This window comes from Paraburkholderia sp. BGA-UO-ETr-F21, from assembly GCF_059567925.1.
In genome coordinates, this window is the sequence record NZ_JCAQOY010000035.1 from 1 (window position 1) to 163,638 (window position 163,638).

General features: G+C 62.2%; 145 protein-coding genes and 1 pseudogene. 50 read left to right on the top strand and 96 right to left on the bottom strand.

The genetic code is table 11. The annotated features are described in order from the left end of the window. Positions 1–448: 448 nt before the first annotated feature. The 10 genes from AC57B1_RS20385 to AC57B1_RS20430 form a co-directional block, all read right to left on the bottom strand. Positions 449–1,993: an amidase gene (locus AC57B1_RS20385; RefSeq protein ID WP_496418460.1), complete on the bottom strand. Its 1,545-nt coding sequence runs from the start codon at positions 1,991–1,993 to the stop codon at positions 449–451. 28 nt (positions 1,994–2,021) lie between these two features. Further along, positions 2,022–2,786, bottom strand: a complete 765-nt coding sequence (locus AC57B1_RS20390; protein WP_408345715.1) for an SDR family NAD(P)-dependent oxidoreductase — start codon at positions 2,784–2,786, stop codon at positions 2,022–2,024. A 58-nt stretch (positions 2,787–2,844) separates the two neighbouring features. Continuing rightward, complete coding sequence (locus AC57B1_RS20395) at positions 2,845–3,495, bottom strand: ANTAR domain-containing response regulator (RefSeq protein ID WP_496418461.1); 651 nt, start codon at positions 3,493–3,495, stop codon at positions 2,845–2,847. Between the two features lies 1 nt (position 3,496). Continuing rightward, on the bottom strand, positions 3,497–4,651 hold the full coding sequence (locus tag AC57B1_RS20400) for a transporter substrate-binding domain-containing protein (protein WP_091808686.1): 1,155 nt from the start codon (positions 4,649–4,651) through the stop codon (positions 3,497–3,499). Positions 4,652–4,731: 80 nt separating this feature from the next. Next, positions 4,732–5,718 (bottom strand): acetamidase/formamidase family protein, encoded by a 987-nt coding sequence (locus AC57B1_RS20405; RefSeq protein ID WP_007176236.1) that lies wholly within the window; start codon positions 5,716–5,718, stop codon positions 4,732–4,734. A 13-nt stretch (positions 5,719–5,731) separates the two neighbouring features. Next, positions 5,732–6,439 carry an ABC transporter ATP-binding protein gene (locus tag AC57B1_RS20410; protein WP_091801237.1) on the bottom strand — a complete coding sequence of 236 codons (708 nt, stop codon included), beginning with the start codon at positions 6,437–6,439 and terminating at the stop codon, positions 5,732–5,734. Further along, a complete protein-coding gene (locus AC57B1_RS20415; protein WP_408187736.1) occupies positions 6,436–7,146 on the bottom strand; it encodes an ATP-binding cassette domain-containing protein in 711 nt (236 codons plus the stop codon). The genes AC57B1_RS20410 and AC57B1_RS20415 overlap by 4 nt, the downstream gene beginning before the upstream one ends. Further along, positions 7,143–8,204, bottom strand: coding sequence for an ABC transporter permease subunit (locus AC57B1_RS20420; protein ID WP_408346429.1), 1,062 nt, complete (start codon positions 8,202–8,204; stop codon positions 7,143–7,145). The genes AC57B1_RS20415 and AC57B1_RS20420 overlap by 4 nt, the downstream gene beginning before the upstream one ends. Before the next feature lie 18 nt (positions 8,205–8,222). Beyond that, positions 8,223–9,092, bottom strand: coding sequence for an ABC transporter permease subunit (locus AC57B1_RS20425; RefSeq protein WP_496418462.1), 870 nt, complete (start codon positions 9,090–9,092; stop codon positions 8,223–8,225). 66 nt (positions 9,093–9,158) lie between these two features. Then, entirely contained in the window at positions 9,159–10,394 is a 1,236-nt protein-coding gene (locus AC57B1_RS20430; RefSeq protein WP_091801246.1) for an urea ABC transporter substrate-binding protein, read from the bottom strand. 724 nt (positions 10,395–11,118) lie between these two features. Between AC57B1_RS20430 and AC57B1_RS20435 the strand changes: the two genes are divergently transcribed. From AC57B1_RS20435 to AC57B1_RS20445, 3 genes are all read left to right on the top strand, one after another. Continuing rightward, a complete protein-coding gene (locus tag AC57B1_RS20435) occupies positions 11,119–12,327 on the top strand; it encodes an MFS transporter (protein WP_496418463.1) in 1,209 nt (402 codons plus the stop codon). Positions 12,328–12,535: 208 nt separating this feature from the next. Further along, entirely contained in the window at positions 12,536–13,015 is a 480-nt protein-coding gene (locus tag AC57B1_RS20440) for a CreA family protein (RefSeq protein WP_496418543.1), read from the top strand. A 108-nt stretch (positions 13,016–13,123) separates the two neighbouring features. Next, positions 13,124–13,993 (top strand): ADP-polyphosphate phosphotransferase, encoded by an 870-nt coding sequence (locus AC57B1_RS20445; protein WP_496418464.1) that lies wholly within the window; start codon positions 13,124–13,126, stop codon positions 13,991–13,993. A gap of 56 nt (positions 13,994–14,049) precedes the next feature. Here the strand turns inward: AC57B1_RS20445 and AC57B1_RS20450 are convergent, their stop codons facing one another. From AC57B1_RS20450 to arsD, 3 genes are all read right to left on the bottom strand, one after another. After that, positions 14,050–15,015, bottom strand: coding sequence for a cation diffusion facilitator family transporter (locus AC57B1_RS20450; protein WP_496418544.1), 966 nt, complete (start codon positions 15,013–15,015; stop codon positions 14,050–14,052). Positions 15,016–15,227: 212 nt separating this feature from the next. Further along, on the bottom strand, positions 15,228–17,003 hold the full coding sequence (gene arsA / locus AC57B1_RS20455) for an arsenical pump-driving ATPase (RefSeq protein WP_496418465.1): 1,776 nt from the start codon (positions 17,001–17,003) through the stop codon (positions 15,228–15,230). Between the two features lie 13 nt (positions 17,004–17,016). Then, the gene (arsD, locus tag AC57B1_RS20460; RefSeq protein ID WP_496418466.1) at positions 17,017–17,565 is read right to left on the bottom strand and encodes an arsenite efflux transporter metallochaperone ArsD; all 549 of its coding nucleotides are present in this window, start codon (positions 17,563–17,565) and stop codon (positions 17,017–17,019) included. Positions 17,566–17,652: 87 nt separating this feature from the next. Between arsD and AC57B1_RS20465 the strand changes: the two genes are divergently transcribed. Beyond that, positions 17,653–18,171, top strand: a complete 519-nt coding sequence (locus AC57B1_RS20465; protein ID WP_408345701.1) for a hypothetical protein — start codon at positions 17,653–17,655, stop codon at positions 18,169–18,171. 67 nt (positions 18,172–18,238) lie between these two features. Continuing rightward, on the top strand, positions 18,239–18,586 hold the full coding sequence (locus AC57B1_RS20470) for a carboxymuconolactone decarboxylase family protein (RefSeq protein WP_408345698.1): 348 nt from the start codon (positions 18,239–18,241) through the stop codon (positions 18,584–18,586). 75 nt (positions 18,587–18,661) lie between these two features. On the opposite strand, the gene AC57B1_RS20475 is transcribed toward AC57B1_RS20470, so the two are convergent. From AC57B1_RS20475 to AC57B1_RS20490, 4 genes are all read right to left on the bottom strand, one after another. Then, positions 18,662–19,183, bottom strand: coding sequence for an aspartate carbamoyltransferase (locus AC57B1_RS20475; protein ID WP_496418467.1), 522 nt, complete (start codon positions 19,181–19,183; stop codon positions 18,662–18,664). Between the two features lie 250 nt (positions 19,184–19,433). After that, positions 19,434–19,865, bottom strand: coding sequence for a DUF6691 family protein (locus AC57B1_RS20480; protein ID WP_408345692.1), 432 nt, complete (start codon positions 19,863–19,865; stop codon positions 19,434–19,436). 1 nt (position 19,866) lies between these two features. Further along, a complete protein-coding gene (locus AC57B1_RS20485) occupies positions 19,867–20,301 on the bottom strand; it encodes a YeeE/YedE family protein (protein WP_408345689.1) in 435 nt (144 codons plus the stop codon). Positions 20,302–20,316: 15 nt separating this feature from the next. Next, a complete protein-coding gene (locus AC57B1_RS20490) occupies positions 20,317–20,634 on the bottom strand; it encodes an ArsR/SmtB family transcription factor (RefSeq protein ID WP_091801279.1) in 318 nt (105 codons plus the stop codon). 100 nt (positions 20,635–20,734) lie between these two features. On the opposite strand from AC57B1_RS20490, the pseudogene AC57B1_RS20495 reads away from it, so the two are divergent. Further along, a pseudogene (locus AC57B1_RS20495) lies at positions 20,735–20,893 on the top strand (MBL fold metallo-hydrolase); the annotation flags it as partial. Between the two features lie 564 nt (positions 20,894–21,457). On the opposite strand, the gene AC57B1_RS20500 reads toward AC57B1_RS20495, so the two are convergent. The 4 genes from AC57B1_RS20500 to AC57B1_RS20515 all read right to left on the bottom strand — a co-directional run bounded on the left by AC57B1_RS20500 (position 21,458) and on the right by AC57B1_RS20515 (position 24,374). Next, positions 21,458–21,769 (bottom strand): hypothetical protein, encoded by a 312-nt coding sequence (locus AC57B1_RS20500; protein WP_496418468.1) that lies wholly within the window; start codon positions 21,767–21,769, stop codon positions 21,458–21,460. A 150-nt stretch (positions 21,770–21,919) separates the two neighbouring features. Continuing rightward, positions 21,920–22,615, bottom strand: a complete 696-nt coding sequence (locus AC57B1_RS20505; protein ID WP_496418469.1) for a glycine zipper 2TM domain-containing protein — start codon at positions 22,613–22,615, stop codon at positions 21,920–21,922. Between the two features lie 185 nt (positions 22,616–22,800). Further along, entirely contained in the window at positions 22,801–24,090 is a 1,290-nt protein-coding gene (gene dmeF, locus AC57B1_RS20510; protein WP_496418470.1) for a CDF family Co(II)/Ni(II) efflux transporter DmeF, read from the bottom strand. Between the two features lie 8 nt (positions 24,091–24,098). Beyond that, a complete protein-coding gene (locus AC57B1_RS20515; RefSeq protein ID WP_496418471.1) occupies positions 24,099–24,374 on the bottom strand; it encodes a metal/formaldehyde-sensitive transcriptional repressor in 276 nt (91 codons plus the stop codon). Between the two features lie 224 nt (positions 24,375–24,598). On the opposite strand from AC57B1_RS20515, the gene AC57B1_RS20520 reads away from it, so the two are divergent. Further along, on the top strand, positions 24,599–25,276 hold the full coding sequence (locus tag AC57B1_RS20520) for a type 1 glutamine amidotransferase domain-containing protein (protein ID WP_496418472.1): 678 nt from the start codon (positions 24,599–24,601) through the stop codon (positions 25,274–25,276). A 165-nt stretch (positions 25,277–25,441) separates the two neighbouring features. Here the strand turns inward: AC57B1_RS20520 and AC57B1_RS20525 are convergent, their stop codons facing one another. After that, entirely contained in the window at positions 25,442–26,248 is an 807-nt protein-coding gene (locus tag AC57B1_RS20525) for an alpha/beta hydrolase (RefSeq protein WP_496418473.1), read from the bottom strand. A gap of 216 nt (positions 26,249–26,464) precedes the next feature. Between AC57B1_RS20525 and AC57B1_RS20530 the strand changes: the two genes are divergently transcribed. The 3 genes from AC57B1_RS20530 to AC57B1_RS20540 are packed head-to-tail and all read left to right on the top strand — an operon-like array spanning position 26,465 to position 28,934. After that, entirely contained in the window at positions 26,465–27,262 is a 798-nt protein-coding gene (locus tag AC57B1_RS20530) for a DUF4118 domain-containing protein (protein WP_408345668.1), read from the top strand. Positions 27,263–27,264: 2 nt separating this feature from the next. Continuing rightward, complete coding sequence (locus AC57B1_RS20535; RefSeq protein WP_408345665.1) at positions 27,265–28,146, top strand: alpha/beta hydrolase; 882 nt, start codon at positions 27,265–27,267, stop codon at positions 28,144–28,146. Further along, the gene (locus AC57B1_RS20540; protein ID WP_496418474.1) at positions 28,143–28,934 is read left to right on the top strand and encodes a MipA/OmpV family protein; all 792 of its coding nucleotides are present in this window, start codon (positions 28,143–28,145) and stop codon (positions 28,932–28,934) included. The genes AC57B1_RS20535 and AC57B1_RS20540 overlap by 4 nt, the downstream gene beginning before the upstream one ends. Before the next feature lie 155 nt (positions 28,935–29,089). Here AC57B1_RS20540 and AC57B1_RS20545 read toward each other — a convergent pair whose 3' ends face one another. Next, positions 29,090–29,878: a COG4705 family protein gene (locus tag AC57B1_RS20545; protein ID WP_408346423.1), complete on the bottom strand. Its 789-nt coding sequence runs from the start codon at positions 29,876–29,878 to the stop codon at positions 29,090–29,092. A gap of 297 nt (positions 29,879–30,175) precedes the next feature. Between AC57B1_RS20545 and AC57B1_RS20550 the strand changes: the two genes are divergently transcribed. The 4 genes from AC57B1_RS20550 (at position 30,176) to AC57B1_RS20565 (ending at position 34,733) form a co-directional block, all read left to right on the top strand. Then, positions 30,176–30,484 (top strand): DUF4148 domain-containing protein, encoded by a 309-nt coding sequence (locus tag AC57B1_RS20550; protein WP_496418475.1) that lies wholly within the window; start codon positions 30,176–30,178, stop codon positions 30,482–30,484. A gap of 207 nt (positions 30,485–30,691) precedes the next feature. Next, on the top strand, positions 30,692–31,354 hold the full coding sequence (locus AC57B1_RS20555; RefSeq protein ID WP_496418476.1) for a response regulator: 663 nt from the start codon (positions 30,692–30,694) through the stop codon (positions 31,352–31,354). Further along, complete coding sequence (locus AC57B1_RS20560; protein ID WP_496418477.1) at positions 31,351–32,709, top strand: ATP-binding protein; 1,359 nt, start codon at positions 31,351–31,353, stop codon at positions 32,707–32,709. Before AC57B1_RS20555 ends, AC57B1_RS20560 begins: the two co-directional genes overlap by 4 nt. Positions 32,710–33,059: 350 nt before the next feature. Continuing rightward, positions 33,060–34,733 carry an alkaline phosphatase family protein gene (locus AC57B1_RS20565; RefSeq protein WP_496418478.1) on the top strand — a complete coding sequence of 558 codons (1,674 nt, stop codon included), beginning with the start codon at positions 33,060–33,062 and terminating at the stop codon, positions 34,731–34,733. A gap of 204 nt (positions 34,734–34,937) precedes the next feature. Here AC57B1_RS20565 and ssuD read toward each other — a convergent pair whose 3' ends face one another. The 8 genes from ssuD to AC57B1_RS20605 form a co-directional block, all read right to left on the bottom strand. Continuing rightward, positions 34,938–36,086: an FMNH2-dependent alkanesulfonate monooxygenase gene (gene ssuD / locus AC57B1_RS20570; protein WP_496418479.1), complete on the bottom strand. Its 1,149-nt coding sequence runs from the start codon at positions 36,084–36,086 to the stop codon at positions 34,938–34,940. A 46-nt stretch (positions 36,087–36,132) separates the two neighbouring features. Then, positions 36,133–37,503: an LLM class flavin-dependent oxidoreductase gene (locus tag AC57B1_RS20575; protein ID WP_496418480.1), complete on the bottom strand. Its 1,371-nt coding sequence runs from the start codon at positions 37,501–37,503 to the stop codon at positions 36,133–36,135. Beyond that, the gene (locus tag AC57B1_RS20580) at positions 37,503–38,765 is read right to left on the bottom strand and encodes an SfnB family sulfur acquisition oxidoreductase (RefSeq protein WP_496418481.1); all 1,263 of its coding nucleotides are present in this window, start codon (positions 38,763–38,765) and stop codon (positions 37,503–37,505) included. Before AC57B1_RS20580 ends, AC57B1_RS20575 begins: the two co-directional genes overlap by 1 nt. A gap of 3 nt (positions 38,766–38,768) precedes the next feature. Then, positions 38,769–40,019, bottom strand: a complete 1,251-nt coding sequence (locus AC57B1_RS20585) for an SfnB family sulfur acquisition oxidoreductase (RefSeq protein ID WP_091801327.1) — start codon at positions 40,017–40,019, stop codon at positions 38,769–38,771. 203 nt (positions 40,020–40,222) lie between these two features. Beyond that, on the bottom strand, positions 40,223–40,966 hold the full coding sequence (locus AC57B1_RS20590) for an amino acid ABC transporter permease (protein ID WP_496418482.1): 744 nt from the start codon (positions 40,964–40,966) through the stop codon (positions 40,223–40,225). Beyond that, positions 40,963–41,703: an amino acid ABC transporter permease gene (locus tag AC57B1_RS20595; protein WP_496418483.1), complete on the bottom strand. Its 741-nt coding sequence runs from the start codon at positions 41,701–41,703 to the stop codon at positions 40,963–40,965. The genes AC57B1_RS20590 and AC57B1_RS20595 overlap by 4 nt, the downstream gene beginning before the upstream one ends. 95 nt (positions 41,704–41,798) lie before the next feature. Continuing rightward, positions 41,799–42,617 (bottom strand): ABC transporter substrate-binding protein, encoded by an 819-nt coding sequence (locus AC57B1_RS20600; RefSeq protein WP_496418484.1) that lies wholly within the window; start codon positions 42,615–42,617, stop codon positions 41,799–41,801. Between the two features lie 199 nt (positions 42,618–42,816). Further along, positions 42,817–43,128 carry a hypothetical protein gene (locus AC57B1_RS20605; protein WP_286162071.1) on the bottom strand — a complete coding sequence of 104 codons (312 nt, stop codon included), beginning with the start codon at positions 43,126–43,128 and terminating at the stop codon, positions 42,817–42,819. A gap of 358 nt (positions 43,129–43,486) precedes the next feature. On the opposite strand from AC57B1_RS20605, the gene AC57B1_RS20610 reads away from it, so the two are divergent. Continuing rightward, positions 43,487–44,842: an LLM class flavin-dependent oxidoreductase gene (locus AC57B1_RS20610; RefSeq protein ID WP_496418485.1), complete on the top strand. Its 1,356-nt coding sequence runs from the start codon at positions 43,487–43,489 to the stop codon at positions 44,840–44,842. Positions 44,843–45,000: 158 nt separating this feature from the next. Here the strand turns inward: AC57B1_RS20610 and AC57B1_RS20615 are convergent, their stop codons facing one another. From AC57B1_RS20615 to AC57B1_RS20640, 6 genes are all read right to left on the bottom strand, one after another. Continuing rightward, on the bottom strand, positions 45,001–47,097 hold the full coding sequence (locus AC57B1_RS20615; RefSeq protein WP_496418486.1) for a family 2A encapsulin nanocompartment cargo protein cysteine desulfurase: 2,097 nt from the start codon (positions 47,095–47,097) through the stop codon (positions 45,001–45,003). Continuing rightward, complete coding sequence (locus AC57B1_RS20620) at positions 47,072–48,004, bottom strand: family 2A encapsulin nanocompartment shell protein (RefSeq protein ID WP_091801348.1); 933 nt, start codon at positions 48,002–48,004, stop codon at positions 47,072–47,074. The genes AC57B1_RS20615 and AC57B1_RS20620 overlap by 26 nt, the downstream gene beginning before the upstream one ends. 107 nt (positions 48,005–48,111) lie before the next feature. Beyond that, positions 48,112–48,387 (bottom strand): helix-turn-helix domain-containing protein, encoded by a 276-nt coding sequence (locus AC57B1_RS20625; protein ID WP_091801351.1) that lies wholly within the window; start codon positions 48,385–48,387, stop codon positions 48,112–48,114. After that, entirely contained in the window at positions 48,384–49,361 is a 978-nt protein-coding gene (gene epsC, locus AC57B1_RS20630) for a serine O-acetyltransferase EpsC (protein ID WP_496418487.1), read from the bottom strand. Before epsC ends, AC57B1_RS20625 begins: the two co-directional genes overlap by 4 nt. Before the next feature lie 42 nt (positions 49,362–49,403). Then, a complete protein-coding gene (locus AC57B1_RS20635) occupies positions 49,404–49,871 on the bottom strand; it encodes a rhodanese-like domain-containing protein (RefSeq protein WP_408345614.1) in 468 nt (155 codons plus the stop codon). A gap of 205 nt (positions 49,872–50,076) precedes the next feature. Continuing rightward, positions 50,077–50,325 carry a hypothetical protein gene (locus AC57B1_RS20640; RefSeq protein WP_496418488.1) on the bottom strand — a complete coding sequence of 83 codons (249 nt, stop codon included), beginning with the start codon at positions 50,323–50,325 and terminating at the stop codon, positions 50,077–50,079. A gap of 305 nt (positions 50,326–50,630) precedes the next feature. Here AC57B1_RS20640 and AC57B1_RS20645 point away from each other — a divergent pair, with 305 nt between their 5' ends. Further along, entirely contained in the window at positions 50,631–51,443 is an 813-nt protein-coding gene (locus AC57B1_RS20645) for a VOC family protein (RefSeq protein WP_496418489.1), read from the top strand. Between the two features lie 171 nt (positions 51,444–51,614). Here AC57B1_RS20645 and AC57B1_RS20650 read toward each other — a convergent pair whose 3' ends face one another. Genes AC57B1_RS20650 through AC57B1_RS20665 form a run of 4 tightly spaced genes read right to left on the bottom strand, consistent with a single transcriptional unit; the run spans position 51,615 to position 56,335 of the window. Continuing rightward, on the bottom strand, positions 51,615–52,415 hold the full coding sequence (locus AC57B1_RS20650) for an ABC transporter ATP-binding protein (protein WP_496418490.1): 801 nt from the start codon (positions 52,413–52,415) through the stop codon (positions 51,615–51,617). Further along, positions 52,412–53,281, bottom strand: a complete 870-nt coding sequence (locus AC57B1_RS20655) for an ABC transporter ATP-binding protein (protein WP_496418491.1) — start codon at positions 53,279–53,281, stop codon at positions 52,412–52,414. The genes AC57B1_RS20650 and AC57B1_RS20655 overlap by 4 nt, the downstream gene beginning before the upstream one ends. A gap of 11 nt (positions 53,282–53,292) precedes the next feature. Then, positions 53,293–55,116: an ABC transporter permease gene (locus AC57B1_RS20660; RefSeq protein ID WP_496418492.1), complete on the bottom strand. Its 1,824-nt coding sequence runs from the start codon at positions 55,114–55,116 to the stop codon at positions 53,293–53,295. 40 nt (positions 55,117–55,156) lie between these two features. Then, complete coding sequence (locus AC57B1_RS20665) at positions 55,157–56,335, bottom strand: ABC transporter substrate-binding protein (protein WP_496418493.1); 1,179 nt, start codon at positions 56,333–56,335, stop codon at positions 55,157–55,159. Between the two features lie 338 nt (positions 56,336–56,673). On the opposite strand from AC57B1_RS20665, the gene AC57B1_RS20670 reads away from it, so the two are divergent. From AC57B1_RS20670 to AC57B1_RS20690, 5 genes are all read left to right on the top strand, one after another. After that, positions 56,674–57,696, top strand: a complete 1,023-nt coding sequence (locus AC57B1_RS20670; RefSeq protein WP_496418494.1) for a LysR family transcriptional regulator — start codon at positions 56,674–56,676, stop codon at positions 57,694–57,696. Then, the gene (locus AC57B1_RS20675; RefSeq protein ID WP_496418495.1) at positions 57,693–59,183 is read left to right on the top strand and encodes an NAD(P)-binding domain-containing protein; all 1,491 of its coding nucleotides are present in this window, start codon (positions 57,693–57,695) and stop codon (positions 59,181–59,183) included. Before AC57B1_RS20670 ends, AC57B1_RS20675 begins: the two co-directional genes overlap by 4 nt. Before the next feature lie 26 nt (positions 59,184–59,209). Beyond that, the gene (locus AC57B1_RS20680) at positions 59,210–59,782 is read left to right on the top strand and encodes a CMD domain protein (RefSeq protein WP_496418496.1); all 573 of its coding nucleotides are present in this window, start codon (positions 59,210–59,212) and stop codon (positions 59,780–59,782) included. Continuing rightward, positions 59,779–60,354 (top strand): peroxidase-related enzyme, encoded by a 576-nt coding sequence (locus AC57B1_RS20685; protein ID WP_496418497.1) that lies wholly within the window; start codon positions 59,779–59,781, stop codon positions 60,352–60,354. Before AC57B1_RS20680 ends, AC57B1_RS20685 begins: the two co-directional genes overlap by 4 nt. A 121-nt stretch (positions 60,355–60,475) precedes the next feature. Then, complete coding sequence (locus AC57B1_RS20690; protein ID WP_496418498.1) at positions 60,476–61,657, top strand: ABC transporter substrate-binding protein; 1,182 nt, start codon at positions 60,476–60,478, stop codon at positions 61,655–61,657. Between the two features lie 150 nt (positions 61,658–61,807). Here AC57B1_RS20690 and AC57B1_RS20695 read toward each other — a convergent pair whose 3' ends face one another. Further along, entirely contained in the window at positions 61,808–63,397 is a 1,590-nt protein-coding gene (locus tag AC57B1_RS20695; RefSeq protein WP_496418545.1) for an ABC transporter substrate-binding protein, read from the bottom strand. Positions 63,398–63,865: 468 nt separating this feature from the next. Here AC57B1_RS20695 and AC57B1_RS20700 point away from each other — a divergent pair, with 468 nt between their 5' ends. The 5 genes from AC57B1_RS20700 to AC57B1_RS20720 all read left to right on the top strand — a co-directional run bounded on the left by AC57B1_RS20700 (position 63,866) and on the right by AC57B1_RS20720 (position 70,000). Then, the gene (locus AC57B1_RS20700; RefSeq protein WP_496418499.1) at positions 63,866–65,086 is read left to right on the top strand and encodes an LLM class flavin-dependent oxidoreductase; all 1,221 of its coding nucleotides are present in this window, start codon (positions 63,866–63,868) and stop codon (positions 65,084–65,086) included. 71 nt (positions 65,087–65,157) lie between these two features. Then, a complete protein-coding gene (locus tag AC57B1_RS20705; protein WP_496418500.1) occupies positions 65,158–66,219 on the top strand; it encodes an ABC transporter substrate-binding protein in 1,062 nt (353 codons plus the stop codon). 41 nt (positions 66,220–66,260) lie between these two features. Then, complete coding sequence (locus tag AC57B1_RS20710) at positions 66,261–67,880, top strand: ABC transporter substrate-binding protein (protein WP_496418501.1); 1,620 nt, start codon at positions 66,261–66,263, stop codon at positions 67,878–67,880. 38 nt (positions 67,881–67,918) lie between these two features. Next, complete coding sequence (locus tag AC57B1_RS20715) at positions 67,919–68,974, top strand: aldo/keto reductase (RefSeq protein WP_408345568.1); 1,056 nt, start codon at positions 67,919–67,921, stop codon at positions 68,972–68,974. 153 nt (positions 68,975–69,127) lie between these two features. Next, positions 69,128–70,000 carry a MetQ/NlpA family ABC transporter substrate-binding protein gene (locus AC57B1_RS20720; RefSeq protein WP_496418502.1) on the top strand — a complete coding sequence of 291 codons (873 nt, stop codon included), beginning with the start codon at positions 69,128–69,130 and terminating at the stop codon, positions 69,998–70,000. Positions 70,001–70,056: 56 nt separating this feature from the next. Here AC57B1_RS20720 and AC57B1_RS20725 read toward each other — a convergent pair whose 3' ends face one another. The 4 genes from AC57B1_RS20725 to AC57B1_RS20740 all read right to left on the bottom strand — a co-directional run bounded on the left by AC57B1_RS20725 (position 70,057) and on the right by AC57B1_RS20740 (position 75,458). Further along, positions 70,057–71,772 (bottom strand): ABC transporter ATP-binding protein, encoded by a 1,716-nt coding sequence (locus tag AC57B1_RS20725; RefSeq protein WP_496418503.1) that lies wholly within the window; start codon positions 71,770–71,772, stop codon positions 70,057–70,059. 73 nt (positions 71,773–71,845) lie between these two features. After that, positions 71,846–72,817 carry an ABC transporter permease gene (locus tag AC57B1_RS20730; RefSeq protein ID WP_091801410.1) on the bottom strand — a complete coding sequence of 324 codons (972 nt, stop codon included), beginning with the start codon at positions 72,815–72,817 and terminating at the stop codon, positions 71,846–71,848. A gap of 42 nt (positions 72,818–72,859) precedes the next feature. Then, complete coding sequence (locus AC57B1_RS20735) at positions 72,860–73,840, bottom strand: ABC transporter permease (protein WP_496418504.1); 981 nt, start codon at positions 73,838–73,840, stop codon at positions 72,860–72,862. Positions 73,841–73,853: 13 nt separating this feature from the next. After that, positions 73,854–75,458, bottom strand: coding sequence for an ABC transporter substrate-binding protein (locus tag AC57B1_RS20740; protein ID WP_496418505.1), 1,605 nt, complete (start codon positions 75,456–75,458; stop codon positions 73,854–73,856). 427 nt (positions 75,459–75,885) lie between these two features. Here AC57B1_RS20740 and AC57B1_RS20745 point away from each other — a divergent pair, with 427 nt between their 5' ends. Further along, positions 75,886–77,115, top strand: a complete 1,230-nt coding sequence (locus AC57B1_RS20745; RefSeq protein ID WP_496418506.1) for a porin — start codon at positions 75,886–75,888, stop codon at positions 77,113–77,115. A gap of 106 nt (positions 77,116–77,221) precedes the next feature. Here AC57B1_RS20745 and AC57B1_RS20750 read toward each other — a convergent pair whose 3' ends face one another. Both AC57B1_RS20750 and AC57B1_RS20755 read right to left on the bottom strand, forming a co-directional pair. Further along, entirely contained in the window at positions 77,222–77,566 is a 345-nt protein-coding gene (locus tag AC57B1_RS20750; protein ID WP_091801419.1) for a DUF3088 domain-containing protein, read from the bottom strand. 41 nt (positions 77,567–77,607) lie between these two features. After that, positions 77,608–78,825 carry an acyl-CoA dehydrogenase family protein gene (locus AC57B1_RS20755; protein WP_408184981.1) on the bottom strand — a complete coding sequence of 406 codons (1,218 nt, stop codon included), beginning with the start codon at positions 78,823–78,825 and terminating at the stop codon, positions 77,608–77,610. A 290-nt stretch (positions 78,826–79,115) separates the two neighbouring features. Here AC57B1_RS20755 and AC57B1_RS20760 point away from each other — a divergent pair, with 290 nt between their 5' ends. The 3 genes from AC57B1_RS20760 to AC57B1_RS20770 all read left to right on the top strand — a co-directional run bounded on the left by AC57B1_RS20760 (position 79,116) and on the right by AC57B1_RS20770 (position 81,622). Further along, on the top strand, positions 79,116–79,406 hold the full coding sequence (locus tag AC57B1_RS20760; RefSeq protein WP_007177123.1) for a co-chaperone GroES: 291 nt from the start codon (positions 79,116–79,118) through the stop codon (positions 79,404–79,406). Between the two features lie 18 nt (positions 79,407–79,424). Then, positions 79,425–81,065 (top strand): chaperonin GroEL, encoded by a 1,641-nt coding sequence (groL, locus tag AC57B1_RS20765; RefSeq protein WP_091801425.1) that lies wholly within the window; start codon positions 79,425–79,427, stop codon positions 81,063–81,065. Between the two features lie 329 nt (positions 81,066–81,394). Continuing rightward, positions 81,395–81,622, top strand: a complete 228-nt coding sequence (locus AC57B1_RS20770; protein ID WP_408345546.1) for a hypothetical protein — start codon at positions 81,395–81,397, stop codon at positions 81,620–81,622. Positions 81,623–81,665: 43 nt separating this feature from the next. Here AC57B1_RS20770 and AC57B1_RS20775 read toward each other — a convergent pair whose 3' ends face one another. Together AC57B1_RS20775 and AC57B1_RS20780 are read right to left on the bottom strand one after the other, a co-directional pair. After that, entirely contained in the window at positions 81,666–83,723 is a 2,058-nt protein-coding gene (locus AC57B1_RS20775; protein ID WP_496418546.1) for a pyridoxamine 5'-phosphate oxidase family protein, read from the bottom strand. Between the two features lie 33 nt (positions 83,724–83,756). Then, positions 83,757–84,398, bottom strand: coding sequence for a glutathione S-transferase family protein (locus AC57B1_RS20780; RefSeq protein WP_408345540.1), 642 nt, complete (start codon positions 84,396–84,398; stop codon positions 83,757–83,759). A 110-nt stretch (positions 84,399–84,508) separates the two neighbouring features. Between AC57B1_RS20780 and AC57B1_RS20785 the strand changes: the two genes are divergently transcribed. Further along, positions 84,509–85,435 carry a LysR family transcriptional regulator gene (locus AC57B1_RS20785; RefSeq protein ID WP_408482130.1) on the top strand — a complete coding sequence of 309 codons (927 nt, stop codon included), beginning with the start codon at positions 84,509–84,511 and terminating at the stop codon, positions 85,433–85,435. A gap of 51 nt (positions 85,436–85,486) precedes the next feature. Here AC57B1_RS20785 and AC57B1_RS20790 read toward each other — a convergent pair whose 3' ends face one another. From AC57B1_RS20790 to betC, 3 genes are all read right to left on the bottom strand, one after another. Continuing rightward, positions 85,487–86,635 carry a porin gene (locus tag AC57B1_RS20790; RefSeq protein ID WP_091801437.1) on the bottom strand — a complete coding sequence of 383 codons (1,149 nt, stop codon included), beginning with the start codon at positions 86,633–86,635 and terminating at the stop codon, positions 85,487–85,489. Between the two features lie 267 nt (positions 86,636–86,902). Further along, the gene (locus tag AC57B1_RS20795; protein WP_496418507.1) at positions 86,903–87,853 is read right to left on the bottom strand and encodes a choline ABC transporter substrate-binding protein; all 951 of its coding nucleotides are present in this window, start codon (positions 87,851–87,853) and stop codon (positions 86,903–86,905) included. A 51-nt stretch (positions 87,854–87,904) separates the two neighbouring features. Next, positions 87,905–89,443 carry a choline-sulfatase gene (gene betC, locus AC57B1_RS20800; protein ID WP_496418508.1) on the bottom strand — a complete coding sequence of 513 codons (1,539 nt, stop codon included), beginning with the start codon at positions 89,441–89,443 and terminating at the stop codon, positions 87,905–87,907. Between the two features lie 162 nt (positions 89,444–89,605). Here betC and AC57B1_RS20805 point away from each other — a divergent pair, with 162 nt between their 5' ends. Continuing rightward, positions 89,606–90,520: a choline sulfate utilization transcriptional regulator gene (locus tag AC57B1_RS20805; protein ID WP_496418509.1), complete on the top strand. Its 915-nt coding sequence runs from the start codon at positions 89,606–89,608 to the stop codon at positions 90,518–90,520. 137 nt (positions 90,521–90,657) lie between these two features. After that, positions 90,658–91,533, top strand: coding sequence for a formyltetrahydrofolate deformylase (gene purU, locus AC57B1_RS20810; RefSeq protein WP_091801451.1), 876 nt, complete (start codon positions 90,658–90,660; stop codon positions 91,531–91,533). 83 nt (positions 91,534–91,616) lie between these two features. Here the strand turns inward: purU and AC57B1_RS20815 are convergent, their stop codons facing one another. The 10 genes from AC57B1_RS20815 to AC57B1_RS20860 form a co-directional block, all read right to left on the bottom strand. Continuing rightward, entirely contained in the window at positions 91,617–92,474 is an 858-nt protein-coding gene (locus tag AC57B1_RS20815) for a glycine betaine ABC transporter substrate-binding protein (protein WP_408345525.1), read from the bottom strand. A 135-nt stretch (positions 92,475–92,609) separates the two neighbouring features. Beyond that, a complete protein-coding gene (locus tag AC57B1_RS20820) occupies positions 92,610–93,869 on the bottom strand; it encodes an FAD-binding oxidoreductase (RefSeq protein ID WP_496418510.1) in 1,260 nt (419 codons plus the stop codon). 33 nt (positions 93,870–93,902) lie between these two features. Next, positions 93,903–95,216 (bottom strand): aromatic ring-hydroxylating oxygenase subunit alpha, encoded by a 1,314-nt coding sequence (locus AC57B1_RS20825; RefSeq protein ID WP_496418511.1) that lies wholly within the window; start codon positions 95,214–95,216, stop codon positions 93,903–93,905. 73 nt (positions 95,217–95,289) lie between these two features. Continuing rightward, positions 95,290–96,066: an electron transfer flavoprotein subunit beta/FixA family protein gene (locus tag AC57B1_RS20830; protein WP_496418512.1), complete on the bottom strand. Its 777-nt coding sequence runs from the start codon at positions 96,064–96,066 to the stop codon at positions 95,290–95,292. After that, entirely contained in the window at positions 96,063–97,232 is a 1,170-nt protein-coding gene (locus AC57B1_RS20835; RefSeq protein ID WP_496418513.1) for an electron transfer flavoprotein subunit alpha/FixB family protein, read from the bottom strand. Before AC57B1_RS20835 ends, AC57B1_RS20830 begins: the two co-directional genes overlap by 4 nt. A 4-nt stretch (positions 97,233–97,236) precedes the next feature. Beyond that, positions 97,237–99,150, bottom strand: a complete 1,914-nt coding sequence (locus tag AC57B1_RS20840; protein ID WP_408184970.1) for a (Fe-S)-binding protein — start codon at positions 99,148–99,150, stop codon at positions 97,237–97,239. Positions 99,151–99,152: 2 nt separating this feature from the next. Continuing rightward, the gene (locus tag AC57B1_RS20845; protein ID WP_408345507.1) at positions 99,153–101,216 is read right to left on the bottom strand and encodes an oxidoreductase; all 2,064 of its coding nucleotides are present in this window, start codon (positions 101,214–101,216) and stop codon (positions 99,153–99,155) included. A gap of 85 nt (positions 101,217–101,301) precedes the next feature. Then, entirely contained in the window at positions 101,302–101,838 is a 537-nt protein-coding gene (locus AC57B1_RS20850; RefSeq protein WP_408345504.1) for a DUF5943 domain-containing protein, read from the bottom strand. 49 nt (positions 101,839–101,887) lie between these two features. Next, positions 101,888–102,859 carry a dipeptidase gene (locus AC57B1_RS20855; protein WP_007177107.1) on the bottom strand — a complete coding sequence of 324 codons (972 nt, stop codon included), beginning with the start codon at positions 102,857–102,859 and terminating at the stop codon, positions 101,888–101,890. Between the two features lie 18 nt (positions 102,860–102,877). Next, positions 102,878–104,152: a serine hydroxymethyltransferase gene (locus AC57B1_RS20860; RefSeq protein ID WP_496418514.1), complete on the bottom strand. Its 1,275-nt coding sequence runs from the start codon at positions 104,150–104,152 to the stop codon at positions 102,878–102,880. 442 nt (positions 104,153–104,594) lie between these two features. Between AC57B1_RS20860 and AC57B1_RS20865 the strand changes: the two genes are divergently transcribed. Beyond that, entirely contained in the window at positions 104,595–105,590 is a 996-nt protein-coding gene (locus AC57B1_RS20865; protein WP_091801487.1) for a GlxA family transcriptional regulator, read from the top strand. Between the two features lie 85 nt (positions 105,591–105,675). Here AC57B1_RS20865 and AC57B1_RS20870 read toward each other — a convergent pair whose 3' ends face one another. The 3 genes from AC57B1_RS20870 to fdhA form a co-directional block, all read right to left on the bottom strand. Continuing rightward, on the bottom strand, positions 105,676–107,091 hold the full coding sequence (locus tag AC57B1_RS20870; RefSeq protein WP_496418515.1) for a hypothetical protein: 1,416 nt from the start codon (positions 107,089–107,091) through the stop codon (positions 105,676–105,678). Continuing rightward, positions 107,088–107,969 (bottom strand): DUF5672 family protein, encoded by an 882-nt coding sequence (locus AC57B1_RS20875; protein WP_496418516.1) that lies wholly within the window; start codon positions 107,967–107,969, stop codon positions 107,088–107,090. The genes AC57B1_RS20870 and AC57B1_RS20875 overlap by 4 nt, the downstream gene beginning before the upstream one ends. A gap of 253 nt (positions 107,970–108,222) precedes the next feature. Beyond that, complete coding sequence (gene fdhA, locus AC57B1_RS20880) at positions 108,223–109,422, bottom strand: formaldehyde dehydrogenase, glutathione-independent (RefSeq protein ID WP_095420742.1); 1,200 nt, start codon at positions 109,420–109,422, stop codon at positions 108,223–108,225. A 282-nt stretch (positions 109,423–109,704) separates the two neighbouring features. On the opposite strand from fdhA, the gene betI reads away from it, so the two are divergent. The 4 genes from betI to ampC all read left to right on the top strand — a co-directional run bounded on the left by betI (position 109,705) and on the right by ampC (position 114,794). Further along, positions 109,705–110,292 carry a transcriptional regulator BetI gene (gene betI / locus AC57B1_RS20885; protein ID WP_408298940.1) on the top strand — a complete coding sequence of 196 codons (588 nt, stop codon included), beginning with the start codon at positions 109,705–109,707 and terminating at the stop codon, positions 110,290–110,292. Between the two features lie 42 nt (positions 110,293–110,334). Further along, positions 110,335–111,804, top strand: a complete 1,470-nt coding sequence (gene betB, locus AC57B1_RS20890) for a betaine-aldehyde dehydrogenase (RefSeq protein WP_496418517.1) — start codon at positions 110,335–110,337, stop codon at positions 111,802–111,804. A 12-nt stretch (positions 111,805–111,816) separates the two neighbouring features. Continuing rightward, a complete protein-coding gene (betA, locus tag AC57B1_RS20895; RefSeq protein ID WP_496418518.1) occupies positions 111,817–113,502 on the top strand; it encodes a choline dehydrogenase in 1,686 nt (561 codons plus the stop codon). A 122-nt stretch (positions 113,503–113,624) separates the two neighbouring features. Beyond that, entirely contained in the window at positions 113,625–114,794 is a 1,170-nt protein-coding gene (ampC, locus tag AC57B1_RS20900) for a class C beta-lactamase (RefSeq protein WP_496418519.1), read from the top strand. Between the two features lie 138 nt (positions 114,795–114,932). On the opposite strand, the gene AC57B1_RS20905 is transcribed toward ampC, so the two are convergent. The 7 genes from AC57B1_RS20905 to AC57B1_RS20935 form a co-directional block, all read right to left on the bottom strand. After that, positions 114,933–116,351 (bottom strand): MFS transporter, encoded by a 1,419-nt coding sequence (locus tag AC57B1_RS20905; protein WP_496418520.1) that lies wholly within the window; start codon positions 116,349–116,351, stop codon positions 114,933–114,935. 142 nt (positions 116,352–116,493) lie between these two features. Continuing rightward, on the bottom strand, positions 116,494–116,757 hold the full coding sequence (locus tag AC57B1_RS20910) for a hypothetical protein (RefSeq protein ID WP_496418521.1): 264 nt from the start codon (positions 116,755–116,757) through the stop codon (positions 116,494–116,496). 58 nt (positions 116,758–116,815) lie between these two features. Beyond that, positions 116,816–117,472 carry a sarcosine oxidase subunit gamma gene (locus AC57B1_RS20915; RefSeq protein WP_408345479.1) on the bottom strand — a complete coding sequence of 219 codons (657 nt, stop codon included), beginning with the start codon at positions 117,470–117,472 and terminating at the stop codon, positions 116,816–116,818. Beyond that, entirely contained in the window at positions 117,462–120,464 is a 3,003-nt protein-coding gene (locus tag AC57B1_RS20920; RefSeq protein ID WP_496418522.1) for a sarcosine oxidase subunit alpha family protein, read from the bottom strand. The genes AC57B1_RS20915 and AC57B1_RS20920 overlap by 11 nt, the downstream gene beginning before the upstream one ends. Continuing rightward, the gene (locus AC57B1_RS20925) at positions 120,461–120,799 is read right to left on the bottom strand and encodes a sarcosine oxidase subunit delta (RefSeq protein WP_496418523.1); all 339 of its coding nucleotides are present in this window, start codon (positions 120,797–120,799) and stop codon (positions 120,461–120,463) included. The genes AC57B1_RS20920 and AC57B1_RS20925 overlap by 4 nt, the downstream gene beginning before the upstream one ends. Before the next feature lie 29 nt (positions 120,800–120,828). Continuing rightward, entirely contained in the window at positions 120,829–122,073 is a 1,245-nt protein-coding gene (locus AC57B1_RS20930) for a sarcosine oxidase subunit beta family protein (protein WP_091801526.1), read from the bottom strand. A 44-nt stretch (positions 122,074–122,117) separates the two neighbouring features. After that, on the bottom strand, positions 122,118–123,512 hold the full coding sequence (locus AC57B1_RS20935) for an L-serine ammonia-lyase (protein WP_408345473.1): 1,395 nt from the start codon (positions 123,510–123,512) through the stop codon (positions 122,118–122,120). Between the two features lie 248 nt (positions 123,513–123,760). Here AC57B1_RS20935 and AC57B1_RS20940 point away from each other — a divergent pair, with 248 nt between their 5' ends. Further along, entirely contained in the window at positions 123,761–124,843 is a 1,083-nt protein-coding gene (locus AC57B1_RS20940; RefSeq protein WP_408184958.1) for a GlxA family transcriptional regulator, read from the top strand. 93 nt (positions 124,844–124,936) lie between these two features. Here the strand turns inward: AC57B1_RS20940 and AC57B1_RS20945 are convergent, their stop codons facing one another. The 4 genes from AC57B1_RS20945 to AC57B1_RS20960 form a co-directional block, all read right to left on the bottom strand. Then, positions 124,937–125,872 carry a choline ABC transporter substrate-binding protein gene (locus AC57B1_RS20945; RefSeq protein ID WP_496418524.1) on the bottom strand — a complete coding sequence of 312 codons (936 nt, stop codon included), beginning with the start codon at positions 125,870–125,872 and terminating at the stop codon, positions 124,937–124,939. A gap of 105 nt (positions 125,873–125,977) precedes the next feature. Further along, positions 125,978–126,976 (bottom strand): GlxA family transcriptional regulator, encoded by a 999-nt coding sequence (locus tag AC57B1_RS20950; RefSeq protein WP_496418525.1) that lies wholly within the window; start codon positions 126,974–126,976, stop codon positions 125,978–125,980. Between the two features lie 7 nt (positions 126,977–126,983). Then, positions 126,984–127,886, bottom strand: a complete 903-nt coding sequence (choW, locus tag AC57B1_RS20955) for a choline ABC transporter permease subunit (protein ID WP_408179140.1) — start codon at positions 127,884–127,886, stop codon at positions 126,984–126,986. After that, entirely contained in the window at positions 127,879–129,057 is a 1,179-nt protein-coding gene (locus AC57B1_RS20960; protein WP_091801558.1) for a quaternary amine ABC transporter ATP-binding protein, read from the bottom strand. Before AC57B1_RS20960 ends, choW begins: the two co-directional genes overlap by 8 nt. Before the next feature lie 724 nt (positions 129,058–129,781). Between AC57B1_RS20960 and AC57B1_RS20965 the strand changes: the two genes are divergently transcribed. Beyond that, positions 129,782–130,033 (top strand): hypothetical protein, encoded by a 252-nt coding sequence (locus tag AC57B1_RS20965; protein ID WP_496418526.1) that lies wholly within the window; start codon positions 129,782–129,784, stop codon positions 130,031–130,033. On the opposite strand, the gene AC57B1_RS20970 is transcribed toward AC57B1_RS20965, so the two are convergent. The 6 genes from AC57B1_RS20970 to AC57B1_RS20995 form a co-directional block, all read right to left on the bottom strand. Beyond that, positions 130,030–130,926 (bottom strand): aspartyl/asparaginyl beta-hydroxylase domain-containing protein, encoded by an 897-nt coding sequence (locus tag AC57B1_RS20970; RefSeq protein WP_496418527.1) that lies wholly within the window; start codon positions 130,924–130,926, stop codon positions 130,030–130,032. The two genes, AC57B1_RS20965 and AC57B1_RS20970, sit on opposite strands and share 4 nt — an antisense overlap. Before the next feature lie 137 nt (positions 130,927–131,063). After that, a complete protein-coding gene (locus tag AC57B1_RS20975) occupies positions 131,064–132,278 on the bottom strand; it encodes a benzoate/H(+) symporter BenE family transporter (RefSeq protein WP_496418528.1) in 1,215 nt (404 codons plus the stop codon). Between the two features lie 298 nt (positions 132,279–132,576). Continuing rightward, positions 132,577–133,707, bottom strand: a complete 1,131-nt coding sequence (locus AC57B1_RS20980; RefSeq protein WP_496418529.1) for a VIT1/CCC1 transporter family protein — start codon at positions 133,705–133,707, stop codon at positions 132,577–132,579. 292 nt (positions 133,708–133,999) lie between these two features. Further along, the gene (locus tag AC57B1_RS20985; RefSeq protein ID WP_408187271.1) at positions 134,000–134,314 is read right to left on the bottom strand and encodes a hypothetical protein; all 315 of its coding nucleotides are present in this window, start codon (positions 134,312–134,314) and stop codon (positions 134,000–134,002) included. 176 nt (positions 134,315–134,490) lie between these two features. Then, positions 134,491–136,173 (bottom strand): long-chain fatty acid--CoA ligase, encoded by a 1,683-nt coding sequence (locus AC57B1_RS20990; protein ID WP_496418530.1) that lies wholly within the window; start codon positions 136,171–136,173, stop codon positions 134,491–134,493. 105 nt (positions 136,174–136,278) lie between these two features. Further along, positions 136,279–137,052 (bottom strand): SDR family oxidoreductase, encoded by a 774-nt coding sequence (locus AC57B1_RS20995; protein ID WP_496418531.1) that lies wholly within the window; start codon positions 137,050–137,052, stop codon positions 136,279–136,281. A gap of 268 nt (positions 137,053–137,320) precedes the next feature. Between AC57B1_RS20995 and AC57B1_RS21000 the strand changes: the two genes are divergently transcribed. Both AC57B1_RS21000 and AC57B1_RS21005 read left to right on the top strand, forming a co-directional pair. Continuing rightward, entirely contained in the window at positions 137,321–139,126 is a 1,806-nt protein-coding gene (locus AC57B1_RS21000; RefSeq protein WP_496418532.1) for an acyl-CoA dehydrogenase, read from the top strand. A 286-nt stretch (positions 139,127–139,412) separates the two neighbouring features. Then, the gene (locus AC57B1_RS21005) at positions 139,413–139,772 is read left to right on the top strand and encodes a BON domain-containing protein (protein WP_091801595.1); all 360 of its coding nucleotides are present in this window, start codon (positions 139,413–139,415) and stop codon (positions 139,770–139,772) included. A gap of 187 nt (positions 139,773–139,959) precedes the next feature. On the opposite strand, the gene AC57B1_RS21010 is transcribed toward AC57B1_RS21005, so the two are convergent. The 6 genes from AC57B1_RS21010 to AC57B1_RS21035 form a co-directional block, all read right to left on the bottom strand. Next, complete coding sequence (locus AC57B1_RS21010) at positions 139,960–141,108, bottom strand: DUF1501 domain-containing protein (RefSeq protein ID WP_496418533.1); 1,149 nt, start codon at positions 141,106–141,108, stop codon at positions 139,960–139,962. Between the two features lie 5 nt (positions 141,109–141,113). After that, positions 141,114–142,697 (bottom strand): DUF1800 family protein, encoded by a 1,584-nt coding sequence (locus AC57B1_RS21015; protein WP_496418534.1) that lies wholly within the window; start codon positions 142,695–142,697, stop codon positions 141,114–141,116. Positions 142,698–142,793: 96 nt separating this feature from the next. Continuing rightward, on the bottom strand, positions 142,794–143,312 hold the full coding sequence (locus AC57B1_RS21020; protein WP_496418535.1) for a periplasmic heavy metal sensor: 519 nt from the start codon (positions 143,310–143,312) through the stop codon (positions 142,794–142,796). Next, the gene (locus AC57B1_RS21025; protein WP_496418536.1) at positions 143,309–143,734 is read right to left on the bottom strand and encodes a hypothetical protein; all 426 of its coding nucleotides are present in this window, start codon (positions 143,732–143,734) and stop codon (positions 143,309–143,311) included. Before AC57B1_RS21025 ends, AC57B1_RS21020 begins: the two co-directional genes overlap by 4 nt. Beyond that, positions 143,731–144,291, bottom strand: coding sequence for an RNA polymerase sigma factor (locus AC57B1_RS21030; protein WP_408345423.1), 561 nt, complete (start codon positions 144,289–144,291; stop codon positions 143,731–143,733). Before AC57B1_RS21030 ends, AC57B1_RS21025 begins: the two co-directional genes overlap by 4 nt. Positions 144,292–144,646: 355 nt before the next feature. Then, the gene (locus AC57B1_RS21035; protein WP_408345420.1) at positions 144,647–144,967 is read right to left on the bottom strand and encodes a YXWGXW repeat-containing protein; all 321 of its coding nucleotides are present in this window, start codon (positions 144,965–144,967) and stop codon (positions 144,647–144,649) included. A 397-nt stretch (positions 144,968–145,364) separates the two neighbouring features. Between AC57B1_RS21035 and AC57B1_RS21040 the strand changes: the two genes are divergently transcribed. From AC57B1_RS21040 to AC57B1_RS21050, 3 genes are all read left to right on the top strand, one after another. After that, positions 145,365–147,149 (top strand): phospholipase C, encoded by a 1,785-nt coding sequence (locus AC57B1_RS21040; RefSeq protein WP_496418537.1) that lies wholly within the window; start codon positions 145,365–145,367, stop codon positions 147,147–147,149. A gap of 197 nt (positions 147,150–147,346) precedes the next feature. Beyond that, positions 147,347–148,789, top strand: a complete 1,443-nt coding sequence (locus AC57B1_RS21045) for a cytochrome-c peroxidase (RefSeq protein WP_496418538.1) — start codon at positions 147,347–147,349, stop codon at positions 148,787–148,789. A gap of 107 nt (positions 148,790–148,896) precedes the next feature. Then, positions 148,897–149,589 carry an HAD family hydrolase gene (locus tag AC57B1_RS21050; protein WP_091801612.1) on the top strand — a complete coding sequence of 231 codons (693 nt, stop codon included), beginning with the start codon at positions 148,897–148,899 and terminating at the stop codon, positions 149,587–149,589. 9 nt (positions 149,590–149,598) lie between these two features. On the opposite strand, the gene AC57B1_RS21055 is transcribed toward AC57B1_RS21050, so the two are convergent. Next, on the bottom strand, positions 149,599–149,991 hold the full coding sequence (locus AC57B1_RS21055; protein ID WP_496418539.1) for a carboxymuconolactone decarboxylase family protein: 393 nt from the start codon (positions 149,989–149,991) through the stop codon (positions 149,599–149,601). 308 nt (positions 149,992–150,299) lie between these two features. Between AC57B1_RS21055 and AC57B1_RS21060 the strand changes: the two genes are divergently transcribed. After that, entirely contained in the window at positions 150,300–150,548 is a 249-nt protein-coding gene (locus AC57B1_RS21060) for a hypothetical protein (protein WP_408345405.1), read from the top strand. A gap of 101 nt (positions 150,549–150,649) precedes the next feature. On the opposite strand, the gene cysS is transcribed toward AC57B1_RS21060, so the two are convergent. The 6 genes from cysS to AC57B1_RS21090 all read right to left on the bottom strand — a co-directional run bounded on the left by cysS (position 150,650) and on the right by AC57B1_RS21090 (position 158,128). After that, positions 150,650–152,038, bottom strand: a complete 1,389-nt coding sequence (gene cysS / locus AC57B1_RS21065; protein WP_496418540.1) for a cysteine--tRNA ligase — start codon at positions 152,036–152,038, stop codon at positions 150,650–150,652. 325 nt (positions 152,039–152,363) lie between these two features. Then, on the bottom strand, positions 152,364–152,696 hold the full coding sequence (gene cyoD, locus AC57B1_RS21070; protein WP_408187266.1) for a cytochrome o ubiquinol oxidase subunit IV: 333 nt from the start codon (positions 152,694–152,696) through the stop codon (positions 152,364–152,366). Then, entirely contained in the window at positions 152,697–153,302 is a 606-nt protein-coding gene (gene cyoC / locus AC57B1_RS21075) for a cytochrome o ubiquinol oxidase subunit III (protein WP_091801627.1), read from the bottom strand. Continuing rightward, positions 153,302–155,290, bottom strand: a complete 1,989-nt coding sequence (cyoB, locus tag AC57B1_RS21080) for a cytochrome o ubiquinol oxidase subunit I (protein WP_091801630.1) — start codon at positions 155,288–155,290, stop codon at positions 153,302–153,304. Before cyoB ends, cyoC begins: the two co-directional genes overlap by 1 nt. A gap of 3 nt (positions 155,291–155,293) precedes the next feature. Then, positions 155,294–156,193, bottom strand: a complete 900-nt coding sequence (gene cyoA, locus AC57B1_RS21085) for a ubiquinol oxidase subunit II (protein WP_091808717.1) — start codon at positions 156,191–156,193, stop codon at positions 155,294–155,296. Positions 156,194–156,571: 378 nt separating this feature from the next. Next, a complete protein-coding gene (locus tag AC57B1_RS21090; RefSeq protein WP_408345393.1) occupies positions 156,572–158,128 on the bottom strand; it encodes an NADH-quinone oxidoreductase subunit M in 1,557 nt (518 codons plus the stop codon). Between the two features lie 178 nt (positions 158,129–158,306). On the opposite strand from AC57B1_RS21090, the gene AC57B1_RS21095 reads away from it, so the two are divergent. The 4 genes from AC57B1_RS21095 (at position 158,307) to AC57B1_RS21110 (ending at position 163,439) form a co-directional block, all read left to right on the top strand. Continuing rightward, complete coding sequence (locus AC57B1_RS21095; protein ID WP_496418541.1) at positions 158,307–158,591, top strand: hypothetical protein; 285 nt, start codon at positions 158,307–158,309, stop codon at positions 158,589–158,591. Between the two features lie 222 nt (positions 158,592–158,813). Beyond that, positions 158,814–159,551: an ABC transporter ATP-binding protein gene (locus AC57B1_RS21100; RefSeq protein ID WP_091801637.1), complete on the top strand. Its 738-nt coding sequence runs from the start codon at positions 158,814–158,816 to the stop codon at positions 159,549–159,551. Next, the gene (locus AC57B1_RS21105) at positions 159,541–162,117 is read left to right on the top strand and encodes an FtsX-like permease family protein (protein WP_496418547.1); all 2,577 of its coding nucleotides are present in this window, start codon (positions 159,541–159,543) and stop codon (positions 162,115–162,117) included. The genes AC57B1_RS21100 and AC57B1_RS21105 overlap by 11 nt, the downstream gene beginning before the upstream one ends. A gap of 137 nt (positions 162,118–162,254) precedes the next feature. Continuing rightward, positions 162,255–163,439 (top strand): lipocalin-like domain-containing protein, encoded by a 1,185-nt coding sequence (locus tag AC57B1_RS21110; RefSeq protein WP_496418542.1) that lies wholly within the window; start codon positions 162,255–162,257, stop codon positions 163,437–163,439. Positions 163,440–163,638 lie beyond the last annotated feature (199 nt).

The window sequence follows — 163,638 nt, forward strand, 5'->3', positions numbered from 1 at the left end:
AGCCTCCGGCGCCGGAGGATCGACGCAGGGTAAGCTTATGCCGCCTCGAAGCGGACATTTGAACTTGGCTAAAAGCGGACATTACAACTTAGCCTCTACACAAAAATTGGTGATAATTTATCTTATGTAAAATTACTAATTACCCGTTGACTGTTCACTTCAGCCCGGCATTCGATCGGCCATATGGGTTTCGTCCGGCGAGCCAGTCACCTGCAAGAAAGCTGCGCCGTTCTACCACCACATCAGCGCGATATCCCGTGAAGCCCGTCGTCAGCAAATCGCCCTCGCCGCATCAACGAGGGCTCGTGAAAGTGGACGATTCCATGCGAGCTCGCGACCTGAAGCCGTCGCAGCCGCCGGTTAACCGGGGCCGGTCAGGAGATCGGATCGACCCGCAGATTCGCCGTGGGTGAGATGCGAATGACCCTGGCGCGTGACGTCATCGTGATCAACGCTCGTCGCGTTGCCGATCCGAGCGCGCAGTGAGGGCCATATAAGCATACGCAAACCCTAACAAAGCCCCCTCATCCCATTGCCGCCCCACAAAAATCAACCCAAATGGCGCACCCGACGCATAAAACCCCGCAGGCACCGCAATCCCCGGCAAGCCCGCAATATTGATCTCGCCTACCGTCGTCTCCTGAATGACATCCTGACCGTGAAGCGGAGGCAGTTCACCTCGCATCTGCGGAAACACCAGTGCATCGAGCTGTTGCGCATCCATCACCGCATTGAAAATCCGCAGATAACGGGCCTTCACTTCGACGAACTCAGGCATCTCCGGCGGCACCGATGGATCAGCCAGCGCGGCCGTGAAATCCGCGAGACTATGCAGATACCGCAGTATCCCTTGCGCCCCAAAAGCATCGTCATCTTTCGTCGCCGCAGCGAATTCCGCGAAGGTCTTGAGCGACGCATGCTTGCCGAGCCGCTGAAGATACCTTTCCAGATCGTACGGAATCGACTCCAGACCGCGCGCATCGAAATGCGCCAGCGGCGGAGTCGGCTTCCTCAGTTCAGCGAACCCCGAGCCCGCGAACGGATCGTCGACAAGAATCGCACCCAGACCGACCAGTTCGTCCTTGACCCGCTCATACAGCGCGGCAGCTTCATCGGACAAAGGCTGATTGCGCCAGCCCGCGCCATACAGGCCGATGCGCTTGCCGTCCAGCGCTTTCGGGTCCAGCGCCGCGGTATAACCGCCTTCCGGTTGCCGGCCGACGCTCGCGAGTGTTTTCGGGTCTTCGCTCGAATAGCCCGCGAGCACGTCGAGGCACAGCGCGGCGTCCCGCACGTTTCGTGCAATGGGCCCCACCACATCGCGATTACCCGACAGCGGCACCACGCCTGCATTCGGCACCAGCCCGATAGTCGGTTTGATTCCGACGAGGTTCTGCGCCGACGCGGGGTTCTGAATCGATCCGCCGGTCTCTTCCGCCAGGCCGAGTACGGCCATGCACGACGCCACCGCCGATGCCGTGCCCGCACTGCTGCCGCCCGGCACCCGATCGGGCATCACGACATTGATCGTGGGGCCCGCCCAGCTATCGTTCGCATGCGAGCCGGTGTGGCTCAGGATCGGCACGTTCGTTTTGCCGAGCAGAATCGCACCCGCGCGGCGCATCCGTGCGACGACCGGCGCATCACGCTCGGGCATCAGGTCGACGCCGCCTCTCTTGCTGTACAACTTCGCCCATCCCGCGGTAGTCGGAAAGCCGACCATGTCCATAGGATCCTTGATGACGACCGGCACGCCGGCAAGCGGACCCAGCGGTTCGCCGGCAGCGCGCCGTTCGTCGATCCGGCGCGCGTCGTCGATAGCCGCCGGATTCAGGAAAATCACTGCGTTGTACTTGCCGTTGTCGCGCTCGATTCTGTCGAAACAGGCGCGCGCCAGCTGCTCGGCCGTGAATGTGCCCGCCTTGAAACCCGCCTGCACGGCCTCGACCGTCAGGGCGTCCAGATCGATATCCATCGCACTGCCTCGTTCCATTCCATGCTCCTGTTGATTTGACCGTGTGTCAGAGCTGCACGCCGCGCGTGAGTGCTCCATCGACGACGAAGTTCGTCCCGCTCACAAAGCTCGCCGCCGGACTCGCGATGAACGCCACCGCGTTAGCGATTTCCTGCGGGCGCCCCATGCGCCCAGTCGGATTCAATGCGAGTGCGCGTTCGAATAGCGCCGCGTCGTTATGCTCGATCCAGTCCCACACGCCGCCCTCGAAATACACATTCCCGGGCGAAACCGTGTTCGCGCGAATGCCCTTCGACGCGAGCTGGTTCGCGAGCCCCTGCATGTAATGAACGAGCGCGGCCTTGAACACACCATAAGGACCCGCGGCGAAATCGATCTCGCGTCCCGAGACGCTCGATATCGCGACGATCGACGCGGCCCGGCTCGCTTCGAGATACGGCATCGCCGCATCGACGAGATTGACGGTGCCGAGCAGATCGGTTTCGAATTCCTTGCGCCACGATTCAATGTCGTTGCCGATTGCGAGCGCGCTCACATTCGCCACGACGATGTCGAGGCCGCCCCACTCCGAGCCGATACGCTCGACCCACGCTTTCAGCGCGGCACCATCCGATACATCGACTGCCGCGCCCGATGCGCGCGCGCCGCTCAGTTCGGCGAGCGCGCTAACGGTCGCCTCGACGGCAGCCTGATCGCGTGCGCAAATGGCGACCTCGGCACCTTCTGCTGCGAGCGTGCGTGCAATGGCGAGCCCTATGCCCTTGGTGCCACCGGTCACGATCGCCTTCAAACCCTTCAGTTGCAGATCCATGTTCGAAGCTCCTGTGCAGGTGTTTGCGTGTCCGTTAATCGATCGAGCGACAGCGCGCTCACTCTTTATCGCGCCCCTCGTCTGACGACATGCCGCGAGAAATCTGCAGCACTTCGCCTGCCTGAATGACGGAGTGACAGATGTCGTCGATAGTTATGCGCTTCTCCATCGCCTGCGCGCGCAGCATGTCGTACGCTTCGCGTTCGCTCACGCGATGCATGGTCATCAGAATTTTTTTCGCTTCCTGCAAATGCCGGCTGTCGAGCAGCTTCTGTTCCAACTTGGCGATACGCTGCGCGTGCTGGCGCGAACGCTTTGCGTGATATAGCGCCATCACCACCGTGGACAGCAATCCCGAAGCGCGCACCGGTGTCGTTACGATGCCATCCGCGCCGAGCTTGATCGCCTGATCGATGAAGGTCGGATTCTCGTAGGCCACCACACAGATCACGGGCGGCGCATCCGGCCCCGACCATTCGCCCTTCGGCGCGCGCTCGTCAGGCCGCAATGCACGGAACACGAGGTCGACGCGCTCCGGCAGCGTGTCCACGGGCGGCCAGCATCGCTCGACCTGAAAGCCCATGCGCCGAAGGTGGTTCGTGAGCGTCACCCCGTCGTCGTCGTCGGGATGAAAAACGACCACGCGCGCATTGCGCTCGAGGATCGAACTCGTGAGGCTGCGTTGGCCTCTGTCCGGGCGCGCGCTCACGTCAGTAGTCCCGCGTGCTCAATTTCGTGACCCAGTCCCCGAGCGTCTGACGCGTCATGTAGGGATCCGGGCCGACGGCGAACTTCGATTCGCGCAGGATAGTGAACTGGCCATCGGCATTGACGCGGCCAATGCGCGGATAAAGGGCCATGTGATGATTGACCGGATCGATGCGCACCCGGCCTTGCGGCGCGGTGAACTCCGAGCCGAGCAGATGCGGCATGATGGTGCCGAGCTCATCCGAGCCGGCACGCGCGAACGCTTCCGCGAACATATGCATCTGATAGTAGGCGGCTTCCCAGTTCATGTCGGTCGGCGTGTGCGCGCCGAAGCGCGCCTGATGATGTCGCACGGCGCGATGATTCTCCGGCGTATCGATGCTCTGAAAATAAGGCGCAGCCGTGAAATGCCCTGTCGCGATGCCGCGTTCCATTGCGTGAATCTCGGTCTCGGAGGTGTTGAGGCTGCCGATCGGCATGCTGGCCGGATCGAGGTCCGCGCGCGCATAGGCCTCGTACAGATAAGGCACTGTCTCTCCGATCACCGTGCAGAAGATCCAGTCCGGCGACTTCCGCCCGATATCCGCGACCACCTGGTCGAACTGGTCGCGCGTGGCATCGAGCGACAGATAGCGCTCGCCGAGGATCGCGCCTTCGGGATGCTGCAGCAGCAATTCCTGCATCGTCCGGTTGCATTCGTACGGATAGACATAGCTCGAACCGACAAAGTACACGCGCGCGCCGAACGTCTCCGTCATGAAGTCGGCGAGTTGCACACCGTTCTGGTTCGGCGACGCGCCGCTGTAGATAATGTTGTCCGAATACTCGAAACCTTCGTACATCTGCGCGTAGATCAGCAGCCGGTTGTGCTTCTCGACGACGGGCAGCATCGCCTTGCGGCTGGTCGACGTATAGCCGCCGAAAATGGTATTGACGCCGTCCTTCACGATAAGCCGCTCCGCCAGTTCCCGAAACGCGGCCGGATCGGAGCCGGGATCGTAGTGAAGCGCGACGAGTTCGCGTCCGCCTATGCCGCCGCGCGCGTTGATCTCCTCGACGGCGAGGCACGCGCCGCGCCATTGAGACTGTTCGAGCAACGCGGTCGAGCCGGTCGTCGAGCTAAGCAGGCCCACACGGATGGGATCGGATAATGCCATTTCTTGACGTGCTCTCGGATGCGCGCGGCGCATAGGCTCCGCGCTTTGGTCGTCTTACTTCGATTCTTCCGGTTGATGCGTTACTTCAGGTAGTGCTTGGCGACCATCGCGCCGACCGTATATTTTGGGTCGACAAAATTACCGAGACGTACCTTGCCGACCTGGCTCAGCATCATGTACGCATCCCACTTGTCAAAGCCATACTCCGCCGCCATCCACAGCACGAGTTCACGATAGGCGATGCGCGTCGCGTCCTCCAGCGGCCGCGCGCTGCCGATGCTCATCAGCGCGTCCTCGTTTTCCAGACGCGGCCAGTCGATCTGCCACTTCTTGATGAGATCGACCCGCACGGTAGTTGTGCTCTGATACTCGACGGCCGTGCCGCACACTTCGCCGTCGCCCTGACAGGCGTGCGCGTCGCCGATGAATAGCCGCCCGCCCGGAGAGCGCACCGGCAGATAGGTGATGCTGCCCGGTCCCATGTCAGGCACGTCCATATTGCCACCGTGATTGTCGGGCGTGAGCGAATTGATCGAATCGATTTCGGGAGAAAGACTCAGCGTGCCGATATGCGGTTTGTACGGCAGCGTATTGCGTTTGCTCCAGTACACGTTCTCTTCGTCGATCTTTATCTTGCGTACGATTTCCGGCAACGGCTCGTTGAGCAACGCCGTGTAATCCGTGCCGGTCAGCCCGCCGAAGTTCGGGATCATGCAGCAGAAGCCGTGCGGATCGTCGCCGCGCGGCGCCATCTTCTCGATGTATACCGCGACCACGTCGCCCTTCTCCGCGCCTTCAATCATGATCGGCCCATTCTGCGGATTGAGAAAAGGCACCTGTAGCACCTGCGAGGGCTTGTCGGTCTCTTCCCTGATCTTGCCTTCGAAGGCGTCGCGCGTTTCCACCACCACGCGATCGCCCGGCTTGACGTGCAGAACAGGCTGCGAATAAGGGCCGATCGTGTAGTGATAGGTCTTTTGCATCTCCTCGGTGAGATGATGCTCCACCGGCTCGCGATCGGCGCCGACACCGCGCTTCATCATGATCGATTCTTCAAGCCATTTCATGTTCCGCTCTCCGTCACAGTGCCAGATACTGGCGAATCAATTGTTCGTCGCCGAGTTGTTCGGGGCTCAATGTCTCGACGATACGGCCCTTGTCCATCACACAGCAGCGATTCGCGATACGCTCGACCATGCCCATATCCTGTTCGACCAGCACCACGCCGATACCCGTGTCGTGCGCGATATGCTGCAGCGTGTCGCCGATCAGATCGACGATGGAAGGTTGAATGCCTTCGGACGGCTCGTCGAGCAACAGCACCTTCGGCGCGCTGATCAGGGCGCGGGCAATCGCCAGCTGCTGCTGTTCGCCCCCGCTCATGGTTCCCGCCTTCTGCGTATAGCGTTTCTTCAAAATCGGAAAATAGCCGACGACTTTCTCTTTCATGCCCGCGGCGCGCGCCCGATTCGCCTGCGCGCCGACCTGCAGATTCTCGGCAACGGTCAGCGCGCCGAAGATCTCGCGCCCTTGCGGCACATAGCCCATACCGCTCTGCGCCCGGGCATACGGCTTGTCGTGGCCGATCGCATTGCCTTCGAGTCTGATTTCGCCGGCATCGAGCCTGACAAGACCAATCAGCGCGCGCATCAACGTCGTCTTGCCGACCCCGTTGCGCCCGATGAGGGCCAGCACCTCGCCTCGCCCGACGCCGAACGACACGCCGTTGAGCACACGTCCGCCGCCATATCCCGCTTCAACGTTCGACACCTCCAGCAACGCGCTCATTTCTTCTTCCCCAGATAGACTTCCGCGACGTCGTCGCGCGCGAGGATCTCGTCGAGTGGCCCATCGGCGAGCAGACTGCCGCCGTGCAGCACCGTGACGCGCGAGGCGATCTGCTTGACAAACGTCATGTCGTGCTCGACCACCATCATCGTGAGGCCATCCGCCGACAGCCGCTTGATGAGTTCGCCGGTTGCATGCGTCTCTTCCACCGACATGCCCGCCACCGGTTCATCGAGAAACAGCAGCTTCGGCCGCAACGACACGGCCATCGCGATTTCGAGCCATTGCTTCTTGCCGTGCGACAGGTTGCGCGCGAGCATGTGCTCTTCGTTCTCCAGCATGAAGCGCCGCAGCAGTTCGTCGAGACTCTCGGGCCGGTCGTCCTTCGCGCGATGCAGCGACAGTTGCAAATGCTGACGCACGCTCAGATCGGGAAACACGCCGGGAATCTGGAACTTGATACTCATGCCCATACGGATGCGCTCGTGCGGAAGCACATGGCTCATGTCCTTGCCGAGAAACATCACGCTGCCTTCGGACGGACGATGCTCACCCGTGATGAGCTTGAAGAACGTGCTCTTGCCCGCGCCGTTCGGCCCGATCACGCAGCGAATCTCGTTCGCCTCGATACGGAAGTCGATGCCGTTGATCACATGCGCGCCGCCGAAATGCTTCTTGAGCCCGCGCGTTTCGAGCAGCGTGGTCATGATTTGCCCTCCTCTCGCTTCAGACATGCGCCGGCGTGGCGCGAAGCGCCGCTCGTGCGGCTCGACAGACGCCGCAGATGCCGCGCGACGAACGGCAGCAGACCTTCCGGCGCGGCCAGCACGACGATCAGCAGAATCGCACCGAGCAGGATCAGCGCGTACTGGCTGCCATATACCGCGAGATTCTGCGAGAGCCACACGAGCAAGGCGGTGCCGATGATCGTTCCTCCAATGCTCTTTCTTCCCGACGTTGCGACCCAGATCACCGGCATCGCGGCAGCGGTGAGGCCCATTGTCGACGGCGTGATGTAGGAACCCCAGATCGTGTACAACGCACCCGACAATCCGCCCAGCGCGCAACCGAGCACGAACACCATCAGTTGATGACGGCGGATATCGACGCCGAGCATCTCCGCGCGCTGCGGATTCTCCCGGATAGCGATGAGGGTCAAACCGAAGGTGCCGTCGAGCAGCCTGCGCATGATCGCGTAGACCGCGATCAGCAGAAGCAGCACGAGGTAGTAGAAGCTCACGTTCTCCAGCGTGAGCGGGCCGCCCGGCCACGGAATGGTCAATTGCGGCATGCCGCCCATGCCGTTGTAGCCGTTCAGCCGCGCCTCGCCGATCGCCCATTGCGGCCCTGCTGTCTGCGACATGAAGGTTTCGAGCACGAGCGTCACCGACAACGTGACGATGCCGATGAACACGCCCTTGATGCGCCCATAGAAAATCATGTAGCCGATCAACGCAGCGACGACGATGCTCACCACGATGCCCGCGCCGAGCCCGAGCCACGACTCGAACCACGTGTCGCCATAGTTGAGCGTGAAGATACCGTAGGTGTAGCCCGACAACCCGAAGAACGCGGTCTGCCCGAACGACAGGATGCCGCCGTAGCCCCACATCGCGGCGAGCCCGAGCGCGCTGAACGCCCACAGCAGACAGTAGGCGAGATTGCCGCTGGTGTTCGCATCGACCACGAGCGGCAGACATAGCGCCACGAGCCACGGCACCGTATGCAACGCGCGCGTTGCGGCGCTGGTCGAAGGCCCTTTCATTTGCGTCACGTCTGCCTCCTAGCGCAAGCGGGTGAAGAGATTGCCGAGCCCTTGCGGCATCAGCCGGATCACGACGATAACGGTCACCAGCAGACCGATTTGTCCGAACAGCTGCCCGTAGGACGCCGTCAGCGCGGTCTGGATGATCGCGAGCACGCCGGCCGCCGGTGTCGTGCCCGCGATCACGTTGGCACCACCAACCACTACCGACACGAAGGCCTGCACGATGAAATTGCTGCCCATGGTCGGCACCGCCGTCATGGTCGGCGCGTAGAGCGCGCCGGTGAGGCCCGCGAGGCCCGCGCCCAGCGCGAAGGTCAGCGTATAGAGCCGGTCGGTGCGCAGACCGAGGCATTGCGCGATATTCGCGTTCTGGATCGTGGCGCGCGCGCAGACGCCGTAATTGGTTTTGAAGAACAGCAGGTAGAGGGCGAACAGGATGGCGAGCGCGATACCGGGCAGCACGGCACGATACGTCGAGAACGAATACTCGCCAAGCGAAAACGAGCCGAACGGCGTGCCGATCCCTTCGATCGACGGACCCGCGACGAGCAGCATGGTCTGCTGCACGATCAGGCTGATTGCCCATGTTGCCACGACGGAGTCGAACAGACGGTCATAGAGATGGCGAATCACCAGCCGTTCGATGATGACGCCCGCGAGCGCCGCCGCAAGCGCGCCGGACAGCATCGCGAGCGGCAGCGGCGCACCGTGCTTCGCCGTGATGATGGTCACGTACGCGCCGCACATGATGAACTCGCCATGCGCGAGATTGATGACCCCCATCATGCCGAAAATTACCGCGAGTCCGAGCGCCGCGAGCACCAGATAGGCGAAGTTGTCGCCGAACTGATAGATGAGCGAATAGAGAACCGACAAAGTGGCCATACGTGCTCCACGTTCAGGAGGCCGGTGCGCACGAGCATGCTGCTTTTCCCGCGCGCCGGCTTCGGATCAGGACTTCTTGGGCAGGTTCGACGGCGTGTATTGACGATGGTCCGGCCGGTTCGGCAGGTCGCAGCCGACCTTGCCGAGCCAGTAGGGCTGCACGTCTTCCCAGACCTTCGGAATCTCAACCGAGTGGTCCTCCTTCACGTGCACCAGATAAATCGTGTGACTCGCGTGATGGCTCTTCGGATCGATGCAGACCTTGCCTTGCGCGCCGGTCGTGCAAATGTCGCCGCTTTCGAGCGCTTTGCGTACCGCGTCCTGATTCGTCGACTTCGCCTTTTCGACCGCGGCTTTGTAGAGGTAGAGGGCGTCGTAGGCGTTTGCTGCTTCCTGGTTGATGTACGGCTCATTCGGAAACTTCGCGTGGAAGCGCTTCTTGAAGTCGTTGCTGGCGGGCGAATCGACCTCTTCGACGTAGTTCGCCGTCACGTACATGTCCTTCAGCGCAGGCGGTTTGAAGCGCTTGTGCTCATAGGCCTGACCGACGTTCACCGAACTCGCCATCGGCAGATTCAGATGCGCCGACGCCTGCTGCTCGTAGTACGAAGACTGATTCGCGCCGACCAGCAGTGTGACGACGAAGTCGGGCTTCGCCTTCTGGATGTTCTGAATGGTCTGGCCGAACTGCGATACCGAAAGCGGAATGAACTCCTCGCCGACCATCGTGCCGCCGTTTTCCTTGACGATGTTGCGAACCCACTCCGCCGAAATCTGCCCGAAGTTGTAGTCGGCCGCGATGGTGTATACCTTCTTGCCGTACTTCTGCATCATCCACGGAATGAGCGTCGAAAATTGTTGCTCGGGCACCGCGCCGGTAACGAAGGTGTTCGAATCGCAGACGCCGCCTTCGTACTGATTGTCGTACCAGTAGAGCTGATGCGCGCGGTCCATGATCGGGCGGATCGCCTCGCGCGATGCGCTGGAGAACGCGCCGAAAATTACATCCGGCTTGTCGGTCTGCACGAGCCGCCGGGCCAATTCCTGAAACTTGGTGTTGTCCGACTGTGTGTCGTAAGCGATCAGCTTCACCGGGCGGCCAAGAATGCCGCCCTTCGCGTTGATCTCGTCGACGGCGAGTTCCGTGGCGTGAATCTTGGGAATCGTGGCCAGTGCGAAATTCCCCGAGGCGTCTTCGAGCAAGCCGATCTTCACGGGATCAGCGGCGCTCGAAGCGAGCGAAGTCAGTGCGAGTCCTGCGGTAAGGGCGAGACGCATCCAGCCCGACAGCTTCAGCAACATGCGGGTTCTCCAGAGAGGGGCGCCAGACGTGAGCGCTGGAACAAGGAAAAAAACGGGCACAAAAAAAGCCCCCTGACGAACGGCGCGTTCGTCAGGGGGCTTCTGTGCCGGGTCCTCGGGCGGACATCTTTGTCGGGCCTCGAGGGAGTGACTTGAGTCTAAAACGCCATATTTTTATTTGTCAACAGCGGTCAAAAATTTTGAGGGGCCTTGCGAGAGGGGGGCTGGGAGGGGGCAAGTCGATACCGGGTTCTCCGATTGGTGAAGCGTGGTGGAGTTAGCGGCGTTGTCCGACTGACCGACATTAAATGATGCTGTTACGGATGGCGCTGCCTGCTTTCTTCCTCTTCTATTCGCTGACAGCGGTTGCAAACGTCTGCAGCCGGCGTCGACGAATGGGCACTTTCGACACTGAAGGGACGCCTGGATACGCGGCCGAGTGTCCGTTTGCGAGAGAACCTGGTCAAGACCGGGAATCATGGTTGCGGCTATCATCGCGATATGAACGGCAACCGTATAGCGGATCGCCTGCACGGTATTGGCGTAAATAGGGTCCCAGAGGGTTCGCAGACACGAACGGCGCGAAGTCTTCTGGCAAAAAGTACGTTGCACGCAAGTTCGGCGCCGCACAGCTGTGGACCAATTAATTGTTCCCACAACTTCGTCGATAAGGTGACGTGCAACCGTATCGACGTCGAAACCGGGAATTCCAGAATCGAGAAAAATGCAAAGAGACATCAAGCCTCGCCCCCGCACACTCAGTCAGATTCCCAAAGGTATCTGGTTGCTCGGCTTCGTCAGCATGTTCATGGACGTCTCGTCGGAGATGATCCACAGCCTCCTTCCGATGTTCCTGGTGACGAGTCTAGGGGCAAGCGCCGTGATGGTTGGCCTCATTGAAGGCGTCGCCGAAGCGACCTCGCCCATCGTGAAAATCTTTTCCGGCGCGCTAAGCGACTACCTTGGCAACCGGAAATGGCTCGCTGTCATTGGTTACGGCATGGGCGCGCTGAGTAAGCCACTATTTGCACTAGCACCGACGGCGGGAATTGTCCTGACCGCGCGGGTGGCAGACCGAATCGGCAAAGGCGTGCGAGGCGCGCCGCGCGATGCGCTCGTGGCCGATATCACTCCCCCGCATCTGCGCGGCGCCGCGTATGGCCTTCGCCAGTCGCTGGACACTGTCGGCGCGTTTTTGGGTCCGTTGCTCGCCGCCGGCTTGATGGTGCTTTGGGCAAACGACTTCCGCATGGTGTTCTGGGTGGCGGTCATTCCCGGCATCGTCGCAGTCGGATTGCTTGTGATTGGCGTTAGGGAACCTACGCATCGGTCAAGCGCGACGCGCGCCAATCCGTTGAAACTCGAAAACCTGAAGAAGCTGAGCGGGTCGTACTGGTGGGTGGTATTTGTCGGCGCGGTTTTCGCGATTGCTCGGTTTAGCGAAGCATTTCTCGTCCTGCGCGCGATGCAAGGGGGTATACCCGTGGCGCTAGTACCACTCGTCATGGTAGTTATGAACCTGGTGTATTCAGCGTCAGCTTACCCCTTTGGCAAGCTAGCCGACTCCATGAGCCACACCCGACTACTGGCCATTGGTCTCGTCGTACTGATTCTGTCGGATGTCGTGCTTGCGCACGGAAGTCACTGGCCAGTCGTGCTAACCGGCGTCGCTCTGTGGGGCTTGCATCTGGGCCTCACGCAAGGTTTGCTGGCGACCATGGTTGCGAAAGCTGCGCCGCCCGATCTGAAAGGGACAGCGTTTGGTTTCTTCAATCTCACTGGTGGATTGGCGACTCTTGTGGCAAGCCTCGTGGCCGGTGAGCTCTGGGACAGGTTGGGAGCAAGCGCAACATTTTATGCGGGAGCGGGATTCTGTATCGCGACGCTGATTGCGCTCTTTGCCATGACGCATTCTCCTTGGGATGAAACATGAACTGAGACTGGACAAAAAATGTTCAGTCCGGTGCCGACAAGCGCCCCATCCGTACCAGGTACCCACTTTCAGAATGCCGCCAGGTGAACGCGCAGGCGTTGACCTGCGTCAAGTAGCTGAATTCCCGGTGAAATAGCCTGAATCAGCTATCCATCGCTGCGACGTTGCGCGATCGGCGATCTGACTACCGCATACCCGGAGGTGGATGATGATCAAGCTGGTTTCAGGGCGGGCAAGCATCCTGGGCGCACTACTGATATTTTCGTCTACCACTGCAGTGATAGCCAAAGAGCTGGCGACGATTGAAACACATAGCCAGCGATATGGTTCTCACATCGCCATTTCGGCTTACGACGATCCTCTCGTGAAAGGCGTGACATGCTATGTGTCAGAGTCGCATTCCGATGGTGCGCTGGGAAGTGGACGGATCAGTCATGGGGCTGATCTGACGGCATCCTGCCATCAGACAGGCAACATCCGGGTTGCCGAAGCTGTTCCCAGGCAAGCGCAGGTATTCACGACCGAAACAGACCCAAGTTTCGACTCGCTCCATATCATCCGCGTGCTGGACACCGAGCGGCACTCACTTGTCTACTTCACCTACTCTGAAAGCGAGGTTGCAGGGGATCTGCCGGGCCGCATCTACGTGATCAGGCTGCCGGCAGGCCCCCGGATGCCCACCAGATAGATAAGCTATCGCGCCTTCTATCCCCTGTCTCGCGGCCACGACTGCCGTAATGACGCCAGCGTCCCCTGGCTACAATTTCAATGGAATTGAGCGGTTACGAGGATCAACATGGAGATCAACTCGCGAGAGTTTCGTGTCCCGGAAGGTGGAAGGGTCAAGCTCGAAAAATGGCCGACAAAAGTGGATCCCGTGTACAAGTCACGAGAACACTATCAGCAATTGCTTGGTGATCACGTCGGCCGCCTGAGTGCTTTACAGCAGTTGCTTTATGCGAGCAATCGGTATGCGATTTTGCTGATCTTCCAGGCGATGGACGCGGCCGGTAAGGACGGCGCCATCAAGCATGTCATGTCTGGCGTAAACCCGCAGGGTTGTCAGGTATTCAGCTTCAAACATCCCAGCCCCACTGAATTGCAGCATGACTTTCTGTGGCGCACCACTCGCGATCTGCCGGAGCGCGGTCGAATCGGCATCTTCAACCGGTCGTACTACGAGGAAGTGTTGATCGCACGCGTCCATCCCGAGATTCTCCATAACGAGGGCCTTCCAGATGCACTGCTTGATGAGAAGACCGTGTGGCATGACCGCTATCGTTCAATCCAGGATCTGGAGTTGCACCTCTGCGGAAATGGCACGCGAATCGTCAAGTTTTACCTTCACATCTCCAAGGAAGAGCAGCGCAAACGCTTTCTGCAGCGTATCGACGACCCTGAGAAAAACTGGAAATTCAGTGTTGCGGATGTCGAGGAGCGGAAGTACTGGAAACAGTATATGAAGGCCTATGAGGAATGCTTCAATGCAACGAGCACCCAGCGGGCTCCCTGGTACATCGTGCCAGCTGACGACAAGGAGAACGCGAGGCTGATCGTGTCGAGAGTCGTACTTGAGACGCTTGAGGAACTCGAAATGACCTATCCAAAGGCGAACGCCGAACGTAGAAAGGAATTGCAGTCAATTCGCGCGGAGCTTGAAAAATAAGGAATGGGAAATGAGCGAAGTCGAGACTTGAAATCGACGCTCCACGTCGCTCGCCGCTATATCGCCGTGTCGCCTCGATGCGTCGAAGTCATGGTCACGGGGACGCCCAGGCGCCGCGGATCGACATGGGTCATCACGTTGAGCACGCGGTGGCGCGCCATCACGCAAGCACGCGCCGCGACAGCGATGTCGTGCCCCTGCTCGACCGACAAATCGGCATCGATCTCCAGATGCACATCAACGAGGATCATGTCCCCCATCTTGCGCGTGCGCAGATCATGTACGCCGAGTATGCCCGGCGTCGCGCGCAGCGTTTCGGTTATGGCCTGCACCTCCGCGGCATCGGCCGCCCTGTCCATCAGGTCGTGCAATGCATCCCAGCCGAAGGACCCGCCCATCTTCACCACCATGCCGCCGACGATCAGCGCGGCGACCGGATCCAGCAACGGATAGCCGGCAAGGTTGCCGACAATGCCCAGTGCGACAACGAGAGAAGAAGCCGCGTCCGAGCGCGCATGCCATGCATTGGCGACCAGCATGCTCGATTTCACGCGCGTTGCAGCCGCAAGCATGTAGCGAAACAGGCCTTCCTTCGCGACTAGAGCGGCAAGTGAGACCCAGAGCGCGGCGAGATGCACGGACTGGATCGTCTCGGGATGTTCGAGTTTCAGGACCGCGGACCAGAGCATCCCACCGCCGACCAGCAGCAGAATCAACGCGAGCGCAAGCGATGCGCCAGTCTCGAAACGTTGATGACCGTATGGATGGTTCGCGTCGACTGGCTTCCTGCTGTGGTGACTGGCCAGCAACACGACGAAATCAGCGATCAGATCCGACAGCGAATGAATTCCGTCGGCGATCAATCCCTGCGAGCGGGACAGGATGCCCGTGATCACCTGCCCGATGCTCAGGGCGAGATTCACCGCGACGCTGACCCAGGTGCTGCGAGACGCCGCCGCGGCGCTGGCGGAGGCATCTACGGTCTCGTCTTCCGGAAAAATCGGGGATGTGTCCTGTTTCATTTCGTGCCTGCCGCAGTGGGATGTCGGGTGAGATGAACGCCCACCTTGTTTGACCGCCAGAGTTTTGGCAGTTGTTTTTTTGGAGTTCGACTGCGATGTCCGGCTGGCCGCGTCCACAAAAACCAATCCACGATGAACGGCAATTCGTCCCGCCATAGGTACGAGTGCGGAACGCTACCACGCTCACTTTGCGCACGCACGGCGCGCCCTCGCTAGGCGCTTTTCTGCACTATCGGGCGGCCGCGGACCAACTCTTCCAACCCTCGTAGACCGACGGGTGGACGCGCCTGCCACGGCAACAAGGCGGCCCGCTTCGAATCCTGCTCCATAACGCGCGCGATGAATGGCATTTCGTAGCGCCCTCGCTCGGCGAGGGCCGGATCGTGGGTTCCGCTTGCGAGCAGACTCTGGTCAATGACCCAGGCGTATGGCTCGATCTGTGCCCGACGCAGGTCGGCTTGCAGTCGTTCTGCTTCATGAACTGGCGTCGCTTCGGCGAGCGTCACGATAAGCACGTGCGTGAACTGCGGGTCTCTAAGCCGCGGCAGAAGCTGACGAACCGCTTCGGGCATATCGCCTTGCGTACGCATGACTTCGCGATGATAGGCCTCTGCTGAATCCATGAGCAGAATGGTGTGTCCGGTTGGAGCCGTGTCGAGTATCACGAAAGCGTTCCGGGCCTCATCCACCGTGCGCGCGAATGCGCGAAAAACCGCTATCTCCTCGGTGCACGGCGACCGCAGGTCTTCCTCAAGCATCGCCTTCCCTTGCGCATCGAGTTGAGTCCCGGCCTTGGCGAGAACCTCAGCGCGATAGCGGCTAACCTCCAGTTCCGGGTCGATGCGACTCACACTCAGGCCTGGAAGGGATTCCTGGAGCGTCCATGCTACGTGCGCGGCCGGGTCTGTGGTGGAAAGCAGGACTGCATGGCCGCGCTGCGCCAGTTCAAGCGCTATCGCCGCAGCCACGGTCGTCTTGCCGACTCCGCCCTTGCCCATCGTCATGACAAGGCCATGCCCCGCCTTCTCGAGCTCGTCAATGAGCGGCAGAAGTCCGCCAGGCAATTCCACGCCAGGACGGACATCGACGCTGGGCGTGGCAATCCGCGCCGGGTGCAAATACGCGTCTAACGCGGCCAGTCCAGCCAGTCCCTTGGGAATAAAACCCGTTTCGCTTCGCGGAAGTACGGCGAGACCCGGTGGCATTGCCTTGACGGCTGCAGCCTGCTGTTCTTCCATCGCACAAGCAATGTCATCGTCAGAAGAGACCGCCTTGAAGACACCATTGACCGCGAGCACCAGGTTTCGAACCCCCAGGTCGGCCAGTTCGACACGGGTTCGCTCCGCCTCACGGAATGCGGACGCCTCCGGCCTCGCCACGAGGACCACGGTAGTGCGGTCGTGATCGGTCAATTGGGCAACGGCGGCGGCGTATAGTTGCCTGTTTTGCTCGAGGCCTGCCAACGGGCCCAAGCACGAATTACCGGTTGTGTTAGTCGACAGGAAGTTACTCCAGGCCGACGGCAGCGTCAGCAAACGCAAGGTATGCCCTGTCGGGGCAGTGTCGAAGATGATGTGGTCATACGCCTTCGCGGTGATACCACCGCCCAGCAGTTCGGCAAACGCATCGAATGCCGCTATCTCGACCGTGCAGCCACCAGAAAACTGCTCCTCCATGCTGCGAATTGCCGCGTCGGGCAACACCTCTCGATAGGGAGCAACCATTCGCTCGCGGTAGGCAGCCGCAGCGAGCTCGGGGTCGATATTCAACGCATGGAGGTTGGGGAACCCGTTGACTGGGGTCGGCTGCCCACAGAGTTGAGTCTCGAGCACCTCGTCGAGGTTCGAAGCCGGGTCGGTACTGACAAGCAGCACGGCCTTACCCTTTTCAGCCAATTGCAGCGCCGTTGCGCAGGCGAGCGACGTCTTGCCGACGCCGCCCTTGCCGGTGAAAAAGAGATGGCGAGTTGTAACGGCAGGAAGTGTCATATCGGTGTGCCGGTTAACATTCGCCGGGCTTGCAACCGCAGGCTCCGGCCTTGATGTGCGGCTTTTCGGCGGCGGGAATCTTGAGCCCCAGTTTCTGAATCAGTTGGGCAAGTGACGGATACACCCCGACGGAGATGATCCGGCCATCCACCGTTGCGATGGGCAGACGGTCCATACCCGCATGCAGTTCCCGTATCACCTCAGGATTTGCCGCAAAGGCTGCCGCATCGTGTCCGAGGCCGTGCCGAACGACTTCGACACCATGTTCAGCCAGCCACTGAAGGTCGGCGCTGAACTGAACCAGCGCTGGGTCCACGTCCACGCCGCAGACGCCGGTCGCGCAGCACATAGCCTGCTCGAACACATCAAGTTTGCTCATCATTGCTCCCACGAATTCCGCCTGTCGGCCATGCCGCGGCCGCCTCCACTTCGTCATGCTCGTCCCTCCGAAGCAGGCGTCATTGACCTCGGTCAAGTCACAGACGATGGAGCGGCATTTTTCACACATGGAGAATCCGATCACTTGCGAATCGACTCCAGCTGCTTCATTGACGAGCGTCAAGGGAGGGTCGGCCCTGACATATACCCTTGTAATGCACGATGACAACACATGCCCTGTCGTCACGTGGCACATCTACACGGGGGAGATATGAAGAAGCTCTTTGTTGCGATGGCCGCCGGTATCGCGTTGACATCCCCGGTCCTGCAAGCTGCATCCAAAGACACGGGTGCACCGCACAGCACTTCAAAAACGCAGCCTCCGGGTGCTGTGGAGTTCGATAAGAATCTCGCCCAGCTCCAAGAGCAAATGAAGACAATGCAGGCGCAGATGGACCAGATTCGCAAAACTCAAGACCCTCAGGAACGCCAGAAGCTGCTAGAACAGCACTGGGCCACAATGCAAAGTGCGATGACAATCATGCACGGAATGTGGGGCCCGGGAATGATGGGTCATGGAATGGGCCCGGGAATGATGGGGGGCGCCGGGCCCGGAATGATGGGAGGCTGGGGGCATATGGGCGGCTATTACTCGCGCCTGACACCCGAGCAACTGCGGCAGCGTCAATACATGACTGACCAATACCTGCAGATGCAGCAGGAGATGATGAACAACATGATGTTGCAGCAGCAATACCGCGGCGGGCCACCGCCCGCCAGTACAAAGTAGACATGGCTGAACAATCAATCGCGGTCGACCTCCCAGCCATAAAAGCCCGCCAACCACAGGAGCGGACATGAGCGGTATCTCCAACTTCAAAGATCTGACAGGCGCGGTATCGGTTCAGATGCGAGCGATGCGCGCATCGCAGCCTGACTTGATGACCGCATTCGGCCAACTCGCTGCGGCCGGAACAAAAGACGGGGCACTGAACCGAAAGACGCGGGAGCTGGTCGCGTTAGGGATTGCGATTGCCTGTCGTTGTGACGACTGCATCGGCTTTCACGTCCAGACGCTGGTGAAGCTGGGCACGACAAGGGCCGAGCTGGAAGACGTGCTCGGCACTGCGGTCTATATGGGAGGCGGCCCATCAATGATGTATGCCACCCATGCGTTGAGAGCCTTTGAGGAGCTTTCGCCCTGAATATCAACGTAGCCGGATTTCTGCCGGTTTCTGTTGCGCAATTCAGTTCCCCGACAAAGCGTCGTAACGTGGGACTTACTGCGGCGCCATGTCCGCATGATGATGCATATGCCCATCCATCGCATCAGCACCGTGGTCCGACAGTTGCGCGTCGAACCATGCGTGAAGTGACGACACCAGATTCGGGTCATTGCTGCGATAGGTGAGCTCGCCTCCACCTCTAATGTCCTTATACGTAATCGATATCTGACCAGGCTTTGCCGCCCTGAGTTGCGCCAACCCGGGCATGTCGGCTCCGTGAGTCCGGGCGGGCCCCGAAAAGTCGCCACGCTGAAACTGCGTCTGTATTTCACTCAGATGCTTGCGAATCAGCCGAATTTGGCGGCTATCAGACGGGTTTTTCGCAATTACCTGCTGGCTCCCACCATCGTCCGATTTGGTGAAGATGTGAGTTGTGGCCTTGAGGCTGAACGGCATGACCTCCGCACCTCGCTGCGCGACGTCGGCCTGACGTTCAGCGTCCGCCGCGAACGATTCAACCGCCGCGCCCAGGCCTGCCATCACGATAAGCGTAGTAAATAATGTGCCCGGCTTCATTGAATGAGATTCCTGCGTAGTAGACAGTGATAGCCGATTACACTCAATCCCCTCTCGTGCCGGCCACAATCATGTCAAGAACAAAGAGCAGCATGGGTAATGCCACGATAGCGTCGCCAACATCCGTCAGCGCCAGAATCAGCGCCGACAACAGTTCCCTGTAGCATGCTGACTGCAACCATGCGCTCCATTCCTCCCCGCTAGAAGCGCGGGAATTGCGCGAACGGATCACCAATCCGTGCGCAGCGTGTCAGCCCTGCTGCCGACTCAATTTCGCGCGTTCGAAGCATTCGAACACAGCCATGCCACCGAGCATTGCGGCCACAAAACCCCATGCTTTCGGAAAGCCAGCGCCCAGTGCGACCAGCGCGGGTCCCGGGCAAAATCCCGCGAGCCCCCAGCCGATGCCGAATACCGCACTTCCCAGCACAAGTCTCAACGTCACGTTGGTACTGGCAGGAATCTGCATGGGGAGCCCCAGCAGGGATTTCTTGCGGCCTTTTGCGAACAGGAACGCGATAGAGCCGATGGCTATCGCGCCGGCCATCACGAATGCGAGAGAGGGATCCCATCGTCCCGCGATATCGAGAAATCCCAGCACCTTCGCCGGATTAGCCATGCCCGACACCATCAGGCCGACTCCAAACAGAAGGCCGGAAATTAAAGCAGCGAGCAAACCCATTTCAACCTCCAAGCAGATGCCTTGTCACGAACACGGTCATAAAACCGCTTGCCATGAATGTTGCTGTCGCGACCAGCGAACGGATAGAGCCGCGCGAGACGCCGCAGACACCATGACCGCTCGTGCAACCGCTCGCGTAACGCGTGCCTATGCCGACAAGAAAACCCGCAACGAGTATTTCGGTCCACCCGGCCTGGATATCAGGCGCTACCGGGTTTCCAAGCAGGCTTGCCAGCACCGGCGCTCCAATCAACCCGGCAAGAAAAGCGACACGCCATCCGGCATCTTTGTGTGGCGTGCCAAGCAGCCCACCGAGGATGCCGCTGATGCCAGCTATACGTCCGTTGAATAAAACAAGCACGGCAGCCGCGGCGCCGATCACCAGGCCGCCAGTCAATGACAGGCCCGGCGTAAAACTCGCGATATCAATCGACATGGCCTCTCCTCACCTTCATTGGGCGCAAAACTGGTCGTACAGGACGGTCATGACCGCAATCGCTTCCTTGCTCGCGATGGAATAAAAGATGCTCTTTCCCTCCCGCCGCGTCTCAACGAGCTCGTTATCCCGAAGCACCCCAAGCTGTTGTGAGAGTGTGGGCTGACGTATGCCTAACTGCTCTTCCAGGTCACTCACGCACAACTCGCCTTGGGACAACTGGCACATCAACAGCAACCGGTCGGGATTGGCCAGCACCTTCAGGAGACCACAGGCTTTCTCCGCCGATGCCTGCATTACCGACAGATCGATTGGGGCGGACTTCTTCCTCATCTCACTGTCCTATAATTTGCACATTGATAATATATCAAAGTATATATTATTTGTGAAAAAAATGAACGCCATCTGAGGATTGTCGGAATGCAGCTCATAGTTCGGCCATCTGTTTCGTGAAGATGGAGAGTTTTTCATTGGCGGCCTGACCGCGCCCGCCCATACGCCTGCCGATATGGCCTACGAGATCGGCGATGAGGTTCTCATAGGTGACACGCTTTTCATGCCAGATCTTGGCCCCGCGCGTTGCAATTTCCCCATTCCCCCGGGACGGCGCAAGCTATTGCGTTGGCACCCCGCCCGCGCAGCTGTCGAATGTGCGCTCGCAACCCTCTGCATCGCTTTGGCGGAGAAGTCGTTCGTTCGATTGCCACCACAGTGCGTCGCGGGTCGTTGCGAACCCGCGTGGATATCCGATCGACCTCGGCAACGCCAGGTCATGCAGCGACCTTACCGGGGGAATCCGGCGTTTCGCTCGACCAAGGTGGTGGAATGTTGATTCACCGCAGCCGCGCCAAGTGCGGCTGCGAAGCGTTAGTTACTGGATTGTGCCGGCCGCTTGTGCAGGTCGTTCCCGTCAGGCTGCGGTTTGCCAGGGGCCATGCGCGACCGGCATCGATGAGTGAATGCACACAAGGGCTTTCCTTGCGCCAGCGAGCATGCACAACGCCGCGCTGCCGCCGTAGCTATTCATGCCACACGATCATCTGAGGTCGTTCGAAGGCGGTTGATCTCACGCCCAAAGATTGGCCGTTCAAGGTGACGCGCTTCGAACCACGTTCGCGAGCGTTCAGTCTCGCATCTGCGCGCAGCGACCCGCAAATCAATCGTCATCGTCGCCGCGGTGATGGTGCTCCCATCCGCGGTGGCGGCCGTGGTCATGCCACCTGCGTTCGTCGCCGTAACCCCCTTCATAGCGGTATCCATAGCCATAGACCGGTGCCGGGGCGTACACCACTGGCGGCGGTGCTTCATAGACCACTGGCGGCGGAGCCTCATAGACGACCGGGGGCGGAGCGGCATAGACGGGCCCCGGCACACCGAGAAACACGCCGATATCCGCATGTGCGAGAGCCGCGCTGGATGCGCACGCGGCGCAGATTCCCGCCGCCAGAAAAAGGGTAACGCGTTTCATGGAGATCTCCTGTATCGCCGGCTTCTGGCGAATACCAGGCAATGGCGAACAACGCGGATTTTAGAGAGGCGCACGGACGCAGGTGCGTCCGAAGTGTCAGTTCTGTAACCGGCAGTAACCCACTGCGAAAACTGCCGGTTACAACCATCATTACGACACGCTTAGCGAGTCTCCGGAAACATGGACGCGCTCACCCACCTGGACCGAAGGCTGCGTCGAGTAATTGAAATTCCGGTAGCTGCCGTCCTGCATTCTTACCTGCACCTGGTAGCTCGTCGCCTTGCGCACCGCATGCTCGATGCCGTTGCCTGCCAATCCGCCACCAACCGCTCCTGCAATCGTTGCCAGCACGCGACCGCGCCCTCCTCCAACCTGGTTTCCCAACAGACCGCCGGCGACAGCTCCGCCTACGGCTCCAAGACCCGTCGTTGATTCGGGTTCCTGAACTGTATTAATGGCCACAACTTCGCCGCCATTCGGGTCGACGGCGACCGGCCTCGGTGCGGGCTGTACCGAGTTTTGATAGGCGTCGTTGTTTCCATATCTCGGAGCCTGCTCGGGCGCCGCGCTACGATGATGATGGACGCCTGGTTGCGCTGGCGTCTGCTCATGCGTGACGCGCTGCTCCGCGACCGGTTGCGGCGACGTTGCCGGGGCGCTGGCGATTTGCGCCGCCACAGGTGCGGCCGCCGTCGAAGGCGCGGTCGTTGCCCGTGACGTTGGCAGAATGCCGGTCATCGCAGCGATGCCTGTGGCACTGGCCAGGATGACGGCCACAGCCGCACCGGCAACCAGGGGGTGAATACGACTGCGTTGCGGCGGATTGGAAGTCAGGTTGGTGTTCATAGTGCGCTCCGTTGACGTATGTCAGCAAGAACGCGGAAGCCGGTAAATTGGTGGACGCAACGCCGGCAAGATTTGTAAGCACTTGTAGCATTTCCCGTCGACTGGTCGGCTCGGGGTTTCATCGAGAAACCGACGCTGTAGCGTCCAGCGCCTCAGGCTATGGCACCAAACTTGACTACCTTTGTTCAGGCAACCGCCTGTGCAGGTTGTACTTCAACCGTGACATGCGAGAGGCCCTTGAAACGCTTGAGGACCGCGTGATAGAAGCGCGAATCGCGATGCGATTCACTGGTCGCGACGGACACCACAGCGCTCATATGGCCGGGGCCGAGTCGCCACACGTGCAGGTCGATGACCTTGTCACCCGAGTCTTCAATCACCTGGCGGACGTTGTCCGCCATCCGTCGGTCGGGGTTGATGTCGAGCAGAATCGCGCCTGTGTCACGCATCAGTCCGTAGGACCAGTTCGCAATCACCAGTGCTCCAATGACACCGGCGAGCGGGTCCATCCAAAGCCATCCAAATGCGCGCGCCAGCAGGAGGCCGACAATAGCCAGCACCGAGACCGCTGCATCTGCTATCACGTGGATGTAGGCAGACCGCATGTTGTGGTCCCGAATGGCAGCATGATCCACCTCGTCGTGATGCACATGTTCTTCGAATTCGACCTCGTACTCGCCGCCCGCCATCCGCACCACAGCTTTAAATGCGTGCGGCTCCGGAATGAGGTCTTTCGACTCCAGATACCCGCCCCGCTCTACTAAATCAAACACCTGTCGCGATCCGTCAGCTCGTACGGTTGTAATGGTTCCCCCGGCCGCTTCCAGCTGCGAACCCGCAGTGGCAGGCGCAACCCGAAAGACTGGAGGTACACCGTCTTCGAAGATAGACACGTCAAACACGCCGGACGCGGTGAAGACCTTCTGTGCGTCGTCTTCGTGCGCATGGTCGTCGTGGCCATGCTCATTACCGTGCCCGTGCCCGTGGCTATGAGCATGGCTATGACCGTGATGGTCGCCGCCAAGAAGCCAGACACTCGCGAGGTTCACCAGCAGGCCGACTGCCGCGATAGGAATCGCCTCACCGAAATGGATGGGTACCGGCGAAAGGAAGCGTGACACTGCCTCGTAGCCAATCAGCAAGGCAATCATTGCCAGTACGATGGCACTAGTAAATCCCGCCAGGTCGCCCAACTTGCCCGTACCGAATACGAAGCGGGAATCCGTGGCATGTTTGCGCGCGTACGTGTAAGCCAGTGCGGCAATCAGCATCGCACCCGCGTGCGTCGACATGTGGAGGCCATCGGCGACGAGCGCAAGCGACCCGAACAAACTGCCACCGACGATTTCCGCGACCATCATGGCCGAGCACAGCGCAATCACCGCCCAGGTCCTGCGTTCGTTCTGCTCATGGGCTGAACCCAGAAAGATGTGGTCATGCCCCGCACCGAACGCGGCACCTTTGAAATCACTCATTTTTGACTCTACTTGAAATAGCTGTGAACAACTTCGATGAGCTGTTCGGTCGCGCTGACATCAGGCTCATCCGCGCTTTCCGCATCGACGAGATGATTGCGGATATGGTCCTCCAGTACGACGGCAAGCAGGCCATTCATCGCTCCGCGGCAACTCGTAATTCGCTGCAGAACATCGGAGCAGCCATGCTCTCCCTCGAGTGCCCGCTCAATGGCTTCAACCTGCCCCTTGATACGGCGAACGCGGTTGAGAAGTTTCTGTTTTTCATGGACCGTATGACTCACCGCGCTCCCCAGACACCCCTTCAGGGCGAAAAATAGACTTAAGTTTGACATAGGGGGTGGGGGTATCTGTCGGTTTCGTCAAGCCGACCTTGCGGATTTCGGCTAATACCGCCTTGCTCGTATTCGAAGGCCCATTTGTGTGACCTCGCAACCTTTGCCCACAACCGTGGTCCGAATGAAGCACGTCCCGCTGACAATTCAGCTGCTCAACATTGGAGGTTGTGATGAAAATCCTGATGGTTTTGACGTCCCACGATCAACTTGGTAACACAGGAAAGAGGACCGGATTCTGGCTCGAAGAATTTGCCTCACCCTTTTATGTATTCAAGGACGCGGGAGCAGAGATTACGCTAGCTTCGGTCAAGGGAGGCCAACCGCCGCTTGATCCAAAAAGTGACGAACCAGACGCGCAAACCGAGTCAACGAAACGCTTTCGCGCTGACAAGGAAGCGCAGGCACTGCTCGCTCATACCCATCCGCTGTCGGAGGTTGATGAAGCGGAATACGACGCGGTCTTCTATCCCGGCGGCCACGGCCCGCTGTGGGACCTTGCCGAGGACTCGAAATCCATATCGTTGATTGAAGCATTTCAAACAGCGGGAAAACCGGTTGCGTTTGTCTGCCATGCGCCTGGCGTCCTTCGGCACGTGAAGGGCACCGACGGAAAGCCGCTCGTGAACGGGAAAAAGGTCACCGGCTTTTCCAATTCAGAGGAGGCTGCAGTCGGGCTTGTCGACGTGGTTCCGTTTCTTGTCGAGTCGGAACTGCAAAAGCTTGGCGCGCATTACAGTAAAGGACCGGATTGGGCGAGCCACGTGGTGGTCGACGGACAGTTGGTGACGGGGCAGAACCCTGGCTCATCGGAGGCGAGCGCAAAGGCAGTCATAAAGATGCTGGGCTGAAATGCGGCGCGGTAGTCGACACCCGAGCAGTGCGGTGTCGACTCTGTGGTCTCGCCAGAGGGCGGGTGACCTTCCTCGCGGATTCGGCCAGTTAAACCGCTGCGCGTGTGCGGCACAACAGGCCTCATCAACGCGAAGACACAGCGCTTCCGTTCAAGCCTCGCTTCATGCGGCCTTGAGCCATTGCAGAACCCGTCCCCAGTCTTGCGGCGCCATGGCGCCGAACCAGTCGTCGTGATCGGCGTTGGGCAACAGCATGAGCCGGGCATGATCGTGCTCGCTCGCGAAACGTCGTGCATGCGCGACCGGAATCAACTCGTCTCGCTGCGCCCCGATGATGACCAGCGGCCCCTCATAACGCGATACGGCGGCGATCGAATCAAAGCGGTCGTGCAGTAGCCACCGCACCGGGAAAGCCGGATACTTTTCAGCGGCCACATTCGCAAGCGAGTCCCACGGCGTAATAAGCACGACGCCCGCGATTGCCGACTCGTTGCCCTTGACCACTTGCGATGCCATGCCCGCGCCGAGCGACTCACCCACTAGATAGACTGGACCGCGCCATTGCGAGAGCACGGATGCCAAAGCTTCACGGGAAGCAACCGTCGCCGCTTGCATGGTGCGCTCACCTCCCCGCTTGCCGTGCCCCGGATATTCGACAATGACGACCCGATACCCGGCGCGTACGAATACATTGGCGAGCGGCAGCTTGGTCTCCGCCGACTCCTCGTTGCCGTGATAGACGATGAACGTACCGCGCGGTTCGTGCTCCGTCGGCGTGACGACGTAACCCGCGTACGCGCCTTGCGCTTTCCACGCGTCAATGTGGTTACCCGCGTTCACGACCGTGCGAAGATCCGCCGCGTCCGGCGTGGATGGAAGCAGCATGCGGTCCTGCATCAGATACAGCGTCAGCGCCGCGCCCAGATAGGCGGCGACAGCGAACCATAGGGCATAGGTGAGCACTCGCATGCTTTGTCTCGTGCGAAGCGGCTTTACTAGTTTCGGGGCCGATATAAGGACAAACGCCGGATCGATGCGCTAATTCCCATTGGTCAGTTTGCTGCCATTGCATTCGGGAAAATACGGCCCAGTCCGAACTTTGCCTGATATCGCCGGATATGTCACAAAAGTGTCTGGCACAATAACTATTTCATGGGTCAATGTCACCTCGCCGTATATAACAAAATGAAAGTCAAAAACTCTCGCCGCTGGGCGCCGCGAGGCCGCAGACGGTGGATTATTGCAGCCACGGCACTTTTTACCGCCGGTGCCATCCGATCGGTACTGCACCCGCTGCTTGGTCCGATCATGCCAGGCACCGCCTTTCTCATCGCCGCCGTGCTCGTGGAATACTATTGTGGTCTCGCGCCCGCATTCAGCGTGATGCTAGCGGGACTCTGTCTCGCGGATTACCTTTTCGTCCCGCCGTACGGACACCTGGAAGTCATCGACGCGTCGGATATCCGCCTGTTGGTCTCGTATCCGCTCATCACGATTGTTGTCATCACGCTGGTCGAACGCTTGAGACGCGCGCAGTATCGTGCCGAACTGCTGGCCTCTGTCGCGAATTCGCGCTATGAAATGCTGCTGCGCGGCGATAACGAACGCCTGCTCGCGCGTCGCGCCACGGATGAAATGCATCGCATGCTGCATCACATCGCACAGCACAACCGATCACTCATTCTCATCAAGGCAGTCGATCCGGCAACGAGCGCGCCGCCTAGCAGTTTTGTTGCGGCGGCGGCGACTTCCACGGCCGACGGCGTCATCGACGACGAATCGTTTCGTACGGGCATCGCCTACGGCACCAGGCATTCAGAAGTGCATCAGGATGATCTCGCGCGTGTGAACGACCGCCTGATGCCGGGTCATCACCGCATGCGTTTTCTATCGAGTGGACACGGTTGGCGCGCGGTCGAATGTGTGTGCGAACGCTTCATTACGCCGTCCGGCGAGTTTCTGATCCTTCGGGCGGAAGACTGACCATGAACCCCTCTCCATTTCCCACCGCTCAGGGCAACGATCACGTTGTCCTGCTTTTACACGGCCTGTCGAGTTCTCCCGCGGAATTGCGCTTCCTTGCGCGCGCGCTTGCCGAAGAAGGCTTCGTAACTCACACGCCGGAGCTTCATGGCTACAGCGCCGGCACGGGACATGCGCCAATGGAACAGTGGATCAGCGCAGCCGTCGCCGAATTCGACGCGCTTGCCGCGCGATACCGGCACGTTTCGGTATGCGGACTTTCCATGGGCGCGACGCTGGCCGCCGCCGTCACTCAACAGCGCCCGAGCGCGCGCGCGTTGCTGCTGTTGTCGATCACACTCAGTTACGACGGCTGGGCGATTCCCTGGTATCGATTTCTACTCGACTACGTCTACTACACGCCGTTGCGCTCGCGCTATCGCTATCGCGAGCACGAACCCTACGGTCTGCGCAACGAGGCGTTGCGCTCGAAAATTGCGCGCGTGATGCAAAGAGGTGAAATCAGCGAAGTGGGACCCGCATCCATTGCGATGCCCGCGCTTCACGAAGCGAGCCGGCTTGCGAACTCGGTACGCGAGAAGCTGAAGAGCATCAGCACCGACTGCCTCATCATTCATGCGATCGACGACGAGACGTCCAGTCCACACAATGCGCAGTATGTCGTGGCGAACGTCGGCGCGTCGTTTCTTCGCACCATCTGGCTCGACGACTCGTACCATATGATCACCTCTGACAACGAGCGCGAGGTAGTCGCGCGGGAATGCGCGCTATTCATGCGCGAAAGCGCCGCGACGTCGGCGTCCTGCAACAATCCGACGCCTGTCGTATCAAGGGCGCTCGCTCGACGCCTGAGACAGCTGGCCGCCGTGGCGAGGAAAGCATGAAGCTCCATATCGCATCTTTCGGACGCCGCAGCCTGGCGCTCGCAGCGGTAAGCGCGTGTTGTACGACGGGCATCGCGCACGCCGATGAACCGCAGACGGACAGCGACTGGAAAATCTCGGTCGGGCCGGGCATGTACGTGTTCCCGAAGTTCCCCGGCTCCTCACAGTTGCAAGTGCTTCCCTTCCCCGTTCAGGACATTTCATGGAAGGACCGCTTTTTCTCGCAGGGTCCGGATGTGCTCGGCGTCAACGTGCTGCACGCGGAGAACTATCACCTCGGCATGTCGGTGAGTTTCGACTTCCAGTCGAGATCGTCGTCCGACGATGCGCGGCTCAAAGGCTTGCCCGATGTGCACTATGGACCGAAGCTGCGGCTCTTCGGCGATTACACGTGGTGGGCGTTCACCGGCGCGGTGGCGGCCTATCAGGACATCGCGGGAACGGGGCAAGGTCTGACGGCGATGGCCGATCTGTTCGTATCGGCGCCGATCGGCAACTGGCTCATTTCAATGGGTCCGGGCCTCACGTGGGCCAACGCGACCTATACCCAAACGATGTTTGGCGTCACGCAGCAGGAAAGCGCGGCATCGGGATTACCGCACTACGATACCGGTTCCGGATTGCGCGATGCTCACTTCAACGTGAATGCCACGTACAAGATCAGTCCGCACTGGTCGGCGAACGTTGCGGCCGTTGTGGGACGCCTGGAGCGTTACGCCGCCGGCAGTCCGATCACCGAGCGCCGGCTCGACCTCAACGGGATGGCGTCGGTCCTTTACCGCTTCTAGCAGCGAAACTCATTCGCGCAATCTCACTGGACGGAATGAACAATAGCGTTCAAAGAAGCCGGACGGACCGCCTGTCTGTGCATTCGGACTGAGTTGCCTTCATTACGTCCTGCCTGAACGGCATGGTTTTCCATGCTATCCGATAGCGCGCATGCTCAGGCAGCCGGCTCCCTCCTGGTTGGCCGCTGCGGAATCAGCACGATACACGCCACCATGAAAGTAAGCAGGATACCGGACGCATACAACCGACTCACTTGCAGTCCGCCCTGCGCCACCGGTTTATCGAGGAAGTCCCCCAACGTCGCGCCGAGTGGCCGGGTCAGAATAAACGCTGACCAGAACAGCGCCGTGCGCGATACACGCGTCCAGAAATAGAGTGCGGCTACGACGATCAGGCCCGCTCCAAAGAGCATCGCGCCATATTCGTATCCGATACCGAGTCCGCCGCGGTCTTCACCCGCTACCCAGTCCCCGAGCGCCGTGCCGAGCGTTTGTGAAAACAGGATCGTAATCCAGTAAAACCATTCAGCTCTGGCGGTGACGATGCTCTCGACCGAGACCGTCCCCTCCGACCGATACCATATGGCCAGACTGCCGATCAATAGCGCAACGACTAGCGTAGTGCCGCCGGGATAGCCGATGCCTAGCGATCTATCGGCGAAGTCCGCCATTGTCGTACCCAACGTGGTCGTGGCGACAATCGTCGCCCAGTACAGGAAGCGATGGAAATCTCTTGCCTTGACCTGGGCTGAAACGAGGGCAATGAATAACACGAGGAAGATCGAAGAGCCGACCAGATAACCAAGATTCAGCGACATGGAAACCCAATCTCCGCCAGTTTCCCCCAGCGTCGTCGCGGCCACCTTGATCGCCCAGAATCCGATCGTTACCTCGGGAACCTTGCTGACAGCCTGGCTGGCGAAGCTCGCAGTGCTTCCTTTCATGTTCATTCCTCTTCTTTGCACTTCAATGGATCGTTGCGCCCGCAAGCGCCTGCGCCTCGCGCCAGCGGCGCCGAAGACGTGGCAGACAGATTGCATCAGTCAGGTTAACACCCGCTTAACCAGGCCGTTCGCGCGTATTCAATCCACACGGAAGCCGGATAAGCGTCACCTAAGGTTCAACACGTACTCTGATGATGCACGTCACAAGGGCCCTCGACGTGATGCTCCAGATCGCCGCGCAGCACTCGAAGCGCGAAGGTCAGGAATATTCATTCAGATTCCCAAGGAAAACGCACTATGAAACGCATCCTCTCCATCTGCATCCTTGCTATCACCGCTTCGCTGCCTGTCGCCAGCTTCGCGCAGGCGACCAATGGTCCACTCACGCGCGCCGAGGTGCGAGCGCAAACAGCCGAAGCCGAGCGAGACCACACCCTGCATCAATCCAAAATGGACTATCCGGCTTCTCAGCAATACGCGAGCCCGCGCCAAACAGCCGGTGCGACTGGTTACGGCACGCAAACGGGCGGATCGTCAGAATCTCGGACGCCGCCCGCTCATGTTGCGTCGTCTGGCGCGGATGCCGGGCTTTTCACTCACCACTAGACCGTCCATGCGTCGTCTGTCGACCGGCGCATCGCGCCGTTCCGCGGCGCTTTCGTTTGCCCAAGAATGCGACGGCGTGCATGAGAGCTTCGATCCGCTTGCTCACGAAAGGCAGATAATATTGACCGAACGCTTAACAATTGCTTAAGGAAACGTTAATTCCGGATGCGCGACAATGTCGGATGGTGAATAACGCAAGGAGCGCCGATGCGTCTGCTTCTGGTAGAAGACGATGAAATGATTGCGGAAACCGTGCTCGAATCGATGGGGCGCGAAGGGTATGCAATCGACTGGGCGCAAGACGGCCGGGCGGCCGAGTTGTCGCTCGGCAACGGCGTGTACGACCTTGTCCTGCTGGATCTCGGCCTGCCTAAAAAAGACGGCATCGACCTGCTCAATAGCTACCGCAAACAAGGTGGTCAGGCGCCCGTCATCATCCTGACAGCACGCGACTCCGTGAACGAGCGCATTCGCGGCCTCGACGCCGGTGCCGACGACTACCTGATCAAGCCCTTCGATCTGGATGAGCTGGCAGCAAGAGCGCGGGCGTTGCTGCGACGACGAACCGGCCAGAAACAGCCGATCTATTCCCATGGTGAGCTAACGCTTGACCCCGCCGCTCATGAAGTGAGGAAGAACAGCGCACCGGTAGCGCTCGTGCCGCGGGAGTTCGCGCTTCTGCAGGCGCTGATCGAAGAGCCCGTGCGCGTCTTCACCCGGTCCGAACTCGAAGACAAGCTGTATGGATGGGGCGATGAAGTGGGAAGCAACACAATCGAAGTGCACGTGCACAGCCTGCGGCGCAAGATCGGCGCAGAACAGATCGTGACGGTACGTGGCGTTGGCTATCGATTGAAGAGGCATGAATGACGTCGATTCGCCGCTGGCTATTCGGCTGGCTGATCTGTGGCCTCGCCGCCGCCTCCGGAATTGCTGCATTCGGGATTTTTCATACGGCCCGCGAAGAGGCCAATGAACTGTTCGACTACGAACTGCGTACCGTTGCCCTGTCCTTGCCATCGAATCTCGAAACCGCGGAGACAGTCGAGCAGCAAGGCTCGGAGTTCGAAGGTATTTCGGACGACCGGATTCTGATCGAGATATGGGACAAAGGGGGCTCGCTCGTCTACCACTCCCGCTTGTCGCCGGTTCTGGCGCGACTGCCCGCGGGTATTCGCACGATCGAGCGGGGCGAGGCTCACTGGCGCGTCCTGGGCTTGCAGCAGCCGGAGCGCTTTGTCCAGGTTGCGCAACCGGTCTCCGTACGAGAAGCGCTGGCGCTCCACCTCGCGCTCCATACCTTGTGGCCGCTTGGCCTGCTGATGCCTGTGACCATCGTACTCGTGCTGTTCGTCGTGGCGAGAGGTCTCGCGCCGATTGGCGGATTATCGCGCTCACTCGCAACGCGCTCGCTCGATTCGCTCGAACCATTGCGTCTCGACGGCCAGGTGCCGGTCGAAATCCGGCCGCTCGTCGATGCATTGAACGACCTGCTGCAGCGTCTGAACGCCGCCTCACAGGCGCAGCGCACTTTCATTGCGGACGCCGCGCACGAACTGCGCTCGCCGCTTGCCGCGCTGAAACTGCAGTTGCAGGCAGCGTCGAACAACGGCACCTTGAAAGACGACGGCCAGACGATCGAGCGGATCGACACACGGCTCAATCGCATCATCCGCCTCGTTCAACAGCTTTTGACGCTTGCAAGGGAGGATGCGAATCCGGCAAACGAAGGCGTATCGGTCAGCTTGAGGAAAATCGGCGAGCAGGCAGTCAGCGATTTCTCCCTGCTGGCGGAACAGAAGCAGATTGATCTGGGCCTGGAGTTCCGGCATCCGGTGACGCAAGACAATCCGTGCAATGTGCTGGCTGATCCGCATGGGGTGAGCGTGCTACTGAATAACCTGATCGACAATGCGATCCGCTATACGCCGCAAGGCGGCAGGGTCGACGTCGTCCTCTGCCTCACAGGGGAGCGCCTCGGCTTCGACGTGGTGGACACCGGACCTGGCATCCCAGAGCGAGAGTTGGAGCGTGTGCTCGACCGCTTCTATCGCGGTGAGCATACCAAGGGGACGGGCAGCGGGCTCGGACTCGCCATTGCGGCCCGTATTGCGCAGCGACAGCAGTTGACGCTCCAATTGGCTAACAACGTTGATGCAGCCGGTCTCACGGTGTCAGTCCGAGGATTTATCAGACCTGGCGGGTCCAACGCAGCGGCACTTTAGCCTCACCTTCGACGTACTCGGAAGCCTTTGCCTCCGTTCGGCGCTGCCACGATCACGCAATTGCCGACCACTGTCTGTTCACGACGGGATTCGAGGCGTGCAACACGTTCAAATACTCGCGACAACGTTCCGCTCAACGTCAGCGCTTCAGCTCAACTTTTCAACCCACCACTCAATCCTTAAGGAAACCTTAAGGCAATTGCTGATCGCTATTTTTTTCCAGTCCATACCATTAATCGCTTGCTCGTTATGGAATCGAAAGCGCCCATTCATCCTGACGACTCAATTGCCCTGCACATTCATTCCCGGATTACCAAATGTTTCGTGGCAACCTGAAAAAAGGACGGGAAATGAAGACGATGCGCAGAGGGAAACGCAAGCAAATCGGCCTTGGCGTGGGCGTTGCCCTGCTCGCCGGGCTGTACTCGATGGGCGCGGCGGCGGCCGATCAGCATGAACACGAGCACGAGCACGAGTCGGTAAAGCATGTGTTGCTGATCAGCTTCGACGGTCTGCATGAACAGGACGTCGCACGCTGCATCGGTTCGAATGCATGCCCGAATCTTGCGCTGCTGGCCAAATCTGGTACGACCTACACCAATGCGCACACACCGGGCCTGTCGGATTCGTTCCCGGGTCTCGCGGCGCTCGTCACCGGCGGCTCGCCCAAATCCGCCGGCCTCTTCTACGACGTATCCTACGACCGCACGCTCTTCGCGCCGTCCGATAGCAATTGCACCGGCAAGCAAGGCTGGAATGTCGTATTCGACGAAACGACTGGCATCGACGGCGAGAACGGCGGCGCACTGACGCATCTAGACGGTGGCGGCGCGTTTAATCCGCAGGCTATCCCGCATGCGTTGGTCAATGGCGTCTGCACGCCCGTCTATCCGCATAACTATGTGAAGACCAATACGATCTTCGAAGTAGTCAAACGCAACGTGAAAGGCGCGCGCACCGCCTGGGCAGACAAACATGCATGGGGCTACGACTGGCTGAACGGGCCGTCAGGCACGGGCGTGGACGATCTCTCGCGCACCGAGATCAACTCGATCGATCCGGCCACCAAGACGAACTACACCGACGTCTACACGCACACGGAACAGTTCGACAATTTGCATGTGCAGTCGCTGATCAACGAGATCGACGGTAAAGACTCCACAGGTCAATCCAGCGCCGATGTGCCCACACTGTTTGGCACCAACTTCCAGACTTTGAGCGTCGCACAGAAGGCAACGGTCGCGCATGGCGGCGGCTATCTGGATGCGAGCTTCACGCCGGGGCCGCAGGTCAGCAATGCGATTGCTTATCTTGACACCGCTCTGGGTCGCATCGTGACCGAACTGAAGCAGCGTAATCTCTATACGTCGACGGCGATCATCGTCACGGCCAAGCATGGGCAGTCACCGACCGATCATTCGAAGCTGATCAAGAACGGCGACACGCTGTCGAAACTGCTTGAAACAAGCAACTATCTGGATCCGAACGGCAACTTCGGGCAGAACGCTACGAAGAGCGGCAACCTCAATGACGGAACGGGCTTGGTCGGAACGGGTTTCGTCCAGACCGATGACGTCGGCCTGATCTGGCTGCGCGATCAAAGCCAGCTGTCTGCCGTCGTGAAGACCCTCAAAGGCAACGTCAGTTGCAACGCTCCCGGTATTTGCGCAGACGGTCCGCAGGCATACATTCTCTACGGCCCGCAATTGACCGGCCGATTTGGGGACCCTGCCGGCGGACGCACGCCTGACATCGTCGTCCAGCCGAACCCGGGTGTGATCTATACCTCGAGTACGGCAAAGGACGAAGAGCACGGCGGCAACGCTCCCGACGACAGCCATCTCGGTCTTGTGATCTATGTGCCCCACGCCCAACGCACTGGGCAGATGAACGGCGAACATGTACTGACCACCCAGGTTGCGCCCACGATTCTGCGTTTGCTCGATCTGAAGCCAGAACTGCTGCATTCGGTTGCTGTTGAAGGAACGCGTGCATTGCCGGAATTCGATCGCGAGCACTTCTAGGCGAATGGCTGTGCTCCGTGGCTGAAAGCACGGCACTTCAATAGTGCGATGCTTCAGGATATCCAACGGCGTTCGGTGCTCGCACAGCCGGGAGCGTCATGAGGGGCGTCGCTCCCGGTTAGCCGAGTTGGGCGCTCGACGACATGTTCGCAAACATGTTGTCGAGCGGCGCAGCGATCTATCGCTAGCCAGTGCCTGGCCGCTTTACGCCTGCGCCTTCGTCCGACCGCTGCCCTCACCCGCACGCACATCAAACGCCCCGCCCGTCAGCACCTGATCGCGCAACGTGACCGGCCTCTTGCCGGGCAACAACGGGAACACAAGCTCCGCGAAACGGATCGACTCTTCCAGATGCGGATAGCCGGACAGCACAAAACTATCCGCGCCCGCGTCGACATACTCCTGCAACCGCGCGGCGACCGTCTTTGCATCGCCGACCAGTGCCGTGCCCGCGCCGCCGCGCACCAAACCCACACCGGCCCACAAGTTGGGGCTGATCTCCAGCTTGTCGCGGCGTCCGCCATGCAACTCCGCCATCCGGCGTTGTCCAACCGAATCCATGCGCGCATAGTTCTCCTGCGCGCGGCGGATGTCTTCGTCGTCGAGCTTGCTGATGAGGCGCTCGGCTTCGGCCCATGCCTCTTCGTTGGTCTCGCGCACGATCACATGCAGACGCACCCCGAGACGCAGCTTGCGGCCATGGGCGGCGGCACGCCGCTGCACATCGGCGAATTTTTCGGCGACGGCGGCAGGCGGCTCGCCCCACGTCAGATACGCATCCACATGCTTGGCCGCGAGTTCATGCGCGGCCGGCGACGACCCGCCGAAATACAGCGCCGGCGCCGGCTGCTGCACCGGCGGATGAAAGTTGCGCGCCTGCTCCACGCGAACGTATTTGCCCTTGAAGTCCACCGTCTTGCCGGCGAGCAGATCGCGCCAGACGGTGAGGAATTCGTCGGCGGCCGCATAGCGCTCGTCGTGGGGGAGAAACACGCCGTCGGCGGCGAGTTCGGTGGCGTCGCCGCCCGGCACCACGTTCAGCAGCAGGCGTCCATGCAAGGCCTGGTCGAGCGTCGCGGCCTGGCGCGCGGCGGCAGTCGGCCCGCTGATTGAGGTGCGCAACGCGACCAGAAGCTTGATGCGCTGCGTCACCGGCACGAGACTGGCGGCGGTGACCCACGGATCCTGACAACTGCTGCCGGTCGGAATCAGCAAGCCGTCATAGCCCAGATTCTCGGCCGTGACCGCGATCTGACGCATATATTCGTTGGTCGGCGGCCGGCCAAAATCGGACTTGCCGAGATAGCGTGTATCGCCCGAGGTCGGCAAAAACCAGAAAATATCGAGACTCATGCGTGCTCCTGTGACAAACGTTGGGCGAGGCGGATCGTGTGCGGTTTCATACCGCCTCCGCGGCATGCTGCCGGAAGCTCGCCGCCGCGTGCCGGGCCGGCAACTGGTCGCCCTCCCCGAACAGCTTGTGGCGCAGCGCGCCGTCGGTATATGCGGTCTTGTACAGGCCGCGATTCTGTAATTCCGGCACGACCAGATCGATAAAATCCTCGTAGCTTTCGGGCACCACCGTGCGGCTCAGGTTAAAGCCGTCGACGCCCGTTTCCTCGATCCACGCCTGCAGTTCGTCGGCAACCTGCGCGGCGCTGCCGACAATGGCCGGATAGCGGCCGCCTAGTTCGAACATCTCCAGCAGCTTGCGGCGTGTCCAGCCGTGCTGTTTGGCGGTACGCGTGGCGGATTCGATCGCGTTGCCGGGCGCGTAGTCCACCGGCGCGTCGAGATCGTATTGCGCGTAGTCGATACCCGTACTGGCCGCGAAGTGCGCAAGCCCGGCTTCGCGGCTCGCATATTGCCGATAGTCGGCATATTTCTCGCGGGCCTCCTGCTCGGTTGCGCCCGCAACCACCGCGGCACCGACGAACACCTTCACGTCCTCCGGACGGCGGCCGGCCTGCACCAGTTGCTCGCGCAACGTGCGCACAGTTTCGCGCGCGGCCTGCCGGTTCGGCGGCGAGATGAACACGCATTCGGCGTGACGCGCGGCGAACCGCTGGCCGCGCCCGGAACTGCCGGCCTGGAAGAGCACCGGCGTGCGCTGCGGCGACGGTTCCGCGAGGTGATACCCCTCCACGTTGTAGTACTTGCCCGCATGCCGCACCTGATGAACCTTCGCCGGGTCCGCATACACGCGGCCCGCCTTGTCGCGCAGCACCGCGCCCTGCTCCCAACTGCCTTCCCACAGCTTGTAGAGAATCTCCAGGTATTCGTCCGCCCGGTCGTAGCGCTCGTCGTGCGGCAGTTGCTCGCTGAGTCCCATGGCGCGCGCCGCGCTGTCGAGGTAGCCCGTGACGATATTCCAGCCAACCCGGCCTTGCGTCAGATGATCGAGCGTCGAAAACCGGCGCGCGAGAAGATAGGGCTGCTCGTAGGTGAGATTGACCGTCACGCCGAACCCAAGATGCTCGGTCACGGCGGCCATTGCCGACACCAGCAGCGTGGGATCATTGACGGGCAACTGGATCGATTCGCGCAACGTCACGTCCACGTTGCGTTGATAAACATCGTAGACGCCGACGATGTCGGCGAGAAAGAGCCCGTCGAACAGTCCGCGCTCCAGCGTGCGCGCGAGGTTGGTCCAATACGGCAGCAGACGGTAGTCGCTCGAACGGTCGCGCGGATGCGTCCACAGGCCGTGGTTGATATGACCCACGCAGTTCATGTTGAACGCGTTGAGCAGAATCTGTTTCTTCGCCATCACAAGGCTCCATGCCGCGGCGGCAGCTTGTCGTTGAGGTAGTAGTTGCCCACGGCGTGATACTTCCAGCGCACCGGGTCGTGCAACGTATGAGTGCGCGCGTTGCGCCAGAAACGGTCGAGGCCGAGACCGTCGAGCGTCGCGGCGGTGCCGGCGAGTTCGAACAGGCGCGACCCGGCATCCAGCGACACGGTCGTGGTGAGCGAACGCGCCTCGGCCACAGCGATCGACGCTTGCGCGACCGACTGCTCGGTGGGCTGCGCCTGCGCAGCATCGACGAAACGTCCCGCGCGGCGCAGCAACGCTTCTGCCGCGCGCAAGCGCACTGAGAGGTCGCCGAACTGCGCAATGGTCAGCGGATCGTCGGCGGCCCGTTCGACCTTCGCGTCGATCCACGGTCGCGAGCGCTCCCGCACGAATTCCAACGCGGCTTCGAAGGCGCCGCGCGCCTGACCGAGATCGATTGCCGCGTGAATGATCTGCGCGAGCGGCCCGATCGTCGTGGCGCGCTCGAACGACGCCTGAAACGGCACGACCCATTCGGGCTCGACGTGCACATGATCGAACTGCACCGAACCGCTGCCGGTGACACGCTGGCCGAAGCCATCCCAGTCGTCGGTTACGGTAACACCCGGTGTGCCGCGCGGCACGAACGCCAGATAAGTGACGTCGCGGCCCTGCTCTTCCGCGACGACCAGCGTGGGGATCCAATGTGCGTAGAGCGCGCCCGTGCAATAGAACTTCCGGCCGTCGACATACCAGCCGGCCGCCTCTCGCGTGAGCCGTGTGCGTCGTTTGAAATCCTTGTGGCCGATTTCCGCGAGCGCATTGCCAAAACGCTCGCCCGCGAGCACCCGTCCGTAGAAAAAGCGCTGTTGCTCCAGGCTGCCGCCAACGCGCAGCACCTCGAGCGCATAGAAATGGTTCTGCGGGATCTGGCCGAGCGAGCCGTCGGCTGCGGCGATCGTTGCGGTGACTTCGGCGAGCGTACCGTTGCTCACACCCGCGCCGCCGAATTCGCGCGGCACGGTGATGCCCCACAGGCCGCTCGCCACGAAGGCGTCGAGTTCGGCCCACGGAAGCCGCCGTTCGCGATCGCGCAGTGCGGCTTCGGACGCGAATGCCTCGGCCAGACGGCGCGCGACGAGCCGCGCCTGCGCGTCGTCGCCGATCAGCTCGGGAGTGGGCAGCGAACGCAGTTCGCGAGGCAGCACGGCCGGCGCGGCGCTGTCGCCAACCGCGGAAGAAAGGTCAATGGTCATGTTTCAATTCCACGAATGCCGCGCGGGAAGCACTTGATTCAGGTGATAGTTGCCGAGCAGATGCAGCTTCCAGCGCACCGGGTCATGCAGCGTATGAGTGCGGGCATTGCGCCAATGCCGGTCGAGGTTGTGTAGCGCACGGGTCGACGCGGAGCCGGCCAGTTCGAACAGCTTTTCGCTAGCCTCCAGCGCGATGCGTGTGGTCAACACCTTGGCCTCGGCAACGGCGACGGAGGCGCGCGCGCTGGCTTCGGCATCGATCGGCCGGGTCGCGATCGCGTCGAGCGTGCGGCCGGTTTCCACCAGCACTTCATGCGCCGCATGCAGGTCGATCTCCAGACGGCCGACATCGGCGATGATGTACGGGTCGTCGGTTGCGTGCTCGAGGCCGGAATCGACCCACGGCCGCGCGCGTTCGCGCACGAAGGCAAGCGCGTCGGCAACGGCGGCCTGTGCGATACCCTGGTCGATCGCCGCCTGAATCAGTTGCGACGTCGGGCCGGACAGACCCGGGCGGTCGGCCAGTTGCCAGATCGGCAACACGTCCTGCGGATCGACGGGTACCGCGTCGAAGGTGACGGTGCCACTCGCCGTGGTGCGCTGGCCAATAGCGCTCCAGTCGTCCACTACCGTCAGGCCCGGCGCATCGCGCGGCACCCAGACCTGCACGGCGCGTCCTTCGTCGTCGGTCGCGCGCGTCGGGACGCGGTGCGCGAACAACGCGCCGGTCGAATAGAACCGCTTGCCGTCGAGGCGCAAGCCGTCGGGCGTCGCGCGCAGGCGCGTCGAGCCCTGCAGGACCGTCGCGGCCGCCGCCGAGCGACGTTCCGGGCCGGCATTACCAAGCCGCCGGCCGGCCAGCACTTCGCCGTACAGACGCTCTTTCTGCGCGGGGCTACCGACTTCGCGCAGCACGCCCAGCACGCCGAACTGGTTCTGCGGAATCTGCCCCAGCGCGGGATCGGCCGCGCAGAGGTTCACGAAAACTTCGGCCAGCGTCGCGAACGACACATCCGCACCGCCATATTCGCGCGGCACGGTGATGGCGCCGAGACCGCTTTGCGACCATAGATCCAGTTCGGCCCATGGCAGCACGCGATTGCGGTCACGTTCGGCGGCGCCCGACGCGAAAACGTCGGCGAGGGTGCGGGATGCGGCGAGCGCCTGTGCGTCGTCAGCGATCCGCGTGACGCGCGCCGGATCGGGACGCGCCGGCAGTCGCGACGCGACAGGGCTGGATGTGGGACTGGACATGATGGCTCATACAGACAGTTGAGACCCGTCCGCTTGCGGCGTTTCGGCCTGTTGCCGTGGCAGCAGTACGGGTCCGACTCGCCACGGAAGGGCTAATCGTCTATTGGACCAGTACCTGCGCGTCACGCCTACTATCGAATTGGCAATTGCTTATCACGCGTTCCGATTTGCGGTGACGGCCTGCCCGCCTGCCTCGCGGCTTTTCATTCGCTGAGTCCACCGAGCGGCAATGGTCTAACAGCTTCCTCATTCGATCGCGTAGTGGCGTGAGCGGACAGTGAGCGCAGCAGAATGCGGTGAGCGATCCATTGCAACGCGGAGCACAGCAGCAGATAAACGATGCCGACGAACACGAAAATCTGTGCGGGGTAAATCATCAGGCGGCTGTTGACCTGATTGGCAAGGAACGTGAATTCCGGCACGCCGACGATATACGCAAGCGAGGTATCCTTGACCAGCGACACCCACTGATTGACGAACGACGGCATCATGACGCGCACCGCCTGTGGCAGCACCACGTGACGCAACGCCTGCCAGCGTGAGAGCCCGAGCGACAGCGCCGCCTGTTGCTGACCCGCGCCGACCGACACGATGCCCGCATGCACGGCATGCGACAGATACGCGCCACCGATCAGCGACAGCGCGCACACCACCGCAACCAGCCCCGGCACGTCGATATGCAGCAGGATCGGCATCAGGAAGAAAGTCCAGAAGATCAGCATCAATACCGGAATCGCCCTGAAAAACGCGACGATTGCGACCAGCAGCAGATGCACGCCGCCGCGTGTGAGCGAGAGCGCCACGCCGCCCGCCAGCCCCACCGCCGCGGACAGCAACGCCGACACCACGGATAGCACGACCGTCAGCGCGGCGCCGCCCAGTGGCCCATTGGGGAACGCGCCGAGCAGCAGATACCGCAGCGTCGGCAGCCACTCGAGCGCCGTCATGCCCACCCTCGCTGCAACGCACGTGCGCCAGTGTGTTGCCAGATCACCAAGGCCGTTTCGATCAACGCGATGGTGCCGATATACAGCGCGGTTGCAGTCCCGAAGGCCTGGAAGGTGCGGAAGCTCTCCGTGTCCACCTGACGCGACATATAAGACAGTTCGGCCACGCCGATCGCCATGGTCAGCGACGAGTTCTTCACGATATTCATGTATTGCCCCGCGAGCGGCGGCGTGGCGATACGCACCGCTTGCGGAACAACGACGTGCCGCAAGGTCGCATAACGCGTCATGCCCAATGCGGCGCCCGCCTGGTATTGCGCGATGCCCACGCCGCGGACGCCGGCGCGAAACTCCTCCGCGATAAAGGCTGTGCTGTAGCAGGTCAGGCCCAGCCAGCCGGCGAACAGTTCGAAGCTCGGCCAGTGCACGGCAAAGGGCCCGGCGCTCAAGACATGCGGCGTGTTGAGCCACGTCATCCAGGCTTGAGGCAGCAGCGTCGCCGCGCCGAAGTACCAGAACAGCAATTGCACCAGCAGAGGAGAGTTGCGAAACACGAGTACATAGCCTTTTGCCGCAGCAGCGACCGTGCGATGTTGCGCGATATGGGCCATTGCCAGCCCGAATCCGAGCAGCGTCGCGCAGACGCTCACGCACGCCGACAGGATCAGCGTGATGAGAAAACCGTGGGCGAGCCAGCCGAGATAGCGCGGGTCCAGCCAGAAATTCAAGAAATGCATGCGGGAAAAACGCGTTCCGGTATCAGCAAGAAGGCCCGATCACGCGTTTCGGGCGGTGACCGGGCCATGTGGGGGCGGCTGTGAAGCGAAGCGCGTCAGCTCTTCTGCGGATCGCCGATCTTGTACAGACGCGGCAACGGCGCGGCGCTCTTCGGGCCGAACCAGGTGTCGTAGATCGTGCCGGCCGTGCCTTTGGCTTCGAGATCCTTCAGCGTGTCGTTGACGACATTCAGCAGGCGCGTCTCGCCCTTCGGCACGCCCACGCCTTCGTAGTCATTGGAGATCGTGAACGGCGGGATCTCGTAGTTCGCCTTGTCCGGCACCTTCGCGAGCAACGCGACGAGCTTCGGTCCGTCTTGCGTGATTGCCTGCACGTTGCCCGTGCGCAGCGCGGCGAAGGCGAACGGCGTGTCGTCATAAGCAATGATCGTGGCGCTCGGGAATTGCGCACGCACCTGCTGCTCATTGGTCGTGCCTTTGTCCGCGCCGATCCGCAAACCGTTCAATTGTTGCGGCGAGGTGAGCGTGCCCTTCTTCGCAATGAATTGCGTGCCGGACGCAAAATAGGGGGTGCTGAAATCCACCTCCTTCTTGCGATCGTCGGTAATCGTAAAGTTGGCGAACACCAGATCCACCTTGCCCGACTTCAGGAAAGCAATGCGATTGGCCGGATTGGTCGGCTGGATCTCGAGCTTGACGCCGAGGCGCGTGGCGAGCGCTCGCGCATAGTCGACGTCGAGCCCGACGATCTGATTGCTCTTCGGATCGACGAAACCGAACGGCGGATTGCTGTCGAAAGCGGCCACGCGCAACACGCCCGCTTTCTTGATGTCGTCGAGACGATCCGCATGCGCGGCAGCGGACATGACAAGCAGACTTCCTGCGATCACTGCGCCAAGCACTCTGAGATTCATAACGGTGGTTTCCTGTTGTTTTAATGGGCCGCGCGTGAGGTCGAACGGCGCGTGCCCTTAGCGTGAGACGTGGACTCTAACAACGCTCGCGGACGGCACAAACCAAGCAATTTTCAGGTGCTAAGCAGCGTTGCTGATAACCCCTGGCGTCTATGGCCGAGATCGCGAACAGATGTCGTGAACAGATAAGTCGGACGACTCAGCGGCGCACGAGCATGGCGAGCGAGCGGTGCGCATCGAGTTGCCTGTCGTAGCCCGCCAGCGCGCCGTCCACGCGGCGCGTCAAAGGCGGCGTGGCGACAGTGGTTACATCGGGCTCAAGCGGCGACGCGCAGACTGGCGTCGCGCCCGACAAACAGTAGCCGACATCGCGCCGGGCATTGATGCACGTGCGCACCTTGCCGCTGGCGATCAGCGTGGCGAGCGCGGCTTCGACCGCTTTCTCCGATACGCCGAACAGACGGGCGAAAGTCACAGCCGTATAGACGCGGCTGTGCCTCATTTTCAGCATCAGACTCTCGATCAACGGATCCATACTCGATAAAGGTGGGTCACTGCGGTTATGAAACAGACGCCGCGCGCTGACACCGCGCACGGCCTGAGTCAAAGCATGGCAGTGTTGGCGCGAATTTGGAAAGACCGAGTTCCGATATGGTTATGAAGCGAGCGGCACATCGCAAATCACGGTGGCGGCCCGAACGCTGCGCGGCATCATGCTGGTCTCGCATGCGGGCGAACCTTAGTCGTTGCCGACATATCGATGCCAGAAATCGTTAGTGGTCTCGAATGCACAGCCAATCGACAATTGAAGAGTCGGCCAGATGCCTTTGCTCCTTCGTTGCTGGCCCTTCCCGCATTCGACCAGACCCATGAGAAACGACCCGCCGCGCCAGCTCCATCTGAACGTCAACATTCTCCACTCGGGCTTCGTGCCTTCCGCCTGGCGTACCGAAGACGCGGACCCTCGCGCGTTCATCGATATCGCTCACTATGTTCGCGTCGCGCAGATCGCCGAGGCGGCGAAGTTCGACGCCGTGTTTCTCGCCGACAATGCATCGATCGCCGATCAGATCGACTTCAGGCCGATCACGGCGCTGGAGCCGACCGTGCTGCTCGCCGGCATTGCTGCGGCCACGACGCATATCGGTGTGATCGGCACGGCGTCGACGAGCTACAACGAGCCGTATAACATCGCGCGGCGCTTTGCCACGCTCGATCATCTCAGCGCGGGGCGCGCGGGCTGGAATATCGTGACGACCGCCGATCTCGGTTCGGCGCGCAACTTCGGCCGCGAAGCGGTGCCCAATCATGCCGAACGCTACGAACGCGCCGCCGAATTCACGGAGGTCGTGAAGGCGCTGTGGGATAGCTGGGAAGACGACGCCTTTATCGGCGACAAGATAAATGGCCGTTTCGTCGACGCGGCGAAGGTGCATCGCATCGACCATCGCGGCAAATATTTCAGCGTGGATGGCCCGTTCAATCTGCCGCGCAGTGCTCAGGGCCACCCGGTGCTGATCCAGGCCGGCGGCTCGGTGGATGGACGCGAGCTTGCGTCCCGTCATGCGGAAGCGGTCTTCTCCGCGTCACAGTCGTTCGACGAAGCGGCTTCTTATGCTCGCGAGCTCAAGTCGCGCGCCGCGGCATTGGGGCGCGGCAACGACGCGATCCGCGTGCTGCCCGGCCTCACCACCATCATCGGCGCAACCGAGGCGCAAGCCTTGCGTCGTCGCGATGAACTGGTGGATCTGATTCCGTGGACTTACAGCCTCACGCGTCTGGCGGGCATATTGGGTGTGAGCGTCGAGCGGTTGAAACTCGACGAACGTCTGCCGGACGATCTTTCACTGCCCGGTGGCGGCAACGGCAATCACACGTTCTTCCATGCCACGCTCGCGCAAGCTCGTGCGAATGGCTACACGGCGCGCCAGTTGATCCGCGCGCTAGCCGGCGGTGGCGGGCACCGTGTCATTGTCGGCACACCGGAACAGATCGCCGACGATATCGAACACTGGTTCAAAGGCGGCGCCGCCGATGGATTCAACCTGATGCCGGATGTTTTGCCGGGCGGCTTGCAGGATTTCGCGGACGGCGTGGTGCCGCTATTGCAACAGCGCGGCATTTTCCGCACCGAGTACGAAGGCCGCACGTTGCGTGAGCACTTCGGTTTGCAGCGGCCCGTGAGCCGCCACCTCGAAACACGGGAAGCGGCAGCGACCGTTTGAACGCTCAACCGAGCCGTCATACGGCGTGTCGCGCAGAAGTGGGAGTGGTGCCAGTGGCACCTCACGCGGCAGATTGAGAAAGCGGCAAACGCAAGCGTTCCCACTGACAGGTTTCATTCGGTAAAAAGGCGGCAGCCGTAGCCGGCCACCGCCTGTATTCAGCGTCGCGAAGACAACCGTCGCACTACAGACACCAGCGCATCGACTTCATCGCAAGTGTTGTAGAAAGCGAGAGACGGCCGCACGGTCGCCTCGACGCCAAAGCGTCGCAAGATCGGCTGTGCACAGTGATGCCCCGAGCGCACGGCAATGCCCTCTTCGTTGAGCGCCTGCCCGACTTCCTCGGTCTCGTAGCCTTTCAGCACGAAGGACAACACACTGGCCTTGTCGCGCGCAGTGCCGATCAAACGCACACCGGGCACCGGTTGCAGCACGCTCGTCGCATACGCGAGCAGATCGTGCTCGTAGCGCGCGATATTCTCGATGCCGACGCGTTGAACGTAGTCGATCGCCGCGCCCAGACCCACTGCATCGGCGATATTGCCCGTGCCGGCTTCGAAACGATTCGGCGGCGGCTGGAACACCGTGCGCTCGAACGTGACGTCGGCGATCATGTTGCCGCCACCCTGCCACGGCGGCATGTCTTCCAGAATCGCGCGCTTGCCGTAGACCACGCCGATGCCGGTCGGACCGAACACCTTGTGACCCGAGAACACGAAGAAGTCCGCGTCGATCGCCTGCACATCCACCCGCATATGCGACACCGACTGCGCCCCGTCGACCAGCGCCTTCGCGCCGGCCCGATGCGCGAGCTCGACGATCTCCTTGACCGGCACCACCGTCCCGAGCGCATTCGACACCTGCGTGACGGAGACGATTTTCGTGCGGTCGGTGAGCAGCCGCCGGTATTCGTCGAGCAGCACCTGGCCGCTATCGTCGACCGGAATCACGCGCAGCTTCGCACCGGTTTGCGCGGCAAGCTGCTGCCAAGGCACGATATTGGCGTGATGCTCGAGGTGCGAGACGATGATCTCGTCACCCTCGCCCACATGCTTCACGCCCCACGTCTTCGCGATCAGGTTGATCGCCTCGGTAGTGCCGCGCACGAAGATGATTTCCTCCGGCGACGCCGCACCGATGAAACGCTGCACCTTGCTGCGCGCGGCTTCGTATGCGTCGGTGGCGCGGCCGGCCAACGCATGAGCCGCCCGATGGATGTTCGAGTTCTCATGCGCGTAAAAATACGCCAGCCGGTCGATCACCGCCTGCGGTTTGTGCGTGGTCGCGGCATTGTCGAACCACACCAGCTGACGGCCGTTCACACGCTCCTGCAGAATCGGGAAATCGCGGCGAATCGCATTCACATCGAACGGCGGATGAGCGGACGGCCCCGCATGCGGCACACCTTGTGACGCGCCGGCTGCCTGCCCTGGAACGCGCGACGGCTCGTTCAGATTCAGGAAGTAGTGCGAGCCGCCCGTGTGTTCCGCGGGCGTGGACGATGGCGCGGCATGCGCGGCATGCGCGGCATGCGATGCAGCCGGACGGTCATACGGGAAACGCTGCTCGGCAAGCGGCTCATCGACACCGGGCAGACCGAACGATTGCGCACTCACCTCGTTCCAGACCGGCACGACGATATCCGGCGACGCAGCCGACGCGGCGCGAGGTTGACCCGATTCGCCGAGAAAATAAAACGGCGAGGCGGACGCCGGCGAAACCGGCGACGCGGGTGTCACCGGCGAAGCGCCACCCGCGGACGGACGCTGCGCGCCGTGTCCCTCCGGCACACCCAGCGCGGAGCCGCCAAAGCGCGGATCGAGTGCGGGCGCAATGGTCACCACGCTGTCCGGCAAGCCGTTCTGCGCCGTCGCATGCGGCGCCAATGCGGGCGCGCGGTTACCCAGCGACAGCACATGCGTCGGCGACGAGGGCAACAGGTTGGCGCCGGGCACATGCCCCTGCGGCAACGCCGCACCCGGCACGCCGGTGCCCGTGCCGCCGGGACCCGCGAGCGGCGAACCCGCCGGCGCAGGATTGCTGATCTCGCTGGTTACCGGCGCCGTGAACGGCAGCGTGCCGGCGAGCCCTGGCGTCGCGCCCGACTGCGGCGGGTTGCCCGGCAACGCCGAAAAGAACGCATTCGCCAGCGACGCCAACGTGGCAGGGTCAGGCAAGCCCGCGGGCGGACCGCTCGGCACATCGTGCGGCAGGACGCTATCCATGGGCTTACTTGTAGGTGTCTGGGTAGTCATGGTACTTGCCGATCTCCACGTCATCGAGAACTGCCAGCGCGTCCGGCGAATGCACGGCGAGCGAGCAATAGAGCGAGATCAGATACGAAGCGATCGCGTGATTGTTGATGCCCATGAAGCGCACCGACAGACCCGGCCCCTGCTCGCCGGCCACGCCCGGCTGGAACAGACCGACCACGCCCTGGCGCTTGTCGCCCACGCGCAGCAGCAGAATCTTGGTCTTGCCGTCGGCCACCGGCACCTTGTCCGACGGAATCAGCGGAATGCCGCGCCAAGTCAGGAACTGCGAGCCGAACAGGCTGACCGTCGGCGGCGGCACGCCACGGCGCGTGCATTCGCGGCCGAACGCGGCGATCGCGAGCGGATGCGTCAGGAAGAACGCCGGCTCTTTCCAGACCTTGGTCAGCAGTTCGTCGAGGTCGTCGGGCGTCGGCGCGCCGGTCAGCGGAAACACGCGCTGCTCTTCCGCCACATTGGCGAGCAGGCCGTAATCCGGATTGTTGATCAACTGGCTTTCCTGCAATTCCTTGATCGTCTCGATCGTGAGGCGCAGTTGTTCCTTGATCTGATCGTGCGGGCTGCTGTAGAGATCCGAGATCCGCGTGTGCACGTCGAGGACCGTGCTGACGGCATTCAGGAAGTACTCGCGCGGTTGCTCTTCGTAGGGCACGAAGGTGCGCGGCAGGATGCTTTCATCTTCACGCGCGGTGCAGGCGGCCACCACGGCTTCGGGATTCTTCACCTGATTCAGGCGATAAATGCCTGCCTCGACCGGCAGCCATTGCAGCAGATGGGTGAGCCAACGCGGCGTGATCGTGGCCAGTTGCGGAACGGTTTTGGTGGCATTGGCTAGTTGCCGTGCTGCGTTATCGCCGAGCGCCGTCAGGCCGCCCACTGTTGCTGTCATCTGAAGCTCCGGGATTGATAGAAGAAAAACGGGAAAGCTTATGAGCGAAAGCGATTATCGGGAGGCCACCCCTGCGCTTCAACATGCTATAGACGGCAAACGTTGATCTACCTCACGGACGGCGGATCGACGAACGCAGAGCGCGCGAGCACGGCAATGCCCGAGGCTTCGGAAGACAAGGTGAGCAGGTGCTCGATCGGCACCTGGAATGCGCGGGCAAGCTTGTCGACCGTGACGATCGACGCGATGGCCGAGCCCCGTTCAACCTCGCCGACATACGAGCGGTTGAGTCCCGCGTATTCCGCGAGTTGCTCCTGAGACCAGCCGCGTGTCTCACGCAGACGCCGCACCGCGGCGCCGAACTCCCTGACGAGTCCGCTCATCGCGCGGCTCCCGCCGCGACGGGAAGCTCGTCTGCATGACCGCGCGGCGTGCGCTCGCCATTCGCGGCGGCGCCGGTGCCCTCGTTGCGCGACACGGCCTGCGTCACGTGCGAGCCCGGCGCGACGTCCTGCGTGAGCCAGACATTGCCGCCAATCACCGAACCCCGGCCCAATGTGACGCGGCCGAGAATGGTCGCGCCCGCGTAGATCACCACGTCGTCCTCGACGATCGGATGGCGCGCATGGCCCTTTTCCAGATGCCCTTGCGCATCGCGTGGAAAACGCTTCGCGCCCAGCGTGACGGCCTGATAGAGCCGCACGCGCTCGCCGATCACGGCTGTCTCGCCAATCACCACGCCCGTGCCGTGATCGATGAAAAACCCCGCGCCGATCTTCGCGCCGGGATGGATGTCGATGCCGGTTTGCGCATGCGCGAGTTCGGCGACAATGCGCGCCAGCAGCGGCAAACCCAGCCCATATAGCTCGTGCGCCAGACGGTGATGGATCATCGCGAGCACGCCTGGGTAACACAGCAGCACTTCATCCACACTGCCGGCTGCGGGGTCCCCGTGAAACGCCGCCAGCACGTCGCTGTCGAGCAGGCTGCGAATCGCCGGCAAGCGCGCGGCAAACGCGCGCACCGCAATGCCCGCCTGAGCCTCGATCGTCGCGACAGGCGGCGGACGATGCCGGCTGCGGTAATGCAGCTCCAGCCGCGCCTGGCTCAACAGCGCATGCAGCGCGGCGTCGAGCGCGTGCCCGACATAGAAGTTTTCGCTTTCCTGACGCAGATCGAGCGGACCCAGGCGCATCGGAAACAGCACGCCCTTGAGCGTATCGATGATCTCCGCGAGCGCTTCGCGCCCCGGCAATTCGCGCCCGCCCGGTTCGAGCGAGCGTTTCTGCACTTCGCGCCATTGCTGGCGGACTGTCTGAAGCGCCTCGACAATCTCATCGACATCAAACACAGCCACAGTGGTGACTCCCCTAAAGTGCAGCGTGAGCGATCAGGCTTTTCAGTCCTGAATCCAAGGCAGCCCGTGAAAACGCCATCCATTGCTGGCGCCGCGCCGTTGCGCGTCGTCCAGCTCTCCCTCAAAACCTTCCAGTACATTGAAAACCTGCGTGAAGCCGGCCTTCGCAGCGGCTTCCGCGGCGAGCGCGGAACGGTTGCCGCTGCGGCACAGCAGCAGCACGACGGCATCTTTGCCCGTCTTCGCTTCCAGCTCACGCACAAAACGCGGATTGCGCGTCAGACTCGTACCGGTCGCCCACGCGACATGCAGGCTGTCGGGCACGAGCCCGACAAATTTGCGTTCTTCGGTGGTGCGCACGTCCACCAAGACAGCGTTGCCGGTCTGCACGAGTGCCCATGCATCCTGCGGCGACACGCCACCGGCGTAGGACAGGCCGGCTTCGGCGGCGCGGGATCGAGCGGCTTCGAGCAGCGCGTGGGTGGGTCGTTCTACGAGTTCAAGCGTCATGACGTCTCCTTCGATATCGCGCGCATCCTTACGCGCCGGTTCAGGGCCAACGGTGAAAGCAACCGTCTATAGCCATCAGGAGACACTATGAAAGATCGAAAGCCGAAGCCGAACCAATTAATTGTGATTTCTAAAGAAGCATCGGTTTGGTCGCTCCCGCTCGGCATTGCCGATGCGCCGCGCCGGCCTGCTGTCTGCAGTCGCCTCAATCCGGCGGTATTTCCAGCGGCACGACGAACATGCCGGCGGTGTATTCCATATGGAAGTACCCGGAGCGTGCGTAGGCGGCGATGCGTTCGAGCCGCTCCTGCGATTGGGCACCGTCGTTGGGAACAGGCGTTCCGCCGGCCGATTGATCAAACGCAATCGGCGCGCGCCTTGCGAATTGTTTTTTCAGCGCGCGAATGGGGTGTCGAAGTCCGACCTGGAAAAATGTCGCTGAAAGCGTGGCCATACGCCCTCCGTCGATTCGTTGCCATACGAACGAATCTAACGGCCAGAAAAACGAAGCGCAAACAAGGTTTTGTGGATTGGTTTTCGTGGAACGTATCAAACGCAAATGACGTCGGGCGTGCGGATGACGGAATAAGGTTGCGAGAATAAACCGGTTCAGTCGCCCGGTGCGCGCGGATAAAGTGGCTCGGCAAAGCCTGGCGCGACTATCCACACACCGCACTATGCAATCGACAATCCGTTGCTAGTGTTTTTGCCGACGGCTTCGCATACTCATCGGCCACCCTCCTGAGGAGTCAAGCCGGCATGTCCCTTTCGCTCGACCACGTCGTGATCCGCGTGCAGGATCTCGAACAGACCATTGCTCATTTCAGCGCACTCGGCTTTACGGTGCAGCGCGGCGGCACGCACGCCGACGGCGCCACTCACAACGCGCTGATCGGTTTCGCGGACGGCAGCTATTTCGAACTGATCGGCTTTCTGCGGAACGCACCGGAACATCGCTGGTGGGACGCAGGTAATCGGGTCGGCGACGGCTTCGTCGATTTCGCGCTCCTGCCGCAGTCGGTCGCTGCAACGATCGATGCCGCTCACGGGCGCGGCCTGCTCTACGACGGCCCGATTGCCGGCGGACGCGTGCGCCCTGACGGCGAGCGGCTCGAATGGCAGATCGGCAAGCCGCGCAGCGCTGACCTGCCCTTTCTGTGCGGGGATTTGACACCGCGCCGCTTACGCGTCGCTGAAGGTGACGTGCGCCATCACCCCAACGGCGCGCGCGGCGTGGCGAACATCACGCTTGCCGTGCACGATCTGGATGCCAGCCTCGCGCGGTATCGTGCGCTGCTCGGTGAATTCAGCCTGCAGCGCGCGCCTTTGCCCGGCTACGGTATCCGGTTCGCGATCCTGCCGCTCGGCACGACGACGTTGACGCTCGTCAGCCCGTCACGCCCGCCTCACGAACCCGTTGAAGGTTTGGCATCCGACATTCGGGATTATCTGGCCACGCGTGGCGAAGGCGTCTTTGCGGTTGCATTGGAAACGCATGCAGGTGGCTCGCCGCGTGAATTCGCGCGCGAACTCACACACGGTGCCACCCTCGAACTCGTGGCGGGTTCCTGATCCCCGAATGTCGGAGAGTCGGCCGTCAACTGACTGCCGACTGATCGCCGACGGCCTGCCGCTCCGGTCGCCCGCTATGTTCATCGCGCCCACCGGCCACCGTCGCGCCGCAAAGGACAAGGGACGCTCGGCAACGGCCCGCGCCGAGCCGCGAACGCTATAGCCTCCCGTTCACGATGCCGTTTCCGCCGCAAGCGACCCGCCAAGATACGCATCGCGAATCCGTTGATCGCCGAGCAGTTCGCTTGCAGTGCCGGACAACACCACGCGGCCGGTCTGCAACACATAGCCGCGATGCGCGATCTGCAAGGCAAGGCTCGCATTCTGTTCGACCATGAAGAACGTAATGCCCTGCCGGTTGATGGTCTGGATCAGCTCCAGCACCTTGTCGACATAGAGCGGCGACAGCCCCATGGTCGGCTCGTCCATGCAGACGAGCGCTGGGCGGCTCATCAGCGCGCGCGCCATGGCCAGCATCTGCTGCTCACCGCCCGAGAGCGTGCCGGCGCGTTGCGTCAGGCGCTCTTTCACGCGGGGGAACAGGTCGAGCATGCGTTCATAGTCCGCGGCGATACCGGCGCGGTCGTTGCGTGTGAAGGCGCCCATCAGCAGGTTCTCGCGCACTGTCATGTCGCCGAACAGGCGGCGCGCTTCCGGCACGGAAGCGATCCCGCGCCGCACGATCTGCGAGGTCGGCAGGCCGTTCAACGGCTTGCCGTCGAAGTTGATCGTACCGTTTCGCGGTTTGTGCAGGCCGAGGATCACTTTCATCGCCGTCGATTTGCCGCTTGCGTTGCCCCCCAGCAGGCTCACGATCTCGCCGCGCCCAATGCTGAGATTCAGGCCGAAGTGCACCTGAATCTGCCCATAGAACGTGTCGATCTGGTCGAGTGTCAGCAACGGCTCTGTCATGGCTTGTTCAGTTGTGGGTAAATCATTCGACGACACGAGATGCAGGCTGGAGTTCGTCATGCGGCGACCGTTTCGTTGCGGCCGGCCTGCGCGCCAACTTGACGGTGCCCAAGGTAGGCTTCGATCACCGCGGGATCGTTGCGCACTTCGTCCGGCAGACCGGACGCGATCTTGCGGCCGTCGTCGAGTACGAGCACGCGGTCGGAGAGACGCATCACCAGGTCGAGCTTGTGTTCGATCAGCAGGATCGTGAGTCCGTCGCGCTTCAGTTCGAGAATCAGTTCGAGCATTTCCGCGGTCTCGGACTCGTTCATGCCGGCAGTCGGCTCGTCGAGCAAGAGAATGCGCGGACGCAGCGCCAGCGCGCGCGCAATCTCGACACGCCGGCGGTTCGCGTAGGACAGGCTGTGCGCCGGCTCGTCGATGCGAGGCGCGAGGCGTGCGCCGAAGCGCGCAAGCAGCGCCTTCACTTCGTCGCGCAATTCGGCTTCCTCGCGGCGCAGCGCCGCGGGCCCGACCAGCGCACGCACCACTTCGGCGAACGCTCCAACAACGGGCCAGCCGCGCCGCGTCATCGCAAGACGCGCGTGCGCGCCGATCAGCACATTGTCCAGCACGCTCAGGTTGCCGAACACCCGCCCATGCTGGAACGTCCGGGCAACGCCGCGCGCGGCGAGCTGTTCCGGCGCCATGCCGGTCACGTCTTCGCTGCCGAAGCGCACCGAGCCGGAGTCGGGCGTATCGATTCCGGTCAGCAGATTGAACAGCGTGGATTTACCCGCGCCGTTCGGTCCGATCACGCTCACGCATTCGCCGCGCGCAACCGACAGGTTGACCTCGTCGACGGCGACGAGGCCGCCGAAGCGCCGCGTCACGCGCCGCACGTCGAACAGAATGTCCGCACCGCCACTGGAAGAAGTTGTCATGGTCGTCCCCGTCATACCGCGCCGAACAGGCCCTGTGGCCTGAAGCGCACCAGCAGAAGCAGAATCACGCCGTAGATCAGCATCCGGTAATCGGCGGCGAAGCGGAATAGTTCGGGCAGGCTGATGAGTGCGATCGCCCCCGCCACCGCGCCAACCACGCTGCCCAGCCCGCCGAGGATCACCATGGTGAGCGCAAGGATCGACACTTGCGAGTCGAAGGTCTGATAGTTGATGTAGCTGTACAGATGCGCCGCAATGCCGCCGCCGATGCCGGCCGCCAATCCACCGCACGCGAATGCGATGGCCTTGTAGCGGTTAGGCCGCACGCCATACGCGCGCGCCGCGACGTCGTCCTCGCGGATCGCACGCCATGTGCGGCCCAGATGCGAGCGCAGCAGCCGTACTTGCAGCAGCGCAAGCAGCACGAGTACCGCAAGCGTGAACCAGTAAACCGCACGCACGCCCGTCAACTGCCAGCCGAACAGCGACAACGGCGGAATGCCGGTGATGCCGACCGGCCCGCGCGTCAGGCTATCCCAGTTCAGCACCACCAGTCCGATGATCTCGCCGATACCGAGCGTGGCAATCGACACGTAATGTCCGCGCAGCCTGAACGACGGATACACCAGCAGCGTGCCGATAGCGGCGGTGACGAGGCCGGCGAGCGGAATCGTCAGCGCGGGCGACCAGCCCAGATTCACCGAGAGCAGCGCCGACGCATAAGCGCCGATCAACAGCAGTGCCGCGTGGCCGAGCGAAATCTGCCCCACGGTACCCGCGACGAGTGTCAGGCTGAGCGCGAGCAGGCCATAGATCCAGCCGTTGGTCAGCGTCTGAAGCACATAGGCCGACGGGGTCGCGAACGGCAGCACGAAGGCGAGCGCCACCACCGCGACGATCACGCGGCGCGGAATCCTGACCGCCTTGCGGTTCGACAGGAACGTGCCCGTGAGCGGCTCGGGCGGCAGCCGGCGGCTCGAACTGAAAAGCCCGTTGGGCCGCCAGACGAGAAACGCCAGCAGCAGCACGAACGCGAACAGGTCGCGATAGCTCGTGCCAAACAACGCGACGCCATAGCTCTCCACCAGCCCCAGCAGCAGGCTGCCGGCGATTGCGCCCGGCACGTTGCCCAGCCCGCCGATCAGCAGTGCGACGACGCCTTTCAGCGTAGCCTGAAAGCCCATCGCCGGATCGATGCTGTTGTAGTACATGCCGACCAGCAAACCGCTCAGGCCGCCGAGCCCGCAAGCAATCGCGAACACCGCCTGATTCACGGCATTCACGTTCACGCCCATCTGCTGCGCGGCGTCGCGATCCTGCGCGGTGGCGCGCACGGCCCAGCCGAGCCGCGTGAAGCGCAGGAACACGTAAAGCACGGCCGCGGCGCCGATGCCGATCGCCGCGATCAGCAGATCGAGCGAACCGAGCGTCGCCCCGCCGAGCGAGAGCGTCCAATCCGGCAACGGGCTCGGCACCGGACGCGGATCCGGGCCGAAGACGATTTGCGCGAACTGGTCGAGCACGAAACTGATGCCGATCGTGGCCAGCAGCGGCGCGATACGCGCGGCGCCCTGCAACGGCCGCAAGCCGATCCGTTCGATAAGGATGCCGAGCAGCGCGCAGCCCGCGATGGTCGCGACGAGCGCGACCGGCAGCGGCAAGCCGAGCCGCGTCAGGCACAGCCAGCCGATGAAGCCGCCGACCATGTACACGGAACCATGCGCGAAATTGATCAGATGCGAGACGCCGAAGATCAGCGCGAGGCCGACCGCCAGCAGCGCATAGATATTGCCGACGATCAATCCGTTGATCGTGTAGTCGAACCAGGCCGTCATAGCGTGTCAGTCCCGTAGCCCGCATTGATGGTGCTTTCGATCATTGCGCGCGCACGGCGCTCACGCCGTCCCACAACGCGAATTTGCCGTCCTTGACGACCAGATCCAGGTTCTTTGCACCGGCCACGCGGCGCGTTTGCGGATCGAATTTGAACTTGCCGAAAATCACGCTCGGCACGTCGTTAATCTTCGCGAATCCGTCGTGCACGGCCGTGCGGTCGGCGCCATAGCGGCGGATTACCTCGCTCGCCAGAATCATCGCGTCGTAGGCGCGCGCGGCGAACGTGTCCGGCTCGGCGTTATATCTGGCGCGGTAACGCTGTACGAAGCTCTGCACTTCCGGGCGCGGGTCGCCGGGGAAAAAGTTCGATTCGGTGTAGACGCCGTTCACCGCGGGTCCGCCCAGGTCGAGAAATTTGGGCGAATACACCGAGCCGACGGCCGCAATCGGTGTATGCACGCCTGCCGCTCGCGCCTGGCGAACGATCTGCGCACCGTCTGAATAGTACGAAATCAGGACGATCGAATCCGGCTCCGCGCTGCGCACGCGCGTGAGCGTCGCGCGAAAGTCTTTCTCGTTCGGCTGATAGGCCTCGGCCGCGACGACCTCCGCGCCGTTCGACGTGACGGCCTTCGCGAAGATGTCCTTGCTGGTGCGGCCCCAGTCGGTGTTCAGATACAGCACGGCGATCTTTTTGAAGCCGAGCCCTTTGGTCACGTAGCGTGCGAGCATCGGCTGTTCCTCCGCCTGGCTGATCGCCGTGCTCCACATATAGTCGCCGCCCTTGGTGAAGTCCGGGTGCGAGTTGGTGAAGCCGAACTGCACGAGGCCCGCGCGCTGGTAAACCGGCGAAGCGGCCATCGACGCTCCGCTCGACAGATCGCCGAGTTCGAGGAGGATGCGTTTGTCGTCGACGAATTTCTGCGCGATCGCGACGGCCTGGCGCGGATCGCTGCGGCTGTCCTCGAAGTCGTAACTGAGCGGATGACCATTAATGCCGCCATTGCCGTTGATCTGCTCGAGCGCGAGATCGAAGCCGCGCTTCCACTGCTCGCCGTATTGCGCGTCCTGTCCGCTCAGCGGTCCGGTCACGCCGACCCAGTAGGGATCCGCCGCGTGTGCAGCAGGCATTGCGCCGCCCAAAGCAATAGTCAGTGCGCCAGCCAGTCGAAGCAGCGTGCGGGCTGCACCGCGCTTGTTGTTCCGCAGAATCGACATGCTTTTCTCACGCCATGTAATTGAGTGAGACGATGTAACCATGTCGCCTGGAAGCCGGCCAACGAAGATAACGGTCAAAGCTTATTCCCGTGAGTCGGCCAAGCTTATGAGTGTGAATGATTACGCCGTGCGCCGAGCTTCTGCGCTGCTGCGGCCAATACAAAAAAGCCCGTGTTTCATGGCACTTTTCGCACTTCCAGCGGGAGGCTGATTGGCTCACGTCAGTTGCGCGCGTGCCGGAAGACCGCAACTTTCGTCAATTGCATAGCCGAATTTATTATAAGAATCGAGCATGAAACGGACTCTAGAATGCACCCATCACATGGATGAGGCATCGCATGGAGTTGCATCAACTCGAAGCGTTCTCGGCAGTCATGTCGGCAGGCAGCATGACCGGCGCGGCTCGCCTGCTGCGCCGCTCGCAGCCGGGCGTGACGAGAACGATCCAGGATCTCGAACAGGAGATCGGCTATGCACTGTTCGACCGGAAAGGGCCACGCGTCACGCCGACGAGTCGCGCATTTCAGCTTTATGACGAAGTGGAGCGTTCGCTGATCGGCCTCGATGCGATCCGAGCCAGTGCGCGCGCCATCGGCCGCGACGAACCCATGCCGCTGCGCGTCGCGGCCACGCCCGCGCTCGCCGCGGCGCTGGCGCCGCGCGCCCTTGCGAAGCTCAACCAGGCGGCCGCGCAAGCAGGCACATGCGGCAACACGCAACTGCGCAGTGCGTCCGCCGAGCAGGTCGTGCAGGCGTTGCTCTCGCGGGCCGCCGATGTCGGCATCGCCACGCTTCCACTCGATCATGCCGCACTCGATGTGCACTACATCATCGAAGCGCCGTGTGTGGCCGTGCTGCATCGCGACGACCCGCTGGCGCGGGACGCCGTGTTGCCGCTCGCGCGTCTCGCCGGACAGCCGGTCGCGACGCTGGCGAACCGCTACCGGCTGCGCAACAGAATCGATCGCGCGTTCGATCAGGCCGGCATTGCGCTCCTCGCCGCGCTGGAAACCAACGCGTCGCTCAACGCGATGATGGCGGCGCAGGAGAAGCTCGGCGTCGCCATTGTCGATCCGGTGACGGCGTTCGGGCTGCGCCTCGCCGATGTCGAAGTGCGGCCTCTCGACGTGCCGATCCCGTTTCTGTATGGCGTTGTCACGCTGTCGGGCCGACCGCGCACTCCCGCAATGGACGCGATGATCGACGCCCTCGCGGAAGTCTCACGCGCTCTGCTGCCCGGCGCGGTGCGCCACGCGGCGTCGCAGCATGGCGCACTGGTCGCTCACGATCGCATGGATAGCGCGGACAACGCTGGCGATTCCGATTCCTCCTTTCATCGCGACACCGGAGTTCCGGCATGACCGTATTGAATCCACCACCCGCCGCCGACGGCCTGGCCACTCTCGAAGCCCGGCTTCGCGAAGACCTCGACTGGCTCGAACTGCCAGCGCCTTCCTGGGTGCCCGCGCGAAACGTCGGGGCGCAACGCGTGCTCGATGTCGCCATCATCGGCGCCGGCATGGCCGGACTCGCGGCAAGCGCCGAGTTGCGCCTGCTGGGCATCGACAACCAGAAGCTCTTCGATCAGGCGCCGGCGGGCCGCGAAGGTCCGTGGGTCACCTACGCGCGGATGCAGACCCTGCGCTCGCCGAAACAGCTGACCGGGCCCGCGCTCCGTCTGCCCGCCCTGACCTTTCGCGCATGGTACGAAGCCCAGTTCGGTCGCGAACAATGGGACGCGCTCTACAAGATTCCGCGTACGCAGTGGATGGACTATCTGCGCTGGTATCGCCGCGTGCTTGAACTGCCGGTGCGCAACGACACTTGCGTCGAAAAATTGCGCCCACGCAGCGATGGCCTGATCGAACTCGATCTCCTCGGCGGAGCGGCGAACGACACCAGTCGCGCACGGCGCGAAATCGTGCTTGCCCGGCATGTCGTGCTGGCAACCGGACGCGAGGGCCTGGGCGGCCCCTTCATTCCCGAGGTTGCACGCGAACTTCCCGCCCGCCTGCGCGCGCACTCGTCGGATGCGATCGACTTTGCCGCGTTGCGCGGCAAGCGTGTCGGCGTGGTGGGTGCAAGCGCGTCGGCGTTCGACAATGCCGCGAGCGCGCTCGAAGCCGGCGCGGCGCAAGTCGATCTGTTCGTGCGACGCGACGCGCTGCCTCGCATCAACAAGTTGACCGGCATTGGCAGCCCCGGCCTCGTACACGGTTTCGCCAGCCTGCCTGACGAATGGAAATGGCGCTTTCTGCACTACTCCGCCCAGACTCAGGCGCCGCCGCCGCGTGATAGCGTGTTGCGCGTCGCGAAGTATGCTCACGCGAAGCTGCATCTTTCGAGCCCGCTCAGGCGCGTAAGCCACGAGGGCGACACGCTCGTCGTCGCTACGCCGAGAGGCCGCTACACGCTCGATTACCTGATCTTCGCGACCGGTTTTCACGCCGAGATCGACACCCGCGACGAGTTTGCGCTGATCGCGCCGCATGTGCGCCGCTGGCGTGACCGCTTCGAACCCGCGTGCGAACTGCCGAGCGACGACCTCGGCAGCTCGCCGGATCTGGATCGCAACTTTGCCTTGCAGGAACGGATCGCGGGCACATGTCCGGCGCTCTCGCGCATTCACTCATTCAATCACGGCGCGAGTCTGTCGCACGGCAAGATCGCCGGCGACATTCCCGCGATCAGCGACGGCGCGCAACGTCTCGCGCGCGCCATTGCAGCCATGCTGTTCGACGCCGACCGGGACACGCACTACGCCGCGCTGCAGGCTTTCGACACCGCCGAGCTTGCCGGAGACGAATGGGCCGACGCCGACGCGCCCGTAATCGACACCACCGCCTGACTCTCCCCTGACGAGACCTATCACTCATGTCTTCTTCATTGACCGATCACACATCCACTGCCGCAACCGATGACTTGGTCGCAGCGTTGGCGGGGCTCGCGCCCGACAGCCCTGTCGCTGCGTTGCGCGCCTTCCGCGGTGACGCAACCCGCTATACGCAAGGCAGTCACGACACGCTGTTCTCTGACGACGTCGTCGATCTGACGCTGCGCGAACGGCTGTACGCGGCTTGGTATGCGGCGCTGCTCTCGCGCTCGGAGCAGACCGCGCAAGCGTATCGCGAACGCCTGCTGGCACTCGAACCGGCCGCGGGACCGGACGCGGAGACAGGTGCGCACGCAACGAGCGCGTTGCTCGATGCCATCGCGCAACATCGCACGGCGCGCGACGTGACGGCCGACCCGCGGCTTGCGGCGATCCTCGTGCATACCGAAGGACTCGTATTGCAGCCTGCCGCGACCGGCAAGCCGGCCCTCTCGGCGCTACAGTCAGCCGGTCTGACGACGCGTGCGATCGTCGCACTCGCGCAACTCGTCGCATTCGTCACGTATCAGGTGCGAGTCGTCGCCGCGTTGCGCGCGCTGGAGGCACGAGCATGAGCACGGATCACGGCTTCACCTCGCAGACCCTCGGCTGGCGCGCATGGCTCGATACCGTCCCGCTCGCGCAGGCATCGCCCGCGCAGACGGCGGTGCTCGAAGCGAGCCATCCCCAGGCGAAGACTTCGGACTATTACCTGCTGCTCGTGCACGAAGCGGAAATCCTCCGGCAGCGCTCCGGTGCGTTCAACAGCATCATGTACGCGCCAGGCGGCCTCTCGCGCGCGGAGCGCGAGCTTGCGAGCACGGTTGTCTCGCGGGTCAATGGCTGCGTGTACTGCGCCTCGGTGCATGCGCAGCGCTTCCAGCAACTCGCGAAACGCGACGACGTAATCCAGCAGATCTTCTCGGACCCGCAGACCGCGGGCACGACGGAGCGCGAACGCGCCATCGTGAAGTACGCGATCGATCTCACGCTGCATCCTGAAGCGCTCAGCCGGGCCTCGCTCGACGCGCTGCGCCGCGCAGGGCTCGACGATACGCAGATTCTCGACTTAAGCCAGGCGATTGCGATCTTCGCGTGGGCGAACCGGCTAATGCTGACGCTCGGTGAGGCCGTATTTCCGGTGTAGGTCGGGCTTCCCATTGCATTGACCTCGCATCGCGCCGGCCGGCGAATATGGATATGCGAATCGCTTCGTTGTCGCACGATGTGATGCGTTAGAGACTCGCAGTCCAACTCATTTCGGGGAAATGCCCATGTCTGCCTCGCGTTCTTTCCTGCGGTTCCGGCGACTGTTCACGCTCGTCGGCGCCGTGCTTGCCTTCTCCGTTTACGGTGTATCTTCCGCGGCGCCGGCCACCGGCGAGCCGGTATTCTTCGGCGTAAGCGGACCACTGACCGGTCCGAATGCGCAATATGGCGCGCAATGGAAAGCCGGCTTCGACCTCGCGCTCGACGAGATCAACAGCCAGGGCGGCATCAACGGCCGACCCTTGCAGTACGTGTTCGAAGACAGTCAGAGCGACCCGCGCCAGGCGGTCGGCATTGCGCAGAAGTTTGTCGACGACAAGCGCATCCTGATCGAACTCGGCGATTTTTCGAGTCCGGCCTCGATGGCGGCCTCGCCGATCTATCAACGCGCCGGCCTCGTGCAGTTGGGTTTCACTAACTCGCATCCTGACTTCACCAAGGGCGGAGACTTCATCTGGAGCCCGTCCGTCAGCCAGGCAGACGCGCAACCGCTGCTCGCGGACCTGGCCGTCAAGCAGGGTTTCAGGCGCATCGCCGTGCTGTTCCAGAACACGGATTGGGGTCGCGCCAGTAAGGACGTATTTGTGAAGGCGGCGGCCGCGCGTGGCGCGCAGGTCGTGGCCGCCGAAGGTTATCAGCCCACCGACAAGGATTTTCGCGCCACGCTGCTGCGCGTGCGTGATACCAAGCCCGATGCACTGGTGCTGATTTCCTACTACTCGGACGGCGCGCAGATCGTGCGCCAGGCGCGTACGAGTGGCATCAGCCTGCCGATCGTGGCCGCCAGTTCCGTGTACTCGCCGAAGTTCATGGAGCTGGGTGGTGAGTCCGTCAACGGCGTGACCACCAATACCAGCTTTTTCCCGGGCGATCCGAGTCCCGAAGTTCAGCATTTCGTTCGTGGCTTCGAGGCGAAATATCACCATCAGCCGGACGCTTTCAACGCGTTTGCTTACGACGCCACGATCATCGCCGCTTATGCGTTGCGCGCCGGCGGCCTCGATCGCCGAGCCGTGCGTGATGCGTTGCCAAAGTTGCATGACGTGCCCAGCGTCGTGTTCGGCAGGGCGACTTTCGATCCGGCGACGCGCCGCGTGATCGGCGTGAAAAGCGTCAACCTCGTAGTCGAAAATGGCGAGTGGGCGCTTCTTGGCAGCAAGGCTGCGGTGGCGGCGAGGTGAGTGCGGGATGTCCGGCGGCACTCGGGGGCGTGAGCCTTGCCGAGGTTGCCGGACGGTCTGGAGCGAAGCGTACCCCGGAAGTGGTTCTGATCACGCCGGGTTGGAAGTCGAGGGGAAGCGGACACTCCCTCCCCTTTCTCTCCACACGCTCTACGGCTGAATATACAAATCAGCAAAATTCCCGCGCAACCCTTCCCCGGTCGGCGCATAGTCCCTCACCTTCTTCGAAACGACCGTAATGCTCGGATTCGCGCCGAACTCGATCGAGGGAATATCGTCGTGAACGATCTGCTGGAACTGGATGAATAGCTGACGGCGCTTTGCTTCGTCGGTCTCAACGGAGGCGGCTTCGAGCAAGCGGTCGACCTCCGGGTTCGAATAGTGCGCCGCATTGGAGAACGGCAGTCCGATCTTGAAGTTCTTCGACCAGAAAACGCGTTGCACGCCCACTGTCGGGTCGAATACATTAGAGAGCGCTTCGAGCGTGATGTCGAAAGCGCGATCGGTATAGGCCTTCTTTACGTAGGTCGCGAAATCATAACTCTCGATCTCCCCATCGATCCCGATACGCGCCAACGACTGACGCACAAAATCCGCCGCCCGCGGATCCTGGAACGGATTGAACAGCAATCGCAGTTTGAAGCGCTTTCCGTCCGCGCCGCGCTTCAAGCCGGCCGCATCCAGCGCGGCATTAGCCTGAGCAATGTCATACGGAAAGTAATGAATGTCGGCGTCGTGATACTTCGTATTGGCCGTGCCGATCGGCGCAGCGGACACCTGGCCATAGCCATACCAGACCACGCGGTTCAATGCATTGACGTCGATTGCCTGTGAAATCGCTTTGCGCACGGCCTTGTCTTTGAGAACCGGCGTATCCAGGTTGAAGATCAACTGCTGATGGTTGCTCGCGTACGGCCAGTTGGTCGTATCCACATTGAACTCAGGCAGTGTCGTGAACCGCTTGACGTCCGCTAACGGAATCGCCTGATCGCCGAGGTTGGCCGCACCCGATTCAAGCGCTGCGGCGCGGGCCGCGCCATCGGGAAGAAAGCGCACGATGATCTTGTCCACGTAGGGCTTGGGTTTGTCCCAGTAGTCCGGATTGCGTTCGAGCAGAATATAGCTGCCGTGAACAAACGATTTGTAAATGAACGGCCCCGTGCCGACCGGCGCACTGTTATATGGGTTGGATCCGATGTCCGTCCCTTCGTACAAGTGCTTCGGGACGATCGGCGACTCGGAACCGGAAAGCGCGGTCAGCAGAAACGGCGCGGGTTTCGATAGTTCGATGATCGCGGTGTAAGGGTCCGGTGTCTTGACATCGGTGACGTTCGCGAACGTGCTGCGGCCGCGCGGATGCACCTGCTTGAGCGTCAGAATCGAAAAGGCAACGTCTGCGGAAGTAAACGGCTTGCCGTCGTGCCACTTTACGCCGTGGCGCAAATTGAAGCGATATTGAAGCCCGTCTTTGCTGACCGACCATGCGGTAGCCAGCAGCGGTTGAGGATTGAGGTCCTTGTCATAGGTCAGCAAGCCTTCCACCACTTTCGGGCCGATCTCCGCGTTACCGCCGGCGGTGGTGGTCAAAGGAACGATCGACGCAGGTTCAGGCGTGACGAGCCATGTGAGGGTTCCGCCATGATTGGGCGCCGCCAGAGCAGGCACGGGACTCGCGCCAATCAGCGCGAAGGCGAACACCCCGGCGGAAAGGGTTCCGCGCAAACAGTTTTGCAAGCTCATAGGTATCCTCTTTATTATAGGAATGTCGGATAGTAAGGCGGGTTGAACGGAACGAAAAGCAAGCAAAAGTGATTAGCTTTGCATCCTATGTTTAGCGTGATTTGCGGTGCTTTTCCTGCCTCGCTGACCTGCCGTGACTTACCCCCACGCGTGGCTAACGCCGATGGCTCATTTCCCGCCGCAAGCTGCCGAAGTGTGCGAGCGCTCAACACTACTGCGCCGCCACACGGTCTTCACGTTCGTGCTGCCATACGCGATATCTCCGCTATAACAGCACGGCTTTGCAGCATCCGTCGCTTCAATTGAAAAGCAGAAATCGTTGTTTTGCATTCCCAACCTTTCATGATCTACTGCGCTCACGCGAAGGTTGACGTGGTGGCGAGAATCGTTGCCGCCGCCGATCACGTGCGATGGCCGACCGCCCATCGAATGCGCGCTCTTTATGCCAAAACGGCACGGACAATTACTGTGACTGATTCCATTCTCGTCGCTCAACCTGAGGCCTCGACGCCTGCTGCTGAAGATAGGCGGGCTGCCACGCCATTCGTTCCAGTTCGATCACCGGCTGCATTCGCCGATAGCCCGGTCTCACGCGCCTTCGAACAGCCGCTGCTGCTGGGACTATTTCTGCCGATTCAGGCGGGCGGGTGGAGCGCATCAACACTGCCTCGCTCCACCGACTGGAACTTCGATTACAACCTGGCACTGGTGCAAAAAGCCGAGGCATTCGGCTTCGATCTCGTCTTCGCGCTGTCGCAATGGCTGCCAAAAGGCGGCTACGGTGGCGTATTCAACGGTGAAGCGCTCGACTCGTTCATGTCGCTGGCCGCGATGACGGCGCGCACCGAGCGCATCATTCTGGTCGCCACCAGCCACGTGCTCTACGGGCCATGGCATCCGCTGCACTTCGCCAAATTCAGCGCGACGCTCGATCACATCTCGAAGGGACGGTGGGGCATCAATGTCGTCACCGGGCATCGCGCCATCGAGCATGAAATGTTCGGCTGGCATCGTATCGAACATGATCGGCGCTACGAACTTGCGGCCGAGTTTCTCGATGCCGTGCAGCAACTCTGGGCGCAGCCTGAAAACTTCAGCTTCGCACCCGAGCTATCCAGCTGGAAGCTCGACAAGGCGTTCGTCACGCCGAAACCGAAATACGGCCGTCCGCTTCTCGTGAATGCGACCGGTTCCGACGCGGGTATCGATTTCGCCGCCCGTTACTCGGACGTCGTGTTCATCACCAGTCCGGCCGGCTCCGAAATCGAAGCGGCGTTAGCGGCGCTGCCGGCGCATACGGCGCGCGTGAAGGCAACCGCCGCGAAGCACGGCCGCAAGATCCGCACCTTGATCAATCCAATGGTGATCTGCCGCGAGTCCGAGGCAGAAGCACGCGCCTATCACGACGCGATCGTGGCGCACGGTGACGAAGGCAGTTTTCATCGCTTCGACAGCGACGCGCACGCATGGCGCGGCAACGCTGAACAGCGCAATCAGGCCGCCGCCCGCGCGGTGGGCGGCAACATCGCGATGGTCGGCTCGCCGCAGCAGATCGCCGATTACATCGTGCGTTTGCATCAGGCCGGTGTCGACGGCGTGCAGTTGAGCTTTTTCGATTTTCAGCCGGACCTCGATTTCTTCGGCGAGCGCGTGGTGCCGTTGTTGCGCGAAGCAGGCCTCCGGTACTGATTGCGCGCCCACCTTCGGATGCGAAAACCGCCTTCAGGTTGCCCGATAGTCTTCAATTACAAGGTCATTGTATGAGCCGTCTCTGGTACACGCGCTGCCCCGCCCCCACTCCATTCGGCATTGCCGTGCAGAAAGGCTGGCTCGAAGAGGAATTCGCTGCCGACGGAATCGATGTCAAAGCGCTACAGGACGCCGACGACGCGACGATCCGTCGCTCGCATTTCACGCATACGCAGCCCTGGTCTTTCCGTCAGGGCGGCAATATTCCCGCGCTCTGGGCGCGCGCACAAGGCAGCGACACGCGTCTGATCGGCCTGAGTTGGGTGGACGAATTCCAGGCCTTGATCACGCTCGACCGTCACCTCGAAACGAGTCCGGATGCATTGGCCGGGCGTCGTTTCGGCTTTCCGCTCAATACGCGCGCGGGCGTAGTCGACTTTCATCGCGCCACCGCACTGCGCGGCTTTTCTTCGTTGCTGGGCGTGCTGGGCGTGCAACTCGAAGATATCGATCTGGTCGACCTGCTGCACACGCCGCGCAGTCTCGAAGACGCCAAACCCGCCGCCGATGCGCCGCTCGCCGATTGGCTCGACGCGCAACGCTCTCACGAGTACGCCCGCGAGGCCGAAGCGCTGTTGCGCGGAGAAGCCGATGTCGTGTTCGTCAAAGGGGCGACGGGCCTCGATATCGCGAACCTGCTCGATGCGAAGATCCTCGTCGACATCAGCGCGCAGCCGAATCGCTTGCTCCACGCGAACAATGGCACGCCCCGGCCGTTGACGGTAGACGCGCGTCTGCTACGTGAACGCCCTGACCTGGTCGAACGGGTGCTCGCGCGCACGTTGGATACCGGCGATTGGGCCAAGGCCCACGCAGGCGATGTGGCGCACTACGTCGCCCGCGAAACGCGCAGTGCCGAGCATTGGGTGGAGCGCGCCTATCCCGGCGGGCTGCATCGACAATTGACGATCGGACTCGACCCGCAGGCGCTCGCGGCGCTCGCCGACTTCAAGCGCTTTCTTTTCAAGTGGGGCTTCATTGCATCGGATTTCGAGTTCGACGCATGGATCGACCCCGCGCCACTTCACGCCGCGCTCGCGCGCCGGCCCGCGCTGACGGCATTCGCAAACTGAATCCGCTTCTTCACCCGATTCTTCTCTCACACAACCATACGATGACCTATGTCACAACGCAGGCGGCGCCAAGCCGCCGCGGCGCGCGCCTGTTCAAGGGCGCGCTCGGTCTGGCAGTCACCCTGATCGTCACACTGTTTGCTGCGCACGCGCAGGCGCAGACTCGCGGCGGCACGCTCAATTTCATCGTTACGCCGGAGCCAACCGCGCTCGTGGACCTCGCCACCACGGCGACCAACGTGCTCAAGGTTAGCCCGAAAGTCGTGGAAGGCTTGCTGGAATACGACTTCGAGTTTCAACCGAAAGCTTCGCTAGCCACCTCGTGGGAAGTGAGCGACGACAGCCGCAAATACGTTTTCCATCTGCGCCGCGGCGTGAAATGGCACGACGGCAAGCCCTTCACGTCCGCCGACGTCGCGTATTCGATCCAGACGCTCCGGCAGGTGCACCCGCGCGCCAAGACCACCTTCGCCAACGTTACCGATGTCGCGACGCCGGACCCTTATACCGTTGTCATCACGCTGTCGAAGCCGGCACCGTATCTGATCAAGGCGTTCTCTTCGTCGGAAACGCCGATCGTGCCGAAGCATATCTACGAAGGCACCGACGTGCTGACCAACCCCGCGAATAACGCGCCGATCGGCACCGGTCCGTTTCGCTTCGTCAAATGGGTGCGCGGCAGCTACGTCGAATACATGCGCAACGACGACTACTGGGACAAAGGCAAGCCGTGGCTCGATCGCATTGTCGTCAAGGTGATCAACGATCCGGCCGCCCGCACCGTCGCTTTCGAAGACGGTTCCGTGGACCTGAGCGGCGACTCGCCCGTGCCGCTGTCCGATCTGGAGCGCCTCAAAGCCAACCCGAAGCTCGGACTCGAGACTCGCGGCTACGAGTTCCAGGCGGGCGTGGCGCGCATCGAGTTCAACCTCGACAACCCGGTATTGAAGAATACGAAAGTGCGTCAGGCAATTGCTTCGGCACTGGATCGTGAAGTGATTCGCAAGGTGATCTACTACGGCTACGCGACGCCGCTCGCCAGCCCGATCATTCCGTCGAGCCCCTACTACGACCCGGCGCCCACGCCCTATCCATTCAACGTGGAGCGTGCCAACGCGTTGCTAGACGAAGCGGGCTATCCGCGCAAAGCCGACGGCACGCGTTTCGCCCTTACCGTCGACCCCTTGCCGATCGGCGATCTGCCGGCGCGCACCGCCGCCTACGTCAAGTCGGCCCTCGCCCGTGTCGGCATTGCCGTCACCGTTCGCAGCCAGGATTTGCCTGCTTATCTGAAGCGAATCTACACCGACCGCGATTTCGATTTCTCGATCAATGGCATGAGCAATCTGTTCGATCCGGTGGTCGGTGTGGCGCGTCTCTACACGACCAGCAATTTCCGGCGTGGCGTGCCCTTCACCAACGGCTCCCATTACAGCAATCCGGAGATCGATCAATTGTTCTCGCAGGTCGCCGAAGAAACCGACGAAGCAAAGCGCAAGCAACTCTTCTCGCAGATTCAGCGCATTCTCGAACGCGATCTGCCGGACATCAATCTGGTGTCACCGCAATACCTGACCGTCTACTCGCGCGCGGTGCATAACCATACGACCTCGCCGGACGGCGTGTCGTCCAGTTTCGCCGATGTGTGGCTGCAACGCTAGACCGCTCCCGATTCACTCTCTCACGGAATTCGACTCACATGGAATACAGACAACTCGGCCGCAGCGGCATCAAGGTCTCGACGCTGACGCTCGGCACGATGATGTTCGGCGGCCCCACCGACGAAGCGAGCGCCGCGCGCATCATCGATCAGGCTCAGGAGCACGGCGTGAATTCGATCGATACGGCGGATGTGTACGCCAAAGGCGAGTCCGAGCGCGTGGTGGGCCGCAGCATCGCCGCGCAGCGCGAGCGCTGGGTGCTGGCGACCAAATTCGCGAACCCGCTGCAGGACGGCGATATCAACGCGCGTGGCGCATCGCGCAAGCACATCATACGGGCCGTGGATGCCAGCCTGAAACGCCTCAACACCGACTACATCGACCTGCTCTATATCCACCGCGAAGACCACGAAACACCGGCTGAAGAAACGGTGCGGGCACTCAACGATCTGATCCAGGCCGGCAAGCTGCGTTATTACGGCTTGTCGAATCATCGCGCGTGGAAAATCGCCGAATTCAGCCACACTGCGCAGGCGCTCGGACTCGATGCGCCGGTAGCGAGCCAGCCGCTCTACAACATCGCCAACCGCCAGGCCGAGGCCGAGCAATTGACAGCCGCGCACCGCTACGGACTCGGCGTGATTTCCTATAGCCCACTCGCGCGCGGCGTGTTGACGGGCAAGTACGAACCAGGCTCGACGCCTGGCGCCGATACGCGCGCGGGCCGCAGCGACCGGCGTCTGCAGCAGACAGAATGGCGTGCGGAATCACTCGAACTGGCGCGCCGCGTGCGCGAGCATGCGCAAGCGCGGGGGCTTTCCGCCGGGCAATTCGCACTCGCGTGGGTGCTCAATAGCCGTTACATCAGTTCGACCATTGCGGGCCCGCGCACGGAAGCGCAGTGGCTGGACTACTTGCCGGCGCTGCGCTACCGCCTGACGGCGGAAGATGAAACGTTCGTCGACTCGCTCGTCACGAGTGGCCATCCGTCCACGCCCGGTTTCAACGATCCGGGCCATCCGTTCTTCGGGCGAATCCCGCGTCATGGCACGTCCGAAAAAGAACCCGTGCTCGTTCAGCAGGGATCGCATTGACTGTCCACGGTTGCCAGCTCAGACAGTTGGCGACGCTTTTTTTACCGCCGGCACGGCAACCGCCTGGCCGGTCTTCGCAAAGCTACCGCGTCTGACAATCGCCCGATAGCCCCGCTTGCTCCAATCACCCCCATTCCCCGCACTTTTATCATCATGTCCCGATCCATTGCAGCACCATCAGCCGTCAGACGGCGTGTCACTGGCGCTTTACTTCTGGCCGCCACGCTTGCGAGCTTCACCGCCTTCTCCGCCCTCACCGCTTATGCCGCGGACAGCGGCGGCACCGCACAGGAACTGCGCGTCGGCTTCGTGCCGGGCCCCTATGCCGACGAATTCAAGGCAGGTGTCGAGCCGCAATTGCGCAAGAAAGGCTATGCGATCAAATACGTCGAGTTCAGCACCGGCCTCGAAGCGAACCAGGCTGTCTATCGCGGCGAGATCATCGCCGACGTCATGCAGCACGAGGTCTATCTGAAGTCGTATAACGATCGCAACGGAACGGATCTGGTCGGCGTGGTGCAGGTTCCCACGCCGCCGATGGGACTCTATTCGAGCAAACACCGTTCACTCGCGGAAGTCAAACCCGGCACTCGCGTCGCGGTGCCGAACGATCCGGTCAACCTCGAACGTGCGCTGAAGATACTCCAGCGGATCGGCTGGATCAGGATCAAACCGAACCCGAATCCCGTCGACGTCACCGAGCGTGACGTGATCGCCAATCCGGCCGGCATCAAGATCGTCCCGCTCGAATCGGCACAGGCGCCACGCGCCCTTGAAGATGTCGATTACGCCGCGATTCAGGGCAATTTCGCGATCTTCAGCGGCCACAAACTGACCGATGCGCTCGCGCTCGAAGAGATGACGCCGCCGTATATCAACCAGGTCGTCGTGAAGGCAGCCAACCGTAACGCACGCGCGACTCAGGATATCGTGCAGGCGTATCAGTCTGCAGACTTCCAGCACGCGATTCGCAGCAATCGCTTCTATGACGGCTTTCGCTTGCCGGCGTACTTCGGCAACGAGTGAGACGGTTTGAAGGATCGCGAGGGCGCCAGCAGGCCGCCCTCGCGAGGACTCGCACGCTATGCGGCCTGCGCGTCGAATGTCCGGCCCGGAATCGCGTCGAGCAGCGTGCGCGTGTACGGGTGTTGCGGCGCGCGCCAGATATCCCGATGGTGCCCGCTCTCGACAATGCGCCCCGCCTGCATCACATGCACGCGATCGGCGATATAACGCACCACAGAAAGATCGTGCGAGATGAACAGATACGCCAGCCCGAGGTCGCGTTTCAGATCGACCAGCAGATTGAGAATCTGCGCCTGAATCGATACGTCGAGCGCGGACACCGGCTCATCGCAGATCAGCAGATCCGGTTCCAGCACCAATGCCCGCGCTATTCCGATGCGTTGCCGTTGGCCACCCGAAAATTCATGCGGAAAACGCGCGAGGGCCGACTTGGGCAAGCCAACCCGATCGAGCATGGTGGCGATGCGTGTGCGGCGTTGCGGGGCGTTGCCAACACCGTTTACCACCAGCACGGTATCGAGAATGTCCGCGACCGTACGGCGCGGATTGAGCGACGCGTACGGGTCCTGAAACACCATCTGCACATGCCGCCGCAACGGCCGCAACTCGCGCTCGCCCAACGGCACGAGATCGGTGCCGCGCAAGCGGATGGCGCCGCCGGCGGCCGGCACGAGCCGCAAGATCGCCTTGGACAGCGTCGATTTCCCGCACCCGGATTCGCCGACAAGACCGACCGTCTCGCCACGAGCGATCTGCAACGACACGCCGTCCACGGCGCGCAGCGTGTTTTTTCCATGGCGTTGCGGGTAGTCGATCCGCAAGTCCCGCAGTTCGAGCAACGGCGCATCGCCGGGCGACGCGGCACGCCCCGTGGCATCCGCGTCCGCCACGTATTGGCCGGTGCGCACCGAACGCGGCACCACGGCGAAACTCGGCTTGCCATCGTCGCCGATACCGTGACGGATTTCCGGCAGCTTCCAGCCGCGATAATGCAGATCGTCCGCCAGGTTCAGCGAGGCGCCGAGCAGCCCGCGTGTGTAGGCGTGCTGCGGTTGGGTAAAGAGCCGCGCAACCGGCGCCTCCTCGACCTTCTCGCCCGCCAGCATGACCGCAACACGGTCCGCGTGCTTCGCGACGATGCCGAGATCGTGCGTGATCAGCAGCAGCGACATCGACAACTCGCGCCGCAAACCATCGAGCAGTTCGAGAATATGCGCCTGAATGGTGACGTCGAGCGCCGTGGTCGGCTCGTCCGCAATCAACAGGCGCGGCCGGCAGGCCACCGCCATCGCAATCATCACCCGTTGGCGCTGGCCGCCGGAAAGCTCGTGCGGATAATCGAACACGCGCCGCTGCGGATCGGGAATCTGCACCAGTTCGAGCAATTCGACCGCGCGCTTCCATGCCGCGGATTTGGACAGGCTCTCGTGCTGGCGCAATGTCTCGACGATCTGCGCGCCGATCGAAAGCACGGGATTGAGCGAGGTCATCGGCTCCTGGAAGATCATCGAGATCTGCCGGCCGCGAATGTCCCGGATCTCGCGTGCGGGCAGATCGAGCAGCTCGCGGCCGTCGAAACGCAGGCTGCCCGTTACGCGCCCCGGAGTGGGCACGAGCCGCATCAACGAAAGCGCCGTTGCTGATTTGCCGCAGCCCGATTCGCCGACCAGCGCCAGCGTCTCGCCTTGCGCGATATCGAAACTCAGGCCGCGTACGGCTTGGTGCGCGCCGAAACTGACGCGCAGGTCGCGTACTTCAAGCAGGTTTGCCACTGTGCATCCTCGAATACGTTGTCAGCCGCGCGGCAGGCCGCGTCATGCGCCCGCCATTCAGCCGGATAGAGTCTCAGGCGCGTTCGCGCAGGCGCGGATTGAGTGCGTCGTTCAGGCCGTCGCCAAGCAGGTTCAGCGCGAGCACCGCGAGCACGATCGCCGCGCCGGGAACCGCGGTCAGATACCATGCCGTGCGCAGCGAATCGCGGCCGGCGCCGATCATGCCGCCCCAGCTGACCACGTTGGGGTCCCCCATGCCGAGAAACGATAGCGACGACTCGATCAGGATCGCGCTCGCCACCATCACCGAGGCGGTCACGATCACAGGCGGCAAAGCGTTCGGCAAAATCTCGCCGAAGATGATGCGCGCGTTGCTGAACCCCTGGCTGCGTGCGGCGAGCACGAAGTCGGACTGGCGCAGCGAGCGGAATTCCGCTCGTACGATTCGCGCGACGGTCGGCCACGAAGCGATCCCGATCGCGAGCGCGATGACCGTCACACTCGGCCGGCCGATCGCGACGATCACGATCACCAGCAAAAACGACGGCACCGTCTGGAAGAGTTCGGTAATACGGACCAGCACATCATCGATCACTCCGCCGAAGAAACCGCCCGTTGCACCGACCAGCGTGCCGATCACGAGCCCGATGCCGGCCGACACCGCGCCGATCAGCAGCGACACGCGTGTGCCATGAGCAATGCCCGCAGCCACGTCGCGCCCGAGTGAGTCAGTGCCGAGCCGGTATTGCGTGTCCGTCCCCGGCCATTCGAATGGGGCCGCCACCATATCGAGCGGATCGCCGGGAAACAGATGCCCGGCGCTCAGCGCGAGCGCGATGAACGCCGCGAGCAGCACCAGCCCGGCGAGCGCCGACGGATTGCGCAGCAGCGCGCGCCAGACGCCGCGCCCCGCTCCCGCGCGCTCCGGTGCAACGGCCGCATTGCCGCGCCGCAGACCAAACAGCGTACCGGCCAACTGGCGCCGCCATGGCGATGCCGTGGGCTCGGGCGGAGTGGAGATCAGATTGGAAGAATCGGAAGCCATGTCATCCTTCTGGAAAAAAACGAGTGGCGTCGACGCGATCCGTCACGCGACGCGCGGGTCGAGCCATGCTTGCAGCAGATCGACCAGCACATTGGCGATGATCACGAGCAGCGAAGACAGCAGCAGCACGCCGAGCAGCACGCTGAAATCGCGCGCCATTACGGCGTCGAGCGCGAGTCGCCCGAGGCCGGGCCAGCTGAACACCGTCTCGGTCACCGCGGCGCCGCCCAGCAACGTACCGAAATGAATCCCGACGATGGTCGTGAGCGGCATCAGCGCATTGCGCAGCACATGCCGCACCGTGACACGCCACGGATGCAAGCCCTTGGCCTGCGCGGTACGCACGAAGTCCTGACGCTGCACCTCCAGCATCGCGGCCCGCGTCAGCCGCGCATAGATCGCGACAAAGAAGGTGGCCAGCGTCGCGGCCGGCAGCAGCACGTGCCGGGCTGCATCGGCGAAATACGCGAAGCCGTGCAGTTGCACGCCGAGCGTGAGGTTGCCGCCGCTCGGCAACCAGCCCAGGTGTACGGAGAACAGCACGATGGCGAGCAATCCAATCCAGAAACCCGGCGTCGAATAGAACAGCAAGGCAAGCACGGAGAGCACACGGTCTGGCCACTTGCCGGCCCAATACGCCATTACCGCACCGAGCACCACGCCCGCCACGATCGCGAACGACAACGCCACGCCCATCAACAGCAGCGTATTGGGCAGGCGCGACAGGATCAACTGCATGACCGGCATGTCGTAGCGCGGTGAATAGCCGAGGCTGAAGTGGGACAGATGCGTCAGGTACGACCACAATTGATGCAGCACCGGTTGGTCGAGACCGAACTTCGCGCGCAGCACCTGCATGGTTTCCGCGGTCGCCGAACCGGATTCGCCGGCAAGTACGTCGGCGGCGTCGCCTGGCATCAGCTTCAGCAGGAAGAAGTTCAGGATCACGATGCCGATCACCGTCGGCAATGCCTGCCATGCGGTACGCCGGAGAATCGCACCAAAACGCAAACCTCGACTCATCGTGCCGCTCCTGTCATGCGCTGAGGTAGACATCCGCGAGATTGCCTTCCAGGCCTTGTGCGGACACCGTATGGTTGTGAACGCGCCGGTTCGCCAGCGTGACCATGCGCGGCGCGACCAGGTTGAGGATCGGCAGATCGCGGTACACGATCTGCTGGAACTGCTGGTACAACACGACGCGTTTGCTTTCGTCGGTTTCGACCGCGGCGCTTTCGAGCAGGCGGTCGACTTCCGGATTGCTGTAATGCGGTGCATTCGAAAACGGCGCACCGGGGCGGATATTCTTCGACCAGTAGAGGCGTTGAACCCCCACGCTCGGGTCGAATAGCGTGTTGACGCCGATGCTCGTGAAATCGAACTGGCGATCGGCATACACACGCTTCAGGAATGCAGGCAAGTCCTGCGAGCGAACCGTCACGTCGATACCGACACGCGCCAGCGCGGATTTGACGTAGTCGGCCTGGCGCCGGTACATGTCGCCGTACGGCAGGAAGTCGTGCGTCAAACGGAAGCGCACGCCGCCGTCCTTGCGCGGATAGCCCGCGGCGTCGAGCAGCTTCTCCGCGTTGCCGATATCGAACGCGTACGGTGCGAGTTTTGCGTCGTGATACGGCGAGCCCGGCGTGATCGGCGTGGGCGACAGATCGGCATAGCCGTAGGCCACCGTGCGCTGCACGACCTGCGGATTGATCGCATGCGCGATGGCCTGGCGCACGCGCACGTCTTTGAGGACCGGATGATCGAGATTGAAGTCGATCTCGGCGAGCGGTTCCAGAAATCGATAGCCGCGCGTTTCGACCGCCAGTTGCGGCAGTTGCGTGAGGCGCGGCAGATCCGTGAGCGGCACCGGGTTCTCGCCGCCCAGATCCAACGCGCCGGTTTCGAATGCGGCCGAGCGCGCGGCGGCGTCGGGAATCACCTTGAATACGAGGCTGTCGATGTACGGCTTGCCCGCGTCCCAGTAGTCCGGATTGCGCTCATAGACGATATTGGCGCCACGCGTCCACGATTTGAAACGGAACGGTCCGGTGCCGATCGGCGCGTTGTTGTGCGGATTGGACAGCGGGTCGCCCTGCGCGTACAGGTGCTTGGGCACGATTGGCGACTCGCCGGCCGAGAGTGCTTTCAACAGATACGGCGCGGGCTTCGACAACTCGATCACCGCCGTGCGCGCGTCGGGCGTGGCGACGCTTGTCACATTCGCGAACGTGCTGCGGCCCCTTGGATGCACCGATTTGAGCAGATCGATCGAGAAAGCGACGTCGGCCGAGGTGAACGGCTGGCCGTCGTGCCACTTCACGTTCTGCCGCAGGGTGAAGGTGTACTTCAGGCCGTCCGGACTGACGGACCACGCCGTGGCCAGTTGCGGCTTCGGGCGCAGGTCGAAGTCATAAGCCAGCAATCCTTCCAGCACTTTGGAACTCGCGACGAGCGCGGGTCCGGTGGTCTGGAAGATCGACACGAGCACCGGCGGCTCCGGATTGATCAACATGTTCAGCGTGCCGCCCCGTTTCGGCGCGCCGGCCTCGCCCTGGGCGAACGCAAGTGCCGGCATGCCGGCCGCCGCGAGCGCCGCGCCAGATGAAATAAGAAATTCGCGTCGATTCAACCGTGCCATGTAATCCAGATCCTTATGCCGATGTTTCGGCCTTGCCGGCCGAATAGAGTGTTGTCGTGTCGGCAATGCCGCTGCCGCAGCGCTCACGATAAAGCCGCGGCGTCGGTAAAAGAACCAATCGTTATGTATATGCAAAGCACGGTGCGGAGGAAAGACGCATCGGCGGGACGCCGCCTTTCCTTTTGTTACGTCATGGGAGCATCGCTACGCAAACATACAAATAAGGATTGCGTATCTATTGTCGAGAGTTTTCGTTATTGCCAAACAATCGGTGTTTTAGCGCTTATTCGAGAGAAATAGTCGATATCCATATCGAATTTGATTGTTTGTTTCGTCGATTCGTTTTGCTTATCGTTGCTCGCCCGATTCGAAATTCTCCTCGGGCAATCACTTCTCCGACTCGCCCTCAAAAACGACTCAAACAACTATGAAAAAACTGCTTTTCGCTTTCAGCGTTTCGTCTCTCATGGTCGGTACGGCCAGTGCTCAAAGCAGCGTCACCCTGTATGGGATCGTGACCGGCAATGTGACCTACTCGAATAACGCGCAGACGGCTGCAACGCCGTCTTCCGGCAAACCCAAAGGCGGCGCGCAGGTGGCGCAGTTCGATAGCGGATCATCGGGACTCGCGTCGAGTCGCTGGGGCCTGAAAGGCGTGGAAGATCTGGGCGGCGGATTGAAGGCCCTGTTCCAGCTTGAAAATGGCTTCAGCGTGAACAACGGCGCAATTGGTCAAGGCGGCACGGAGTTCGGACGCCAGGCGTGGGTCGGTCTGAATGGCGGCCGCTACGGCACGTTCACGTTGGGACGCCAGGGCGACACCTCGGTGGAATTCGTATCGCCACTGATCCACGGCTGGTATTGGGGCAACCTCGCGATTCATCCGGCGGACTACGACAATCTGAACTTCACTCACCGCATCAACAATTCGCTGAAGTACCTCTCGGATTCGTTCAACGGCTTCCGCTTCGGCGCGCTATACAGCTTGGGTGGCGTGGCCGGGAACGTCACGCAGAATCAGCTGTGGTCCACCGGCGCCAGCTATACCGGCGGTGCGTTCGCCATTGCCGCGTCGATCGTCAATGCGCGCAATCCGAACACGTCGCTTTACGGCACCAATGCGAATGCAAGCACCACGGGTAATAACCTTGGATCGGCGGGTTCGGCAACGACCGCCGAGTCCAATCCTGCGGTCGCCGGCTTCGCATCGGCGAACACGCAGCAGACGATTTCCGTGGCGGCAACCTACACGGCAGGCGGCGCGATTGTCGGTGCGGCCTACTCGACTACCCAATTCCGTGGACTGGGCTCGAACTCTTCGCTGAATACACTGCACTATAGCGGTTCGACGAGGCTGAGCACCGTCAGTGCGAGCTTGCGCTATCAGGCCACGCCGTTTCTTCGATTCGGCACGTCATTCGACTATACGGAAGGCGGCAGCGTGAGCGGCAAAGAGAGCGCCAAATACGAGCAGTTGAACCTTGGTGCGGCGTACTCGCTTTCCAAGGCAACCGACATTTACGCGACCGGCGCTTATCAACACGCGAGCGGCACCGATTCATTGGGACGGCCGGCGGTCGCGGCAATCGGCTATCTGACACCGTCCACCACCAGCAACCAGGTGGCCGTCTCGGCGGGTGTCAAGCATCTGTTCTAGAGCGAAGCAACAGGCCCCGGTCGAGCAACGGCTCGGGGTGAATGCCGTTGTCACATCGAAACACGCTAACGGCATTTACCCCGGCATACACCCTGCTTCAGCTCCGTCAATGCACTTTGGGGAAACCGTGACGCTGCGCGAGTAGATCGAGAATGCGGCGCGTGTCTGTCACGAAGCGCTTGCTGCCCAACGTCTGGGCATCGGCGGGCGCGGGCTGCTCGTCACCGAGAATCAGTACCGGCAGACTCTGGTGCTCAGCGTCCAGCACCTCGATCACCTCGGCGCGCGGACGCGCAAACGGCAGGCGGCGAATGTCGAGATGGGCGTTGCGCGCGGGATCGCTCGCGAGCAAACCTTCAATGGGCGCTCCGTCCGGGCAGATAAAACGCTCGCCCGGATGATCCGGATCCGTAAAGCCCGGCTCCAGTAGTAACAGCAAATCTCGGCTCATAGTGTGCAATGCTCGAAAGGTGGTGAATGGATGGCAATCCGTTAGAACACGCGTCCTTCGGTCAGATGCGTGGTCACGCCGTTCAACTCGTAGTCGCCGATCACGCGCGCTTTGTGCAGCAGAGGGTTGTGACTGAAAATGGTGCGCAGATTGCGCCAATGACGGTCGAAATTGTGCGCGCGTCCTGTGGCCGATGCGCCGCCAATCTCGAACAAACGCTCGCCCGCATAAAGCGCCAGCTTACTCACCACGAGCTGGGTTTTGGCAGTGGCCAGTGCGCCTTCCAGCACCAGCTCTTCCGCATTCGCCGCGCCGCTGTGGATCGCATTCGCCGAGCGGTCGAGCGTGCGTGCGTTCGCCGCGACCAGTGCATCGATCGAGAGGCTGTGCGCCGCGAGGTCGCCCACCACCTGCTGCACGAAACCATCCTCGCGCGCCGAGGGCGCCGGACTATGCAGCACCGGCCGGCCGTATTGCGTCACGTAGCGCCGTGCGTCCGCGAGAATGTTTCGCACGATACCCGCCGCAACCGTTACCAGATGCAGCTGCCGCACGGCGCTGCCATGCCGGCCGGCGAGCGTCGTATAGCCGCGTGTCGCGATCTCGTGAGAAAACACCTGCACGTTGTCGAGCACGAGGCTGCCGCTCGCCGTCATGCGTTGCCCCATGCCGTCCCAGTCGTCGAGTACCTGCAATCCTTCACGCGACACGGGAATCACGATGGACACTTTTTCGTCGTTCTCGTTCTGCACGTTGATCCGCGCATAGTCGGCAAACGCGGTGCCGGTCGAGTAGTACTTTCTGCCTGTCACACGAAAGTGCTCGCCGTCGCGCACCAGCTTCGTCACGATTTCGCCCGGCCTCGCCGTCCCCAGTTCCGTGGACGCACCGCCGAAGATCGCCCCTTGCCGTATGCGCTCGATCTGCGTGTCGTTGAAGGCGGAACGCGGCGACAGCAGCAGTTGCTCGGTCTGGTCGAAGTGAATCCGCAGTGCGTGCGCGACATTCGATTCATGCGCGCCCAACGTGGCGATCACCTCGAAGAGGTCTTCCAAGGTTCCGCCCAAACCGCCCCACTCGACCGGAAAACGGAGCACGCCCAGGCCGGATTCGCGAAACAGCCTGAAGCCGTCGAATGGCAACTCGCGCCGCACCTCACGTTGCGCGGCGTCTTCGCCAATCGCCTGAGCCAGCGCGGGTAACCCGGCGAGTGCCGCGTCGAGCCTCGCACGCGCCGTGGTGTCCTGAGAGACCTGCATGCCTTGATTCCTTGTAAAAGCGCACGGATCGCATTCGATCCGACTGTTTGAGTTGGGAAGATGGACCGGCGCGCCAATAAGACATGCCGCTGTGACGGATCAGTATAGGGACGCGGCTCTCCGCACAAAACCAGCGAATCAAGCTATGGATATGCGCGATTGTGAAATGCGAATTGCGGATAAGGATTGATGAATCCGTTATTGGAGCAACGGGCGCCGCATTTCTATACTCGATCCCGGTCAGCACTCACCAACGACGAGTGCCAGAATTCAACCGTGGAAATGGAACCATGAGCCTACGTCCCTTGCATGACCGCCTGATCGTCAAGCGTCTCGACCAGGAAACCAAAACCGCTTCAGGCATTGTCATTCCGGAAAGCGCCGCGGAAAAACCCGATCAGGGCGAAGTGATCGCCATCGGACCGGGCAAGCGCGATAGCGACGGCAAACGCATCGAACCCGATCTGAAAGTCGGCGAGCGCGTGCTGTTCGGCAAATATGCCGGGCAGTCGGTCAAGGTCGACGGTAATGAACTGCTCGTGCTGCGCGAAGAAGATGTCGTCGCAGTCGTCACTCAATAACGAAGGGAGCGTCTAACCATGGCAGCAAAAGAAATCATTTTCAGCGACGTCGCCCGCTCGAGGCTGGTCGAAGGCGTCAATATTCTCGCCAATGCGGTCAAGGTCACACTGGGTCCGAAAGGCCGCAACGTGGTGCTCGAACGCAGCTTCGGCGCACCGATCGTCACCAAGGACGGTGTGTCGGTCGCGAAGGAAATCGAATTGTCGGACCGCGTGCAGAATATCGGCGCGCAGCTTGTCAAAGAAGTCGCTTCGCGCACCAGTGACGCGGCGGGCGACGGCACCACGACGGCGACTGTGCTCGCGCAAGCCATCGTGCGCGAAGGTCAGAAATACGTGGCGGCGGGCCTCAACCCGCTGGATCTGAAGCGCGGTATCGACAAGGCCGTGGTCGCCGCAATCGATGAACTGAAGAAGATCAGCAAACCGACCACGACCAGCAAGGAAATCGCGCAGGTCGCGACGATTTCGGCCAACGGCGAAGAGTCGATCGGTCAGCGTATCGCGGAAGCAATCGACCGCGTCGGCAAGGAAGGCGTCATCACCGTGGAAGACGGCAAGTCGCTCGACGACGAACTCGACGTGGTGGAAGGTCTGCAATTCGACCGTGGCTACCTGTCGCCGTATTTCATCAACGATCAGGATAAACAGGTTGCGATACTCGACAACCCGTTCGTGCTGCTGCACGACAAGAAGGTGTCGAACATTCGTGATCTGTTGCCGATCCTGGAACAGGTCGCGAAAGCCGGCCGCCCGCTGCTGATCATTGCGGAAGACGTGGAAGGCGAGGCGCTCGCCACGCTGGTGGTCAACAACATTCGCGGCATTCTGAAGACCGTCGCGGTAAAGGCGCCCGGCTTCGGCGATCGTCGCAAGGCGCTGCTCGAAGACATTGCGATCCTCACCGGCGGGCAAGTGATCGCTGAAGAAACTGGCCTGACGCTCGATAAAGCGACGCTCGCCGAACTGGGTCAGGCCAAGCGCATCGAAGTCGGCAAGGAGAACACCACGGTCATCGACGGCGCGGGCGACAGCAAGAATATCGAAGCGCGCGTGAAGCAGATTCGCGTGCAGATCGAGGAAGCGACTTCCGACTACGACCGCGAAAAACTTCAGGAACGCGTCGCGAAGCTGGCGGGTGGCGTGGCGGTGATCAAGGTGGGCGGCGCAACCGAAATCGAGGTCAAGGAAAAGAAAGACCGTGTCGACGACGCACTGCATGCAACGCGCGCAGCCGTTGAAGAAGGTATCGTGCCGGGCGGCGGCGTCGCGCTGATTCGCGTGAAGCAGGCGATCAGCGGCCTCAGGGGCGTGAATGCCGATCAGGATGCAGGCATCAAGATCGTGTTGCGCGCGCTCGAAGAACCGTTGCGCCAGATTGTCACGAATGCGGGCGAGGAAGCGAGCGTGGTGGTCGCGAAGGTCGCTGAAGGCACGGGCAATTTCGGTTACAACGCACAGACCGGCGAATATGGCGATCTGGTCGAATCGGGCGTGCTGGATCCGACCAAGGTCACACGCACCGCGCTGCAGAACGCGGCTTCGGTAGCCGGACTGCTGCTGACCACCGACGCCACCGTTCACGAGGCACCGAAGGATACGCCGGCCGCAGGTCAGCCAGGCGGTCCTGGCGCGGGCGCACCGGGACTCGATTTCTGACGACTCACCGCTTGCGCCTGGCACCAGGCAATTAGCGCGGTAAACACGGGCCGGTACTCGCTTTCCAGCGAGCCGGCCCGATCTGTTTTCCACTTTCCTCGCACATGTATGGCAGACGCCGAACCATGCCCATCGCTACGTCATCGCAATCCTGCATGCGGCTCGCGCTGGAATGTTTTGGTGCACGCATCCCGCGCTGGTTGCAAGTCCACATACTAATTCAGCATTTCTACAACAAACTAGATATTGCGGTGCAGCAAAATGCACTAAACTCAGCGTAGAAGTATGCAATTCGCACTCACGGTCATGTTGCGACGGAGGAATGTGCCATGACGACTTATGAGGCTTTACACGTACCAAACACGGCTGTTCTGCATGTCTTCGAGCAGGACGGCGGCTGGCATTGGGGCATCACCACGCCGCGTGCGGCCGGATCCGGATTCAAGGTGGTGGCGTTCAGCAAGGAAACCTTTCCGATTGAGGAAGCAGCGCGCAGCGATGGCGATCGGGCACTGCGCTGCCTGTCAGGCGCCGACGTTCACGAGTCGACCCATTGACGACGCCGCCCGCGTGACATCGGCCGGCGCTATCGTTCACTGATCACAAGTCCAGCGTTACACCAGCTTGCGCACCGGGATCGCCGGCAACCGGATGCGCCATGCAAATCAGCGCAGCACCGCGTTCGATCTGCGCCTCTACTTCGCCGTCGTACTCAACCTTTCCCGCCAACACACGCGTCGAACATGTGCCGCACATACCCGAGCGGCAACTCGACGGCGCGTTGATGCCGTGCGCCTCGGCAAGCTCCAGCAAGCTGCCGTCGCGCGGCAGCCATTGAATCGTACGCGCCGAACGCGCAAAGCTCACCTGCACACCGTCAGTGCCTTGCGCCGGCGCTTCCTGTGCCTTCGTCCCGTCGCTGGCGCGCGTGCGCTTCACGGTCGCCGGGCCGAACGCTTCGAAGCGAATCCGTTCATCCGCGACGTTCAGTCCACGCAGCCCTTCATACAGGTCTTGCATGAACTGCTCGGGCCCGCATAGATAGAAGTCGTAGTCGTCGAAGGGCAGCGCGCGTTTCAGCGCGTCGATGCCAATCCGTCCGGGCGATACGCCGTCAGTCGGCACAGATGCGGCGCTATCGAAAAGATGCAGGGAAACTGCCGGATTACGCGCCGCGATCTCCTTCAGATCGGCACTGAAAGGTCGTTCACGATCACTGCGCGCACCGTGAAAGAAGAAGAGTCGCCTCGCTTTCGCGCCGTCGTCGCGCGACGCGGCCGACGCATGCCGAAGCATGGTCATCATCGGTGTGATGCCGATACCCGCCGAGATAAAAACGGCGGGCCGCGGGCTCTCTTCTGCATAGGTGAAGGTGCCGCGCGGCTTCATCGCTTCGATCCGCATGCCGGCAACCAGATGCTCGTGCAACCAGTTCGAGGCAACCCCTTCGCGCTTCACGCTGATTCGATACCGCAACGGATTGTGCGCATCGGAAAGCGTGTAGGTTCGCAGCAGCGGTGTGTCGAGACCCGGCACAGGCAGGCGGATCGGCAAAAACTGCCCCGCTTTGTACGGCGGCAGCGGTGTGCCGTCGATCGATTCGAAGTAGAAGGAACGAATCGACGGTGTCTCGTCGGCCACTGCCGCAACCGTCAGCTTGTGCCAGGGCGACGCAGCAACCGGCTTACGCACTGCCGCCGCAAACTGCGGCGCAAACTCCACATCGGACCAGCGAAACGGCAATGCGCCCCGGCTGCGCCGCACTTCCCGCACGTGAAAACGCACGAGCCGTTGCGCGCCTTCGAACGCCGCCAGCTCCGCGCCGTCCCAGACGATTTCCGCAACTGCGGCGACATACACCAGATCGCCGGTCGCGAAGTCGATGAACAGCAACCCCGCGCGTGGATCGTGGATCAGGTTGCCGATCGTATTGAAGAAGTTGTTGCCGCTGTAGTCGGGCGTGGTCAGCGTGTGCTCATCCTTGATACGGACGAACCCCGGCGGCCCGCCGCGATGCGACACGTCGACGCCGCGAGCGAGGCCCGCGTTCTCTTCGAGATTCGCGCTCGCGATGAAAAACGTGTCCGCTCCCGCCAGCAGTTCGCGGTCGGCGTCGCTGAGTTGCGTTGCTATTTCCGGCGGCACTGAAGGCCCGGACACGCCCTGCTCCACCCAGCTCGGCACACGGCTCTGAATGTACTTCGCGCAGTTGCCGAAGCTCTGGCGAACCTCGACGGTCAGCGCGGCTGCGTCCACCGATGTCACCACGCCGTTGATCCGGTTGCGGCGCCGGGTCTTTGGCTGCAGTCCAAGGCCGCCAATCATGGCACCCTTCTGCCAGCGGTCCGCCAGCGGATCACCGGCCAGCACGCCGCCTTCGATCCGCAGCGTCCGCGCATCCGGCGAGCTCACGAAACCCGGCGCGCCCGCGCGCACCGTCGCCCATGGCTGGCCGTGAGCGTCGACACCGCCGAACACCATGAAGGGCTGTTCGGCGAAGAACTGGCGGTGCTGGTCCGGCATGGAGCGGCGAATGCCGCGGCGGCCCGACGAATCCGCCTGGCTTCTCACCCCCGCGCGCTGCTGGGCGGCGAGTTCGGCTGCGTGAAACGGCGAGGCGTCGGCGCCCCAACTATTCAGGGGAATAAACGTGGACATCATCGGACTCCGTTGACGTCAAAAATCAGCCGCTCATCCGGCGAGCAGTCCGGCCTTCGTCGACGGCATGGCGACAAACCGCGGCAACGCTTCGACGCGGCGCAACCACGCACGAATGTTCGGGTACGGTTCGAGCGACACGCCGCCTTCCGGTGCATGTGCGATATAAGTGTGCGCGGCAATGTCGGCAATCGTCACCTGATTGCCCGCGGCGAACGCCTTGTCCGCGAGTTCGCGTTCGAGCACGTCGAATAGCTTCACGGCAATTTTCTTCGCGCTCTCGTGATCGAGCGGCGCGCCGAACACGGTAACGAGCCGCGCGGCACAAGGCCCGTAAGCGATTTGCCCGGCGGCGAGCGACAGCCAGCGCTGTACGGTGGCCGCGCCGAGCGGGTCTTCCGGCAGCCAGGAGGCGTCGCCGTAACGCTTTGCCAGATACACGAGAATCGCGTTCGAATCGAACAGCGTGAGCTCGCCGTCCTGGATCGTCGGCACCTGCCCGAACGGGTTGAGCGCCAGATACGCCGGCTTGCGGTTATCACCGGCTTTCATGTCCAGTTCGACCACTTCGAATGGCAGGTCGAGCAGCGTCAGAAAAAGCTTCACCCGATGGCCGTGGCCGGAAAGAAGCGTTGTATACAGGCGGATCGGTTGGGCGGGTCGCGCAGCGGGCATAAGAGGCTCCATCGAGCAGGAAGGGATGGAACGAGCATAATGCGCACGAGCGCCTTTGCAGAAGCCCGATAATCCGGGAAACACAGTCAATCGAAGATGGACAATCCACCATGGCCGACGTACGCGACGTAAACCTGAACCGCCTGGCGATTTTCGTCGCGGTTGTCGAGGCCGGCTCGCTGACCGCCGCGGCAGCGCGTCTGGGCCTCGCCAAAACCATGGTCAGCACGCACATGCAGCGGCTCGAGGCCGAAGTGGGCGCGAGCCTGCTGGTCCGCACGACGCGGCGACTAGGCTTGACGGAAGCGGGCCGCGCGTTTTACGACGCCAGCGTGAAGATCCTGCGCGCCACGGAAGAAGCACTGACGGCGATCGGCGGAGAATCGGCGCCTGTGCGCGGCACCTTGCGCGTGAGCTCACCGATCGACTACGGCTCGCTCGCCGTCGCGCCGGCACTCGTCGAACTGCGCCGCGCGAATCCGCAGCTCAATGTCGAATTGCTGTGCACCGACCAATATGTGGATCTCATCGCGGACGGCATCGACGTGGCAATCCGCCTCGGCCGGCTGGCCGACTCCAATTACCGGGCGGTGAAGCTCGGCAGCTTCGTCAAGTGGATCGTCGCGAGTCCGGAGTTCGTCGAAATATGGGGAGAGCCGCAAACGCCCGCCGAACTGTCGGCGATGCCCTACTGCGCAATGACGGTCTTGCCGCATCCATTGACGCTCGAGCTGCGGCGCAGCAATGGCAAGAGCACAGACGACGGTGACGCCGAAAGCGTGCGCTGCGAAAACGCGTTTCTTGTGAACACGGCCAACGCGTGCCGCTCGGCGACGCTCGCCGGCGGTGGATTCGGCCTGTTGACCGATTTCTCGATCGACGCCGACGTCGCCGCGGGCCGATTGATCCGCCTGTTGCCTGAATGGGCGACCGAGCCTGCTAGCATTCAGGCGGTGTTCCCGCCCACCAGCCATCCGCCGGCCAAAGTGCGGGCGCTGATCGAAACGTTCAAGAAACAGCTCGAACGGCCATCGTAACGGCGCGGGCGGTTCCCGTCACACACACGGAAAGCCGCCCTTTGCCGTCGGTCAGAACGAATGACGCATGCCGATCCGCACGTCGCTCTGCGTGTTCGACGAAGACGGCGTGAAGCTATAGCCGATCACCGCGTTCACGCCATCCGACGCGCGCAGATAGTCGCCGGAAATATAGACGTCCGTGCGCTTGGACAACAGGTAATGCAGGCCGAGCGAGCCCTGGTTCCAGTGGTTGCCTTCGAACCGTGTGTGTTGATATCCGCCGTACAGCATCAACGCCGGGGTGAACGTATAAGAAGCGCCAACCTCATAGACCTGCATATGCGAGGTCTCGCCGAGCCCCTTGATCGTGGTGTAAGTGAAGTCGCCGCTCAGCATGACCTTGCCGATCGTATAGGCCGCACCCACGGCAAACGCCCCTTGCTTGTCGACCGGAAACGCCGACGAGCTGTACAGGTCCGTCACCGCGCCGGTCGCGGGATCGACGGACACGGTCGGCTTGCCGAGGAACGTGCGCGTGCCGATCATCGCGTACGGGTCGAATGCGTAGATGCCGTACGGATTGTTCAACTGCGTGTAGGCCGCGCCCATGTTGAAGTCGCTGTGCTCGTAACGCGCCCCCACGCTCCACGCGCTCTTGTTGTGAAAGTCGCCCGCGGTATTGCCGAACGAATACATGCCGCCGAACGAGAAGCCTGCGTAGTCGTTAGAGAGAAACTTGACTGAATTCGGCAGCCGGTCGCCGTTCATCCGGTCGAAGTCGCCCTGATGGATCGCATAACCGCTCGCCCACGACGAGATGTTATAGAGGTAGACAAACTCCTCGGTCATGTCGAGCTGATTACCGAGCGAGAGCGTACCCCAGTTGCTCTTCAGGCCGACATATGCCTGGCGGCCGAACAACGCGCCGCCGAATCCGAGTTGCCCGTTGCCCACGTGAAAACCCGACTCCAGTACGAACACGGCCTGCAAGCCGCCGCCGAGATCTTCGACGCCCTTGAAACCGATCCGGTTACCGTACGAAATACCGTCGTCGAATTTGAACTGGTTGGCGCCACCGGCATTGTTCACGTAGGTGATGCCGGCATCCAGAATGCCGTACAGTGTGACGCTGCTTTGCGCATGGGCAGCCATCGGCGCACAGATAGCGCTTGCTGCGATAGCGAGTCCCGAAAGGCTGACGGCATTGCTCTTCTTCATCTAATTCTCCCCTGCTCTTTGCCTGCGTATTTCGTTGGATAAAGCGATCCCTGCTGCGCGCTGTTGACCAGGCGCGGCGCTTCTCGCATGACGGGCAGTTCGAAACCGGCTGAGACCGAGTAAAACGGATTGAAGCTATCCGCGATGCATGTAATGACCAGTCACATTCACATCGCCGGATCAAGAATACGGGTCCAGATTTAGGAGGATTCGACCGGAAGCGACATAAATCTGTCGCCTGGCGACTTCATGGTTAGGAATGCGCGGTTATTTCATGCCGAGCGCCGTTTGCACGGCTTGCAAACCATTGGCGCCGCTCGCCGTGTTCACGCCGTCGAGCCACGACTTCAACAATTCGGGGTGGCGCTTGAGCGCTTCGGTCGCGGCGGCGTTCACAGGGGTCTTCTTTTCCAGTACTTCGGTGATCACGCCGTTTTCCAGATCGACATTGAAGGTGAGTTGCCTGAACAGTTTGCCGACGTTCGGACACTGCTCGGCATAGCCGCTGCGCGCCACCGTATTGACCGTGGCGCCGCCGTAGTTGGGCCCGAAGTACCTGTCGCCGCCATCAAGGTAAGTGAGCTTGAACCTGGTGTTCATCAAGTGCGGTTCCCACGCGAGAAAGACAATCCATTTCTTCTCGCGCACCGCCCGCTCCACCTGCGTGAGCATGCCGGTCTCGCTCGACTCGACGAGCTTCCAGTCGCCGAGGCCGAACGCCTTGTCGTCGACCATCTTCTTGATGTTCTGATTGGCCGGTGCGCCAGGTTCGATGCCATAGATCTTGCTGTCGAACTTGTCGGCGTTCTTTGCCAGATCCGCGAAAGAATGGATGCCGGCCGCCGCCACATAGTCGGGTACGGCCAGCGTGAACTTGGCGTTGCTCAGATTCGGATGCACGACCTCGATCGACTTTTCTTCTTCGAACGGTTTGACGACCGGCGCCTGCGCGGGCATCCAGTTGCCGAGAAACACGTCGATCTGCCGTTTCTTCAAGCCTTGATATGTGATCGGCACCGACAGGTTCGCCACGCTCTGCTTATAGCCCAGCGCCTTCAACAATACGCCGGTCATCGCATTGGTGGCGTCGATGTCGGTCCATCCGGGCCCCGCCATGTTGACTTGCGTGCACGACTGCGGCTCGGCGGCCAACGCGAATGTGGCCGACGCGCAAAGCAGCGCAACGCCGGTTACCGCCTGTTTGAAGAGCTTTTTCATTGTGTCGGCTTCCTGTTCGTGAGGTGGGGTGGATCGTTAGCAGAGTGGGAATCAACGCACGACGGCGGGAAAACGCGCCATCGCTTCGAGCGTATCCAGATCGATGTGATTGCGCATATAGCGCTGGCTCGCATCGACATGCGGCTGCCAGTCCCACGACGCGACCGTGCCCTGTGTCGTGGATGCGAAATGAAAATGACGCCGCCGCTGGCTTTTCAACACTTCGTTGTGCAGCGCGGCGAGATCCCAGCGTTGCGCGATCTCCTCGCGCAAAGCCGCGACCTGTGCCGCGTATTCGCTGCGCGCGGCAAGATTCTCCCGCTCCAGCGGGTCCGCTGCGACGTCGTAAAGTTGATCGGGATCCGCCGGCGTATGAATGAATTTGAAGCGGCCGCGCCGCACCATCACGATCGGCGCAATCGCACCTTCCGCCAGATATTCGCCAATGGCTTCATCGTGACCATCTTGGCGGCCCTGTAGATGCGGCACGAGGCTCTGTCCATCGAGCGAATCGGGCCACATGGCCGGCGATTCGCCGCGCGCCAGTTCGACCAGCGTGGGCAGCAGATCGAGATGCGAAACGGATGCCCGCACGCGATGCGCGTCGAATTGCTGCGGCGCGTGCACGATCAGCGGAACGCGGCAGCCACCTTCGAAGAAGGTCATCTTGTACCAGAGGCCGCGCTCGCCGAGCATCTCACCGTGGTCGGAGGTCACGACGATCACCGTGTCTTTCGCGAGTCCCGACTGTTCGAGCGCTTCGAGGATCGCGCCGAACTGGTCGTCGACGTAGGAGATTGCGCCGTAGTAGGCACGGCGCGCATTGCGGATCTGCTGATCGGTGGGCGGCGTGCGGTCGGTTTCGCATACATGGCGCAGGCGCTTGGAATGCGGATCGGCGTCTTCGAATGAATCGCGAAACGCGGGCATGTCGATGTCTTCGTCGCGATACAGGTCCCAGTACTTTTTTGGAATCGCATACGGGTCGTGCGGATGGGTTAGCGAGGCGACCATGCAGAATGGTCTTGCATCTTTTCCGGCATGACGTTCGCGTGCGATGTCGAAGAGTTTCTGGCGCGTGGTGAACGTGACTTCGTCATCGAAATCGAGTTGGTTGGTGCGCACGCACGGGCCCGCATCGATCACGGAGCTCATGTTGTGATACCACGTGGGGCGCGCTTCGAAATGCGCCCAGTCGGGCGTCCAGCCAAAGTCGGCAGGATAGATGTCGGTGGTGAGCCGCTCTTCGAAGCCATGCAACTGATCGGCGCCGCAGAAATGCATCTTGCCGGACAGAATGGTGCGATATCCTTCGGCGCGAAGATAGTGTGCGAACGTCAGCGTTTGCGACGGAAATTCCGCTGCGTTGTCATAGGCGCCGATTGCCGACGGCAGCTTGCCCGACAGGAAGGAAAACCGCGATGGCGCACACAGTGGACTCGCGCAATAGGCGGATTCGAATACCACGCCTTGCTTGGCGAGCCGGTCGAGATTGGGGGTCCTGGTCAGACGGTGTCCGTATGCGGCCAACGCGAACGGCGTCATCTGGTCAGCCATCAGAATGAGGATATTCTTTTTGCTCTCAAGCATGGGGGCGTGCCTCGAATAGAATCACAAGTGTCGGTGCAAATGTCGCCGTTGTTGCAACGGCAAACGGGCGGCCCGATGCCGGGCCCGCCATGCGCACCACTATTGCCGTCCAATTCGCGACTGTGAAGACGGCAAATCGTTATGTGCCTATAAGGGGTCGTTATGCCGAGGCAGGATCGCTTGCCGCCAATGCAGGCGCTGGCCATGTTCGAATCCGCGGCGCGTCTGGCCAGCTTCACGGCTGCCGCGCGCGAGATGGGTTCGACACAGCCGGCTGTCAGCCAGCGCGTCGTGCAGCTTGAAGAAGCGCTGGGCACCCCGCTCTTCGAGCGCGGCCATCGTGGCGTTACGCTCACGGAAGACGGCGTGCGGTTGTTCGAAGCGGTGCGCCACGCGCTCGACACGATTCGCCTCGCCACCAGCGAAATCCGCGCGCGGCGCATGCCGCAAACCCTCACGCTCTCCACCGATTTCGGCTTCGCCACCTATTGGCTGATGCCGCGTTTATCGCAGTTCAAGGCGCTGATGCCGGACGTCGACGTGAAGATCATCACGTCGCAGAGCGTGTTCGATCCTTCGCACGATCAGGCGGACATTGCCATTGCATTCGGCGACGAACACGCCGACTGGAGCGCGCGCGGCGCGGTCAAACTGTTTCCGGAGCGCGTCACGCCGGTGTGCAGCCCCGCCTTTGCCGCGGCACACCCGTCGTTGCGTACGCCGTCCGACCTGCTGCACCTCCCGCTACTGCATCTCGAACCGACCCAGCCGGCGCGCTGGCTGTCCTGGACGGACTGGTTCGCCGCGCACGCGCTGGATGCGCCGCCCGCGCATCGCGGCATCACGTTCAACAGTTTTACGCTGGTGGCCCATGCGGCGATCATGGGTCAGGGCGTCGCGCTCGGCTGGGCGCCGCTCGTCGACGAACTGCTTGCAACCGGGCAACTGGTCGAACTGTTCGAGCCGCCGGTCGTCACCGAGCGTGGTTATCTGCTCGTCACGCAGCGCGCGGCGACGCCCGCTGTCAGCGCCTTTCGCCAATGGCTGCTCGGCGAATGCGGACTCGACGCCGACTGAGCACCGCCCCCGACTCTGGCGCTCCCGTTCCAGCGCGACGGCGTTTAGCTTCTATCCGCGCATGCGCCTGATTTGATCTACTGCGATGATGCATGCCGCGCCCCGTGGCATCGCCCTATCATCCAAGTGGAGAGCGCATGTCCGCCGATTCCCGTCCCGATCAACTGGTTCTCACCGTTGCGTGTCCGAGCGCGGCGGGCCAGGTCGCCGCCGTTGTCGGCTTTCTCGACCGGCATCATTGCTATATCGACGAACTGACCGTTTTCGACGACGACCTGAGTGAACGCTTTTTCGTGCGCTGCGTGTTCCACGGCGTGGACAGCAGCGAGACGCTGCATGCCGCGGGCCTCAAGCGGGAATTCGAGCCGATCGCCGAGCGCTTTCGCATGACATGGGCCATGCACGACGTCGGCACGCGGCCGAAAGTCCTGATCATGGTGTCGAAACTCGAACACTGTCTCGCCGATCTGCTGTTCCGCTGGCGCATGGGCGAGCTGAAAATGGACATTGTCGGCATCGGTTCGAATCATCGCGATCTCGAACCCTTGGCGCAGCAGCATGGCTTGCCGTTCCACCATCTGCCGATCACCGCCGATACGAAGCCGCAACAGGAAGCGCGGCTGCTCGATCTGTTCGAGACATCGGGCGCGGAGTTGATGATTCTCGCGCGCTATATGCAGATTCTGTCCGGGGAAACGAGCCGTGCACTCGCGGCACGCGCGATCAATATCCACCATTCGTTCCTGCCCGGCTTCAAGGGTGCGAAACCGTATCACCAGGCGCATGCGCGCGGCGTCAAGCTGATCGGCGCCACCGCGCACTTCGTCACTGACGATCTCGACGAAGGTCCGATCATCGAACAGGTGGTGGAGCGCGTCGATCATTCGTATAGCCCGGAGCGCCTGCTTGCCACCGGGCGCGACGTCGAATGCATCACGCTGGCGCGGGCCGTCAAGGCGTTTATCGAGCGGCGGGTGTTTATCAACGGCGATCGGACCGTTGTACTGCAATAAACGAAAACGCCGCTAAAAGAAGCGGCGTTCTCTGGAAGCTGCCGCTTCACCGAAGCGGCAACACGTTCACACTAAGCGCGTAATCACTTCACCCAGCTATCCACGCGATCGCCGTGTGCGCTGATCCACGCATCCGCTGCAGCAGTCGGCTTCTCGCCGTTTTGCGTGGCCAGCATCACGCTGTCGATCTCACCCGGCTTCCATTGGAATTTCTTGAGGAACGCGACAACCGGCGGCGCCTTCTTCTCGAGGTCAGGATTCACGACGCTATCCACGTGCTCCGCTTCGCCGAACACCTTCTTCGGATCTTCGAGGAATTTGAGCTTGTACTTCGCGAACATCCAGTGCGGCTTCCAGCCCGTCACGATAATCGGCTTGCTCGCCGCTTCCGAGCGCGCCAGTTCGGCGGTCATCGCGCTGCCCGAACTCGGCATCAACGTGTAGTCGAGTCCGTAGGCCTTGATCGCCTCGCTGGTTTTCTGCATCACGCCCGCGCCGGCGTCGATCCCGACAATGCGGGAGCCGAACTCCGTCTTCTTCGCCTCCAGATCGCCCACGCTCTTCACGTCGGCGTTATCCGGCACGATCAGGCCGATCTTCGCATCGTTGAAGTTCGGACCGAGGTCGACCACCTTGTCCTTGAAGTTGTTCCAGTACGCGCCGTGCGTGACCGGCAGCCACGCGGACAGCGTCGCATCGAGGTCGCCGCGCGCCACGCCTTGCCACATTACGCCGGCTGCGACCGGCACGAGTTGCACCTGGTAGCCCAGACGCTTTTCGATCACGCGCGCGGCCACGTTCGAGGTCGCGACGCTGTCGTCCCAGCCTTCCACGTAACCGATCTTGATAGTCGGCTTGGTATCGGCCGACACACTCACGCTGCTTGCCGCCAGCGCCGCGCTCAATGCGCTCAACACGAATATCTTTTTGATCAGTCTCATCGCCGTTCTCCCGTTTGCCGTCACAACAACCCAATGAGCATTTAGAATCGCCAGCCAGAATTGCCAGGTAGCGTTGTTTTCCGACATCCAGTTGTCCGCACGCGACTTCGGCCACTGGGGGCCGTCCTTCTCGTCTTACTTATCCACGACCAGATCGGTCAACGGCTTGCTGCAGCACAACAGCACCATGCCCTGATCGATCTCACGCTGGCGAATGCCGCCTGCGTGTTTCATCGCGACTTCCCCCGACACCAGCTTGACCTTGCAGGTGCCGCACATACCCTGAGTACACGATGCGGGCAGCCGCACGCCCGCTTTTTTCGCGGCGTCGAGCACGTGCTGGCCACTGCCGCATTCGATCTCGCGATTGCTTTTGGCGAAGCTCACCTTGAAGCGGGTGTCCGTTTCTATGGAAGCGGGCGCCGGTGCGAGCGCGGGCGTGAAGCCCGGCGCCTGTTCGCGCGCCTCGATAAAGCTCTCGGCCGTGACCGGCGCGCTCGCGTTCAGCAACGCGTCCGCCACGTGAGCGGTGGTCAACTGCGCGGCCACTTCGCCCACGGTCTCGAACGAGAAACTTTCCTCGTGGTAGTGACTGCGATCGAAACCGCCCTCGTCCAGCAGATTGCGCACCGCCTGCATGTACGGCGCGGGTCCGCAGGTAAAGATCTCACGTTCCAGAAAGTCCGGCGCGATGAGCTTGAGCAGCGGCAATGTCAGAAAACCGGTCACACCTGGCCAGTTCGTGCGTGCGCCGAGCCGTTCGCAAACAAATGCGGTGCGGAAATGCGCCTGATTTGACGCAATCAGATCGAGTTCGCGCGCGAAGATAATGTCGTCCGGTGTGCGGGCGCTATGGACGAACACGATGTCGCTATCTTCACCGAGTTCATGATGCGCGCGGCTCATCGACATCAGCGGCGTAATACCCGAGCCCGCCGATAAAAACAGGAATTTACGCGCCGGGTGCCGCGCGCAGGTGAATTCGCCCGCCGGCCCGAGCACGCGAACCTCGGCGCCCGCATGCAGATTGTCATGCAGCCAGTTCGACACCTTGCCGCCCGGCACGCGCTTGACCGTGATCGAGATCGTATGCGGACGCGTGGGCGGCGAAGAGATCGTATAGCAGCGATTGATCGACTCGCCGTCTATCTCCAGTTCCAGCGTAATGAACTGCCCCGGCTCGAATACGAACGCCCGGCCGGACGGTGCGCGAAAGAAAAAGCTCTTTACGTCGTGCGTTTCCTGGCGAACCTGGCAGCACACCAGTGTGTCGTCGGTGTCGCTGTTCCAGCGCGCCGGCAACGCTTCCCAGAAACGCGGCTGCGTGACCCGGCTGGCAGCGTGGTCCGCGGCCCGCTGGGTGCTGAGCTGAAACGTCGCCTGATCGCGCATCATTGTTTTCTCCGACTCCTGGTTGCGGTGCCGCGCTCAGCGCATGAAAGACACGACTTTTTCGCCGTGCGAAGCCGGCGTGATTTCGCCTGCTTCATGGGTTTGGGGCGCATTGCTGTAATCCGCCAGGCGGCCGATGTACCACTCGCAGAACTTCTCCACGAGGCCTTCCGTGAACGGCGAATACGGACCCGGCTCATAAGCGCTGCTCGTCGCGCCGCGTTGCGAGTATTCGACGAGTGCGCGATCCTGATCGTTCGTCGCGCGCCACACAGCTGTGAGGTTGTTCACGTCGTAATCGATGCCTTCGCGCGCGTCCTTGTGAACGAGCCACTTGGTGCGCACCAGCGTCTTGCCCGCCGAGAGCGGAATTACCGAGAAGCTGACAATGTGATCGCTCATGAAGTGATGCCACGAATTGGGCTGCGTCCAGAACGACAGGCCACCGAGATCGGCCTGCTCGAAGCCGCCGAGCAGTTTCTTCGAGGCCACTTTCGCGTCGAGCGTCTGCGATTCGCCGTCGCGATCGAGCGGCAGGCGTTGCGTGCGAAAACCGGTGACCAGATCGGCAAGCCGTTCGATTTCCGCGGAAGGCAACTGCATCGCTTCCCATTGCGCGGTACGGCGAGCCACGGTCTCTTCGAACGCGGCCATGCCCTCTTCATTGGCCGGCGTGCGCTGATAACCGAAACCGTATTCGTACAGCGAAATGGTCAACTCGGGATGGTTCGCGACGCAGTGATAGCACTCACGATTGTTTTCCATCGTGAGTTTCCAGTTGCCCTCTTCGACAATGTCGATCGAGGCCGCGATCTTGCAGTTGGCCAGATCGTGCGGCAACAGATACGGTTCCATTGCCGCCCGCACCACGGCGAAGTCCGCCGGCGGGTTGTCCGCGAGGCAAATGAAAATCAGGCCGGCCAGATTCTCGAGATGCACGGACTTCAGGCTATGTTTGCAGCGGTCGAACTGGTCGCCCATGTGTTCGGCGAACATCAGATCGCCGTTCAGGTTATACGTCCAGCTGTGATACGGGCAGACGATATTGCCGAGCGAGCCTTTGTCGGTATTGCACAGGCGCGCGCCGCGATGGCGGCAGACATTGTGAAACGCCCTCACCTGCATATCGTCGTCGCGCACGATCAGGATCGAATCGTTGCCGATCTCCACGGTGATGTAGTCGCCCGGCTCCGGCACGTCCGGTTCCACCGCGACCTGAATCCAGTGTTGCCGGAAGATCGCATCCATGTCGAGCGCGAAAATACTCTCGCTCGTGTAGAAAGGCGCTTCCAGGGTGTGATTCTTCTTACGGCGTTCGATCATTGCGCGAACGTCTGCCGAAACTTTCATTGTGTGCTCCGTTGCATGTCACGTCTGGCGCCGCGCCAGGCCCTCCTGGTCGCATGCTGGCCCGAACCGGAAATCAGTAATCCACGAGTTGATGCTCGCGCAAATACGCGAGAATGACTTGTGCTTTTTCGACGGAACTCCCTTCAATTACGACGCTGCCGCCTCGGCTCTCGGTCGTCGTGGCAGACAGCATGCGGGCGTGGCCGGAACGCTTTTCGGCGGCGGCAAGCCGCACCGGTTTGGCGGCTGCCGGGCGGATAGTCCAGGCAAGTTCGTCGGCGCTGCCGGCGGCTTGCGCGGCGACCGGGCGGATCGTGCCTTCGCGCAACCGTGAGTAGGCGTACGTGGGAGCGGCGTTGGCCAGCGGATGCACGGCGATCAGCGCGGGCAACCGCACCTCTACGCGGCGGCGCAAACCCTTCGGCATGAACTGGCGCACCTCCGCGCAGCCGTCGCGCAACGTCACGTCGACAGCCGCGCCGACCAGCGCGATCTCAAGCGCATTGGCGACGCGATACGGCAGCATGCCGCTGTCGAACGCGCCTTCAGCGCGCGTGCCGGTCAGAACGAGGTCGTAGCCACGCAGCCGCGCGGCTAGCGGAGCGGCTGCGTCCGCCTGGGTTTCAGGTGTCGTGGCTATTTCAAGCACTTCGACCGAACGTGCGCCGAGTGCCAGATACTCCTTCAACGCAGGGTTCGACGGATCGCCCGCATGCAGCACGTCGAGCGTCGCGTTGTGTGTTCTGGCGAGCGAGAGCGCCATGGTCAGCGCGGCGGCATCGTTGCGGCTGTAGCGCGCCGTGCCGCTCACCGGATGACGGCCCACGGAAACGAGGACGGCAATCTTCATGCGAGCGCTCCTTCGGTGACAGCCGTTGAATTCAGCAGCGCCGCACCGGTTCCGCGCGCAGTGCGCGCCGCGGCCGCTGCTTCGTTGAGCGCCGCGATGGTTTCCTGCGCGTCCGCGATCACTGTCAGGTTCGCGCGCTTGGCGATCGGCGCACTCGCGTCGAGATTCACCGCGATCACATGCCGGCAGTCCTTGATCCCTTGCAGATGCTGGACCGCGCCGGAAATACCGAAGGCGATATACACACTCGCCTCGACGGTCTTGCCGGTCGCGCCGATCTGTTTGTCGCGGGTGAACTTGCCGTCGTCCACGGCCACACGGCTCGCGCCGATGGCCGCGCCCAGCGTGGCCGCCAGACGCTCGAACGCCGGCACGTCGCGCACGCCGTTGCCCGCCGAAACGATGAAATCCGCTTCTTCGAGCGCCAGTTGCGCGGCGTCGATTTCCTCGATGCCGAGATCGCGCACCGCGCCTTGCGCTGCTGCGGCGTCGCCGTCGAAGCGCCACATGACCCGCTCGCCCGCGCCGACGAACGGCAGCTTCGGATCGACCGCGTTGTGCGCGAGCAGCACTACCTCGGGCAACGTGCGCGCGGCATACGCTGTATTCGCCTGAACATAGGCCGCCACATGCGCGGCGTCGATTTCGACGACATGCGTGGCGACGCTTGCATTCGCCGCGGCTGCATAACGGCGGCCAAGGTCGCCGTCGCCGGTTGCGTTATCGGGAAGAAAAACATGCACCGGTGCGTAAGCCGCGACGCACGCGGCCAGCGCATTCAATTCGTCCAGCGGCGCGAAGGTGCGGCGGTCGAACATCGGCAATTCGATCAGCTTGTCGGCGCCGAGCGCTGCGGCGTCGCCGCTGAACTCGCCGAAGACCAGCAACACCACCTCGGTCGTTGCGTCCGCAATCAGCGCGGCGCCGGCCAATACCTGGCGCGCGTGATCGTCCAGCGCGCCACGGTCCGCGTGGGCGGCCACCAGCATCACACGCTGCGGCGCCGCCGTGGTGCGGCGCGGTTTGGCCTGTTCGCGATGCGAGGCGCCGTGCGCCGTGAATTCCAGTGAGCCCGCCACACCCGTCACACCGAGGGTGATACGCCTGAGTCCGTCTGCCGTGATCGTGAACGGACGGCGCGGGTCGATTCGTTTGAGAGAGTTCATCGCGTTACTCCAGCGCCGCAGCAACCAGTTCGGCGACGTCCAGCACTTCCGGACGCGGCCCCACAACGCCTTCGAGCATCGCCGTGCAATTCGGGCAGCCGACCGCGACGATCTCCGCGCCGACGGTTTTCGCGTCGTCGATACGAATGTCGGGAATGCGCCGCTTGCCCGGAATATCGGTGAGGGGCGCTCCGCCGCCACCGCCGCAGCAGCGTCCGCGCATGCCGTTGCGCTCCATTTCCACGACCTTGATGCCAATGGTCTTCAGCAAGCGGCGCGGCGCCTCCGTTTCACCGTTATAGCGGCCCAGATAGCACGGGTCGTGATACGTGATCTTGCGATCCGCAAACGCGGCCACCGCACGCGGCGTGAGCTTCCCGCTCGCGACCAGTTGCTCGATCAGCGCCGTGTGATGCTGGACCTCGTAGAAACCGCCCAGCGCGCGATACTCGTTGCGCAGGCTGTGCAGCACGTGCGGGTCCGCGGTGACGATCTTGCGGAACGAGTACTGCGAGAGCGTGCCGATCAGCTTGTGCGCGAGCTGCTGGAAAGTCGCTTCGTCGCCGAGACGGCGGGCAGTGTCGCCCGTATCGGTTTCCACGCCGCCGAGCACCGCATAGTCGATGCCCGCACGATTCAGCACCTTGACGAGCGCACGCAGCGTGCGCTGATAGCGCATGTCGAACGCGCCTTCGCCGGCGATCAGCAGCACGTCCACCGGACGGCCCGGCTGCGCGACCTGCACTTGCAGATCGACGGCCCAGTCGTAACGCGCGCCGATGTCGTAACCGTTCGAGCTGCCCGTCTCGCGCAGATTCGCGAGCGTGATCGGCCCCTTGCCCGGCACGCTGCCTTCAACCAGCGTCTGATTGCGGCGCATATCCACGATCGCGTCCACATGCTCGATCAGCATCGGGCACTCCTGCACGCAAGCGCGGCAGGTCGTGCAGGACCACAGCGTGTCCGCTTCGATCAGGCTGGAAATCAGCGGCTTGCCCGGCGCACCGGCATGCTTGCCGACCGGAATGCCCGGCGTGGGACTGCCCGCGTATTCGGCGTCCGTGCCGCCCACCATGCCCGTGACGAGGTCTTGAATCAGCTTCTTCGGATTGAGCGGCTGACCCGCGGCGAACGCGGGACAGGCCGCTTCGCACTTGCCGCACTGCACGCACGCGTCGAAACTGAGCAACTGGTTCCAGCGAAACTCAACCGGTTTGCCGACGCCGTATTCCTTCGCGTCGAGCAGCGGTGCTTTCAATGCGGTAGGCGGCACCACGTCCGTGTCATTGCGCTCGGCAAAACGCTCCTGACGCGGATGAAACGCGAGATGCAGCAACCCGGCGAGCGCATGCTTCATTGGGCCGCCGCGCGCCGCGCCGAACGTCATCGCAAACGCGCCCGCCGCGATCAGCAGCGCGACAATCACGGCGAGCGCACCGGACATCGCGGAAGCCGGCAGCGCGATGAACAGTACGAGACCGAGCGCGAACGAGCCGAGCAACAGCGGCAGATGATCCCATGGCCCGCGCGAGAGCCGCGCCGGCACCGCTTTCGCGCCGTGGCGGCGGCGCCAGACGAACACCGCGCCGACCAGCATGACGAGCGCGGCCAGAAAGATCAGCTTGTCGAGCCACGGCGAGTAAATAGCCAGCCCGTAGTTGACGAACACCAGCGCCATCGCGAGAATCGCGCCGCCCGCGGTCGCCACGTGCGTTTTGGCGATGTACGGATCGCGCGCCACCACATGATGCAGGTCGACGAAGTAGCGCTTGGGAATCGCCAGCAGATTGGTCCAGCCGTAAGCGCCCGCCGCCGTGGCGCGGCCTTCGCGCCAATACGCGGCGCGCTTGACGAGCGCGAACGCCAGACCAGCCACCGACAACCACAACAGGACGGTGATGACAAACACGGGGCTCATCGTCAGAAATCCTTGCAAAGGCGCAGCGCGTCGTAAATCGCGCCGTGAATGTTGTGCATGGAAATGCAGTCGCCGACGCGGAACAGCAGGAAGCGGCCATTGCCGAGTTCTTCGCTCAAAGACGGTTGCGGCTCGGAGGCGAACAGCTTATGCACGTCGACCTGGCCGCGATTCACCGACTCCGGCTTGAGCTTCCAGTACAGCTCGTCGTTCGGCGTGCTGCCGTTTTCGATCACCACCTGATCGACCGCCCGCTCTTCCTGCTCCTCGGTGTACTCGTTGCGGATCACGGCGATCTTCTTGCCGTCTTCCTCGTAGACCTTATCGAGCCAGTAGTTCGGCGTATGGATCACACCTTGGGCGTACAGACGCCGGTAAAAAATCGGGAACGTGGTGCCGCCCACGTCGTCGGCCACTTTCACGTCCGGCGTCACGATCTCGACGTTCGAGCCGCGGCTCGACATGAAATCGGCCACGCCCGCGCCGGCATGCGTGCTGACGCCGTCGTACACCAGCACGTTCTTGCCCGGCTCCACCTTGCCCGACAGCACGTCCCACGAACTGACGGCGAGACCTTCGTCGACGCCCCACGCCGCGACTTGCGACGTGAACGACGAACCGCCCGTGGCGAGCACGACGATGTCCGGCTTCTCGGCCATGATGGTTTGCTCACTGGCGGCGACACCGAGACGCCGGTCCACGCCAAGGCGCTTGGTCTCCATGTCGAACCAGCGCACGATGCCCGCCATCTGTTCGCGCTGCGGCGCTTTCGCGGCCAGCATGATCTGGCCGCCCACGTAGTCGTTCTTCTCGAACAGCACCACGTCGTGACCGCGCGACTTCGCCACGCGTGCCGCTTCGAGTCCAGCCGGGCCCGCGCCGACCACGACCACCTTGCGCTTCGGCCCACGCGTTTTGGCGATCACGTGCGGCATCGTTTCTTCGCGCGAAGTCGCGGCGTTCTGCACGCACAGCACGTCGAGCCCGTTGTATTGACGGTCGATGCAATAATTCGCGCCGACGCACTGCTTGATTTCGTCCTCGCGGCCATCGCGGATCTTGATGACCATATGCGGATCGGCAATCTGCGCGCGCGTCATGCCAACCAGATCGACCATGCCGCTGGCGAGCAGGCGCTCGGCCTGGCCCGCGTCGCGAATGCTTTGCGCGTGCATGACGGGCAGCTTGACCACCGATTTGATACCGGCCGCGAGATGCACGAACGGCTCGGGCGGCAGCGCCATGGGCGGCATGCAGTTGGCAAGCGTGTTGTGCGTGTCCGCACCCGAACCGATCACGCCGAGGTAGTCGATCAGGCCAGTTTCGCTCATGGCCTGAGCGATCTCCTTCAGTTGCTCGTGATCGAGCCCGTCTTCATGGAACTCGTCGCCGCACATGCGCAAGCCGACGCAGAAGTCCGCGCCTACCGCTTCACGCACGGCCTTCAATACTTCAGTGCCGAAACGCAGGCGGTTTTCCAGCGAACCGCCCCATTCGTCGGTACGGAAGTTGGTGCGCGGGCTCCAGAACTGGTCGATCAGATGCTGGTGCGCGGCCGAGATTTCGACCCCGTCCATGCCCGCATCTTTCACGCGCTTCGCCGCGGCCGCGAAATCGCTGATGATGCGGCGAATTTCCTCGACCTCGATGATCTTCGCGTTGCCGCGGTGCACCGGCTCCCGCACGCCGGAGGGCGACATCAGATGCGGCCAATGCTCGCCATGAAACGCCGAGCGGCGTCCCATATGCGTGGCCTGGATCATGATCTTCGCGCCATGCGTGTGCATCGCTTCGGCAAGCCGGGCAAGCGGGTCGATGATCTTGTCGGTCGACAGATTCACCGACTTCCACCAGCCTTGCGGGCTGTCGATCGACACCGGGCTCGAACCGCCGCACACAGCAAGGCCGACGCCGCCCTTGGCCTTCTCCTCGTAGTAACGGATATAACGGTCGCCAGGCAGTCCGCCCGGTTCCGCATAGACCTCCGCGTGCGCGGTGCTGACGATACGGTTGCGCAAAGTCAGCTTGTTCAGCGTGAGAGGCTTGAAAAGGTTCGGGTAACGCATCGCGATCGACCTCGGAATGAATTGCTTGTTGCGCTGTGCCGTGCGCCGTGGTGGAAGCCGTTTATGTGTGTGCTTACGGTTGCGCTTACGATGCGAGCGGCGACACTTCGAACACACAGTGTTCGTGGCCTTCAGCGGCGCATTGCGCTTCTCTGGAATGCGATGGCGGGCCCTTGCGCGAGGCGTCGGGCGCGGTATCGTTGACCCAGTCCATCGCCCCCGCGAACCAGCCGGCGAACATGTAGCAAAGCTTGCCCACCTTGCCCGGCTGCGCCAGCACGAACGACGAGTGATGCAACTCGATGCGCGCACGCGAGCTCGACGGATCGGCTTCGGTGATCGTGAAGATGCCCCAGCCGCGTTGCGACAAACGCTTCAGGTAATGCTCGAACACCGCCATGCCCGCAATGCCGTGCTGCTTCGCTTCCTTGTCGCACCAGAAATACGCGGACTTGTAGCCGGCCTTGTAGAGAATCTCGGCATACGTATCGAGTCCGAGGGCTTCTTCCACGGCGGTGTGGTTGTTCGTGAAGAAGTGACGCGGTACGTACAGCATCGGCAGCGCGTCGGTGGTCCAGACGCCGGTATTCGCATCGACGTCGATAGGCAGTTGGGGTTGCATGTGGAGACTCCGTTTTTATCTGTGGGATAGGTGTCGATTCAGGCAGCGGTCAAACCTTCCAGACTTCGCCGAATACCCGTACCCAGTTTTCGCCCATGATCTTCTTGATGCGCGTTTCGCTCCAGCCGGCGCGTTCCATCGCGGCCGTCAGGTTCGGAAACTCGCCGATCGTGCGAATGCCTTCCGGATTCACGACCTTGCCGAAGTTCGTCAACTGGCGATAGCGGCCCTTGTCGTGCGTGATCCAGTCGAAGAATTCCGTGCTGTAGCCTTGCGTGAAGTCCGTGCCGATGCCGACCTGGTCTTCGCCGATCAGGTTCACCACGTACTCGATCGCTTCGATATAGTCTTCAACGGTGGCGTCCGGACCGCGCTTGAGGAACGGCGCGAACATCGTCACGCCGACGAAACCGCCCGCGTCCGCGATCTCTTTCAGTTGCTCGTCGCTCTTGTTGCGCGGATGTTCTTTCAGGCCCGACGGGCAGCAATGCGAATAGCACACGGGCTTGTTCGAAGCCGCGATCGCTTCGGAAGAAGTCTTGCCGCCCACGTGCGAGAGATCGACCATGATCCCGACGCGGTTCATCTCCTGGATTACCTCGCGGCCATAGCCCGACAGACCGCCATCGCGCTCATAGCAACCGGTGCCCACCAGGTTCTGCGTGTTGTAGCAAAGCTGCACCACGTTCACGCCGAGGTCCTTGAACGCCTCGATATAGCCGAGGTTGTCCTCGAAAGCATGCGCATTCTGGAAGCCGAAAATGATGCCCGTCTTGTTCTCTTTCTTCGCGCGCAAGATGTCGTCGGTCGTGCGCACGAGCGTCAGGATCTCGCCGTATTCGCGGATCTGCTGCTTCATCTCGGCAATGTTATCGACGGTCTTCTGGAAGCTTTCCCAGACCGAAACCGTGCAGTTCACCGCGGTCACGCCGCCCTTGCGCATATCCTCGAACACGGAGCGTTCGAACTTCGAAATGTTCAGACCGTCGATGATGATGCTGTTGTCGTGCAAAGTGCTCATCGTTTGCTCCAGGCGTGCTTAGTAGATGGGAAAGCGTTCGCACAGCGCGAAAATCTCGCGGCGTACGCGTTGTTCAGTTGCGGCATGGCCTTCCGGGTGATCGCGCAGCGCATCGAGCACCTCGACGATCAGACGCCCGACTTCGCGGAATTCGCTCACGCCGAAGCCGCGCGTGGTGCCCGCGGGCGTGCCGAGGCGAATGCCGGAGGTGATCGTGGGCTTCTCGGTATCGAAGGGAATGCCGTTCTTGTTGCAGGTAATGCCCGCGCGCTCCAGCGCCTGCTCGACCTGATTGCCCTTGAGGCCCTTCGGCCGCAGATCGACCAGCAACAGATGGTTGTCGGTGCCGCCCGTCACCAGATCCACGCCGCCGGCCTTCAGCACCTCGCCGAGCGTCTGCGCGTTGGCGAGCACGCTGTCGATATAGGTTTTAAAACCGGGTTGCAGTGCTTCGCCGAATGCAACCGCCTTGCCGGCGATCACGTGCATCAGCGGGCCGCCCTGCAAGCCAGGGAACACGGCCGAGTTGATTTTCCTGGCAATGTCTTCGTCATTCGTCAGCACAAAGCCGCCGCGCGGGCCGCGCAGTGTCTTGTGCGTGGTTGAGGTGACCACATGCGCATGTTCGACCGGATTCTGATGACGCCCCGCCGCGATCACGCCGGCGATATGCGCCATATCCACCATCAATTTGGCGCCCACGCCGTCGGCGATCGCGCGCAGCCGTGCAAAGTCCAGCGCCCGCGGATAAGCCGAGAAGCCGGCGATCAGCAACGCGGGTTTGTGCTGCTGCGCGAGTTCCTCGATCTGCTCGTAATCGATCAGCATCGTGTCGCGATTGACACCGTACTGCACCGCGTTGAACCATTTGCCCGACATGGCCGGCTTGGCGCCGTGCGTGAGGTGGCCGCCCGCGTCGAGCGACATGCCGAGCACCGTGTCGCCCGGCTTCACCAGCGCGAGCATCACCGCGCCGTTGGCCTGCGCGCCGGAATGCGGCTGCACGTTGGCGAACTTCGCGTTGAACAACTGCTTGATGCGATCGAGCGCGAGCGTTTCGATCACGTCGGCGTATTCGCAACCGCCGTAGTAACGCTTGCCCGGATAGCCTTCCGCATATTTGTTGGTCAGCACCGAGCCCTGTGCTTCGAGCACCGCGCGCGACACGATGTTTTCCGACGCGATCAGTTCGACTTGCGACTGCTGGCGCTCGAGTTCTTTCAAAATAGCGCCGCGCACCGCCGGATCGCGCGTGGCCAGCGATTCTTCGAAGAAAGGATTCGGGTTCGACATGGAAGTCCGTGGAGTCGTTGACGGAAGGCCGGAAGCCGCGCCTGGGACTCGCTTCGCCCCTGCTGCTACCGGTGTGCATTGCGTCTATTCTTGACGCTCGCCCCGCGCGTCAATTTATGAATTCAGACGCGTTCTTTGCCTTTTCCGCCATAAGCGTCCTTTTTTCACAAGTCGGCCCTTGCCCGCGTTCTACCGATTGCCGCACGAGCGTGCTTTGCGGCGGATCATGCTGCACTGCACCTGAACGCCGTGCGCAATTCGGGTGCGCCAATGAACCCTGTCAGCGCCGTTCTGGTGCCGTTTGGTTAGCTATCCGACTGGAATGATGGGTAACCAGGGGTTTAGCCTGATGGCACGGTAGTTGCCCTAGTCCTCAGAATTACAGAAGTCGCTGCTCCCCACGGCGACGCGACATTACAGATTCGAAGGAATCATTCCTCCCATGTCCACCGATCGCACGGCATCGTTGTCGCATTTCGCATTCATGCCGGTTCCCAACTTCACCATGATTGCGTTCACTAACGCGATCGAAGTCCTGCGCATGGCGAACTATCTGACCGGCCAAACGCTTTACCGCTGGTCGATCGTGAGTCCGGAAGGCGGTCCGGTCATGGCGAGCAATGGCTTGTCGGTCGATACGGGACCGGTGGAATGCGTCGGTCAGCCCGATATCGTGTTCGTGGTCGGCGGCATCGACGTGCAGCATGCGACCACGCCCGCCCATCTTTCCGCACTGCGCCGCTTTGCCCGTATGGGCAGCGTGCTCGGCAGCCTGTGCACCGGCACGTACGCGTTGGCGCGCGCCGGTCTGCTGGCCGGGTATGCGTGCGCGATTCACTGGGAGAACATGTCGGCGCTCAAGGAAGAGTTTCCCGACACGCGTTTTCTGAAAGAACTGTTCGTGATCGATCGCGATCGCGTCACATGCACCGGCGGCGTCGCGCCGCTCGATATGATGCTGAACCTGATCGCGCCGCGCGTTGGCACTGCGCGCGTCACACAGATCGCCGAGCAGTTCATTGTCGAACATGTGCGCGACACCAGCGCGCAACAGAAAATGCCGCTGGTGGCGCGGCTCGGCTCGGCCAACAAGTCGCTTTTCGAAGTGATCGCGCTGATGGAGAACAACATCGAAGAGCCGCTCTCACGCGAAGAACTCGCGCGACTCGCCGGTATGTCGCAGCGGCAATTGCAGCGGCTGTTCCGCGAACATCTGGGGATGACGCCGACGCATTACTATCTGACGCTGCGTTTGCGGCGCGCGCGCGAGTTGCTGTTGCAAACCGACATGTCGATCATGCACATCACGATGGCATGCGGCTTCCAGTCGGCCTGCCACTTTTCGAAGAGCTACCGCGATGCGTTCGGCACGGCGCCGACGCGAGAACGACGCAAGCAGGCGCCGTCGCTGGCGGTGGCGCCGGTGCTGGCGGCTTGAGGCGGCGGCGTTTCCATCAGCGGTGCGCACTCAGTACATCAGCGCACCGTCCATTCAGCGGATGACGGAACGCAGGCCGCAATTGTCATAGCGCGGCCAGCCACGCCACTGCATCCCGCACCACGGGATTCCAGTCGCCCTCCTGCGTTTGCCGCAAGACAGTCGCGCTTTCGATCCAGTTGGACGTGCTTCCCGAATGGCCCCAACGCCAGTCGCCGGAAGTGTTGACCGGCACGCAAGTCAGTTTGCCCATCATCGCGGCGAGATTGGCCACGGCCGAATCAACCGCGAACACAGCGTCCAGTTCGCCGATGCATGCGGCGGTGTCATCGAAAAGGTGGATGCCGGGCAGATAGCGCTCGACCGTGGCGGGCGGCATGCCTGCTGCCGCCTCGGCAAGCGGATGATGCAGATTCACGAAACGGATTCGCCCGGTCAGCGCGGGATCCGTCACGAGCCGATTGAGCGCATCGAGCGGCAGGCTGCGTCGCGCGGCCCAGCACCGCATTGAGCTGCCGACATTGGACAGGTGGCGCTGGCCACAGTCCCAGAACAACCCGACGAGCTTCTTTCCGCGATGTTGCGCGCGCAACTGTCGCGCCCACGCTGCCGCAATCTGCCGCTTCGCCGGCGGAGCCCGTAGATACGCCTCAAACCGGTATGGACATGTCGTCTGCGCGGCGCGCAACACCGGCAAATGCAATAGCGTCGCGTATAAGTGCGGCGCGAATGCTTCCACTCGAGCGCACACCGCGTCGGGCAGTGGGCCATGGGTCTGCAACGGACGCGCCGCGCTGACGACTTCGCAGTCGGGCAAGGACGCCTGCATGAGCGCATGGATCTGCGGGTCACAGGTCATCATCACCTGCGCACCGGCAGCGCGCCAGTCCGCCACGCAAGCGCCCAGCAGAAAGTTGTCGCCGAAACCGAGTTGGTGCACGACGAGCACCCGCCGGCCGCGCAGATCGGATTCCCCGTCCCACGCCGGGACGCCGGCCGGACGATAACTGCCGGCATCGCCAGAATCGTTGCGCCGGGTCCAGTGCTTAAAGCCACGCGGGTCGCCTGCCTTGAGCATCGCTTCGCCGAGAAGCTGTTCGGCGGTTGCCAGGACATTGGGCGTGCTCGTTGCCACCGGCCGTCGCGCCTCATCCAGCAACTGGATCGCGTGAGCGAAATGGCTGGACATCATCAGGCTGTAGCCGAGTCGCAGTTGGGCGAGCGCGGGATTATCCGCCATCGACGGGGCACGCGTTCTAGTCTCCACCGCCTCGGCATGCCGTCCCAGCAGATCGAGCGCGAACGCGCGCATGGCAAAAAAATGGTGGTCCTGAGTACCGAGTGCCAGCGCCCGGTCAGCCCAGTCAATGAGTTCGTCCTCGCGCTCGAGCGCGATCAGCACATCACATATCTCGCGCAGAATCGCCAGGTTGTGAGGCTCGTGCTCATGACGCACGCATGCGGATCGCAGTTGCCGCTCCAGATCGTTGGTCGCCGTCACTCGCACAATCCATCGCAAGCATTCTTCACCACGCTTTCGCACAGGCCGACGTATTGCCGCGCGGCCTCCGCGGTCAGCCCTATCACCATCATGTTCCGCACGAACTCCTGGTTGCTCCATAGACGCCGGTAACGCTCGTACATCACCTTTACGCAGTCGAATTTGCGCTGATCGCAGTAGATCTTCAATAGCATCAGGACCTCGTTGGAGCTGTAGGTCCCGATGTCCAGCTTACGCACCATATCCATCAGCATCTCGTCGCCGACGTGCCGCCACATGTTGAACACGGCGTGAAAACCGAAGGTCGGCCTGTCCGACAGCACATGCTCATAAGCAAAGCGGGTCGCGACTTCCTCGGGCGCAAACCGGATGCCGTATCCGCTTTCGAGCAAGGGCCGATATACGCGGCAGATCAGGTCGTCCTCATTGACGCCGGGAAGGAATTCGAACCGCTCGTCCGCCAGCGCCTGCAACAGCTTTGTCGAACGCAGCGAGAACCCGCCGTTGCCCACGTTCATGCCATCGCGGTGGAACGGCCATTTCGCACCGATGTAGTCGTAGTCGAAAAATGTATCACTCCACGCCGCGGGGTCCAGCACATAACCGTCCCATTGAACGACGAGTACCCACGGTGTGGTCACATGGCCGAGCAGATGCTTGACCATGAAAGCCGAATAGTCTTCTTTGGACTGCAGGCGGGGAATCAGCACGGTACGTACAGAGGTGGGTACGGTCTCGTGAGTGAAGAGGATCGCGTCGGCAAAGTTGCACCGGGCCGCTGAGATCTCGAGCGCGCGCGCGGCGAATACGGGATTGATCGAATCCGCCGCACAGAGCGTCACATTGCGCAGATTCAGGGGGGAAGCGTTACTGCTCATCAGGACTATTCGGCCAATCGGTGCTTTATCGGTCTGCGCAATGCGCAAAGGGTTTCCCTCAGCAAAGCTGAATGGGCGCAACCCTCACGCTACGACTCGCGCCAGTCATCGGGCCGCTTCGTACCAAAGCTTTCAACTGCGACCGTTGCTCGCAGTTGCCCGACGACCGAGCACGCCTCGTCGCGAATAGCGTGATCCTATACAAAGTTCACGCAAACCGAAGGATGACACGATGTCGCTGACGAAGGCTCGCCTACGCCGCCTTCAACAACCCATGCGGGTCGATCACGAACTTCTTCGGTGCACCGCCATCGAATTGGCGATAACCATCGGGCGCCTGGTCGAGCGACACCACCGTCACGTTGACGATATCCGCAATCGGCAAGCGGTCCCACAAGATCGCCTGCATCAGGTTCTGGTTGTACTTCATCACAGGCGTCTGTCCGGTATGGAACGAGTGCGACTTGGCCCAGCCCAGACCGAAACGGATGCTCAGGCTGCCTTTGCGCGCGGCGGCATCGGCGGCGCCGGGGTCGTCGGTCACGTAAAGGCCCGGAATGCCGATCGCGCCCGCAGCCCGCGTGATTTCCATCAGCGAATTGAGCACGGTGGCCGGCGCTTCCTCATGCGAGCCGCTGCTGCCGTGGCCGTGTGCTTCGAAGCCGACGCAGTCCACTGCGCAATCCACTTCGGGCCGGCCGAGAATCTGTTCGATCTGCTCGCCCAGCGTGGCGTCCTTCGACAGATCCACGGTCTGGAAACCCATCTTGCGCGCATGCGCGAGACGCTCCTCGTTCATATCGCCGACGATCGTGCAGGCCGCGCCCAGCAAGCGCGCCGAAGCGGCCGCCGCCATCCCCACCGGCCCCGCGCCCGCGATATAGACGGTCGCGCCGGGCTTCACGCCGGCCATCACCGCGCCGTGATAGCCGGTCGGCAGAATGTCGGAGAGGCACGTGAGATCGCGGATTTTCGACAGCGCCTGCGCGCGATCGGGGAATTTCAGCAGATTGAAGTCGGCGTACGGCACCATCACATATTCGGCCTGGCCGCCGATCCAGCCGCCCATGTCCACATAACCATAAGCACCGCCGGCACGCGAAGGATTCACGTTCAGGCACACGCCGGTATGCTGCGCCTTACAGGTCGGACAGCGCCCGCAAGCCACGTTGAACGGCACCGAAACGAGATCGCCGATCTTCAGCGTTTCCACGTCGCGGCCAATCTCGATCACCTCGCCGGTAATCTCGTGGCCGAGCACGAGGCCGACCTCGGCGGTCGTGCGGCCGCGCACCATATGCTGATCGGAGCCGCAAATATTGGTGCTCACTACCTTCAGGATCACGCCGTGGCCGATCGAACGGCCACGCGGATCGACCATCTTCGGATAGTCGATCGACTGCACTTCCACCTTGCCCTGCCCTAGATACACGACGCCACGATTGCTGCTCATTGTCTGTCTCCATGTCTTGTGAGCGGCGTGCCCGGTTCAGTGCGGCACGCCGTTCAACGAGCGTAGCGCCCGCTGAACGAAGCGCATGTGCCGAACGCGACATGGGTTTGGCCGGAACCGACACGACCGGCGCAACCCGTATCCATGTTGATGCAACCCGTTTTTTATTGATTGACCGTTCAATATAAAAAACCTACCATAGCCACTCGAATCCACTCAGGCGGATCGTGTTTCGTCTTGCGCAGTCCGCCCGAAGCTCATGCCAGCAATAGCGCCCGCACCATGCCCAAACTTGGAATGCGCGAAATCCGCCGCGCGCAACTGATCGACGCCACGCTCCTCACCATCGACCAGACCGGTCTCGCGGGAACGACGCTGGCTTCGGTCGCGCAGCGCGCGAGCATTTCCACCGGCATCGTCAGCCACTATTTCGGCGACAAGGACGGTTTGCTCGAAGCCACCATGCGGCACGTGCTGCGCGATTTGTGGCAAGCCACCTCGCGCCGGCGCCGGGCGGCCAAGGCGGATCCGCGTTCTAAATTACGCGCCGTGGTCGCCGCGAATTTCGACGCCGAGCAGACCAGCGGCCCGGTCATGAAAACCTGGCTGGCGTTCTGGACCGAGAGCATGCACAAGCCGCAATTGCGCCGTCTGCAATACGTGAACACGCGCCGCCTGAATTCGAACCTGTGCGCGGATTTTTCCAAGGCCATGCCGCGCGCGGCGGCGCGGCGCGCGGCGAGCGGTCTCGCCGCCCTGATCGACGGACTGTGGCTGCGCGGCGCGCTCTCGGGCGAGCCGTTCGACACCCGCGCGGCGCTGCGCGTGGCCAACGACTATATCGATCTGGTCCTCGCATCGCGCGAGTAAGGACGCAGGCAGATCGGCGACACCTTCAGAAAGGAGCAAGTCATGGCGGTATTCGCAACGCAACGCCTCTATATCGGCGGCGCTTACGTCGACGCAACCAGCGGCGAAACCTTCGAGACGCTCGATCCCGCCACCGGCGAGATGCTCGCGAGCGTGCAGCAGGCCTCGGCGGCCGACGTCGATCGCGCGGTGCAATCCGCGCGGGACGGCCAACGCGAATGGGCCGCGCTCACGGCCATGCAGCGTTCGCGCATTCTGCGCCGCGCGGTCGAGATTCTGCGCGAGCGCAACGACGAACTCGCCGCGCTCGAAACGCGCGATACGGGCAAGCCGATTGCCGAAACCCGTGCGGTGGATATCGTCACCGGCGCGGACGTGATCGAGTATTACGCGGGGCTCGCCACTGCCATAGAGGGTCAGCAGATTCCGTTACGGCCCACCTCGTTTGTTTATACGCGGCGCGAGCCGCTTGGCGTTTGCGCCGGCATCGGCGCATGGAACTACCCGATCCAGATCGCCTGCTGGAAGTCGGCGCCCGCGCTCGCGGCCGGCAATGCGATGATCTTCAAGCCGAGCGAGATCACACCGTTGTCGGCGCTGAAGCTCGCCGAGATCTATACGGAAGCCGGCGTGCCCGCGGGCGTGTTCAACGTCGTGCAAGGCGACGGACGGGTCGGCGCGATGCTCGCTGCGCATCCGGACATCGAGAAAATTTCGTTCACCGGCGGCGTTGAAACGGGCAAGAAGGTGATGTCGCTCGCCGGCGCCTCGTCGCTGAAAGAAGTGACAATGGAACTCGGCGGCAAATCTCCGCTGCTCGTATTCGACGACGCCAACCTCGAACGCGCCGCCGACATCGCGATGAGCGCCAACTTCTTCAGCTCCGGCCAGGTCTGCACCAACGGCACACGCGTGTTCGTGCAACGTGGCGTGCTGGAACGGTTCGAGAAGCTGGTTCTGGAACGCGTCGAACGCATTCGCGTGGGCGCGCCCACCGACGCCGACACCAACTTCGGCCCGCTCGTGAGCGCCGCGCAATTGCAGAAAGTGCTGGACTATATCGAAAGCGGCAAGCAGGAAGGCGCGCGGCTCGTGGCGGGCGGCAAGCGCCTCACCGAAGGGCATTTCGGCAATGGCCAGTATGTCGAACCGACCGTATTCACCGGCTGCCATGACGACATGCGCATCGTGCGCGAGGAAATCTTCGGCCCAGTCATGAGCATTCTCGTTTTCGACGACGAAGACGAGGCGATCGCGCGCGCGAACCACACCGCGTATGGCCTCGCGGCGGGCGTCGTGACCGAGAACCTGGCGCGCGCGCATCGCGTGATTCATCGTCTGGAAGCGGGGATCTGCTGGATCAACACCTGGGGCGAGTCGCCTGCGGAAATGCCGGTGGGCGGCTACAAGCAATCGGGTGTGGGCCGCGAAAACGGCATCACCACGCTCGAGCACTACACGCGCATCAAGTCCGTGCAGGTCGAACTCGGCCCGTATCAACCGGTGTTCTAAGGAGGCATGGCGATGGCTGTGAACGAATACGACTACATCATCGTGGGCGCGGGTTCGGCGGGCAACGTGCTCGCCTCGCGCCTCACCGAAGACGCGGACGTGACCGTGCTCCTGCTCGAAGCGGGCGGCCCCGACTACCGCTTCGACTTCCGCACGCAGATGCCGGCCGCGCTCGCCTATCCGCTGCAAGGGCGCCGCTACAACTGGGCGTACGAAACCGACCCCGAGCCGCATATGAACAACCGCCGCATGGAATGCGGGCGCGGCAAGGGGCTCGGTGGATCGTCGCTGATCAACGGCATGTGCTATATCCGCGGCAACGCGCTCGATTACGACGGCTGGGCTGCGCAGGCCGGCCTGGAAAACTGGACCTATCTGGATTGCCTGCCGTATTTCCGCAAGGCCGAGACGCGCGATGTGGGCGCCAACGCGTACCACGGCGGCGACGGCCCGGTGCATGTGACCACGAGCAAGCCCGGCAACAACCCGCTCTTCGCCGCGATGGTCGAAGCCGGTGTGCAGGCAGGCTTTCCGCGCACCGACGATCTGAACGGCTATCAGCAGGAAGGCTTCGGCCCGATGGATCGCACGGTCACGGCGAATGGCCGGCGCGCCAGCACGGCGCGCGGCTATCTGGATCGCGCGAAGGAGCGGCCGAATCTGACCATCGTTACGCATGCCGTGACGGATCGCGTGCTGTTCGCCGGCAAGCGCGCGCTCGGCGTCGCGTATCTGCAGCATGGCAACGCGGTGAATGCGCACGCGCGCCGCGAGGTGCTGGTATGCAGCGGCGCGATTGCTTCGCCGCAATTGCTGCAGCGCTCGGGCGTGGGCCGCTCCACGTGGCTGCGCGAACTCGATGTGCCGCTCGTTCACGATCTGCCGGGTGTGGGCGAGAACCTGCAGGATCATCTGGAGATGTATATCCAGTACGAGTGCAAGGAGCCGGTCTCGCTGTACCCGGCTTTGCAGTGGTGGAATCAACCGGCTATCGGACTTGAATGGATGCTGAACGGCACGGGTATCGGCGCGAGCAACCAGTTCGAAGCAGGCGGTTTCATCCGCACGCGCGACGACGATCTGTGGCCGAACATCCAGTATCACTTTCTACCCGTTGCGATCAACTACAACGGCTCGAACGCGATCAAGATGCACGGCTTCCAGGCGCACGTCGGTTCGATGCGTTCGCCAAGCCGTGGCCGCGTGAAGCTCACTTCGCGTGATCCGAACGCGCATCCGAGCATCCTGTTCAACTACATGGCCGATCCGCTCGACTGGCGCGAATTCCGCGACGGCATTCGCATCACGCGCGAGATCATGCGGCAACCGGCTCTCGATCGTTATCGGGGCCGCGAGCTGAATCCCGGTGCCGAGCTGACTACCGACGAACAGCTCGACACTTTCGTGCGGATGCGGGCCGAGACGGCGTTTCATCCGTCGTGTTCATGCAAGATGGGCTACGACGACATGGCCGTGGTCGACAACGAGGGCCGCGTGCACGGCATGCAGGGACTGCGCGTGGTGGATGCGTCGATCATGCCGCGCATCACCACCGGCAATCTGAATGCGCCGACCATCATGCTGGCGGAAAAGATCGCCGACCGGATTCGCAAACGCGAGGCGTTGGCGCGGGTGGATACGCCCTATTTCGTGGCAAACGGCGTAGCGTCCCGCAAACGAGAGAGCGCGACGGTTTGACGCCGAAGCCCGCCTGCAAGATTTTCTTTACCCTCGCCCAACTTATACTCGATTGTCAGCGCGGCGCAAAAGCCGGATAGTGCGGCTTCATCCGCAGACAGACAATCAAGGAAACGCGAGCGATGAAGTTCAAAGCCCTCAGCCTCACGGCGGCCCTTTTCTTTACCCTGTGCGCGACCGCTCCGGCGAGTCGCGCAGCCGGCGATACGCAAGACAGCATTCAACAGACAGTCGACGCAGCGATCCGCCCGCTCATGGCGAAGGATGGCATTCATGGCATGGCGGTCGGCATCGTTGTCGGGGGCAAGCCTTATGTGTACAACTACGGCGTGGCGTCGACGGAAACCGGCAAGCCCGTGACGCGCGACACGCTGTTCGAGCTCGGCTCGATCAGCAAGGCCTTCACGGCGACGCTGGCTTCGTATGCGCAGGTCAGTGGCGATCTTTCGCTCTCGGATGCGACGAGCAAATATCTGCCCATTCTCCAGGGCAGTCCGTTCGGCAACGTGAAGCTTGTCAATCTGGGCACGCATACGCCGGGCGGTCTGCCGTTGCAGGTGCCGGACGAGATCCATAACGACGATGAACTCATGCAGTATTTCAAGGCATGGCAGCCGAGCTGCGTGCCGGGCACATGCCGGACTTACACCAATCCCGGCATCGGCACGCTCGGCCTGATCACGGCGAAGAGCATGGGCCAGGATTTCACGTCGCTGATGGAACAGCGACTGTTTCCCGCACTGGGGTTGAAGAACAGTTATATCGAAGTTCCGCAAGCGCGAATGCCGGATTACGCGCAGGGCTATAAGAAGGATGGCGCGCCGATCCGCATGGCGCCCGGCGTGCTATCCGCGCAAGCGTACGGAGTGAAATCCAGCGCCGCTGATATCACGCGCTTTCTGCAAGCGAATATGAATCAGCTCCAACTCGATCCGAAGTTGCAGCGCGCGATCACGCAGACGCACACCGGCTACTTCAAGGCAGGTGTGATGACTCAGGATCTGATCTGGGAGCAATACGCGTATCCGGTCGCGTTGAAGACGTTGCTGGCGGGCAATTCGTCGACGATGGCCTTAAAGGCGACACCCGCCGTCGAAATCAAGCCGCCGCTCGCGCCGCGACAGGATGTCTGGATCAACAAGACCGGTTCGACCAATGGGTTCGGCGCGTATGTGGCTTTCGTTCCGGAGAAGCAGTTAGGCATTGTCATGCTCGCCAACAAAAACTTTCCGATGGAGGACCGGGTGGCCGTGGCTTATAAAATTCTGACGGCGCTTGCTGGGGCGCGTTGAATAACGAAGTGGACATGGCGGGCGACAAGGACAAAATGCGGATGAGCACCGCCGTGGCATTCATCCTCTTTACATGACCGTGTCGCGTTCGGATGGAACGGCGTCATGGTGCGCGCGCCGTCCGCAAGCAGTGAACCTTCAATCCCGCACTGGACTCAACACCCCACGCGCATCCGTCTCAACCGCCTCCGACACCAGCGTCTCCAGCGCCAACCCACGCGTTTCGATGCCGAGAATCCAGACCGCCGCCGCCGCGATCACGAAGCACATCGCGCCGAGCGAGAAGACACCGCCCTGGCCGAACATCGGCAGCACCACGCCCACCACGTAAGGTCCGATCAACGAACCCACACGGCCGATCGCCGACGCGAAGCCCGAACCCGTCGCACGCGCACCGGTTCCGTAAAGCTCGGGCGTATAGGTGTACAACACCGCCCACATCGCGAACAGGAAGAACTGCATCGCCAGCCCCGCACAGATCAGCAAGGTCGGCGTCTGCGCGTGCAGCGCGGTTTGCCCATATACGTAAGCCATCACCGCGCTGCCCGCGAGCGATGCAATGCAGGTCGGTTTGCGCCCCCAGCGTTCCACCAGCCACGCCGCGCAAATAAAGCCTGGAATGCCGCCGAGCGAAATCAGCACCGTGTACAGCACCGACTTCGTCACCGCGAAGCCGGCCTGCTGCATCAACGCGCCGAGCCACGACGTCAGCCCATAAAAACCGAGCAACGCGAAGAACCACAGCGTCCACACCATGATCGTGCGACGCCGGTATGCAATGCTCCAGATCTCACGAAACGCACCCGTGCTCTTCGCGGCAGGCGGCTCGGCGAGCATGGCCGGTGCGCGCAACTGGCTCAGGCCGGCCGCTTTCATCACCTTCACTTCGACTTCGGCGAGTATCTTGTCCGCTTCGCCGAGGCGGCCGCGATGCTCCAGCCAACGCGGCGATTCCGGCACCACGCGGCGCACGATCAACACGAATACCGCAGGAATGGCGAGCAGCGCGAACTCGGTGCGCCAGCCGAACGTCGGCAGCACGAAGTACGACACTACGCCCGCGGTAATGAAGCCAAGCGGCCAGAACCCGTCCATCAGCGCAATCAGGCGGCCGCGCGACGCAGCCGGCACGAACTCCGACAGCAACGTCTGCGCAATGGGAAACTCCATCCCCATGCCGAAGCCGAGCAGCACGCGATAAAAGATCAGGGCTTCGACGCTTTGCGCCGTGGAACACAGATACGAGGCGAGCCCCCATAGCACCATGCTCCATTGAAACACCGGCCGGCGTCCGAAGCGATCCGCCAGCAATCCCGCAATCGCCGCGCCGATCACCATGCCGAAGAAGCTTGCGCTGGCCACCAGCCCCGCCGTCGCGCTCGATAAGCCGAATTCCGTCCTGATCGAGCCGAGCACGAAAGTCATCGTGCCGAGATCGACGGAATCGAAAAAGAACGCAATGGCGATGATGATGAAAATGGTCCGGTGATAACCGGAGAACGGCAGTCGTTCGAGTCGGGCGGCTGCGCTCGCGCGCGGCTGATAAGCGGTAGACATGTCATCCCCTGGTTGATGCGGCGGCTGCCGCGTGGGTGCTGCGAGGAGATTTCAGTAGACGCCGACATAAATCGGCCACATAGAAGAAATACGTCATCGGGATGGAACGGGGGCGTCGTTCCATCCACGTGCGTCTCGAACGCTACGTCCGCATACGCGAGCGCGCGGCACCGGCAATGCGCGCAAGCGTGTCCGCACTCAACCGCGCGGCGATCTTTTCGACGTATTCGTGATGACGCGCCTGCAGCGGCGCGCCGAGTTGCTGGGCAAGCAGATAACGGATCAGCGCGATGCGCCGGTGCCGCAGCACGATGCTCTGATCGAGCAGCGCGAGCGCGGCGTGCGCATCGCCCTCGTGGCACGCGCGCTCGGTGAGGCGCGCGGTGGCTAGACGTGTCGACGTCATGTCGGTCAATCAGCGCGAAAAAGGCGCGAGCGGTTCGGCATCGACCGCTCGCCGCGCCTTACGACATCAGCGGCTCGGCCGCGTCGAGCATGATCTTGACGAAGTAGTCCGCAAAACTGCGGCGCACGACCAGGTCAAAACTGTTCGCGCCGGTGGGCAGCAATGTCATCGATGCCTTGAAGAAGTGACTCTGCGCGCACTGTCCCTCGGCGAATAGTTTGGGATGCAGATCGAGCGGACAACCGCGCGACAGCACTTCACGCGTGCGCGTGCCGCTGATTTCGAGCACCGTATAGCCGCTGCCGATATCCACCGCCGACGCGAACACGCCTGCGAACGCGGCACCGAGCTTGGCCTGCAACGGCGCGGTACGCGTCGCGTCGTGGGCGGCGGCCGAGCGCACCAGCCATTCGTCCGGGCCGAGCCACATCACGTCGTAGCCGTTGCCGCGCGCCACCGTGTTGGCCTTTTCAGGCGGACGGCAGCCGACCACGCTTTCGAAAGCGCGCACGAACGCCGCGTCACGCGTATCGCCGCGCACATTCACGAGTTCCAGAAATGGCCGCTCGTTCAACCTGAACGCAGCCGATGCCGTCGCCTGATGTTTCTTCAGCAGCGCATCCGCGCCCACCAGCGGCGACTCCTGCCACACGCCGGTCTGCTTGCCGACAGCGCGATCCACGACCGACGCCGTCCCTCTCGTTTCATTCCACATGTTGACGTGCTCCTTCGCTGTCGTAGAACACCGAACTGGTGACCTTCGCTGCAATCTGTTTGCCGCTAGAAAGCGGAATCGTGACCGTCTCGCCGATCTTGTCGAGACCGCCCTTCACCACTGCCATCGCGATCGAGCGCTTCAGGATCGGGCTGTAGTAACTCGACGTGACGTGGCCGAGCATCGCCGCCGTCTCGCCCTGGAACGGACCGGCGACGATCTGCGAACCTTCGGGTATCACGAACGACGGGTCGTCCGAGAGCAAGCCGACCAGTTGCTTGCGCCCCGCCTTCGCCGTATCCGAGCGGGTCAGCGAACGCTTGCCGAGAAAGTCCTTCGACTTCGCGACGAGTCCGCCCATGCCGAGGTCATACGGCGTCATCGAACCGTCCGTATCCTGGCCGACGATGATGTAGCCCTTCTCCGCGCGCAGCACGTGCATGGTTTCGGTGCCGTACGGCGTGATGTCGAATTCCGCGCCCGCGGCCATCAGCGCCTCCCACACCGCGCGCCCGACGTTGGCCGGCACGTTCACTTCATAGGCGAGCTCGCCCGAGAAGCTGATGCGCATCACGCGCGAGGCCGCGCCAGCCACCGTGCCTTCGCGATAGCTCATGAACGGGAATGCCGCGTTCGCGAAGTCGATGTCGTGGCAAACCTTCTGCAGCACCTTGCGGCTGTTCGGACCGACCACGGCGAAGGTGGCCCAATGGTCCGTCACCGACGCGAGCCGCACGCGCATGTCCGGCCATTCTGTCTGCAGCCAGCGTTCGAGCCATGTCAGCACACGTGCCGCGCCGCCGGTGGTGGTCGTCATCATGTAGTGCTGGTCGGCGAGGCGCACGGTCACGCCGTCGTCGAAGATCATGCCGTTTTCGTCGAGCATCAGGCCATAGCGGCACTTGCCGACTTCCAGCTTGCTCCACGGATTCGTATAGACCCAGTTCAGCAGCTTCGCCGAATCGGGGCCCTGAATGTCGATCTTGCCGAGCGTCGAGGCGTCGAGAATGCCGACGCTCGTACGCACCGCGAGAGACTCGCGCGCCACTGCCGAGTGCAGATCTTCGCCAGCTTTCGGGTAGTACCACGGACGCTTCCAGTTGCCCACGTCCTCGAACGCCGCGCCGTTTTCCACGTGCCATTCGTGTACCGCCGTCTTGCGCACAGGATCGAGAAACTCGCCCAGCTCGCGGCCGGCAAACGTGCCGAACGTGACGGGCGTGTAGTTCGGCCGGAACGTGGTCGTGCCGGTCTCGGGAATCGTCTTGCCGAGCGCCTGCGCGAGAATCGCCATGCCGTTGATGTTGCCGAGCTTGCCCTGATCGGTGCCGAATCCCATCGCGGTATAGCGTTTGACGTGTTCGACCGATTCGAAGCCTTCGCGCGCCGCGAGGAAAATATCCGCGGCCGACACGTCGTTCTGGAAGTCGATGAACTGCTTCGGCCCGCGCGTGGCCAGTTCGCGGCCGCCGACCAGCCACAGCGGCTGCATCTTCGCTTCCGTGATCTCCGCCACCTGCACCGGATTCGGCCGCGCGACAATAAAGCCCGCCGCGCGCGCCGCCTCGATACCGGCATCCACCGCAAAGCGGATGCCCTGGCCCAGCGTGAAGTCGCCCGCACAGGCGCCGACGCTCGTTTCCGCCTGCATCGCCTTGCCCGGCACGAAGCAGGCCTTCTCGTCATGCCAATGCGCCTTGCCGCCCGATTGCGCGAACAGATGCAGCACCGGGCTCCAGCCGCCGGACATGGCGAGCAGATCGCACGAGAGTGCGCCCTGCTTCGCACCGACCTGTCCGTTCGAATACGACGCCAGGTCAACCGACGCCACGCGCAGTTTGCCGTGCGCGGCCGTGATTACCACGCCGTTCATCACCTTGACGCCGTAGCGCCGTGCCAGCGCGGGCAGCGTGCCCTTCGATTCGCTCGCACGCGGATCGACCACCGTCACCTGGGCGCCGGCCGCTTTCAGATCGAGCGCGCATTGGTAGCCGTCGTCGTTGTTCGTGAAGACCACTGCGTTGCGGCCCGGCAGAACCGCGTAGCGATGCAGGTAGGTCGACACGGCCGAGGCCAGCATCACGCCCGGCAGATCGTTGTTGCCGAACACGATGGGCCGTTCATGCGCGCCGGTCGCGAGAATCACGCGTTTCGCGCGGATCTTCCACATCAGTTCGCGCGTGCCCTTGCGCTGCGATACCGGCAGATGCTCGGTGAGCCGCTGTGTCACCGTCACGAGATTGTGGTCCTGATAACCGAACGCCGTGCTGCGGCACAGGATTTTCACGTCGGGCATCTGGCGCAGTTCGTCTTCGATCTTCTGCGCCCAGTGCAGCGCGGGCTTGCCGTCGATCTCCGCACGGCACGACAGCAGCGAGCCGCCGAGTTCCGGCTGATCGTCGACCAGCGTCACGCGCGCGCCGGACAATGCCGCGGCGTGCGCCGCCGCGAGCCCGGTCGGGCCACCGCCCACCACCAGCACGTCGCAATGCGCAAAGCACTTGTCGTAGCGGTCCGCGTCGGTGTGTTCCGGCGCCTTGCCGAGACCGGCCGCGTCGCGGATCACTTCTTCGTACTTCGGCCAGAATTTGCGCGGCCACATGAAGGTCTTGTAATAGAAGCCCGCCGGAATGAAGCGCGCGATTTTCTGGTTGACCGCCATGCGGTCTTTCTCGATGCTCGGCTTCGCGTTCACGCTAGTGGCGACGAGTCCCTGGTACAACTCGACTTCGGTCGCACGGGCATTCGGCACCGTGTACGCGCCGGTTTCCAGTTGCACCACGGCGTTCGGCTCTTCCACACCCGCCGTGACGATGCCGCGCGGCCGGTGATACTTCCAGCTACGCGCGACGAAATGCTCGCCGTTCGCGAGCAGCGCCGAGGCCAGCGTATCGCCTTGATAGCCCTGGTACTGGCGGCCATTGAACGTGAACGTCAGCGGCATGGCGCGATTGATGCGGCCGCCGTTGGGGAGTCGGTCTTTCTGGCTCATGATGCCTTGCCCTCTTGTGCCTGGTTCGGTGCCTTGTCTTGTGGTTTAGCCTCGTTGCTGTCCATGGCGAGCAGCGGTCGCTCGAACGTCTCGTAGCCCTGGATCTCGTAGCTCACCGTGTCGCGCTGCGCCTTGAACCAGCGGCGGCAGCCTTGCGTGTGCAGCCATTGCTCGCGATGCACGCCGCGCGGGTTCTTGCGCATGAACAGGTAGTCGCCCCATTCCTTGTCGGTGAGTTTGTCGGTGTCGAGCGGACGGGCAATATCCGCTTCGCCGCCGCAGGAAAATTCGGTTTCGGCGCGTGGCCCGCACCACGGGCATTCGATCAATAGCATTTCTTGGTTCCTCGTCGCAGTGCGTGGCGTTAGTGGGCGACGGCGGCGGCGCCGTGCTCGTCGATCAGGTGGCCGGTATAGAAACGGTCCAGCGAGAATGGCGCATTCAACGGATGCGGTTCATCCTTCGCGATGGTGTGCGCGTAAGCCCATCCCGAGCCCGGCGTCGCCTTGAAGCCACCCGTGCCCCAGCCGCAATTGAAATACAGCCCTTTCACGTCGGTCTTGCTGATGATCGGGCACGCATCCGGCGAGACATCCACAATGCCGCCCCACTGCCGGTTCATCCGCACCCGCGAGAACACCGGGAACATTTCGACGATCGCTTCGAGCGTGCCTTCGATAATCTGGAAACTGCCGCGCTGACCGAAACCCGTGTACTGGTCCACGCCCGCGCCGATCACCAGGTCGCCCTTGTCGGACTGGCTGATATACGCATGCACCGCGTTCGACATCACGACCGTATTGACCACCGGCTTGATCGGCTCCGACACCAGCGCCTGCAACGGGTGGCTCTCCAGCGGCAGCCGCACGCCGGCCATGTCGGCGAGCGTGGAGGTATTGCCCGCCGCCACCACCGCGACTTTCTTCGCCTTGATGAAACCCTTCGTGGTGTCCACGCCGACCACCTGACTGCCGTTGCGGCGAATGCCCGTGACCTGGCAGTTCTGCACGATATCCACACCGGCCTGATCCGCGCCGCGCGCGAAACCCCAGGCCACCGCATCGTGACGCGCCACGCCGCCGCGGCGCTGGATCGAAGCGCCGAGCACCGGATAGCGGCTGTTGAGATTGATGGTCGGCTCGATTTCCTTGATCTGCTCGGGCGTGAGGAATTCGGCGTCCACGCCGTTCAGCCGGTTAGCATTCACGCGGCGCTCGGTGTCGCGCACGTCCTGCAACGTGTGCGCAAGGTTCATCACGCCGCGCTGGCTGAACATGACGTTGTAGTTCAGGTCCTGCGAGAGCCCTTCCCACAGCTTCATCGCTTTTTCGTAGAGCGCGGCCGACTCGTCCCACAGGTAGTTCGAGCGCACGATGGTCGTATTGCGCGCCGTATTGCCGCCGCCGATCCAGCCTTTCTCCAGCACGGCGACGTTGCGCACGCCATGTTCCTTCGCCAGGTAATACGCGGTGGCGAGACCATGCCCGCCGCCGCCGACGATCACGACGTCGTATTCACGTTTGGGCTCGGGGCTCTTCCACTGTCGCTCCCAGTTCTCGTGATACGACATCCCGTTGCGCAACAGGCTGAATATCGAATAGCGGCTCATCGTCTGTCCTTGGTGGGTACTCGTGCTTGATGCTTCGTTGCTGTTCAACACTCGATGACGTTCACGGCCAACCCGCCGCGCGACGTCTCCTTGTATTTCGTCTTCATGTCCGCGCCGGTTTCGCGCATCGTCTTGATCACGTTGTCGAGCGACACGTAATGCTGGCCGTCGCCCTTCATCGCCATGCGCGCGGCGTTCAACGCCTTGATCGCGCCCATCGCATTGCGTTCGATACACGGAATCTGCACGAGTCCGCCGACCGGGTCGCAGGTCATGCCCAGGTTGTGTTCCATGCCGATTTCGGCGGCGTTTTCGACTTGTGTCGGCGTGCCGCCCATCACGGCGGCGAGCGCCGCGGCGGCCATCGAGCAGGCCACGCCCACTTCGCCCTGGCAGCCCACTTCCGCGCCGGAGATCGACGCGGTTTCCTTGTAGATGATGCCGATCGCCGCGGCCGTCAGCAGGAAGTTGACAATGCCTTCGTCGTTCGATGCATGCATGAACTTCACGTAGTAGTGCAGCACGGCGGGAATCACACCGGCTGCGCCATTGGTCGGTGCCGTGACGACACGCCCGCCCGCCGCGTTTTCTTCGTTGACGGCCATCGCGTACAGGTTGACCCAGTCGAGCATGGAGAGCGGATCGCGCAACGACTCTTCCGAACGCGAACGCAGTTGCGCGCACAGATCGGCGGCGCGGCGCTTGACATGCATCGGGCCGGGCAATTCGCCGCGCACCTTGCAGCCGCGTTCGACGCAGGCCGCCATGGCGCGCCAGATTGTCAGCAGGCCGTCGCGCACTTCCTGTTCAGGACGCGACGCGCATTCGTTGCGCAGCGTGATCTGCGCGATCGACAGACCGGTTTCGCGGCAGACGCGCATCAGATCGTCGCCGGTCCGAAACGGATACGGCACCTGGGCGCCGGCGCGCACGCCGTTCACGCGATCGCCTTCGCGATTCACCACGAAGCCGCCGCCGATCGAGAAATACTCCTTCTCCACCAGTAGCTGGCCGTTTTCGTCGAAAGCCTGAAAACGCATGCCGTTCGGATGCACGATGCCCGAGCCCGGCGCGCCCGGCATCAGCTTGCGGAAAAAGCCGAGATGCTCGCGTTCGTCGAATTTCACCGGATGCTTGCCGAGCAGCACGAGCTGCTTCGTCGCGCGAATGGCCTGCAGGCGCGGCTCGATCACGTCCGGGTCGATGGAATCGGGCAGATTGCCTTCGAGTCCCAGCAGCACCGCCTTGTCCGTGCCGTGCCCTTTGCCGGTCGCGCCGAGCGAGCCGAACAGTTCGGCCTTCACGCTGCGTACGAAGCCGAGCAGATTGGCGTCTTCGATATGCGAGGCGAAGCGGCATGCAGCGATCATCGGCCCGACCGTGTGCGAGCTTGAGGGACCGATACCGATCTTGAACAGATCGAAGACGCTGACGTTCATGGCGTGCCTTGTGCGTTGCGATGCCTTGGGTGGATTTGCTGCTATTGCACCGCACGTCAATTTGAATCGATAGAATAAAAACGGCATGACAGTGGGATAGTGGCGTCAAGCCGGCCGCCGGCAAAGGGCGGCGACGTATTTGCGAAGACTTTTGACGCATTTGCGAAGGGCGCCGCGCTTGCGGCTGGCGATCGCCGCCATCCCCGGTGATATGCTTGTTCCCACCCTTTTCCTTGCTGGCTGCATGCATGAATTCCGCTGAACCGCTTCCCCCTCAATCGATCGACGGCACCTCGAAGCAGCGCATCCGCTTCGGCATCATCCTGCTGCCGAACTTCACGCTGACGGCGTTTTCGGGTTTCGTCGACCTGCTGCGCCTGTCCGCGGATGAAGGCGATTTCAGCAAGCCCGTGCGCTGTTCGTGGAGCGTGATAGGGGAAACCCTTGCTCCGGTGCGCGCGAGTTGTGGCATTCAGATCACCCCGTGGGAGACTTTCGACACCGCCGAGCCGTTCGATTACGTGGTGGTGGTGGGCGGCCTGCTGCATTCCGGGCCTGCCACGAACGAAGCGACCCTCGCCTTCATTCGCCGCGCCGCCGCCACGAATGCGACGCTCGTCGGCATGTGCACGGGCGTGTTTTCGTTGATGCGCGCGGGCGTGCTGGAGGGACACCGCATCTGCGTGAGCTGGTTTCACTACTGGGATTTCATCGAACGTTTTCCGTCGGTGAACGAGGAGGCGCTGGTCGCCGACCGGCTGTTCGTGATCGACCGCCGGCGCATTACGTGTTCAGGCGGACGCGCGTCGATCGACGTCGCCGCCGCGATTCTGCTGCGGCATTTCGAAACCGCCACGGTGCAGAAGGCGCTGCGTATTCTGCTTGTGGACGACATGCAGAAAGGTAACGCGCCGCAGCCGCATCCACCGGGACTCGCGCCGGCCGCGCATCCGAAAGTGAAGCGCGCGATTCTGCTGATGGAACAGCACGTGGGCCGGTCGTTGTCGCTCGACGAACTTGCGGGCAAGCTCGATCTGTCGCCGCGTCAGTTGGAGCGGCTTTTCAAGGCGCAAACGGGTAAGGCGCCGCAGGCTTATGCGAAGCAGGTGCGTTTGCGCACCGCCGCGTGGCTGCTCACGAGTTCGGACAAGACGGTGGCCGATATTGCGTCGAGTTGCGGGTTTTCCGATGCGTCGCATCTGGGGCGGGAGTTTCGCAAGCAGTTTGGCTTGCCGCCGATGATGTATCGCGAGCAACGCGGCACCGCGGCGGAGGCGGTGGATAGTGGGGATTATGAGGAGACGTTTCCGGGGCGGGCGCGGGCGATTTGAGGGGGGTGACCGGCCTATCAAGACTTTGACAAAGCGACGTATAAGGCACCCCAAAAGATTGCCCCATCCGTCGCCCCATTCTCAAACCCAACCTCACTTCCCCGCTACATAAGCCTTCACAGCCGGCAACCCATCCTTCCCGTCATACGTCTTCACTCCTGCGAGCCATTTGTCGAGCACCGCCGGATTCGCCTTCAGCCATTCGCGCGCGGCCTTGTTCGGGTCGGTCTTGTTCATGATCGGCAGCATGACGTGATTCTCGATGTCGGTCGTGAACTGCAGATTCGACACCAGCTTCGCCACATTCGGGCAACGCGCCGAATAATCGCTCGGCGTAACCGTCAACACTTTGGCTTCGCCATAATTCGGCCCGAACACATCGTCACCACCGGACAGATAATCTATCTTCATCTGCACGTTCATCGGATGCGGTTCCCAGCCCAGAAACACGATTGGTTTGTTCGCGCGGATCGCACGGTTCACCTCGACCAGCATGCCCGCCTCGCTCGACTCCACCAGCTTGAATTTGCCGAGCCGGTACTGATTGCTGTCGATCATCTTCTTGATCAACGCATTGCCGTCGTTGCCCGGCTCGATCCCGTAGATCTTGCCGTCGAGCTTGTCGTAGTTCTTCGCGATATCGGCGAACGTCTTGATGCCGGACTGATACGCATAATCCGGCACAGCCAGCGTGTATTTCGCGCCCGTCAGATTCGGCGTGGGCAAGACGGTGAGCTGTCCGGACTTTTTGAACGGATCGATCATCGGGTCCATGGTCGGCGACCAGTAGCCGAGGAACACGTCGATCTGCTTGCTCTTCACACCGGCAAAGGTGATCGGCACCGAGGCGATCGTCTTGGTCGGCTTGTAGCCAAGCCCCTCGAGCACGGTCGATGCAAGCCCGGTGGTCGCCGCGATATCGGTCCAGCCGACGTCGGCGAACCGGACATCGCGGCACGTGGCGGGTTCCGCAGCAAAGACAGACGACACAGACAGCGCGCACAACGACGCAGCCCACAAACGTTTCATGGCGTTCCCTCAGGGTGATTGATGCTTGACTGGTTTGACGGACGAAGCGGATTTTTTACGCCGCCCGGTTCAGGCGGCGCTGCATGCAATTCATGGTGCGGCTCACTACGAAGACAACCGCCGCTCGACGCTCGGCGCATGACCGAACTGCGCGCGATAGGCTTTGCTGAAATGACACGGCGAATGAAAACCGCACACCGCCGTCACCCGCGCAATCGACGCATCCGTATTGCGCAGCAGCTCGCGCGCGCGACGCAAACGCAGCGTCAGGTAATAGTGCGTCGGCGACACGCTCAGGAACATCTTGAACATGCGTTGCAAATGACGCTGCGACAGATGCACGAGCCGCGCGAGTTCGTCGAGCGATAACGGCTCCTCGATATTCGCTTCCATCAGCCGCACCACCTCGATCAGTTCCGCGCGCGAGAAACCGACCCGCGCGTCGACGGGAATGTGCTGGTAATCGGTCGAACTGCGAATCCGCTCGACAATGAACTGCTCGGACACCTGCGCGGCGAGCGCATGCCCCAGCCGCATGCCGACCAGGTTCAGCATCAGATCGAGCGGCGCGGTGCCGCCCGTGCATGTCATGCGATCGCGGTCGATCACGAACAGCTCGTCGGCGAAACGCACATCCGGGTAGGTCTTGTGCAACGGCGACATGTCTTCCCAATGCACGGTGCAGCGATAACCGTCGAGCAATCCGGCAGCCAGCAGCGCATACGGTCCCGTGCAGATGCCGCCGAGCGGAATGCCTTTTTCGGCGACGTCGCGTAGCAACGCAATCACCGTGTCGTTCACGTAATCGCGCACATGCCAGCCGGCGCAGACGATCAGCACGTCCGGCATGCCTGCCTCGGCGAGCGTGGTGGTGGGTTTCACCGTGATGCCGTTGCTCGCTCGCGCCGGTTCGCCGTCGGGCGTGATCACCGACCACCTGTAGTGCTGCGCGCGACCTACGTAGTTGGCCATGCGCAGTACCTCGACCGCGCTCGTGAACGCGATCATCGAAAAGTTCGGCAGCGTCAGAAAGCCGACGTGCGCGAGCCCGGACAGCGGCGAATCGGCTTGGGGCTCGACCGGCGTGATCGCGTCGCGCTTCATAGGCGGCTCAGCCGTGTTGCGCCGCCGGCTCGCGGCGCACTTTCATGACACTGCGCAAGCCCGACAGCAGCGGCGCGCGCGCCATGCCCGGCGAGCGGCCAAAGCTCTCCGTGATGCGGTCCAGAATGATCGCGAGCATCACCACCGAAAGTCCACTTTCGAAGCCGAGCCCGATATCGAGCCGTTGAATACTGGCCAGCACGTCGTTGCCGAGACCGCCCGCGCCCACCATCGAAGCGATGATCACCATGGAGAGCGCCATCATGATGGTCTGATTCACGCCGGTCATGATGGACGGCAGCGCGTTCGGAAACTGCACCTTGTAAAGCAATTGCCACGGCGTGCAGCCAAAGGCCTGCCCTGCTTCGACGATTTCCCGGTTCACGTGCTTGATACCGAGCGACGTGAGACGCACCGCCGGCGGCATGGCGAAAATCACGGTGGAGAGAATCCCCGGCACACGGCCCAGACCGAACAGCATCGCAGCCGGAATCAGGTACACGAACGCCGGCATGGTCTGCATCAGATCGAGCACGGGGCGCACGATCATCTCGACGGTGCGGCTCTTCGCGGTCCAGATGCCGAGCGGCACACCGAGCAGCAAGCTGATCAACGTGGACGACAAGGTCAGGCCGAGCGTGATCACCATCTGATCCCAGAACCCGGTGCCGTAGATCAACAGCATGGCGAGCAGCGTGAACAGCGCGAAGCGCCAGCCCACCCGCCACAGCCCGATGCCGACGAAGAACGCCATCAGCGCCCACATCGGCACGGCTTGCAAGCCGTGTTCGATCACCGCGGCAAAGCTCTCGATCACCTTGCCGATGGAATCGAAAGTTTTTGCGTCGTGGTCGAGCAGATAGTGAACGCCGTGATCGACCCAGGCGCCAAGTGGAATGACTTCAGACATGGGAACTCCGATGGCGGGTGAGAACGTTCAGCACGTTCGTCTTGTTGACCGAACCACAGTAGGAGCCGTCGGCTTCGACAACCGGCAGCGGCGCGCGGCTCGCCACCACGCGTTCGACGACGTCATCCAGCGGTGTAGTGCGGCGGATGCATTCGATCTGATTGAGCTGCGGCGAAGCGCTGCCCATCGCGTCGCGGCAGACGAAGCCGCGAATCTTGCGCTCGCTGTCGAGCACGAACGCGTAGTCGGCGCTGCCGTTGAGCGTGGCGGCCACGCTCGACGCATCGATCTGCGGCGAGTGCTGCATGAGCGGCACGGCGTCGGTCTGCATCAGATCGCCGGCGGTCAGATAGCGGCTCGTGTCGATGCCTTCGAAGAACGCGCGGACGTAATCGTCGGCAGGATTGGTGATGATCTGCTGCGGCGTGCCGACCTGCACGACCCGGCCGCCTTCCATGATCGCGATGCGGGTGCCGATGCGCATCGCTTCTTCCAGATCGTGCGACACGAACAGGATGGTGCGCTGCTGCTCGCGTTGCAGATCGAGCAGTACGTTCTGCATTTCCTTGCGCTTGAGCGGATCGAGTGCGGAGAACGCCTCGTCCATGATCATCAGCGACGGGTTGACCGCCAGCGCCCGCGCGAGACCCACGCGCTGCTGCATGCCGCCGGAGAGCTGCGCGGGCAGCTTTTCCGCGAACGGCGCGAGGCCGACCTGTTCGAGCACGGCCATCGCGCGCTTCTCGCGTTCCTTGCGGCCCACGCCCGCCACTTCGAGGCCGAACGCCGCATTGGACAGCACGGTTCGCTGCGGCATCAGCGCGAAGGACTGGAACACCATGCTCATGTCCTTGCGGCGCAGCGCCGTCAATTCGGAGCGCGGCACGCTGGCGACATCGCGGCCGTCGATCAGCACCTTGCCGGCGCTCGGCTCGACCAGCCGGTTGATCAGACGGATCAGCGTCGACTTGCCGGAGCCGGACAGGCCCATCAGCACGAAGATCTCGCCTTCCTTGACTTCGAACGATACGTTGTGAACGCCGACAATCTGACCGGTGCGCGCGAATACCTCTTCTTTCGTTGCGCCGCCTGCCAGCATGCCGATCGCCTGTTTCGGGTTGGTGCCGAACACCTTGCACAGCCCTTCGACCACGACCTTCGGGGAATTCATTGAATGCTCTCCTATGTCGACCGGAGTTAGCGCTTTAGCGCTTACTCCGGTCCCACGCACCGCTTCGACCGGAGTTTGCGCTTTAGCATTGCCTCCGGTCCCATGCACCGATAGTTGCTGCAGTGGCGGACGTCCGTCCGCGCTGTGCATACATAGTTGCCAGAAAAAAGTACGCCTAGCCGACTATTTGCGACAAGCACATGAGGAAATGCGACACCCCTATCTGGCGCGCGCCGGACGGCGGCTGCCGGAGCCTTGCTGGATAAGGGTTTGGAGGGTGTTTGGCCGAGCGGCGACGCGTGTCGCGCCTGAGCAAGTGGAGGCGGCGAGGGGTTAAAAAAACGTGTTTCGAAGCGGTTGCCGGGTGAGTTGCGGTGATGCAGCAGACCGGGGGGCTCCCGAGGGTTAGTGTAAACGCGTATGCGGACAATGTTCCGCGGGATGTTCGGCCTCTTTTCCTGAAAGGCTCAAGGCGAGCACCGCCTATGCAGATCTACTCGCCGTACGACGCTGACCGGAGGCGGTCCCACTGCGACGAACGCGCGATGCTACGTAGCCAGTCGAGCGCCCCATGGCCGCGTTCCGTCATGGACGCGGTTAGCCTTGTTCCTTCGACGCAGCGAACATCTGGTTTGCGACCAGCTTGGCGCGCAACGTCACATTTAATGAACTCACGACGTAGCAACTCGGAAAATACCGCCGGCTCGAGCGGCATGTCCATATCATGAAGGCTGGCATTGTGAAGACCTTCAAGCAGATCCGCGTTCGTCAGGTCAGCGCGCCCTGCCCCGCATTGACCGGCGAGGTCAAACATACACGACTCGACCAGACAACGCGGATTGGCGCACGGGATTATCGATGCGAACGCTCGGAAGGAAGATTCGTCCAAAGTGTGGAATTGCTGAATCAGCAGCCGACACAATTCCGAAAACGGGCGAACCCATCGAGCGGCGGCGGCACAGTCGAGAATGGTTAGAAAATTCCCTTGCGAAGCGGGAAGCGCTCGTTCATCGCGCGCGAGCCAATATAGAATCTTTGCATCTCTTCACAATGCTCGACGAGTTCCTGTCGGCGAGTCAGTCGGGCGACCGCGGTTAAATTTTTGTAGATATCACTGACCGGCGACTCGAAGCGCAACTGAACCTCTGAAAGGGCGACCAGAATTTGCTCCGCGTCGTCCTTATGATGGAATCGCTCGGACAGAAATTCGAGGTGATCCTGCAAGTCCTCTGACTCAAGCTTGGTGCGGGCAACCAGTGCGGGTGCAATCGCTTCGTCGCGGACCGAAGGATCCTTGAAGATTAACGAGTAATGTGGGTTTGAAATGTCGGCGTACTGAAAATCAAGACTTAGAATCCGGCGATTGTTCGAAGTCAGATTTAACGCCGCGTGGGGAACCGTCGACTCCAATATCCAGATATCGCCTTTTCGCATGCGGAAGACTCCGAAATTTTCCTCGGTGTGGTAAGAATCGATACAGGTTTCAAGCGGAATCAAAATGCGGACATAGCGGTCTTTTTCTTCTGACAACTCCAGAAAATCGGTATGCGGGATGACAAGACCATTGACGAGATTGCGTACGCGCGCCATTCGCATATGTTCCACATCGAAATACCTTTCGATGATCTGGCTGAGATACGAGGTCGCGGCTCCCACCTGCGTTCGGACGGCCGGATGGTCGTAGTCCGAATATTGGGTGTCGGTCCATTCGCCTGTTCTATTCCAAAGCGAATGGTTGATCCACGTGCCCGAACTGAATTCGTCGTACTGCTCCTTGATAACCGGCAACTCAGACAGTATTTTCAGGTCCTTCCTGAGTAAAGCATTGTTGAACTTGATCCGACCTACAAGGCTGGTTTTTGTCACCACGTCTACAGTCTCCTTTCGTAAGTTCCAACACAGTTTTTCGGTGGTGCACCTGCATCTGTGATGCACTGGTTATTTACGTAAGTTCGCCTCCTGTCAGTACCTTGCGAGACGCTACCGGCAGCTAGTCCCCGAACAGGTCAACTGGTTCTCGGCTCGTTGCCGTCGACTTGCTTTACTGAGCTCCAGACAGCCTTTTTCGACAATGCAAGCGAAAATATGATGCCGGCAACGAGTCCCCACAGGGCCGGTCCCAAGCCAAAAAATGACATACCGGAAACGGTGACTACGAACGTAATGACGGAGGATTCGCGTTGGCCCTCCGCGGCGACGGAAGATGAGAGACTTGTGACGAGTGTTCCGAGCAGCGCAAGGCCTGCCAACGTACTCGTCAGCCCTTCGGGCAGTCGAGCAAAGAGCGCGATGACCGATGCGCCAAACGTGCCGATGCAGAGGTAACCGACGCCACAGACCACTCCCGAGATGTATCTGCGCCGTGGATTCACGTGACATTCCGGGCTCGCGCACATGGCCCCGACAATCGCCGCGGGGTTAATGCCGGAGTTGCCGAACAATGCGAGAGGAATGGACATGAGACCGCTGGCGCCAACCACCGATTTAGGCGATATGTCGTAGCCCGCGTTACGAAGAATATGGATCGAGGTTGCGTATTGGGTCAGCGCGAGCAGGAGCAAAGGCAGCCCGAGTCCAACGAGCGCCTCGATAGAAAAAGTTGGGAGCGTGAATTCCGGCTTTACGAGGCTCAGGTCGAGTCCTTGCGCCGTGAAATTCGCGCCAGGCAGAGCCACGATCACGCCAGTCAGAAGCGCAAGTGCGACGGCATAACGCGGGATCAGGCGCCGACACAAGACATACGCAACCACAACCGGCAGCACAACAGCAGGGGTGGATTGGAGTGACCGGAAGATGCCCGCGCAAAACTCGAAGAGCACGCCGGCAATCATGGCGGAAAGCAGATGGGCAGGCAGATGCTGGATCAGTCTGCCGAACAGCCCCGACAGCCCAAGCATTGCGATGATGACTGCCACTACAAGGTAACACCCGATCACGTCGCTGAACGGATAGCGCGCAAGTGCGGTAAGCAGCAGTGCCACTCCGGGAGTCGACCACGCGCCGATCACCGGCATTCTGTGCCGCAGGCTAAGCCAGAGACCTAACAAGCCGGCACCGATGGAGACGGCCCAGATCCACGTTGACAGCAGATTGTGCGAAAGATGCCCGGCCTGCGCCGCTTGCACGACGATCAGCACCGGTCCGCTATAGGTGGCGACAAGCGCGATGACGCCTGCGATGGCGGCGGACGCGGAAAAGTCCGCGCGCATTCTGGAAAACATCGTGTGTGTCTCCTGGGCCAGGCAAGCCCGGTAGGCTGAGTCGTAATATCAGGGTGTTCGAGTCTCCGTGAGCGCTCGTGGAAGAATGCTATTCGCCCGACCAACGGATGGGATTGGGATTGGTCTATTTGTGAGCGGGGAAATTTCTGATGCGCGAGTGGGAGCAATCAGGTGCCGGCGCCAAGTCGGAACGCCAGATTCGGGCGCGCAGGAACAAACGACCCCTTACCGTTACCGGTAAGGAATCGGGATAGATCGCGAAGCGGTCATATCGAGCCCGCGAACGAGCGTACGGCCCTCACGAAACCGACACGCCCAAAAGCCGCCCGACCCCGAACGTGAACGCAGCCGCGATCAGCCCGATCACAATCTGCCGCAACGCCGAAAATCCGGCACTGCGTCCGTTGAAAAGCGACGTGAACACGCCGATCGACGCAAGCGCCAGCATGCTCAGCACCACGCATTGCATGATCGCGTTGTAGTCGCGAGTCCACAGAAACGGCATCACCGGAAAGATCGCACCCAGCGAGAAAAGGCAGAACGACACACCCGCGGCCGACCAGGGATTGCCGCCCAACTCCGCGGGATCGAGACCGAGCTCTTCGCGAGTCAGGGTATCGAGCGCCTTGCTCTTGTCACGCATCATTTGCGAGGCGACCCGTTTGGCCTCGTCCGCTTCGAGCCCCTTGGCGCGATAGATCAGCGCGAGTTCGTGCTCTTCGGCTTCCGGCGTTTCCTCGATTTCCTGCGCCTCTTTGGCGATCTGCGTGCTGGCCAGTTCGCGGGCGTTGGTGACCGAAAGCCATTCGCCCAGTGCCATCGAACATGCACCGGCGATCAGCCCCGCCAGCCCCGTCAACAGAATCGCCTTGTTGCCGGTTCCCGCGCCCGCCACGCCCATGATCAGGCAGAAGTTCGAAACGAGGCCGTCGTTGGCGCCGAGCACGGCGGCGCGCAAATCGTTGCCGGCCCCCGCGCCCTTGTGCCACTGCTCCGCGGCGGCGATCCGCGCGCCCGGCGACAGATTCGCGTCGCCACCGCCATGCGCCAGCGTGCGGACGATGGCGGCGTGATGCTGCTCGTCCGCCGACATGCGGCCCGCGTCCGGTTGCCCCTCGTATTTATTGCGATCGGCATATTCCGCCGCCGCGAGTGTGGGCAGCACGAAACCCGCGCCGAACAGGCGAACCAGGCCTTTCATCAGGCGCGTTTTGATGGCGTGGCCCGCGCCCTTCGGCTCGAGCCCGTTCGCCCTCAACTTGTCGGCCCACACGCGTGCATGCTCGCGCTCCGACTTTGCGAGGTCGCCATACACCTGTTTGCGCGTGTCGTCCTTCTCGGCCTCGGCGAGTGTTTCGTACAGCGCTGCGCTGTGCAGTTCGTCGGAAAGATTCGCTTTATATCGCTTGATTTCCTGCCGGGATGCCATGGTGGTGTGCCTGAATTTTGAGTCGCTGGCGAAAGCGTAATCGATTCAGGTACGGAAAGCATCAATGCGTTGACGTGTGACTCGAGCGGGAATGAGCAGTTACAAAAGACTGCGCGTGTGAAAGCGTTCGTCGACATGCTGATCGAGACGCTCGGCGCGCGCTGAGTGGGTTGGATCGGGTTGCATTGCGTTGGCCCGCATCCCTTCGCCCTACTGCGCACGCTGCGACACGGTGGCGCGCACCGGCGGCAGCCGCGCGAAATTCAATCAGGTCGCGCGGCTGGAGTCACGCTTACTGGCTCGCGCCTGCTCCGACGCCGGCCTTCTTCTCAGCCTTCTGCAGCTTGTCCGGATAGGTCGGATCATTCTGGGCCGGCTGGTAGCCTGCGTCTTCGAGCTTCTTCAACTCGGCATTCTTCTTGGCACGCGCCTGCTTGCGTGCCTCCTTGCGCTCGGCCTTGGTGGGTTTCGCACTGCTTGCAGCGGCAGGCGCCGCAGTAGCAGCAGCGCCGCTGGCATCTTGAGCCGCGGCCAGCGGAATGCTGCCTGCCACCAGGGCGGTGACGGCAAGTCCGAGCATGATCTGTTTAACGGCAAAGCTCTTCATCTTCAAAATCCCCTCTCGAAAGTTGGCAATAGCCTCGAAGCCTGTCTGCAAGCCTTTGTCCAGCAACACGAGCCGCGCACCGCAAACACTGCGGACTCGTGATAAGAGCTTACAGGCAAACCATCCGAAGAGTATTCTCAGCGCCGCGAGCGGGTTTTTCGTCAGGCGGACGAACCTCACGAGCCGGCCGTGCGCGCCGCGTCCTCTTCCTGCAATTTCCGCCACAAAATCTTGCCGCTGCCCGATTTCGGCAGCGACTCGACGAACTCGACGATGCGCGGCGCCTTATACGAGGCCATCTGCTCATGCGCCCAGTCGATGATCTCCTGCGCAGTAATCGTGCCTGCATGCGCCGCGTCCGCCACGACCAGCGCTTTCACGGTCTCGCCGCGTTTCTCGTCCTTCACGCCGATCACGCACACTTCGTGAATCGCCGGATGCCGGTACATCAGCGCCTCGACTTCGGCCGGCCATACCTTGTAACCAGATGCGTTGATCATGCGTTTCAGGCGATCAGTCATGAAGAAATAGCCGTCTTCGTCGATATGGCCCAGATCGCCCGTGCGCAGAAACCGTTTGCCGTCGAGTTCGATGAACGCCTCCGCCGTCGCTTTCGGATTGCCCCAGTAACCCTGCATGACCTGCGGCGCGTTCGTGACGATCTCGCCCGTTTCGCCTTGCGGCAACTCCTCGAGCGAGACCGGATCGATCACGCGCGAGTCCACGTCGAACACGGGAATGCCCAGGCATTGCGCCTTTGGCCGGTGCGGCGGATTGATATGCGTGCCGGCAATCGTTTCCGTCATACCGTAGCCTTCCACATAATCGAGTCCTGTCAGCGCCTTGAGCTTTCTCGCAATTGCGTCCGGCATCGCCGCGCCGCCGCCGCGCGTGCCGGTGAGGCTCGACAGATCGTATTCGCCGAGCTTCGGGTTCGACAGAAAGTCGACCATCATCGTCGAGATGGATTGCCATGCGGTGACGCGATATTTCTGCATGCATAGCGCTGCCGCTTCGCGATCCCAGCGCGGCAACAGGACGATCGTTGCGCTTGAGAAGACCGCACTGTTCATGCCGCCTTGCATGCCCGTCACATGAAAGAGCGGCAAGACCGATAGATAAACACCGTCAGACGGCGCCGAGAACCACACACAGCCGCCGAGCAGCGTGCTCATCACGCTGCGGTGCGTGTGCATGCAGCCCTTCGGCTTGCCGGTGGTGCCGGACGTATAAGGCATCACACACAGATCGTCGGGACCGGTGGTGAGCGGCCCCGGCGCGATGTGCCGCTCGATCACGTCTCGCCACGGCGTGACGCCGGCAATGTCGAAGGTTTTGCGCGGCGCCGCGACGAATTCAGGCACGGGAATCGGCGACGGCCGTTTCAGATAATCGCTATACGTCGCGACGATCGCGTGCTCGATGCCCTTGCCGGCCCCGTTGCCGATCAACGGCTCGACGTTCGCGAACAAACATTGCGGCGCGATGATCGTAGTCGCGCCGCTGTCTTCGACGTAATGCGCCAACTCCGCGGTCATGTTCATCGGATTGACCGGCACCACCACTGCGTTCGCCCGAAGAATGCCGTAATAAGCGACGATCCATTGTGGACTGTTCTGCATATAGAGCAGAACACGGTCGCCCGCCTTGACCTGGCACTCCTGCTGCAGAAAGCCCGCCACCCGCTCGGCTTCGTCCTTGAATTCCGCAAACGTGATCGCCGTGTCGTAGAAGATGATGAACGGCTTGTCGGGAAAGCGCGCCGCCGAGACTTCGGCGTTATAGAAAAGACTGGTCTCGGGTAGCGTCAAATGCAGAGGCACTTGCGGCGGCCAATGCGCATGATGGCGTTCGTTCATCAGCGTCTCCTGATTTTTTAGTGTCCGCGCGCGGTTCGCCCGGTTTGCGCGGTTTGCCCGAGCCGCGCGTTTCGTTCACATCGTCACGCCTGACCTGCGTCGTACCTAGACGATGATCGCGCCGCCGTCCACCGCGAAATCCTGACCGGTAATATGGCGCGACGCTTCACTCGCAAGAAACACGATCGGGCCTTTGAGATCTTCGTCGCCACCCTGGCGCTGCAACGGCGTGCGCGAAACGATCGAGTCTTCCAGTTTGCCGAGTAGACCCGCCGACATTTTCGAAGGGAAAAAGCCCGGGCAGATCGCGTTGACATTGATGTTGTACTTGCCCCATTCCGCAGCCAGCGCGCGTGTGAAATTGATCGCGGCGGCCTTCGACGTGTTGTACGCAATCGTGTTCATGCCGGGCGGCGATCCCTTCAGCCCCGCTACCGATGCGATATTGACGATCTTGCCCGCGCGCCGCGGAATCATGCTGCGCTTGCCGACTTCGCGAGCGAGAAAGAACGGTGCATTGACGTTCAGGTTCATCACCTTGTGCCACGCTTCGTCGGGATAGTCTTCGGCTGGTGCGCCCCATGTCGCGCCGGCGTTGTTGACCAGAATATCGATTCGCTCATGCACGCCCAGCACTTCATCCACGAGGCCGGGAATGCCCTCGAAGCGCTGCAGGTCGTTGACCACCGTGTGCACTTCGATACCGCGCTGTTGCAGATGCGTTTTCGCTTCAGCGAGTTCGTCGGCCTTACGCGCGGTAATGGCGACGCGGCACCCCATTTCGCCGAGTGCCTCGGCCATTTGCAGACCCAGTCCGCGAGAGCCTCCGGTGATCAGTGCCACCTTGCCGTCCAGTCGAAACAGGTCCTTCACAGACATTGCGTCGCTCCTCCAGATTGTTCTGCTGTGCAGAGTGGTTGACCACATTGTTCGTCCATCATACGTGCCGGAATTCAGCCTGTAAATAAAAGCACGCTCATTCACTTTCGTTATAAACTGACATGCAACGCCGCCAGACGGAGCATTGGGAATTACCCGGATAAGGCGCTTTTCAGCCCTTGCGTGCTGAGGCATTCGGCTGCGTTTTTCTTTATGCGCTGCACACCTGTTCCGCATAACGGTTTACTTTTTCTACGGGTCTTCTGTCATGCAAGATGCGCTGATCATCAACCCGCGTGATCTCGAGTTCCAGTTGTTCGAAGTGCTCGAAGCGGAGACACTCACGCAGCGCGCGCGCCATGCCGATCACAGCCGCGAGACCTTCAACGCCGCGCTCGAAACCGCGCACGCGGTTGCCGTGGAAAAGTTCGCGACGCACAACCGTCTCTCCGACGAACACGAACCGCAGTTCGACGGTGAGCGCGTTAGCCTGCCCGCCGAGGTCAAGCAGGCCCTCGACGCACTGCGCGCCACCGGCTTTCTCGCTGCGGGTAAAGACTACGAATGGGGTGGCATGCAGCTGCCCTCGGTGATTTCGTTTGCGTGCCTGTCACTCTTCAAGAGTGCGAACATTGCCACCGCGTCATACGCCATGTTGACCACGGCGAACGCGAACGTGATCGAACGCTTCGGCAGCGCGGCGCAGAAGCGAAAATATTTGCAAGCGCTCTTCGAAGGCCGCGCGTTCGGCACCATGGCGTTGACGGAACCGCAGGCGGGCTCGAGTCTCTCCGATCTCGTCACGAGCGCCACGCCGAATGCGGATGGCACCTATTCGATTCGCGGCAACAAGATTTTCATTTCAGGCGGTGACCACGAGCTGAGCGAGAACATCGTGCATCTGGTGTTGGCGCGTATTCCCGGCGCGCCGCCGGGCGTCAAAGGCATTTCGCTCTTCACCGTGCCCAAATTCCACGTCAACGAAGACGGCACGCTCGGCGAGCGCAACGACGTCGCGCTCGCCGGACTGATTCACAAGATGGGCTGGCGCGGCACGACGTCGACCATGCTGTCGTTCGGCGAACACGGTCAATGCATCGGCGAACTGGTGGGCGAAGCGCACCAGGGTCTCGCCGCCATGTTCCACATGATGAACGAGGCGCGCATCGGCGTCGGTCTAGGCGCGGTCATGCTCGGCTACCGCGGCTATCTGGCCTCGCTCGATTACGCACGCGAACGGCCGCAAGGGCGTCGTCCCGACAACAAGAACCCACTCGATCCGCAAGTGCCGCTGATCGAACACGCCGACGTGCGTCGCATGCTGCTCGCACAAAAAGCCTATGTGGAAGGAGCTTACGCATTGTGCCTTTACGCGGCGCGTCTCGTCGATGAACAGAACACCGGCGAGAGCGACACGGCACGCGCCGAAGCGGGCCTGCTGCTCGACCTGCTGACGCCGGTGGTGAAATCCTGGCCGTCCCAATGGTGCCTCGAAGCGAACAGCCTGGCGATCCAGATTCACGGCGGCTATGGCTATACGCGTGAATACCCGGTCGAGCAGTTCTATCGCGACAATCGCCTGAACATGATTCACGAAGGCACCCACGGCATCCAGGCCATCGATCTGCTCGGCCGCAAGGTGACGATGAAACAGGGCGCCGCGCTCGGCCACCTGGCACGTGAGATCCAGCGCACGATCGATGCGGCGCGCGAGCATGCACCACTGCATGCGCACGCCCCTGCGTTGGGTGAAGCATGGACCGACCTGACTGCCACGATCGAAGCGCTGCTACCCGCGCTGGCTCATAACAGCGAACGCGCACTCGCCAACGCCAATGCGTTTCTCGAAGCCTTCGGCCATATCGTGATCGCGTGGACGTGGCTGCGGCAAGCGATCGTCGCCAGCGCCGGACTGAGCGCATCGCATACCGAGGCAGACGCGGACTTCTATCGCGGCAAGCTGCATGCGTGCCAGTGGTTCTTCCGCTGGGAACTGCCGCGCGTCGCGTTGATGCTAAAGACGCTGCGGGCCTTGGATGACGCCACGCTCAGCATGGCGCCGAACTGGTTTTAGGCGCTGCGGCGCCGGCGAATTTGCAGCCCGAATCGCGTAAGCAGACTTGCGCGATGCCATCAGCAACAGCCAGCGCAATGTTGGCCTGAACAGCTCCCCATGCGGCGCTCCAGCCAGTTTTTCCAGCATGAGCGCGTGCGCTGGAGTATTGTTTAAGCGCGCCGGGAGCGACGCGGCATGACTCTTCTACAAGACAGAGTGCTCCTCGTGGGCGGCAAAGTGCTCGCAAGCGCGTGGTTTTTTGCATGCAACAAAGCGACATCAACTTTTCGAGGATGGAGAAAACGTGAAAACAGTCAATCTTTTGAAGGCGCTGGGCATCGCATTGTGTGTGGCAACTGCGTCCAGCGCCTATGCCCAGTCGAGCGATGCGGCGCCGTCCGCCGACGCGTCGGCGCCCAGCGCCAAAACGGTCAAGAAGGCGGACCGCTCGCTTGGTCTGCAGGTGCGCAAGGCTCTGTCGAAAGCGCAGGGTTTTGACGTGTCGAACGTGTTTGTCCGGGCGCGCGGTGGCGTAGTCACGCTGACGGGATCGGTGCCCGACGGCGCGCAGATTCCGCAGGCGGAGGAAGTGGCAAAGAATGTGGCGGGTGTGAAGTCGGTGAATAACAAGCTGACTATCGGCACCCAGGGCGGCGGAGGTTAAGCGCCTCTTCTGTCACCCGGTGAGTTGCCAGGTGAGCACAGGCGGCGCCGCTCGTCGCTCAATGAGAGCGTGAGGCGCCGCCTGTCGTCCTGGTATTTGAAACTCAGCGTCGCAGTGGGACTTGCGTCACGCGAGCTTGCAGCCAACCTGATCGCACGGCGTATCTGCCCGAAGTCCGCTCGCCACACTAAGCGCGCACGATGCCTGCCAACGGCCGCCCCGCTGCCGCCTGGCCGAACAGCACAGTAGCCGTGTGCTGCGGATCGAGCCCGAAGCTTTCACTCGCGGTGCCGGCGATCAGCGCGTCGAGCGAAGTGGTCGGTTTGAGATCGCGCGCTTCGTAAAGGTTGTGTGGCGCGAGACCCGGCCAGTCGGCGATCACGCGTCCGCCCCGCACCGAGCCGCCCAGCACCATCGCCACCGAGCCCGTGCCATGATCGGTGCCGCCCGTGCCGTTCGCCGCGGCGGTTCTGCCGAACTCCGTCGCCACCAGCACGGTGGTCTTGCTCCACAACGGACCCATGCCGTCGCGCAACGCGGCGAGCATCGTATCGAGCGCCTTCAACTGATTGGCGAGGCGTGCGTTCTGCGCGCTATGTGTGTCCCAGCCGCCGGTTTCGATCATCGCGATGCGTGGGCCGTTCTCGCGCGCCAGGAAGCCGGCAGCGAGCTTGCCGAGGCTCGCCGGATCCTGGCGCGCCCCGGCGTCGCCGGCAAGGCCGCGCGCGGTCATCGCCGACTCCCACAACGGGTGCAACTGCGCGTCCTGGTCGTAGAGTTGCGAAACGCGCGCGAGCAGATCATCGGGCGCTTGCGGCAACGCCGAGGGCGCATACGACGTCACACCCGCCGCGCCGCGCAACGCCATCGGCACGGTCGGCGCGAATGCAATCGCATTCTCGCGCGTGGCGGGCAACTGCGTGACGAGCCGGTTCAGCCAGCCGTCTTTCATCTGATACGGCGACGTACCGCCGGTCTCGAGCACGTTCTGTCCGTCGAAGTGCGAGCGGTCCCGATACGGCGACGCCACCGCGTGTACGAACAGCGCCTGCTGGTCCGCGTACATCGCGGCGATCTGCGGCATCGCTGGATGCAAAGCGAAGGTGCCGTTCAGACGCGGCGCGTTCGAGGTGTCGATGGCGAGCGCGCCACGCAGTGTGGCGTAGGCGGGTTCGGCGTAGGGGACGACGATGTTCAGACCGTCGGCGGCGCCGCGCTGGATCACGAACACGAAGCGGCGCTCGGTGGCGACGCTTGCAAGCACAATCCGTGGCGACACGAGCATCGCGCCCGCGCCGGCAGCGGCGACGCTCAGAAACTTGCGGCGTGACAGCATGGCATTCATCTCCGTTGGAAATCCGGCGAGACCAGTAACAGCGCGATCGCCGTGGACGCACTTTCAGCGCGAGACACCGCAGTCGCCGTCGGCGCACTGAGCGAACCGGCGAACCAGGTCTGGCCGAGCGAGCGGGCGTCGAGCCGGTCGCCGACACGCGCGGCGAAACGCTGCGCCACTTCGACCCGGCGCACGAGCGCGTCGGGCGCGGCCCAACTTGCGGCAATGTCGTCGTAGCCGGCCGGCGACCCCGGCCGCCACACCGGCTGGCCGAGCTGGGTAAGAATCGGGGCCGCCTGCTGGCTGCCGAGGTCGCGCCAGCCGAGTCCGCGCATCGACGAAATGGTCCATTCCCATGGCGTCTTGAACTTCACGGCAGTGGGCGACCACGCTTGCGGCATTTCGATCAACGCCCGGTACACGGCCGGCAGATCGCCGCCGCTGCGCTCGAACGCACTGGCGAGCTGCTCGCTCACGCCGGGCGGCGGATTGTCAGCGACAAAATGACGGGCCAGTTTGCCGCCGATATGCCGCGCGGTCGCCGGCGCACTTGCGAGGTCATGCAGGATAGCGAGCGCCTGCTCTTCTCCGGGCTGGTCGTAGCGGCGGCCCATGAGGGTCCGCGAGCCAGGCTCATGCAGTGCGGCGCGAAACACGAAGGTGCCCGGCGCCGCGTTCTGCCGCATCGCTATCCGGCCCGCGTTGCCGACATTGGCCGGATTGCCCGCGACGCTCCAGCCCGTTAGCGCGCGGGCAAATTCGGTGACATCGTCCTGGGTGTAGCCGCTGCGCACGCCGAGCGTGTGCAGTTCCATGATCTCGCGCGCCAGGTTTTCGTTCAGGCCGCGTTTGCGATCCGGATCACGCTGTGCGGCACGCAGGGCCGCCGTGCTGTCCGGCCCTACCGAGCGCGTCTGGTCGAGAAACAGTTGCATGGCCGGATGCCGTTCCACAGCCACCAGCATGTCTTCAAAGCGACCCAGCACATGCGGACGAATCGCTTCGGCCTCGAATGCGCCCGCCAATGCGGCGACGCCCGGCTTCTCGGTGGATATCGCGAAGTGGTTGGCCCAGAAATGCACGAGCCGTTCGACGAACGGCGTCGGCGTGGTCAATGCACTCGTCACTCGGGCATTCACGGATGAGCGGTACATCTCCAGTATTTCACCACGCATGGCTTTTCGTTCGGCTTGTCTCGCAGTTTGAGCGTTTGCCTGGATCACGGCTTGGGCGTTGGCTTGGGCGCTGAATTGCGAGCTGGCTTGGGTGTTGGATTGCGCGTCGCTTTGAGCGTTAGTTTTCGCCTCAGGCTGCGCAGAATTGCGCCCGATTGCGGATTGGCTCGCCGCGCCCTCGCCCGCATTCTGGCGAGCCTGCTGGGGGAACTGCTTGCGCTGCTGCAGCAACTCGGTTGAAAGCGCCACCGAGTCCGGCTGACCCGCCCACGCGGCCGGCCGCGCCTGGTATTGTTCGAACTGGGCGAGCAGCCAGGCTTTCGGGTCGGCGGGCGGCGTATCGTCGGCGCGCGCGCCCAGGCCGAAGCGATTCAGCGCGATCGCTGCCGCGTTCAGGTTCGGTGAGTTGGCCATACCATCCTCTTCGGCTTTGGATAGTCTTTAAACGGCTGCCTCGGGCAAATCCGTCGCGAACGCCCGCGCTGTGTTGCTGTTTTTTTCTGTTGCCTCTTAATCGCCAGAAGCTTCGCTCGATGCCCGATTTGCCGGCTTGTTCGCACTCGCCGCCGGCTGGGGTTCGCGCCACTGCCCGCGCAGCTTCAGGCTGTCGGCGAACCGGACGCGCTCCTCGGGCGACAACGTCGCCGCGAAATCCGCCACACTGCCTTCCACTTGCGCGCGCAGGCGGCTGTCCGCGTCGCGCGTGCGGGCGAGCGCGGCATCGAGCGCCGCGCGATCGAACTGTGGAGCCGCCAGCAGACGTAGCACGTCGCGACGCCCTTCACGACCGTCGCGAGCATATTGCCGGCCTTCGCGGCGGGCGTCCTTCAGGCTGTCGACGAAAGCCTTCTGGCGGTCGGCGGACAGCGTTTGCGCAGCGAAGCGCAGCGCGCGCTGTTGCGCAAGCACCGGTGTCGCCGCTCCGCGCGCGGCAAACCATTGATAAGCACCACCGACGATCGCGCCCACCAGAAACACGTTCAGCACCAGCGAGGCGACCAGCACGATTTTCCAGGTCCGGCCGTTCATTCGTCGCTCCAATCGGCGGACGAACCACCAAAGCTCGAAGTTAAATAAGACGACTCATGGACTGGCGGCAGCTGCTGCGCCGCGCCCGTCAGAATGAAGAACGAGACCGCAAACGCGCCGGCCACGCCGCCCATCAGTCCAACGCCCGCTATCGCCGCGCCCGACCACCACAAGCGCCGCCGTGGCGCAGTCCGGCGACCCGGCGCAGCGTCCAGCACGCGCTCGAACAAGGCCGCGCCGGGCGGCGCGACCTTGTCGGCGGCAAGCCATGCATCGACGCCGGCCGCCTGCGCGAGCAACGCATCGGCTTGCTCGCGATGCGTCTCGGCCCACGCCTGTGCCGCCGCGCGGTCCTGTTGCGGCCAGCGGCGCGGCTCGGCGCCGTAGGCCTCGACGATCTGATGGAATCTTTCGGGCGTCATGACTTGTCCTTGCTAAGGCCGCTGCCGGCCAGTTGAGCGCGCAGATTGCGGCGCGCGCGGGCCAGCAGACTTTCCAACGCATCGACGGTGATGCCCATCAGGGCCGCGGCGTCGATGTTCGACATTTCCTGGTAGTAGTTGAGCACGAGCGCCTCGCGTTGCCGTGGCGGCAACGCGGCGAGTGCGTCACGAACCCGCTGGTCCTGCGCACGTGCTTCGAGACCGGCCTCGGGAAGCGCGGCGGGATCGATTTCTTCCGGCATCTCGTCGTGCGGATCTTCACGCCGGCCGCGCAGCCGGTCATAGCAGAGATTGAGCGCGACGCGATGAACCCATGTGTCGAATTTCGCCTCGCCTTCCCGCCAGCGCGACGCCTGTTTCCAGATCCGCACGAACACCTCCTGCGCCACGTCTTCCGCTTCCATGCGATCGCCCAGCATGCGCGTGGCGAGCGCCAGCAGACGCGGCAGCTTGCGCGAGACGAGCGAACGGACGGCGGCCGGATCTTGCCGGCTGATCCTTTCGAGCAGTTCCGCGTCGGGATCGCGTTCGCTCAAGGCAAGCCGCTCCCCGCCACGAGTTCATCGTGCCACATGGACCGCGTCGCAAGACGAACCTCGGTCACCTGGCGCCGCTCCTTTCGATGCATCTCATGCTGGCTTCCCTTCATTCAGATCGTTGTGCGCGCACCTGATCGAACAGCGCGCGCGGATCGCGGAGAGGCGTCTTGCCGTACCCGTCCATGGTCAATATACGACGACCGCCGGCCGATAGTAGGCCGGCCGCGCGGGATACACCACACAGCCGGCAAGCGTGGCCGCCAGCAGCATTATCAGGAGCGTTTTCATAGTGATTCGCCTGAGTGAAGAATGCAGCACGTCACGGAACGTCGAGCGCAGAAACGCCCGCCCGTCATGCCCAGTGGCCTTCGATCCAGCGCCAGTTGGGCCCGCGCTGCACCCAATGCCCAGGCACCCAGTGATAACCGACGCGCACCGCCTGCCAGTGGCCGGGCACCCAGACATACCGCCCCTGATCCCAACGCCAGCGGCCTTGATCCCATACATAACCGGCGCGCGGTGCCGGTACCACTTCCACGCGAGGCGGCGGCGGCGCCATCGGCGCGACGATCACCGCCTGCGCGAAGGCCGGCGCGGCCGTGAGTGTGGCGGCGCACGTCAGCGCGGCCGTCAGCACGGAGGTGAGAAGACGAACGGGTTTGCTGGATGTCATGCTGGTTTCTCCCATGAAAGCCGAGGCCGCAAGCGGCTTCGTTTCTTCTTGAACGCAGCGGCGAGAAAAACCCGTCGCTGCGCGTCGCTTGAAAAATTCAAAAGGGAAGAAGGATGCGCGAAAACTTGCGCTGAGACGCGAGACGCAGAGTCGCAGCCGTTCGTGCATCGCCTTGCGGTGTCAGCAGAACGACAGCAAGCGTTATGCAAATGAATAAAAAACGATGACTTCGGTAAGGTGCGCGCCCCGAAATCTTAATTATCGAGTGGTCAAATGCGCGCAGTTTGTCGCGGCAAGACCACAAGCACTAGCAGCATTTCTAACAATATCCCCAGCGAATCTCCACCTGTACCTCCGTGGATACGCTGAACGGCGAAGTCGAACTGGAGCCTGTCTAATGTTCCGTAGAACCCTCTTACCCATCCCGTTTGCCGCGTTGCTGACGCTCGCGGCTTGCGGCAACAACAGTGTGAACTCGCCGGCGTCGGCCTCGACCCCGGCCGCCACGGTATCGGCCCAGGACTCGGTGGCCACGGCCACGCCGATCAAGCACGTGGTGGTGATTTTCGGCGAAAACGTTTCGTTCGATCACTACTTCGCGACGTACCCGCAAGCGAGCAACCCGGTCGGCGAGCCGCAATTCGCGGCTGCCTCGGGCACGCCGACGGTCAACAATCTCAGCAGCAACAACCTGATCACGTCCAATCCGAACGCGCTTGCCACGTCGCCGAACACGGCGGGCCGCACGGTCGGCAGCGTGACGATCGCCGGTCTAGGCCTGCCGGCTGCCGATCTGCTGCCGTTCCGGCTGGACCGCTCGCAAGCAAACACGTCGAGCCAGAACCATGCGTACGCAGCGGAACAGCTCGCGTATAACAACGGCGCCATGGACTCGTTCCCGCTCTTCACGGCAGCGGGTTCGACTATCGCCGGCAGCACGGGCGCGTTCGCGACGAAGGGCCAGGTGCTCGGCTACTTCGACGGCAACACGGTCACGGCTCTGTGGAACTACGCGCAGAACTTCGCGATGAACCAGAACGCGTACACGGACACCTTTGGTCCGTCCACGCCGGGTGCGCTCGAAGTGGTGTCCGGCCAGAACAACGGCGTGATCGTGTCCGGCGGCAATTCGGCCAACGCGATTCCCGATTCGGCCGGCGGCTTCACGATGGTCGGCGACCTCGACCCGACCGGCGACGTCTGCACGACCGCCGCGGGCAGCACGGTGACCGGCACGATGTCGTCGAAGAACAAGAACATCGGCGACCTGCTCAACGCGAAGGGTCTCACGTGGGGCGGCTTCATGGGCGGCTTCAACCTGCAGACCGTCAACGCCAACGGCACCACCGGCTGCGCGCGCTCGACCTTCTCGCAGGTGCTGAACGCGACCAAGACTGACTACGTGCAGCATCACGCGTGGTTCCAGTATTACGCGAGCACGGCCAACCTCGCGCACACGCGTCCGTCGTCGGCCGCTGTGATCGGCTACACGGATCCGCTCGACAACTCCGCGACGCCGGTGCATCACCAGTACGACACCGACGACTTCTTTGCCGCGGTGAAGGCCGGCAACTATCCGTCGGTGAGCTTCCTGAAGGCGCCGGCCGTGGGCGACGGCCACCCGGGCAATTCGGATCCGATCGACGAACAGGCGTTCGTTACGAAGGTGATCAACTTCCTGCAGCAGCAGCCTGACTGGAAGAACACCGCCGTGATCATCGCTTACGACGATTCGGACGGCTGGTACGACCACCGCTTCAAGGCGCCGACTAGCGCATCGTTCGATTCGACCACGGCGCAGTCCGCGGGCGGCAAGACGGTGGCGGGCAGCGACAACCTGAGTGGCGTGGGTCAGTGCACGGCAGCGGGCGCGGTGCAGCCGCAAGGCGTGAACGGCGGCGCGGTGAATGGCCGTTGCGGTCCGGGTACGCGCACGCCGTTTATCGTGGTGTCGCCGTGGGCGAAGGTCAACTTCGTCGACGATACGCCGATCACCCAGGCCTCCGTGGTGCGCTTCATCGAAGACAACTGGCTGGGCGGTCAACGCCTGGGCGGCGGTTCGTTCGACGCGACAGCCGGCAGCATCATGAACATGTTCAACTTCGCGGGCTCCGGCAACAATCCGACGCTGTTCCTGGATCAGAACCTGGGTACGAAGCTGGCAGCCGCGCCGGCGAGCTGATGCGCGGACGTGCCGAGCGCTCTCCTCTCGCTTGCCGTCGCCTGATACACGCGCAAGAGGCGTGCTTCACGCCGCGTGGCAACGCCGGGTGGAGAGCGTGACACACGACGAGTCGTAGTTGCGCGTCGAGCCAGTGCAAATGTGCTGGCTCGACTTTGCTTTTATCGCATCCGAACGAATTACCTGTCATCACCGCCATGAACCATCCTTCAGACGCCGTCCTGCGTTCGCCTGTGCCCGCCGGCGGCGAGCCCGGCCCCGTGATTCACCGCCGCTCCTGGCTCAAGCTGCTCGCGTGGAGCGTGGCCGGCATCGTGCTCGCGTTCATCGTCTATTGCGCATATGCGCTCGTGTACCCGGAGCGCATGCCGCCCGCGGTCGGCGCGATCGTGGAAGAGATCACCGGGGCAAATCCGCATCCGGTGCAATTGATGCGTCCGCAAAACGCGCCGCTGAGCGCCGTGGCGCTGCTCGGCAAACAGATTTTCTTCGACCAGAGCCTGTCGGCGTCCGGCGCGCAGTCGTGTGCGTCGTGCCACTCGCCGCAGCACTCGTATGGGCCGGATAACGCGTTCCCGGTGCAGCTCGGCGGCGCGCATATGAATCAGGCCGGGTATCGTCCGCCGCCGTCGCTGACCTATCTGTACCGTCAGGCGCCGTTCAGCATCGGCCCGGACCAGGGCGACACCGACGTGCCGGTGGACATGACGCAACTGGCCACCCAAGCCGCCGGCGTGCAACGCGCGCAGAAGACGGCACTGGCCGCGCCCGCCGCACCGGCCATGGTGCCGCAAGGCGGTTTGTTCTGGGACGGTCGCGCCGATACTTTGCAGGACCAGGCAATCGGCCCGTTGACCAATCCGGTGGAAATGGCCAACGCTACGCCGGAAGATGTCGCCCGCAAGCTGCTGGCAACGAAGTATCTGGACCAGTTCAAGCAGATCTTCGGACCCGGCATTGTCAGCAATCCGAGCCTGTTGATTTCCGAGGCGATGTTCGCCGTCGGGCGCTATCAGATCGAGGATCCGTCGTTTCATTCGTTCACGAGCAAGTACGACTACTGGCTCGAAGGCAAGGCGCGTCTGACACATGCCGAGCTGCACGGTTTGCAGTTGTTCAACGACAAGGACAAGGCGAACTGCGCCGGCTGCCATTTGAGCCAGCCAGGCAAGGATAACTTGCCGCCGGTTTTCACCGACACACAGTACGAGGCGCTCGGCGTACCACGCAACCCGGCGATTCCCGCCAACAAGGATCCGAAGTTCTTCGACATGGGCGTGTGCGGACCGTTTCGCGACGACCTCGCCAAACAGACGCAGTACTGCGGCATGTTCCTGACGCCGACACTGCGCAACGTGGCCGAACGCAAGGTGTTTTTCCACAACGGCGTGTATCACGATCTGAAGCAGGTGATGGACTTCTACAACCTGCGCAACACGTCGCCCGAGAAGATCTATCCGCGCGATGCGTCGGGCAAGGTGCAGAAGTTCAACGACCTGCCGGCTCAGTACCATGCCAACGTGGACGTGGCCGATGCACCGTTCGACCGTAAGTTCGGCGATCGGCCGGCCATGACCGATCAGGACATTACGGACATCATTGCGTTCATGAAGACGCTGAGCGACGGCTACAAGGACTGAGTTTTGCGGCGTCGGCGCAAGGGCTGCCAATCCAGCCGTTGCGCTGCGGCGCGCGAGCCGGTGAGGTATCCTTGCCGGTTCCGCAACCTCTGCACCTCCCCTGCCCGATGGCCGATTTCCCTTTCGACGCCGTACTCTTCGACTGCGACGGCGTGCTCGTCGATTCCGAACCCATCACCAACCGTGTGCTCACCGAGATGCTCGGCGAGCTCGGTTGGCCATTGAGCGTCGAAGAGACGATGCGTATTTTCGTCGGCAAAGCCGTCAGGGACGAAGCCGCGCTGATCGAAGCGCGCACCGGCTTTGCGATCACGACTGACTGGCTCATGCAGTTTCGCGCGCGCCGCAATGCGGCGCTGGATCTCGAACTGAGCGCGATTTCCGGCGCGCCTCTGGCTGTGCGCGAGCTGCATGCGTCGCTCGATGGACGCATCGCGGTCGCATCCGGCGCGGACCGGATCAAGGTCGAACTGCAACTCGTGAAGGCCGGGATACTCGATTGCTTCGAAGGACGCATTTTCAGCGGCCACGAAATGCCCCGCAGCAAGCCCTATCCCGATGTGTACCTCGCCGCGGCCGCGGGTCTTGGCGTGGACCCCGCCCGCTGTGCCGTGGTCGAAGATACCGTGACGGGCGCGACAGCGGGTGTTGCAGCGGGCGCCACGGTGTTCGGCTATTGCCCGGTCGAACTCGGCCACAGCAGCGCGACCGCGTTGCACGGCGCTGGTGCCGTGCACGTGTTCAGGGACATGGCCGAGCTTCCCGCCTTGCTCGCGGGATGGCGCAGCGTCTCGCGCTGACTGCGGCCGCTACTCGAAAGCCGGATCGATCGGCACGCGGTAGCCTACCGCGAGCCGGTTTGTTTCGTTGGCCATGCCCACTACCGCAAGCAATTCGCCGAACATCTCGTCGGTCATGCCGGCGCGGCGCGCGGCCGCCGTGTGGCTCGCCACGCAGTAGCCGCAGTTGTTCGTCACGCTCACCGCGACGTAGAGCAGTTCCTTGATCAGCGGATCGAGTGCTCCGGGCGCCATCACATCCTTCAGACTCTCCCACGTGCGCGCGAGCGTAGGCGGATGCTGGGCGATGTACTTCCAGAAATTATTGACGTCCTCGACCTGACGGGTCTGTTTGATATCGTCGTAGACGGCTTTGACTTCCGGCGACGCCGCGGAATACTCGACGGCTCTGAGCTGGCTCATGGGTTCTCCCTACCTTGCTGACGAAAATCGGCGAACTGCGCGCGCCATGCGCACGGTTCATGGTGGCGGTCTATTGTGCCGTGATTTTCCGCGGACTTCATGCCTGTACCCCCCGCCAACAGAAGTCGGCGAACCGCCGACACCGGCGTGCAGCCAGTTGGCGGGCTTCCATCACACATGCCTCGAAAGATCGCGCAGACGTACGCGGCACGCTGCTTTGCCGCCGATGGCACGGTGTGTGCAATCGATTGGCTTGAGTGCGGCACTCACCGCTCTCTTCGATCCACTCACTCCGTTGGAGATCCACCATGAAAACGCTCGTCTTCAAAGACCTGGCCCGTACCGAAGAACTCGACCGTGCGGCGTCGCTATCCATTCGCGGCGGCATGGCTTGCCTGACCCGTGAAGCGCCGTCCGTGTGCCCCGGCGAATTGCAGCCGGTGTTCGTTCGACGCGGTTGGAATCCGTGTCCGCCGGTTCATCCCGGCTGCGGACCGGTCTACTTCCCGTTTGGCAAGCTGCCGTCGCACTCGGAACCAACCATCGTGCCGCTGTAATGCGCCGGCACGGCCCGATGGAAGCGGCGTGGAAGGCCTGCGCCGTGGCGTGGCGTGGCGGATGCGCGAGTCTGAGCGCCTCCGTCACGCCGCCTGTTGCGCTATCTGCTCCTGTCTCGCTGCCTCAGTGTCTGGCCGCTTGCACTGTCTTCCACCAGCCAGCCGCTTGCCATCAACACCTCACGCAAACGGTCTGCTTCGGCCCATTGCTTCGCCGCGCGTGCTTTTGCGCGTTCGTCCGCCAAGGCCGCCATATCCGCGGGAATCTCCGAAGCATCATTGTCTCGCCAGTCGGCGAGACCCAAGCCGAGCACGGCATCGAAGCGATCGACGGTCGCCCTTCGCGTCGCCGCGGGCAGATCGCTTCGGACCACATCCCATAACACCGCGAGCGCGCGCGGCAGGTTCAGGTCGCAATCGACCTCGGCCTTGAAGCGCGCGACGCTTTGGGCGTCCGGTGTGCCGCCTTGCGGCCATTGCACATAGGTTCTGCGCAAACGGTCCAATGCGGCTTGCGCGGCGTCCAGCGCGGCTTCATTGAAACGCAGGCTGCTTCGGTAGTGCGCCCCGAGGCATAGATAGCGATACGCGAGCGGATCGTTGCCGCGCTCGATCAACGTCTGCAAGCGCACGAAGTCGCCGCTCGACTTCGACATCCTGCCCGCGTCCAGCAAAAGGAAATGGCCGTGCATCCAGAAGTTGGCAAGGCGCGTGCCGTGGCGTGCCTGGGTCTGCGCGATCTCGTTGCTGTGATGCACGGGAATGTGATCTTCTCCGCCGCAATGAATGTCGAACCACGGCCCCAGATATTTCGCGGACATCGCCGAGCACTCGATATGCCAGCCGGGAAAACCGCGCCCCCACGAGCTTTCCCACTCCATTTGCCGGGCGGCGCCGGGCGGGCTGAACTTCCATAGCGCGAAGTCGGTCGCGTGCCGTTTTTCGCCGGAGGCAACACGTTTTCCCGCCTGCAAGCCCGCCACGTTCAGACGCGCCAGATAGCCGTAATCATCCTGCCGGCTCGTGTCGAAATAGATGCCGTCGACAGTGCAATACGTGTACCCGTTGCGTTCGAGATCCGCGATAAAGTCGATCTGTTCGGGGATGTGATCGGTCGCACGGCACCAGACGGCAGGCTCCAGAAGGTTGAGTGCGCGCCAGTCGTTCATGAACGCCGCCGTATACCGCGCGGCGATCGCCCAGGCCGACTCGCCGGTGCGGCGGCTGCCCTTCTCCATCTTGTCTTCGCCTTCATCCGCATCGGAAACCAGATGGCCGACGTCGGTGATGTTGACCACATGTCTCACGGTATAGCCGTCGAGCATCAACGCGCGCCGTAGCACGTCTTCGAACACGTAGGTCCGGAGATTGCCGATATGCGCGTGGTCGTACACGGTCGGCCCGCAACCATACAAGCCGACATGATCCGGATGAATCGGCGTGAATTCGCGCACGGCGCGCGACCAGGTGTCGTACAGACGAAGCGGCATGAGATTCCTCCCGGCACTGGGTGGTCAAGCGTGTTCAAAAGCAAAAAGGCCACCGGTCGTGTGACGGGTGGCCTCAGGGATACGGACGTGTGCAGATCGACTCGCTAGACGCAAGCTCCCCTCGGCAGGCCGTAACAGCATGCGCGCAAAGAATGCGGACGGGAAAGGACAGTAGCGTTCATGGAAACGATGCTAACGCGGGTTGACGGGTCCGGTCAATCGTCCGGGCCGCCCGAACGGATATCGCGCTTGCGCCCGCCACGACAAAAAACCCCGCAAGACTTTCGCCTTGCGGGGTTTCTTTCCGATCGATCCAACTATCGGTTTAGCGGGACATCATGTGCATGCTGACGTTGTGCATGACCCACAACGTGCCGCCGATCACGATGATCGCGGTGAGCACCGTGAAGGCAAACGCCATCACATTCCAGCGCTGCTCGGACGACGTATTCATGTGCAGGAAGAAGATCAGGTGCACGACGATCTGCACGAACGCGAGGCCCGCAATCGCGAGCAACGCATGCTCGCCCGTCAACGTCCCCGTCATGACGAGGCCGAAAGCCGCGACCGTCAGAATGACGGAGAGAATGAAACCCGTCGTATAGCTGCCGAGGCTGCCGTGACTTTCGCCTGCGTGTGCGTTATGGCTATGGTCCATTTAGATCACGCTCGCAAGATAGACAAAGGTGAAGACGCCGATCCACACGACGTCCAGAAAGTGCCAGAAAAGGCTCAGGCACGTCAGGCGAATCATGTCGCGTTCGGTCAGGTCGCGATGGCTGATCACCTGAATGGCGAGCACTACCATCCAGATCAGGCCGCACGTGACGTGCAAACCGTGCGTGCCGACCAGCGTGAAGAACGACGACAGGAACGCGCTGCGGCTCGGGCCGGCGCCTTCGGCGATCAGGTGCGAGAACTCGCGCAGTTCCAGCACGAGAAACGTGAGACCGAGCAGGAAGGTCACGGCGAGCCAGAACAGCAACACGCCCTTGCGCTTCTTGTGCGCGCCGAGCATCGCGAAGCCGTACGTAATGCTGCTCAGGAGCAGCATCGTCGTTTCGAGCGCGACGCCTGGAATCTCGAACAGATCCTTGCCGCTCGGGCCGCCCGCGAACTGGTGGCTCATCACCGCGAACACGGCGAACAGCGCCGCGAAGATGATGCAGTCGGTCATCAGGTACAGCCAGAAACCGAACACCGATTGCGACGGCACGTGGTCCGCGTCGTGATGCGAGCCGGCATCAATAGTCTTGGTTAACATCACTCCACCTCCAACGCGACCCGCGCACCAGCGCCAGAGCGTTTCTCTTCGATCTCCGCGACCGTAGCGGCCGGGATGTAATAGCCTTCGTTCTTCTGGAAGCTGTAGACGATCACGGTGCCGACCGCGCCGACCAGGCCGACGATCGCGAGCCACCAGATGTGCCAGACAGCGGCGAAACCGAGCACCAGCGAGAACAGACCGGCAATCACACCCGCCGACGTATTCGACGGCATATGAATGTCGCGGTACACCGGCTTCGCTTCCTTACCCTTGCGCGACTTCATGTCGGTGAACGCGTCGAGCTTGTGCACCGTCGGAATGATCGCGAAGTTATAGACCGGCGGCGGCGAGCTCATTGCCCATTCCAGCGTGTGGCCGTCCCACGGATCGCCCGTGACGTCGCGATTCTGCGGCAGATTGCGGTCGCGAATGCTGACGACGATCTGCAACACCTGCAACGCGATACCGATAGCGATCAGCGCAGCACCACCAGCGGCCAGAATCAGCCACGGGTGCCACAGCGGGTTGTCATAGTGGTTGATACGGCGCGTCATGCCCATGAAGCCGAGCACGTACAGCGGCGTGAACGCCACCCAGAAGCCGATCTGCCAGAACCAGAACGATGCCTTGCCCAGCTTTTCGTTCAGCTTGAAACCGAACGCCTTCGGGAACCAGTAGTTGAAACCGGCCAGATAACCGAACAGCACGCCACCAATGATCACGTTGTGGAAGTGAGCAATCAGGAACAGGCTGTTGTGCAGCACGAAGTCCGCGCCCGGGATTGCCATCATCACGCCGGTCATACCGCCGATCGTGAAGGTAATCATGAAACCGATGGTCCACAGGATCGGCGGCGTAAACGTCAGACGGCCCTTGTAGATCGTAAACAGCCAGTTGAACACTTTCACGCCGGTCGGAATCGCAATCACCATGGTGGCGATACCGAAGAACGCATTGACGTCCGCGCCCGAGCCCATCGTGAAGAAGTGATGCAGCCACACGAGGAACGACAGCACCATGATCGCGCAAGTCGCCCACACCATCGTCTTGTAGCCGAACAGCGGCTTCTTGGCGAAGGTCGCCACGACTTCCGAGAAGATACCGAACGCCGGCAGGATCAGGATGTACACCTCGGGGTGACCCCACGCCCAGATCAGGTTCAGGTACATCATGGCGTTGCCGCCACCGTCGTTCGTGAAGAAGTGCATGCCGAGGTAGCGGTCCAGACCCAGCAACGCGAGCGTCACGGTCAGAATCGGGAACGACGCCATGATCAGCACGTTGGTGCAAAGCGCGGTCCACGTGAACACCGGCATCTTCATGAACGTCATGCCCGGTGCGCGCATCTTCACGATAGTCGCGAAGAAGTTCACGCCGGTCAGCAAGGTGCCGATACCGGAGAGCTGCAAGCTCCACAGGTAATAGTCGACCCCGACACCCGGACTGAACTGCAATTCGGAGAGCGGCGGATAAGCCAGCCAGCCGGTTTGCGCGAATTCACCGATCACGAGCGAGATGTTGATCAGGATCGCGCTGACCGCGGTCATCCAGAACGAGAGCGAGTTGATGAACGGGAACGCGACGTCGCGTGCGCCGATCTGCAACGGCACGATGATGTTCATCAGGCCGATCATGAAGGCCATCGCCATGAAGAAAATCATGATGACGCCGTGCGCCGTGAACACCTGGTCGTAGTGATGCGGCGGCAGGTAGCCCGGGTTCGCATAAGCGAGCGCCTGTTGCAGACGCATCATGATCGCGTCAGCAAAGCCGCGGAAGAGCATGATCAGCGCGACCACGATGTACATCACGCCAAGCTTCTTGTGGTCCACCGACGTGAGCCACTCGGTCCACAGATAGCGCCACTTGCCGAAATAGGTGATCAGACCCAGGACCGTCGCACCGCCGAGGGCGATCATCACGGCCGTCACCATGATGATCGGCTCGTGGTACGGAATCGAGTCTAGTGAGAGTTTGCCGAACATGCGTTACCCCTTACCCTTTGGCGCACAGTTGGCGTCCTTCATGTTGTCGAGGACGTTACCGTTGTTGTATCGGGCAATGATGTTGTGAAAGAGCTTCGGATCGACCGTGGAGAAATAGCGCACAGGCTCCTTCTCGGTCGGCGCGGATACCGTCTGGTAACGGTCCATGCTGAGGTTGTCCGACGAAGCGCGCACTTTCGCAACCCACGCGTTGAATCCTTCAGGCGTCGTGGCGAGCGCACGGAATTTCATGTCCGAGAAGCCCTTGCCGCTGAAGTTCGCCGCGGTGCCCGCGTAGTCGCCGGCTTCGTCCGCGATCAGATGCAGACGCGTTTGCATACCCGCCATTGCGTAGATCTGGCCGCCGAGTTGCGGAATGAAGAACGAGTTCATTACCGTGTCCGACGTGATCACGAAGTTCACCGGCGTGCCGACCGGGAACGCCAGCTGGTTCACCGACGCGATACCGAGGTCCGGATAGATGAACAGCCACTTCCAGTCGAGCGCGACGACTTCGACGTTGATCGGCTTCACGTTCGACTCGAGCGGCTTATACGGATCGAGTTCGTGCGTGGTTTTCCACGTCAACACGGCGAGGAACAGAATGATCAGCGTCGGAATCGTCCAGATGGCGATTTCGATACCCGTGGAATGCACCCAACCCGGACGGTATTCCGCGTTCTTGTTCGACGCGCGGTAACGCCACGCGAACAGCAGCGTCAACGCAATCACTGGAACGACCACGATCAGCATGGCCCAGGTGGACGTGGCAATCAGCTCACGTTCCGCCAGACCCACACTCCCCTTCGGATTCAGAATATCGAGGTTGCTGCAACCCGAGAGCAACAACACGAGGCCGGCGGAAAGGAAACTTAACGACCCTCGCAGAGTCTTTCCTTTCATAAGCATGGCCTCTTCTTTACGGCATCAACGAACGTCATTCGACCGCTCTCCCAATAGTAAGCGCTCGCATAATAGAGTGACGATTTGCCGCGATAAACCCTCATTTTTGCAACGATCTATTGCGCCGCAATACCGTGCGACACGTTGCCGCACACCTGTGCGCAGCTGAACGTTTGCGATGCTCCGTTGCAGAGCATCGGGAAATCCGCGAATCAAAACAGCCCTTTAAACGAGCACTAAAACGAACAAAAAGCGACGCGGCCTGAATGGCCGCGCCGCGCATGATACACATAGAAACTTGATGCAGAAAGGACAAACACGCAACGGCCAAGCAAACATTCGCCGGGCGAATGCTGCAACTGCGCAGTCGCCCGTCGATCAGCCCGGTGAGCGCGTCTTCGAAGCCACGAGTGCCGGCGCCGCCGCCTGCAGATGTTCATCGCCTTCAGCAGGCGCAGACTCCGACGGATGAACCGAGCGCTCCGATTGAGCCAGCAGCGTGCCGACCGACGGATCGATCGCGTCGGTGAACGGCTTCGGATTAATGCCGATCGCAAGCACCAGCAACGCCATCGCGCCGAGCAGCACGAATTCGCGCGTGCCGAGATCCTTGAGGTTCGCTACGCGCGCGTTGGCGATCGCACCGAAGATCACGCGCTTGTACATCCACAGCGTGTAGGCCGCGCTCAGAATCAAGGTCGAAGCGGCCATTGCGCCGATCCAGAAATTGAAGCGAATCGCGCCCATCAGCACCATGAACTCGCCGACGAAGCCCGACGTGCCGGGCAGGCCGATGTTGGCCATGGAGAACAGCATCACGAAAGCAGCGAAGCGCGGCATGGTGTTGGCGACGCCGCCGTACTCGGCGATCGACGCGGTCTTCGTGCGGTCGTAGAGCATGCCCGTGCACAGCAGCATGGCGCCGGACACCACGCCGTACGACAGCATCTGCACGATCGCGCCGGCCTGGCCGATACGGTTGAATACGAACAGGCCGAGCGTGACGAGGCCCATGTGCGCAACCGTCGAATACGCGAGCAGACGGCGCATGTCGGTTTGCACGAGTGCCAGCAGGCTCGCGTAGATCACGGCGACCAGCGAGAGCGTGATCATCATCGGTGCGAAGAAGTGGCTGGCCTGCGGTGCGATAGGCAGCGCGAAACGCAGCAGACCGTAGCCGCCCAGCTTCAGCATGCCGATCATCACGGCAGCGCCGGTCGGACCGTCGAGGTGGACGTCCGGCAGCCACGTGTGCAGCGGCCACATCGGCACCTTCACACCGAACGCGGCGAGAAAGCCGAGGAAGATCAGGACCTGCGGCCAGGTGCCCAAGTGCGTCTCACGCCACAGCGCGAGATCGAAGCTGTGCGTCTGGCTATACAGATACAGCATCGACATCAGCATCATCAGCGAGCCGAGGAACGAGACGAAGAAGAATTTCACCGCGGCATACGAGCGGTTCGATTGTCCCCAGGTGCCGATCAACAGATAGAGCGGGATCAGCGTGGCTTCGAACGAGATGAAGAACAGCATGCCGTCGAGCGACGCGAAAACGCCTTGCATGAAACCCGACAGCATCAGGAACGCGCCGAAGTACTGGGCGGTCCGCTCGGTGATCGACTCCCACGAGGCGACCACGATGATGATCGTGGTGAGCGCGGTCAGCGCGACGAGCCACAGCGAAATCCCATCCACGCCCAGGTGCCAGGCGATATCGAACGTGGGCGACCACCTGACGTTCTCGACGAACTGCATCGACGTGACGTCGTTGCGGAAATTCGACACCAGCGGAATCACCGGCAGGAAACCCGCAACCGCGCCGGTCAGCGCGAGCCACCGGGTGCGACCACGTGTCGCGTCGGATCCGGCGCGCAAAACGACCAGCCCAGCGACAATAGGGATCCAGATAAGAAGGCTAAGAAGAGGCAATGGCATGTGCTCTGTCAAAAACTTGAAGTACAAAACGCCGTATCAACGCCTTCAAAATGCAAGACATTGAAATGGAAATGTAGGCTTGGTTTCGCTGAAATTGACGTCGAAGCGGTGGTGCCCGCTACACGTTTACCCGCAGTCGAATGACCGAGGGTGGGAGATTACCAAGATAAGAATACTTTTGCAGCGCAACAACGCCGAAACGGCGTTGGTAATGCCTTGTTGCCCCGCACGCCCTTGCGAAATGGATAAAAATGTGCAGACGCACAAACCCTTCGGCGCGCCTGTCGGCCGGCGAATTTACGCGAAAAAGCGTGCAAATAGGAACCCGTTATTGAATTTTGCGGCGGCGCTCCAGCACGCATTTGAGGATGGAATAGAAGATGCGCACGCTCGGGGTGCGGAGGACGTGAATTTCCCGCATCCGGAAAAAATTTTGTCCACCGGTGGACAAAAAATTTTTTGATCCGTCACTCTAAATAATCCGGCATGCCGCGCAGAACAATATCGACGCACCGACCGGTCGCCTGCTTTCCGGGCCGGTCGCGACACGACCCGCAAGCTTCTGCGTGGCTTACAGAAGCCGAATATACTTCGGCGGCTCAGACGCCCATCATCGTGCATGAGTGCGGCGCGTCGGCCGCCTGCCTGAAAGCCGTCCTCGCCGGCCTCACTTTTCGGAAAACGCATGCTGCTTCGTGACGAAGGCGTCGTTCCCGCGCTCGAGTGCCGCGGACTCTGCAAGACATATGGCGCCGGGCGCATCGTGCTGGCGCATCTGGATTTCACGCTCGCGCCCGGTGAGTTCGTTGCGATCATGGGCGATTCCGGCGTCGGCAAATCGACGCTGCTCAATCTCGTGGCAGGTCTCGACAGCGCGGATAGCGGCGATGTGATCATCGACGGCAGCGCCGTTTCACGTCTGGACGACAACGCGGCAACGCGCCTGCGCCGGCAAAAACTCGGCTTTGTCTTCCAGGCGTTTCACGTGTTGCCGCACCTCACGCTCGCGCAAAACGTGGCGCTGCCCCTCCTGCTCAACGATCTGCCCGCTGCCGCCGCACGCGATATGCTCGCGGCTGTCGGCCTGACTGGACGCGGTGATGACTTCCCGCGCCAACTCTCGGGCGGAGAATTGCAGCGTGTCGCGATCGCGCGAGCGCTCGTGCATCGTCCGAAGCTGATTCTCGCCGACGAGCCCACGGGCAACCTCGACCCCGACACCGCGCACGACGTGCTCGGCCTGTTTCGCGCGCAGAGCAAGGCGACCGGCGCGGCCACGATCATGGTGACGCATTCGGAAGCCGCCGCGGCCGTTGCGGACCGCATCCTGATTCTGAGCGACGGCGGCTTGCACGCTTCGCCCCGGTCAGCCGCGCCCTTCGCTTCCCGCTCCCCGGCGCCTTCCGCCGATGATGTCCGCTGATTCACCGCCGCGTCCCCGGCTGCGCGGACAAGGACACCGTGTCCTCGCGCGCTGGCTGCTGGGCGCAGAGTGGCGCAGTCACCGCGCACGCGCACTGGTTGCAATTGCAACGATAGCGCTCGGCGTCGCACTCGGTTACGCCGTGCAGTTGATCAACAGCGCGGCCTTCAACGAATTCTCCGCGGCAGCCCGCAGCCTGTCGGGCGAGGCCGATCTCCAGGTGCGCGGCGCACAACCTCTGGTCGACGAAGCCATCTATCCGCATCTCGCCAACGCGCCCGGTGTCGCGCTGGCCAGCCCCGTGCTCGCGCTCGATGTCACCGTGCCCGAGCGGAGCGCGGCACTACCGGTGCTCGGTATTGACGTGTTCAAGGCAAGCCGGATTGCGCCCGATCTGACCGCTGTGCCGTCGCCGGATCGGCCATTCGACACGCTCGCGGCCGATACCGTGTTTCTCTCGTCGGCAGCCCAGCAGTGGCTCAACGTGAAAATCGGCGACACAGTGGCGCTGCGAAGCGGCACGGCGATCGTGCATTTGCGCGTGGCGGGCGGCATTGTCAGAACACGGCCCGGTCAGCGGCTTGCGGTCATGGATATCGCCGCCGCGCAGTGGAAGTTCGGCAGAATCGGCAAGCTGTCGCGCGTCGATGTGCAACTCGAACGCGGCGTCGACAGGGAACGCTTCAGGCGCGATCTGCAAGCGCGCCTTGGCAGCCAGTGGGTCGTATCCGAAACCCGTGACGCTGAAAGCCGCACGGATCGCCTGTCCCGCGCGTATCGAATCAATATGAACGTTCTCGCGCTGGTGGCGTTGTTCACCGGCGCGTTTCTCGTGTTTTCGACGCAGGCACTGAGCGTCGTGCGACGCCGCGCGCAGTTCGCCATGTTGCGTGTGCTCGGACTGACGCGCGGTCAACTGCTGCGCCAGATTCTGATGGAAGGCGCACTCCTCGGCCTGCTCGGTTCACTCGCGGGACTCGCGCTCGGCTACGCAATGGCGAGCGGCGCGTTGCATTTTTTCGGCAGCGACCTGGGCGGAGGCTATTTTCCCGGCGTCCAGCCGCGAGTCGGCTTCGAGCCGCTGGCGAGCGCATTGTTTCTCGCCCTTGGACTCGCCGTGTCGGTATTGGGCAGTCTTGCCCCCGCTCTGGAAGCGGTGCGTGCGCGGCCCGCCGCGGCCCTCAAGGCTGGTGCGGAAGAAGGCGCGCTGGCGCGGCTCGCCACACCATGGCCCGCCTTGCTGTGCCTGCTGGCCGCCGCCGCGCTCACGCAGGTGCCGCCGTTGTTCGATGCGCCGATTGGCGGCTACGTGGCCGTCGCATTGCTGCTGGTCGGCGGGATTGCACTGATGCCGCGAGTGACCGCACTCATCTTCGGCGCGGCGAGCCGTACCGTTGCCAGGCGGCGCCGCACTGGCGCGGTCAGCACGCTGGCTTTGGCGCGTCTTGCGAATGCGCCGGGGCACGCTTCGATCGCCATGGGTGGCGTGCTGTCGAGCTTTGCACTGATCGTCGCAATGGCCATCATGGTGGCCAGTTTCCGCGTTTCCGTCGAAGACTGGCTGGTCCATCTGCTCGCCGCCGATCTCTATGTCCGCGTAGCACCAAACGGCGATACCGGCGGTCTGCGGCCCGATGAACAATCCCTGCTGGCAGCCGTGCCCGGCATCAAGACCGCCGCCTTTGCCCGTATCTCGCATCTCGCGCTCGACCCTGCGCGACCCGACGTCGCCTTGCTCGCACGTGAGATCGACGCCGCCGATCCCGGCACGAATCTGCAGATGACCGGCGCCGCGCTGCCACCTTCTGAAATTCACGCGGAAGAAACACCTGTTTGGGTATCCGAAGCAATGGTCGATCTGTATGGCTATAAGTCAGGCCAGCGTGTGCAATTGCCACTTGGCGAGCGTGGGCATGTATTCGTAGTGGCCGGCGTATGGCGTGATTATGCGCGGCAGACCGGCGCGATCCAGATACGTCTCGCCGATTACCGGCGCTTGACCGGCGACACGAACGCAACCGATGTGGCCGTCACCGTTCAACCGGGGACGAGCGTCGAGCGGGTTGTCGCGGGGCTGCGAGCACTGCCCTTCGGCGCTTCGCTGGACCTCTCGCTGCCGGGCGAGATTCGTGCGCGCACGCTGGTGATCTTCGACCGCAGCTTTGCGGTCACTTATCTTCTCGAAGCAGTCGCTATCGTGATCGGGTTGTTCGGCGTGGCGGCGACGTTTTCCGCGCAAACGCTCGCACGGGCCCGCGAGTTCGGCATGCTGCGGCATGTCGGCGTGACGCGCACGCAGGTGCTCGGCATCCTTGCGCTCGAAGGCGGCATGCTCACCGCGTGCGGCATTGCTATGGGCTTCGTTCTGGGCTTCGCGATCAGTCTGATCCTGGTGTTCGTCGTCAATCCGCAGTCGTTTCATTGGAGCATGTCGCTGCATGTGCCGTGGACGGTGTTGGGGATCGTCGCGTTGGTCATGCTGGCCTCGTCGTGTTCGACGGCGGTGATAGCGGGACGCGGCGCCGTGTCGGTGGATGCCGTGCGCGCCGTGAAGGAGGATTGGTGATGCAAGTTCTCTCGCGCAAATTGGCGCGGCGGATCAGGCGGGTAGCGGCAGCGCGCCTCGATCTCGTCAGCGGAGCGTCTTGCTTGCTCTTGCGGATGCGTGCGACGCGAGTCGCACTTCCAGCTTTCGGTGAAGCCATGTCCAACAACAGCGTGATCGCACGCGAGATGTCATGCGAACCGTCCCTTGAGTCCTCCTGGCTGGCCCGTCGGCGCAAAGGCAAGTGGGTTCTCGGATGGCTGTCCGTCGGGACGCTGGCCGTGTCGAGCTCGTTCGCCGCCGTGCCTGAATTCGCCGCGGTAACACCTGACCATGCAATCGCCCTCCCACAGGACAGCGGCGCGCATGCGAGTTTTCGCACCGAGTGGTGGTACGCGACGGGTTGGCTCACTACGCCGGATAATCGGCCGCTGGGTTTTCAGATCACCTTCTTCCGCTCGGCAACCGGCCATGACGACGCCGACCCGAGCGCTTTCGCGCCGGCGCAATTGATCATCGCCCATGCCGCGGTGAGCGATCCGGCGCTCGGCCATCTTGCCCATGATCAGCGCATTGCACGTCAGGGCTTCGGCCTCGCTTACGCGAAGCCAGCCAATACCGATGTCAAACTCGACGCATGGAAAATGATTCGCGCCGCAGACGGTCATTACGACGTCAGTGTCGATGCAAACGGCTTCTCGTTGCATCTCGCGTTGACGCCGACTCAAGCCCCTTTGGTTCAGGGCGAACGCGGCTATTCACGCAAAGGTCCGCGGCCTGAGCAGGCGAGCTATTACTACAGTGAGCCGCAATTGCGTGTGACTGGCAGCGTGGTTCGGCCGGTTGTGGCGGGTAATGTGTCGCATGGAGAGACTGCCGTAACGGGCATGGCGTGGCTCGATCACGAATGGTCGAGCACCCTGCTCGACGCAGATGCAGTGGGATGGGATTGGCTGGGCGCCAACCTCGACGACGGCTCTGCGCTGATGGCATTCAAGGTTCGTGGTCGCGATGGACACGCGGTGTGGACGCACGCCGTATTGCGCAAACCCGATGGCGAGGTGACGACGTTCGGCGCCCGCGAGGTGGACTTTGCCCCGCTGCGCACATGGCGCTCGCCGCGCACGAACACATCCTATCCGGTGTCGATGACCGTCAAAACCGGCGCGCTGAGGTGGCGACTTGATCCGCTGATGGACGATCAGGAACTCGATTCACGACAATCGACGGGCACGATGTACTGGGAAGGTGCAGTGCGTGTGAGCCGTGCAGGCGTGGAGGTGGGACGGGCGTATCTGGAACTGACGGGCTATGCGAAGGCGGTGCAGCCGGGCAAGGAGTGAAGGCCCGGGTCCGCGTGGGTATTCCGTGCGTTTTCCGCGCGCCTGTTCGTGTTCGTCCGTGTTTATCCGCATCTGCCAGGCGTCTGCCGTTTGCCGGCGACGGCCGTAAACGCAGAAACCCCACCTTTATGGGGTGGGGTTTCTGATGCTGCTGGGGAGCCTGACGATTACCTACTTTCACACGGGAATCCGCACTATC

Coding starts and splice junctions, on each gene's coding strand:
- AC57B1_RS20590 (WP_496418482.1), bottom strand. CDS start 40,966: ATGACGGCGCTCGAGTGGCTGCCGACGCTGCGGTATCTGCTGCTCGGC.
- AC57B1_RS20480 (WP_408345692.1), bottom strand. CDS start 19,865: ATGGGTTTGCTCGCTGCTTTAATTTCCGGCCTTCTGTTTGGAGTCGGC.
- AC57B1_RS20735 (WP_496418504.1), bottom strand. CDS start 73,840: ATGAGTCGAGGTTTGCGTTTTGGTGCGATTCTCCGGCGTACCGCATGG.
- betI (WP_408298940.1), top strand. CDS start 109,705: ATGCCCAAACTTGGAATGCGCGAAATCCGCCGCGCGCAACTGATCGAC.
- AC57B1_RS20760 (WP_007177123.1), top strand. CDS start 79,116: ATGAGCCTACGTCCCTTGCATGACCGCCTGATCGTCAAGCGTCTCGAC.
- AC57B1_RS20595 (WP_496418483.1), bottom strand. CDS start 41,703: ATGCATTTCTTGAATTTCTGGCTGGACCCGCGCTATCTCGGCTGGCTC.
- AC57B1_RS20470 (WP_408345698.1), top strand. CDS start 18,239: ATGAGCGGTATCTCCAACTTCAAAGATCTGACAGGCGCGGTATCGGTT.
- AC57B1_RS20435 (WP_496418463.1), top strand. CDS start 11,119: ATGCAAAGAGACATCAAGCCTCGCCCCCGCACACTCAGTCAGATTCCC.
- AC57B1_RS21045 (WP_496418538.1), top strand. CDS start 147,347: ATGAACCATCCTTCAGACGCCGTCCTGCGTTCGCCTGTGCCCGCCGGC.
- AC57B1_RS20795 (WP_496418507.1), bottom strand. CDS start 87,853: ATGAAAAAGCTCTTCAAACAGGCGGTAACCGGCGTTGCGCTGCTTTGC.
- AC57B1_RS20910 (WP_496418521.1), bottom strand. CDS start 116,757: ATGACGTCGACACGTCTAGCCACCGCGCGCCTCACCGAGCGCGCGTGC.
- AC57B1_RS20670 (WP_496418494.1), top strand. CDS start 56,674: ATGGAGTTGCATCAACTCGAAGCGTTCTCGGCAGTCATGTCGGCAGGC.
- AC57B1_RS21050 (WP_091801612.1), top strand. CDS start 148,897: ATGGCCGATTTCCCTTTCGACGCCGTACTCTTCGACTGCGACGGCGTG.
- AC57B1_RS20865 (WP_091801487.1), top strand. CDS start 104,595: ATGTCCACCGATCGCACGGCATCGTTGTCGCATTTCGCATTCATGCCG.
- AC57B1_RS20605 (WP_286162071.1), bottom strand. CDS start 43,128: ATGCTGAAAATGAGGCACAGCCGCGTCTATACGGCTGTGACTTTCGCC.
- cyoD (WP_408187266.1), bottom strand. CDS start 152,696: ATGGACCATAGCCATAACGCACACGCAGGCGAAAGTCACGGCAGCCTC.
- AC57B1_RS20930 (WP_091801526.1), bottom strand. CDS start 122,073: ATGAGCCGCTATTCGATATTCAGCCTGTTGCGCAACGGGATGTCGTAT.
- AC57B1_RS20995 (WP_496418531.1), bottom strand. CDS start 137,052: ATGTCTGTGAAGGACCTGTTTCGACTGGACGGCAAGGTGGCACTGATC.
- AC57B1_RS20545 (WP_408346423.1), bottom strand. CDS start 29,878: ATGAAAGGAAGCACTGCGAGCTTCGCCAGCCAGGCTGTCAGCAAGGTT.
- AC57B1_RS20500 (WP_496418468.1), bottom strand. CDS start 21,769: ATGAAACGCGTTACCCTTTTTCTGGCGGCGGGAATCTGCGCCGCGTGC.
- AC57B1_RS20585 (WP_091801327.1), bottom strand. CDS start 40,019: ATGTCCAGTCCCACATCCAGCCCTGTCGCGTCGCGACTGCCGGCGCGT.
- AC57B1_RS21105 (WP_496418547.1), top strand. CDS start 159,541: ATGTCCGCTGATTCACCGCCGCGTCCCCGGCTGCGCGGACAAGGACAC.
- AC57B1_RS20550 (WP_496418475.1), top strand. CDS start 30,176: ATGAAACGCATCCTCTCCATCTGCATCCTTGCTATCACCGCTTCGCTG.
- AC57B1_RS20400 (WP_091808686.1), bottom strand. CDS start 4,651: ATGGCATTATCCGATCCCATCCGTGTGGGCCTGCTTAGCTCGACGACC.
- AC57B1_RS20920 (WP_496418522.1), bottom strand. CDS start 120,464: ATGAGCCAGAAAGACCGACTCCCCAACGGCGGCCGCATCAATCGCGCC.
- AC57B1_RS20575 (WP_496418480.1), bottom strand. CDS start 37,503: ATGGCGAAGAAACAGATTCTGCTCAACGCGTTCAACATGAACTGCGTG.
- AC57B1_RS20420 (WP_408346429.1), bottom strand. CDS start 8,204: ATGAAAGGGCCTTCGACCAGCGCCGCAACGCGCGCGTTGCATACGGTG.
- AC57B1_RS20560 (WP_496418477.1), top strand. CDS start 31,351: ATGACGTCGATTCGCCGCTGGCTATTCGGCTGGCTGATCTGTGGCCTC.
- AC57B1_RS20840 (WP_408184970.1), bottom strand. CDS start 99,150: ATGAGCCCCGTGTTTGTCATCACCGTCCTGTTGTGGTTGTCGGTGGCT.
- AC57B1_RS20830 (WP_496418512.1), bottom strand. CDS start 96,066: ATGAAGATTGCCGTCCTCGTTTCCGTGGGCCGTCATCCGGTGAGCGGC.
- fdhA (WP_095420742.1), bottom strand. CDS start 109,422: ATGAGCAGCAATCGTGGCGTCGTGTATCTAGGGCAGGGCAAGGTGGAA.
- cyoA (WP_091808717.1), bottom strand. CDS start 156,193: ATGAAAGGAAAGACTCTGCGAGGGTCGTTAAGTTTCCTTTCCGCCGGC.
- AC57B1_RS21100 (WP_091801637.1), top strand. CDS start 158,814: ATGCTGCTTCGTGACGAAGGCGTCGTTCCCGCGCTCGAGTGCCGCGGA.
- AC57B1_RS20965 (WP_496418526.1), top strand. CDS start 129,782: ATGAAGGCTGGCATTGTGAAGACCTTCAAGCAGATCCGCGTTCGTCAG.
- AC57B1_RS20940 (WP_408184958.1), top strand. CDS start 123,761: ATGAATTCCGCTGAACCGCTTCCCCCTCAATCGATCGACGGCACCTCG.
- AC57B1_RS20385 (WP_496418460.1), bottom strand. CDS start 1,993: ATGGAACGAGGCAGTGCGATGGATATCGATCTGGACGCCCTGACGGTC.
- AC57B1_RS20825 (WP_496418511.1), bottom strand. CDS start 95,216: ATGAAAGTTTCGGCAGACGTTCGCGCAATGATCGAACGCCGTAAGAAG.
- AC57B1_RS20610 (WP_496418485.1), top strand. CDS start 43,487: ATGAGAAACGACCCGCCGCGCCAGCTCCATCTGAACGTCAACATTCTC.
- AC57B1_RS20720 (WP_496418502.1), top strand. CDS start 69,128: ATGTCCCGATCCATTGCAGCACCATCAGCCGTCAGACGGCGTGTCACT.
- AC57B1_RS20775 (WP_496418546.1), bottom strand. CDS start 83,723: ATGTCCACGTTTATTCCCCTGAATAGTTGGGGCGCCGACGCCTCGCCG.
- choW (WP_408179140.1), bottom strand. CDS start 127,886: ATGTCTGAAGTCATTCCACTTGGCGCCTGGGTCGATCACGGCGTTCAC.
- AC57B1_RS20415 (WP_408187736.1), bottom strand. CDS start 7,146: ATGACCACGCTGCTCGAAACGCGCGGGCTCAAGAAGCATTTCGGCGGC.
- AC57B1_RS21035 (WP_408345420.1), bottom strand. CDS start 144,967: ATGACATCCAGCAAACCCGTTCGTCTTCTCACCTCCGTGCTGACGGCC.
- AC57B1_RS20530 (WP_408345668.1), top strand. CDS start 26,465: ATGAAAGTCAAAAACTCTCGCCGCTGGGCGCCGCGAGGCCGCAGACGG.
- AC57B1_RS20815 (WP_408345525.1), bottom strand. CDS start 92,474: ATGAGACTGATCAAAAAGATATTCGTGTTGAGCGCATTGAGCGCGGCG.
- AC57B1_RS20660 (WP_496418492.1), bottom strand. CDS start 55,116: ATGACGGCCTGGTTCGACTACACGATCAACGGATTGATCGTCGGCAAT.
- AC57B1_RS20565 (WP_496418478.1), top strand. CDS start 33,060: ATGAAGACGATGCGCAGAGGGAAACGCAAGCAAATCGGCCTTGGCGTG.
- AC57B1_RS20695 (WP_496418545.1), bottom strand. CDS start 63,397: ATGAGCTTGCAAAACTGTTTGCGCGGAACCCTTTCCGCCGGGGTGTTC.
- AC57B1_RS20855 (WP_007177107.1), bottom strand. CDS start 102,859: ATGAGCACTTTGCACGACAACAGCATCATCATCGACGGTCTGAACATT.
- AC57B1_RS20730 (WP_091801410.1), bottom strand. CDS start 72,817: ATGGCTTCCGATTCTTCCAATCTGATCTCCACTCCGCCCGAGCCCACG.
- cyoB (WP_091801630.1), bottom strand. CDS start 155,290: ATGTTCGGCAAACTCTCACTAGACTCGATTCCGTACCACGAGCCGATC.
- arsA (WP_496418465.1), bottom strand. CDS start 17,003: ATGACACTTCCTGCCGTTACAACTCGCCATCTCTTTTTCACCGGCAAG.
- AC57B1_RS20600 (WP_496418484.1), bottom strand. CDS start 42,617: ATGAATCTCAGAGTGCTTGGCGCAGTGATCGCAGGAAGTCTGCTTGTC.
- AC57B1_RS20465 (WP_408345701.1), top strand. CDS start 17,653: ATGAAGAAGCTCTTTGTTGCGATGGCCGCCGGTATCGCGTTGACATCC.
- AC57B1_RS20390 (WP_408345715.1), bottom strand. CDS start 2,786: ATGGATCTGCAACTGAAGGGTTTGAAGGCGATCGTGACCGGTGGCACC.
- AC57B1_RS20535 (WP_408345665.1), top strand. CDS start 27,265: ATGAACCCCTCTCCATTTCCCACCGCTCAGGGCAACGATCACGTTGTC.
- AC57B1_RS20485 (WP_408345689.1), bottom strand. CDS start 20,301: ATGTCGATTGATATCGCGAGTTTTACGCCGGGCCTGTCATTGACTGGC.
- AC57B1_RS20540 (WP_496418474.1), top strand. CDS start 28,143: ATGAAGCTCCATATCGCATCTTTCGGACGCCGCAGCCTGGCGCTCGCA.
- AC57B1_RS20860 (WP_496418514.1), bottom strand. CDS start 104,152: ATGTCGAACCCGAATCCTTTCTTCGAAGAATCGCTGGCCACGCGCGAT.
- AC57B1_RS20875 (WP_496418516.1), bottom strand. CDS start 107,969: ATGAGCAGTAACGCTTCCCCCCTGAATCTGCGCAATGTGACGCTCTGT.
- AC57B1_RS20490 (WP_091801279.1), bottom strand. CDS start 20,634: ATGAGGAAGAAGTCCGCCCCAATCGATCTGTCGGTAATGCAGGCATCG.
- AC57B1_RS21025 (WP_496418536.1), bottom strand. CDS start 143,734: ATGACGCCCGAAAGATTCCATCAGATCGTCGAGGCCTACGGCGCCGAG.
- AC57B1_RS20715 (WP_408345568.1), top strand. CDS start 67,919: ATGGAATACAGACAACTCGGCCGCAGCGGCATCAAGGTCTCGACGCTG.
- AC57B1_RS20650 (WP_496418490.1), bottom strand. CDS start 52,415: ATGACGAACTCCAGCCTGCATCTCGTGTCGTCGAATGATTTACCCACA.
- AC57B1_RS20915 (WP_408345479.1), bottom strand. CDS start 117,472: ATGTGGAATGAAACGAGAGGGACGGCGTCGGTCGTGGATCGCGCTGTC.
- AC57B1_RS20950 (WP_496418525.1), bottom strand. CDS start 126,976: ATGAAGCGCGACGCGATCACGCCGGTCGAGCCCCAAGCCGATTCGCCG.
- AC57B1_RS20640 (WP_496418488.1), bottom strand. CDS start 50,325: ATGGCCACGCTTTCAGCGACATTTTTCCAGGTCGGACTTCGACACCCC.
- AC57B1_RS20925 (WP_496418523.1), bottom strand. CDS start 120,799: ATGCTATTGATCGAATGCCCGTGGTGCGGGCCACGCGCCGAAACCGAA.
- AC57B1_RS20525 (WP_496418473.1), bottom strand. CDS start 26,248: ATGCGAGTGCTCACCTATGCCCTATGGTTCGCTGTCGCCGCCTATCTG.
- AC57B1_RS20805 (WP_496418509.1), top strand. CDS start 89,606: ATGCCGAGGCAGGATCGCTTGCCGCCAATGCAGGCGCTGGCCATGTTC.
- AC57B1_RS20740 (WP_496418505.1), bottom strand. CDS start 75,458: ATGGCACGGTTGAATCGACGCGAATTTCTTATTTCATCTGGCGCGGCG.
- AC57B1_RS20505 (WP_496418469.1), bottom strand. CDS start 22,615: ATGAACACCAACCTGACTTCCAATCCGCCGCAACGCAGTCGTATTCAC.
- AC57B1_RS21090 (WP_408345393.1), bottom strand. CDS start 158,128: ATGCCATTGCCTCTTCTTAGCCTTCTTATCTGGATCCCTATTGTCGCT.
- AC57B1_RS20960 (WP_091801558.1), bottom strand. CDS start 129,057: ATGAATTCCCCGAAGGTCGTGGTCGAAGGGCTGTGCAAGGTGTTCGGC.
- AC57B1_RS21040 (WP_496418537.1), top strand. CDS start 145,365: ATGTTCCGTAGAACCCTCTTACCCATCCCGTTTGCCGCGTTGCTGACG.
- AC57B1_RS20690 (WP_496418498.1), top strand. CDS start 60,476: ATGCCCATGTCTGCCTCGCGTTCTTTCCTGCGGTTCCGGCGACTGTTC.
- AC57B1_RS20620 (WP_091801348.1), bottom strand. CDS start 48,004: ATGACAGCAACAGTGGGCGGCCTGACGGCGCTCGGCGATAACGCAGCA.
- AC57B1_RS20945 (WP_496418524.1), bottom strand. CDS start 125,872: ATGAAACGTTTGTGGGCTGCGTCGTTGTGCGCGCTGTCTGTGTCGTCT.
- betC (WP_496418508.1), bottom strand. CDS start 89,443: ATGCTTGAGAGCAAAAAGAATATCCTCATTCTGATGGCTGACCAGATG.
- AC57B1_RS20780 (WP_408345540.1), bottom strand. CDS start 84,398: ATGCCCGCTGCGCGACCCGCCCAACCGATCCGCCTGTATACAACGCTT.
- AC57B1_RS21055 (WP_496418539.1), bottom strand. CDS start 149,991: ATGAGCCAGCTCAGAGCCGTCGAGTATTCCGCGGCGTCGCCGGAAGTC.
- AC57B1_RS20450 (WP_496418544.1), bottom strand. CDS start 15,015: ATGAAACAGGACACATCCCCGATTTTTCCGGAAGACGAGACCGTAGAT.
- AC57B1_RS20440 (WP_496418543.1), top strand. CDS start 12,536: ATGATCAAGCTGGTTTCAGGGCGGGCAAGCATCCTGGGCGCACTACTG.
- AC57B1_RS20425 (WP_496418462.1), bottom strand. CDS start 9,092: ATGGCCACTTTGTCGGTTCTCTATTCGCTCATCTATCAGTTCGGCGAC.
- ampC (WP_496418519.1), top strand. CDS start 113,625: ATGAAGTTCAAAGCCCTCAGCCTCACGGCGGCCCTTTTCTTTACCCTG.
- AC57B1_RS21020 (WP_496418535.1), bottom strand. CDS start 143,312: ATGAACGGCCGGACCTGGAAAATCGTGCTGGTCGCCTCGCTGGTGCTG.
- AC57B1_RS20845 (WP_408345507.1), bottom strand. CDS start 101,216: ATGCGTTACCCGAACCTTTTCAAGCCTCTCACGCTGAACAAGCTGACT.
- groL (WP_091801425.1), top strand. CDS start 79,425: ATGGCAGCAAAAGAAATCATTTTCAGCGACGTCGCCCGCTCGAGGCTG.
- AC57B1_RS21010 (WP_496418533.1), bottom strand. CDS start 141,108: ATGCTGTCACGCCGCAAGTTTCTGAGCGTCGCCGCTGCCGGCGCGGGC.
- ssuD (WP_496418479.1), bottom strand. CDS start 36,086: ATGAGTCTCGATATTTTCTGGTTTTTGCCGACCTCGGGCGATACACGC.
- AC57B1_RS20990 (WP_496418530.1), bottom strand. CDS start 136,173: ATGAACGAACGCCATCATGCGCATTGGCCGCCGCAAGTGCCTCTGCAT.
- AC57B1_RS20655 (WP_496418491.1), bottom strand. CDS start 53,281: ATGACAACTTCTTCCAGTGGCGGTGCGGACATTCTGTTCGACGTGCGG.
- AC57B1_RS20615 (WP_496418486.1), bottom strand. CDS start 47,097: ATGACTACCCAGACACCTACAAGTAAGCCCATGGATAGCGTCCTGCCG.
- purU (WP_091801451.1), top strand. CDS start 90,658: ATGTCCGCCGATTCCCGTCCCGATCAACTGGTTCTCACCGTTGCGTGT.
- AC57B1_RS20935 (WP_408345473.1), bottom strand. CDS start 123,512: ATGAACGTCAGCGTCTTCGATCTGTTCAAGATCGGTATCGGTCCCTCA.
- AC57B1_RS20430 (WP_091801246.1), bottom strand. CDS start 10,394: ATGTTGCTGAAGCTGTCGGGCTGGATGCGTCTCGCCCTTACCGCAGGA.
- AC57B1_RS20710 (WP_496418501.1), top strand. CDS start 66,261: ATGACCTATGTCACAACGCAGGCGGCGCCAAGCCGCCGCGGCGCGCGC.
- AC57B1_RS21060 (WP_408345405.1), top strand. CDS start 150,300: ATGAAAACGCTCGTCTTCAAAGACCTGGCCCGTACCGAAGAACTCGAC.
- AC57B1_RS21110 (WP_496418542.1), top strand. CDS start 162,255: ATGTCCAACAACAGCGTGATCGCACGCGAGATGTCATGCGAACCGTCC.
- AC57B1_RS20750 (WP_091801419.1), bottom strand. CDS start 77,566: ATGAGCCGAGATTTGCTGTTACTACTGGAGCCGGGCTTTACGGATCCG.
- AC57B1_RS20625 (WP_091801351.1), bottom strand. CDS start 48,387: ATGAGCGGACTCGTCAGGGAGTTCGGCGCCGCGGTGCGGCGTCTGCGT.
- AC57B1_RS20975 (WP_496418528.1), bottom strand. CDS start 132,278: ATGTTTTCCAGAATGCGCGCGGACTTTTCCGCGTCCGCCGCCATCGCA.
- AC57B1_RS20785 (WP_408482130.1), top strand. CDS start 84,509: ATGGCCGACGTACGCGACGTAAACCTGAACCGCCTGGCGATTTTCGTC.
- AC57B1_RS20820 (WP_496418510.1), bottom strand. CDS start 93,869: ATGATGCGCGATCAGGCGACGTTTCAGCTCAGCACCCAGCGGGCCGCG.
- AC57B1_RS20790 (WP_091801437.1), bottom strand. CDS start 86,635: ATGAAGAAGAGCAATGCCGTCAGCCTTTCGGGACTCGCTATCGCAGCA.
- AC57B1_RS20555 (WP_496418476.1), top strand. CDS start 30,692: ATGCGTCTGCTTCTGGTAGAAGACGATGAAATGATTGCGGAAACCGTG.
- AC57B1_RS20835 (WP_496418513.1), bottom strand. CDS start 97,232: ATGAACTCTCTCAAACGAATCGACCCGCGCCGTCCGTTCACGATCACG.
- AC57B1_RS20685 (WP_496418497.1), top strand. CDS start 59,779: ATGAGCACGGATCACGGCTTCACCTCGCAGACCCTCGGCTGGCGCGCA.
- AC57B1_RS21000 (WP_496418532.1), top strand. CDS start 137,321: ATGCAAGATGCGCTGATCATCAACCCGCGTGATCTCGAGTTCCAGTTG.
- AC57B1_RS20520 (WP_496418472.1), top strand. CDS start 24,599: ATGAAAATCCTGATGGTTTTGACGTCCCACGATCAACTTGGTAACACA.
- AC57B1_RS20705 (WP_496418500.1), top strand. CDS start 65,158: ATGAGCCGTCTCTGGTACACGCGCTGCCCCGCCCCCACTCCATTCGGC.
- AC57B1_RS20905 (WP_496418520.1), bottom strand. CDS start 116,351: ATGTCTACCGCTTATCAGCCGCGCGCGAGCGCAGCCGCCCGACTCGAA.
- AC57B1_RS20770 (WP_408345546.1), top strand. CDS start 81,395: ATGACGACTTATGAGGCTTTACACGTACCAAACACGGCTGTTCTGCAT.
- betB (WP_496418517.1), top strand. CDS start 110,335: ATGGCGGTATTCGCAACGCAACGCCTCTATATCGGCGGCGCTTACGTC.
- AC57B1_RS21015 (WP_496418534.1), bottom strand. CDS start 142,697: ATGGCCAACTCACCGAACCTGAACGCGGCAGCGATCGCGCTGAATCGC.
- AC57B1_RS20635 (WP_408345614.1), bottom strand. CDS start 49,871: ATGACGCTTGAACTCGTAGAACGACCCACCCACGCGCTGCTCGAAGCC.
- AC57B1_RS20580 (WP_496418481.1), bottom strand. CDS start 38,765: ATGACCATTGACCTTTCTTCCGCGGTTGGCGACAGCGCCGCGCCGGCC.
- AC57B1_RS20755 (WP_408184981.1), bottom strand. CDS start 78,825: ATGCAGGTCTCTCAGGACACCACGGCGCGTGCGAGGCTCGACGCGGCA.
- AC57B1_RS20445 (WP_496418464.1), top strand. CDS start 13,124: ATGGAGATCAACTCGCGAGAGTTTCGTGTCCCGGAAGGTGGAAGGGTC.
- AC57B1_RS20410 (WP_091801237.1), bottom strand. CDS start 6,439: ATGAGCGCGTTGCTGGAGGTGTCGAACGTTGAAGCGGGATATGGCGGC.
- AC57B1_RS20985 (WP_408187271.1), bottom strand. CDS start 134,314: ATGAAGAGCTTTGCCGTTAAACAGATCATGCTCGGACTTGCCGTCACC.
- AC57B1_RS20675 (WP_496418495.1), top strand. CDS start 57,693: ATGACCGTATTGAATCCACCACCCGCCGCCGACGGCCTGGCCACTCTC.
- cyoC (WP_091801627.1), bottom strand. CDS start 153,302: ATGTTAACCAAGACTATTGATGCCGGCTCGCATCACGACGCGGACCAC.
- AC57B1_RS20475 (WP_496418467.1), bottom strand. CDS start 19,183: ATGAAGCCGGGCACATTATTTACTACGCTTATCGTGATGGCAGGCCTG.
- AC57B1_RS20405 (WP_007176236.1), bottom strand. CDS start 5,718: ATGAAATGGCTTGAAGAATCGATCATGATGAAGCGCGGTGTCGGCGCC.
- AC57B1_RS20980 (WP_496418529.1), bottom strand. CDS start 133,707: ATGGCATCCCGGCAGGAAATCAAGCGATATAAAGCGAATCTTTCCGAC.
- cysS (WP_496418540.1), bottom strand. CDS start 152,038: ATGCCGCTTCGTCTGTACGACACCTGGTCGCGCGCCGTGCGCGAATTC.
- betA (WP_496418518.1), top strand. CDS start 111,817: ATGGCTGTGAACGAATACGACTACATCATCGTGGGCGCGGGTTCGGCG.
- AC57B1_RS20665 (WP_496418493.1), bottom strand. CDS start 56,335: ATGTCGATTCTGCGGAACAACAAGCGCGGTGCAGCCCGCACGCTGCTT.
- AC57B1_RS20850 (WP_408345504.1), bottom strand. CDS start 101,838: ATGCAACCCCAACTGCCTATCGACGTCGATGCGAATACCGGCGTCTGG.
- AC57B1_RS20680 (WP_496418496.1), top strand. CDS start 59,210: ATGTCTTCTTCATTGACCGATCACACATCCACTGCCGCAACCGATGAC.
- AC57B1_RS20745 (WP_496418506.1), top strand. CDS start 75,886: ATGAAAAAACTGCTTTTCGCTTTCAGCGTTTCGTCTCTCATGGTCGGT.
- AC57B1_RS20645 (WP_496418489.1), top strand. CDS start 50,631: ATGTCCCTTTCGCTCGACCACGTCGTGATCCGCGTGCAGGATCTCGAA.
- dmeF (WP_496418470.1), bottom strand. CDS start 24,090: ATGAGTGATTTCAAAGGTGCCGCGTTCGGTGCGGGGCATGACCACATC.